This is a genomic window from Pandoraea anhela, assembly GCF_902459655.1.
Classification (GTDB): Bacteria; Pseudomonadota; Gammaproteobacteria; order Burkholderiales; family Burkholderiaceae; genus Pandoraea; species Pandoraea anhela.
In genome coordinates this window covers 115,343-346,028 of record NZ_CABPSB010000001.1, presented here as the reverse complement: position 1 = coordinate 346,028, position 230,686 = coordinate 115,343, and the positions used below count along the sequence as shown (strand labels likewise).

195 protein-coding genes (2 of these 195 cut by a window edge) are annotated in these 230,686 nt (G+C 65.1%); 104 read left to right on the top strand and 91 right to left on the bottom strand.

The window, feature by feature from the left end; translation table 11 throughout:
• On the bottom strand, positions 1 to 1,079 hold the 5' portion of the coding sequence (locus tag PAN31108_RS01455; RefSeq protein WP_150667122.1) for a protein adenylyltransferase SelO. It extends 451 nt beyond the left edge of the window; only the first 1,079 of its 1,530 coding nucleotides appear in the window; it begins with the start codon at positions 1,077 to 1,079; its stop codon lies off the left edge, out of view.
• 352 nt (positions 1,080 to 1,431) lie between these two features.
• Between PAN31108_RS01455 and PAN31108_RS01450 the strand changes: the two genes are divergently transcribed.
• From PAN31108_RS01450 to PAN31108_RS01410, 9 genes are all read left to right on the top strand, one after another.
• Positions 1,432 to 3,060, top strand: a complete 1,629-nt coding sequence (locus PAN31108_RS01450; RefSeq protein ID WP_150667121.1) for a 3-(methylthio)propionyl-CoA ligase — start codon at positions 1,432 to 1,434, stop codon at positions 3,058 to 3,060.
• A gap of 283 nt (positions 3,061 to 3,343) precedes the next feature.
• Positions 3,344 to 4,291 (top strand): branched-chain amino acid ABC transporter permease, encoded by a 948-nt coding sequence (locus PAN31108_RS01445; protein WP_281350019.1) that lies wholly within the window; start codon positions 3,344 to 3,346, stop codon positions 4,289 to 4,291.
• A complete protein-coding gene (locus PAN31108_RS01440) occupies positions 4,291 to 5,568 on the top strand; it encodes a branched-chain amino acid ABC transporter permease (RefSeq protein ID WP_150667119.1) in 1,278 nt (425 codons plus the stop codon). Before PAN31108_RS01445 ends, PAN31108_RS01440 begins: the two co-directional genes overlap by 1 nt.
• Positions 5,569 to 5,588: 20 nt before the next feature.
• The gene (locus tag PAN31108_RS01435; RefSeq protein WP_370819556.1) at positions 5,589 to 6,419 is read left to right on the top strand and encodes an ABC transporter ATP-binding protein; all 831 of its coding nucleotides are present in this window, start codon (positions 5,589 to 5,591) and stop codon (positions 6,417 to 6,419) included.
• Positions 6,412 to 7,128 carry an ABC transporter ATP-binding protein gene (locus PAN31108_RS01430; RefSeq protein WP_150667118.1) on the top strand — a complete coding sequence of 239 codons (717 nt, stop codon included), beginning with the start codon at positions 6,412 to 6,414 and terminating at the stop codon, positions 7,126 to 7,128. Before PAN31108_RS01435 ends, PAN31108_RS01430 begins: the two co-directional genes overlap by 8 nt.
• Before the next feature lie 89 nt (positions 7,129 to 7,217).
• Positions 7,218 to 9,314, top strand: coding sequence for a 3-hydroxyacyl-CoA dehydrogenase NAD-binding domain-containing protein (locus tag PAN31108_RS01425; RefSeq protein WP_150667117.1), 2,097 nt, complete (start codon positions 7,218 to 7,220; stop codon positions 9,312 to 9,314).
• 45 nt (positions 9,315 to 9,359) lie between these two features.
• Complete coding sequence (pncA, locus tag PAN31108_RS01420; protein WP_150667116.1) at positions 9,360 to 9,965, top strand: bifunctional nicotinamidase/pyrazinamidase; 606 nt, start codon at positions 9,360 to 9,362, stop codon at positions 9,963 to 9,965.
• A gap of 124 nt (positions 9,966 to 10,089) precedes the next feature.
• The gene (locus tag PAN31108_RS01415; RefSeq protein ID WP_150667115.1) at positions 10,090 to 10,530 is read left to right on the top strand and encodes a PaaI family thioesterase; all 441 of its coding nucleotides are present in this window, start codon (positions 10,090 to 10,092) and stop codon (positions 10,528 to 10,530) included.
• A gap of 42 nt (positions 10,531 to 10,572) precedes the next feature.
• Positions 10,573 to 11,568 carry an NADP-dependent oxidoreductase gene (locus tag PAN31108_RS01410; RefSeq protein WP_150667114.1) on the top strand — a complete coding sequence of 332 codons (996 nt, stop codon included), beginning with the start codon at positions 10,573 to 10,575 and terminating at the stop codon, positions 11,566 to 11,568.
• A 25-nt stretch (positions 11,569 to 11,593) separates the two neighbouring features.
• Here PAN31108_RS01410 and PAN31108_RS01405 read toward each other — a convergent pair whose 3' ends face one another.
• The 3 genes from PAN31108_RS01405 to ygfZ are packed head-to-tail and all read right to left on the bottom strand — an operon-like array spanning position 11,594 to position 13,871.
• The gene (locus PAN31108_RS01405) at positions 11,594 to 12,424 is read right to left on the bottom strand and encodes an NRDE family protein (protein ID WP_150667113.1); all 831 of its coding nucleotides are present in this window, start codon (positions 12,422 to 12,424) and stop codon (positions 11,594 to 11,596) included.
• Positions 12,415 to 12,729, bottom strand: coding sequence for a DUF4936 family protein (locus PAN31108_RS01400; RefSeq protein ID WP_150667112.1), 315 nt, complete (start codon positions 12,727 to 12,729; stop codon positions 12,415 to 12,417). Before PAN31108_RS01400 ends, PAN31108_RS01405 begins: the two co-directional genes overlap by 10 nt.
• 23 nt (positions 12,730 to 12,752) lie before the next feature.
• The gene (ygfZ, locus tag PAN31108_RS01395) at positions 12,753 to 13,871 is read right to left on the bottom strand and encodes a CAF17-like 4Fe-4S cluster assembly/insertion protein YgfZ (protein WP_150667111.1); all 1,119 of its coding nucleotides are present in this window, start codon (positions 13,869 to 13,871) and stop codon (positions 12,753 to 12,755) included.
• 186 nt (positions 13,872 to 14,057) lie between these two features.
• On the opposite strand from ygfZ, the gene mltG reads away from it, so the two are divergent.
• The 5 genes from mltG to PAN31108_RS01370 all read left to right on the top strand — a co-directional run bounded on the left by mltG (position 14,058) and on the right by PAN31108_RS01370 (position 18,607).
• Positions 14,058 to 15,053, top strand: a complete 996-nt coding sequence (gene mltG, locus PAN31108_RS01390) for an endolytic transglycosylase MltG (protein WP_150667110.1) — start codon at positions 14,058 to 14,060, stop codon at positions 15,051 to 15,053.
• Complete coding sequence (gene tmk / locus PAN31108_RS01385) at positions 15,050 to 15,712, top strand: dTMP kinase (protein ID WP_150667109.1); 663 nt, start codon at positions 15,050 to 15,052, stop codon at positions 15,710 to 15,712. Before mltG ends, tmk begins: the two co-directional genes overlap by 4 nt.
• A 201-nt stretch (positions 15,713 to 15,913) precedes the next feature.
• On the top strand, positions 15,914 to 16,954 hold the full coding sequence (gene holB, locus PAN31108_RS01380) for a DNA polymerase III subunit delta' (RefSeq protein ID WP_150667108.1): 1,041 nt from the start codon (positions 15,914 to 15,916) through the stop codon (positions 16,952 to 16,954).
• 29 nt (positions 16,955 to 16,983) lie between these two features.
• Positions 16,984 to 17,766 carry a TatD family hydrolase gene (locus PAN31108_RS01375; protein ID WP_150667107.1) on the top strand — a complete coding sequence of 261 codons (783 nt, stop codon included), beginning with the start codon at positions 16,984 to 16,986 and terminating at the stop codon, positions 17,764 to 17,766.
• A 154-nt stretch (positions 17,767 to 17,920) separates the two neighbouring features.
• On the top strand, positions 17,921 to 18,607 hold the full coding sequence (locus PAN31108_RS01370; RefSeq protein ID WP_150667106.1) for an ankyrin repeat domain-containing protein: 687 nt from the start codon (positions 17,921 to 17,923) through the stop codon (positions 18,605 to 18,607).
• 35 nt (positions 18,608 to 18,642) lie between these two features.
• Here PAN31108_RS01370 and PAN31108_RS01365 read toward each other — a convergent pair whose 3' ends face one another.
• From PAN31108_RS01365 to otsB, 3 genes are all read right to left on the bottom strand, one after another.
• Positions 18,643 to 19,455, bottom strand: a complete 813-nt coding sequence (locus PAN31108_RS01365; protein WP_150667105.1) for a crotonase/enoyl-CoA hydratase family protein — start codon at positions 19,453 to 19,455, stop codon at positions 18,643 to 18,645.
• Between the two features lie 97 nt (positions 19,456 to 19,552).
• On the bottom strand, positions 19,553 to 20,971 hold the full coding sequence (gene otsA / locus PAN31108_RS01360; protein WP_150667104.1) for an alpha,alpha-trehalose-phosphate synthase (UDP-forming): 1,419 nt from the start codon (positions 20,969 to 20,971) through the stop codon (positions 19,553 to 19,555).
• The gene (otsB, locus tag PAN31108_RS01355; protein ID WP_150667103.1) at positions 20,968 to 21,780 is read right to left on the bottom strand and encodes a trehalose-phosphatase; all 813 of its coding nucleotides are present in this window, start codon (positions 21,778 to 21,780) and stop codon (positions 20,968 to 20,970) included. Before otsB ends, otsA begins: the two co-directional genes overlap by 4 nt.
• A 411-nt stretch (positions 21,781 to 22,191) precedes the next feature.
• Between otsB and PAN31108_RS01350 the strand changes: the two genes are divergently transcribed.
• Both PAN31108_RS01350 and PAN31108_RS01345 read left to right on the top strand, forming a co-directional pair.
• The gene (locus PAN31108_RS01350; protein WP_150667102.1) at positions 22,192 to 24,777 is read left to right on the top strand and encodes a PepSY domain-containing protein; all 2,586 of its coding nucleotides are present in this window, start codon (positions 22,192 to 22,194) and stop codon (positions 24,775 to 24,777) included.
• Between the two features lie 90 nt (positions 24,778 to 24,867).
• Entirely contained in the window at positions 24,868 to 25,152 is a 285-nt protein-coding gene (locus PAN31108_RS01345) for an acylphosphatase (protein ID WP_150667101.1), read from the top strand.
• Positions 25,153 to 25,248: 96 nt separating this feature from the next.
• Here the strand turns inward: PAN31108_RS01345 and PAN31108_RS01340 are convergent, their stop codons facing one another.
• Complete coding sequence (locus PAN31108_RS01340; protein ID WP_150667100.1) at positions 25,249 to 26,892, bottom strand: methyl-accepting chemotaxis protein; 1,644 nt, start codon at positions 26,890 to 26,892, stop codon at positions 25,249 to 25,251.
• A gap of 395 nt (positions 26,893 to 27,287) precedes the next feature.
• Here PAN31108_RS01340 and PAN31108_RS01335 point away from each other — a divergent pair, with 395 nt between their 5' ends.
• Entirely contained in the window at positions 27,288 to 28,898 is a 1,611-nt protein-coding gene (locus tag PAN31108_RS01335) for a hybrid sensor histidine kinase/response regulator (protein ID WP_174994795.1), read from the top strand.
• A 2-nt stretch (positions 28,899 to 28,900) separates the two neighbouring features.
• On the opposite strand, the gene trhA is transcribed toward PAN31108_RS01335, so the two are convergent.
• From trhA to PAN31108_RS01320, 3 genes are all read right to left on the bottom strand, one after another.
• Positions 28,901 to 29,566, bottom strand: coding sequence for a PAQR family membrane homeostasis protein TrhA (trhA, locus tag PAN31108_RS01330; protein ID WP_150667098.1), 666 nt, complete (start codon positions 29,564 to 29,566; stop codon positions 28,901 to 28,903).
• A 43-nt stretch (positions 29,567 to 29,609) separates the two neighbouring features.
• On the bottom strand, positions 29,610 to 30,164 hold the full coding sequence (locus tag PAN31108_RS01325) for a peroxiredoxin (RefSeq protein WP_150667097.1): 555 nt from the start codon (positions 30,162 to 30,164) through the stop codon (positions 29,610 to 29,612).
• 197 nt (positions 30,165 to 30,361) lie between these two features.
• Positions 30,362 to 30,922 (bottom strand): Lrp/AsnC family transcriptional regulator, encoded by a 561-nt coding sequence (locus tag PAN31108_RS01320; protein WP_246183718.1) that lies wholly within the window; start codon positions 30,920 to 30,922, stop codon positions 30,362 to 30,364.
• A gap of 172 nt (positions 30,923 to 31,094) precedes the next feature.
• On the opposite strand from PAN31108_RS01320, the gene ilvB reads away from it, so the two are divergent.
• The 6 genes from ilvB to astA all read left to right on the top strand — a co-directional run bounded on the left by ilvB (position 31,095) and on the right by astA (position 38,272).
• Complete coding sequence (ilvB, locus tag PAN31108_RS01315; protein ID WP_150667096.1) at positions 31,095 to 32,927, top strand: biosynthetic-type acetolactate synthase large subunit; 1,833 nt, start codon at positions 31,095 to 31,097, stop codon at positions 32,925 to 32,927.
• Between the two features lie 209 nt (positions 32,928 to 33,136).
• On the top strand, positions 33,137 to 33,916 hold the full coding sequence (locus PAN31108_RS01310) for a basic amino acid ABC transporter substrate-binding protein (protein ID WP_217426272.1): 780 nt from the start codon (positions 33,137 to 33,139) through the stop codon (positions 33,914 to 33,916).
• A 176-nt stretch (positions 33,917 to 34,092) separates the two neighbouring features.
• The gene (locus tag PAN31108_RS01305; protein WP_044455952.1) at positions 34,093 to 34,845 is read left to right on the top strand and encodes an amino acid ABC transporter permease; all 753 of its coding nucleotides are present in this window, start codon (positions 34,093 to 34,095) and stop codon (positions 34,843 to 34,845) included.
• On the top strand, positions 34,829 to 35,551 hold the full coding sequence (locus PAN31108_RS01300) for an amino acid ABC transporter ATP-binding protein (protein WP_150667095.1): 723 nt from the start codon (positions 34,829 to 34,831) through the stop codon (positions 35,549 to 35,551). Before PAN31108_RS01305 ends, PAN31108_RS01300 begins: the two co-directional genes overlap by 17 nt.
• A 202-nt stretch (positions 35,552 to 35,753) precedes the next feature.
• Positions 35,754 to 36,995, top strand: a complete 1,242-nt coding sequence (locus tag PAN31108_RS01295) for an aspartate aminotransferase family protein (protein WP_150667094.1) — start codon at positions 35,754 to 35,756, stop codon at positions 36,993 to 36,995.
• 221 nt (positions 36,996 to 37,216) lie between these two features.
• Complete coding sequence (gene astA / locus PAN31108_RS01290) at positions 37,217 to 38,272, top strand: arginine N-succinyltransferase (protein WP_174994823.1); 1,056 nt, start codon at positions 37,217 to 37,219, stop codon at positions 38,270 to 38,272.
• 39 nt (positions 38,273 to 38,311) lie between these two features.
• Here astA and PAN31108_RS01285 read toward each other — a convergent pair whose 3' ends face one another.
• From PAN31108_RS01285 to PAN31108_RS01265, 4 genes are all read right to left on the bottom strand, one after another.
• On the bottom strand, positions 38,312 to 39,295 hold the full coding sequence (locus PAN31108_RS01285; RefSeq protein ID WP_150667092.1) for a Csu type fimbrial protein: 984 nt from the start codon (positions 39,293 to 39,295) through the stop codon (positions 38,312 to 38,314).
• On the bottom strand, positions 39,292 to 41,928 hold the full coding sequence (locus tag PAN31108_RS01280; RefSeq protein WP_217426271.1) for a fimbria/pilus outer membrane usher protein: 2,637 nt from the start codon (positions 41,926 to 41,928) through the stop codon (positions 39,292 to 39,294). The genes PAN31108_RS01285 and PAN31108_RS01280 overlap by 4 nt, the downstream gene beginning before the upstream one ends.
• Positions 41,929 to 42,028: 100 nt before the next feature.
• Positions 42,029 to 42,796: a fimbrial biogenesis chaperone gene (locus PAN31108_RS01270; protein ID WP_150667090.1), complete on the bottom strand. Its 768-nt coding sequence runs from the start codon at positions 42,794 to 42,796 to the stop codon at positions 42,029 to 42,031.
• Between the two features lie 15 nt (positions 42,797 to 42,811).
• Entirely contained in the window at positions 42,812 to 43,339 is a 528-nt protein-coding gene (locus PAN31108_RS01265) for a Csu type fimbrial protein (protein WP_150667089.1), read from the bottom strand.
• A gap of 658 nt (positions 43,340 to 43,997) precedes the next feature.
• On the opposite strand from PAN31108_RS01265, the gene PAN31108_RS01260 reads away from it, so the two are divergent.
• From PAN31108_RS01260 to PAN31108_RS01220, 9 genes are all read left to right on the top strand, one after another.
• Positions 43,998 to 44,570 carry an HdeD family acid-resistance protein gene (locus tag PAN31108_RS01260; RefSeq protein ID WP_150667088.1) on the top strand — a complete coding sequence of 191 codons (573 nt, stop codon included), beginning with the start codon at positions 43,998 to 44,000 and terminating at the stop codon, positions 44,568 to 44,570.
• A 132-nt stretch (positions 44,571 to 44,702) separates the two neighbouring features.
• Entirely contained in the window at positions 44,703 to 45,188 is a 486-nt protein-coding gene (gene dps, locus PAN31108_RS01255; RefSeq protein WP_150667087.1) for a DNA starvation/stationary phase protection protein Dps, read from the top strand.
• 200 nt (positions 45,189 to 45,388) lie between these two features.
• Positions 45,389 to 48,094: a bifunctional acetate--CoA ligase family protein/GNAT family N-acetyltransferase gene (locus PAN31108_RS01250; RefSeq protein ID WP_150667086.1), complete on the top strand. Its 2,706-nt coding sequence runs from the start codon at positions 45,389 to 45,391 to the stop codon at positions 48,092 to 48,094.
• An 84-nt stretch (positions 48,095 to 48,178) separates the two neighbouring features.
• Positions 48,179 to 49,156 (top strand): magnesium/cobalt transporter CorA, encoded by a 978-nt coding sequence (gene corA, locus PAN31108_RS01245; RefSeq protein WP_150667085.1) that lies wholly within the window; start codon positions 48,179 to 48,181, stop codon positions 49,154 to 49,156.
• 246 nt (positions 49,157 to 49,402) lie between these two features.
• A complete protein-coding gene (locus PAN31108_RS01240; protein WP_174994794.1) occupies positions 49,403 to 50,749 on the top strand; it encodes a CaiB/BaiF CoA transferase family protein in 1,347 nt (448 codons plus the stop codon).
• A 239-nt stretch (positions 50,750 to 50,988) separates the two neighbouring features.
• Positions 50,989 to 51,831, top strand: coding sequence for a sulfite exporter TauE/SafE family protein (locus PAN31108_RS01235; RefSeq protein ID WP_174994793.1), 843 nt, complete (start codon positions 50,989 to 50,991; stop codon positions 51,829 to 51,831).
• A gap of 492 nt (positions 51,832 to 52,323) precedes the next feature.
• Positions 52,324 to 52,818, top strand: a complete 495-nt coding sequence (locus tag PAN31108_RS01230; protein ID WP_150667083.1) for a hypothetical protein — start codon at positions 52,324 to 52,326, stop codon at positions 52,816 to 52,818.
• A 204-nt stretch (positions 52,819 to 53,022) separates the two neighbouring features.
• A complete protein-coding gene (locus PAN31108_RS01225) occupies positions 53,023 to 53,697 on the top strand; it encodes a response regulator (protein WP_150667082.1) in 675 nt (224 codons plus the stop codon).
• Positions 53,698 to 53,726: 29 nt separating this feature from the next.
• Complete coding sequence (locus tag PAN31108_RS01220; protein ID WP_150667081.1) at positions 53,727 to 57,116, top strand: hybrid sensor histidine kinase/response regulator; 3,390 nt, start codon at positions 53,727 to 53,729, stop codon at positions 57,114 to 57,116.
• A 117-nt stretch (positions 57,117 to 57,233) separates the two neighbouring features.
• On the opposite strand, the gene PAN31108_RS01215 is transcribed toward PAN31108_RS01220, so the two are convergent.
• The gene (locus tag PAN31108_RS01215) at positions 57,234 to 58,139 is read right to left on the bottom strand and encodes a LysR family transcriptional regulator (RefSeq protein ID WP_150667080.1); all 906 of its coding nucleotides are present in this window, start codon (positions 58,137 to 58,139) and stop codon (positions 57,234 to 57,236) included.
• A gap of 146 nt (positions 58,140 to 58,285) precedes the next feature.
• Between PAN31108_RS01215 and hmgA the strand changes: the two genes are divergently transcribed.
• The gene (gene hmgA / locus PAN31108_RS01210) at positions 58,286 to 59,605 is read left to right on the top strand and encodes a homogentisate 1,2-dioxygenase (RefSeq protein WP_150667079.1); all 1,320 of its coding nucleotides are present in this window, start codon (positions 58,286 to 58,288) and stop codon (positions 59,603 to 59,605) included.
• A gap of 100 nt (positions 59,606 to 59,705) precedes the next feature.
• Positions 59,706 to 60,980, top strand: coding sequence for a fumarylacetoacetase (gene fahA, locus PAN31108_RS01205; protein ID WP_150667078.1), 1,275 nt, complete (start codon positions 59,706 to 59,708; stop codon positions 60,978 to 60,980).
• 576 nt (positions 60,981 to 61,556) lie between these two features.
• Here the strand turns inward: fahA and ydiK are convergent.
• The 3 genes from ydiK to astE form a co-directional block, all read right to left on the bottom strand.
• Entirely contained in the window at positions 61,557 to 62,741 is a 1,185-nt protein-coding gene (ydiK, locus tag PAN31108_RS01200) for an AI-2E family transporter YdiK (protein WP_246183717.1), read from the bottom strand.
• A 128-nt stretch (positions 62,742 to 62,869) separates the two neighbouring features.
• Positions 62,870 to 64,699, bottom strand: a complete 1,830-nt coding sequence (locus PAN31108_RS01195; protein WP_150667077.1) for a hypothetical protein — start codon at positions 64,697 to 64,699, stop codon at positions 62,870 to 62,872.
• A gap of 312 nt (positions 64,700 to 65,011) precedes the next feature.
• The gene (gene astE, locus PAN31108_RS01190; protein WP_150667076.1) at positions 65,012 to 66,073 is read right to left on the bottom strand and encodes a succinylglutamate desuccinylase; all 1,062 of its coding nucleotides are present in this window, start codon (positions 66,071 to 66,073) and stop codon (positions 65,012 to 65,014) included.
• A gap of 197 nt (positions 66,074 to 66,270) precedes the next feature.
• Between astE and astD the strand changes: the two genes are divergently transcribed.
• From astD to PAN31108_RS01160, 6 genes are all read left to right on the top strand, one after another.
• Positions 66,271 to 67,752 carry a succinylglutamate-semialdehyde dehydrogenase gene (gene astD / locus PAN31108_RS01185; RefSeq protein WP_150667075.1) on the top strand — a complete coding sequence of 494 codons (1,482 nt, stop codon included), beginning with the start codon at positions 66,271 to 66,273 and terminating at the stop codon, positions 67,750 to 67,752.
• Positions 67,753 to 67,820: 68 nt separating this feature from the next.
• Positions 67,821 to 69,182 (top strand): N-succinylarginine dihydrolase, encoded by a 1,362-nt coding sequence (gene astB / locus PAN31108_RS01180; RefSeq protein ID WP_150667074.1) that lies wholly within the window; start codon positions 67,821 to 67,823, stop codon positions 69,180 to 69,182.
• 54 nt (positions 69,183 to 69,236) lie between these two features.
• Entirely contained in the window at positions 69,237 to 69,803 is a 567-nt protein-coding gene (locus tag PAN31108_RS01175) for an NADPH-dependent FMN reductase (RefSeq protein WP_150667073.1), read from the top strand.
• A 201-nt stretch (positions 69,804 to 70,004) separates the two neighbouring features.
• Positions 70,005 to 70,298, top strand: coding sequence for a DUF1488 family protein (locus tag PAN31108_RS01170; protein WP_150667072.1), 294 nt, complete (start codon positions 70,005 to 70,007; stop codon positions 70,296 to 70,298).
• Between the two features lie 198 nt (positions 70,299 to 70,496).
• The gene (locus tag PAN31108_RS01165) at positions 70,497 to 70,712 is read left to right on the top strand and encodes a DUF2964 family protein (RefSeq protein ID WP_150667071.1); all 216 of its coding nucleotides are present in this window, start codon (positions 70,497 to 70,499) and stop codon (positions 70,710 to 70,712) included.
• Between the two features lie 213 nt (positions 70,713 to 70,925).
• A complete protein-coding gene (locus PAN31108_RS01160) occupies positions 70,926 to 71,117 on the top strand; it encodes a DUF2964 family protein (RefSeq protein ID WP_150667070.1) in 192 nt (63 codons plus the stop codon).
• Between the two features lie 31 nt (positions 71,118 to 71,148).
• On the opposite strand, the gene PAN31108_RS01155 is transcribed toward PAN31108_RS01160, so the two are convergent.
• The gene (locus PAN31108_RS01155; protein ID WP_150667069.1) at positions 71,149 to 71,898 is read right to left on the bottom strand and encodes a class I SAM-dependent DNA methyltransferase; all 750 of its coding nucleotides are present in this window, start codon (positions 71,896 to 71,898) and stop codon (positions 71,149 to 71,151) included.
• 268 nt (positions 71,899 to 72,166) lie between these two features.
• Between PAN31108_RS01155 and PAN31108_RS01150 the strand changes: the two genes are divergently transcribed.
• Positions 72,167 to 73,489, top strand: coding sequence for a TIGR03862 family flavoprotein (locus PAN31108_RS01150; protein WP_150667068.1), 1,323 nt, complete (start codon positions 72,167 to 72,169; stop codon positions 73,487 to 73,489).
• A gap of 87 nt (positions 73,490 to 73,576) precedes the next feature.
• Here the strand turns inward: PAN31108_RS01150 and PAN31108_RS01145 are convergent, their stop codons facing one another.
• The 4 genes from PAN31108_RS01145 to PAN31108_RS01130 form a co-directional block, all read right to left on the bottom strand.
• Positions 73,577 to 74,749, bottom strand: coding sequence for a methyltransferase (locus PAN31108_RS01145; protein WP_150667067.1), 1,173 nt, complete (start codon positions 74,747 to 74,749; stop codon positions 73,577 to 73,579).
• Positions 74,750 to 74,930: 181 nt separating this feature from the next.
• Entirely contained in the window at positions 74,931 to 76,871 is a 1,941-nt protein-coding gene (locus PAN31108_RS01140) for an FUSC family protein (protein WP_246183716.1), read from the bottom strand.
• 97 nt (positions 76,872 to 76,968) lie between these two features.
• Positions 76,969 to 77,619 carry an HAD-IB family hydrolase gene (locus tag PAN31108_RS01135; protein ID WP_150667065.1) on the bottom strand — a complete coding sequence of 217 codons (651 nt, stop codon included), beginning with the start codon at positions 77,617 to 77,619 and terminating at the stop codon, positions 76,969 to 76,971.
• Between the two features lie 6 nt (positions 77,620 to 77,625).
• Positions 77,626 to 77,937: a hypothetical protein gene (locus tag PAN31108_RS01130; protein ID WP_150667064.1), complete on the bottom strand. Its 312-nt coding sequence runs from the start codon at positions 77,935 to 77,937 to the stop codon at positions 77,626 to 77,628.
• 289 nt (positions 77,938 to 78,226) lie between these two features.
• Between PAN31108_RS01130 and bcsB the strand changes: the two genes are divergently transcribed.
• From bcsB to PAN31108_RS01090, 8 genes are all read left to right on the top strand, one after another.
• Complete coding sequence (gene bcsB, locus PAN31108_RS01125) at positions 78,227 to 80,587, top strand: cellulose biosynthesis cyclic di-GMP-binding regulatory protein BcsB (RefSeq protein ID WP_150667063.1); 2,361 nt, start codon at positions 78,227 to 78,229, stop codon at positions 80,585 to 80,587.
• Positions 80,588 to 81,847, top strand: coding sequence for a cellulose synthase complex periplasmic endoglucanase BcsZ (bcsZ, locus tag PAN31108_RS01120; protein ID WP_150667062.1), 1,260 nt, complete (start codon positions 80,588 to 80,590; stop codon positions 81,845 to 81,847).
• Between the two features lie 14 nt (positions 81,848 to 81,861).
• On the top strand, positions 81,862 to 85,761 hold the full coding sequence (locus PAN31108_RS01115) for a cellulose synthase subunit BcsC-related outer membrane protein (RefSeq protein ID WP_150667061.1): 3,900 nt from the start codon (positions 81,862 to 81,864) through the stop codon (positions 85,759 to 85,761).
• Positions 85,762 to 85,847: 86 nt separating this feature from the next.
• Positions 85,848 to 86,642 (top strand): cellulose synthase operon protein YhjQ/BcsQ, encoded by a 795-nt coding sequence (locus tag PAN31108_RS01110; protein ID WP_150667060.1) that lies wholly within the window; start codon positions 85,848 to 85,850, stop codon positions 86,640 to 86,642.
• Positions 86,639 to 89,296, top strand: a complete 2,658-nt coding sequence (bcsA, locus tag PAN31108_RS01105) for a UDP-forming cellulose synthase catalytic subunit (protein ID WP_150667059.1) — start codon at positions 86,639 to 86,641, stop codon at positions 89,294 to 89,296. Before PAN31108_RS01110 ends, bcsA begins: the two co-directional genes overlap by 4 nt.
• 116 nt (positions 89,297 to 89,412) lie before the next feature.
• Positions 89,413 to 91,035: a cellulose biosynthesis protein BcsG gene (bcsG, locus tag PAN31108_RS01100; protein WP_150667058.1), complete on the top strand. Its 1,623-nt coding sequence runs from the start codon at positions 89,413 to 89,415 to the stop codon at positions 91,033 to 91,035.
• 127 nt (positions 91,036 to 91,162) lie between these two features.
• Positions 91,163 to 92,161: an aldo/keto reductase gene (locus tag PAN31108_RS01095; protein ID WP_150667057.1), complete on the top strand. Its 999-nt coding sequence runs from the start codon at positions 91,163 to 91,165 to the stop codon at positions 92,159 to 92,161.
• A 259-nt stretch (positions 92,162 to 92,420) separates the two neighbouring features.
• The gene (locus PAN31108_RS01090; protein WP_174994792.1) at positions 92,421 to 93,356 is read left to right on the top strand and encodes a universal stress protein; all 936 of its coding nucleotides are present in this window, start codon (positions 92,421 to 92,423) and stop codon (positions 93,354 to 93,356) included.
• A 98-nt stretch (positions 93,357 to 93,454) separates the two neighbouring features.
• On the opposite strand, the gene PAN31108_RS01085 is transcribed toward PAN31108_RS01090, so the two are convergent.
• The 7 genes from PAN31108_RS01085 to PAN31108_RS01055 form a co-directional block, all read right to left on the bottom strand.
• Positions 93,455 to 94,705, bottom strand: coding sequence for an NAD(P)/FAD-dependent oxidoreductase (locus PAN31108_RS01085; protein WP_174994791.1), 1,251 nt, complete (start codon positions 94,703 to 94,705; stop codon positions 93,455 to 93,457).
• Between the two features lie 154 nt (positions 94,706 to 94,859).
• Positions 94,860 to 95,687 carry an ABC transporter permease gene (locus tag PAN31108_RS01080; protein ID WP_150667055.1) on the bottom strand — a complete coding sequence of 276 codons (828 nt, stop codon included), beginning with the start codon at positions 95,685 to 95,687 and terminating at the stop codon, positions 94,860 to 94,862.
• Between the two features lie 37 nt (positions 95,688 to 95,724).
• Positions 95,725 to 96,996 (bottom strand): ABC transporter permease, encoded by a 1,272-nt coding sequence (locus tag PAN31108_RS01075; RefSeq protein ID WP_150667054.1) that lies wholly within the window; start codon positions 96,994 to 96,996, stop codon positions 95,725 to 95,727.
• A gap of 46 nt (positions 96,997 to 97,042) precedes the next feature.
• On the bottom strand, positions 97,043 to 98,098 hold the full coding sequence (locus PAN31108_RS01070; RefSeq protein ID WP_150667053.1) for an ABC transporter substrate-binding protein: 1,056 nt from the start codon (positions 98,096 to 98,098) through the stop codon (positions 97,043 to 97,045).
• A 1-nt stretch (position 98,099) separates the two neighbouring features.
• The gene (locus PAN31108_RS01065) at positions 98,100 to 99,302 is read right to left on the bottom strand and encodes an ABC transporter ATP-binding protein (RefSeq protein ID WP_150667052.1); all 1,203 of its coding nucleotides are present in this window, start codon (positions 99,300 to 99,302) and stop codon (positions 98,100 to 98,102) included.
• A gap of 62 nt (positions 99,303 to 99,364) precedes the next feature.
• Positions 99,365 to 100,513, bottom strand: coding sequence for an aromatic ring-hydroxylating oxygenase subunit alpha (locus PAN31108_RS01060; protein WP_150667051.1), 1,149 nt, complete (start codon positions 100,511 to 100,513; stop codon positions 99,365 to 99,367).
• A 195-nt stretch (positions 100,514 to 100,708) separates the two neighbouring features.
• Positions 100,709 to 101,638 carry a LysR family transcriptional regulator gene (locus PAN31108_RS01055; protein WP_150667050.1) on the bottom strand — a complete coding sequence of 310 codons (930 nt, stop codon included), beginning with the start codon at positions 101,636 to 101,638 and terminating at the stop codon, positions 100,709 to 100,711.
• 197 nt (positions 101,639 to 101,835) lie between these two features.
• On the opposite strand from PAN31108_RS01055, the gene PAN31108_RS01050 reads away from it, so the two are divergent.
• From PAN31108_RS01050 to argE, 4 genes are read left to right on the top strand one after another with little or no spacing between them, the layout of a single operon-like run.
• A complete protein-coding gene (locus PAN31108_RS01050) occupies positions 101,836 to 103,110 on the top strand; it encodes a flavin-containing monooxygenase (RefSeq protein ID WP_150667049.1) in 1,275 nt (424 codons plus the stop codon).
• A 21-nt stretch (positions 103,111 to 103,131) separates the two neighbouring features.
• Positions 103,132 to 103,578 (top strand): RidA family protein, encoded by a 447-nt coding sequence (locus tag PAN31108_RS01045; RefSeq protein WP_150667048.1) that lies wholly within the window; start codon positions 103,132 to 103,134, stop codon positions 103,576 to 103,578.
• Positions 103,579 to 103,605: 27 nt separating this feature from the next.
• The gene (locus PAN31108_RS01040) at positions 103,606 to 104,283 is read left to right on the top strand and encodes a DUF1028 domain-containing protein (RefSeq protein ID WP_150667047.1); all 678 of its coding nucleotides are present in this window, start codon (positions 103,606 to 103,608) and stop codon (positions 104,281 to 104,283) included.
• Entirely contained in the window at positions 104,276 to 105,439 is a 1,164-nt protein-coding gene (gene argE / locus PAN31108_RS01035) for an acetylornithine deacetylase (RefSeq protein ID WP_150667046.1), read from the top strand. Before PAN31108_RS01040 ends, argE begins: the two co-directional genes overlap by 8 nt.
• 45 nt (positions 105,440 to 105,484) lie before the next feature.
• Here argE and PAN31108_RS01030 read toward each other — a convergent pair whose 3' ends face one another.
• Genes PAN31108_RS01030 through PAN31108_RS01015 form a run of 4 tightly spaced genes read right to left on the bottom strand, consistent with a single transcriptional unit; the run spans position 105,485 to position 112,213 of the window.
• Positions 105,485 to 106,135, bottom strand: a complete 651-nt coding sequence (locus PAN31108_RS01030) for a TetR/AcrR family transcriptional regulator (RefSeq protein WP_150667045.1) — start codon at positions 106,133 to 106,135, stop codon at positions 105,485 to 105,487.
• Positions 106,132 to 107,763 carry an efflux transporter outer membrane subunit gene (locus PAN31108_RS01025; RefSeq protein WP_246183715.1) on the bottom strand — a complete coding sequence of 544 codons (1,632 nt, stop codon included), beginning with the start codon at positions 107,761 to 107,763 and terminating at the stop codon, positions 106,132 to 106,134. Before PAN31108_RS01025 ends, PAN31108_RS01030 begins: the two co-directional genes overlap by 4 nt.
• Complete coding sequence (locus PAN31108_RS01020) at positions 107,760 to 110,960, bottom strand: efflux RND transporter permease subunit (protein WP_281350018.1); 3,201 nt, start codon at positions 110,958 to 110,960, stop codon at positions 107,760 to 107,762. Before PAN31108_RS01020 ends, PAN31108_RS01025 begins: the two co-directional genes overlap by 4 nt.
• Positions 110,957 to 112,213, bottom strand: coding sequence for an efflux RND transporter periplasmic adaptor subunit (locus PAN31108_RS01015; protein ID WP_370819551.1), 1,257 nt, complete (start codon positions 112,211 to 112,213; stop codon positions 110,957 to 110,959). The genes PAN31108_RS01020 and PAN31108_RS01015 overlap by 4 nt, the downstream gene beginning before the upstream one ends.
• A 749-nt stretch (positions 112,214 to 112,962) precedes the next feature.
• Between PAN31108_RS01015 and phbB the strand changes: the two genes are divergently transcribed.
• Both phbB and PAN31108_RS01005 read left to right on the top strand, forming a co-directional pair.
• Positions 112,963 to 113,706 (top strand): acetoacetyl-CoA reductase, encoded by a 744-nt coding sequence (gene phbB / locus PAN31108_RS01010; RefSeq protein WP_150667044.1) that lies wholly within the window; start codon positions 112,963 to 112,965, stop codon positions 113,704 to 113,706.
• Between the two features lie 41 nt (positions 113,707 to 113,747).
• Positions 113,748 to 114,344, top strand: a complete 597-nt coding sequence (locus PAN31108_RS01005) for a hypothetical protein (protein WP_150667043.1) — start codon at positions 113,748 to 113,750, stop codon at positions 114,342 to 114,344.
• Here the strand turns inward: PAN31108_RS01005 and PAN31108_RS01000 are convergent.
• Together PAN31108_RS01000 and PAN31108_RS00995 are read right to left on the bottom strand one after the other, a co-directional pair.
• Positions 114,326 to 116,308, bottom strand: a complete 1,983-nt coding sequence (locus PAN31108_RS01000) for a PHA/PHB synthase family protein (protein WP_150667042.1) — start codon at positions 116,306 to 116,308, stop codon at positions 114,326 to 114,328. The genes PAN31108_RS01005 and PAN31108_RS01000 overlap by 19 nt on opposite strands.
• Before the next feature lie 160 nt (positions 116,309 to 116,468).
• Positions 116,469 to 117,149 (bottom strand): phosphatase PAP2 family protein, encoded by a 681-nt coding sequence (locus PAN31108_RS00995; protein WP_150667041.1) that lies wholly within the window; start codon positions 117,147 to 117,149, stop codon positions 116,469 to 116,471.
• Between the two features lie 258 nt (positions 117,150 to 117,407).
• Here PAN31108_RS00995 and PAN31108_RS00990 point away from each other — a divergent pair, with 258 nt between their 5' ends.
• The 5 genes from PAN31108_RS00990 to tam all read left to right on the top strand — a co-directional run bounded on the left by PAN31108_RS00990 (position 117,408) and on the right by tam (position 122,489).
• Positions 117,408 to 118,556 (top strand): acyltransferase family protein, encoded by a 1,149-nt coding sequence (locus PAN31108_RS00990; RefSeq protein WP_150667040.1) that lies wholly within the window; start codon positions 117,408 to 117,410, stop codon positions 118,554 to 118,556.
• 115 nt (positions 118,557 to 118,671) lie between these two features.
• The gene (locus tag PAN31108_RS00985) at positions 118,672 to 119,664 is read left to right on the top strand and encodes a sensor domain-containing diguanylate cyclase (protein WP_150667413.1); all 993 of its coding nucleotides are present in this window, start codon (positions 118,672 to 118,674) and stop codon (positions 119,662 to 119,664) included.
• A 187-nt stretch (positions 119,665 to 119,851) separates the two neighbouring features.
• Complete coding sequence (locus PAN31108_RS00980) at positions 119,852 to 120,835, top strand: M23 family metallopeptidase (protein ID WP_150667039.1); 984 nt, start codon at positions 119,852 to 119,854, stop codon at positions 120,833 to 120,835.
• Positions 120,836 to 120,945: 110 nt separating this feature from the next.
• On the top strand, positions 120,946 to 121,605 hold the full coding sequence (locus PAN31108_RS00975) for an anti-sigma factor family protein (protein ID WP_150667038.1): 660 nt from the start codon (positions 120,946 to 120,948) through the stop codon (positions 121,603 to 121,605).
• Positions 121,606 to 121,649: 44 nt separating this feature from the next.
• Positions 121,650 to 122,489, top strand: coding sequence for a trans-aconitate 2-methyltransferase (gene tam, locus PAN31108_RS00970; protein ID WP_150667037.1), 840 nt, complete (start codon positions 121,650 to 121,652; stop codon positions 122,487 to 122,489).
• Here tam and PAN31108_RS00965 read toward each other — a convergent pair.
• From PAN31108_RS00965 to PAN31108_RS26580, 3 genes are all read right to left on the bottom strand, one after another.
• Entirely contained in the window at positions 122,420 to 123,865 is a 1,446-nt protein-coding gene (locus PAN31108_RS00965; RefSeq protein ID WP_150667036.1) for a chloride channel protein, read from the bottom strand. The two genes, tam and PAN31108_RS00965, sit on opposite strands and share 70 nt — an antisense overlap.
• A 105-nt stretch (positions 123,866 to 123,970) precedes the next feature.
• Positions 123,971 to 125,479 carry an ATP-binding protein gene (locus PAN31108_RS00960; protein WP_174994790.1) on the bottom strand — a complete coding sequence of 503 codons (1,509 nt, stop codon included), beginning with the start codon at positions 125,477 to 125,479 and terminating at the stop codon, positions 123,971 to 123,973.
• A 13-nt stretch (positions 125,480 to 125,492) separates the two neighbouring features.
• A complete protein-coding gene (locus PAN31108_RS26580) occupies positions 125,493 to 126,350 on the bottom strand; it encodes a response regulator (protein ID WP_246183713.1) in 858 nt (285 codons plus the stop codon).
• 315 nt (positions 126,351 to 126,665) lie between these two features.
• Between PAN31108_RS26580 and PAN31108_RS00950 the strand changes: the two genes are divergently transcribed.
• The 6 genes from PAN31108_RS00950 to PAN31108_RS00925 all read left to right on the top strand — a co-directional run bounded on the left by PAN31108_RS00950 (position 126,666) and on the right by PAN31108_RS00925 (position 134,122).
• Entirely contained in the window at positions 126,666 to 127,754 is a 1,089-nt protein-coding gene (locus PAN31108_RS00950; RefSeq protein ID WP_246183712.1) for an ABC transporter substrate-binding protein, read from the top strand.
• Positions 127,755 to 127,825: 71 nt separating this feature from the next.
• A complete protein-coding gene (locus tag PAN31108_RS00945) occupies positions 127,826 to 128,887 on the top strand; it encodes a FecCD family ABC transporter permease (RefSeq protein WP_370819555.1) in 1,062 nt (353 codons plus the stop codon).
• Positions 128,884 to 129,711, top strand: a complete 828-nt coding sequence (locus PAN31108_RS00940; protein WP_246183711.1) for an ABC transporter ATP-binding protein — start codon at positions 128,884 to 128,886, stop codon at positions 129,709 to 129,711. Before PAN31108_RS00945 ends, PAN31108_RS00940 begins: the two co-directional genes overlap by 4 nt.
• A gap of 189 nt (positions 129,712 to 129,900) precedes the next feature.
• Positions 129,901 to 132,423: a TonB-dependent receptor gene (locus PAN31108_RS00935; RefSeq protein ID WP_150667033.1), complete on the top strand. Its 2,523-nt coding sequence runs from the start codon at positions 129,901 to 129,903 to the stop codon at positions 132,421 to 132,423.
• Positions 132,424 to 132,464: 41 nt separating this feature from the next.
• Complete coding sequence (locus tag PAN31108_RS00930) at positions 132,465 to 133,145, top strand: Fe2+-dependent dioxygenase (RefSeq protein WP_150667032.1); 681 nt, start codon at positions 132,465 to 132,467, stop codon at positions 133,143 to 133,145.
• A gap of 74 nt (positions 133,146 to 133,219) precedes the next feature.
• Positions 133,220 to 134,122 (top strand): helix-turn-helix transcriptional regulator, encoded by a 903-nt coding sequence (locus tag PAN31108_RS00925; RefSeq protein WP_150667031.1) that lies wholly within the window; start codon positions 133,220 to 133,222, stop codon positions 134,120 to 134,122.
• Here the strand turns inward: PAN31108_RS00925 and PAN31108_RS00920 are convergent.
• Positions 134,055 to 135,113: a LysR substrate-binding domain-containing protein gene (locus PAN31108_RS00920; protein ID WP_150667030.1), complete on the bottom strand. Its 1,059-nt coding sequence runs from the start codon at positions 135,111 to 135,113 to the stop codon at positions 134,055 to 134,057. The genes PAN31108_RS00925 and PAN31108_RS00920 overlap by 68 nt on opposite strands.
• Before the next feature lie 198 nt (positions 135,114 to 135,311).
• Here PAN31108_RS00920 and PAN31108_RS00915 point away from each other — a divergent pair, with 198 nt between their 5' ends.
• A complete protein-coding gene (locus PAN31108_RS00915; RefSeq protein WP_217426275.1) occupies positions 135,312 to 136,037 on the top strand; it encodes a sulfite exporter TauE/SafE family protein in 726 nt (241 codons plus the stop codon).
• A gap of 54 nt (positions 136,038 to 136,091) precedes the next feature.
• Here the strand turns inward: PAN31108_RS00915 and PAN31108_RS00910 are convergent, their stop codons facing one another.
• Complete coding sequence (locus PAN31108_RS00910) at positions 136,092 to 137,309, bottom strand: YbfB/YjiJ family MFS transporter (RefSeq protein ID WP_150667028.1); 1,218 nt, start codon at positions 137,307 to 137,309, stop codon at positions 136,092 to 136,094.
• A gap of 178 nt (positions 137,310 to 137,487) precedes the next feature.
• Positions 137,488 to 138,417, bottom strand: a complete 930-nt coding sequence (locus PAN31108_RS00905; RefSeq protein ID WP_150667027.1) for a LysR family transcriptional regulator — start codon at positions 138,415 to 138,417, stop codon at positions 137,488 to 137,490.
• Between the two features lie 149 nt (positions 138,418 to 138,566).
• On the opposite strand from PAN31108_RS00905, the gene PAN31108_RS00900 reads away from it, so the two are divergent.
• Both PAN31108_RS00900 and PAN31108_RS00895 read left to right on the top strand, forming a co-directional pair.
• Positions 138,567 to 139,256, top strand: coding sequence for a glutathione S-transferase (locus PAN31108_RS00900; protein WP_150667026.1), 690 nt, complete (start codon positions 138,567 to 138,569; stop codon positions 139,254 to 139,256).
• A gap of 137 nt (positions 139,257 to 139,393) precedes the next feature.
• Positions 139,394 to 139,858, top strand: coding sequence for a nuclear transport factor 2 family protein (locus PAN31108_RS00895; protein WP_150667409.1), 465 nt, complete (start codon positions 139,394 to 139,396; stop codon positions 139,856 to 139,858).
• A 187-nt stretch (positions 139,859 to 140,045) separates the two neighbouring features.
• Here PAN31108_RS00895 and PAN31108_RS00890 read toward each other — a convergent pair whose 3' ends face one another.
• Entirely contained in the window at positions 140,046 to 140,900 is an 855-nt protein-coding gene (locus tag PAN31108_RS00890) for an NAD(P)H-binding protein (protein ID WP_150667025.1), read from the bottom strand.
• A 130-nt stretch (positions 140,901 to 141,030) separates the two neighbouring features.
• On the opposite strand from PAN31108_RS00890, the gene PAN31108_RS00885 reads away from it, so the two are divergent.
• Positions 141,031 to 141,948: a LysR family transcriptional regulator gene (locus tag PAN31108_RS00885; protein WP_150667024.1), complete on the top strand. Its 918-nt coding sequence runs from the start codon at positions 141,031 to 141,033 to the stop codon at positions 141,946 to 141,948.
• Between the two features lie 76 nt (positions 141,949 to 142,024).
• Here PAN31108_RS00885 and PAN31108_RS26670 read toward each other — a convergent pair whose 3' ends face one another.
• Complete coding sequence (locus PAN31108_RS26670; protein ID WP_246183709.1) at positions 142,025 to 142,630, bottom strand: hypothetical protein; 606 nt, start codon at positions 142,628 to 142,630, stop codon at positions 142,025 to 142,027.
• A 45-nt stretch (positions 142,631 to 142,675) separates the two neighbouring features.
• On the bottom strand, positions 142,676 to 143,266 hold the full coding sequence (locus PAN31108_RS26665; protein ID WP_246183708.1) for an epoxide hydrolase family protein: 591 nt from the start codon (positions 143,264 to 143,266) through the stop codon (positions 142,676 to 142,678).
• Between the two features lie 158 nt (positions 143,267 to 143,424).
• Here PAN31108_RS26665 and PAN31108_RS00875 point away from each other — a divergent pair, with 158 nt between their 5' ends.
• Positions 143,425 to 144,009 (top strand): TetR/AcrR family transcriptional regulator, encoded by a 585-nt coding sequence (locus PAN31108_RS00875; protein WP_150667023.1) that lies wholly within the window; start codon positions 143,425 to 143,427, stop codon positions 144,007 to 144,009.
• Between the two features lie 206 nt (positions 144,010 to 144,215).
• Complete coding sequence (locus tag PAN31108_RS00870; RefSeq protein ID WP_150667022.1) at positions 144,216 to 144,803, top strand: BPSL1445 family SYLF domain-containing lipoprotein; 588 nt, start codon at positions 144,216 to 144,218, stop codon at positions 144,801 to 144,803.
• Positions 144,804 to 144,945: 142 nt separating this feature from the next.
• Here PAN31108_RS00870 and PAN31108_RS00865 read toward each other — a convergent pair whose 3' ends face one another.
• Positions 144,946 to 145,875, bottom strand: coding sequence for a LysR family transcriptional regulator (locus PAN31108_RS00865; protein WP_150667021.1), 930 nt, complete (start codon positions 145,873 to 145,875; stop codon positions 144,946 to 144,948).
• 97 nt (positions 145,876 to 145,972) lie between these two features.
• On the opposite strand from PAN31108_RS00865, the gene PAN31108_RS00860 reads away from it, so the two are divergent.
• Both PAN31108_RS00860 and PAN31108_RS00855 read left to right on the top strand, forming a co-directional pair.
• Positions 145,973 to 146,497 (top strand): DMT family transporter, encoded by a 525-nt coding sequence (locus tag PAN31108_RS00860; RefSeq protein ID WP_150667020.1) that lies wholly within the window; start codon positions 145,973 to 145,975, stop codon positions 146,495 to 146,497.
• Between the two features lie 388 nt (positions 146,498 to 146,885).
• Positions 146,886 to 148,520, top strand: a complete 1,635-nt coding sequence (locus PAN31108_RS00855) for a methyl-accepting chemotaxis protein (RefSeq protein ID WP_150667019.1) — start codon at positions 146,886 to 146,888, stop codon at positions 148,518 to 148,520.
• A 45-nt stretch (positions 148,521 to 148,565) separates the two neighbouring features.
• On the opposite strand, the gene dapA is transcribed toward PAN31108_RS00855, so the two are convergent.
• On the bottom strand, positions 148,566 to 149,573 hold the full coding sequence (gene dapA / locus PAN31108_RS00850) for a 4-hydroxy-tetrahydrodipicolinate synthase (protein WP_150667018.1): 1,008 nt from the start codon (positions 149,571 to 149,573) through the stop codon (positions 148,566 to 148,568).
• Positions 149,574 to 150,135: 562 nt separating this feature from the next.
• On the opposite strand from dapA, the gene PAN31108_RS00845 reads away from it, so the two are divergent.
• The gene (locus tag PAN31108_RS00845; RefSeq protein ID WP_246183707.1) at positions 150,136 to 151,326 is read left to right on the top strand and encodes a BON domain-containing protein; all 1,191 of its coding nucleotides are present in this window, start codon (positions 150,136 to 150,138) and stop codon (positions 151,324 to 151,326) included.
• A 100-nt stretch (positions 151,327 to 151,426) separates the two neighbouring features.
• Here PAN31108_RS00845 and PAN31108_RS00840 read toward each other — a convergent pair whose 3' ends face one another.
• Positions 151,427 to 152,380, bottom strand: a complete 954-nt coding sequence (locus tag PAN31108_RS00840; RefSeq protein WP_150667016.1) for a sigma 54-interacting transcriptional regulator — start codon at positions 152,378 to 152,380, stop codon at positions 151,427 to 151,429.
• A gap of 166 nt (positions 152,381 to 152,546) precedes the next feature.
• On the opposite strand from PAN31108_RS00840, the gene PAN31108_RS00835 reads away from it, so the two are divergent.
• Both PAN31108_RS00835 and PAN31108_RS00830 read left to right on the top strand, forming a co-directional pair.
• A complete protein-coding gene (locus PAN31108_RS00835) occupies positions 152,547 to 153,992 on the top strand; it encodes a sigma-54-dependent transcriptional regulator (RefSeq protein WP_150667015.1) in 1,446 nt (481 codons plus the stop codon).
• Positions 153,993 to 154,030: 38 nt separating this feature from the next.
• A complete protein-coding gene (locus tag PAN31108_RS00830; protein WP_370819550.1) occupies positions 154,031 to 154,711 on the top strand; it encodes a DUF4142 domain-containing protein in 681 nt (226 codons plus the stop codon).
• Positions 154,712 to 154,786: 75 nt separating this feature from the next.
• Here the strand turns inward: PAN31108_RS00830 and PAN31108_RS00825 are convergent, their stop codons facing one another.
• A complete protein-coding gene (locus PAN31108_RS00825) occupies positions 154,787 to 155,257 on the bottom strand; it encodes a VOC family protein (RefSeq protein WP_150667014.1) in 471 nt (156 codons plus the stop codon).
• 474 nt (positions 155,258 to 155,731) lie between these two features.
• On the opposite strand from PAN31108_RS00825, the gene PAN31108_RS00820 reads away from it, so the two are divergent.
• A complete protein-coding gene (locus tag PAN31108_RS00820; RefSeq protein ID WP_174994789.1) occupies positions 155,732 to 157,096 on the top strand; it encodes a sensor domain-containing protein in 1,365 nt (454 codons plus the stop codon).
• A gap of 84 nt (positions 157,097 to 157,180) precedes the next feature.
• Here PAN31108_RS00820 and PAN31108_RS00815 read toward each other — a convergent pair whose 3' ends face one another.
• Both PAN31108_RS00815 and PAN31108_RS00810 read right to left on the bottom strand, forming a co-directional pair.
• The gene (locus PAN31108_RS00815; protein ID WP_150667012.1) at positions 157,181 to 157,966 is read right to left on the bottom strand and encodes an FRG domain-containing protein; all 786 of its coding nucleotides are present in this window, start codon (positions 157,964 to 157,966) and stop codon (positions 157,181 to 157,183) included.
• Positions 157,967 to 158,159: 193 nt separating this feature from the next.
• A complete protein-coding gene (locus PAN31108_RS00810; RefSeq protein WP_150667011.1) occupies positions 158,160 to 159,200 on the bottom strand; it encodes an NAD-dependent epimerase/dehydratase family protein in 1,041 nt (346 codons plus the stop codon).
• 118 nt (positions 159,201 to 159,318) lie between these two features.
• On the opposite strand from PAN31108_RS00810, the gene PAN31108_RS00805 reads away from it, so the two are divergent.
• From PAN31108_RS00805 to PAN31108_RS00790, 4 genes are all read left to right on the top strand, one after another.
• On the top strand, positions 159,319 to 160,218 hold the full coding sequence (locus tag PAN31108_RS00805) for a LysR family transcriptional regulator (RefSeq protein WP_150667010.1): 900 nt from the start codon (positions 159,319 to 159,321) through the stop codon (positions 160,216 to 160,218).
• Positions 160,219 to 160,322: 104 nt separating this feature from the next.
• On the top strand, positions 160,323 to 161,093 hold the full coding sequence (locus PAN31108_RS00800) for an alpha/beta hydrolase (protein ID WP_370819549.1): 771 nt from the start codon (positions 160,323 to 160,325) through the stop codon (positions 161,091 to 161,093).
• A gap of 125 nt (positions 161,094 to 161,218) precedes the next feature.
• Positions 161,219 to 162,844: an AAA family ATPase gene (locus PAN31108_RS00795; protein WP_150667009.1), complete on the top strand. Its 1,626-nt coding sequence runs from the start codon at positions 161,219 to 161,221 to the stop codon at positions 162,842 to 162,844.
• A gap of 285 nt (positions 162,845 to 163,129) precedes the next feature.
• Positions 163,130 to 164,020 carry a LysR substrate-binding domain-containing protein gene (locus PAN31108_RS00790; RefSeq protein ID WP_150667008.1) on the top strand — a complete coding sequence of 297 codons (891 nt, stop codon included), beginning with the start codon at positions 163,130 to 163,132 and terminating at the stop codon, positions 164,018 to 164,020.
• A 45-nt stretch (positions 164,021 to 164,065) separates the two neighbouring features.
• Here the strand turns inward: PAN31108_RS00790 and PAN31108_RS00785 are convergent, their stop codons facing one another.
• The 5 genes from PAN31108_RS00785 to PAN31108_RS00765 form a co-directional block, all read right to left on the bottom strand.
• Positions 164,066 to 164,905: a bifunctional allantoicase/(S)-ureidoglycine aminohydrolase gene (locus PAN31108_RS00785; protein WP_150667007.1), complete on the bottom strand. Its 840-nt coding sequence runs from the start codon at positions 164,903 to 164,905 to the stop codon at positions 164,066 to 164,068.
• Positions 164,906 to 165,080: 175 nt separating this feature from the next.
• Positions 165,081 to 166,325: an amidohydrolase family protein gene (locus tag PAN31108_RS00780; RefSeq protein WP_150667006.1), complete on the bottom strand. Its 1,245-nt coding sequence runs from the start codon at positions 166,323 to 166,325 to the stop codon at positions 165,081 to 165,083.
• 243 nt (positions 166,326 to 166,568) lie between these two features.
• Positions 166,569 to 167,117: an AidA/PixA family protein gene (locus PAN31108_RS00775; protein WP_150667005.1), complete on the bottom strand. Its 549-nt coding sequence runs from the start codon at positions 167,115 to 167,117 to the stop codon at positions 166,569 to 166,571.
• A 96-nt stretch (positions 167,118 to 167,213) separates the two neighbouring features.
• A complete protein-coding gene (locus PAN31108_RS00770; protein ID WP_150667004.1) occupies positions 167,214 to 167,717 on the bottom strand; it encodes an inclusion body family protein in 504 nt (167 codons plus the stop codon).
• A 446-nt stretch (positions 167,718 to 168,163) separates the two neighbouring features.
• The gene (locus tag PAN31108_RS00765) at positions 168,164 to 169,738 is read right to left on the bottom strand and encodes a hypothetical protein (RefSeq protein WP_150667003.1); all 1,575 of its coding nucleotides are present in this window, start codon (positions 169,736 to 169,738) and stop codon (positions 168,164 to 168,166) included.
• A gap of 363 nt (positions 169,739 to 170,101) precedes the next feature.
• On the opposite strand from PAN31108_RS00765, the gene PAN31108_RS00760 reads away from it, so the two are divergent.
• Both PAN31108_RS00760 and PAN31108_RS00755 read left to right on the top strand, forming a co-directional pair.
• On the top strand, positions 170,102 to 170,818 hold the full coding sequence (locus PAN31108_RS00760) for a class I SAM-dependent methyltransferase (protein WP_150667002.1): 717 nt from the start codon (positions 170,102 to 170,104) through the stop codon (positions 170,816 to 170,818).
• Between the two features lie 9 nt (positions 170,819 to 170,827).
• Positions 170,828 to 171,271, top strand: a complete 444-nt coding sequence (locus PAN31108_RS00755; protein WP_150667001.1) for an Rrf2 family transcriptional regulator — start codon at positions 170,828 to 170,830, stop codon at positions 171,269 to 171,271.
• 20 nt (positions 171,272 to 171,291) lie between these two features.
• Here PAN31108_RS00755 and PAN31108_RS00750 read toward each other — a convergent pair whose 3' ends face one another.
• Both PAN31108_RS00750 and PAN31108_RS00745 read right to left on the bottom strand, forming a co-directional pair.
• The gene (locus PAN31108_RS00750) at positions 171,292 to 171,603 is read right to left on the bottom strand and encodes a hypothetical protein (protein WP_150667000.1); all 312 of its coding nucleotides are present in this window, start codon (positions 171,601 to 171,603) and stop codon (positions 171,292 to 171,294) included.
• A gap of 151 nt (positions 171,604 to 171,754) precedes the next feature.
• Positions 171,755 to 172,285: a thioredoxin family protein gene (locus PAN31108_RS00745; RefSeq protein ID WP_150666999.1), complete on the bottom strand. Its 531-nt coding sequence runs from the start codon at positions 172,283 to 172,285 to the stop codon at positions 171,755 to 171,757.
• Between the two features lie 219 nt (positions 172,286 to 172,504).
• Between PAN31108_RS00745 and PAN31108_RS00740 the strand changes: the two genes are divergently transcribed.
• The 5 genes from PAN31108_RS00740 to PAN31108_RS00720 all read left to right on the top strand — a co-directional run bounded on the left by PAN31108_RS00740 (position 172,505) and on the right by PAN31108_RS00720 (position 175,621).
• A complete protein-coding gene (locus PAN31108_RS00740) occupies positions 172,505 to 172,888 on the top strand; it encodes a GFA family protein (protein ID WP_150666998.1) in 384 nt (127 codons plus the stop codon).
• Positions 172,885 to 173,076, top strand: coding sequence for a hypothetical protein (locus PAN31108_RS00735; RefSeq protein ID WP_150666997.1), 192 nt, complete (start codon positions 172,885 to 172,887; stop codon positions 173,074 to 173,076). The genes PAN31108_RS00740 and PAN31108_RS00735 overlap by 4 nt, the downstream gene beginning before the upstream one ends.
• Before the next feature lie 8 nt (positions 173,077 to 173,084).
• The gene (locus PAN31108_RS00730) at positions 173,085 to 173,825 is read left to right on the top strand and encodes a response regulator (RefSeq protein WP_150666996.1); all 741 of its coding nucleotides are present in this window, start codon (positions 173,085 to 173,087) and stop codon (positions 173,823 to 173,825) included.
• Positions 173,822 to 175,159: an ATP-binding protein gene (locus PAN31108_RS00725; RefSeq protein WP_150666995.1), complete on the top strand. Its 1,338-nt coding sequence runs from the start codon at positions 173,822 to 173,824 to the stop codon at positions 175,157 to 175,159. Before PAN31108_RS00730 ends, PAN31108_RS00725 begins: the two co-directional genes overlap by 4 nt.
• 228 nt (positions 175,160 to 175,387) lie before the next feature.
• Positions 175,388 to 175,621 carry a DUF4148 domain-containing protein gene (locus PAN31108_RS00720; protein ID WP_150666994.1) on the top strand — a complete coding sequence of 78 codons (234 nt, stop codon included), beginning with the start codon at positions 175,388 to 175,390 and terminating at the stop codon, positions 175,619 to 175,621.
• Between the two features lie 211 nt (positions 175,622 to 175,832).
• On the opposite strand, the gene PAN31108_RS00715 is transcribed toward PAN31108_RS00720, so the two are convergent.
• From PAN31108_RS00715 to PAN31108_RS00630, 18 genes are all read right to left on the bottom strand, one after another.
• The gene (locus PAN31108_RS00715) at positions 175,833 to 176,267 is read right to left on the bottom strand and encodes a YciI family protein (RefSeq protein WP_246183704.1); all 435 of its coding nucleotides are present in this window, start codon (positions 176,265 to 176,267) and stop codon (positions 175,833 to 175,835) included.
• 22 nt (positions 176,268 to 176,289) lie between these two features.
• Positions 176,290 to 177,618 carry an NAD(P)/FAD-dependent oxidoreductase gene (locus PAN31108_RS00710; protein WP_150666993.1) on the bottom strand — a complete coding sequence of 443 codons (1,329 nt, stop codon included), beginning with the start codon at positions 177,616 to 177,618 and terminating at the stop codon, positions 176,290 to 176,292.
• A 75-nt stretch (positions 177,619 to 177,693) separates the two neighbouring features.
• Complete coding sequence (locus tag PAN31108_RS00705) at positions 177,694 to 178,461, bottom strand: ABC transporter ATP-binding protein (protein ID WP_150667405.1); 768 nt, start codon at positions 178,459 to 178,461, stop codon at positions 177,694 to 177,696.
• A gap of 71 nt (positions 178,462 to 178,532) precedes the next feature.
• Positions 178,533 to 179,300: an ABC transporter permease gene (locus tag PAN31108_RS00700; RefSeq protein ID WP_174994788.1), complete on the bottom strand. Its 768-nt coding sequence runs from the start codon at positions 179,298 to 179,300 to the stop codon at positions 178,533 to 178,535.
• A 59-nt stretch (positions 179,301 to 179,359) separates the two neighbouring features.
• Positions 179,360 to 180,364 carry an ABC transporter substrate-binding protein gene (locus PAN31108_RS00695; protein ID WP_150666992.1) on the bottom strand — a complete coding sequence of 335 codons (1,005 nt, stop codon included), beginning with the start codon at positions 180,362 to 180,364 and terminating at the stop codon, positions 179,360 to 179,362.
• A 90-nt stretch (positions 180,365 to 180,454) separates the two neighbouring features.
• Positions 180,455 to 181,417 (bottom strand): LysR family transcriptional regulator, encoded by a 963-nt coding sequence (locus PAN31108_RS00690; protein ID WP_150666991.1) that lies wholly within the window; start codon positions 181,415 to 181,417, stop codon positions 180,455 to 180,457.
• Positions 181,418 to 181,680: 263 nt separating this feature from the next.
• Positions 181,681 to 182,643, bottom strand: coding sequence for a formimidoylglutamase (hutG, locus tag PAN31108_RS00685; protein WP_150666990.1), 963 nt, complete (start codon positions 182,641 to 182,643; stop codon positions 181,681 to 181,683).
• Positions 182,644 to 182,720: 77 nt separating this feature from the next.
• Positions 182,721 to 183,938, bottom strand: coding sequence for an imidazolonepropionase (hutI, locus tag PAN31108_RS00680; protein WP_150666989.1), 1,218 nt, complete (start codon positions 183,936 to 183,938; stop codon positions 182,721 to 182,723).
• A gap of 7 nt (positions 183,939 to 183,945) precedes the next feature.
• Positions 183,946 to 185,325, bottom strand: coding sequence for an L-histidine transporter HutT (locus PAN31108_RS00675; RefSeq protein WP_150666988.1), 1,380 nt, complete (start codon positions 185,323 to 185,325; stop codon positions 183,946 to 183,948).
• Positions 185,326 to 185,520: 195 nt separating this feature from the next.
• Complete coding sequence (hutH, locus tag PAN31108_RS00670; protein WP_150666987.1) at positions 185,521 to 187,053, bottom strand: histidine ammonia-lyase; 1,533 nt, start codon at positions 187,051 to 187,053, stop codon at positions 185,521 to 185,523.
• 73 nt (positions 187,054 to 187,126) lie between these two features.
• On the bottom strand, positions 187,127 to 188,806 hold the full coding sequence (hutU, locus tag PAN31108_RS00665) for a urocanate hydratase (RefSeq protein WP_150666986.1): 1,680 nt from the start codon (positions 188,804 to 188,806) through the stop codon (positions 187,127 to 187,129).
• Between the two features lie 182 nt (positions 188,807 to 188,988).
• Entirely contained in the window at positions 188,989 to 189,744 is a 756-nt protein-coding gene (hutC, locus tag PAN31108_RS00660; RefSeq protein ID WP_150666985.1) for a histidine utilization transcriptional repressor HutC, read from the bottom strand.
• A 321-nt stretch (positions 189,745 to 190,065) separates the two neighbouring features.
• Positions 190,066 to 191,271, bottom strand: coding sequence for a porin (locus tag PAN31108_RS00655; protein ID WP_150666984.1), 1,206 nt, complete (start codon positions 191,269 to 191,271; stop codon positions 190,066 to 190,068).
• A gap of 95 nt (positions 191,272 to 191,366) precedes the next feature.
• Positions 191,367 to 191,939 carry a TIGR00725 family protein gene (locus PAN31108_RS00650; protein WP_246183703.1) on the bottom strand — a complete coding sequence of 191 codons (573 nt, stop codon included), beginning with the start codon at positions 191,937 to 191,939 and terminating at the stop codon, positions 191,367 to 191,369.
• Positions 191,917 to 192,750 carry an ABC transporter permease gene (locus PAN31108_RS00645; RefSeq protein WP_150667402.1) on the bottom strand — a complete coding sequence of 278 codons (834 nt, stop codon included), beginning with the start codon at positions 192,748 to 192,750 and terminating at the stop codon, positions 191,917 to 191,919. The genes PAN31108_RS00650 and PAN31108_RS00645 overlap by 23 nt, the downstream gene beginning before the upstream one ends.
• A gap of 77 nt (positions 192,751 to 192,827) precedes the next feature.
• A complete protein-coding gene (locus PAN31108_RS00640; RefSeq protein ID WP_370819554.1) occupies positions 192,828 to 193,943 on the bottom strand; it encodes an extracellular solute-binding protein in 1,116 nt (371 codons plus the stop codon).
• A gap of 103 nt (positions 193,944 to 194,046) precedes the next feature.
• Entirely contained in the window at positions 194,047 to 195,084 is a 1,038-nt protein-coding gene (locus tag PAN31108_RS00635; protein WP_150666982.1) for an ABC transporter ATP-binding protein, read from the bottom strand.
• On the bottom strand, positions 195,081 to 195,980 hold the full coding sequence (locus PAN31108_RS00630; protein ID WP_150666981.1) for an ABC transporter permease: 900 nt from the start codon (positions 195,978 to 195,980) through the stop codon (positions 195,081 to 195,083). Before PAN31108_RS00630 ends, PAN31108_RS00635 begins: the two co-directional genes overlap by 4 nt.
• Before the next feature lie 253 nt (positions 195,981 to 196,233).
• Here PAN31108_RS00630 and PAN31108_RS00625 point away from each other — a divergent pair, with 253 nt between their 5' ends.
• Together PAN31108_RS00625 and PAN31108_RS27130 are read left to right on the top strand one after the other, a co-directional pair.
• The gene (locus PAN31108_RS00625) at positions 196,234 to 197,130 is read left to right on the top strand and encodes a LysR substrate-binding domain-containing protein (protein ID WP_150666980.1); all 897 of its coding nucleotides are present in this window, start codon (positions 196,234 to 196,236) and stop codon (positions 197,128 to 197,130) included.
• 172 nt (positions 197,131 to 197,302) lie between these two features.
• Entirely contained in the window at positions 197,303 to 197,572 is a 270-nt protein-coding gene (locus PAN31108_RS27130) for a 3-isopropylmalate dehydratase small subunit (RefSeq protein ID WP_150666979.1), read from the top strand.
• Here the strand turns inward: PAN31108_RS27130 and PAN31108_RS00615 are convergent.
• The 3 genes from PAN31108_RS00615 to PAN31108_RS00605 form a co-directional block, all read right to left on the bottom strand.
• Complete coding sequence (locus PAN31108_RS00615) at positions 197,505 to 198,539, bottom strand: ABC transporter substrate-binding protein (RefSeq protein ID WP_246183702.1); 1,035 nt, start codon at positions 198,537 to 198,539, stop codon at positions 197,505 to 197,507. The genes PAN31108_RS27130 and PAN31108_RS00615 overlap by 68 nt on opposite strands.
• Before the next feature lie 64 nt (positions 198,540 to 198,603).
• Positions 198,604 to 199,692 carry an LLM class flavin-dependent oxidoreductase gene (locus tag PAN31108_RS00610; RefSeq protein ID WP_150666978.1) on the bottom strand — a complete coding sequence of 363 codons (1,089 nt, stop codon included), beginning with the start codon at positions 199,690 to 199,692 and terminating at the stop codon, positions 198,604 to 198,606.
• 214 nt (positions 199,693 to 199,906) lie between these two features.
• On the bottom strand, positions 199,907 to 201,073 hold the full coding sequence (locus PAN31108_RS00605) for a DSD1 family PLP-dependent enzyme (protein WP_370819548.1): 1,167 nt from the start codon (positions 201,071 to 201,073) through the stop codon (positions 199,907 to 199,909).
• 218 nt (positions 201,074 to 201,291) lie between these two features.
• On the opposite strand from PAN31108_RS00605, the gene PAN31108_RS00600 reads away from it, so the two are divergent.
• Positions 201,292 to 202,287, top strand: a complete 996-nt coding sequence (locus PAN31108_RS00600) for a LysR family transcriptional regulator (protein ID WP_150666977.1) — start codon at positions 201,292 to 201,294, stop codon at positions 202,285 to 202,287.
• Between the two features lie 6 nt (positions 202,288 to 202,293).
• On the opposite strand, the gene PAN31108_RS00595 is transcribed toward PAN31108_RS00600, so the two are convergent.
• Together PAN31108_RS00595 and PAN31108_RS00590 are read right to left on the bottom strand one after the other, a co-directional pair.
• A complete protein-coding gene (locus PAN31108_RS00595) occupies positions 202,294 to 203,559 on the bottom strand; it encodes an MFS transporter (protein WP_150666976.1) in 1,266 nt (421 codons plus the stop codon).
• A gap of 143 nt (positions 203,560 to 203,702) precedes the next feature.
• Positions 203,703 to 204,677, bottom strand: coding sequence for a LysR family transcriptional regulator (locus tag PAN31108_RS00590; RefSeq protein ID WP_150666975.1), 975 nt, complete (start codon positions 204,675 to 204,677; stop codon positions 203,703 to 203,705).
• A gap of 172 nt (positions 204,678 to 204,849) precedes the next feature.
• On the opposite strand from PAN31108_RS00590, the gene PAN31108_RS00585 reads away from it, so the two are divergent.
• Both PAN31108_RS00585 and PAN31108_RS00580 read left to right on the top strand, forming a co-directional pair.
• Positions 204,850 to 205,680, top strand: a complete 831-nt coding sequence (locus tag PAN31108_RS00585) for an SDR family NAD(P)-dependent oxidoreductase (RefSeq protein WP_150666974.1) — start codon at positions 204,850 to 204,852, stop codon at positions 205,678 to 205,680.
• A complete protein-coding gene (locus PAN31108_RS00580; protein ID WP_150666973.1) occupies positions 205,610 to 205,825 on the top strand; it encodes a tautomerase family protein in 216 nt (71 codons plus the stop codon). Before PAN31108_RS00585 ends, PAN31108_RS00580 begins: the two co-directional genes overlap by 71 nt.
• 67 nt (positions 205,826 to 205,892) lie before the next feature.
• Here PAN31108_RS00580 and PAN31108_RS00575 read toward each other — a convergent pair whose 3' ends face one another.
• The 6 genes from PAN31108_RS00575 to PAN31108_RS00550 form a co-directional block, all read right to left on the bottom strand.
• Entirely contained in the window at positions 205,893 to 208,106 is a 2,214-nt protein-coding gene (locus PAN31108_RS00575) for a TonB-dependent receptor (protein WP_174994787.1), read from the bottom strand.
• Positions 208,107 to 208,211: 105 nt separating this feature from the next.
• Positions 208,212 to 208,601, bottom strand: a complete 390-nt coding sequence (locus tag PAN31108_RS00570; RefSeq protein WP_150666972.1) for a hypothetical protein — start codon at positions 208,599 to 208,601, stop codon at positions 208,212 to 208,214.
• 336 nt (positions 208,602 to 208,937) lie between these two features.
• Positions 208,938 to 209,915, bottom strand: coding sequence for an aliphatic sulfonate ABC transporter substrate-binding protein (locus tag PAN31108_RS00565; RefSeq protein WP_150666971.1), 978 nt, complete (start codon positions 209,913 to 209,915; stop codon positions 208,938 to 208,940).
• Between the two features lie 96 nt (positions 209,916 to 210,011).
• A complete protein-coding gene (locus tag PAN31108_RS00560; RefSeq protein WP_150666970.1) occupies positions 210,012 to 211,550 on the bottom strand; it encodes a glycosyltransferase family 39 protein in 1,539 nt (512 codons plus the stop codon).
• A 226-nt stretch (positions 211,551 to 211,776) separates the two neighbouring features.
• The gene (locus PAN31108_RS00555; protein ID WP_150666969.1) at positions 211,777 to 212,193 is read right to left on the bottom strand and encodes a hypothetical protein; all 417 of its coding nucleotides are present in this window, start codon (positions 212,191 to 212,193) and stop codon (positions 211,777 to 211,779) included.
• Positions 212,194 to 212,609: 416 nt separating this feature from the next.
• A complete protein-coding gene (locus PAN31108_RS00550) occupies positions 212,610 to 213,911 on the bottom strand; it encodes an aspartate aminotransferase family protein (RefSeq protein WP_150666968.1) in 1,302 nt (433 codons plus the stop codon).
• Positions 213,912 to 214,024: 113 nt separating this feature from the next.
• On the opposite strand from PAN31108_RS00550, the gene PAN31108_RS00545 reads away from it, so the two are divergent.
• The 3 genes from PAN31108_RS00545 to PAN31108_RS26955 all read left to right on the top strand — a co-directional run bounded on the left by PAN31108_RS00545 (position 214,025) and on the right by PAN31108_RS26955 (position 217,395).
• The gene (locus PAN31108_RS00545) at positions 214,025 to 214,915 is read left to right on the top strand and encodes a LysR substrate-binding domain-containing protein (protein ID WP_150666967.1); all 891 of its coding nucleotides are present in this window, start codon (positions 214,025 to 214,027) and stop codon (positions 214,913 to 214,915) included.
• Between the two features lie 18 nt (positions 214,916 to 214,933).
• On the top strand, positions 214,934 to 215,251 hold the full coding sequence (locus PAN31108_RS00540) for a hypothetical protein (RefSeq protein WP_150666966.1): 318 nt from the start codon (positions 214,934 to 214,936) through the stop codon (positions 215,249 to 215,251).
• 530 nt (positions 215,252 to 215,781) lie between these two features.
• A complete protein-coding gene (locus PAN31108_RS26955) occupies positions 215,782 to 217,395 on the top strand; it encodes a methyl-accepting chemotaxis protein (protein WP_174994786.1) in 1,614 nt (537 codons plus the stop codon).
• A 131-nt stretch (positions 217,396 to 217,526) separates the two neighbouring features.
• Here PAN31108_RS26955 and PAN31108_RS00530 read toward each other — a convergent pair whose 3' ends face one another.
• On the bottom strand, positions 217,527 to 218,144 hold the full coding sequence (locus tag PAN31108_RS00530) for a nitroreductase family protein (RefSeq protein WP_150666964.1): 618 nt from the start codon (positions 218,142 to 218,144) through the stop codon (positions 217,527 to 217,529).
• 207 nt (positions 218,145 to 218,351) lie between these two features.
• Here PAN31108_RS00530 and PAN31108_RS00525 point away from each other — a divergent pair, with 207 nt between their 5' ends.
• On the top strand, positions 218,352 to 218,744 hold the full coding sequence (locus tag PAN31108_RS00525; RefSeq protein ID WP_150666963.1) for a carboxymuconolactone decarboxylase family protein: 393 nt from the start codon (positions 218,352 to 218,354) through the stop codon (positions 218,742 to 218,744).
• Positions 218,745 to 218,917: 173 nt separating this feature from the next.
• On the opposite strand, the gene PAN31108_RS00520 is transcribed toward PAN31108_RS00525, so the two are convergent.
• The gene (locus PAN31108_RS00520; RefSeq protein WP_150666962.1) at positions 218,918 to 219,349 is read right to left on the bottom strand and encodes a carboxymuconolactone decarboxylase family protein; all 432 of its coding nucleotides are present in this window, start codon (positions 219,347 to 219,349) and stop codon (positions 218,918 to 218,920) included.
• A gap of 150 nt (positions 219,350 to 219,499) precedes the next feature.
• Here PAN31108_RS00520 and pdxR point away from each other — a divergent pair, with 150 nt between their 5' ends.
• A complete protein-coding gene (pdxR, locus tag PAN31108_RS00515) occupies positions 219,500 to 220,945 on the top strand; it encodes a MocR-like pyridoxine biosynthesis transcription factor PdxR (protein WP_150666961.1) in 1,446 nt (481 codons plus the stop codon).
• A gap of 216 nt (positions 220,946 to 221,161) precedes the next feature.
• Positions 221,162 to 222,100 (top strand): serine O-acetyltransferase EpsC, encoded by a 939-nt coding sequence (gene epsC, locus PAN31108_RS00510; RefSeq protein ID WP_150666960.1) that lies wholly within the window; start codon positions 221,162 to 221,164, stop codon positions 222,098 to 222,100.
• A gap of 135 nt (positions 222,101 to 222,235) precedes the next feature.
• Here epsC and chrA read toward each other — a convergent pair whose 3' ends face one another.
• A complete protein-coding gene (chrA, locus tag PAN31108_RS00505) occupies positions 222,236 to 223,387 on the bottom strand; it encodes a chromate efflux transporter (RefSeq protein ID WP_150667399.1) in 1,152 nt (383 codons plus the stop codon).
• A 362-nt stretch (positions 223,388 to 223,749) separates the two neighbouring features.
• On the opposite strand from chrA, the gene PAN31108_RS00500 reads away from it, so the two are divergent.
• The 4 genes from PAN31108_RS00500 to PAN31108_RS00485 all read left to right on the top strand — a co-directional run.
• Entirely contained in the window at positions 223,750 to 224,310 is a 561-nt protein-coding gene (locus PAN31108_RS00500) for a TetR/AcrR family transcriptional regulator (RefSeq protein WP_246183701.1), read from the top strand.
• Between the two features lie 34 nt (positions 224,311 to 224,344).
• On the top strand, positions 224,345 to 225,343 hold the full coding sequence (locus PAN31108_RS00495) for an alpha/beta hydrolase (protein ID WP_150666958.1): 999 nt from the start codon (positions 224,345 to 224,347) through the stop codon (positions 225,341 to 225,343).
• Positions 225,344 to 225,568: 225 nt separating this feature from the next.
• Positions 225,569 to 229,051, top strand: a complete 3,483-nt coding sequence (locus PAN31108_RS00490; protein ID WP_150666957.1) for a hypothetical protein — start codon at positions 225,569 to 225,571, stop codon at positions 229,049 to 229,051.
• 170 nt (positions 229,052 to 229,221) lie between these two features.
• Positions 229,222 to 230,686 carry the 5' portion of an ABC transporter ATP-binding protein gene (locus tag PAN31108_RS00485; RefSeq protein ID WP_150666956.1) on the top strand. It continues 275 nt past the right edge of the window, so only the first 1,465 of its 1,740 coding nucleotides appear in the window; its start codon is at positions 229,222 to 229,224; the stop codon falls past the right edge of the window.

Sequence of the window (230,686 nt, the reverse complement as noted above, 5' to 3'; positions counted from 1 at the left end):
AGTTTGGCGCGCATGCGCAGGTCGATTTCCTCGGCGAAGCGCGTCTTGAAGACCGGCAGCACCGATTGTGCCTGCTCGATGGCCGCTTCGCCCTCGCCGAACAGCGGCAACAACGATTGCGCGAGGCAGAAGAGATTCCAGTATGCGACGTTGGGTTGCGCCTGATAGGCGTAGCGCCCCTGCGTATCGGAGTGATTGCAGATGTGATGCGCATTGAAGCCGTCGAGAAAACCGAACGGACCGTAATCGATCGTCAGTCCGAGAATCGACATATTGTCGGTGTTCATCACCCCGTGGCAGAAGCCGACGGCCTGCCAGTGCGCGACCAGTTCGGCCGTCGCATCGCACACGGCGCTCAGCAGCGCGAGGTAAGGGTTCGCCTCGTCGCGGCAGTGCGGGTAGTGATGATCGATGGTGAAGTCGGCAAGCTGACGCAGCGCTTCGTACTGATCGCCCGCCCAGAAATGCTCGAAGTGCCCGAAGCGGATGAAACTCGGCGACAGGCGCGTCACCACTGCCGCGGTTTCGATGGTTTCGCGTCGCACGGGGGCGTCGGAACCCATCACGCACAGGGCGCGCGTCGTCGGCACGCCGAGGTGGAACATCGCCTCCGAGCCGAGAAATTCGCGGATCGACGAGCGCAGCACGGCGCGCCCGTCGCCCATGCGTGAGTAGGGGGTGAGGCCGCCACCCTTGAGCTGGATCTCCCAGCGTCCGCCGGGGCCCTCTGACTCGCCCAGCAACAATGCGCGACCGTCGCCCAACTGGCCCGCCCACACACCGAACTGGTGACCGGAATAGACGCTCGCGAGCGGGTCGCCGCCGGCCAGCGGGGCATTCCCCGCGAACGTGGCCAGGAATTCCGGATCGCGCGCGGCCTCGGGCGACCAGCCGAGCAGGCGGGCGGCATCGGCGGAAAAGCCGACGAGGTACGGCGCGGGTAAAGGCTGCGGGGGCAGACGCGTGAAGAAGTCGGCGCCCAGCGTCGCAAAGCGATTCGTCAACGATAGCGGTCCGAACGGCTTCAGAGCGGCGGATGCGGCGCAGGGAACAGGGGCGGGTCGGTCGGTGGCCGGCATTGGGGACGTTCCTGATGGTGAACAAACATTCTACTTGAGGTGTCCGTTACTTGCTGCCGGGTTGCGTACACTGGCGAGAGTCGACACGTGCTGCGCCGCACAAGCGATGAGCGTTGACCGGGCGGGCCGGCGCGTCAAGAATGATTTACCACGACGAGCGCGGGTGCACGCATCGCGCTTGTCTGCCCGAAGCATCACAAGAATATGCGCAAGCCAACGCCACCAGCGCAATTCGCGAATTTCCAACGCATCCGACGTTTCCAGTATTTCCGACCGACGTTCTCGACGTTCCCGACGTGCTCGAAGTATCGCCGTAATTCCGGTTGTCCCGACTTTTCTGGAGATTCGACGTATGGCACCACCGCTCCTCGGCCAGATGATGGCCGCGCCGCTCCTGATTTCCTCGCTGCTCACGCATGCTGCGCGTCACCACGGCGATACCGAGATCGTATCGCGCCGTGTCGAAGGCGACATCCATCGCTACACCTGGCGCGACGCCGAGCTGCGTGCGCGTCGGCTCGCGCAAGCGTTGCGCCGTCTGGGGGTTCGCGACGGCGAGCGCGTGGGCACGCTGGCATGGAACGGATACCGTCATCTCGAACTGTATTACGCGGTCTCCGGCATGGGCAGTGTGGTGCATACGGTGAACCCGCGTCTGTTTCCCGAGCAGATCGCCTACATCGTCAGTCACGCCGAAGATCGTTACGTCGCATTCGATATCAACTTCCTGCCGCTGGTGGAGGCCATCGCGCCACAATGCCCCGGCGTGCAGGGCTGGATTGCCATGACCGACCGCGAGCGCGTGCCGGCGTCGAACTTGCCTCTGCTTTGCTACGAAGACCTCGTCGAGGCGGAGGACGGTCGCTTCGAATGGCCGTCGATGGATGAGAACGCGGCGTCCGGGCTTTGCTACACGTCGGGCACCACGGGCAATCCCAAGGGTGTGCTCTATAGCCATCGTTCGACGGTGTTGCACGCGTTCGGCGCGTCGTTGCCGGACGCCATGTGCATGTCCGCCCGCGACGCCGTGCTGCCCGTCGTGCCGATGTTCCACGTGAACGCCTGGGGCCTGCCTTATTCGAGCGCATTGACCGGTGCGAAGCTCGTTTTCCCGGGAAAAGACCTCGACGGCAAGTCGCTCTACGAGCTTTTCGAGGCCGAGGGCGTGACATTCTCGGCAGGCGTGCCGACAGTCTGGCTCGGACTGCTGACCTATGTGAAATCGATCGGCGCGCGCTTTTCCACGCTGGAGCGCACGGTCATCGGCGGGTCGGCCTGCCCGCCGGCCATGCTGCAAGCGTTCGAAAAAGACTACGGCGTTCGCGTCATTCACGCGTGGGGCATGAGCGAGATGTCGCCGCTTGGCACACTGTGCCACCTGCGCAAGCATCATCGCGACCTGCCCGAGCAGGCGCAGCAGCACATCCTCGAAAAGCAGGGAACGGCGATCTATGGCGTCGACCTGAAAATCGTGGGACCGGACGGCGAAGCGCTGCCGTGGGACGGCAAGGCGTTCGGCGACCTCTATGCGCGGGGGCCTTGGGTGCTGGATCGTTACTTCCGCTCGGATACCTCGCCGCTGGTCGACGGCTGGTTCCCCACCGGCGACGTGGCGACGATCGATCCCGAGGGCTACGTCCAGATCACAGACCGCAGCAAGGACGTCATCAAGTCCGGCGGCGAGTGGATCAGTTCCATCGACGTCGAGAATGTCGCCATGGCGCATCCGGACATTCACGAAGCGGCCTGCATCGCGATTCGCCATCCGAAGTGGGAGGAACGGCCGCTGCTGGTCGTGGTGCGAAAACCCGGCTCGACGCTGACACGCGAGGAATTGCTGGCGTTCTATCAGGGGCGAGTCGTGAAATGGTGGATTCCGGACGATGTGGTGTTCGTCGACGAAATTCCGCATACGGCGACCGGCAAGATGCTCAAACTCAAGCTGCGGGAGAAGTTTCGCGACTATGAGGCGACGTCGTGAGGCTTTCGCGGTCGCGTCGGCTTTAGGTGACAGTGTTAGGTGGCAGTAATAGGTGGCCGTATTAGGTGGCGGCATTAGGCGACGGCATTAGGCGACGTTCTCCGGGAGGGGATCGGAAACATCTCATCCCGGGGGCAGACGTCGCCTCAAATCCAGTGCTGACGCCGTTTTTCGCGCGGTCCCGACCGATTTCCGCAGCCTGTCCCCTCTATAATGTCAGCCTGAATTTTCCCCGATGCGGCGCTTGCGCCGCGTCTTTCGTTGGCTTCCCGAAGGAGACGCAGTGCCTCTGCTGAGTGCCACCGCCGGCCTCGTGCTCGTGAACGGTGCGAGCTACGGCTTGCTGCTGTTCATGCTGTCGAGCGGACTCACGCTGATCTTCAGCATGCTGGGCGTGCTGAACTTCGCTCACGCCAGCTTCTATATGCTGGGCGCGTACTTTGCTTATGCACTATCGGCCGCGATCGGTTTCTGGCCGGCGCTGATCGTCGCGCCGCTCGTCGTCGGCGCCGTGGGGGCGGTGTTCGAGCGTGGCGTACTGCGGCGTTTGCGAACGCGTGGCGCGCTGGCGGAACTGCTGGCGACGTTCGGTCTGGCGTATATCGTGGTGGAACTGGTGCAGCTCGCATGGGGCCGCGGTCCGGTCGAGTATGCCGTGCCTGCCGTTTTCGAGGGCGTCCTGATTCGCGTGGCAGGCATTGCCGTGCCCGCCTATCGGTTGTTTCTGATGGGACTCGCCTGCGCCATCGCGTTGCTGGTTTGGGTGGCCTTTCGGGCCACGCGTGCCGGGCTGGTACTGCAAGCGGCACTCTCGCAGCCGGCAATGACGCAAGCGCTCGGCTACGACGTCCCGTCCCTGTACACCGGGGTCTTCGCCTGCGGCGCAGCGCTGGCGGCGCTTGCCGGGGCAGCCGGCGGCAACGTGTTGGTCACTGAGCCCGGTATGGCGGCAACGGTGGGCAGCGTGGTGTTCGTGGTCGTGGTCGTCGGAGGGCTTGGCTCGCTCGGCGGTGCGTTCGCGGCCTCGCTGCTCATCGGGCTGTTGCAAACGTGGGCGGTTACGAGCGATGCGGCACTGGCGCAGTGGTGGTCGCCGGGTGTTTTCGGTCGCGCACTCTCTCCCGTTCTGCATCTGAGTGTTGCGCAACTGGCGCCCGCCGTTCCCTATCTGTTGATGGTCGCGGTCCTGCTGTGGCGGCCGCGCGGCCTTTTTGGCGCGAGGGAGGGGTGATGAGCGAGCTGATGATCGGCGCGCCACGTGTTGTGTCGGCCTCATGGCGCCGACGGGCCGCAGTCTGGATCGCCTTCGCCATGCTGCTTGTCGCAGCGCCGTGGTGTTTTCCCTCCGACGCGGCCCTCACGCTCATGACGCAAATGGGCACCGCCGCTATCCTCGCGCTTTCGTTCAATCTGTTGCTCGGTTCGACGGGCTTGCTGAGTTTCTGTCATGCCACCTATGCGGGTATTGGCGCTTACGCCGCCGTGTGGTGTATGAACCGTATCGGTGTGCAGGGGGTGCCGTTATCGATGGCGCTCGTGCCGTTCGCAGGCGGTTTGGCCGGCGCTGTGGCGGGCGCGACGCTGGGTTACGTCACGACGCGTCGCTCAGGCATGACGTTTGCGATGATCACGCTGGGCGTGGCAGAACTGGTCTGGGTCATGGCCGCGATGTTGCCCGAATGGTTCGGCGGCGAGCGTGGCATCCCGACCGACCGTACTCTTGGCGCATCGTGGTTCGGCGTGACGTTTGCGACGCAACGGGAGGTCTACGGACTGGTCGCGTTGTGGTTGCTGGTCTGCACGGCGGCGATGTATGGCGTCACCCGCACGCCATTGGGATTCCTTGCGCGCGCTGTGCGCGACAACGCTGGGCGCGTCGCCTTTCTGGGGCAATCGCCTGCGGCCGTGCGATACCGCGTGCAGATCATCGCGGCCGCGTTCGCCGGTATCGCGGGGGCGCTGGGCGCGCTGAATTTCGAACTCGTCAGTGCAGACACCTTCAGTCTCGAACGCTCGGGCGTTGTCCTCGTCTTCACGGTGCTGGGCGGCACGGCTTACTTCGCGGGACCCATGCTGGGGGCGGTCGTCGGGGTATTCGCGACGATCGTGCTCGCCACGGTCACACGTGCGTGGCAACTCTATCTGGGGCTGGGGTTTCTCGCTGTCGTGGTATTCGCGCCCGGCGGGATCGCCGGGCTGATCGCGATACATCTGAGGGTATTGCAGCAGGGGCTGGTGCGCGCACTTTGGAAGCCCTATGTCCTTCTGTGTGCCGGCTTGCTGCTCACCGTCGCCGGGCTGGTCGCCATTGTGGAGATGACCTACGGCATTCGCCTTGCGATCGACGGTGTGCCGATGTCCGACGGTCTGCCCCAACGTATGGGGGCGAGCGCGTGGGTGGCGGCGTCGATTACGCTGGCGGTTGGGATTGGCGTCGTGAGGTTTGCGGGGCGTCATTTGCGCCGCAGGGCGGCCAGCGCCGGTTTCATGGCTGAGGCGCGGCGATGATCGAGACAATAAGCGCGACGATGAGCGCGACGATGAGCGCTGCGTCGATGACGGCCGGGGCGTCCGTACAGGCCTTGAGCGTACGTGGTGTGCGCAAGTCGTTCGGGCGGGCCGAGGTGCTGGCCGGTGTCGATCTGACGCTTGCGCCCGGTGAGCGCCTGGCGATCATCGGTCCGAACGGTGCCGGCAAAAGTACGTTGTTCGACGTGATCACGGGGCGCACCCGTCCGGACAGGGGGCGTGTGCTGATGTATGCCCGCGACGTCACGGGGCGCGCGCCGCACGTCATCAGCCGACTGGGACTGTCACGCAGCTTTCAGACGTCGCAATTGTTCGGCCAGATGAGTGTGATCGACCATTTGCGCTGTGCGGGACTGTGGCCGAGTGGTCATCGCTATACGTTCTGGCGTCATATGCGCGGCCTTGACGATGTCACCCGGCGCAGCGAGGCATGGCTTGGGCGTCTCGGGCTGGAGGCGCGTCGCGACGTGCCTGCCGGGGCGCTGAGTTATGCAGAGCAACGCGTGCTGGAGATCGGTTTGTGTGCGGCGTCGGCAGGCAGCGTCATGTTGCTCGACGAACCCACGGCAGGCATGAGCCAGTCGGAATCGGCACGCATGATCGAACTGATCGCCGAACTGAGCCGCGGGCGCTCGCTGCTCATGATCGAGCATGACATGCACGTTGTGTTCTCGCTGGCCGACCGGATCGCGGTATTGGCGCGAGGCGCCGTCATCGCCTGCGATACGCCGGCCCGTATCCGCACGCATCCGGACGTTCGCATGGCGTATCTCGGTGAATTCGCAGATCGGTTCGATAAGGCAGGTGCGGGGGACGAGCGCGATGCTTGAACTGATCGATGTCAAAGCGGGATACGGCGGCAGTCGCGTGCTGCATGGGGTGACGATGCACGTCGCCCCGGGGGAAATCGTCGCCGTGCTCGGGCGTAATGGGGCGGGTCGCTCCACGCTAGCCCGAGCCATCGTGGGGCAACTGCCCCGGGAGGGCGAGATCCGTTGGCGGGGTCAATCGCTCGTTTCGCTCGCGTCTCATCAGATTGCGAGAATGGGTGTCGGCTACGTGCCCGAGACGCGTGATGTGTTCGGGCCGCTGACGGTCCTCCAGAATTTGCAACTCGGGCTTCGGGCCAAGAAAACGCGGCGTTCGCATGGCGAACCGGCGCGGGGGCTGACCCTGACGCAGGCCTTCGAGCGTTTTGAGGAGTTGGCGCCGCGTCGCGACGCACCCGCCGGGTCGCTATCGGGGGGCGAACAGCAATTGCTTTCGCTATGCCGGGCGATGATGGCCGGGCCCGATCTGCTGATCGTCGATGAACCGACCGAAGGACTGGCGCCGCGTGTCGTGGCAAGAATCGGCCGGATCCTGACGGATTTGCGGGCGACCGGCGTGGCCATCCTGCTCATTGAGCAGAAGCTGTCGCTGGCGCTCAGCTGCGCGCAACGCGTTGCCGTCATGGGGCGGGGATCCCTGGTTTTCGAAGGCACGCCGGACGCCCTGTCGGCCGCGCCGGAGATCCGTCGCGAATGGCTCGAGGTCTAGCGCTGCGCTAGAATCGAACGATCGTCTTGCCGCAGTCTGCGTGCTCGCGGCGCCCCAACGACGTCAACAATATAAGGAAAGAGACAAGGATGAGCACGGCTTATGAGGTTCGTGACGGCGTGGCCGTCATCACACTGGACAATCCTCCCGTCAATGGATTGGGACATGCCACGCGCGCGGGGATTGCGCAGGGACTGACGCAAGCTCAGGCGGATGCGCAGGTACGCGCGATTGTGCTGATCGGTGCGGGAAAAGCGTTCTCCGGTGGGGCCGACATCCGTGAATTCAATACGCCCAAGGCGACGCAAAGCCCGTTGCTCGTCGACGTAATCCACGCGCTCGATGCCTGTACCAAGCCGGTCGTGGCCGCAGTGCATGCCGTTGCGATGGGCGGCGGACTCGAACTGGCGCTGGCATGTCATTACCGGGTGGGATTGCCGGGTGCACAGATCGCGCTGCCCGAGGTGAAGCTGGGCCTGTTGCCCGGCGCAGGCGGCACACAACGTCTGCCTCGCGCCATCGGTATCGTGCGGGCGCTCGATATGGTGGTGACGGGGCGCGTGGTGAAGTCCGAAACGCTCGTCGGCACCCTGTTTGCGAAGCTGCTCGACGGCAGTCATGACGATCTGCTGAGCGGCGCGATCGCGTTTGCCAATGCCGTCGCGGCGAAGGGAGGGGCATTGCCTCGATTGCGCGACGTTGCGATCGACGACGCCGATGGCGCCGCGCAGGCCGCCATCGATGCGGCGCGAGACAAGGTGCAGCGTGAACAGCCGCATTTCCCCGCGCCGCACAAATGCGTGGCGGCGCTCGAGGCCGCACTGCAACGTCCGTTCGACGACGGGGTGAAGTTCGAGCGCGAGTGCTTTGTCGCGCTGGTGAGCTCTCCGGAGTCGAAGGCCTTGCGTCATGCGTTCCTGGGCGAGCGCGCTGCCGCGAAGATCGCCGATGTTCCCGACGATACGCCGGTGCGCCCCGTCGAGCGTGTGGCCGTCATCGGTGCAGGCACCATGGGCGCCGGGATCGCCATGACGTTCGCGAATGCCGGAATGCCCGTCACGCTGGTCGATACGACCGAAGCGGCGCTCGCGCGGGGTATCGAAGCGATGCGCAGCAATTACGGTCGTGCCGTTACGCGAGGCAAACTCTCGGCCGAGGAGGCGGAAAAGCGTCTCGGTCGTGTTCACGGCAGCACCGATTTTGCTGCCGTGGCCGACGCCGATCTGATCGTCGAAGCGGTGTTCGAAGACATGACCGTCAAGCAGGTTGTGTTCCGGGAACTGGACAAGGTGGCGAAGGAGGGCGCCATTCTGGCGTCGAACACCTCGACGCTGAACCTCGACGCGCTGGCAGACATCACCTCGCGTGCGCAGGACGTCGTCGGCATGCACTTCTTCAGCCCGGCGAACGTCATGCGGTTGCTGGAAGTCGTGCGTGGCGCTCGCACGGGTAAAGACGTGCTGGCGACGGTGATGAAACTGGCCAAGCGTATCGGCAAGCTCGCCGTGGTGGCGCGCGTGTGCGACGGGTTCATCGGCAATCGGATGCTCGAACCATACTTCAAGCAGTCGCAATGGATGGTCGAGCAGGGCGCGACGCCGGCGCAGGTCGATGCCGCCATCGAGCGTTTCGGTTTCGCAATGGGGCCGTTCCGTACGAGCGACCTGGCCGGAAACGACGTCAGTTGGGCGATTCGCAAGCGCCGTCATGCCGAACACCCTGGCATTGTGTATCCCAAGATCGCCGACGTGCTGTGCGAGGCGGGACGGTACGGTCAGAAGACCCACGCCGGATGGTATGACTATGCCGAAGGCGATCGCACGCCGCGTGAATCGGCCAAGGTCGCGCAAATGGTCGATGACTATCGGCAGGCGAAAGGCATTACGCCTCGCGTGTTCACCGACGACGAGATCGTCGACCGGCTGATTTACGCGCTCGTGAACGAAGGGGCGAAAGTGCTTGCCGATGGCACGGCGGCGCGTGCGTCGGACATCGACATGGTGTATCTGAACGGGTACGGATTCCCGCTGTGGCGTGGCGGTCCGATGTTGTACGCGGATACGGTGGGGCTCGACAAGGTGTTGGCGCGTGTGCAGGCCTTTGAGGCGGATGTGCATGGCGAGGATTGGGTCCCGGCGGCGCGGCTCGTCGAGCTGGCGCAGGCGGGCAAGCGTTTCAACGGTTGATGCCGCAAGTCATGAAACGTGAACGATGAACGACGGGAGAACGACATGAAACCAATGGACGAAGTACTGCTCGTGATCGACGTGCAGAACGACTTCATGCCCGGTGGCGCGCTGGCGGTGCCTCATGGCGATGAGGTGGTGCCCGCGATCAACGCGTTGGCGAGCCAGTTCTCCCATGTGGTCGTGACGCAGGACTGGCATCCGGCCGCACACGTGTCGTTCGCCGGAAATCATCCCGGAAGACAACCGTTCGACACGATTACGTTGCCATATGGCGAGCAGGTCTTGTGGCCGGCGCACTGTGTGCAGGATACGCACGGCGCCGCGGTACATGCGGATCTGCACATACCGCATGCACAGGCGGTGGTGCGCAAAGGGTATCAAACCAATGTCGACAGTTACTCGGCGTTTCTCGAGGCGGATCGCAAAACGCCGACGGGACTTGCCGGATATCTACGTGACAAGGCCGTGCGACGCGTGCACTGTGTCGGCCTCGCCACGGATTTTTGCGTTACCTGGAGTGCGCTCGACGCCAAGGCGGCAGGATTCGACGTGTGCGTCATCGAGCACGCGTGTCGGGCGATCGATCTGAACGGCTCGCTGGCGAAGGCGTGGGCGTCGCTGGACGCCGCAAGTGTCGCGCGCGTGTAGTGGTTTGCCGGGCACGACGTCATTATCGATGGAAAAGACGCAGCGCATCAGGCGGTGCGTCGTGAGTTGAAGACAGGAAGATGGACAAGTTTTACCGTGTTGGCCAGGACGGCCGGAGTCCCCGATGAGTGCGCTCTCGATTCGCTCGGGGTTTATCGATCATCTCGGCATCGAGTTGGTGCGTGCCGAAGGCGGTGAGTCGGAACTGCGCCTTGCGCTGTCGTCGCAGCATTTCAATAGCTGGGAAGTCATGCACGGCGGTGTCGCGATGGCGCTGCTCGATGTGGCGATGAGTACGGCAAGCCGCAGCGTCGCCCCGCAGGGCACGGGTGTGGTGACGATCGAAATGAAGACGAGTTTCATGCAGCCTGGCGCGGGCGAGATGCGCGCATTCGGACGATTGCTGCATCGCTCGACGACGATGGCCTACTGCGAAGGCGAGGTGCGCGACGCCAGCGGTAAGCTCGTCGCCAAGGCAATGGGCACGTTCAAGTATCTGCGTCGTCTCGCTGTCGGACGAGACGTGCACGAGCAACGTCGACCGGACGAGCCGAGCGGGGACTGAGGTCTCCAGCGTCACAGTCGCTATTCACGTGGAGGAAGTCTCATGACGATCAATCGCCAGATTTTGCTGGTCTCCCGGCCGAAAGGGGAGGCCACACTCGACAACTTTCACCTGGCCGCCCCGGAATTGCCGGAACTCGGTGAGGGACAGGTGCTGGTCCGGAATTTCTATCTCTCGCTCGACCCTTACATGCGCGGTCGCATGAACGAAACCAAGTCTTATGCGCCGCCGCAGCCGCTGGACACGGTGATGATCGGCGCGACGGTCGGAGAGGTGATCGAGTCGCGCAACCCCGATTGGCAGCCGGGGGATGCTGTGACCGCCATGTTCGGCTGGCAGGAGTACGGGATTTCGGACGGCAGCAATTTGCGTCGTCTTCATGATTCGCGTGTGCCAATGAGCGCGTATCTCGGCGCTGCAGGCATGCCCGGAGTCACGGCGTGGTACGGGCTGAACCGGATCATTGCGCCGAAAGCGGGAGAGACGGTCGCGGTCAGCGCCGCGTCCGGGGCGGTGGGCAGTGTGGTGGGGCAACTGGCCAAGCGTGCAGGATGCCGGGTTGTCGGCATTGCCGGTGGCGAACAGAAATGCGCGTATGTCGTGGAAACACTGGGCTTCGACGCTTGTGTCGACTACAAGGCGGGCGATGTGTATCAGGCACTGCGCGACGCGGCGCCGGACGGTATCGACGGTTATTTCGAAAACGTTGGCGGCGCGGTGTTCGATGCAGTGTTGCGCAACCTGAACGCCCATTCGCGCGTTGCCCTGTGCGGCATGATCGCGGGCTACAACGGTGAGCCCATCCCGTTGAAATATCCGTCGCTGTTACTGACCCAGCGCGTGAAACTCGAAGGCTTCATCGTCACGGAGCATCTGGACGTCTGGCCGCAGGCGCTCAAGGCGTTGACTGACGCCATTGCTGCCGGTGAGTTGCGTTATCGCGAGACGATGTCCCAAGGTATCGAAAGCGCACCGTCCGCGTTCCTCGGTCTGCTCAAGGGGGAGAACTTCGGCAAGCAGATCGTGCGGCTGGTATAGCGAGCGTCATGACGCCCCGTGAGGCTTAGCGCTCGGCACTGCCGATTTCGAATCGGAAGTGCCGCAAGTCGCGTAATTCGTGGGAGGGCTGCGCCGGTGAGACGGTCGATTCCGTCACCTCCACCATGCCATCGCGGTGATAGCGTAGCAGTGTGGTGCACCGTGTTCCGTACGCGGGAGACGCGATGAACGCCGCCGATAGCGTTTTTTCCCACTCGCGTGTGACGCCCGTCTCCGGGAGCGTGTCATCGGCGGCTTCGTTCGCATCGCGCATGATCGTCAGCAGCGTCAGATCGTCGGCGGTGTTCTCGAGCGCATCGCGTAGCGCATGGCGACGGCTGACCAGCTTCGGCCACGGCGTATCGAGCAGGGCGTTCGACAGCCCGTGATACCCCGGCGTGACCGGCGTGACCGGGTGCGCGACGGGCCATGACGCCGAAGCGCGACTGCCGTTCGTGTCGCGATTGCCCAGCCAGTAGAGCTTGCCCGCGGGCAAATCACCGGCAAGCAGATTGAAGCCGGCGTACTCGTGGGCGTGCTTTTCGATGCGCGTCAAATCGTCATCGAACGAGGTGGCATCGAGCATTGCGGACACCAGCAGGCCACGTGAGGGCGTGCCTTTCGGTGCCATCGGGGCGCGGCCGTCGCGGAAGTTGGTCAGCGCGGCAAAGCGGCCGTCGCGATGGATGCCCATCCACGTCCCGCCCCCTCGCAAATCCCGTCCGGCCAACACTTCCGGGCGGTCCGACCACCAATGCATCGGTTCGGCGGGGCGCTCGAAGAACTCGTCACGATTGGCGAGAAGCACGAGCGGCGTAGCGGCGTCAGGCTGCCAGGAGAAGACGATCAGACACATGGAGCGAGGGGCGCTGGGACATCGACGAAACACTCGACGTGACGCTCGCCTTCGAGCCACGCCACAAGGCCGCACTCCGTCACCATGGTCGGCAGGGCCGCTAGGAAAGCCGCGTCGATGTCGTCGTAGCGTTCCATCCACGTGACCTGCCCATTGGCGACGTCGTTCACCGAGGCGTCGGCGCGCGTTTGAAGCCGCCCGACGATGCCGAAGCGCGAGGCCGTCAACGCAAAGAGTTGCGTGACGGCTAATCGGGCGGCAGCGGCGTGGGTTGTCGAGACGCGATAGTAGACGTAGCAGTCCATCGTCAGACGCGTGGGCGGCCGGATCAGGAGGCTGCCGCCGACGATGCGGGCGTCTCTGTCGGATCGATGATCTCGTACGGAAGCTCGGCGAATACCAGCGCGGGGCCGTCGGCAGCGCCAAGGCGAACGTCGTTCGCTTCGCGCGCGGCCAGCTTCAGCTCGACGAGCAGATCGAAGCCGCCGTTCGGCGCCGGCGATGCCTGCACGACCATGCCGCAAGGCTGGTCCGGATCGCTCGTCTCGACCAGTTCCTGCCCGGCCTGCGGCTGCACGCCGTCGAGATGCGCCAGATGCAACCGGCGTTTGATCGTGCCGCGATACTGGCTGCGGGCAACGACTTCCTGCCCCGGATAGCAGCCCTTGCGGAAGTTCACGCCTCCGACCACCTCCCAGTTGATCATCTGCGGCACGAACTGTTCCTGCGTCGCGGTCGTGACGCGCGCCACGCCGCTATGCACGTCGAGCCATGCAGCGAACGCCGGATCGACGGCAACGACGCCATCGGCTTGCACCAGTGCGTTCCAGACATCGACGGCTTGCGCAACAGGCACGCTCCAGAGGTAACGCGACAGCGAGCGAGCCGTACCGGCTTCGGGCAGTCGGATCAGGCTGGTGGCAATGGCCGGCGCGTCGCCCAGGGTGGCGTGCACCGCCGCCAGGGCGGCTGCCGGCAACGTCGGGAACGTGCGGGCGAGTACCGCTTCGGCGGCGGGGCCACCGACCTGGAACAGTACATGCGTGGCGGCGCCGTCGGTCAGCCTGGCTTTGGCGCGAAGTACGAACATCGACAGACGCTTCTGAACGGCGGCCTGCACGGCGGCGTCGCTGGCGAGATAGATCGTGGCGTCGGGCGACGTGTCTCGCCACATCAGGAAGGTCGCCAGCAGGCGGCCCTTGGCCGAGCAATAACCCGCCAGACGCGCTTGCACCGGCGAAAGGCGCTCGACGTCGTTGGTCAACTGCCCGTGCAGGAACGCGGCCGCATCGGGCCCGTTCACGGCGATCAGGCCGGTGTCGTCCGCCAGCGCGACGAAGCTGCCCGAGCGTAGTGCATCGAACTGCGCGGCGCGGGCGTCGGGGGAGATATCGGAAGGGGAAGCGGCTGCCGCGTGCGGCAGAAGGTCACGCCATTGGGAGGTCATAAACGAAAGTGCCTGTCAATCTGTGAGGGTTCGGCAAGTCAAAGTATTATATTGGGTCTTCCGCCAGGACGTGCGAGCGCGGTTCGACGTGCAAAATACGCTTCTCGAACCCGTTGTCGTCGCATCGGTCCGGCCGACGAGTCCCCCGAACCCGCTGCCGCCGTCAGGTGGCTTATCCAGCAATTCATGTCTTTCATCAAACGTCTGTTTGTACTGTTGATTGTCGCTGCACTGGCGGCAGGCGGCGCGTTCTATTACTGGGCACAGGCACCGCTGCAATTGGGCAAGCCGACGCTCGACGTCACGATCAAACCCTATAGCTCGGTGCGCAGCGTCGCCACCCAGTTGCGCTCGGGCGGTGTGCCTGTGCATCCGCTGCTGTTCAATCTGCTCGCCCGCGTGATGGATGTGGGCACCCGACTGAAATCGGGCAACTACGAGTTCGCGACCGGCATTACGCCGATGGAACTGATGGACAAGCTCGCGCGCGGCGATGTGAACCAGTACGTCGTGACGATCATCGAGGGCTGGACGTTCAGGAAAATGCGTGCCGAGATCGACGCGAATCCGGCACTGCGTCACGACACGGCCGGTTTGCCGGACGCCGACCTGATGCAACTCGTGGGCGCAGATCGCGCAGAGGCCGAGGGCATGTTCTTCCCCGACACGTACCTTTTTCCGAAAGGCACGAGCGATATCGATATTTACAAGCGCGCCTTTCGCCTGATGCAGAAGCGTCTGGACGAAGCCTGGGCCGCCCGCGCACCGGGGTTGCCGTACACCACGCCGTATGAGGCGCTTATCATGGCCTCACTGGTCGAGAAAGAGACGGGGCAGGCGGTGGAGCGGGGACAGGTCGCGGCGGTGTTCGTCAATCGATTGCGCAAACGCATGCTGTTGCAGACCGATCCGACGGTGATCTACGGCATGGGCGATCTGTACACGGGACGCCTGCGCAAGCGCGATTTGCAGACGGATACCCCCTTCAACACCTATACGCGGGCGGGATTGCCCCCGACGCCGATCGCGCTGCCCGGGGTGGCGTCGCTCGCCGCGGCGCTGAATCCCGCCGCGACCGATGCCCTGTACTTCGTGGCGCGCGGCGATGGCACGAGTCATTTTTCGACCAATCTTCAGGAGCACAATCGCGCCGTGGACAAATATCAGCGAGGTGAGCAATGACGCAGTCCTCTGAGGCGCCGGCAGCGGTGCCGGGCAAATTCGTGACTTTCGAAGGCATCGACGGCGCGGGCAAGAGCACGCACGTCAACGCCTTTGTCGACGCCCTGCGTCAGGGGCTGGCCACCGTGGGACGCGATGTCGTCGCCACGCGCGAACCGGGCGGCACACCGCTGGGTGAAGCGTTGCGCAAGCTCGTGCTCGACGAGCCGATGGATCTCGAAACCGAAGCGCTATTGATGTTTGCCGGCCGTCGGGAGCATCTGGCCAAGGTCATCGAGCCGGCGCTGGCTCGCGGCGACTGGGTCGTCTCGGACCGTTTCACCGACGCGACGTTCGCCTATCAGGGCGGCGGGCGTGGCTTGTCGCGCGATAAGCTGTCGATCCTCGAACGTTGGGTGCAGGGGGCGCGTCAGCCCGATCTGACGATTCTTTTCGACCTCGATCCGGCCATCGCCGCCGCGCGGCTCGCCGGTGCGCGTGCGCCCGACAAGTTCGAGCGCGAATCGGCCGCGTTTTTCACACGGGTGCGTGAAGAATATCTGCGCCGCGCGGCGGAATCGGGCGGACGCATTGTGCTGATCGACGCTGCGCAAAGCATCGAGGCGATCGCGGAACAACTCGCGAACGTATTCGCCAAGTTGGGACTGCCGGGACATTAAATGCCCGGCGCCCGCCGGTGCGCGCATAATCCGGTTGTGATGCGCGTTGGCTGGGGGGAGTGACCTGGTAGCGGGAACCTCCGGCGACCTCCGATCCGACCTGACGTCACGTACCGGCGCACTTCAAGTCCCTGAGGGGCTCGACGCTTAAGGTATCGCGCATCGTCTGCAACCATTGCATTACCCGGCCAAGGAGCCCACATGCTGTATCCGTGGCAGTCACAGGACTGGACACGCCTTAACGATCTGCGCGCCCAGATGCCGCACGCGCTGCTGTTGCAAGCCGTGCCGGGCATTGGTGAAGTCGCGCTCGCCCGCACGTTTGCGCAAGGCTTGCTATGCGAATCGCCGCGCGCGGACCATCTTCCCTGCGGTACCTGTGGCGCATGCCAGTGGTTTGCCAGCGGCAACCATCCGGACTTCCGCGTGATTTGCCCGGAAGCGCTGGCCGAGACGTTGCCCGGCGCTGAAGCGCGTGCGGAAGCCGACGGCGAAAAGAAGACCAAGACCCCCAGTAAGGAAATCAAGATCGAGCAGGTGCGTGAAGTGATCGACTTCGCTAGCCTCGGTTCGCATCGTCAGGGGCGTCGCGTCGTGCTGCTGTATCCGGCCGAATCGCTCAATATCCACGCGGCGAATGCACTGCTCAAGACACTTGAAGAACCACCGGAAGGTGTGGTTTTTCTGCTGGTGACGACGCAGCCGGATCGGCTGCTGCCCACGATTTTGTCGCGATGCCGCCGTCTGGTGCTCACGCGACCGGACGCCGCACAGGCCACGCAATGGCTCATGGGGGAAGCCGGTCTCGACGCCGCGACCGCTGCCGCCGTGCTCGCCGAGGCCGGGGGCGCGCCGCTGGCGGCACGCTCGCTGGCGGAACCGGAGGAGCGCGGCTGGCGTGACTGGTTGCTCGGGCAATTGGCGCAGGGCGGTGCCATCGACACGTTCGCCTGTGCCGAGCAACTGCACAAGGGCAGTTTGCCTGGCGTTCTGGAGACGTTGCAACGCTGGTGTTTCGACGTGCTCGCCGAACGCATGGCCGGTACGGTGCGCTTTTTCCCCGGCCAGTCGCAGGCGCTGCGTCGCTGCGGCGACGCAACCGACGACGTCCGGTTGCTGGGCTTTCTGCGCGAACTGGCGCAACAGCGTCAGGTGCAGAATCATCCGCTCAACACGCGGGTGCTGCTCGAAGCGCTTTTCCTGCAATACAAACAGTTGTTCGGCGCACAAGCATCCCTTTGATGCCGCAGACCGGCAACCGATCGCACATCATGTTCATCGATTCGCACTGTCATATCAATTTCCCGGAACTGGCCGAGCAGATGCCGGACTTGCTCGCGCGCATGCGTGAGAACAAGGTCAGCCACGCGCTTTGCGTCAGCGTCGATCTGCCCACGTTGCCGCAAGTGCTGGCAATCGCCGCGCAGCACGAGAATGTCTATGCCTCTGTCGGCGTGCATCCCGACTATGAGGACACGCCCGAGCCGAGCGTGGACGACCTCGTGCGTCTGGCGGCCACGCCGAAGGTCGTGGCCATTGGCGAAACGGGACTCGATTACTACCGCCTGGAAGGCCGCAGCATCGAGGATATGGAGTGGCAGCGCGAGCGTTTTCGGACCCACATTCGCGCTGCCCGCGCCACGCGCAAACCCCTGATCATCCATACGCGTTCGGCTGCAGACGACACGCTGCGCCTCATGCGCGAAGAAGCGGCGGGGGAGCCGGCCGGTGTGATGCACTGCTTCACCGAGAGCTGGGACGTCGCCAAAGGCGCACTCGATCAGAATTTCTACATCTCGTTTTCGGGCATCGTTACGTTCAAAAGCGCGCGCGATTTGCAGGATGTCGCGCGCCGCGTGCCGCTCGAACGTATGCTGATCGAGACGGACTCGCCGTATCTCGCACCGGTGCCGTATCGCGGCAAGCTAAATCAACCGGGCTACGTGCGTCATGTCGCGGAGTTCATCGCCGATCTGCGCGGCGAGCCGTTGCAGAAAATCGCCGAAGCGACGACGGAGAATTTTTTTCGTCTTTTCTCGAGCGCGAAACACTGAAATCGCCACCCCCTCACGCGGTGAGATTGAACTCGCGTCGGTGGCACGATTCGAATCGACGCGATACGGTGGCGACTGGCCCATTGACTGACTGCCCGCCGGCATTTCGCCGAGTGCCCAGACGAATTCCCAGAACTACCGACAGGAGAGCCCGATGCGCAAATTTTTGATGGTCCGAGTGCTTACGCTGCTGAGCGTGTTGTGGTTGACGGCATGCGCCACAGCCGCGACTTCCAACACCGCACTGGTCAAAGCGGTTGTGTTCGACGACACCCGGGCCGTTCAGGAGGCCCTCAAGGCTGGCGTCGATCCGAATACGAGAGACGAGAAGGGCGATCCGCTGCTCGTCATTGCGATGCGTGAAAAGTCGGTGGGCGTTGCGAAACTGCTGATCGAAGATAAGCGCACGGATCTCGAGGCGACCAATCGATCTGGCGAGAACGCGATGATGCTCGCGTCGCTGCAAGGCCTCACGCCGATGGTGAAGCTGTTGATCGACAAGGATGCCGAAGTCAACAAAAAGGGATGGACGCCGCTGCATTACGCCGCGACCAACGGCCATGACGACATTGTGCAGATGCTGCTTGACGCCTCAGCCTATGTCGACGCCGAGTCGCCCAACGGCACCACGCCACTCATGATGGCCGCGCGCGGTGGCCACATTACCACCTGTAAGGTCTTGCTCGATGGCGGTGCGGACGTCCGTCTGAAGAACGAACAGAAAATGACGGCGGTCGATTTCGCCAGGCAATCCAACCAGAGGGAAATCGCCGACGGGCTGCGCAAGCGTATCGCACAACTCCCGCCGTTGCCCGCGCCGCAAAAGTCACCGACCAAGTAACGACATACGGTGTCTCGCGGCCACGCCGTGGCCGGTCATGGCGTGTCGCGCGGCGCGCCATGACGGCCGGCGCCGCTGAGAAACGCGCGAGCGCCGGCAATGCCTTCCGAAAACACCACCGAATGTCCGGCGGCGCCTTCGCGCTGCAATGCGGCTTCCAACGGTAAATCCCACTGCGCGTAGGCTGCTCGCCGGTCGGCGCGCAGCGCGCCCTGCGGCAACTCCGCCAGTTGCTGGGCAAGGGCGAGTGCCCCCTGAAGGGCCATGCCCTCCGGCACCAGCCGGTTCACGAGACCGATTTCGTAAGCCTCCTGTGCGCCCACCGCGCGCCCCGTCAGGATCATGTCGAGTGCCCGGCTCATGCCGATCAGGCGGGGCAGACGCACGGTGCCGCCGTCGATGAGCGGTACGCCGAAGCGGCGGCAGAAGACGCCGAACGTTGCCGAATCGTCCGCCACACGCAGGTCGCACCAAAGCGCCAGTTCCAGTCCGCCCGCGACCGCGTGACCGCTGATGGCCGCGATGACGGGCTTATCCAGATGGCGTCGGGTTAGCCCCATCGGTCCGTCGCCGCTGCCGTCGGGCGTCACGACGTTGCGGCGCTCGGGATCGTCGAAGGCGCTCAGGTCAGCCCCTGCGCAGAATGCGGCACCCTTGCCGCACAGCACGGCGACGCGCGCCTTTTCGTCCCGTTCGAAGGCAAGCAGTGCGTCGCGCAACGCGGCGGCCATCTCCCGGTCGACCGCGTTGCGGCGCGTCGGCCTCGCGAGCGTGACAAGGGTCACGGGCCCGTGGGTTTCGACTTCGATACACGGGGCGGTCGCAGAAGTGGAAGCGCGTCGGCTCATGGCAGTCTCCTGAGGGCGTCTTGCGCCGCCTTCCTGCCTCATGCAAAACAGGGTGATGCCATCACGTCGTCGGTCAGGCGGTCAGACAATCTGGCAGTCAGGCGGCGGCGGGTTGAGGGCAGCGCAGCAGCGCCGGGGTTGCGACCGCCGGCGCGCGCAGATCGGCAATGAAACGGTCGCGCCACGTCGACAGGTCGTGACTGCGCAATGCCGTCATCATGCTCTCGTGGCGCGACTGGCGCTCGGACAGCGACATATTCAGGGCGGAGCGCAAGGCCTCGGCCATCCCGTCGATGTCGTAGGGATTGACGATCAGTGCGCCATCGAGTTCCTGCGCCGCGCCTGCGAAACAGGACAGCACAAGCACGCCGGGATCGGCGGGATCTTGCGAGGCGACGTACTCCTTCGCGACGAGGTTCATGCCGTCGCGCAACGGTGTGACGTACCCCACTTGCGACGCCCGGAAGAACGACATCAGTACCTCGTGATCGTAGCGCTTGTTGATGTAGCGCAGCGGCGTCCATGCAAGATCGGAGAATCGACCGTTGATGTGGCCGGCCTCCGTCTCCAACTGGCGTCGAATCTCGCCGTAGCCCGCCACGTCCGACCGGCTCGGCGGCGCGACCTGCACGAAGCTCACCGTGCCCTGTTGATTCGGCCAGAGTTCCAGTAATCGCTCGAACGCACGAAACCGCTCCAGCATTCCCTTCGAATAGTCGAGCCGATCCACGCTCATGATCAGCTTGCGCGCCTGCAAGCCTTGCTTGAGATCGAGGATGTGTTTGACGGTCGCGCGCGCGGTCGCCTGCTTCTGGATTTCGTCCGGATAGACGCCGATGGGGTAGACGCCAGTGCGCAGCGTGCGTCCATAGGCGGTCATCGTGCCGTCGCTGTTCGCCGTCGCGCCGGCGTGTCGCAACAGGTAGTCGGTAAACGCCGTACGGTCGGTTTCAGTCTGGAAACCGACGAGATCGTATTCGCACATCGCCCGCACGAGCGCTTCGTGAGGCGGTACGGTCATGAGCACTTGCGGTGACGGAAAGGGGATATGGAGGAAGAAGCCCAGCCGTTGCTGGACGCCGATCTGACGGCACGCCTGGGCGAATGGCAGCAGATGGTAGTCGTGCACCCATATCAGATCGTCGCGCTCGAGCAGCGGAGCGAGCAACGCGGCGAAGCGGGCGTTGACGTGACGATACCCGTTGTACTCGTCGCGTTGGTAGCGCGTGAGGTCGTCGCGATAGTGAAACGTCGGCCACAGGGTCGCGTTCGAGAAGCCGCGATAGTAGGTGTTGTAGTCGCGGCGCGTGAGCGGCACGGTGGCAAACGTGACGTTGTTGCGGTGCGCGATTTCCGGCGCGCTGGCCGGCTCCGCGTCGATTTCACCGTTCCAGCCGAACCACATGCCTCCGGTGTCCTTGAGCGCGTCGAACACCCCGATGGCCAGACCGCCAGCCGTCGGTTTGCCCTCCGTCATGGGGGCGACCCGGTTCGACACGATGACTAAGCGACTCATACGTCTGTCTCCTGTGAGGATTGGCGCGGGGCGGGCGATGCGGGGGCAGACGGGCGATGCAACGTCAGCAGCCAGGCGGTGAGCGCCTCGGGGGTTGGCAGACGATGGCGCGCGCACGTTTGCCCGTCGCCGATCTTGATCGTGATGCCGCCTAACGCATTCACGTCGGCGAAACCGGCCTCGTCGGTCAGGTCGTCGCCGGCAAAGAGCGGTGTGCGACCGGCGAACGGGCCTTCTTGCAGAAGTGCAGTGATCGCGCGTCCTTTACTGACGTGGCGTGGGCGCAATTCGAAGACGAGCTTTCCCGGTTGCAGGGCGAAATGCTCGGCGTGCAGTTCGGCCAGCGCGCGCATGGTGTCGCGCGCCACCCCTGCCAGTTCGGGCGCGCCGCGATAGTGCAATGCGAGCGCGCTGCCCTTGTTCTCCAGCAGCAAGCCCGGATGCTGGGCGACAAGCGCCTGCAACGGTGCTGCCATCGCGGCGATCCGCTCGGTGTCGGCGGCATGGCCTGCGGCGCGCAGGAGTTGACCGTCGGCATGCCGGATTTCGGCGCCGTGCAGACCGGCAGCAGGCAAGCGCAACGGGGCGAGCAGCCCGTCGATGTCGTCGATGGCCCGCCCGGAGACCACGGCGACGGCGCCATTCGCACGCTCGAACAGGCTGGCGAGCACGCGGGCGGTGTCGCGCGGCAGCTTGACGGCATCGGGACGTGGGGCCAGCGGCGCGAGCGTGCCGTCCAGATCGAAAAAGAATGCCACCTTGGTAACGTCGACGGCATGCGTGTCGGCGGGCGTCGTCACGGGCGACATGTCAGGCGATTCGGCCTGAGTCGGCGAGGCGGGAAAGGAAGACGCTAGGGGTTGCATGGCACTCCGTCGCTGTCGTGCCGCAGGTCGACAGGTCGTTCCAGGGCCAGCAAATGGGCTAGGGAGTGGGCAGACGAGGCGTGACGCGCGGCGGTTTGATGGGCGGGAGCGCGGTCATCCGCGCGGATGAATTCATCCTAATCCTTCAAAAAGCGACAAGACGTCGTCTTATGTATGAAATTCTTGTCGGACGGCACTGACACGCAGCGGAAAGGTAAGTGGGTATTGAATATGAGAATCGTTTGCAATAACATGCGCTAATTGCCGCATAGTGCTCCATTAAGGAAGTGCGGCACGGCACACTTGCCACGCGCGCGCCACCACTGGCGAACGGACGTGCGTCGGACGACAACAATGATGAAAAGACTGTGGTTTCAGTTGCACTGGTGCTTCGGCATTACGGCCGGGCTGGTGCTGGCAGTGGTCGGCCTGACCGGCGCGCTGCTGTCGTATTACGAAGAACTTACCCGCGCTTTCAGCCCGGGGGTCATGACGGTGGCGGTGCCCGACGCGGCGACCTCGGCTCGACTTCCGGTGCCCGAACTGGTCTCCCGCGTGCATGAGGCCGTGCCGGATCGGCGCATTCTGCTCATGACGGTGATGCGTGCGCCCGAAGATGCCGTCGGGGTGCGCCTGTCGATCGACGACGGTACGCGTGGCGAAACGTACTTCGTCGATCCGTACACCGGGCAGATGCTCGGGCGTTCGCAGGCGGACGTCGTTTTCCGGTTCATCATGGACATTCACCGTTTCCTGACGGTGGACGGCATCGGCAAACAGATCACTGCTGCGGCGACGCTGTTGTTGTTTCTGCTGGCGCTCAGCGGTTTGTATCTGCGCTGGCCACGCCGTATCGGCAACTGGCGTGCGTGGTTCCACATCGATTTCAAAAAGCGTGGCCGGCCTTTCCTCTGGAATTTGCACGCCGTGATCGGCACCGTTGTACTCGTGCCTTATTTGCTTAGCGCGACCACGGGCCTGTATTGGTCGTACGACTGGTGGCGCGGCATGCTGTTCTCGATCGCCGGCGTTGCACAACCGGTGCGCAATCGCGCGCCGGAAAAGCCGAAGACTGCGATGTCTGGGGAGAAAAAGAAAGCGCTCCCGGATCTGGCGTCGACGCCCCCGGACGAGATCGACACGGTGTGGGAAAGCTTCACGGCGCGTGTGCCGGATTACACCAAAGTCTATTTGCGACCGTCGCAAAAGCCCGGCGGCCCGCTGCAAATGACGTGGCTCGACAAGACCGTGCCGCATGAACGGGCGTTCAGCCGCATGGATATCGAGCCGGCGTCCGGCGCCATTCGCAATGAAGAGCGATATGCGCAGAAGACGACGGGCGGCCAGTTGATGACGAGCATCTACGCCCTGCATCGTGGCAGCTTCTTTGGCACGCCTGGCATCATCGTCATGATGCTGTCGAGCCTGATGATGCCGGTGTTCTTCGTCACCGGCTGGATGCTGTATCTCGACCGTCGCAAGAAGAAGCGCGCACTGGCGGCGGCACGTCCGACGGCGCCGACGAAGGGCGAAGCGGCCGCCTCGTTCGCGGACGATGGCGTGCTGATCGGCTATGCGAGCCAGAGCGGTGTTGCGGAAGGGCTGGCCTGGCAGACGGCGGGCATGCTGCAAGGGGCGGGCGTTCCGGCGCAGATTCAGCCGCTCGCGCGTATCGGGCAGGCGCAACTCGGCGCGGCCAAACGGGCGTTGTTCATCGTCAGCACGTTCGGCGATGGCGAGCCGCCCGACAGCGCCCGCCGCTTCTCGCAACAATTGATGAATCAGGCGCTGGCGTTGCCCAAACTGCGTTTCGCAATGCTCTCGCTCGGCGACAGCCATTACGACACATTCTGCGGGTTCGGACGCAAGCTCGATGGCTGGCTGCGTGCGCAGGGAGGTGTCGCGGCATTCGAGCCTATCGAGGTCGACCGGGGCGATCCCGGCGCATGGGCGCGCTGGCAGGAACGATTGGGTGAGTGGCTGGGCCGCCCGCTGGTGGCGTCGAAGGCTGACGACGGCCCGCGTTTCCAGTCGTGGACACTGGCCGAGCGTGAAGTGCTCAACCCGGGCAGCACCGGTTTGCCTGCCTACCATCTGGCGTTCACGCCGCCGCAAGGCGCGAAGTGGGTCGCCAGCGATCTGGTCGAGGTACTGCCGCGTCACGCGGCCGAGCGTATCGACACCTTCCTCGCGGGAAGCGTCTGGGCGCCCGATGTACGGGTGAGCGTGGCCGGTCGCGAGGCATTGCTGGGCGACGCCCTGCGTGAGCGTGTGTTGCCCGACGCGGCGCCGCCGGCGGGCGTCGATTTACAGGACTGGCTGTCGCGTCTGGCGCTGTTGCCGGCGCGGGAGTATTCCATCGCGTCGACGCAGGACGAAGGCAAGCTCATGTTGCTCGTGCGTCAGACACGTAACCCCGACGGCACGCTCGGCCTCGGCTCCGGCTGGCTTACGCACGGGGCGGCGCTGGGCGAGGGTGTGACGATGCGCGTGCGTTCGAACCCGGGTTTCCATGGGCCGCTCGGCGCGGGCGGCATGATCCTGATCGGTAACGGCACGGGACTCGCCGGACTACGCGCCCATCTTTCGGCGCGAATTGCTCAGGGACATGTCCGCAATTGGCTGATCTTCGGCGAGCGTCAGGCAAGCCACGACGCCTTCCACGACGCCACATTGCGGGCGTGGCAGGCACAGGGCGGCATCGCGCGGCTCGACCGCATCTATTCGCGCGACCAGGTTGAGCGCGTCTACGTGCAGGACCACGTGCGCCGCTCGGCACAAGCCATTGCGCAGTGGGTGGCCGACGGCGCCTCCATTTATGTATGCGGCAGTCTGGCCGGCATGGCGCCGGCGGTCGATGCGGCGCTGGCCGATGCCATCGGCGCCGACACGCTGCTCGAACTCTCGGCGCAGGGCCGGTATCGTCGTGACATCTATTAGACGGACACCGATGGTGTGCTAACGTGATCAGAGGGCTCGATATCGATCGGGCCCTTTTCTCGTGATCTCGCTGGCAAGACAGGAGGGGCAATGACGGCAACGTGGCAAATCGTAGTGCACGGACGGGTGCAGGGCGTGGGCTACCGCGCGGCGTGCGTGGTCGAAGCGCGCAGGCTCGGACTGGTTGGGTGGGTGCGTAATCGTCGCGACGGCACGGTCGAAGCCATTGCGCAAGGCGAGGCGGCCCAGTTGCTGGCGTTGTGCGAGTGGATGCGACAGGGGCCGCGCGGGGCGCAGGTGTCGTCTTGTGACGTGGACAAGGCGTGGGTGGCGGCGTCGCCGCTCAAGGGCTTCGAGCAGCGCGCCAGCGTCTGAATCCAAAAGCCGCGCTGAGCGGACGGCATCCGGAATGCTTGGTGTGACGTCAGCGTCCTTCGACTTGCGCCGCCGATCGCTGACGCCGGGGGAGCGTCAGGCGGCGAGCGCCAGCGAACCCTGCGCGGTGGCGGCTCCCGAGCCGATCAGGCCGAGCGCGGGCAGCTGAGCGGCTTCGTGCGCCGACAGGCGGAACAGCGCGACCGACTCGCGCAGGCGTGCGGCCTGCGTCTCGAGGGCGGCTGCGGCGGCAGACGCTTCTTCGACGAGGGCGGCATTCTGCTGCGTCATCTCATCCATCTGCGTGACGGCCATGTTGACCTGCTCGATGCCGCTCGATTGCTCGACGCTGGCGGCCGAGATTTCGCCCATGATGTCGGTCACGCGCTTCACCGACTGCACAAGCTCGGACATCGTCGCGCCGGCGCGCTCTACCAGACGGGTGCCGGCCTCCACACGGTTGCCCGACGCCTCGATCAATCCCTTGATTTCCTTGGCGGCCGCCGCGCTGCGTTGCGCCAGCGTACGGACTTCGCCGGCCACCACGGCGAAGCCGCGGCCCTGTTCGCCGGCACGTGCCGCTTCGACGGCGGCGTTGAGCGCCAGAATGTTGGTCTGGAAGGCGATCCCGTCGATCACCGTGAGAATATCGCTGACCTTTTGCGAGGCTTCGGCAATGTCGCGCATGGTGGTCACCACTTCCTGGACCACGTCGCCCCCGCGCGCGGCGGTTTCGGAGGCCGTCACCGCCAACTGGCTCGCGGCGCGGGCATTTTCGGCGTTCTGTTTGACCACCGCCGTCAGCTCTTCCATGCTCGCAGCCGTCTCCTCCAGCGACGACGCCTGCGATTCGGTGCGGCGCGACAGGTCGGCGTTGCCGTCGGCGATTTCCCGGGCGCTACCGTGAATGGCTTCGGTGCTCTCGCGCACGGTGCCGACGGTGCTGGCCAGCGAGTCGCGCATCCGGCCCAGCGCGCCGAACAGTTGCCCCATCTCGTTACGCGTGCGTTGTTCGATGCGTTGGCTCAGGTCGCCTGCGGCGATCCGCTCGAAATACGCGATGACTTCGCGAATCGGACGCAGCACGGCGCGCGCGAGCATGGCGCGGCCCCACAAGGCCAGCAGCAGGGCGAGCGCGAGGGTCGCGCCCATGGCGATGCGCATGATGTTGTAACGTGCCTGCGCCGCCTCGTAACGCGCCTTCTGGCGCGCCACCTGAATGTCCTGCAATTCACGCATCAATGACTCGACGCCGTTGTATGCGGAGGGTGCGACGCGTGCCTGAATCTGATGGAAACCGGCCACGTCGCCCTGCTTCAGCGCGTTGAGGGCAGGCGTGACGACCTTCTCGAAAAAGGCGCGGCGCTTTTCGTCGGCGGCTTTCGCCAACTCCGCTTCGTGCGCATCTTCTTTGGGACGTTTCAGATAATCGTTCCAAAGGGCGTCCGATGTGGCGATGTACTGGGTACCCCGTTTGAGGACTTTTTCGGACTCCTCGGGATCGGCGCCGAGGCTGACATACGACGCATAAGTCGCCATCGACAGGCGCGTACGGAGAATTTGCTCGCCGGTCCCTTTGAGTTCGGCCAGCGCGGGAGTGTCTTCCGTGGCCATCTTGCTCAGGGATTCGTTGCTGGAGCCAAGCGCTCCCAGGCCCAGCACGCTGACGAGGACGAGTAGTGCACCAAGCAAACCTAGAACCAGCGTCAGACTGGCCCGAATCGTAATGTTCTTATACATATGGATCGATGGATTGAATGCCCAGGCCGGGCCGGGAGGTGGCACGGCCTCCCCGTCCATCGGTGAGTGCAAGACGGGGCATAGGGATTATCGGCATATGGGAACCGGAACTTGAGTTCTCCGGGCTCGGGCGATTCCGAAAGTGCGGTGGCGGCAAAAAAAGTTCGGAATTTGCGCAGTCGCAAGCGTCGCGCAAACGGCCAGACTTGATGGCTGTTTCACTTCTTCAGTACGCCGAAGCGCGTGAATCGTGATGAGGCGTCAACGACGCGATGAATCTCGACAAATTCAAGTTCCGACACGCAAGCCCCGACGCGGGGCGGTATCAACGAGGTGACGACAGTTCGTCGGAAGATTTTGTAAGGCATGAGCCCGGCGATCCCGGCACATTTCGCATGGCGTTGGTGCACGAGTTGCGCGCACCGTTGCAGGTGTTGCAGGGGCATCTCGAGGCGTTGTGGGACGATGCCGCGCATCTCGAGACGGCATCCGATCCGGCACGTACGCCACGCAGGCGGCTGGGCAACATGCGAAGCATGCTCGACGCGCTTGCGGGAGCGGTGAACGACGTGCTCGAACTCGGGCAAGGCGACGTTGCACAACTGCCGCTGCGTGAGGCGCTGTTCGAAGTCCGCGCGTGTCTGGATGCCGAGGTCGATGCGTTCGTCGGGAGGGCGGAATCCAAGGGGCTGGATCTGACGTGCGAGATCGCGCACGACGTTCCCGTTTTCCTCTGGGGCGACGCCGTCCGGTTGCGTCAGATGTTGCGCACGCTGCTCGATAACGCGCTGAAGTACACGGCTTGCGGTGGTGTAGCGGTGCGGGTGTCGTGGCAGCTAGCGGCCGACGAGATAGCGACGCAAGCATCGAGGCCGGCTGCGCCACAGTTGACGATCCACGTCACGGATACGGGGCCGGGTATTCCGGCGGGGATGGAGAACGCGGTTTTCGCGGCGTTTGCGCGTGCGGATCCCTCGGTGCAGGGCACGGGGCTGGGCCTGTGGATTGCCCGGCAATGGGCGCGACGCATGGCGGGGTCGCTCTGTGCGGAGACGTCGACGACCGGCGCACGGTTCCGGCTTTCGGTGCCGTTCCGGTTGCCCGAAGCGGCGGCTGCCGTGACACCTGCCTTGGAGACTTCGGCGAGCGCACCGGCAGACGTCGCCATGCGTGGGGGGCCGACCGCAGTGCCCGTGGCGCCGGTCGCCGTGCCCGTGACGCCGGTCGCCATGCGTGAGGGGCTGCAAGCGCTGGTAGTGGACGACCACGTGATGAACCGCAGGATACTCGGTGAGCAACTGGCCTCGCTCGGCTGTCAGATGGCGAGCGCGGGGGATCTGACCGAGGCGCTGGTGCAGTGGATGGCGCTCGACGTCGATGTCGTGCTCACCGACGTACAACTCAATGGCGCAAGCGGTCTCACGCTCGCGAGGACCTTGCATGCGCTGGCGCCGATGCTCGGTCGCCGCGAGCCCGTGGTGTACGCCGTCACCGGTTCGGTAGTCGAAGCGCGTGCCGCGCAGGCGGCAGGTATCGACGAGGTGCTGACGAAGCCCGTCTCGCGCGAGCGGTTGTCGCACACGCTCGCAGTGCGCTGGCCGGCGTTGGACGACACGTATGAGCACCGTGCGGCTGATGAGACGTGTGAGCCCCATGAGCCCCATGAGCCCCATCAGTCCCATGAACCCTATCACGCGGGGAGGCCCGCAGCGGGTGCGTCGGCCCGACCGCGCGACGAGTCACCGCCACGTCCGACGCCATTGCGGGACGATCCGTATGCGAGGCGCATGATGCGCGACGAAATGGCGAAGGATCTGGCGCGCTTCCGGCGTCTGATGATTCGGCGACGCGCCGAAGATTTCGACGCGGCACAGGCGCTGCTGCACCGGATGCGGGGCGCTTGCCGGATGTTCGGCGATCCGGCGTTGACTGCGCGCTGTGACAGGCTCGCCGAGCGGTTGGCGAAATGCGGGAAAGGGTTTGCCGGGCACGGCGACCCGAGGTGACGTCAGACGTAACGCCAGACCGCCAGATAGTGGCAGACGGTACCGCCGATAGCGAACAGGTGCCAGACGAGGTGTCCGAACTTGATGTGACCGTCTAGCGAATAGAAGATCGCGCCGATGGTATAAGCAACGCCCCCTGCATAGAGCCATCCGGCGCCCGGGCCCGGGATGGCGGCGAGCACGGGACCCGCGACCAGCACGGCGACCCAGCCCAGCCCGATATAGAGCAGGGTGGACACCAGCGGGCGGTCGAGCAAGCCAAGCGATTTGGCGATCAGTCCGGCAATGGCCATCGTCCACACGCCCGTGAGCAACGGCCAGCCCCAGGGATCGTTGAGGATCTTGACCGTAAAGGGCGTGTAGGTGCCGGCGATGAACAGGAAAATGGCGCAATGGTCGACGCGCATGAACAGGCGTTTCGCCCGGCCGTCCGGCAGCCCGTGATACAGCGCGGACGCAAGATAGACCACGACCATGGTCACGGCGAACACCCCGACGCCGATTTGTTGCACGGTGCTGGGCAACGGCGGACGCACGGTGCTAAACAGAAACGGAATCGCGACGAGCGCGGCCAGGCAGGCGAGGCCGTGGCTGACGCTGTTGGCCAACTCTTCGCTGCGGGTCTGCGCGCGAGCGATGGCCCTCGCGGTCGGGGGTGCCGTACTCATGCCGTCCTCATCGGGGGGGGGGCGTCTGGAATGCGGGAAGTCGTCAGTGATGCGCCTCGTGCCACTTCCGAACGGCGGCCATGGTGTTCTGAACGTGCTTGTCCGGATCCATGCTGACGTAGCTGTAGATCACCTTGCCGTCGGGGGCGATCACGTAAGAGATGCGATTGGCGATGTCGGGCTTGAGGGCCAGCACGGCGTCGTAGGCTTTCATGATCTTCTGATCGGTGTCGGCAGCCACGGCGAACTTGCTGCGGCATTCGGACACCGAGAACTTGTTGAGCGTATCGATGTTGTCGTTCGAAACGCCGATCACCGTCGCCCCCATCTCCTTGAACTTGTCCGTGGCTTCGGCGAAGTCGTGCGCTTCGATCGTGCAACCCGTGGTGAACGCTGCGGGGTAGAAGTACAGCACGACCGGGCCCTTCTTCAGGGTGTCGGCGAGCGAGAAGGTGAAGACTTTGCCGCCGAGCGAGGCTTGCGCCTTGAAGTCGGGCGCTGTTGCGCCGTTCTGCAATGCCGCATGGGCGGGGATCATGCACCACGCCGTAATGCCGACGATGGCGGCTGCGGCAGTCATTCCGAACCAACGTTTCATGCAAGGCTCCCAAAGTGGATGCTTAAGGATAGAGGCTTGCGAAGGCGCTGTCCAACGTGGACCACGGCCTTTGGCGGCGCCACGGCAACCGTCGTCGCGCGGCGTCCTGCGCGCTGACTGCCGCGTCTGCACAAAGCGCCAGTCTACGGTCGGTTCTGTGACATGCGTCGGTCAGCGTGGCGTCACGAGGCGGCATGTCATGTGCCCCGGGCAATGCCGGGCGCCGACCCGCCGTGCCCGCTCGCCTGGCTGCTGCCGCCACTCCCCACGCTGCCAGCACTCGCACCACTACCGTCACTGCCGATCGGCAGAACCGTCGTGGACTTGATCTGTGAGAGCGCGATCATCGAGTTGACCTCCTGCACCATCGGCAACTGCGACAGCCGCTCGAAGAAGAAGCGCTCGTAAGCTTCGACGTCGCGCGTCACGATCCGCAGCAGAAAGTCGACGTTACCCATCAGCACATGGCATTCGAGCACCTCCGGAAACGCCTGAATCGCCTTCGAGAATTCGGGAAGTGCACTGCGGCTGTGCCCGGCGAGTTTCACGTGAGCGAACAGCATCACGTTCAGTCCGACCTTCTTGCGGTCGACGAGCGCGACACGTCGCTGGATCACCCCCTCGGCGTCGAGACGGTCGATGCGACGCCAGCATTGCGACTGCGACAAGCCGATGCGCTCACCGATTTGCGCCGCCGACAGCGAGGCGTCTTCCTGCAAGAGTGCGAGGATTTTTTCGTCGAATTCGTCGATTTGCATGATTTATTCCTCGGGTGAGTGAAATTTGAATGGATCATGCGAAATCAATGCAATTTTGTCAACGATACGCGAAGCATTTACCCCGCGCTCCACGTACACTTTTCTCCAGTTAGCGACGGTTGTCGCAACCATCCCCTCAAGTTTTGCCGATGCTGTAGGAAAACCCATACCCATGAAACTCGATTTGACTCTGCCCGCTGCCGAAACCGCGACCGGTGCCGTCGCCCAGCCTGTCGCTCCGCTGTCTGCCAAAGGGGCAGACCTCATTGCGCGCACGCTGGTCGAGATTGGCATCGACACGGTGTTCTGCTACCCGGGCGGGGCCAATCTCGAGATGCTTGACGCGCTCTCCCGCGTGCCGATCCGACTGGTGCGCACCGAGCATGAGCAAGGGTCCGTTTTCGGGGCCCAGGGCTACGCCCGCGCTACCGGGAAGCTGGGCGTCTGCCTTGTCACGTCGGGGCCGGGCGCCACGAATCTGGTCACCGGCATTGCGGACGCTGCGAGCGATTCCGTGCCGGTGCTGGCGATTACCGGCAACGTCGCCACGCATTGGCTCGGCAAGAACGCCTTTCAGGAAGTCGACATCGTCGCCATCACCAAGCCGATCACGAAACTCGCGCGGCAGGTGCGCGAGGCCCGCGATATCCCGGCGGCGCTGCGAGAAGCGGCAGCATGTGCGCTGGCAGGCCGCCCGGGGCCGGTGTTGCTCGATTTCCCGAAGGACATTCAGCAGGCGCGTCCGGAGCAGCCGACGGACAAGCGTGTCGCGGCCGCAGCCCCGGCCGGTATGAGCGACGAGACGGCGCAGCGTATCGCCGCGCTGTTCGCCCGCAGCGAGCGGCCGGTGATCTACGCCGGTGGCGGCGTGATCGCCTCGGGCACGGGGGCGCACCTCGTGGCGTTGGCCGAGGCGCTCAATTGCCCGGTCGCGCTCACGATGATGGGGCTGGGCGCCGTGCCGGACGATCATCCGTTACTGCTCGGGCCGCTGGGCATGCATGGGGCTTATGCGGCGAACGTCGCCGTCAACGAGGCCGATGTGGTGCTGGCGCTCGGCGTGCGTTTCGACGACCGTGTGATCGGGGATCCGGCATCGTTCGCCCGTCATGCGAAGATCATTCACATCGACGTGGACGCCGCCGAAATCGGCAAGAACAAGCCCGTGACGCTCGGTGTGCATGCCGACTTGCGCGACGCGTTCACCGGTCTGCTGCGCCATGCCACGCGTCGCGACGTTCCGGCATGGCACACGTACCTGCGTGAGTGTCGCGAGGCGCATCCGCTGCGCACCGCAGGCGCGACGCAAGCTGGTGAGGCTCACGCCGGGCAGGGCATGCTGACGGGCGTCGACGTGATTGCCGCGCTGGCGGCAATGCTGCCGCCCGAGGCTGTCGTGACCACCGGCGTGGGGCAGCACCAGATGTGGGCCATGCAGCACCTGCGTTTGCGCGCGCCGCGCACGTTCCTGTCGAGCGCCGGCTTCGGCACGATGGGCTTCGGTCTGCCTGCCGCTATCGGCGCGAAGGTCGCGCTGCCGGACGTGCCGGTGATCGACATCGATGGCGACGGCAGCCTGAACATGTCCGTCAACGAACTCTCGACCTGTCGCCGCTACGGATTGGGCGTCAAGGTGCTCGTCATCAACAATCAGTGGCTGGGGATGGTGCGCCAGTGGCAGGACATGATCTATTCGCGCAATCGCGTGGCGTCGTCGCTCGTGGATCCAAATGTGCCCGACGGCGCTGAGGACGGCCGTCCGTATCCGGATTTCGTGACGATCGCGGCCGGATATGGCGTGGCTGGGGCACGGGTCGTCCAGGCCGACGAATTGCCCGCCGCGCTGGCCCGCATGCTTCGGGACCCGCAGGAGCCGTACTTGCTCGACGTGCTGGTCGCCCGTGAGGACGACGTCTATCCGATGATTCCCGCCGGCAAAACGTATCGCGATGTCGTCTTCGGTCCCGGGCAGGCGGCCGGCCCGATTGCCGCCGGGGCATTCTGATTTTCCCTACGTAGCGTAAGGGGCGACCCGGTGGCGGCAGGTGTACCGCCCGGCGTTGATTGGCCATGGGGCGGTATTCTCGTTTTGCGCGAATGCTGCCTCGCGTCGCGAGATCGCAACGAGACTGCCCGCTTTGGCGGGTTTTTTTCGTTTCCGAGGCAGCGAGGAGTATCATTGCGCTCTTTCTAGAATCCTCGCCAAGGAAAAATATGTTGACGAAGCGCCTGGTGCTGGCCGCCGCCTGTTTTCTGACGACCTTCGCCGCGCTGCCGGCAGCGCAGGCCGCCGATCCGACTTACACCGTGGGGGCCGGCGGCACCTACCGTCCGTTCGAATTCGAAACGCCGCAAAAGGAACTGGTCGGCTTCGATATCGACGTGATCAAGGCGATCGGCAAGGCCGGCGGCTTCAACGTGAAACTGGTCAGCACGCCGTGGGAAGGCATCTTCGCCACGCTGGATCAGGGCGATCGCGACATCATCATTTCGGGCATCACCATTACCGACAAGCGTCGTGAAATGGTCGACTTCTCGGCCCCGTATTTCCCGGCCGATCAGGTCATCATTACCGCACCGACCGCGAAAGTCGCCGGTCTGGCGGACCTGAAGAAGCTGCAGGTCGGTGTGGTCAACTCAAGCACCGGCGATATCGCCGTCTCGGACGAACTGGGCAAGGCAAGCACCGCCATCCGTCGCTTCGACAACACGCCGCTCATGCTCGAAGAGCTGTATCGCGGCGGCGTGGACGCTGCGGTGGGCGACGTCGGCGTGATCAAGTTCTACATCAAGAGCCACCCGGAAAAGCCGTTCAAGCTCGTGTACGACAGCAAGTTCAAGCGCCAGTACTTCGGCATCGCCGTGAAGAAGGGCAACAAGGTCGCCCTGGACAAGATCAATACCGGTCTGAAGAAGATCGTGGCCGACGGCACCTACGCCAAGATCTACAAGCAGTGGTTCGACGCCGATGTGCCGACCCTGCCGCAGCAGTAATCCGGCGCACCGCATTCAACGCGTGTAAGATTCGCGCCACGCGCGCCAGAGACTCTGGCCACTCGCGGCCCGTGAGCTGATCGTCGAGTTCCGACATCATCCCCCGGGCCGCGAGCGTTTTTTCTGTCGGGTAGCGGCGCTGTCCGATCATTTTCATTTTGTGAGAAAGGTGCTTCATGGGTGGGTTCCAGTGGAACATCATCAGCGAATACATGCCCCTGTTCGTCGAGGGCACGCTGATGACGCTCAAGTGCACGGTGATCTGCGTGATCGCCGGCACGTTACTTGGGCTCGTGCTTGGCGTTGGCCGTCTGGCCGAAGCGCGTCACGGCTTCTACAAGTATTTCCTGCGCTACGCGGTGCAATATCCGGTGCGGTTCTACGTCAGCTTTTTCCGTGGCACGCCGCTGTTCGTGCAGATCCTGCTGATCCACTTCGCGCTGATGCCCGTGCTGATCAATCCGTCGGGCGGCCTGATCGTGAGCGGCGATTTTGCCCGTGAAATCCGCTCGCAGTACGGCGCGTTCATGTCGGCCGTGCTGGCGATCTCGCTCAATGCCGGCGCCTATGTGTCGGAAATCTTTCGCGCCGGCATCCAGTCGATCGACCGTGGTCAGGCCGAAGCGGCCCGCTCGCTGGGCATGACTTATATGCAGACGCTGCGCAAGGTCGTGTTGCCGCAGGCGTTTCGTCGCATGCTGCCGCCGCTCGGCAACAACGCGATTGCCATCGTGAAGGATTCGTCGCTCGCGTCGGCCATCGGTCTGGCGGAACTCGCTTATGCGGCCCGCACGGTGTCGGGCGCTTATGCGCGCTACTGGGAGCCGTATCTGACGATTTCACTCATCTACTGGGTGATCACGCTGGTGCTGTCGGCATTTGTTCAACATCTGGAAACGAGGTACGGCAAAGGTGATCGTCGTCAATAACCTGCAAAAGCAGTACGGCGAGGCGCACGTACTGCGCGGCATTTCCTGCCGCATCGAAGAAAAGGAAGTGGTGTGCGTGATCGGGCCGTCGGGCTCCGGCAAGAGCACTTTCCTGCGCTGCCTGAACGGTCTGGAAGACGTGTCGGGCGGCGAAGTGCTCGTCAACGGCTTTCATGTGGAAGACCCGAAGACGGACATGAACGCCATGCGCGCGAGCGTCGGCATGGTGTTCCAGCGCTTCAACCTGTTCCCGCACATGTCGGTGCTCGAGAATCTGGTTCTCGCGCCGATGCAGGTGAACGGCGTCAAGCGCGCCGAAGCGGTGACGATTGCTGAGCAACTTCTGAAAAAGGTCGGTCTGATCGACAAGATCGACGCGTTCCCGAATCAACTCTCCGGCGGTCAGCAACAACGCGTGGCGATTGCGCGCGCGCTCGCCATGAAACCGACCGTGATGCTGTTCGACGAGCCGACCTCGGCGCTCGACCCGGAACTGGTCGGTGAAGTACTGGAAGTCATGAAGTCGCTCGCCGAGGAAGGCATGACGATGGTCGTGGTGACGCACGAAATGGGTTTCGCTCGTGAAGTCGCCGACCGCGTGTTCTTCATCGATCAGGGCGTGATCATGGAAGAAGGCCAGCCCGAGCAGATCTTCACGGCGCCCAAGCACGAGCGCACGCGCGAATTCCTGCGCAAAGTCCTGTAATTCTCACGACGGCGACGCGCGCAAAGGTATATCCGCGCGCCGCATCTGATTACAATGCGAGGGTACGCGCGCCGAGTGACCTGGAGCACCGGCGCGTCGCAGGCACCCTGAGCCATGCGCCAGGTTTTTTCACAGGGCAGCGACCTTTGTCCGGGGGGCTGCCCCGCAATCGCAGATTGCACCCCGATTTCACGAGGTAGTCATGAGCCAGCCAATCGCTGTGACCCGCCAGACGTTCGACGACGTGATGGTGCCCAATTACGCTCCTGCCCAGATGGTGCCCGTGCGCGGCGAAGGCTCGCGCATGTGGGATCAGCAAGGTCGCGAGTATGTCGATTTCACCGGCGGTATCGCGGTCAACGCGCTCGGCCATGCCAATCCGGAACTGGTGAAGGTCATCGAGGAGCAGGCCCGCAAGGTCTGGCACATCGGCAACGGTTACACCAACGAGCCGGTGCTGCGTCTTGCCAAGGCCCTCACCGAAGCCACGTTCGCCGACAAGGCGTTCTTCTGCAATTCGGGACTCGAAGCCAATGAAGCGGCGCTCAAGCTCGCGCGCCGTTACGCCTACGACCATGCCGCCGAGCGTGGCGGCAAGGAAAAGAGCGAAATCATTTCGTTCTACAACTCGTTCCACGGTCGTTCGCTGTTTACCGTGAGCGTGGGCGGACAGGCCAAGTACACCGAAGGCTTTGGCCCGATCCCGACCGGCATCATGCATCTGCCGTACAACGATCTCGAAACTGCCAAGGCGACGATTTCGGAAGCGACGGCCGCCGTGATCGTCGAGCCGGTGCAGGGTGAGGGGGGTGTGCTGCCGGCCGATCCGACATTCCTGAAGGGGTTGCGCGAGTTGTGCGATCAGCACGGCGCGTTGCTGATTTTCGACGAGGTGCAGACGGGTGTCGGTCGTACCGGCACGCTGTACGCCTACGAGCAATACGGCGTGACGCCGGACATCCTCACCACCGCCAAGGCGCTCGGCAACGGGTATCCGATCGGCGGCATTCTCACGACGAACAAGATCGCCGCGAGCTTCTCGCCGGGCACGCACGGCTGCACGTACGGCGGCAACCCGCTGGCGACGGCCATTGCCGGTCGCGTGCTGGCGTTGATCAACACGGCCGAGACGCTCAATGGCGTGAAGGCGCGTCACGATCACTTCGTCAAGGGCATCGAAGCGATCAATGCGCGGCACGGTGTGTTCGCGCAGGTGCGCGGCATGGGCCTGCTGATCGGCGCCGTGCTCAAGCCGGCGTTCGCCGGTCGTGCGAAGGACATCGTCAGCGAAGCTGAAAAGCACGGTCTGATGCTGTTGGTAGCGGGGGGCGATGTGGTGCGTTTCGCACCGGCGCTCAACATTCCGTTCGCCGACATCGACGCCGGTCTTGCTTCGCTGGAAAAGGCGGTCGCTGCGGTGGCCGCGACGGCGAAGGCGGCCTGATTGCGCGGTTGAGCGCGAAGCGCACCCAGACCCGAGCAATGTCCAGGGCTTCGGGCCGGACCGGCGGATAGCGTCGCTCCGGCCCTTGTTTCATCCGACGCTCCATCTCCTCACGGAATGCCGACATGACGTATCCATCGAAAGCGACGGCGAAGCCCGACGCACACGCCCACGCAGGTGCGACGCACGCAGGGTTAACACAGGACAATGCGGTGAATTCGCTGCGTGTGGTGCGTCTGGCGCGTCCGGGGGATTTGCCTGCGCTGCTGGCGCTGGCGGCGCTGGCCGGACCAGGCATGACGTCGTTCAAGCCGGATCGCGCGGCGCTCGAAGCGCGTCTGGCGCGAGTCGCGGCGACCGTCGAGGGCCAGGCGCCGACGGCCGAGCAGGGCTATCTGTTCGTGATGGAGGACGTTGAAACCGGTGAGATTGCCGGCGTCTGCGGGCTGGAGGCGGCCGTCGGGTTGGAGCAACCGTTCTACACGTACCGCAAGGACACCATCGTTCACGCGAGCCGCGAGCTGAACGTGTGGTCGCGCATGCTGACGCTCTCGCTCTCGAACGATCTGACGGGCTACAGCGAACTTTGCTCGCTGCTGCTCGACCCGAAGTGGCGCGGTCACGGGAACGGCGCATTGCTGTCGAAGGCGCGCTTCCTGTTCATGGCGCAGTTCCCGGAGCGCTTCGGCCCGCATGTTTGCGCCGAACTGCGCGGATTTTTCGACGACGACGGGCAAAGCCCGTTCTGGCAGTCGCTCGGGCAGCACTTCTTCAAGATCGATTTCGATCAGGCGGACTATCTGACGTCCATCGGCAAGAAGTCTTTCGTTGCCGAATTGATGCCGAAGTACCCCATCTACGTCGACTTCCTGTCGCCGCAGGCGCAGGCGGCCATTGGCGTGACGCATCGCGATACGCTCCCTGCGCGGCGTCTGCTGGAGCAGGAGGGCATGCGCTCCGGTGCTCACGTCGACATCTTCGACAGCGGGCCGGTGCTCGAAGCGCGGGTGGCGGACTTACGCGCCGCACGCGATAGCCGCTATCTGTCGGCCAATGTCGTGACGATGGAGGACGGCGCATCTGCCGCCGTACCCAACGCGGAACCTTACCTTGTGGCGTGCCTCGGCCTCGACGGGTTCCGCGCCACGCTGGTGACGGGGCGCCCGGAGCGGCGCGCGTTCTCCCTCAGCCCGCTTGCCGCGAAGGCGCTCGGCGTGAAGCAGGGCGACCGCGTGCAGGTACTGCCGCTCAAGCCGCCGCGCGCCGAGGCCGTCTGAACGGCTGCCGGCCACGCTCGGATCGACCGTCGAGCGCGCTCAGAACTGAATCGTCGCTGTCACCGTGTCCGTGTAGACGCCGGGGGCAGGCGTCGATTGGGCGGGAACGAGCGCGAAGATCGGAATGACCTGAATCAGCCCGGTGCCCACGCCGGTCAGTTGCGACGTGCCGGCGGTGCCGTCCCCCCAGATCGTGGCGTAGCTGCTGTCCAGATAGAGCTGGTACCCGACGCTCGATGTCAGTCCCGTCATCTTGCGCGCCGTCACGGTGCCGAGCAAACCGCCCGACAGGCTCACCCGAAAGGCGTCGTTTTTCGTGCATTGCACGGTCAGTTGCCCGCTGCTGGCAACGGGACTCTCAAGTGCCGATTGGGTCGCGAAGGTAATGTTGGCCGCCGCGATGGTGCAGTTGTTGATGACGGTGACGTTGGCGGTGAACGGCGAACCGGGCACGGCCGTCATGGCGGTGCCGCACGCCGGTGCGGGGGAGAGGGCCGCATACGACGCGTATTGCAGGGCCGTATCGGCCGACGCGAATGCCCGCGAATAGACCGTATTGCTGTTGCCTGACGTCGGCACCGTCGTTTGTCCCGCTGCAATCCTCCCGTAAAAATTCACGTTCTGTGTCACGGTGCCGCCCAGAATGGGGCGCGCCATCGTGAGCGAAATAACGTTGCTCGTGCTGTTGCCCCACGCGTTCGAGAACGATGGGTCTGTGAAGAGTCCGAAATTGATAACGCTGCCGACATTCGTGGCGCTCGTCAGCGTAAGCGGCTGCGCGGCATTGAGCGACAAGCAGAGTTTGACGTTCGGATTGCCACCGAGTGCTGGCCAGGTGCACGACACGGGGAACGTGCCGGTGGCCGATAGTGCGAATCCCGAGATCGGGCTGAATGCGGCGAAGGCAAGCGTTGGGTTGCCGACGGTGCAGGTCTGCGCCAGCGCGCTCATATGCATCGCGAGGCAACCGGCTGCGATGGCGTGGTAACGGCATGCCATGAGGATCGTCCGGGTGAGGATCATGAGCGGTTCTCCTGCCGCGATGGGGCGGGGGCGGGCGCGCCATCGGTGTCCTTCGCCGCGGGCGGGGGCGAAGCCTTGTCTCCGGCCAATGTGCCGAATGCCACGCACGCGAGCGGCCCTACGCGGGCGATCTGTCCCTCGGGCGGCGTCGTCCAGTCGAACGAGACGCGGCAGCGTTGGCGCGCGTCGCGCGCTTCGAGCGTGTTGCGCGCGCCAAGGGCGTCGACGAACACTTCACCGTCGTACCCCACGACCGTCACGATGCCGCTTTGCACGTGACGTACCGACGTCCCCGGCCGCAATGGCTGTCCTGTCGTGTCGACGAGCGTGACGAGCGCGGCCCGGTAGCGTCGCACCGGGAAATGCACAAGTACGCCGCTGCGTGCCTGCGGCGCTACGCGCCGCTCGGTGGCGGCGACTTCCAGATCGGCGGGCAGATGCATGGGGTCGATGCCGATGCGCGACGCCTCGTAACCGTTCAGATCCGGCACGAGGAAGTAGCCGCGCGAATCGGTATGTCCGACAGGCACCGACTCGCGCAACACCGGCACGTGCGCCTGCGCGTCGGTGCTCACCAGCGCGAAGGCGTCGTAGGTGCGTCGCGCGGCGTGCACGCTGTGGTCCATGACGACGAGCGCGCCGGTCATGCCGAGTGCCGCCCCCGACTGGCGTCCCACGCGTTGCGCGAGCGCGGAGATTTCGCCGTGGCGTCCGAGATACTGCACCTGGCCTTGCATCGTGCGCTGCGAGAAAGCACGGCCGCCGAGCACCTGCCATCCCCAGCCGCCGTGGTAATCCGGGGGGCGACTGGCGCCGACCCATGCCTGCGTCTGACCGCCTTGCTGACTGAACGACGCATTGCCCAACGCCGCGCTCGCCCCGTCGGCGCTGCCGCCGAGCAATACGCTGAGCATGGCGAAGACCCCGTGCGAGCGTCGGCGGGCGAAGTCGCGAAAGCCTCCCATCGAGAGCATGCCGCGCGTGCCTGCGGGCAGCGTCAGGCTGGCGGACAAGACGCGCGTGGCCGGCTGCCGCGATACGCGCTGTGCGAACCATGCCAGCGACGCCGTGCTGCTGCGACCGAACGGCAGGGAAACGGTCACACGATCGCTCGCGTGCGGCACAGGCGCTCCGTCAAGGGTCGCGATGTCGCGATACCGTCCCGCGGTTCGGATCATTTGCGCGTCGATGCTGAGCCGGCGCGAGAGGTATTGATAGCCGGCACTCCATTGACTGCCGGCGCCGCGCCCGCCGGAGATCGACATCGATGCGCTGACGACGCCGCCGCGCCCGAGCGCGACCAGCGCACCGGCGCCGCCCAGCGCGAGCCGTCGCCCGGCTTGCGCCTGCGCTTCGACGGTGACGGTGTCGGTCGCGCCGTAGCGCGCAGCCACCGATGCGACCGGATGATGCCGGTAGGCGAACGAGCGAACGCCGTAATCGTCTCTCGGCAGACCGGCTTCCACGGAAAAACTCGATAAGCCGCGTGCGAGCAGGCGCGGGTCGACATAAAGGGGGACGGTCGTGATCTGTTCGCGCCCGAGCGCATCGCGCGTCACCACGCTCGCTTGCAGATCGCCGGTCAGGCCCGGTGTCTCCTGAATGACGAACGGGCCCGGCGGCACGCGCCCGCCCATGCGTCGCACGCCGTCGAGATACAGATCGACGGAGGACGGCACGACCGCGCTGCCGCGCAACGCGGGGATCGGGAAGGTCACGAGATCGGGGCGCAGCGCGAAGTTGCGTCGCCATTGCAGACCCGCAATGCGCAGCGACCGCGACCAGGAGAGCGAACCGGTGATGAGGTCGCCTGCCACCCAGGTGGTCAGACGCGACGGGTCGTCGTGCTGCCACCAGGTGTCGTAGCGACGATAGCCGTGCCGCCAGCGCGAGTGCTCGGCAAGGCCCGTCTGTTGTACCGTGCCGCCCGACCAGAAGCCGCGAACTTCGCTCCAGAGCGACGCGCGGGTGAAACGGTCGCGTTGCACGTAGGCATCGTAGTTGACGATCACGCCGGGGTCTGCGGTCGCGCCGATGACCACCGGCTGAGGGCTGCCGAGACGGTACGGCGCGAGCCACATGTCACCGACGTCGAGCGCTAGCGTCTGACGTGAGGCGTCGTACGCGGTGCGAATGCCATCGAGCGAATCGAGTGCGACGTCGGTGGCGTCCCCGGCCGGCAGCCGATCGGGCGATAGTCCGAGCGCGCGCAGGTCGCCGGCCTTCGCGAACCAGCGGCCCCGACGCCGTGAAAAGGGGGCGATGCGCCCCGTCGATTCGCCGTTGACGATGACCTCGAGTATGTAGGGGCCGTCGAGCCGGGCGATTCCCGACGGACTGCCCCCGCGAGGCGGCATCGTGCTGCCCGCGGTGGTCAGCGCGGTGTCGTCGAACAGCGCCGTGCCGGTCGTATGCGGGGGACATGCCGGGCGCGCCCGGCGGGCGGGCAGGTCCCGGGCGTCCTCGTGTACGCCGAACGCGGACGCCGCCGGATTCTCCGCGCATGTCGCGGATGTGGCCGATGTGGCAGATGTGGCGGATGTGGCGGATGTGGCGGATGTGGCCGATGTGGCGGATGCCTGGGATGTCACGCCTGCCTGGCATGCCTGGCAGGCCACGAGGGCGACGGTCATCGACGCCGCAACGGCTATGCACCCCGCGCCCGCGCCCGCGCCGGCGTGCGACGATGCGGCGCGCCCCGGGGGAAATCCGACGCGGCGGGCGGCGGCACGGCTAACGCTCGCCATCCGATGCGACGTCTGCGGCAAAGCGCATCGGCACCGCGTCGATGCGCGATTCCACCGTGAACGGGGCGACGGGCGGTGCACCGGCCGGCCAGCGCACGGCGAAGCGACGTGACTGCCCCGCGAGCACGTAGCCGAGCAGTCCGCGCGTGAGCTCGACGCTACGCCCGGACGCATCGAGCACCCGCGTTGCGCCGAGCTGCGCGTGTCGCTCACCGTCGTTACGCACTTCCAGTTCGCCTTGCGCCATACGCACGTCGAAATGCAGCGACGGGGCGCGCGAATGGCTCGTCTGTACGAACACCGGCAGCGAATATCGCAGACGAATGGACACGCCGTCCGAGGGCGTAGCCTCGGCCGACGGCAGTTCGTCCACCAGTAGCCGGTAGCTCTGTTCGTTGCCGTCGGGCTTGCGCGCCACGTGCACGAGCCGCACGATCTGACGCTCGCCAGGCTCGATGCGCAAGATAGGCGGACTGGCGATGAGGGCCTGCGTGGGCGTGAGCACGTTGTCGCCGTTGCGCTGCGTCCACGCATAAAGCCGCAGTTGGCCGTGAATCGGCAGGTCGCCGGAATTGCCGAGCGTCAGTGTGGTGGCGGGCTGCGAGGGAAGAATGTTGACGATGACGGGCGAGACTTGCAGCGTCGCCCCGTTGCCGTCGGTCACGCAAAGCGTGAGCAACGCGACGAACGCGCCGCCGTAGGCGTATGCCGCAGGTCGCCGGACGACGGGTCTCGCGGGACTCTTGATCGTCATGATGGACCCGATGCGTCAGAAGTAGACGGTTGCCGTCACCGTAGAGGAATAGACGTCCGGTGCCGGCATGGTGGCCGAGAGCGTCGCCTGACCGTAGACCGTGTAGGTCTTGACCACCCCGGTGCCCGAGTCGCTCAGCGTGTTCGAGCCCTGCGTGTTGCCCCACGGCGTGGCGTAGTTGGCATCCTGGAACAGGCCGAACGGAATCGTCGTGGTGTTGCCGGTGAGCGTGCCGGCCAGCAGCCGGTTCGTCTCGGTGGAATTCGGCACGGTCCCGGCATTCAGGCCGATGTTGTATCCCGTGGACGCCGTGCAGACGACCGTGAGCGACGACGTGCTCGCCACCGGGCCGGTCGCCGAACCTTGCACGGCGTTGAATGTCATGGGCGTGGCGGCGATGGTACAGCCGGGCAGAATGGTCAGCTGCACCCGCATCTGCGCGGTTGCCGAGCCATTCGAGTAGACGGCGGCGTGCGACGGGCCGCCGTGCGTGAGTGCCGCGACGATGCCGGTGAAGGCCAGACAAACCAACGGTCGGTTCATGATGATTCTCCTTTGGAGTCCTATTTGAAGAGATGATGTTCTACTGTGGGGACTACGTTATTAACGTTCAGATTACGTGCGCATCACGCCCGTTCACGCACTCGGTTTCGGACGCTTTTTACGTAGTTTATGAATGCATTTGCCCGAAATACGACCGATAAATGCACTTTCGGAATGATCCCAATATCCCTGGGGAATGCCGCTCGGCGGGTGTCGGAGATATACGCGCAACGCGCACGTTTTCCCATGACGCAGTGCGCACGACGGCGCAGGTCGGGTGTCATGATCGAGCGGTGACGTGGCGCGATGCGACGCCATGCCGCAGTGCTGGCAGGGGCCTCACATCACGCTCATAGCGGGCTCACAGCGGGCTCGCAGCGGGCTCACAGGCGGTTCGCAGGAAGTTCGCCGGCGTTGCACAAGCATCGGTGCCCGAAGTGCCGTCAGGTCAGCGGTGCAACAAATCGACAGCGGGATGACGCACGTCAAAGCGGCTGTCGATGGCAAAAGCATTCGTGCATATTTCACTTGATCTCACCTCGCAGCCGTCTCTAGAATGACCTCTTGACGCGCATCGGGCGCCCACTCACGTCAAACATGTGATAGGCCGTCAGTCGCCCGTATTCGCTACCTGCGGATATTTCACGAGAGGGATGCCATGCTCAGACTTCTGTCGAAATACTGGTGGTTGCTTGTGCTGCGCGGCGTGTTGGCCGTGATCTTCGGGATTGCGGCCTTTGCGTTACCCGGCGTAACGCTTGCCGTGCTGGTGCTTTGTTTCGGCGCGTTTTCGTTCGTTGACGGGATCTTTTCGCTCGGCGGCGCTTGGAGCGCGCGCCAGGAGCATGCCGATTGGTGGCTGCCGCTGCTGCAAGGCATCGCGGGCATTGTTATCGGAGTCCTGACTTATCTCAACCCGGCGTTGACCGCCGTGGCGTTGCTGATCTATATCGTGGCCTGGAGTTTCGTCACCGGTGTATTGCAGGTGGCCGCCGGCATCGCGCTGCGTCGCGAGATCAAGGGCGAACTGTGGGTCATTCTGTCCGGTGTGTTCAGCATCCTGTTTGCCGTATTCATCATGTGGCAACCGGGCGCCGGTGCGCTTGCGCTGATCTGGGCCATCGGGTCGTGGGCCATCATCTGGGGCGTGCTGCTGGCCGTGGCCGGCGTTAAGCTGCGCGGCGCCGGGCACGGTGTGTCGCCCGCGCCGTCGGGGCATCTCAGGTCGTAATCGATTCGTTATCCAAACGAAGTCGTCAACGTTTCCCTTCGTCCGCACGGGACCGGTCTACAGGCCGGCGCCCGATGCCGACGGCTTCCCCCCCTCGGCGACCTGCGGGTCGCCTGACGTCAGGAGTGTCAAATGGCTCTGAATCATACGCGTAACACCCTTGGTGAAAAGATTCGTACCGAATCGGTCAATCTGCTGGGTCGCGGGCTGCTCAACGGCATCGATGTGCAGCGTCAGGCGAAGCAGGCGCACTGGAACGTCCACGGGCCGGGTTTCATCGAGCTGCACTTGCTGTTCGATGAGGTGTACAACGCCGCCATCGAGTGGGCCGATCTGTGTGCCGAGCGTCTGGTGGCGCTGGGCGGCGTGGCTGACGGTCGCGTGCAGACGGTGGCGCAGAAGACCGAACTGCCGACCTACAAGAACGAGTTCAAGCGAGGTCTCGATCACGCGGCTGCGCTGGCCGAAGCGCTCGCCGCCTACGGTGAAATCATTCGCGGGCTGATCGATGCGTCGGCTGAAATCGGCGACGCGACCACGTCGGACGTCTTCACCGAAATCTCGCGCGGTGTCGACGATCACCTGTGGAAGGTCGAAGCGCACCTGCGCGGCGAATGACGACGTTGCCGGGCAGCCGTTCGGGTGCCTGCACCATGTGCCGTCGCGGTGGGACCGGGGATTTGGCAGGCCCCCGTTCCATTGCTGCTACATGCCATTGCTGAGCCGACCGAGTCGCGTCGGCCACCGACGAACGCGCGCACCGGAACACGCCGGCGCGCGCGTTCGCCTGTCTTGCTCACCATCCCCCCGGAGCCGCTATGACCACCCGTAACCTCAGCCAGATGTTTCAGCCGAAATCGGTCGCCGTGATCGGCGCGTCCAACCGCGAACGTCGTGTTGGAACGACTGTGCTGCAAAACGTCGTCGACGGGGGCTTCAAGGGCGACATTTACCCGGTCAACCCGAAGTATTCGACGCTGGCCGGCCTGAAGTGCTACCGCGACGTCGGCGACTTGCCGCAGGCGCCCGATCTCGCGGTGATCTGCACGCCGCCATCGACCGTGCCCGATCTCATCAGGGACCTCGGTGAACGCGGCACGCGAGCCGTGGTCGTGCTGACCTCCGGGCTCGCGCGCGAGAAGGATCGTCACGGCGTGACGTTGCAGGACCGCATGCTCAGGAACGCGAAGCCGCACGTGCTGCGTGTTCTCGGGCCGAACTGTATCGGGTTGCTGAGTCCTGGCATCGGCCTTAACGCGAGCTTCGCGCACATGGGCGCGCGCGCGGGCAAGCTCGCGTTCGTCTCCCAATCGGGAGCGCTCACGACCGCGGTGCTCGACTGGGCCGATGCGCGCGAAATCGGTTTCTCCCACTTCGTGTCGATGGGCGACAGCGCCGATGTGGACTTCGGCGACATGCTCGACTACCTCGCCAGCGACCCGGGCACGGATGCGATTCTGATGTACATGGAATCGATTCGCGACGCTCGCAAGTTCATGTCCGCCGCGCGGGCCGCCGCGCGTAACAAGCCGGTCGTCGTCATCAAGTCGGGACGGGTGCCCGAAGGGGCCCAGGCGGCGGCGTCGCACACGGGGGCGCTCGCCGGGTCGGACGACGTCTACGATGCAGCCATCCGTCGTGCCGGCATGCTGCGCGTGGATACGACCGACGAATTGTTTGCCGCGGTCGAGACGCTCGCGCGGTTGCGTCCTTTCACCGGCGACAAGCTCTCGATCATGACCAATGGGGGCGGCGCGGGGGTGATGGCGACCGACGCCCTCGTGCTCGAAGGCGGCAAGCTCGCTCATCTGAACGACAGGACGCGCGAAGCGCTTGACGCCGCGCTGCCGAAGACGCTGGGCCGCGTCAATCCGGTCGATATCGGGGGCGACGCGGATCTCGAACGTTACACGGCAACGCTCGCGGCCTTGTGCGACGACCCTGAGACGGCGGCGGTGCTGTTCATTCAGGCACCTACCGCCGTCATGCCGAGTCTCGATGTCGCAACCGCGCTCGCCGCATTGCCGAAGCCGTCGAAAAACGTTTTCACTTGCTGGTTGGGCGGCGAGACGGCCGAGCGGGCGCGTCGCATCTGTCGGGAAGCCGGATTGCCTACCTACGACACCCCGGAGAACGCTGCGCGCGCGTTCCTCGAAGCCGTGAACTATCGCCGCAACCAGGCGCTGCTCATGGAAACGCCGCCGTCCATTCCGCCGGGCTTTGCGCCCGATGTGGCGCGTGTGCGGGCGATCGTCGACAGCGCCATGCGCGAGGGGCGGGCGTTGCTGACCGAGCCGGAAGCGAAGGGCGTGCTGGCCGCCTACGGCATTCCGGTCGTCGAGACGCTCGTTGCCGAGACGCCGGAGCTTGCGGGCGAACTGGCGAAGGGCATCGGCTTTCCGGTCGCCGTCAAACTGATTTCACCCGATATCACGCACAAGTCGGATGTCGGCGGCGTCGTTCTCAATATCGAAACGGCGGAGCAGGCGACCGAGGCGGCGCGCCAGATTCGCAAGCGCGCGCTGGCGGCGAAGCCCGGCGCGCGCGTGACCGGCTATTCGGTGCAACGCATGGCCAACGGGGCGGAGGCTTTCGAGCTGATCGTCGGTGTGGCGACCGATAACGTTTTCGGGCCGGTGCTGCTGTTCGGGCAGGGCGGCACGGCGGTCGAGGTCATCGCGGATCGCACCATCGGTTTGCCGCCGCTGAACCTGAATCTCGCGCGCGACATGGTGGCGCGAGCGCGGGTATCGAAACTGCTGGCGGGCTATCGCAACCGTCCGGCGGCCGATCACGAAGCGATCTACCTGACGCTGGTGAAGCTCTCGCAACTCGTGTGCGACGTGCCGGAAATCGCGGAACTCGATATCAATCCGCTGTTCGCGGACGCGCACGGCGTGCTCGCGCTCGACGCGCGCATCGTGGCGCGAGCGCCTGCCGTGCCGGGGCACGGCAGACTGTCGATCGCACCGTATCCGCAAGAACTGGAGAGCACGGTGGATGCCGGCGGCAAGCCGGTGCGAGTGCGTCCGATCCGGCCTGAGGACGAGCCGGCCTATAACGCGTTCTTCCACACGCTCACGCCGCAGGACGTGCAGTTTCGCTACTTCGGGCTCATCAAGGAGTTGTCGCACTCGCAGATGGCGCGTGTGACGCAGATCGATTACGACCGGGCGATGACGTTCGTCGCGACGGAGCAGGACGAGACGGGGCAGACGCGGTTGCTCGGCGTGGTGCAGGCGCTGGCCGATCCGGACAACACGGTCGCCGAGTTCGCGGTGACGGTGATTCCGGCCGCGCAGGGGCGAGGGCTGGGGCGTGCGCTCATGGAGCACATCGTCGATTACAGTCGCAAACGAGGCACCGGGGAACTCATCGGCTATGTGCTCTCGGCAAATACGCGTATGCTGACACTCGCCCGTCACCTCGGCTTTGTCGAAGACAAGGAAATGGAGGCGGGCATTCTTCATATCCGGCTGCCGCTGCAACAGACGGCGCAGGCGCGGGAGACACGCACGGTGTGACGGTCGCGGCAATGGCGGCTGTGCTGCCCGCTGCGCCCGGCGTTTGCTCGCGGGGCAGGGCGGCCGCCTCGACCAGGAAGACGAATGCTAGTGAATTGCGTGGCCTATGAGGATGGCCGCAAGATTGCCGATCTGCATCCCGACGAGATCTCGGATTACCTCGAGCGACCGCATTGTTTCGTCTGGGTGGCGCTAAAAGACCCGGGCCCGGGCGAGCTGGCGCAGATGCAACATGAATTCGGCCTGCACGACCTTGCCGTCGAAGATGCGCAGCACGGTCATCAGCGGCCGAAAATCGAACAGTACGGCGACTCGCTCTTCGCCGTGCTTCATGTACTCAACAAGGACGAGGCCGGGGATTTCTCCCTCGGTGAAGTGGCGATTTTCGCGGGGCACAACTACGTGCTGTCGGTGCGCTCGAACGCCACGCAAGGGCTGGGCGCGGTACGCGCCCGGGCCGAGAAGGAGCCGCATCTGCTGCGTCAGGGCTCGATCTTCGTGCTCTACGCCCTGATGGATGCCATCGTCGATAGCTACTTCCCGGTATTCGACGATCTCGAAGCGCAACTCGAAGCCATCGAGGAGCAGATCTTCACGCCGAACGCGCCTTCCAAGGGACGCGCGATCATCGAGGATCTGTATCAGCTCAAGCGTCGGCTCATCACGCTGCAACACGCTTGCGTGCCGCTGATGGAAGCGGTGAGCAAGCTGTTCGGGGCGATGGCGCCCAAGCTTTGCGGCGGCATGCAGGAGTACTTCCGCGACGTTTTCGACCATCTTCAGCGCATCACGAAAAACATCGACCTGCTCCGGGAAATGGTGACCACCGCGCTGTCCGTCAATCTCGGCATGATCTCGCTCTCGGAGAACGAAACGACGAAGCGCCTGGGCTCGTTCGCGGCGCTTTTCGCCGTGCCGACGATGATTGCCGGGATCTACGGGATGAACTTCGACGATATCCCCGAATTGAAGCTTCATTACGGTTATCCGGCCTGTATCGCGATCATGATCGTCATCGATGTGCTGCTGTTCTTCAAATTTCGGAAGGCCGGCTGGCTCTGACGCCCGACGTGCGCAGGCGGGCATGCGCCAGACAGTCCATGTCAGGCGTATGTCCCGGCGGCCTTTTTGCGGACAATCGGCTGATTCGCACCGCGCCTGTTGCCCGGGGGCAACGCGGCATCGAACCGCCATTTTTTCGTAGTGACCGGCGTGGAGTAACTGTTCTAGAATCCGGTCAACGCCGCGTCAGACGGTTGCCAAGGGTTGAAAACAACAAAAGACCGTCAGGCAAATAGGGGCCAGATATTGAACGCACCACTCACGGGGATCCGCGTCATCGAGTTCTGCCGCGGCGCGGCCGGTGCCTATTGCGGCATGCTGTTGGCCGATATGGGCGCTGATGTCATCATGGTCGACGAGCCCGTCGATGACCTTTCCAACGAGAATCACAGCGCGCTCGGCGAAGCCACGCAACTGGGGTTGCGGCGCAACAAGCGTTCCGTCGCGCTGGATCTGCTCACGCTCGAAGGCCGTAGTCTCGCGCATACGCTGGTGCGCGGGGCGGACGTCGTCATCGAATGCCTGCCGCCCGGCACGCTGGCGCGCGCCGGACTGGGTTACGACGCGCTGTCCGGCGTTCAGCCGCATCTCGTCTACGTTTCCATTTCCGCTTTCGGTCAGGATGGCCCGCGTTCGGTGGCGCAGCCCGGGGGCATGCCCGCGCTCGAGGCGGTGCGAGGTATGTTCGGCGCAGCATCGAACGGGGCAGAGCCGCCGCGCGACCTGCCGGTGGCCGATCTTGCCGCCGGACTGTACGCGGCATTTTCGGTGTCGGCAGCGCTCGTGGCAGCGAAACAGCAGGGTGTCGGTGTCCACATCGACGTGCCCATGCTCGGCACGACTCTCGCCATTGCCGCCTTGCGCGCCGGCGACGCCGGGGCCGAAGCGTCGCAGCGGGCCGGTCTGGTGCCTGCGGCCGCCATGGGGCAAGCGGGTGCCGAGGGCGTGCCCGCGACGACGCGGCAACGGCAGGCGCTCGCCGAGAGGGCCGGACTCGGTCAGGTGTCCTCGGGGCTGGGCGACGCGTCCGATGGCGAGCGTGATACGGAGGGCGAGGCCGAGCGGGACGGGAAGCGTTTCGGCGGCCCGTCTGCGCCGTGGCCGACGTTCCGCGCCCGCGATGGGTATTTCGGCATGGATCTCGACGGACAGGCGCACTGGCAGGCGATTTGTGCGCTGGTGCATCGCGTTGATCTGCTCGACGATTCTCGGTTTGGCAATGCGCGCGAACGGGCGCGCCATCAGGCGGCATTGCGCGACGTCCTCGAAGCGGTGTTCGTACTCGAAGATCGCGGCGTCTGGCTGGCGCGATTGGTCGCCGTCGGCGTGCCGTGCACGGCGATCAGCACTTATTCGCGCGTGCTGGCCGATCCGCAAGTCGCGCATATGGGGTGGGTACGCCCCATGGTGTTGCCCAGCGGAGAAACCACGCACACGATAGTCTCGCCGGTGCGTCTGAACGGGCGGAGTCCGGTGACGAGGCTCGATCCGCCGGCGCCCGGCGCCCATACCGGCGACATCCTCGCCGAGCTTCAGGCGGAAGGCGCGCAGACCCTTTCGAATAACGCGAACAGCAAGTCACGTCGGACGTAGACGTCATCCGTTCGCCGCCCCGTTTTCCGTTCTGACGGCACTCATTGAGTGCCGTTTTCTTTTTGGCGGACGGGTTACGCATTGCCGCCGACTGTCCTTTCCCCTTGCCGCGCAAGCGGATCCGCAGGCGAAGCGGGACTTTTCCTAAGGCGGACGTTTCTATATAATTCATCGTCATAAGCATATGACAAATAGTGATTTAGCTTTCGAGCCGAATCGTTTCCTACCGGATTTCGCCCATGTTTGCCGATCTCTCAAGTGCTTCGCCAGTGGCCGCCGTGCTGGGTGCCGCCGTCGGTCTGGTGTTGGGGCTGACCGGCGCGGGAGGCGGCATCTTCGCTGTTCCGGCGCTGGTGTTCGGCCTTGGCTGGGGGGTGCCGCAGGCCGGGCCGGTGGCGTTACTCGCTGTCGGTGCCAGTGCGGCCGTCGGCAGTGCGCAGGGACTGCGCGCCGGCATCGTGCGTTACCGCGCGGCGGTGCTGATGGCGGGAGTCGGTGTGTGCCTGGCGCCGATCGGGAGCTGGACGGCGCATCGACTGCCGGAGCGGTGGCTTGTCGGCCTGTTCGCCATGGCGATGCTGATCGTGGCCGGGCGCATGTACCGCGCGTCGCGCGGCGCTGCGGTAAAGGCGGCGCATGGTGAGACGTCTGTGCCATGTGAATCATCGCCGCCTTGCCGCATGAATCCGTCCACAGGCCGGCTTCACTGGACGCGACGTGTGGCCGGCACGCTGGGGATGATCGGGGCGGTGTCGGGCTTTGCCTCGGGATTGCTGGGCGTTGGCGGCGGATTCGTGATCGTCCCAGCGCTGCGCCGTTTCACCGATATCACCGTACACGGCGTCGTGGCGACATCGCTTTTCGTCATTGCGCTCATCTCTGCCGGGACCGTTGCCAACGCATGGTGGCACGGTATGCACCCCGGTGAACAAGGCTGGATATTCGTCATCGGCGCTGTCGCAGGCATGTTGCTCGGTCGCGCGCTGGCCCCGCGTCTCGCGGCATCCCGACTCCAGCAAATCTTTTCGTCGCTGATGGCCGCCGTCGCGCTCGGCATGTTCGTCAAAGCGTTCGGGATTTGATTCGCTTAAAGCGGTAATTGCGAAAACCCATTACGCCCATAAAACTCGCCTATCAAATCGGCGGGCGTTTGCTTGATTACGCGGTCATTACGGCCGCGTATTACACCGCGCGACGACTGTGGTTTGCGCAACAGTCACCTTCCAAATGAATCTTTTCTTCATGCGGCTGTCCATCAGAACGTTGCATGCGCGTTCGTACTACGTCATCTGAGTTATTCCCGCATTCGATTGGAATGAGATGCGTGGGCCGCGCGAATCGCGAACGGTGTTCCTCCTAATTTGGACTAGGATATTTCCTATAAACAGTTCCAAAACGGTAGGGTTTTGTAGATTTATCCTATATTTCCGCTGGTCGTAAAAATGACGCGTAACGTTCAGATGTCACGCGGCGATGCGATTGGTAATGGACCGATGAACACAACACACGTTGACGCTTTCCTGCCCAATTCGTCCCGCCGCCTGAATGCCAGACAGGCGGCGGGACGACGCGCGATGACGACATTGACAACCTTCGGCGGCGTGCTGGTCGTGGCGCTGCTCGTGGGATGTAGCGAATACAAGGCGTCGACGGCGACTGTGAGTGGCCCCGCTTCGGAATCCGAAAGCGAAGGGGCGTCGCTGTCGAGGGCGGAGTTACCGGTTGCCGCACCGCGAGAGGTCGAATCGCGGTTGCGACCGGTGGCGGCAGCGGTGAAGATGAGTGGTACGCCGCAGGTCGGCGTCGTCGTGAGCGGTACGTATCGCTGGATGGCGGACTGGCCTGAGACCGACAGTGTGCATCTGTGGGAGGCGGCATCCGGACCGACACGCATTCGTGTCGTCGGACGCGCGCGCGAGATGATGCCGTCGGCGGGTTTGCGAGGCGTTCGCATTCGTTACTGTGTCAAGCCGGTCATCGGCTCGGGCACATCCCGGTTGACAGGGCACAAGACGTGCTCGGCGTGGACTACCGTCGACGGCCCCAGAGCGGCCGATATCGTCGGGTAGGGCTGACAACGGGCGAGGGCGCTGCGTGGCCCATGCGCCGGTATATCCCGTCCCGCAAAGTCGCCTGGCAGCAATGCGGTTACGCCTGAGGGACCAACGCGTGCGTTGGCAAGACGCACATTCTCTTTTGGGAAGCCATGACGCATCGACACGGCGAAGGGTGGCGCGCGCCCATGGCTGAATTCTTCTGAAAGGATCTCGCAAATGATGGTAAAGATTCTGATTGCAGACGATCATCCGATCGTTGCCTCCACGCTGCGTGAAATGCTGTCCCCGGACCCGGGTTTTCACGTCCTGCCTCCCGTTTCGAATTCGACCGAGTTGTTCAAGGCGCTCGAGACGAACTCCGTCGACGTGCTGATCACCGATTACTGCATGCCGGGCGGCGCTTTTGGCGACGGTCTCGTCATGATCAATCGCGTGCGTCGCAAATACCCCGATGTGAAGATCATCGTGTTCACGTCGATCGAGCAGCCCGCCATCATTCATGCTCTCGACAGCTGTGGCGTACTGGGCGTGATGACGAAATCGGACGACCTGCGCGAAATCACGGTGTGCGTGGAGCGTTGCCGCCGCGGCATGAGTTACCGGGGCGGGCGCGCGGAGCAGATCCTCGAAGAGCAGATGCGACGTAAGCCGACGGCGCGTCGTCCGCTCTCGCCGAAGGAGATGGAAGTGCTGCGCATGTATCTCGACGGTCAGAACGTGTCGCAGATTGCGGGTGCACTCAAGCGTTCGGCCAAAACGATCAACAACCAGAAGCGCATGGCGATGTGCAAGCTGGGGTGCCGCACCGACATGGAGCTTTTCAAATTGCATGTGTCGAGCCCGGTGCAGTTCGGGCGTGAGAGCGACGCCGAAGCGCCGAGTGCCGCCTGAGTCCGCCGCGACGACAGACGTTGGAGTCTATGCCTGCCAGAACGATGACGCGTGACATCGCGATCGCCGGCCGCCTGCTTCGCATTGGTGGCCTGCTCGCACTTCTGTTTGGATTGTCGGTCTGGGTCGCTGCGGTGTCGTATGCCCTGTTCGGCACGCTCTGGCAAAGCGGACAGAAAACGGAGTCGTTCTTTGCGGCCGTCGGCAGGGAAATCCGCGACCTCGAGATTTTCAATGAGCAGGCTCGCGCAATGGCGCAGGCCACACAAGCGAGTTCGATTCGCCCTGGCGGGGCGACGCAGGCGCTGACCGACCGCATTCTGAAGCCGCTCATGTCGATGCCGGTCGGCACCGCCCGGCGCATCAACGGTGTGGGGTGGGACAGCGAGTTCGAGATCGTCAAGCTCGCGGACATTTCGCAGGAGCGCGCAGAGTTGCTGGCGCGCCTGACGCTGCGGCTCATGGTGCTCGACGCCAACTTCTGGAGCCCGCTCGACGCGCAGGACGAAACCTTCATCATTTCCGCCGATGGCGCCTTCGCGACGTATCGGCCCGCCATCGGCCGCGAGGCGTTCACGTCTGACGACCTCGCACAGGATACGCAGGCGATGCTCGCCGAGATCAACAAGGTGGAGCGTTACCACGCCCGCATTCGAGGCAACAGCGACGGTCCGTTCTGGACCTACAACTACAAACATCCCGTCACCCATTTGAAGACCGTGTCGAGCTTCGTGCCGATCCGGGATCTCAACGGGCATCTGGTTCTCTACGTGGGCACCAGCATGTCGCCCGAAATGATCGTGCCGCCGCGCATGCGGCACCTCGAGCGCACCGGTGAAGCGCTGCAACTGATTTCGGAGGACGGCCTCGTGATTGCCAGCGCGGGGCTGCCGCTTTCGTCGTTGGGGCATTTGCGTACGCTCGTCACCCTGCCGCTCTTCGGCGGCGCGCAGATGACGTTGCGCACCGACGGTCAGCGGCTCGTTTTCGAGCGTCGGCTGGCGTCCACGCCGTGGTTCGTTCGATATGCCGTCCGTCCGGCGCAGTTGCTGCGCGAGAACGCCACATTACTGCTCGGGGCGACGTTGCTGCTGCTGTTGTATGCCGGCGGTGTGTATGCAGGCATGCGATACATGCGACAGCGGATCATCGAACCGGCGCGTCAGCGCACGACCGCGCTGCTGGAGCGCGACGCGTTCACGCAGACCCTGATCGAGACGGCGCCCGTCGGCATGGCGATCATCGATCCTTTCGAGCCGGCGGTGGTGATGAGCAATCCCGCCTATGCGGGCACCGTCGATTTGCTAAGGCACCTCGGCGACGGCGAGCTGACGCGCATGTATCGTCAGCTTCATAGCGGGGTGGTTGCGCGTCCGGTGCGTCGTTTGTTGAGCGCGCTCGACGATGCGGGCGAGCGCCACTACGCCGTGAGTTTCGTCGACACGGTGTTTCGCGAACAACCGGTGCTGATCGGCACGCTGTCCGACGTCACCGAGCAGCGTCGCTTCGAGCTGGAGCAACGCAAGGCACGTCTGGCGGCCGAGAGTGCCAATCGCGCCAAGGACGTGTTCCTCACCACGGTTAGCCATGAAATGCGCACGCCGCTGTACGGCACGCTGGCATCGCTCGAATTGCTCAGTGCGCAGAATCTGGGCGACGACCATCGGTACTACGTGGATGTGATGGAGAGTTCGACGCGCAACCTGTTGGACCTCATCAACGATCTGCTCGACTATTCGCGCATTCAGGTCGGACGCTTCGAATTGAATTCGCGCGACTGTTCGCTGCTCAAGGAGCTTGAGGCGGTCGGCTTGTCGTTCACGGGACGTGCGCGTTTGCAGGGGCTCACGCTCGACTGGATGATCGACCCGCAACTGTCGCGCGCGGTGCACACGGATGCGCTGCGTCTCGGTCAGGTGGTCACCAATCTGGTGGGCAATGCCATCAAGTTCACGGAAAAGGGATACGTGGCATTCAGCGCGATGGTCACGCGCGCCGATATGCAAGGCTGCGATGTGGCTTTCACCGTGAGCGATAGCGGTGTGGGCATCGCCGCCTCGGATCTGGCGGATCTGTTCCGGCCGTTCGGTAAAAGCACGACGGAGCCGGGCATGCAGCACGGCACCGGGCTGGGGCTGGCGATCTCGCATCAGTTCGTCGGCATGCTGGGCGGTGTACTGGCGGTCGACAGCGAGGAGGGCAAGGGCACGACGATGCGCTTTACGCTCCATCTGCCGTGGGCGCCCGATAGCGAGGCCCCGATTGTCGTGGATTCTCGCGAGACGTTCGCTTACGTCAGCGCGATGGAGCGTCGTCACTGGTATCTCGATGCCCTGATTCGTCGCGCCGGCTTCCAACCGGTTCGGCACGACGACGCCGTGTCATGGTCGACCGGCGTGGGACGTGAGCAGGATTCGGGGCTGCTCATGTTTGCCGACGAATGGCCGGTGCGCGGGATGGCGGGCGCGGAAGTCTATTTGCTGCGCGCCACGCCGGTGGATCGCCCGACCGGCAGCGCGCCGGTTTGGCCGAGGGATATTGCGCTGTTCCAGCAAGCTGAGCTTTGGGAGGCGCTGGGGGCGGCGCCGCGTCCCGGCTTGGCGGCCAACGGAGATTTGCCGGTGCCGGGCACGGCGAACGCTCAGGCACGGGTGAAGCCCCTGGCCGGCTGGTACGTGCTCGTGGCGGACGACCATCCCATTAGCGGTATGTTGCTGTCGCGTCAGTTGGAAGGGCTGGGCGCGATGGTCGACTGCTATCACGACCCGCGTGAAGCGCTCGATGCGTTCGATGCCGAGTCGCACATGCTGGTGATCACCGACGCCAACATGCCCCATATCTCCGGTCACGCGCTGGCAACGGATATCAAGGCGCGCGCGCCGCATGTGCCCGTCGTGGTGGCAACGGCGGACGTCACGCTAAGAAACGACCGTGAAGCGAAGTCGCCTTACGACGCGGTGGTCTACAAGCCGGTGGATGCACGTTCGCTGTTGCGAGTCATTGAACTGGTTCGTTCGCGCTACCCATCGCTTTGCGTCGAGATTGCACCGCTCCCGGCGTCGACGCGCCTGATCGAGAGTGCACCCAAGCCTGCACCGGAAGCGGCGTCGCCGAAAGACTGGCGCCTGCCGTTGTCGGACATGCTCGACACGTTCGTCAAGATCGCGGATCAGGACATTGCGAATTGCCGTGCCGCACTGGCCGACGTTTCGCGTGAGACGCTGCGTCACTCTGCGCATCGACTGCGTGGTGGTTTCATGGCGTTCGGACTGAGTTCGCTGGCGTCACTTGCCGCGCAAGTCGAACATCTCGCGCCGCAGGCATCCGTCGGCCAGATGGAGGCTGCGTTCGACGCGCTCGATACTGCCTGGAACGACTGGCTGCGCGCGCAAGGACATGCGATTGTCAGCGATGCATAGGCTTAGTCCGGCGGGCAATGATTCCGCCGGTTTGTCGTCGTCGTGTCCTATCCGTTTTGCCGTCACCCGACCTGGGCGTTCGTCCCGCGCCCCATCACGCGTTTGCGCCGCGCTGTCTTATTCCACGAAGTGTTCCGAAATCAACTGGCGCAGCCACTGGTTTCCGGCGTCCTGATGGTAACGCCGGTGCCAGAACACATTGGTTTGCAACGCAGGTAGGCGCAGAGGCGGTTTGACGAAGCGCAGGCCGAACGGAGCGGCGGCGCGCTCGGCAAACTTCTGCGGCACCGTCACCACGAGATCGTTCGCGCTGACGACATAGGGCACGGCGATGAAGTGGGGGACCCAAAAGTTGGCGTCGCTGCCGAAACCGGCCTGGGCGAGAAGCTGATTGACGCGTGCATATGGGTTGTCGCCCGTGGCCACGAACAAATGGCGGGCCGCCTTGAATTCCGCCAGTCCGGCCTCTGGTGTATCGAGCGCATGGCCGATACGGAACATGCTCACGTATTGCTGACGAAACAGCCGTCGTTGAAAGAACGGCCCGGTCAGGTCGTCAAACGCCCCCACCGCGAGGTCGATTCGCCCGGCGGCCATCGAATCCTTGAGCTCGGGCAACGACGCGCGCACCGTGCTGATACGCACGCCCGGGGCCAACCGCGTGCACAGGTCGATGAGGGCCGGCATGAAATACACTTCGCCCACGTCCGTCATGGCCAGCGTGAATTCCCGCTGACTGCTCACCGGGTCGAATGCCTCGCGGTGATTGATCGCCCGAGAAATGCCCGCAAGCGCGGTGGACACCGGCTCGGCCAGCGCCTCGGCAAAGGGCGTGGGTTGCATGCCGGTGCCGGTCCGCGTGAAGAGTTCGTCCTCGAACGTTTGCCGAAGGCGTGCGAGGCCATTGCTGACCGCAGGCTGCGACAAGCCCAGCTCGCGCGCCGCCTGGGAGATGCTGCGATGCGTGAGGACCGCATGGAAGACGACCAGCAGGTTCAGATCGACATCACGTAACGAAATCATGGCTTGAGGGGGAGGCGGAAAGTCGCGGCGACTACGACCTTACTATTATTCACGTTGCGAATATAGTGGATTCGTCTATTTATATCGAAAAATGTGGTCGCTTGCCGGACAATGGTGGCATTCGACATCAGGAGACGAGGCCACTCATGCGCCAAGCAGACCAAATTCAGGGGGAACTGGGCTATCTGTCCGGTTTTACCAACGAGTTCGCGACTGAGGCATTGCCCGGCGCGTTGCCGATCGGGCAGAACTCGCCACAGCGTGCGCCTTACGGCCTCTATGCGGAGCAACTCTCCGGCACGGCGTTTACGGCGCCGCGTGGTCATAACCGTCGTTCGTGGGTCTATCGTATTCGTCCTGCCGCGATGCACAAGCCGTTCACGGCCATCGAGAATACGCGCTGGCTGAGCCGCTTCGGCGATGTGCCTACGCCGCCGAACCAGATGCGCTGGGATCCGTTGTCCATGCCCGAGACGCCGACCGATTTCGTCGACGGCATGGTGACGATGGCCGGTAACGGCGGTCCCGATGCCGCGCGCGGCTGCGGGATTCACGTCTATGCCGCCAACCAGTCGATGGACGGCCGATTCTTCTACAACGCCGACGGTGAAATGCTCATCGTGCCGCAAGAAGGGCGTCTGCGTATTGCTACGGAACTCGGCGTGCTCGAGGTCGTGCCTTACGAAATCGCCGTATTGCCGCGTGGCGTGCGCTTCCGTGTCACATTGCCTGACGGCCGTGCGCGCGGTTACGTTTGCGAGAACTACGGTGCGTTGTTCCGGCTGCCGGATCTGGGGCCGATCGGCTCGAACGGTCTCGCCAATCCGCGTGATTTCCTGACACCCGTCGCTGCTTACGAAGACGTCGAAGGCGACTTCGAACTGGTCGCGAAGTTCGGTGGTGCGCTGTGGCGCGCCGACATCGGTCATTCGCCCCTGGATGTGGTGGCCTGGCATGGCAACTACGCGCCGTACAAGTACGATCTGCGTCACTTCAATACGATCGGTTCGATCAGCTACGACCATCCGGATCCGTCGATCTTCCTGGTGCTTCAGTCGCAGAGCAATACGCCGGGTGTGGACGACATCGACTTCGTGATTTTCCCGCCGCGTTGGCTGGCAATGGAGAACTCGTTCCGTCCGCCCTGGTTCCACCGCAACATCGCCAGCGAATTCATGGGGCTGATCCATGGCGTGTACGATGCCAAGGCCGAGGGATTCGTGCCGGGCGGTGCGAGCCTTCACAACTGCATGTCGGGTCACGGCCCCGATGCGGATACGTTCGAGAAGGCCTCTGCGGCCGACACGAGCAAGCCGCACAAGGTCGACGCCACGATGGCCTTCATGTTCGAGACGCCGGCGGTCATTCACCCGACACGTTTCGCGCTGGAAACCAAACAGTTGCAAGACAACTACTACACCTGCTGGCAGGGCCTGAAGAAGCACTTCAACCCGAACCGTAAGTAAGCGGCACACAGCCGCCATCAACGACATCATCCCGTCAGCCGGCCCGGCGCCCGTGGGGCGCACGGCCGGCCGAAGCGTTATATCGAACAAGGAATTCCACATGTCCGCTCTCCTGCAAAGCTGGGTCGCGTCCGCCAACACCGGCGTGACGGATTTTCCGCTGCAAAACCTGCCTTACGGCGTATTCAGCACTGCGTCGCAACCGACGCCGCGCGTAGGCGTCGCCATCGGCGATCAGGTGCTCGATCTGGCTGTGCTCGAAGCTGCCGGCGTGCTCAACGCGGGCGACTCGCCGGTATTCGCTCAGCCGTCCATCAATGCCTTCGTGGCGCTCGGTAGCGAGGCATGGCGCGCCACGCGTGCGCGTCTGACCTCGCTGCTGGCGGTCGGCGGCGACGCCTCGCTGCGTGAGAGCGCCGCGCTCAAGGCGCAAGCGCTGGTGCCGCTCGCGCAGGCCTCGCTGCATCTGCCGGTCGAAGTGCCGGGCTACACCGATTTCTACTCGTCGAAAGAGCACGCGACCAACGTGGGCAGCATGTTCCGCGATCCGGCCAACGCATTGCTGCCGAACTGGCTCGAAATTCCGATCGGCTACAACGGCCGCGCCAGCTCGGTGGTGGTCAGCGGCACGCCGCTGCATCGTCCGAACGGTCAGATCAAGTTGCCGGATCAGCCGCGTCCGATTTTCGACGCTTGCCGCAAACTCGACTTCGAACTCGAAACCGGCTTCATCGTTGGACGCAACACGGCGCTGGGCGAATCGCTGAGCGTTCAGGAGGCCGACGCGGCGATCTTCGGCATGGTTGTGCTCAACGACTGGTCGGCGCGCGACTTGCAGCAGTGGGAATACGTGCCGCTCGGCCCGTTCAATGCCAAGACGTTCGGCACGTCCATCTCCCCGTGGGTGGTGACGATGGAAGCCCTGGAACCGTTCCGCGTCGCCGGTCCGGAGCAGACACCGGAACCGCTGGCCTATTTGCAACAGCAGGGCAAGCATGCGTTCGATATCGAACTCGAAGTGCTGCTGCAAGCCGAGGGCGACGCCGAGCCGACCTCGATTTGCCGTACCAACTTCCGGCACATGTACTGGAGCATGGCGCAGCAATTCGCTCACCACACCGTGTCGGGTTGCAATGTCCGCGTCGGCGATCTGATGGGGTCCGGCACGATCAGCGGCCCCACGCCGGATTCGTTCGGCAGCCTCCTGGAACTGACGTGGAACGGTAAGAACCCGATCACGCTTGCCGGTGGCGCCAAGCGCACGTTCATCGAAGACGGCGACACGGTGGTGATGGCCGGCTGGTGTCAGGGCGACGGATACCGCATCGGCTTCGGTGAGGTGTCCGGGAAGATCCTGCCCGCGAAAGCCCGCTGATCCGCACCGACGCCTGCGAGGCTTACCGAGCCGGAACAGGCGGCTCTCGTGCCTGAGCGCGTGATGCCTGGTGGCCCATCAACGCGCCGAACCGGATCGCCGGTCGGCGCGTTTGTGTTTTGAGGGGGTATGCGGGGCGTCTTGCATGTCCGGCGCCTCGACGCTTCCCGAAGGCAGGCGCTGCCACCACGGATTGACGCGCGCCACCAGCAAGCTAGCCGTCACACGGCAACGCGTCGGTGTGTAAGCGAGCTCCTGATCGACGCGCCGCAACAGCGGTGGATCGCCAAGACATGCCCGGCGCGGCACCCGCAGCGAGCGCCGCGGGCGCAGCGCGCTCGGGTCTGTGGCGACGTTGGGAGGCGGCGGGGTGGCCGGGCCGCTCACCTTGGTCGCATCAGTCACCTTAGTCGAATGGGTCGGGGAGGTGGGTGGCATCGGGGATCTCCTGCAAACGTGTGCGTACGGGAGATATTTAGCCATGTCAGGGCGATGCGTGACAGGTGAGGCAATCCGAAAAATATGTCCTGGGCGCGTAACGTACGCGCCCTGCGACCGTGCGCGCCGCCGAGTCGACTAGCGGTGCTTCTTGCCGTCCGTTGCCGCCGACGCCAGCGTTTTGCCGGCGGCTTCCGCTGTCCCGTCCGGGCGCGACACGCCATGTTCCGACGCGGCCAACGGGGCGCCGCTCGGCGCCGTCGCCGGCCGATTCAGCCCTTCGTTGATCCACGCCATGAGCAGCGTGTACGTTACGGCCAGAATCACAGGGCCGACGAACAGGCCGACGATCCCGAACGTGAGCATGCCGCCCAGCACGCCCGCGAGAATCAGCGTCATGGGCAGGTCGGCGCCGCGGCGAATGAGCATGGGACGCATCACGTTGTCGAGCATCCCGATGAATACGGACAGCACCAGCAGCAGCGTGGCAAGCGTCGGACTGTCTTGCCAGTAAAGCCATGCCACGCTCGACAGCAGCACGGGGAACGGGCCGATCTGCGCGATACACAGCACCAGCATCAACGCGGTCAGAAAGCCGGGCAGCGGTACCCCCGTGAGCCACAGACCGAGGCCGCCGAGCAGCGACTGGGTGAGCGCCGTCACCACGATCCCGAGGGCCACGGCGCGAATCGACATGCCGGCGAGGCGCACCGATTCTTCCCCGCGGTCGCCGCCGAGGCGTCGTGCGATCCGAATCAACGCCCGCGCTGCGCGCTCGCCTTGCATGAAAAGAATGCCGGAGATGATCAGCGTGAGCCCGAGGTGAACCACCAGCAGGCCGATCGAGCCCAGTTTCGCAAACGCCCATGACGCCGCTTTCACGGCATACGGCTGTACTTTGGCGACGAGACCGCCGGGTCCCGCAGCGGCAAGCGCCTGCCACTCATCGCTGGCGCGCTGACCGATCATGGGAATGCGGGCCAGCCAGTCGGGCGGCATCGGCAGGCCCCGCTGGCCGATGGAGTGCACCTGATCGCTGATGTCGGCGGCGTGGCCGATCAATGTGCCGATAGCGGCCGACAGCGGGGCGACGACGATGATCAGCATGCCGATGATCATGATCGTGGTGGCGAGCCATCGCTTGCCCCACAGCCGTCGCTGCATACCGATGAGCAACGGCCACGTGGAGGCGACGATCGTGACGGCCCAGATGAAAGCCGGCAGGAACGGCAGCAAAACCCATAACGTGCCGACGATCAACAGTCCGAGGACCAGAACGATCAGCAGATTACGGGCGAGTTCGCTCGGTGTGGTGTTCAGCATAGGCGCTCCGGCAGGCAGGGGGCGACGCGTCGTACGGTGCGTCCCGCGGGGAAGTCATGCGCAAAGAACGCGCTTGGAGAGCAAGATGCCATGCCGTGGCGGCCACGGCAAGTGCGCGCAACACTTCGTCACAAAGGCGTGTACCGATCGATCGCGGGGTCGGGGTCCTCGTTCGCCGGGCGGCGGTAGATGCCCTGCGGCGCGACCGACGTGCCGTGCCGCCGCCCGGGGGTGGATTCGGATGCCCGCGTCTGCGCCGTCTCGCTGCCGGAGGAAGTGCTGTGCGCGTCGTCCATCGGCAGAAAAACGGAGTCGTCTCCTGATGTATCTCCCGAGGTATCGCCGCAGAGATCGCCCGACGCCGACGCTTGCCCGCTCGTGACGGGAAAGGCGCTGTCGGACGCAAGCTCCGGACTCGCCGGGCTGTCCGGCAAGTCGGAATGGGAGCCGGCCGACGAATGTCCGGAATCTTCCTGCGATGTGACGGTGACGGTGCTGATTTTCGGGCGTCCGCGTCGCCGGGTGTAGGCGGTCGCAATGGCGTCGTGCCTCGTGGCGATGCCCTGCATGGAGACGAAGGTGGCGATAAGACCGTACAGGACGCTCAGTACCGCCTGCGTGTGCCAATCGACACCGGCGCCGTGCGCGGCGTCGGTGGGCGGCGTTTGCGTCGTATTGCCGGTATGGGAGGTTTCGAAGTCCGCGTCGCTGTCGATCCCGCGTTCGTCCATGCGGGTTGCGGGGCCGTGAAACGTCGAGAGGAAGTAGAAGCCTAGCGACAACGTCAGCCAGATGGCTTTAGGTGTGCCCGATCGCAGCAATGCCGTGAAGTGGCCGCGCAAAGCGGTCCAGAAAGGGATCGAGGGGGTGGGCGGCATATCGTCGCTCATTTTGCAGATCAGATCCGCGAAACGGTCTTGCAGCAAGGGTTCGAGTCGCGCGTTTTCCGGGGCGATGGCAATACGGTCGATGACGGGGCCGAGCAACGCGCCGGGTATCGGGCAGAGCAGAATCTCCAGACACGAATGGATCGTGTTGCCGAAGCGATGCGCCATGATGCTCGGAAGTGCCGCAGACAAGCCGGCCTCTATGCCGACACGCGCGAGATTCCGGACGATGCCGTAACAGAACACGAAGCCCACGACATGCGCCGCGAGGTCTCGGACCGGATCGCGCAACATGGCGCTGACGGCTTCGAGCGCTTGTGTCGGTGTCAGTTGCGCGAGGCGGCTTGCCAGTTCCGGGTGTGCCGCGTTGAAACGGGCCATGCCGAGCAGGTTGATCAGCACGACGCCCATCGCTTCGACCGGAGGCCACATCATGGACAGGCGTCGCTGCGGATCGACGGTATCCGCGAGCACGGACAGGACGGTGGCGCCGAGCGCGAACGGGAAGGCGTCTCGCTCCAGTCCGATGCGCATGGCGCGCCACGACACGCCGGGGTGCTCGTGCAGGAAGAGGGCGTCGAGCCGGTGACGAACTTCGGTCACGCTCAGCCCGCGCTGCGCAAGGAGCTGGGCTTCGATCCTCAGGTGGGGCAGCAGATCGTCGAACCAGGGCGGTGTCGTGGCCGCCGTGTGTGACCGAGCGGCGGGGCGCGGGGCGTTGGCCGCCGACTTGGCCCGCGTCATCTTGGCACGATGTGTCTGCTCGAAGCGGCGCAGCGCCGGCATGGCGATGTCGTCGCGCAGCATGACGTAGATTTGCGTGGCGGTGTCGGGCTTCTGTGCCTCACGTATCGGACACGGAGACATTCGCAGTGCGCCGCGTTGCGGCGACAGATTGGTGGTACGCCGCACGGCCACCACGAGATCGTTCCGATGCACGCGCGGGATAGCCTGAGCCACCGCGGTTTGCCGCCCGGTGCGCCGGCCGTGGCTTAGCGTCACCGAGGATTGCTGCGCACGCGCGAAATCGTCGATGAGATTGAATTGCGACTCGGTTGCCGGGGTGGACATCGGAGGTTCGACGGTAAGACCGGAGGTGCGGGGAAAGACGGGCGTGGGCAGGGAAATGTCGTGTGGCATGTCGTCGATGGACGGCCGGACACGTGCGACTCCCTCGACCGTGCCGCACGCCGCCCAACGCCGTCGCGCAGGAGAAATGAAGTGGGCGATCCTACCTGCATCCCTGCATTGCGACGACGCCCGGACAGGCGTTTAAAAACGTTCATTCGCGATACTGCGTAGCTGCCAGGGCGCACTGCCGGTGAACTGGCGAAGGCAATCACGCAAAAGCTGCGCAGGGCTCCCGATCGTGCGACGCGTGCATTACTCCGGCACGACCATGACGCCGGCGCGCAACCCGTTCGCCACGTTCGGATTGGGAAAGACGATGCGTTCCTCGGGATGCGAAACGGTGTAGGCGTTTTCGCCGTCGCGCGCGAGTACGGTGCCTGCGGGATAGGGGGTGAAGTTAGGCGTGTCGGCGGGTACGTCGAGGACGAAGGCGTCGGTGCGCCGAACGATCTCGGCCGCCACGCGAAAACGCTTCGGGTGCAGGACCCGACCGTCATCGCGTGCTTCGAGTTCGCCGCCGGACAACCAACGGCGCAGCGCCGCGTCGATGCCGGAGAAGTCGTCGAGCCGGTTCTCGCCGAACGGCGCGACCTTGCCCAGTTCGAGCGTGCAGCTTTGCGCGCCGAACCGCGCGCAGGTGAAGTAGGAGAACGTGACTGACGGCTGTTCGGTACGCATCGTCGCTTCGATATCGGCGGCGCCCAGCGCGTCGAACCACGAGTCGCTCGGGCGGTGCTGCGGCGTGCCGGGCACGACGGCAAAGCGCGGATACAGCGATGCACGGATGGCGGTGTGCATATCGATGTGACGGCGCAGGCGTCGTACGCCGTCAACACCGGCAAAGAACTGCGCGACGATCACTTCGAGCTCGCGAGCGCGCTGCACGGCGGGCGACTCGGCCCGTTTGGCGTGCGCTCCCTGAAAGAGGCGGTTCAGATCGTATTCGAGATAGCGCTTGCCGGCGCGTACGGCGTCCGGATTGCCGAGGACGACGAGCACGCGCTCGCGCAGCGTCAGACGGCCATCGGCAATGTCGCGCAGCATGCCGTCGACGATTTCGATGGGGGCCGTCTCGTCGCCGTGAATGCCGCAGGAGAGGATCGCGTCGTAGCGATAGCTGGGGTGGGCTTCGGCGGTCTGCGGCGTTGCCGGGGCAGATGCCGAAGCAGGCGCAGGGATCAGCTCGAGCACACCTTGCGCATGCCGGCGCCAACGCACGCCGCAAGGGTCGATGCCGTTGTCGTGAGGGGAGTCGCGCGATTCGCGAACGTCGCTGAGCCAGTGGCGCAGGGCCGAACGATGGGCGTCGGTCATGATGGGGAATCTCCTGAAACGTCCTCGTATTCTATGCGTGTCCTTGGCACGTTCGACACCGGCAGCTGCTCGGCGCCTTTGGGCAACGGTCTGCCGGTGCGCTCCCAGGCGATGCATTGTTCCGGTCGTCGAATCCGTGTCATCATGGTTCGCATCGCACGCCGCGCTATCGGGCGTGGCCTTCGGGATAGCCATTCATGACAGACCTGTACATCGAAGGTGTCTGGCGCGCTGCCAACGGCGCTGAGTTCCGTTCTCTCGATCCCGTGTCGGGCGACGTCGTCTGGCAGGGGCATGCGGCGGACGTTGCCGATGTCGATGCCGCCGTTCAGGCCGCCCGTCGTGCGCAGCGGGATTGGGCGCGCCGCCGTGTCGACGAACGGCTCGCCATCTTGCAGCGCTTCGCGGCCATTGTGACGGCGAGTGCGGAAACGCTGGCCGACGCGATCGGACGCGAGACCGGCAAACCGTTATGGGAGGCCCGCACGGAGGTGGCGACCATGTCCGCCAAGGTCGTCAATTCCGCACGAGCCTATCAGGAGCGCACCGGGGAGCGGCGCAGTCCCGTCGCCGAGGGCGAGAGCGTGGTGCGTCACCGCGCGCACGGTGTGATGGCGGTCTTCGGCCCGTATAACTTCCCGGGGCACTTGCCGAACGGTCACATCGTGCCGGCCTTGCTCGCCGGCAATACGGTCGTCTTCAAACCAAGTGAACTGGCGCCGGGCGTGGCCGAACGCACGCTGGCCTGCTGGATCGAAGCCGGGCTGCCGCCGGGCGTTCTCAATCTCGTGCAGGGCGGGCGCGATACCGGGGTCGCCCTCGCCGCGCACGAGGCCATCGACGGCGTGTGTTTTACCGGCAGCTCCGCCACGGGCCGCGCGCTGCATCAGCAATTCGCCGGCAGGCCGGACAAGATGCTGGCGCTTGAGATGGGCGGCAACAATCCCCTGATCGTCGACGTCCCGTCGGACATCGACGCCGCCGTGCATGTGACTGTCCAGTCCGCGTTTCTCTCCGCCGGTCAGCGATGCACCTGCGCGCGGCGTCTGCTCGTGCCGCGCGGCGCGCGAGGCGATGCGTTCATCGAGAGACTCTCGGCTGTCACGCAACGCATCAGCGTCGGCCGGTACGACGCCGAACCGCAGCCCTTCATGGGCGCGGTCGTGTCGTTGCAGGCCGCGCGTCGTATGACCGCAGCGCAGGCCGAGTTGATGTCGCTGGGCGGCCGTGCGATTCTGCCGCTCTCGCAACCCGATGGTCGCTCGGCGCTGCTGACGCCGGGGCTGATCGATGTGACGGCGCTCGCTGCGCGCGATGCGTTACCGGACGAGGAGTACTTCGGACCGTTGCTGCAAGTGCTCCGTTACGATGCGTTCGACGAGGCCATTGCCCTTGCCAATCGCACCCGCTACGGACTGGCGGCCGGATTGCTGTCCGACGATCCGGCGCGTTACGAGCAGTTCCTCGCGGAGATTCGTGCCGGCGTGGTCAACTGGAATCGTCCCACGACCGGCGCGGCTGGTGCCGCCCCCTTCGGTGGGGTGGGCGAGTCGGGCAATCATCGTCCCAGCGCCTGGTATGCGGCCGATTACTGCGCTTACCCGATGGCGTCCATGGAAGCCGAGCGGGCGGTCATGCCCGAACGCCTGAGTCCCGGGTTGGACTTCGGTACGATCTGATTCAGGCACAATGCCGCACATTGCCGTAGATCGCGGCCCATCGCTCCATCGCAATCTCAGGATTTGACATGACACGCTTTGCCCTCGAAGCCAACTTCGACGGATTGGTCGGCCCCACGCACAACTACGCGGGTTTGTCGTTTGGCAATGTGGCGTCGGCGAACAACGCCAACCGCGTATCTAACCCGCGTGATGCGGCGCTGCAAGGGTTGGCGAAGATGAAGGCGCTGGCCGACCTTGGCTACGCACAGGGCGTCTTGCCGCCACAGGAGCGTCCGTCGGTCGCGTTGTTGCGTGCGCTGGGGTTTTCGGGCGACGACCGCGCCGTTATTCAAGCGGCTGCTCGGACCGCCCCGGCCTTGCTCGGCGCGGCGTGTTCGGCGGCGAGCATGTGGACGGCGAACGCTGCGACCGTGAGCCCGTCCGCCGACACATCGGACGCCCGGGTGCACTTCACCGCCGCGAATCTTTGCAGCAAGCTGCACCGCGCGATCGAGCACGAGACCACGTCGCGCATCCTGCGCGCGGCGTTCCCCGACGTATCGCGCTTCGCCCATCACGACGCCTTGCCGGGCTGGCCGTCGTTGGGCGACGAGGGCGCGGCCAACCACACGCGGTTTTGTGGCGCGTACGGCGAGCGCGGCGTCGAGTTCTTCGTCTATGGCCGCGATGACCTCGCGAGTGCGCCCGCGCCGCGTCGGTTCCCCGCCCGTCAGACGTTGCAGGCGAGTCAGGCGATTGCGCGTCTGCACGGTCTGGACGCCGCAGATGTCGTGTTCGCCCAGCAGCATCCCGACGCCATCGATGCCGGCGTTTTTCACAACGACGTGATCGCCGTCGGCAACGGCAATGTGCTGTTTTGCCATGCGCGGGCGTTTGTCGATCAGGCGAGCGTGCTGGCGACGTTGCGCGAGCGGCTTGCGGCACGTGGTACGCAGCTTCAGGTCGTGGAGGTGTCCGATGCCGACGTGTCGATGGAAGACACGGTCGGGAGTTACCTTTTCAACAGCCAATTGCTCGCGCGTGCGCCGGAGGTGGGCGGGGGTATGCGACTGGTCGTGCCGCAGGAGTGCCGGGAACGACCGGCCGTGTGGCGCTATCTCGAATCGCTGGTGGCCAGCGGCGGCCCGATTCGCGAGCTTCACGTCTTCGATCTGCGTGAGAGCATGCGCAACGGTGGCGGGCCGGCCTGTCTGCGCCTGCGTGTGGTGCTCACGGACGAGGAGCGCAAGGCCACGCACGCCGGTCTCTGGATGGACGATGCGCGCTACGTCACGTTGACCGATTGGGTCAGGCGACACTACCGCGATCGGCTGGCGGTGAGCGATCTCGCCGATCCGGCATTGCTCGACGAGTGCCGTACCGCGCTCGATGAGCTGACCCAACTGCTCGGTCTGGGCAACGTGTACCCGTTCCAGCGCAACGCCTAGGCGATCGGTGGCCGCCGTTCCTGCTTCCGATCCGAAACGACAGGAGTCGATTCGATGACGACGATCATTGGTTTGTCCGGCAGCCTGCGCAAGGGCTCCTACAATACGGCGCTGCTGGTGGCGGCGAAGGCGCTGGCGCCGGCGGGCGTCACACTCGACGTGAGGACGCTGCACGGCATCCCGCTTTATGACGGCGACGTGGAGGCGAGCGAAGGGATTCCGGCTGCCGTCACGACGCTGAAAGACGCCATCGCGCAAGCCGATGGCCTGTTGCTCGCTACGCCCGAGTACAACAACGGCATGCCGGGCGTTTTCAAGAACGCACTGGATTGGCTATCGCGTCCGCCAGCGGATAGTGCCCGCGTTTTCCACGACAAGCCGGTGGCGATCATGGGCGCGTCGCCGGGCGGCTTCGGCACCATCCTCAGCCAGAACGCCTGGCTGCCGGTATTGCGCACCTTGCAGACCACGCCATGGTGGCAAGGGCGCCTGATGGTCTCGCATGCGAACAAGGTCATCGACGCCGACGGCAATCTTCAGGACGACGCCGTGCGTGGGCAACTGGCCGATTTCATTGCCGGTTTCGCGACATTCGTCAACGCGCACACACGAGAGGGTTGAGTCAATTGTTTGTAAATCAATGGCTTGGAAGCGTCTTTTAAGGTTGATTGTGTCAAGTTGGCGGAACAGGAACCTTCGCCAATCGATCCTGACGAACCGATAAGCGACGCAATTTTCGGTTCGTCCGGCGATGCACTATGCTGGATGGAACGTGTCGGCCGACACGTCGATTGCGTCCTTTCGTCAACCGGGGGTGCCGCTATGCAAATCGAGTTTCCGGATCACCGTCCCATGTTCAATTACGAAGACCTGACCATCGAGTTCGCGGTCGTTGTCAATGGCCGGCCGATCGATTGCGCCGTGTCGGCCGAAGCGCTGGAGTCGCACTTTCACGCCCACTCGGCGCGCGCCGACGATCTGCTGCACGCCTTCGAGCACGGCCGCAGTCGCATTCACGCACTCACCCGCGAGTATCTGGCGATGGGGTTGCCCGGCCCGGTCTTGCTGCGCAGCGGCCACTTCCGGTGGGCGCAACGTCACGAGGCGCGCCGCTGAGCGGTGGCTCACGGCGCGCCGCATCTTTCTTAAGCGTAAAGGGGCAAAGGTCATCAGACCCCGGCATTGACGCGGATCAATGCCGGATTGGTTAGGCATACGACTCAATTGGCGAGGCATAGGGATCGGCGTACACTGGTGTTGCCGCGAAAGCAGTCACGTCAGCGGCACCACTGCCGATAACAATAAGGAGTCGCCATGGGCTCGGAATTTCGCGTCGTCATCGCCTCGATTGCGGCCTTCATGACGCTTGGCGGGGCATTCGCCACCATCCACGGTTTGCTTTACGACAAGTCGCACGTCATGCACGGCGGGGTGATTACTGTGCTGTTCGGCATCTTGTTCATCGTCGTCATGCTCACCCCGTGGCCGAAGGACGAAGCGAGCGATACCGACGCCAAGCGCAAGTCGTGAGCGTTAGGGAATGCCCTCGACGCGCGTCATCGGCGTCATCGGCTAACGCTTTCAGTTGCGGCGTCCTACACTGAAATCGAGGGACGCCGTCGAAGCCATCCAACGTCTGCCCGGCCCCGGCCTGATGCTTTGGCAGCATGCCGGCGGTCTCGTCGGAACTCGCGATGCCATCATGCGCTTCGCAACGGGCGTGGCCTCGTTGCGAGGTGGCGTATGTGTTCCGATACCCGCGTCTTCATTGCCTCCATTGCCGCGTTCGTGATGCTGGGAGGCATTTTCGCGACCCTCCACGGTTTGCTGTACAACCTGCCTGACGTCTCGCGCTACGGCGTGGCGGCGGTGCTGGCCGGGGCGACGTGCACGGCGACCATGCTGATTCCGTGGGGTTCGCGCGACAAGTCGTAAAACGACCAACGGTATCGGAGCCGCGCCGGTGTCAGGCGGCAGGCGTGGCCAGTCGCGCTCGCAAGCACAGGAAGGCGGGGGCTTGAGACAGTTCGTCGTAAAGCCTGGGGTTGACGGCCTTCATCTCCGGTCGCGGCAACGGTTCGACCATCTGTTCGAGATGCCAGCCTGCGGCCGCTGCGGCGTTCAGAATGTCGGCCAGCGGGCGACGGTACGATTCCACATAGGGTTTCGGTTCGCCGAAGCCGCTCCAGTGCATGCCGAAGCGGGTCGTCTCGAAGTAGGGGCGGTTGCGACGCGTGCGCTCGTCGATCCAGTCACGCATCGGATGCCCCATTGACCACACCAGCGTCGCGCCGGGGCGTGCGACACGCGCGAACTCGCGAAACGTCGGTCCGAGGTCCTCCACGTAATCGAGGGCGAGCGCGCTGACGATGGCGTCGAAGCTTCGGGGTGCCAGTGTCGTGAGGGGCGAGCCGAGATCCTGAACATCGAACGCCGCCGCCATGCCTTGGCACCGCTCACGCGCGAGGGCGATCATTTCGGGCGTGACGTCGATGCCGTGCACCGTTGCGCCTTGCTCGACGAGCCATGCGCTGTTGATGCCCGGGCCGCAGCCGGCGTCGAGCACATGCAGGCCTCGGACCTCGCCGAGCAGCTGACGTGTCGCGGGGCGCTCGTAAAGGGCGTTGTGCGGTTTCGTGACGGCAATCTCGGCGTAACGTTCGGCGAAACTGGCGTAGGCGGTGCGTCCTATCGACGCTGACTCGGTTGACGACATACGCGACTCCAGGGTAACGCCCCCCTTGTACGCAACGGCAGGTGATGGCGTGCGATCAACTGCCGCCGCGTGCTGTCACCCGCGATTGCAGGCGCAGGGCGAACGGGCCAAGGGACGAAGGAAAAATGCGGGGGAGCGATTGTAACGCCAAAGGCGTAAGTTGCGTGGCATCGGGGTGTCTGCGCGTCACCGATGTGGGACAATGGCGCCCTTCGCCGCGCGGACTCGCGTCAGGCGACACCGATACTTCGCGACACGACGTTTCCGCATGCCCTCGAGACTCCCATCGACCCCATCCGCTTCCCCCGTCGTTCGGCGTTCTTCCGCTGAGCACGACACGTCGGCCGCATTGCCCGAGATCGTCGATGTGGCGGTGATCGGTGCAGGCCCTGCCGGTCTGATGGCGGCGGAGGTACTGTCGGCGGCGGGCTGGCGTGTCGACGTTTATGACGCCATGCCGTCGGTCGGGCGCAAATTCCTGATGGCGGGCAAGGGCGGTATGAATCTCACACACAGCGAACCGAGCGAGCCCTTCGTGGCGCGCTATGGCGCGCGCGCGGAGACTGTCGGCCGGTGGTTGCGCCGTTTCAGCGCGGACGACGTGCGCTCCTGGGCGCATCGATTGGGGGTGGATACGTTTGTCGGGACGTCCGGGCGCGTCTTCCCGGTGGACATGAAGGCGGCCCCGTTGCTGCGGGCGTGGCTATCGCGCCTGCGGGCGGCGGGTGTGCGTCTGCATGTACGGCACCGCTGGCTGGGGTGGGGCGAAAGCGAGTCGGCGACCCCGGCCAATCTGCGCTTCGCGACGCCGCAAGGGGAGCGTCGCGTGCAAGCCGGGGCTGTCGTGCTGACGCTGGGGGGTGCAAGCTGGCCGCAACTCGGCTCCGACGCCGCATGGGTTCCGTGGCTGCGCGATCACGGCGTGGGCGTTGCGCCCCTGGTGCCGGCGAACGCGGGTTTCGAAGCCGACTGGACACCGCACATGCGTGAGCGGTTTGCGGGGCATCCGGTGAAGCCGGTAACGATGACGCTGCCCGACGGCACGACGCGGCAAGGCGAATTCGTGGTGTCCGAGCATGGCGTCGAGGGCAGCCTCGTGTATGCGATGTGCGCACCGATTCGCGATGCGATTCGTGCGGCCGGCCGCACGCAGGTTTATCTCGATCTGTTGCCCGACTGGACGGCCGAGCGAGTCGCGAGTGAAGTCGCGCGGCCGCGTGGATCGCGCTCGATGGCGAGTCATTTGCAGAGTCGGCTAGGGATTGCGGGCGTGAAGGCGGCGCTGCTGCGCGAGTGCCTGCCGCGTGCGACGTTCGACGACCCAGCGGCGCTGGCGGCGGGTATCAAGCGCTTGCCGCTGACGTTGTTAAGGACGCGTCCGATTGCCGAGGTGATCAGCAGCGCGGGCGGCGTGTCGCTGGAAGCGTTGGATGCGCAGTTGATGATCACGGCGCTGCCCGGCGTGTTCTGCGCGGGCGAGATGCTGGATTGGGAAGCGCCCACGGGCGGCTATCTGCTCACCGCCTGCTTCGCGAGTGCCTGCGTGGCGGGCGATGGCGCTGCGGCCTATCTTCAGGCGCAGCGCCAATAACGGCCTATTGGGGCGGCGGCAATCCCGTGGACGTGAGTCGCTTCGGCCCGATTCCGCCGATTAAGCCGATTAAGCCGATTAAGCCGATTACGTCGTTTGCGCCGGGCGTGCTCCGAGACGCCACAGCGACGTCACCTCCGCGCGGCGGGCCGCATGCAGCGGGTCGTTGGCGTCGGAGGCCTTCGGGTGGTGCGCGCGCACATCGTGACGGGCCAGCACGACCAGTCCGGCACCGTGAATCCACGACAGCAGTGTGTCGCGCGAGCGCAAGCCGAGATGCTCCGCCAGATCCGACAGCACCAACCAGCCTTCGCCGCCCGGACTCAGATGCGCGCTCAGTCCATTGAGGAAACCCTTGAGCATCTGGCTGTCCGGATCATAAATGGCATGCTCGATCGGCGCATTGGCCTTTGCCGGCAGCCACGGCGGATTGCAGACGATCAGCGGGGCTTTGCCCGTCGGAAACAGATCTGCTTCGACGATCTTCACCGAACGTTCGTAACCGAGCCGCGCGATGTTGTCACGCGCACACGCCAATGCGCGCGCATCCCGATCCGTGCCGATAACCTGCTGAACGCCGCGACGCGCGAGCAACGCTGCGATCACGCCCGTACCGGTCCCGATGTCGAACGCCAGCGCCGTCGACGGCAACGGCGCCTGATCGATCAGTTGCAGATACTCGCCACGCACGGGGGAGAAGACGCCGTACCACGGATGGATGGTCGCGCCGCCCAGCGCCGGAATCGCCACGCCTTTCTTGCGCCATTCGTAAGCGCCGATCAAACCCAGAATTTCCCGTAGCGACGCGACCGAAGCCACGCCGTCCGGTGCGCCCCATGCCTGCATGCAAGCGTCGCGCACCTGCGGCGCGCGACGCAGCGCAATCTCATAGTCCGCATCGAGCGGAATCAATACCATCCCCAGAATACGGGCGCGTTGCGCCTGTGCCATGCGATGCTTGTGAAAGACGTCGGCGGGGCTGGGGGGCGGTGCATCCTTGGCCGTCGGCTTGCGGCGCGCGCGATGCGGCGGACGGTCGACGCGACGCGCCATCGCCTGCATCAGTTGTCGTGCGTTCTGATAATCGCCGCGATAGAGCAGGGCGGTGCCGCCGCAGGCGAGGTGGTAGGCTTCGTCGGCCGTGACCGTGTCATCGACGACTTCGACGCGACGCGGAGGCGTCACGCCGGCTTCGGAGCGCCAGCGGGCGGTGACGGGGCGACCGTCTTCGGTCCAGGCTAGCGTCGGGAATTCATTCATGCGGTGTCTTTTGAATAGCGTGGCGGCACACCCGGGGGTGTGCCGTAAGCCCGCATTATGCCTGCGTTGACGCACCGCCGACCGGAAATGACGCGTGCGTCGAGAGCGTCGAGAGGTTCAGCGCGCCAGTTTGCGCCGCGAACGGACCGTCAGACGACGTTGGGACGGGCGTCGACAGCGATCAAGGGACCGCATGCGGTGGATGGAAAAGCATGCCGATGGCCTCACGCAGGATTCCGTCCAGGATCGGATCGATGCCGGCGATCGGCCCGTCGGGCAGCACGGGCGCCGGCCCGCCGTGACGCAGTGCGGCCGCCATGTGCGTGAGGATCGCCGCTGCCGGATGCACGGGCGCATCGTGAGCCCCACGAGCCTTGTGAGCCTCGTTAGCCTCGTGAGCCTCGCCATGAGCCATGGTATCCGTGATGGCGTTGGCCACGCGTTCCAGCGACACGAGCGCTGGCCACCACCGCGCCGCCCGGCGGCTCACGAGCGGCGGCTCCGACAACGCGCGCTGCAAGGCGATGCGCGTGTCCTCCAGCGCCTGATACGCGGCGCGGCGCGCGGCGAAGGCGGCATCGGCATCCTGAGTCCCCGGCGTGTTGCGGGGATCGGCCAGCGCCGCGTAACGTCCGAGGGCGTCGAGCGAATTCGCGACACGCTCGTCCAACTGGCGTCGCTCCCACTTCGCCCATGGCAGATAGCCGATGAGCAACACGATGGCGCAGGCGGCAACGGCGTCAATAAAGCGCGCCAGCGCAATGTCCTGATTGCCCGGTTGCAATGCGCCCATCACCAGCATCAGGATCGGCAAGAGCAACGCGCTGAACAACCCGTAGTTGCGTCGCAAGGCCCACGGCAGGCACGCGGCGAGCGGAACCAGCGTGGCGAGGTTGAACCAGCCGTTGCTGTCGATGGCGACGACGGCCGCCGATAACGCCACGCCCACGATGCTGCCTACGCCGCTCTGCAACGCCCGTGCAAACACGGAACCGTAGTTCGGCTTGAAGATGACCACGACGATCAGCGGCACCCAATAGGATCGGGGCAACGCCGTGAGCGCGATGAAGATTTGTGCGACGAGCACGCACAATCCGATGCGCAGCAGATAACGCCATACGTCGGGCCATGGCCACTTCGGTGTCCAGCGGGCAGGAGCCGTCGCGCGCGCCTGATGGCGCGCGAGGGCCACCAGCGGCGGCTCCGCGGCATGCACGGCGCCGGTGAGCAACGGCTCGGCGCGATGCAGGGCGGCCGCCAGCGACGGCGCGTGATGGGCCTCGGCGGCAACCACGGCCGCCTCGAGATCGACCGGCCGGTCGCGCGCGATGCTCCGGGCCATGCCGTAGAGCGCCTTGCCTAATGCCGCGGGCACCGGCTGCCCGTTCTGCGCGAGACCGATGACGGCTGATGTGATGGGTTCCGCGGCGAGAATTTGCGCGGCGCGCCGCTCCAGCACGTCCCACCCGCTCGATGTGCTCGCCCGCACTGTCAGTAACGTGTCGTAGGCGGCAGCGACGGCGTTTTCCAGCGACCGTCGGGCGAGCCTGACACGCGGCGTGCCGCTGGCGTCGAGCACGTTCGACAGTTGTTGGTAGATCGCGGCGACGGCGTCGCGCTCTGCAGCGCCCGGATGCCGCAGCCAATGCACCGCCATGAGCAGCATGCTGAAAATACCGCCGCCGGCCAGCAACATCGGCGCACGCCATTCGGGCGGCGGCAGCGCGAGCCCCCAGCCGACGATCAGATACACCACGCCCTGCAATGTCGCGGCGGACGCCACATTGCCGAACGTACCGATGAAACTGAACAGCAGGATGGCGATTTGCAGCAGCCCATGGGCCAGCCATGGATGCGTCGTACCGATGTCGTGGATCAACATGCCCGCATGGAAGCCGAGCACCCCGGTCACAATGCTGATGAAGATGGAGCGCGCACGCGCGAGATAAGGGCCGGTGCGGTCGCCGGTGATGGCGGGCAGCGCGCCGAGCGCGATGAGCGAGGCGTCGGCGCCATAGCCCAGCGCGGCGCCGATGGCGGTGGGCAAGGCCACGGAGAGCGCGGCGTGGACGGCGTCCCAGCGGGAGAATGCGACGGGTTCGAGCCGGGCGAGCCGAGACATCCAGGCCATCCCGACTATACGGCGGCCCAACGGTGAAGCGGACAACGGCTGACGCGGTGGCGGGGGCGGGGGCGTTGTCATGGGGCCATGCGCCACATCACGCGCTGCGTTCGGGCGCGTCGGCGTCGGTGAGCGGCATGAGCTTGCCCTGTCCCCGGATCCACGCATGGTCGGCGCGCTCGGCCATCTCCTTGTCGCCACGGCTGTCGCCGTACGCGAAGAGCACGCGTGGCGGCGTCTGCCCCCACCACGCTTCCAGACGCCGCACCTTCTCCGGTCCCCAGCAATTCGGTTTGCCGAAGACGCCGGCGAATCGGTCCTGTGCATCGAAAGCGAGTTCGGTGCACAGCACGGTCTCGAATCCGACCGAGGCCGCCCACGGTCTCAGATAAAGCCCGGGCGAGGCGCTGACGAGCACGACCCGATGCCCCAACGCCCGGTGCTGGCGCACGCGCGCGAGCATTTCGGGGCGCAACAGACTCGGCAATCGGTCCTGAACGAAGCGTTGCGCATCGGCGTCGAGCTGGTGACGATGGCGTCCCCCGACGGTCGCGCGCAGAAACGCCGCCTTGGCCGTGCCACGGTCGACCAGACGAAGGGCCGCGCCCATGAGCCAGACGGACGCGAGCAACGCGCCAAGCAGAAAGCGGGGTGTGCCGACGGTGCTGCGCACGAACACACGCAGGCTGTCGGTGGTGGAAATCGTCCCGTCGAAATCGAAGGCGGCGACGATGGAGGCGTCTCGCATCGGAAATCAGTTCGCCTGCGGCGAGCGCGGGGCGGTGTCGTGCGCTGCCCCATGGCCGGCATCGCGACGCTCACGCGACACCGCGACCGCGACCAGATGCGGCCATCGCTCGCCCGCCTGCCGGCTGGCGACGATGGCTTGTTCGTCCCGGTAGAACGGCAGCACGTCCGTGCCGACAACCTCGCGCAAGCGGTCGACGTCCGACGGATAGCGATGCTCGATCATCGCGTCGGCGGCCTGCTCGGCAATGGGTATCGCCACGCCGCCGACCGGGGCCGCGCCGGATACCGTGGGTTCCGAAGTTTCTTGAGCGCTCATGCCGGGCATTCTATACGTTGCATCGCACACACGGCAATGATCGTGCCGCCCGACCGGCCGATGTGCCTGCGGTACGACACTAGAAGGCCAACGCCTGCTTGCTCATTCACACCGAGGCAAGCTAGCATGGCGCAACGTGCCATTTCCAGACACACGAGCAACGCTGTCCCGCCGGGCCTTGGCGATTTTCGGATCGCCTGACGACGACGTGATGAGACGTCGGGTCACTGGGGTGTCGCGCGTTGGGATGTGGCGAATATGCAGCACAAGAACAGATGAGGCATCTCACATGCAGCTTCGAGCGTCTTGGTCGCGATACACGAAGGTCACAGCCATCTGCCTGCTGGTCGCCGCAGCGATGGACCCCGGGGGTGCCATGCTTGCGGGAGCAGCGCCTGCGGGAGGCCGCACAGGCAAGGCGCCTGCGGGCGCCGCCCCGGCACCGGAGACCGCCTCCGCCGCGACCGCTTTACCGGATACCGGTGTCACGACCGCAACAACAGTCACAACCGTCCCGGCCGCGCCCGGCACGAGCCAGCGTACCGTCACGTTCGCCCAACTGGGGCAGACGAACGGGCTGCGCCTGCGCGGCACCGAAGGGTCGGGCGACGTCAACTTCGGAATCCGACTCGATCAGACGGTTGCGTCGGCCTTGCTCCGGTTGCGTTACACCTATTCGCCCGCGCTGATTCCCGATCTTTCGCAGCTCAAGGTGTATCTGAACGAAGAGCTGATCGCGACGTTGCCTTTCAACAAGCAGGACGGCGGCAAGAATCTCTTGCGCGAGATTCCGCTCGATCCGCGCATGCTGTCGGGCTTCAATCGCGTGCGGCTCGTGCTCATCGGCCATTACACGATGGAGTGCGAGGACCCGATGCACTCCAGCCTGTGGGCCGACATCAGCCCGCAGAGCGAGATCGTCACGAGCACGCAGGCGTTGACGCTGCGTAACGATCTGTCGACGCTGCCCGCGCCATTCTTCGACCGGCACGACAACCGTGACCTGTCGATTCCGTTCGTCTTCGGTGCGCAGCCGTCGCTCGCCGTGGTGCATGCGGCCGGTGTCGTGGCGACGTGGGCCGGGGCCATCGGCGACTACCGCCGCACCCGGTTCCCGGTCAGCGTGAGCACCTTGCCGTCCAGGCATGCGATCGCGTTCGTCACGAACGATACGATGATGCCGGGGCTCGATCTCGCCAAGGTGGACGGGCCTACGCTTCGCATGGTGTCGAATCCGAACGATCCGTCGCTCAAGCTGCTCGTCGTTCAGGGCCGCGACGCCAAGGATCTGGAGACGGCTGCGCTCGCGCTCGTCTCCGGCCGCGCCGTGCTCTCGGGCGATTCGGCTCGCATCGAAGCGCTCCAGCCGTTGCCGCCGCGCCCGGCGTACGACGCGCCGCGCTGGGTCCGGACCGACCGTCCCGTGAAGCTGGGCGAATTGGTCGAGAATCCGAGCGATTTGCAGGCGAGCGGCTATATGCCGTGGCCGATCCGTATCCAGCTCAATCTGCCGGCCGATTTGCTCACGTGGCAAAACACCGGCGTACCGATGGACCTGAAGTATCGCTACACACCGCCGGTCAAGCCCGACGACTCGTCGATGAGCGTGTCGATCAACGACCAGTTCGTGCGCGCGTATCGGCTGCAATCGGCAGGAACGAGCACCGACAAGAGCCATATGCTCGTCGAACTGCTCTCGGACGGCACCATGGCCGATCGCAAGGAAGTGCGCATTCCGGCGTTCCAGGTGGCGTCGCGCAACTCGCTGTCGTTCCAGTTCGCGATGGAGCCGCACAAGGAAGGCATGTGCAGCCAGACGATCACCAACGCGGCCCGCTCGGCTATCGACGCCGACTCGACCATCGACTTCAGCGGCTTGCCCCATTACGCCGAGATGCCGAACCTGAGCTTCTTCGTCGGCAGCGGCTTTCCGTTCACCAAGTACGCCGATCTCGCGCAGACGGCTGTCGTCGTGTCGAAAACGCCGGGCAAGGCCGAGCTGGAAACGGTGTTCTCCACGCTCGGGCAGTTCGGCCGGTCGACGGGCGCCTATGCCGACCGCTTCGAGGTGCTCGACACGACGCAGACGGATCGCTTCAAGGATCGCGACTTGCTGGTCGTCGGCGGCAAGGACGCCGCCGATCTGCTGACCCGATGGGGCAAGAATCTGCCGCTGGTCATCGATCAGACACGGCGCGTCATGCAATCCCAGCCGCAAGGTTATCGGGGCGACGGCGCGACCGGCTCGGCACTCGCGGCCAGCCGGATCGGCCCGGCGCATATGGACGCACAGTCCGGGGGGACGCTCGCGGCCCTGGTGGGTTTCGAGTCGCCGGTCAGCAGTTCGCGTTCGGTGGTCGCCATCAACGCATCGAGCGACGACGCGTTGCTGAGCGTCGTCGACGCCATCGACAGCGGCAAGAACGCCATCCACGGTGATCTGGCCGTGGTCCACGGCGATCGCATCGATTCGTATCGGCTGGGCCAGACGTACTTCGTGGGCGACGTGAGCTGGTGGACGCGTATTCGTTACCACCTCTCGAGTCATCCGATTCTGGTCGGTCTCGTCGCGTTGCTGGCGGCGTTCGCGATTGCGCTCAAGTGTTTCGGCTGGTTGCAGCGTCGCGCGGCACGTCGGCTGGAGAAGTAAATGACACGCGCCGATGCTGACAGGCGGCGCCGTCGGGCCGTGCTGCGGGCGCTCGTCGCCTGCGGCGCGGGGCCGATGCTCGCCGGCATGACGCCACCCGCGCAAGCGGCACCCGCGAGGCCGTCCGGGATCTCGGTACCCACTGCGGCTTCTACGCCGCCGTCTGCCGCTTCCCGAACCTGCCCGTCGGTCGACTGGCCGGCATGGACTCGCTTCAAAGCCGGTTTCGTGAGCGAGGACGGTCGGGTCGTCGACCCCAGCATGCCCGATCTGCGCACGGTCTCCGAGGGGCAGGCTTACGCGTTGATGTTTGCCGTCATCGCCAACGACCGCGCCACCTTCGACAAGGTGCTGGAATGGACCGTCAACAATCTCGCGCAGGGCGACCTGACGGCGCACCTGCCCGCATGGCTCTGGGGCAAGAACGCGGCCGGCCAGTGGGCGGTGCTTGACAGCAATCCGGCGAGCGATGCCGACATGTGGATCGCCTATGCGCTGGGCGAAGCCGGGCGTCTGTGGAACGTGCGTCGCTACACCGCGCTCGGTGCGCTCGTGGCGCGTCGCATCGTGTCGGAAGAATCCGATTTCATTCCCGGGCTCGGGCGCACGTTGCTGCCCGCGCCCGTCGGCTTTCATCCCGAGAAGGACTTGTGGCGACTCAACCCCAGTTATGTGCCGATGCAGGTGGTGAGGTGTCTCGCGGGGCGCTTTCCCGACAGTGGCTGGAGGCAGCTCATCGCGTCGTCGCTCAAACAGATCACGCTCACGGCGCCGCCGCTGGGCTTCGCCCCCGAGTGGGCCATGTACCGTGCCGGACGTGGGTTCGACGTCGATCCCGAGACGCAGGGCGAAGGGAGCTACAACGCCATCCGCGTTTATCTGTGGGCAGGTATGCTTGCGCCGGGCAGCGATGACTTCCGTGCGCTTTCGCATGCGTTCGGCGGCATGCTGAAGTACGTGGCGGCGCATGGGACGCCGCCCGAGCGGATCAATACGCGCGACGGCACACCAAAGCCGGGAGGTGAGACCGGTGGCGCCGGCTTCTCGGCGGCGCTCGTGCCGCTGTTGCAAGCCGTCGGCGACACGACGCTCGCCCGCGGACAGGCCGATCGCGCGCGCTCATTGGACGCCGCGTCGCCGCCGGGCTATTACAGTTCGGTGCTCTCGCTGTTCGGACTCGGCTGGCACGAAGCCCGTTTTCGCTTCCTGGCCGATGGCACGCTGGCGGTGCCTTGGGAGGCCGTTTGCGCGACACGCTGATCCGCTCCGCTTGCATGACATGCCTGCTGATGGCAGCCGGCGGCGGGCACGTGCGTGCGGCGCCGGCGCCATCCGCTGCACCATCCCCGGCCAATCCGCCCAGCGCGGCCAATGCGGCCAATGCGGCCAATGCGGCCAATGCGGCGAAAGCAACGACGAAACCCGATGCCGTGGCCGCGAATCGCGACGTCGGCACGCTGCTCGCCAGCGCAACGCTCTGGCGAGCGCGGCACCGTAACGATCTGGCGCGTGCTGCGCTCGAAAAGGCGTTGCTCGTGCAGCCGGACCAACCGGACGTGCTCTCACTGCTCGGCCAGATCGACATCGAAGAGAACAAACCAGCGCAGGCAAACAAGGCGTTGCAGACCCTGCGCGCGCGCTATCCGAACTCGCCCGCGACCAAAGCGCTGGCGGATGTGATCCGCGTCAATACCGTCGACAAATCCCGCATCGCCCGCGCCCGTTTGCTCCAACGCAGCGGGCAGGCCGACGCCGCGTTTGCGGAATATCAGGCGCTGTTCCCGGACGGACCGCCCACCGGCGATCTCGGCGTGGAGTATTACCGCGCGCAGGCAAACGCGACCAACGGCTGGCCCGCCGCGCAGCAGGGGCTGGCGAACCTGTCGAAGCTATCGCCTGAGGATTCGCGTGCATCGCAGTCGCTGGCCGAGCTGATGATCGACCGACCGTCGAGCCGTCTGGCGGGCACACGCATGGTGGCGGACTTGGCGGCGCGTCCGAACGCCGATCTCAACGCATTGCTGCCGCTATGGCAGAAAGGGCTCTCCAGGGCGGACGGCAACCTTGCGTGGTTGCCGCTGTATCAGCGCTATCTGGCGCTTGCGCCGAACGACGCCGATATCCGCGCGGCCTACGACAAGCTGAGCGCGCAGCAGGCGGCGCGCACGCGCATGCTCAACGACCCCGCCTACAAGGCGCGGCAGGCGGGCATCAGGGCGTTGGATCAGGGACGTCTGAACGACGCCGAGCAGTCCCTCGACGCCGCACGTGTCAAGCGTCCCAACGATGGCGAACTGCTCGGCTCGCTGGGGCTCGTGAAGATGCGTCAGGGCGATCACAAGGGCGCGCAGGCGCTGTTCGCCCAAGCCTTGCGAAAGGATCCGGGCAACGCCGGCAAATGGCGCAGCCTGCTCAAGACGTCGCAGTTCTGGGGCGCGATGGCCGAAGCGCGCGACGCGCGCGACGCTGGCCGTCTGGCCGACGCCGACCGGCTGGTGCGCGGCGCGCTGGCGAGCGACCCGAACAACCCCGACGGGCTGGCGCTGCTCGGTGACATCGCGCTCGACGACAAGCGCGAGCGCGATGCCGAAACGCTCTTTACCCAGGCGCTGAAGATCGAACCGGACAACGACACTGCATTGCGCGGCATGATCACGTTGTACTCGCGCCAGCAGCGTCGCACGGAACTGGCGAATCTGCTGGGCGATCTGCGTCGACGTTTCCCGCAGGACAAGGCGCGCTTCGACAAGGCGGAAGCCGCCGCATTGTCGGACGACGCCGATCGCGCCATTGCCGAAGGCCACAACGGCCCGGCATTGGCCGCGTTGGAGCGCGCCGTCGCGCTCGATCCCGGTAACGCGTGGACGCGCTATTCGCTCGCGAGCCTGTACCGCAAACTTCGTTTGCCGCAGATCGGCCGTGAAGTCATGGCCGAGGGCATGCGCCAGCCGCTCGAACCGGACGACCGCGCGCAAATGCTCTATGCGCAGGCCATCTACCTCAACGTGATCGACGACGAAGCGGGCGCACGCGAATCGCTCGCGCAGATCCCGGCGGCGAACGTCACGCCGTCGATTGCGCGCATGCGCACAACGCTGGCGATTCGCGACACGGCGCGCCTGGCGCGTGAAGCGCATGCCGCGGGCAACGACGACGACAGCGAGCGCCGGTATCGCGAAGCCCTGGGTATGGCGGGAGACGACCCGGAGCTGATCGGCGAAGTCGCGCGTGCGCGTGTGGCGGCGGGACAACCGGATCAGGGGCTTGCGCTCATGCGCGCCTGGCTCGCTGCGCATGCCGACAAGCCGCAGCCGGATGCCCAGCTTCGCTACGCCGAACTGCTCAACACGGCCGAGCGCGATGCCGAACTCGGCACCTTCCTCGCGAGCATGGATCCGGCTACCCTCGGCGCCGACCAGCGCGACGAATGGCAGGACCTTCAGGATCGTCTGGCGTTGCGACAGGCGGACAGGGCGCGTTCGCTGGGCGACTTCCGTACGGCGCAGGAAAAGCTCGAACCGCTGCTCTCGCGTCAGCCGCCGGACAAGCGTGCACTGTCGACGCTGGGCGACATCTATTTCGACGAACGTCGTTACGACGACGCCCGCAAGATCGCCGAAGACCAGATCCGGCAGGATCCGACGAATCAGGATGCGCGTCTGTCCCTCGTGCGGGTGCTGTACGAGTTGCAAGACGACGAGGCGGCCAACCGCGAACTCGACCGCGCGTTGGCCGAGGCACCCCCCGATGATGTGTGGACGCAACTGGCCGCCGTGCGTCGGCTGACCGCGATGGAGCGCTACGACGAAGCTATCGCGCTCAACGACCGGCTGCGCGCGCAGTTTCCCGATACGTCGGCCGTCACCATGCAGCGCGGGCGTATCGCGCAGTCGCAGCGTCGTTACCACGAGGCGAAGGACTGGTACGACCAGGCGCGCAATCAGGAAATCGTGCAGGGCGCATTGCCGGGCTACGACGGCATGACGTCCGCCGAGTCGGCCATCGATTCGCTGGAATCGCGTCGCAACAGCTACGTGGCGGCCGGTTACGAAATCGACGAAAAGAAGGGCGACGGCGGCATTTCGATGTTCAACGCGCGCGCGGTGCCGCTCTACGGGCAATACGCCGTGGGCTACGACGGTCACGTGTTCGCGCAGACGGATTATGTCAGCGCCGACTCGGGCGATTTGCCGCTTAACGGCACATCGCAGTTCGGCACGCTGCCGCTGCTCAATGTGGACGCTTTTCGCGCCGCCAATCCCGGCCTGCTGCGCGACTACGGCAGCAAGCGTCAGAAGGCGCACGGTCAGGCGCTCATGCTGGGGTACGAGAACGACTGGATCCGCGCCGATATCGGACACACGCCGATCGGTTTTCCGATCTCCTACGTGACCGGCGGGGTGCGTCTGTTCGGCAATCTGGGGCGCTACAACTATTGGGTCGACGCATCGCGCCGTCCGATGACCGGCAGCATGGTGTCTTACGCAGGGGCCTACCTGCCGCTGCCGGAGGTGTTCGGCGACGGAAAGTGGGGTGGGGTACGGCGCGACGCGATCACGTTCCATGCGTCGCGCGACTTCCCGAAGTGGGGCATCTTCGGCGAGGCGAGCGTGGCGCGCCTGACCGGCGAGAACGTGCTGAATAACTCGGAAATCTCGGCTCGCGCGGGCGTCGATCTGCCCCTGATCTACAAGCGCGACATGCGCATGAACACCGGCGTCACGCTGTTCTTCGACAGCTTCGCGCAGAACGAGCGTTATTACACGTACGGCCATGGCGGCTACTACAGCCCGCAGACCTACGTGTCGCTCACATTGCCGCTGGAATGGTATGGCCGCACGCAGCGCTGGTCGTATTACCTGCGCGGCTCGGTGTCGTTCTCGCAGAGTCAGGAAAAGTCGATGCCGTACTTCCCGACCAATGGCGCGTTGCAGGCCGCGAGCGGCGACCTGACTTATGGCTCGGGCGGCGGCTTCGGCGTCGGTTTCTCGGTGATGGGCCGCGCCGAGTACTGGGTCAATCGCCATTGGGTGATCGGCGGCCAGATGCAGTTCGAGCGTTCCGATTACTACGCGCCGAATCGCTTCCTTCTCTATATGCGTTATCACTTCGACGCCCGTCGCGGTGACGTACCGATGCCACCGTCGCCGGTACGCCCGATCTGGAGTTATTGACCCATGCGTGCTCGCGTCGACACCGAACTCACAACTCTCGTCATCGCCCTGCGAGGCCTGCTGATTCACGCAGCCGGGGAGGGGGCATGCTGACGCTCATCGCGATCGTCTCCAGTGCCGGCGGTGCCGGCCGAAGCACCGTGACCGCGCATCTTGCGGCGCAACTGGCGCATGGAGGCCACCCGGTCGCCGTGCTCGAACTCGACGCGCAGAACAGCATCGGGGCGCTACTCGGCTTGCGCGAGACGTGCACGACCGGCGTGCTGTCGCCGGGCGTCGCCCCGGACGGCTGGCGCAGCCTGGTGCGCGACACGCCCGAGGGCGTGCCGCTGCTGCCCGCAGGACACACCGATGCGCACAGTCTGAGCGCCATCGGCGAATGGTTGCGCGGTGACGCGGGCGGCCTGCGGCGTCAACTCGACTCGCTCGGATGGCCCGCAGGCACGCGCGTGTTCATCGATACGCAACGTTTGCCGGATGTCATTGCGCAGGCCGCCGCCACAGCCGCCGATCTCGTGCTCGGGGTGGTCCCGGTGACGACGACCGGTTACGTCACGCAACCCGATCTGATGGCGGCGTGTCGGAATCGCGTGCAAATGGTGGCGAATCTGGCGGCGTCGAATTCACCGCTGAACAACGATCTGCTGCATCTGATTCAGGCGCGTGGCGGCGATGCCGTCGTGCCGTTGCGCATTCATCGCGATGACGCCGTGGGCAAGGCGGCAGCCAACGGCGGATCGCTCGCGAGGGCCGGCGACGGCTCTCAGGCGGCCCTCGACTTCATCCACCTCGAAGCGTGGCTGGCGCGTGCGACGGCGGCGGAGGATGTTCCGGCTGGCGCGAAAGCCGCTCGCGGCGGGCACGGAGGCGCAGGTACATGATCGGCGACGCACTCGGCTCTCTTTACCGGCTCGGACGCGACATTCTCGCGGTGCGTCTCGTCGTGCCGAATCGTCCGGACGGTCGTGCGCCGGGCGTCGTGCAATGGCTGCTCGCTGCGACCGTACGCTCACCGCGACATCGGTTGTGGATCTCGCAGGCGGCCGACCATTTCGTCGCGCGGCTGGCGATGCGGCTCGACGTTCGTCAACTCGACGAATGGCGCGACTGGTGGCTGCGCATCGTGTTTCAGCCCGCGCGCGCCGGTCGTCCCGACTACCCGGGACGTGCGCTTGCCTGGGTCAACGAGCGGGTCATGCAGCGGCTCGACGTGCCCCCCGACGCCAGTTTCCGGCGCATGATCGGTGCGATGTTCTGGCGGCGCGCCGACAAACGCCCGCCGTTCCCGCCGTATAGCGCGTGGCTCGCGTTCCGCTCGGGTAACGAACGGCTGCGGCTGTGGCTGGTGCAGACGCTCTTCGGCATTCCTCCGGATACGCCTGCCGAACTCGCGCACAAGTTCGACAAGAAGCTGGAGAAGGTAATGCGGTGGCGCTTGACGTCGAGTGTCGTCGCGGTGCTGGGCCTGATCGGCGTGTTCTGGATCGTGACGACGCCATTCGATCCCTTCTCGCAACTCCTGTTCTCGATCTGCACGCTGACGCTCGCGCTCGTGTTCCGGCGGCTGGACAGCCAATACTCGGTGCTGGTGCTCATCGGCCTGTCGCTCACGTCGACGATCCGCTACGTGTGGTGGCGTCTCACGCAGTCGCTCGCGTTCGATACCCTGGCCGAAGCCACCGTCGGCTACACCCTCGTGGCGGCCGAGATGTACACGTGGATGATCCTGCTGTTCGGCTATATCCAGACGATCTGGCCGCTGCATCGCCGCATTACGCCGCTGCCGCGGGACACGAGCCTGTGGCCGAGTGTCGACGTCTACATTCCGACCTACAACGAAGGGCTGGATGTGGTGCGCCCGACGGTGTATGCCGCGTGCGGGATCGACTGGCCGCCGGACAAGCTCAACATCTATCTGCTCGACGACGGGCGTCGCGAAGAAATGCGCGATTTCGCGGCCGCTGCAGGTGTGCACTACATGACGCGCTCCGACAACCGGCATGCGAAAGCAGGCAACATCAATCACGCGCTGAGCAAGACGAAGGGCGAGTTCATCGCGATCTTCGACTGCGATCACATCCCCGTGCGCTCGTTCCTGCAAACGACGATGGGCTCGTTCCTGAAGGACGAACGCTGCTCGCTCGTGCAGACGCCGCATCACTTCTTCTCCGATGACCCGTTCGAGCGCAATCTCGCCACGCGCGGCGCGGTGCCGAACGAAGGGCGTCTGTTTTACGGGATCGTGCAGGACGGCAACGACTTCTGGAACGCCTCGTTCTTCTGCGGCTCGTGCGCGGTGTTGCGTCGCACCGCGCTCGACGAGGTTGGCGGCGTGGCCGTCGAGACCGTGACCGAGGACGCGCATACGGCGCTCAAGATGCACCGTCGCGGCTGGAATACGGTGTACCTGAAGGTGGTGCAGGCCGCAGGCCTCGCCACGGAGTCGCTCTCGGGCCACGTGGGGCAGCGCATTCGCTGGGCACGGGGCATGGCGCAGATCTTCCGCGTCGACAATCCGCTGTTCGGGCGCGGCCTGAAGCTCGGTCAGCGTATCTGTTACGCGAACGGCATGCTGCACTTCTTCTATGGCATTCCGCGCATTATCTTCCTGCTCGCGCCCATCTGCTATCTGTTCTTCGGGCTGCACATCGTGCAGGCAGCGGCGTTGAGCATCTGCGCTTACGTGTTGCCGCACATCGCGCATGCGAACATTGCGAACTCGCGCATTCAGGGCAAGTACCGCCATTCGTTCTGGTCGGATGTCTATGAAGCCGTGCTGGCGTGGTATGTCGCGTTACCGACGACCGTGGCGTTCATCAACCCGCGCTACGGCAAATTCAACGTGACGGCCAAGGGCGGTCTGATCGAGCAGAGCTTCTTCGACTGGAGCATCTCGAAGCCGTATCTGGTACTGCTCGGCTTCAACGTGGCGGGCTTCCTCGCCGGCATTGCCCGCTATTTCTACGGACCTGCCCACGAGTCGGGGGCGCTGATCTTCAACCTGCTGTGGGTGATGTTCAACCTCGCCGTGCTGGGCGCGGCGGTGGCCGTGGCGACGGAAGTCAAACAGGTGCGTCGTACGCACCGCGTGTCGATGCGCATGCCCGCGACATTGTATTTGCCGGACGGGCGCACCATGGCGTGCCATACGCGTGACTTCTCCGGCGGCGGGCTGGCGCTGGCGCTGCCGGTCGCGATCGACCCGGCGGTCGGCACGGAAGCGCACGTGGCGCTCTCGCGCGGCGCGACCGAGTACGGTTTTCCGGTAAGCGTGGTCGGCGCGCGCGGACACGATTTGTTCCTGGCGTTCATGCCGCTCACGGCCGAGCAGGACAAGCATCTCGTGCAGTTCACGTTCGGGCGCGCAGACGCCTGGCGCGATTGGGATGCGGAACGCACGCGCGACGAGCCGATCAGGGCGCTGTTCGACATGCTGGCAATGGGCCTGCGCGGCTATCAGGTGCTTGCCAATTACCTGCTGGGCAAGCTGGTCGCACGTTGGCAGAACCGCCTGCGCGGCGCGCGGCATACGTAAAACGACACGGTGGACCCGGTGAGCGCCGGCCGCAAGGCCTGCCGCACCGGGCGAGACAACGAGACATCGGCAGAACGTGCGCCGCACACGACGCGGCGACCCAAGGGAACCATACGATGGGCATCTGGAACCTCTATTTCATTCTGAAGCTGTTGCTGCTGTGGGCGGGCATCATCGGCTTTCACGTGCTGCCTAATTTCCTCTTCGCACTGTTTCTCGTGGTGCGGTTGCGCCCGCGCTGGGCCCGCATCGCACGGCAGGCGATCGCCATTCCGCTAGGCGTGGCGCTTCTCTATTACGACTCGAATCTGCCGCCGTTCGCGCGCTTCATCGAACAGTTGCCCGCGCTCCTGCAATTCCGCGCCTCGTACATCCTCGAGTTGCTCGGCCGTTTCGTGTCCGCGCGCGACTGGCTGTTGCTCGCGATCATGGTGCTGGCGTACTGGATCGTGAACCGCTGGGTACGCGTCACGACGTTCGTGCTGCTCGCGCTCCTCATCGTGCCGGGCGTGCTCCGTGTCGGCACGCTCGTCTCGGTCTCGCCGGTGGTGGCGGCGCAAGGCGACACCACGGCGCAGGCGGCTGGGAGTGGTGCGACGGCAGCCGGCAGCAACGAGTTCGTGAGCGGTGACGGCGAGGTGCCGCCCGGCGCGAATCCGAACGCCGCGCTCAACAGCTTTTATGCGCGCGAGTTGACCCGCTCGGTCTCGTTCCCGGCGCAAGCAGGCGCAGGCCCTGACTTCGACATCGTCTTCCTGCATGTCTGCTCGCTGGCACAGGACGATCTCGACGTCGATAACCTCGAGAATCTGCCGTTGCTCTCGAAGTTCGACTTTATCTTCAAGAATTTCAACTCGGCGGCCAGCTATAGCGGCCCGGCGGCGATTCGCGTGCTGCGCGCCGGTTGCGGCCAGCCCGAACACAAGGCGCTGTACGACGCAGCGGGGCCGCAGTGCTACATCATGAGCGACCTGAAGACCCTCGGTTTCACGCCGTCGCTGGCGATGAACCACGACGGTCACTTCGACAACTTCATGCAGGAAGTGCAACAGAACTTCAACGTGCCGGGCGTGACACCTTTCGACAACACGCGCGCTCGTGTGGCCATGCGGGCGTTCGACGAAACGCCGATCCGGTCCGACGCAGACGTGTTGCAAGCGTGGTGGAAGCAGCGCACGGCCATGCCCGACAAGCGCGTGGCGCTGTACTACAACACCATCTCGCTGCACGACGGCAACCGGCTGGAAGGCTCGAAGCTCACGAGCGTGCAGAGCTATCCGCTGCGGGCGAAGACGATGTTCGACGACTTCGGCCAGTTCATCGACACCATCGCCAAGTCGGGCCGTAAGGCCGTCGTGGTGTTCGTGCCGGAGCATGGGGCGGCACTGCGCGGCAGCAAGTTGCAGATCTCGGGCATGCGCGAGATTCCGCTGCCTGAAATCACGCGCGTCCCCGTGGCGGTCAAGCTCGTCGGGTTCGGCGATGGCGCAACGGCGTCGCATGGTGCGCCGGTGACGATTTCCACGCCGACGAGCTATCTGGCGATGACGACGCTCATCTCGCATCTCATCGCCAACAATCCGTTCGCCGGGACGCCGGATCTGGCGCAGTACGCGAACGACTTGCCGCAGACGGCCTTCGTATCGGCCAACGAGCAGACGACCGTGATGAAATACGGCGGCAAGATTCTGATTCGCGGGGTCGACGGTGTCTGGCTCGACCTGAAGTCGCTCGAATAGGCGCGTGACGCGTTTCCGAGCGGGTGCGGCGCCGTCGCACGCGTTTTTCCGGAATCGCGCATACTGTGCACCTTGCCCGCGAGCGCGGGCAGCGCAGTTTCTGCCTTCGAAAACTTCGGGAGTTACCGTGCAATACACGAAATTCGGCCGCACCGGCCTGTCTGTTTCCCGCCTGTGCCTCGGCACCATGACGTTCGGGCTGCAAACCGAAGAAGCCGCGAGCCACGCGATCCTCGACCGCACGGCGGACGCGGGCGTCAACTTCATCGATCTCGCCGATGTCTATCCGCTGGGCGCCGACACCTCGCTCGTCGGCCGCACCGAGGAAATCGTCGGGCGCTGGCTGAAGGGCCGTCGCGACGAGTTCATCGTAGCGACCAAGGCCTGCGGTCAGATGGGGCCGTCGCCGTGGGACAAGGGCGCGTCGCGCAAACATTTGCTGAGCGCCATCGACGCGTCGCTCTCGCGCCTCGGCACCGATTACGTCGATCTGTATCAACTCCACTCTGACGACGTGGATACGCCCATCGACGAGACGCTCGAAGCGCTCGATGTCATCGTGAGGTCCGGCAAGGCCCGCTACGTCGGTGTGTCGAACTACCTTGCGTATCGCCTCGCCCGCGCGCTGGGCCGCGCCGACGTGCTGCGCGTGGCGCGCTTCGTGTCGGTGCAGCCGCGCTACAACCTGCTGTTCCGCCAGATCGAGCGCGAACTGTTGCCGTTGGCGAGCGAAGAAGGGCTGGCCGTGATTCCTTACAACCCGCTCGCCGGGGGGCTGCTCACGGGTAAGTACCGTCATGACGCCGCCCCGACCGAGGGTCGTTTTACGGCCGCGACCGTCGGCAAGGCAGGCCCGATGTACCAGCAGCGTTACTGGCATGAGCGCGAGTTCGAGACCATCGAGACGCTCAAGGGCATTGCCGCGGACGCCGGCGAGTCGCTGACCCGCCTGTCGCTGGCGTGGGTGCTGGCGAATCCCGTCGTGACGTCGGCGATCATCGGCGCGAGCCGCGTCGAGCAACTCACCGAGACGCTCGGCACCATCGATTACGTCCTCCCGCCGGAACTCAAGGCGAAGCTCGACGACGCCTCGCATGCCTATCGTTGGGGCGACACCGCGCGGTAAGCGATCGGCGCCATCGCAGCAAGTTTCACGCCACAGGCCCGTCGTTGCGGGCCTGTGGCGTTTTTGCGTCGCATCACGGTGAGGTCGCCGAGTCATCGTCGTGCGGCGCAGACGATGACCGCCGGGGTGGCCTTCGCGCTCGATCGGGCGGTATAGTAGAAGCGTCGTGCGGCGTTGATCCGGCGGCATATCCGGCGCAACATCGGACGGATGAACCGCGCGCATGGCATTCCTTTCGACTCCCAACGCGAGGCTGCTCATGACAAAACGCATATTGCTGGCGACCGATGGTAGCGAGTCGTCCCGCCGTGCGTTGCGCGAGGCTGCCGCCTTTGCACGCAACGGCGACGCGATCCGCGTCATTCATACCGTGGAAGACCCCGTCAATCTGCTGACGGCGGCATTCGGCAAGCTCATCGATCTTGAACAGGTGCGGCGCGATATGCAGCGCGAAGGCGAAGAACATTTAGCGCGCGCAGTGCTGTATCTGCGCGAGGAAGGGTTCGATGCGCAGGCGCATCTGCTCGATCTGCGCACGACCGGGGAGACGGTTCCCGAGGCAATGACCCGCGAGGCCATCGAGTGGGGCGCGGACATCATCATCGTGGGGACCCACGGACGCAGCGGGGTGCGCCGGGCGATGCTGGGCAGCGTCGCCGAACAGATCCTGCGCAGCGCGGAGGTGCCGGTGATGCTCGTGGCGGGCGAAGCCCGGCCGCATCTGCCGCTACGCTCCGGCGGGCACTACGAGCGGATTCTCGTCGCGCTCGACGACAGCGAGACGTCGCGCCTCGCGTTCGAATACGCCCTGACGCTCGCACGCACCCATGGCGCCTCCCTGCGTGTGGTGCATGTGATCGATTTGCCGGGGCCGTTCATCGCGGGGTTCGATCCGGAGCCGTTGCTCGATGCGGTGCGCGCGGTGGCCGAGCAGGTGCGTGACTGGGCCGAAAAGCGCCTGCGTGAGGCGGAAGTGCCCTGTGAGATCGAGATGAGGGAGATTCAGCCCGTGGGCGAGGGCGTGGCCGATCAGATCATCGCGGCGGGGAAGGAGGCGGACGTCGACGTGATCGTGCTGGGCACGCATGGCCGACGCGGTTTCCGACGCTTCACGCTGGGCAGTGTGGCGGAGGATACGGCCCGGCATGCGGGCCGTCCGGTCTTGCTGCTGCCCGCGCACGCAGCCTCCGCCTGACGGCAGCGGTTTGCAGCGCACGCCTGAACAGGCATACAGGCGTATAGGCGTTCAGACGTTCAGGCGTGTGAGCGTATCTGCGACGAGCGTGGCCCCGATCAGCCGAGTTCGGCCAGCAGTGTCTTGAGCGGCGTCGCGGCATCGGCCAGACGCGCCGGGTCCACAATGGCGCGGCGTCCGACGAGCTCGCGTGCGGCCATGAACTCCTGCGCGCGGTTGATGCTCGCTGCCGCCACCACTGCGCCGTTGCGCAGGTAGAACAGCATGAAGACCGCGGCGCCCTGTGCGTCGGGCAAACGGCGCTCCACGACGGCATCGTGGCCGTCCGTCATGCCGACCATCTGCAACTTGGCGTTGAACTGGTCCGACCAGAACCACGGTGCGGTCGCGACGGCCTTCGGCGCGTCGCCGTGCACCACGCTCGCGGCGACCTTGGCCATCTCGCTGGCGCTCGGCACCGACTCCAGACGGATGCGACGGCCCAGCGCCGGGTGGGCGTGGTGCGCGCAGTCGCCCACGGCGAGAATCGCGGGGTCGCTCGTGCGGGCGAATTCGTCCACGACGATGCCATTGTCGACGGCCAGCCCGGCCGCCTGCGCCAGTTCCGTGTTCGGGATCAGGCCGATGCCGACGACCACGACGTCCGCTTCCAGACGCTTGTCACCGGCCATTACGGCTACCACCTTGGCGTCGGCGTCCTGCTCCAGCGCCGTGACACCGACGCCGACCTGCACATCCACACCGTTCTCGCGATGCAACGTGGCGAAGAATCCGGCCAGATCGGCCTCTGCCACGCGCGCCAGCAGGCGCGGGGCGGCTTCGAGCACCGTCACCGACGCGCCGGCCTTCACGGCGCTTGCCGCGACTTCGAGGCCGATGTACCCGCCGCCGACCACGACGACGCGCTTGCCCGGAGCGAGCGCGTCGCGCAGGCGCTGGGCGTCGGCGATATTGCGCAGGTAATAAACATTGGGGGCGTCGCCGCCGGGAATCGGCAGGGGACGCACGCGGCCACCGAGCGCAAGCACCAGATGGTCGTAATGTACCGTCTGGCCATCGTCGAACGACACGGTGTGCGCGGCGCGGTCGATGGCGGTGGCAGTGACGCCGAGACGCACCTCGATCTCGGCTTTCTCCCAGCCGTCTGCCGGGCGGATCAGCAAGCTCGCTTCATCGGCCTGACCGGCGAGGAACGCTTTGGAGAGCGGCGGGCGGCGATACGGCAGATGGGTCTCGCTGCCGGCGAGCACGATGCGGCCGGTGTAGCCCAGTTGACGCAGGGCAAGCGCGGTCTCACCGCCGGCTTGACCGGCGCCGAGGATGAGGGTGGTGGGGGTGGCTTCGGACATGGAGATAAGTGCCAAGGAGGCGAAGGACGCAGGAGGAATTCGGGTGAATTTGGGCGTCAGTGTAATGCATCGGCACGCCGAGCGCGTCCCGGATACCGCCAGAGGGTATGTTGCCCGCCCGAGGTGCTCAGGCGGTGCCGACGGATTCGCGTCTTCAGCCCAGCGCCCGACTGGCGGCGGCGGCACGCGCGCGCAGCCAGTTGATGCTGGCGAACAGCAACACCGCGAACACGATGAGCATCGTGGCGACGGCGAGGATCGACGGATCGATGGCATCGCGAATGCCGCTCCACATCTGACGCGGCACGGTCTTCTGATCCGGTCCGCCGATGAACAGGATCACGATCACCTCGTCGAACGACGTCGCGAACGCGAACACGCTGCCCGTCGCCACGGCGGGGGTGATCAGCGGCAGCGTCACGCGCCGGAACGTAACCCAAGGCGTGGCGCCGAGCCCCGACGCGGCTCGCAGCAGGCTTTGATCGAACGACAGCAGCGAGGCCGTGACCGTGATCACGACGAACGGCGTGCCCAGCGCGGCATGCGCCAGTACGACCCCCGCATAAGAATTCACCAGACCGAGCGGCGCGAAGATCAGATAGAAGCCGGCAGCCACCACGACGATCGGCACGATCATCGGTGAGATGATGACCGGCATGACGACCGAGCGCAGCGGAAACTGCGACCGGCTCAGGCCGAGCGCGGCCAGCGTTCCCAGGCACGTCGCGATCAGCGTCGAGGCCGCGCCGATCCCGAGACTGTTGAGCAGGGCGCGCTGCCAGTCCGGACTCGTGAGCGCCTGCGCATACCAGCGCATCGAGAAGCCCGTCATCGGATACGAGAAATACGAGCCGGCGTTGAACGACAGCGGGATGATCGCGAGAATCGGCGCGATCAGAAAGCCCAGCGTGAGGGCCGTATGCAGACGCACCCAGCGCCACGCCACCCGCTCCGCCAACACCGTATTGCGTTTGTCCTGCATGGTCGTGCCTCCTCGGTGGCTCACGATGCGCTGCGGTTCAGCCGAAGCGCAGCCGGTCGATGCCGACAATGCGGTTGAAGATGAAGTAGAACACCGCCGTAAAAATCACCAGATACGCCGAGAGCGCTCCGGCCAGCCCCCAGTTGAGTTGCGTGTTGGTCTGCATGGCGATGAGCTGGCTGATCATTTCGTCGCCCGCACCGCCCAGCAGCGAAGGCGTAATGTAGTAACCCAGCGCCAGCACGAACACGAGAAAACATCCGGCGCCCACGCCCGGCAGCGTCTGCGGGAGGTAGACACGCACGAAGGCGGTCAATGGATGCGCGCCGAGCGACTTCGCGGCCCGCATATAGACGGGCGACACGCTCTTCATCACCGAGTAGATCGCCAGAATCATGTAAGGCAGCAGGACGTGCGTCATGCCGATCAGCACGCCGGTGCGGTTGAAGATCAGGGCGACGGGATGCGAGGTGAGTCCGAGCGCGGACAGCAAGCTGTTGATCACGCCGCCCGGTTGCAGCAGGACGTACCATGCCGTCGTGCGCACGAGCAGGGACGTCCAGAACGGCACGATCACGAACAGCATCAGACGGTTGCATGGCTTCTCGGGCAGGGTCGCGAGCAGCCAGGCAACCGGATAACCGAGGATGAGGCACAGCACGGTCACGGTCGCGCTGATAGAAATGGTGCGCGTGAACGCCTCGCGATACACCGAGGCGTTCTGCGGCACCGGCGCGACGGCGCCTTGCGGTGTGACCTGCATGTCCATGCCGGCGAGCAGGTAGTCCGGCGTGGGAGACGTCGCGGCGCGTTTGAGCAAACGCCACGTTTCGGGGGAATTCCAGCGCTCGTCGAGTTCGGTCAGCGCGGGCTTCCACGCGGGCGGCGCGTCGTGACCGAGCGCGCGTGCGGTGCGCATGAGCAGGCTGCGAAACTCGGACTGAGCGAAGTTCATGCGTCGTGCGATGGTGCCGAGTTGTCCGGTCTCGCGAGCCTGCTTCAGATCGGCGGCGAGCATTGCGAAGGCAGACTCGCCGGGGACCTCGTTGCCGTCCCACGCATCGAGCGCACGCGCCAGGTGCGGCATGCCCTCGCTCACCTCGTGGTTCTGCACGCTGCGCGCGAGCAGCATGGCGATCGGTGCGATGAACGTCGAGAGCAAAAATACGATCAGCGGCAAGGCGAGCAGCAGTGCCCGCATCGACGCGCGCCGTTGCACCCGGCGATAGGCGGCGAGGGCATCCTGGGCGACGGGGCCGCCGGTGCTCGGGCGAGCACCGGCGGGCGTGGCGTGAGTCGATGCGGGCATGGGCGTTATCTCGTGCGGTAGGCCGATACGTCAGAAGTCGCACGCATTACTGCGTGAGCCACACCTGAAAACGCTTGTTGATGGCGTCGGCGTTGTCGGCCCAGAAGTTCGCGTTGATCTGCACGGCGCGCTTGAAGTTTTCCGGCGCGGTCGGCATGTCGGCCAGACGTTGCTTGTCGACGAAGGCGATGGCGTCCTTGCGCGGCGGCGCGTAGGCGATGTACTTCGACAGATCGGCCGACGCCTTCGGCTGTGCCTGAGAGACGATGAACTTCGCAGCGGCATCGGCGTGCTTGGCGCCGGCGGGCACGCCCCACCATTCGAAGTCGTAGACCTGGGCGTCCCACACGGACTTGAACGGCTTCTTGTCTTTCTTCGCGGCGTCGTCGATACGGCCGTTGTAGGCCTGCACCATCACGACCGCGCCGTCTGCGAGCAACTGGGGCGCCTGCGCACCGGACTCCCACCAGACGATGCTCTTCTTGATGGTGTCGAGCTTCTTGAACGCGCGGTCAACGCCGGCCGGCGTGGCGAGCACCTTGTAGACATCCTTCGGATCGACGCCGTCGGCGATCAGCGCCCATTCCATCGTCACCTTCGGCGACTTGCGCAGCCCGCGCTTGCCGGGGAATTTCTGCAAGTCGAAGAAGTCGTTGAGCGTCGTCGGGGCGGTCTTGAGCTTACTGGTATCGAAGGCGTAAATCGTCGACCAGACCATGCTCGCGACGGCGCACTCGCTGATCGAGCCGGGGATGAAGTCGCTGGTCTTGCCGAGCGTCTTCTTGTCGAACTTCCTGAGCAGCCCCTCGTCGCAGGCCGTGATCGCATCGTTGGTTTCCATGTCGATCAGGTCCCACGTCGTATTTTTCGCCTGCTCCATGGCCGAGAGCTTGGCGAGACCGCCGTCATAGGATTCGGTGGCGAACGTGACGCCGCTGGCTTGCGTGAACGGCTCGAACCATGCCTTCTTGGCCGCCGCCTCGAAGGCGCCGCCGAAGGTCACGACATTGAGGGTGTCGGCGGCAAATGCCGTCGTCGAGGCCGTGGTGGCGAAGGCCAGCACGGCGAGGGCGGCGCAGTGCGATTTGAGAGAGGTGCGCATATCAGTTGGCTCCGGCAGGTGCAGTCAGGATCAGGGAAGGGGAAGGTGCGTCGGGAGAAAGCGGGGGCGGCGTCGCGCGCGGTGCGCTCGCGGCAAGAATCTTGCAGTCGTCGTGACGCCACGCCACGTCGATGGTGTCGCCGGTGCCCGGCAGGGTATGGCGCTGCGTGTTCGGGACTTTCACGACGATCGCGTCGCGCGAGCCGAGCATGAGATGCACGCGATGATGGTCGCCGCAGTAGACGAGTTCGTCGACGCGGGCCCGCACGACGTTGTGTTCGCCGGGCGCATGCACGCCCTCCGGTCCGGGGATGTGCGCGCGCTCGGGGCGCAGCGCAAGCATGGCGGCGTCTCCTGTGCGCAGTCCCGCATCGAGGCCGGAGGCATCGGCGTTGCAGCGTCCGCGAATGACGCTGCCGTCGGCCAGCGCGAGCGTGGCCCAGCCGTCGCCGGCGCCGACCACACGACCGGTCAGGCCGTTGTTCTCGCCGACGAAGTTGGCGACGAAGGCGTTCTGCGCGTTTTCGTAGAGTTCGGTCGGCGACGCGGCCTGCTGAATGCGTCCGTCCGAGAATACGGCGACGCGATCCGACATCGTGAGCGCTTCGGCCTGATCGTGGGTCACGTAGACGATGGTCAGCGACAGTTCGCGATGCAGACGCATGATTTCGTACTGCATCGTCTCGCGCAGCCGCTTGTCGAGCGCGCCCAGCGGTTCGTCCATCAGCACCACGCTCGGCTCGAACACCAGCGCGCGCGCCAGCGCCACGCGCTGTTGCTGACCGCCGGAGAGTTGCGCGGGACGCCGGTTGGCGAGATGCGACAGTTCGATCATCTCCAGGGCGCGCTTGACGCGGGCATTCTGCTCGGCGCGTCCGACGCGTCGCACCGACAGCGGGAAGGCGACGTTCTGTGCGATCGTGAGATGGGGAAACAGCGCGTAGTTCTGGAACACCATGCCGATATCGCGCCGATGCGGTGGCTTGTCGTCGAGGCGTTGCCCGTCGAGGCGGATTTCGCCGTGCGTGGGGGACTCGAAACCCGCGAGCATCATGAGCGTGGTCGTCTTGCCCGAGCCCGACGGCCCGAGCAGCGACAGAAACTCTCCGCGGCGTACATCGAGGTTCAGGTCGTCGACGACGTGATGCACGCCGTCATACGACTTGCTCACGCCCGAGAACGAAATGAAGGAGGGGTTCGACATCGTGATGGTGTCCTGTCTTCGGAGTTCAGTACCTGGTTCGCGACCCGTGGCGGTCTTCAGCGTCAGGGCCGCGCCAGCTTCGCGGCCAGATAGCGCGCGAAATCGTAATTCGGCCGCTCCAGCCGGCTCAGATGCCCCGGCTTCGCCAGCGGGGCGTGCACGCCGCGAAACACGGCTTCCACGCCGCGCCGGTCTTCGGCGTTGACCTCGTCGAGCAGTGTCTTGAGCGACGCCATGTACGACTTCGCTTGCGGATCCGACACGAACTCGGGCGCGAGCCCGCCGCCGAAGCGGATGTGCACGCGCCCCACACCTTGCGGCTGGAGCACGAGGTACCAGAAGTACCCCGGGGTGAGGGTGACGAGATGCGTCGGATAAATCGCAAGCAGCGCGGTCGTCTTGCGCCAGTGCCCTTCGAGACGCGTGTTCTGCGGATGCGCGTTGCCGATCGGCAGGCTCGCTTCCTTGGTGATCCAGTGATAGTTGAACGCCGCATGCCCGGGCGGGCATTCCATCTCTTCGAGCTTGGAGTGCGGTCCTACCGTGGCGCGGTGCAGCATCGGCAGGTGGTAACTCTCCATGAAGTTCTCGGCCAGAATCTTCCAGTTCGTATCCCAGACGTGCTCTTCATAAAACGTTTCGACGTAGTCGGTCATGCCGTATGGCGCGATCAACGGGGTGAGTTCGCGCAGTTGCTGGCCGACCGGTACGGCATGCGGGTCGAGCGTGACGTAGATCCAGCCTTGCCACTGCTCGCAGCGAATCGCGGGCAACCGGTAGCTTTCCTTGCAGAAGCCCGCTTGCTCGTCCATCATCGGCGCGCCCCTCAACTGACCGTCGAGGCCGTAATTCCAGGCGTGATAGGGACAGACGATGCGACGCACGTTGCCGCGTCCTTCGAGCAGCACCGACATGCGGTGCAGGCACACGTTGGACATCGCCTTGAGTTGCATCTGCTCGTCGCGCACCACCACCACGGGCTGCTCGCCGATCTGCGCCGTGAGGTAGTCGCCGGGTTCGGCAAGCGCGCTTGCACGTCCCACGCATTGCCATTCCCTGGCGAAAATATCGCGCTGCTCGCAGGCGAGAAATTCGGCTGACGTGTATACGCCGGGCGGCATGGCCCGTGCATCGTCGAATGAGCGTTCGCCACCGGTACGCAGTGCGTCGATGAGCGTTTGCCCTGCGATCGTCCCTGTCTGGTCAGCCATGAAGCCCTCCGTTCATCCGCCGGTTCGCCACGGGGCTTGCTGCTATCCCGTGCGTTCCGCACTCAACATGAACATCAATCTATCAAGCCAAATTGCCAGCCAAAATATTGTTTTCGGATACAAAGCAAAGGTTTTCCCTATGCAGCAGCGATCGGCTGCGAGCACCGATGCACGATCGTCATGGGGGCGCGCAGGTCATGGCGAGGTGAGGTGCAGCCGCCGGATGTGGTTCTCGCAGAACGCCGAAAAGCGCTCTACGACCCGGCGCGGCTTCATCGTGCGGGATTGGGCGACGCCGAGCGTGAGGGCGTTGACGTTGTCCTTGAAGCGTTTGATGACGAACTCTTCGCCGTCCACCGTGCGGGTGGATTTGAGTGGGAAATTCAGCAGGCTGTAACCCAGACCGTTCGCCACCATGCCGCGTACGACCTCCGGTTGCGAAGAGCGGAAGGCCGGGACCGGGCGGGTGCCGACTGCGTCGAACAGTGCGGCGAAATACTCGCGGCTATGCGGCAGATCGAGCATCACGTAAGGCTCGGCCTGCAAGTCGGCGAGCGAGACCTTGCGCGCGCGGGCGAGCCGGTGCGTGCGCGGCAGTATCGCGTAAGGCGGCAGCGTCAGCAGCGGGGTGAAGGCGATGTCTTCGCTGAGGTCGAGGCTGTAGGTCAGCACGATGTCGAGCGAGCCGTCGTGCAGCCCGCGCAGCAGGCCGTCCTGATGGGCCTCGACGGTGCGAAACGAAATGCCGGCGTGCGCCTGCGTGAAGTGGCTGATGAGCCCGGGCATCAGCGGCGGCGCCAGCGACGCCAGACAACCCAGCGCGATCGCGCCCGTCATGCCGCCGTCCATCTCTTTGGCCGCCATCTGTAATTCTTCCGCCGTCTTGAGCAGGTTGCGCGCCTGTCCGAGCAGATCGCGCCCCGCCTGCGTGAGCGACAGGCCGCTCGCGTGATGCCGGATGAACAACTGCACGCCGAACGACACTTCGAGATCGGCGAGCGCGGTGGAAATGGAGGGCTGCGAGATGTGCAGGCGCTTGGCTGCGGCGGTGAACGACAGCACTTCGGCGGTAACGACGAAATAGCGAAGTTGGCGCAGCGAGTAGCGCAGCGGCTGATTGTCCATCGGCATCGCTCCTTGGCTTCATGAGACGGCATGACTCGACGGCATTGTGAAACCGAAAAAAAAGCCTGCATAGTCAAATCCGATGCTCTGCATTTTTTAAATGTATTTTTCGGATGCTGCCGGCGCGCGTAGATTGCCCCGAATGACCCGTCTCGCGGGTCGTTCGCCAACTCTCTGCTTTCTGAAGGACGCAAGCCATGACAGTGCAAACCCCGTCAATCGATACGCTCGTCGTCGGTGCCGGTCAGGCCGGCGTGGCGATGAGCGAGCACCTGAGCAAGCTCGGCGTGCCGCATCTGGTGCTGGAGCGCGCGCGCATCGCCGAGCGTTGGCGCACCGGACGCTGGGATTCGCTGGTCGCCAACGGTCCCGCGTGGCACGACCGTTTTCCCGGAATGACCTTTGCCGGTGTCGATCCGGACGGGTTCGCGTCGAAAGCGCAGGTCGCGGATTACTTCGTCGAATACGCCCGCAAGATCGAAGCGCCGATCCGCACGGGGGTGGAGGTGACGAAAGTCGTGCGCAACGCCGGCCGGCCCGGCTTCACGGTCGAGACGTCGGAAGGCTCGTACGAAGCGCTTCGCGTGGTGGTGGCGACCGGGCCGTTTCAACGCCCGGTGATTCCCGCGATCGCGCCGAAGGACGACCGTCTCACCCAGTTGCACTCCGCCGATTACCGCAATCCCGAACAACTGCCGCCGGGCAATGTGCTGGTCGTGGGTGCGGGGTCGTCGGGGGTGCAGATCGCCGACGAATTGCAGCGCGCCGGGCGGCAGGTCTATTTGTCGGTGGGGCCGCACGACCGTCCCCCGCGCGGGTATCGCGGACGCGACTTCTGCTGGTGGCTGGGCGTGCTGGGCGAGTGGGATGCCGAAGTCATGCGACCCGGCAAGGCTCACGTGACGATTGCCGTGAGCGGCGCGCGCGGTGGCCACACCGTCGACTTCCGACGGCTCGCCCATCAAGGGGTGACGCTCACCGGTCTCACGCAATCGTTCGACGCCGGCGTGGTTCGTTTCGCACCAGACCTGGCCGCTAACATCGCGCGAGGCGACGAGAACTATCTGTCCATGCTCGACGCGGCCGACGCGTATGCGGTGCGCAATGGCCTTGCGCTTCCCGAGGAGCCCGGGGCACGCGTCATTCCCCCCGATCCCGAATGCCTCACCGCGCCGCTGCGCGACCTCGATCTCGCGACGGCCGGCGTGACAACGATTCTCTGGGCGACGGGCTACGCGCACGACTTCCAATGGCTGCAAGTCGATGCGTTCGACGAGAGCGGCAAACCCAAGCACCAGCGCGGCGTATCGAAGGAGCCGGGCGTGTACTTCCTCGGCTTGCCGTGGCTGTCACGTCGTGGTTCGTCCTTCATCTGGGGCGTGTGGCACGACGCACGTCATATCGCGGAACACATCGCGACGCAACGCAAATATCTCGCTTACTACGACACGCCCACGCATGGCACGAACTGAGTCACGATCCCAGGAGCTTCCATGACCCAACCCACCCATACCCGCATCCGGATGTTCAACACGAAGGACACGTATCCGAATCAGTCGCTCGACAACGACCTGTGTCAGGCGGTGCGCGCAGGCAACACCGTCTACGTGCGCGGCCAGATCGGCACCGACTTCGCGGGCAACCTCGTTGGCCTTGGCGACCCGCGTGCGCAGGCGGAGCAGGCGATGAAAAACGTCAAACAACTGCTCGAAGAAGCGGGCAGCGACCTGTCGCACGTGGTCAAGACCACCACCTACCTCACGGATGTGCGCTTTCGCGAGCCCGTGTATCGCGAGGTGGGCAAGTGGCTCAAGGGCGTGTTTCCCATTTCCACCGGGCTCACGGTGGTCGCCCTCGGACAACCCGAGTGGCTGATGGAAATCGACGTGATCGCGGTGATTCCGGAAGGCTGGACGCCGCGAGACGGCCGGCACGACTGACGCGTCGGACTCGCACAAGGAGCGCATATGACTTTTTCCATCGTCGGACGCTGTGAGCAGACCGGGCAACTCGGCATTGCGATCAGTTCGTCGAGCATCGCCGTGGGCGCGCGGTGCCCGTGGCTGCGGGCAAACGTCGGCGCAGTGGCGACGCAGAACGTGACGCTGCCCGCCCTCGGTCCCGACATTCTGGAGCGCCTCGCCCAGGGCGGGACAGACCCTCAGACCGCGTTGCGTGACGCACTGACCGAGAGCCGGTGGAGCGAATACCGGCAAGTGACGGTGGTCGATGCGCAGGGACGCACCGCACACTTCAGCGGCCATCAGGCATTGGGCACGTATCACGCCGCGGCCGGGCGGCAGTGTGTCGCGGCGGGCAATATGCTTTCGAGCCTCGCGGTCGTCGAATCGATGGTGCCGGCGTTCGAGCAGACGACAGGCGCGCTGGCGGACCGTCTGCTCGCGGCCATGCACGCCGCCATGGCCGCCGGTGGCGAAGCCGGGCCGGTGCACTCGGCGGCGCTCAAGATCGTGGGCGATCTGGTCTGGCCCATCGTCGACCTCCGGGTGGATTGGGCAGAAGACGATCCTATCGGTCAACTGGCGGGGCTTTGGCGCGCCTACGCGCCGCAAATGCAGGATTACGTGACGCGCGCCCTGAATCCCACCGCGGCGCCGAGCTATGGGGTGCCGGGCGATGAATGACGTCTCTAGCCGGGCATTGCTGGAAACGTTGATCGGTTTTCCGACGGTGAGTCGGGATTCCAATCTCGCGTTGATCGGGTTCATCCGCGATTACCTCGCGCAGCATGGCGTGCAAACCGAGTTGTTCCATAACGACGAGCGCACCAAAGCGAGTCTTTTCGCTACCATCGGCCCCGTGGACCGGGGCGGCGTGGTGCTCTCCGGCCATACGGACGTCGTGCCCGTCGACGGGCAGCCGTGGACGGTCGAGCCGTTTCGCCTGATGGAGCGCGACGGGCGGTTGTACGGACGCGGCACCGCAGACATGAAGGGATTCATCGCCTGCGTGCTCGCGGCGGTGCCGGATTTCGTCAGCCGCGATTTACGGATGCCGGTGCATCTTGCGTTCTCGTACGACGAAGAAATCGGGTGTCTGGGTGTGCGGCCCATGCTCGCCGAGCTTGCGAAGCGAGCGAACAAGCCGGTGCTTTGCCTGATCGGTGAGCCGACCGAACTCAAGCCCGTGCTCGGCCATAAGGGCAAGCTGGCGATGCGGTGCTGCGTGACGGGCGCGCCATGCCATTCGGCCTATGCGCCGTATGGCGTCAATGCCATCCAGTATGCGGCGCGGCTGATCCGGCGTCTCGAGGAGATCGGTGAGCGGCTGAGCGATCCTGCGCATCACGATGTGCGCTTCGATCCGCCGTACTCGACGGTGCAGACCGGTGTCATCAAAGGCGGACGCGCCCTCAATATCGTGCCGGCCGAATGCGAGTTCGACTTCGAAGTGCGCGCACTGCCGGGGTTCGACGCCAGTGAGGTAGCCGACGAGCTACAGCGTTACGCCGAAGCCGATCTCGTGCCGAGGATGCGGGCCGTCAAGCCGGAGACGGGGATTCGTCTGCTGCCGCTGTCCGCGTATCCGGGACTGGCGACGCCGCCCGATAGCGACGCGGCACGGCTGCTCGCCATGCTGAGCGGCTCCGAGGCGTTCGGCACCGTCGCCTTCGGCACGGAGGGCGGTTTGTTCAACGAGGTGGGAATTCCGACCATCGTATGCGGGCCCGGCAGCATGGATCAGGGGCACAAGCCCGACGAGTTCGTGAGCGTCGGGCAACTCGACGAGTGCGACGCCATGCTGCGCCGCCTTGCGGACTATCTTCAGAACGCGTGTTGAGCCGATCCGGGGCAGCATGCCGGAATGCCGGCGTGCGCCGGGGCGTCAGCCTTCGGTGTCCGCCGGTGTGAAGAACACCATCTCGACTTGCTTGAGCAGGGCGGGGCCGAACGCTTCGCCGCCGACTTCCGGCGCGATCACCTGCATCAGTACCGGCGAGCCGGGCGGCGGATGCAACGCATGCGCGAGGACGCAGAAGTACATGGCCGGATGCTCTGCGCGGACCACGCCCGCCGCCATCCCCTCGACGATGAGTTTTTCCATGCAGTGGTAGACGGGTTCGAGCAAGTGACGGTAGAGCACCGCGCCGCGCTCGCCGGTCTCCGTGGCGTGCAGGGAAATGAAGCGTTTGTGCTCGGGATGCTGCATCGCGTAGGCCGCGATGAGGGCGATGGCGTCGCGCAGGCGCTCGCGCACGGGACGCGTGGTGTCGTCCGCAATCGCCGCGAGCGTGGCGACGGGCGCCGTCAGGGCGGCTTCGAGCGTATCGACGCACGCGCGCCAGAGTTGTTCCTTCGAGCCGAAATGCACGCGCACGAGGCTGGCGTCGACTTTGGCTGCGGCGGCGATGCCGCGCAGGTTGGCGCCGTCGTAGCCGAGGTGGGAGAAAGCGTCGATGGCCGCATGCAGCAGGGCTGCGCGGCCATCGGGCAAGTGTTTGGGGCGTCTGCCCCGCGTCGTGGGTGTGGCGGTCATCGTCTGGCTACGTCTTGCGACGGGGGCGGCCGGTGATCGGCCACAGCGGCCCCAGCGGCCCCAGCGGCACTTGCGGTCGGTGCCGTCGCTGCCGCGCCGTCGCCCGGCGTTGCTGCATCGGCAGCGGGCTCCGGCGGCACGCCCATCGCGTAAAACAGTAGCGCAGTATCCGACAAACGCGCGCCGGTTGCACGCACCGTCGTCAGATAGGCGTTCCAGTACTGTTGCTCGCGAGCGCGCGCCGACGACACCGGCAACGCCCCCAGCCGCACCCGGGCCGCCGTATCGCGGTAGATCTGCTCGGCCGCCGCACTTGCGTTGTCGGCATGCAGCAGCGACGTATTGTCCGCTTCGAGCGACGCCAGCGTATCCGCCACGTTCCTGAACGCGGTGAGCACGGTCTGCTTGTACTGATCGACGGCTGCCTCGTAAGTCGCCTGTGCCGCGCGGCGCTGAGCCAGCAGCGCGCCGCCGTGGAAGATCGGTTGCGAGATCGACGCGGCAATACTCCACAGGGAACCCGCGTTGGACATGACCGTCGGCCAGTTGAAACCCCCTTTGCCCATCGACGCGGTGAGCGACAGACTGGGAAACATCTGCGCGGTCGCCACGCCGACTTCGGCGGACGCCGCCTTGAGCGCCATTTCTGCCGCCTGAATATCCGGCCTCGATTGGAGCAACGTCGACGGCACCACGACCGGCACGCGGGCGGGCACCTTCAACTCACCGAGCGGCAGGTCCTCGGGCGCCTGATCGGGCGTGCGGCCGAGCAGAACCGCCAGCGCGTGACGGGTGGAGTGCCATTGCGCGCGCAGGCCCGGCAGCGATGCGGCGAGCGACTCGGCATTTTGGGCGGAGGCCAATGCATCGGCCCGCGACACGGCGCCCAGCGCTTCGCGGCGCGCCATGTCGGTGGCATCTGCCTGCGCGAGGTCCACCAGCCGTTCGGTGGCCTTGACCTGCGCGCCGAGCACCGATGCGCCGATGGCGCCGGAGACGATGTTCGCCGCGAGCGCCTGCCGGGCCGAGGCCAGTTGGAATGCCTGCTGGTCGACCTGCGCGGCGAGCGATGCATTGGCGAAGCGCGACGCCCCGAAAAAGTCGAACGTGTAGCGCGCCTGAATCTGGCCGACGAACATGTTGTACAGCGCGGTCGGCGGCCGCAGGTTCGGGATGCCGAGGTTGCGCTCGCGCGCGGCCTCGCCGCCGATGTCCACGGACGGGAGCAGCGACGCGCCGATTTGCGCCTTCAACTGCTCACGAGCCGCTTGTAACGCATGATCGGCCGACGACAGGTTCGGACTGTTGCGCAGCCCTTCGTCGACCAGCGCATTGAGCTTGTCGGACTGATAGGCCTGCCACCAGGCCTTGACCGGCGGCGCACCGACCTCGAACTGTTGCGAGGCGCCTTGTGCCGTCACCGTTTGCGTGGGCACGGCGTTCACCCCGTAGTGCGACGGCGAAGGCATTGCCGGGGGATTGTCGCCCGGTGTGAAGGCGCAGGCGCTCAGCCAGAGCGGCAGGACCGGTGCCAGCAGCGCACGGCGGCGCAGCGCAAGCGCAACCGTTCGCGAGGCGGTGCGCAAGACAGTCCGTGAGACAGTGTGCGGCATGAAGCGCGAGGTCATGAGCGATCTCCTTGCGGGCTGGCGGACGCCGCATTGCCCGCATGCGACGCGCGTTCGTCGTGGCGCACACGGAACGCCGTCGCGTACAACGCCGGCAGGAAAAACACGGTCAGGATGGTGGCGCTGGTGATCCCGCCCATCAGCGCGGTTGCCATCGGGCCGAAGAAGTTGCTGCGCAACAGCGGGATCAGCGCGAGCACGGCAGCGGCCGCCGTCAATGTGATCGGACGGAAGCGTCGCACCGTGGCGCTCACGATGGCATCGAAGCGCGGATGTCCGGCGGCGACGTCCTGCTCGATCTGATCGACCAGAATCACCGAGTTGCGCATGATGATGCCGAACATCGCAATCACCCCGAGCATCGCCACGAAACCGAACGGCTTGCCGAACAGCAAGAGCGTGGCGACCACCCCGATCATGCCGAGCGGCGCGGTGAGCACGACCAGCATGGTGCGCGCGAAGCTCTGCAGCTGAATCATCAGCAGCGTAAGGACGGCAATGATCATGATCGGCATCTGCGCATTGATCGACGCCTGCCCCTTGCCCGACTCCTCGACCGATCCGCCGATCTCGATGCGATAGCCGACCGGCAGCGCCTGGCGAATGTCGCCGAGCTTCTTGTAGACGGCTTCGGTCACGTCGATACCTTGCTTGCCTGCCCGCACATCGGAGCGCACGGTAATGGTCGGCTGACGGTCGCGCTCCCAGATCACGCCGTATTCCAGATCGTCGACCATGCGTCCGAGCGTGGCGAGCGGCACCGGGCCGTTCGGCGTGGGCATGGCCAGTGTGGCGAGCTTGGCCGGATCGACCCGTTCGGCTTTGGGTGAGCGCAGCGTGATCGAGATCAGCTTGTCGCGTTCACGGTATTGGCTGATGTCGTAACCGGTGAGCGTCATGGCGACGAAGTTCGCGATGTCGGTCGAACTCACGCCCAGCGCGCGCGCTTTCTGCTGATCGACTTCGAAGCGCACGGAGCGTTGCGAAGGCTCATCCCAGTCGAACTGGACATCGACGGTATCGCCGTTGTTGCGCATGACGTCCGCCACCTGCTCGGAGATTTTGCGCACGGTGCCGATATCGTCGCCGCTCACGCGGAATTGCACCGGGAACCCGACCGGCGGTCCGTTTTCAAGACGCGACAAACGCGTGCGCACGCCCGGCATGGTCTCGCGCAGCTTCGGTTCGAGCCATTGTGCGAGCGCTTCGCGTGCTTCCACCGACTTGGCGGTAATCACGAGCTGCGCGAAGTTCGGTGTCGGCAGTTGCTGGTCGAGCGGCAGATAGAAGCGCGGCGCACCGGTGCCGACGAAACTCACCGTGTGATCGATCTCCGTGCGGCCCTCGAGCAGCTTTTCGAGGCGCTGCGTCTCGCGCAGCGTCGCCTGATACGAGGCGCCTTCCTGCAAGCGCAGGTCCACCATCAACTCCGGACGATCCGAACTCGGGAAGAACTGCTGCGGCACGAGCGAGAACCCGGCCATGGCGATCAGGAACAGCACGACGGTGATGACGAGCACGACGAACTTGCGCTCGATGCACCACGTCAGCCAGCCGCGCAGGCGGTTGTAGAACCGGGTGTCGTACACCTCATGTTCGTGGTCGTCGCCGTGATGCGCTTCGCGCGGACGCTCAGGCAGCAACTTGTAGCCGAGCAGGGGAATGAGCACCACGGCCGCCAGCCAGGACGCGAGCAACGCGATCGCCGACACTTCGAAGATCGAGCGCGTGTATTCGCCGGTGCTCGACTTCGCCAGCGCGATCGGCAGAAAGCCGGAGACGGTCACGAGCGTGCCGGTGAGCATCGGAAACGCGGTGCTCGTGTAAGCGAACGCGGCGGCGCGTTTGCGGTTCCAGCCCTGGGCGAGTTTCACGGCCATCATCTCGACCGCGATGATGGCATCGTCCACGAGCAGGCCGAGCGCCAGAATCAGCGTGCCGAGCGACACCTTGTGCAAGCCGATGTCGAAGATGTACATGAACAGCGACGTGACCGCGAGCACCACCGGAATCGAGATCACCACGACCATGCCGGTGCGGAATCCGAGCGAGACGAGACTCACGATCAGCACGATGGCGACGGCTTCGGCGACGGCTTCGAGAAAGTCGTCGACCGAGTGCGACACGGACTGCGACATGCTCGCGACTTCGGTGAGCTTCAGCCCGGCGGGCAGTTGCGCCCGCAGATTGCCCATCGTGCTCTCCAGCGCCTTGCCGAGGTGTACGACGTCCTGACCCTTTTGCATGGTGATGCCGATCCCGAGCACCGGTTTGCCGCCGAAGCGCATTTCCGAGACGGGGGGATCGACGTAACCGCGTTTGATCGTTGCGATATCGCCCAGACGGAACGTGCGGTTATTGATTCGGATGAGCGTATCGGCGAGTTCGTCGACGTTACGGAACTGGCCGCTCGGACGCACCACCACACGATCGTTCGGGGCTTCGATGGTCCCTGCCGGCGAGACAGCATTCTGGCCGTTCACGGCCTGCGCGATCTGATTCGGAGAGATGCCCAGGCGTGTGAGTTGCGTGTTGCTGATCTCGACATAGATGCGCTGGTCCTGATCACCGAAGTAATCGACCTTCGCCACACCCGGCACGCGCAGCAGCACGGTGCGCAGGGCGTCGGCGTAATCGCGCAACTGGGCGGGGCCGAAGCCGTCGCCTTCGAGGGTGAAGATGTGCGTGTAGACGTCGCCGAACTCGTCGTTGAAGAAAGGGCCCTGTACGCCCGCCGGCAGCGTGTAGGCAATGTCCCCGACCTTCTTGCGCACCTGATACCACTCTTCGGGCACCTCGCTTGCCGGCGCCGAGTCCTTCATCGAGAAGAACAGCAACGACTCGCCCGGGCGCGAATAACTGCGCTGGAAGTCGATGCTCGGCATCTCCTGAAGCTTGCGTGCGATGCGGTCGGTGACTTGCTCCTGTACCTGTTTGGCGGTGGCGCCGGGCCAGAACGTGCGGATCACCATCACCCGGAAGGTGAACGGCGGATCTTCCGATTGTGCGAGACGCGAGTAAGCCAGAATGCCGAAGATCGTCGCCATCGCGATCAGGAAGATCATCAGCGAACGATGGCGCAACGCCCACGCGGAGAGGTTGAACCGCCCCTCCTCGTGGCTGTAGTCCTTGGGTTCGTCGGCGGGGGCGGCTTGCGGGTCCTGGGGCACGGGCGGTTTCCCGTCGAGCGTGCTCATGACGCGAAGTCCTCCGGATGCAGCGGCGCGATCACGCGCACTTTCTCGCCTGCCGTGACAGTGTGAACGCCTTGCCAGACGATGCGCTCGCCGGGCTGAATGCCGCCCGCGACCGTCACGGTGCGCTCGCCGTAGCGGGCGATCGTCACGCGGCGCAGCACGAGCGTGTCGTCTGGCTTGACGACCCACACGGCGGGGTGGTTGCCATCGTGGAAGAGGGCGGTGGACGGCAGGGTGATCGGTCGAGCGTCGGCGACTGCGGTGGCCGATGGCAGGGATGGCGCCGAGGTTGCGGACTGCACACTGGACGCCGCCGGGGCCACCGTGCTGGCGGCCGTCGCTGCGACCAGCGTCGAAACCGGTGCGGCGAGCGGCTGTGCGAATGCAACGTTGGCCGTCATCCCGAGCTTCACGTCCGGTCCGGGCGCGAGCAGGGAGAGTTTGGCACGGTAAGTGCGGCTCATCGGATCCGCCGCCGGCGAGAGTTCGCGCACGCGCGCCTGCCACGTCTTGCCCGGTATCGCGGGCAGGGAGACGGTCGCCGTCTGCCCGATGCGGAACGCGCCGAGCGCGACTTCGGGCACATCGGCAATCACGTCGACGTCGCCCGTCCACGCCAGTTGATACACCGGCTGACCGGCGCTGACGTTCTGCCCGGTGTCGGCCTGCTCCGCCGTGATGACCCCGTCGCGGTCCGCCTTCAGGTTGCCGTAGCTCAACTGATCGCCCGCAAGCGCTGCCTGCTCACGCGCCTGATTGCGCTGCGCGAGTGCGCTGGCGTACGCGTTTTCGGATTGTTCGAGTTGTGCCGGCGCGATGAGGTTTTCGCGCGCCTGCGCGCGGTCGCGCGTCACGGTCTGCGTGGCATATTCGAGCTGATGCTGCGCGGCGTCGAGTTGCGCGCGTGCACTCGCGGCGTTCTTCGACAGATCGGGCGGATCGAGTCTGGCGACGACCTGGCCGGCCTTCACGGCATCTCCAAGACGCACCGAGCGGTCGACGATTTTGCCCGCCACCCGGAACGACAGCGGCGTGGTGTAGCGCGCTTCGATCTGGGCGGGCAGCGACGCGATGGGCGTTTGCTCGGCGAGCGTGGCCGCGACGGCGACGACCGGACGCGGTGGCCGCTCCGGCGGGGCCTTGCGTGAACAGGCGGCCAGCGAAGCCGCGGCAATGGCGGTGGCGGCGACCGTCAGCGCAAACCGGCGGCGCGCAGCGGTGTCTGGCAAAAAGGCGGGCAGAAAGGACATCATGCGCTCGTGACCCACAAATAAGAAATCTGGTAGGAAAAACAACGAGTTGCGACGACTTTAACGGCTGAATCCCCCGCGCAGGGACTGGCGGGAGGCTAAGCGTCGGACCGCATTCGCCACGCGATCCGGAAAAAATCTACGGGCGATGATATATGGATTGCCCACGTGCTGCAACGGTCGCAAACTCTCCGTTGACGCCCCCTATGACTATCGATAGGGGTGAGCCATGGGAGGGCGATCGACACGTCGCCGATCGGTGGAAAATCGGGGGCAAATCCGCGGCAAATTGCCAACCAACAAATTATTTTGGAGTACGATGCCTGTCACGTGCTCGTCCGTTCCCGCGAGAAAGCGCGAGCGGATGGCGCGATAGTGGCGCCGCGTCATATTGCATGCAATGAACAATGTAACGAATATGCGTCGGCGAATCACGCATGAAGGCGATTTACCGGGACAAATTGTCACAACCGAGGAACGTTGTCACGCACATTGAGTCGCACTCGGGCCAGTTGCAACGACTGGCGACATCGTAGCGAAGACACCCGGCAGTTCATCACGCGATCGGCACAGTACATCGATGCCGGCGGCGGGCTTTTTTGGTGCAGACAGTGCAACGTCGGCGCTACGGCTTGACCGACGTCAAGCGGAGGACATGCGGGGATGTCGATTGCCACAGCAAGTCGGGCATTCGCGACTATGCTTGATGTATCCGAAGTTTAACGACAGACGTTAACCAGAGACGGATAGCCATGACAACACGAACAGCATTGGTCACAGGCGGCATGGGCGGTTTGGGCGAGGCGATCAGCCTGCGTCTTGCCGATGCCGGGTACCGCGTCGCGGTCACCTGTTCCCCCAACAATCACGATTGCGAAGGCTGGGTCGAGCGTATGCGCGCCACGGGCCGCAACTTCGCTGCTTATCGTGTCGACGTCGCCGACTTCGCTTCATGCGAGGCTTGCGCGAAAGCCGTCGAATCGGACAGCGGTCCGGTGGACATTCTCATCAATAACGCGGGGATCACGCGCGACGCCACGATGCGCAAGATGACTGCCGAAGACTGGCAGTTGGTATTGCGCACGGATCTGGATAGCGTTTTCAACATGACCCGGCCGATTTTCGGTGGCATGGTCGCACGCGGCTGGGGACGTATCGTCAACGTCTCGTCGGTCAACGGCAGTCGCGGCGCTTTCGGGCAGGCGAACTACGCGGCAGCGAAAGCCGGAATGCATGGCTTTACCAAGGCGCTGGCGCTTGAAGTCGCCAAGTCCGGCGTGACGGTCAACACCATTTCGCCGGGGTATCTCGCCACCAAGATGGTCACGGCCGTACCGCAGGAGGTGCTCGAATCGCGCATTCTTCCGCAGATTCCGGTCGGACGGCTGGGGCGGCCCGAAGAGGTGGCGGCGCTCGTCGCCTTTCTCGTGTCCGACGACGCAGGTTTCATCACCGGCAGTAACCTCGCCATCAATGGCGGCATGCATATGGAGTGACGCGAAGCGACGCAGCCAATTACTTACTTAGGAGAGTCACGATGTCAAAGGAAACGAACCCGGCGCTGGCGTTGGCCAAGCTCGGTACCGCTAGCGCACTGGGGGCTTATGGGATTGTGCTGGAAGCTGCGCAACGCACGCATCAATTGCAGGTCGAACGCGACACTGAACTGCTCAAGGCGCATGCGGAAGCGGCGAAGTCGCTCGGCGGCGCAAAGGACTTCAACGGTCTGCTCACCGCGCATCTGCAATTGCTCAATGGTCAGCTGGCGCAGCAAAACGAGTTCTGGCGCGAATGGCTCGCGGTGTGCGCGAACAACCAGTTGCTCTGGGCCGAGCATTGCCGCAAGACCGGCGAGGAACTTCAGCACGGCATGGCCGGCGCAATGACGTTGCCAGACCTGATCGGTGCGGGCACGGCGGCGGGGGCGGCGACGCAAGCCGCCGAGGCGCCGTTGCAGAAGTGGTTCCAGGCGTTCAACGATGCCACGCAGGGCACGATGGATGCGTGGCGTCGTATGTCGACGGAAGCGGCGCAGGCGACCGAGGCCGCGGTGTCGAGCGCCGCGCAGCAATCCCAGCTCAATGGCCGCGTGCCGCCCAAGCGCGGCGGCCACGCTCAGCGTTCAAGCACGTAAGTCCCCGGCGCGTCGTGTAGCGCCTTCTCTGGCGGCCAGGGGGCGGTGATGGATTTACCGCTGCCCTGCGCGAGCAGCCACGCCTGCCATGCGGGCCACCACGAGCTTTGCATGGCGGGTGTCGTGGCGAACCACGCATGCGGGTCGCGATACGCCGCACCGGCCGCACGCGTGGCGACCCGGTGATGGCTGCGCGCGTGACCCGGCTCGCACACCACGCCCACGTTGTGACCGCCCGAGACGAGCGCGAACGTCAAATCCCCGTGATAGAGCAGATGCATCTTGTAGACGGAGCGCCACGGCGAGATGTGGTCGCGCTCGGTCGCCACGACGAACATCGGCACACGGATATCCGAGAGCGCGACCGGTTGTTCGCCGACCTTCAGCGCGCCAGTCGCGAGCGCGTTGTTCAGATACAGCTCACGCAGGCACTGGCTGTGAAGCCGTGCGGGAATGCGGGTCGTATCGGCATTCCAGACAGTGAAATCGGTCGTCTGCGCGGGGGTGCCGAGCAAATAGTCGCGCATGAGTCGCGACCAGATCAGATCACGCGAGTTGAGCAATTGGAAGGTGCCCGCGAGTTGTTCGCCGCTGATGAATCCCTGGCGCCACATCATCGCTTCGAGATAGGCCACCTGACTGGCGTCGATGAACAGGCCGAGTTCGCCCGGCTCGCTGAAGTCCGTTTGTGCAGCCAGCAGCGTGACGCTGGCGAGCATGTCGGCGTCGCCCTTCGTCTGCGCGCCTTGACGCGCCAGCGTCGCGGCCGCGATGGCGAGCAGCGTGCCGCCGAGGCAGTAGCCGCAAGCATGCACCGGCACGTTGCCCGTCAGACGCCGGACTTCGCCCAGCGCGCGCAGCAGACCGGACGACAGGTAGTCGTCGAGTCCCCGGTCACGGTCCTCCGGGCCGGGGTTATGCCACGAGATCATGAAGACGTTGTGGCCTTGCGACACCAGATAGCGCACGAGCGAATGCTGCGCTTCCAGATCGAGGATGTAGAACTTCAACAGCCACGACGGCACGATCAGTACCGGTTCGCGCCACGTCTGTGTTTGCGCCGGCGCGTACTGCAGCAGCTCGAAAAAGGCGTTGCGATAAACGACCTTGCCGGGGGTCGCGGCGATCTCATGGCCGACACGGAAGGCTTTGCACGCGTCGGGGCCGGCGCCGGGTGCATCGCCGGCGGCCATGTCCTTCAGATCCGACCACCAGCGTTGCGCACCCCTGACGAGATTTTGGCCTTGCGTCTCGCGAATCGCCGTGAGCACTTCGGGGTTCGCCCACCATTGGTTGCTCGGAGACAAGACGTCGAGCCATTGGCGCGCCATGAAGCGCACCACGTCGCGATGATGCGGATCCACCCCCGGAATCTCGCCCGTCATTGCATCGACGAAATCCTGCGTGCGCAAAAAACGCTCGCGCAGCCACGAGAACGGTGGGCGATCCCATGACGGATCGCGAAAGCGTCGGTCCGTCTCATGCGGTGCGTCGGTGGGCGGTGTCGTGCCGGCATCGGGCTTGTCGATCGCGGCAAGCGCTCTGAAGACATTCAACTGGTGGCCGGGTGCGGTGGCCGCGTGCATGAGCCAGTCACCCCACACGAGCGCGACGGCGGCGGGAGAGACGTTGCCGGTGAAGCGGGCGGTCGTCGCCATCGCTGCACGGTCGAGGTGCTCGGTGAACGAGGCGGGGGGCGCGGAATCTGGGGCGACAGGGGAGGCGGTTGCCGCATGGGGCGATGACGATGGCGTCGCCTCGGTATCGAGGGGCGACGCGCCGCGCGGCGTCGCGCGTCGCGTTGGCGGACTGGCCGTTTTCGGCGCGCCGCGAGACCGAGAGGCGGTCGACGTTGCTGTGGCTGAGGCGGAAGCGGCGACCGCCGGCGGTATCGCCGACTTGGGCGCGGATTTGGTGGATCGTGATGATGAGGAGCGGGACGTCTTGTCACTGCGAGCAGGCATGGCGGACTCCGTTCGGTCGCACGACGCGTGTCGCGCGTTTCGGTGAATATAACGCACGCCACGTATGACTACTCTGATCTGCGACAAGTTGCGTGCGCTCGGTCGAGATCATGAGCCAGGCGCACGCCGTCGCCAATTGCCCGTTCCCGGGCCGGCCGCTTCAGTGCGCCGGCGCTGGCGTGCCGGTTGACGAAGGGAAGGTGGGAAGCGCGGGCCCGGGGGCCGGTTTGCGGGCATGCCAGCTGTAGCGTTTGAACGGTTGATCGCGCCCGGACATCATGAGCGCGATTTCCGTGATCCAGCGTTGCGTCGGTACGCGCTCGCCGTGCAGCCACATCACGAGCACGAACAGGCTGGCGGCCATGGGCAGCGTTTTCAGGTTGGGGGCGTCGTCGCTACGCGTGACCCATGCGAACGCCGCGCACACCGCGAAACCGACAATACACCCGGCGACCGACTCCGACACCGAATGCGCCGACAACGCGACGCGCGAGACACCCACGGCCACGCTGCCGGCAGCCGCCAACACCGTGCCCAGCACCCGCCAGGGCCATGCCAGATTGCGCAGCAGCAGCCATGCAATGGCCGGATAGACCGTGGCCGCGAACATCGTATGGCCGCTCACGCCCGTGAAGTCGATCTCGCGCACGCCGAGTCCCCAGCCGAGGAACATGACTTTGGAGACGGCCACGACAAACGAGCCGGCGCCGAACAGCGCGACCCACGCGAAGGCGGCATGCCATGCGCGAGCGGAGAGCAACCAGAGGGTGAGCGCGGCGGCCAGCGGCACCGTGACGGCGGCGCTGCCGAAATTGGTAATGGTGATCCAGAAGTTAGACATGACTACCAGAAAACGGCCCGGAAGCAGAAGGCTTCGGGCGAAAAACGATATCTTACGCGTGCCGTCGCGAGGGGTACAAATTGTGGTCCGACGACCCGGACTCAGGGCCTCGGATAGCGTCGCGATCGGTTCGTTCGGCCCATATGGGGCAACACACCATGCGCGCGGAACCCATCGAATTCGATGGGGTGTCGGCGATGGGCCACCATAGTACGATGTCTGCGGTGTGCCCCCCCGCACACCGCTTCCGGAGTTCCCATGATTCCCCCTGCAACACCGGCGCGTCTGCGCGTGCGCAACGACGGCATCGACGTCTTGCGCGGTCTGTCTATTCTCTTTGTGGTCGTTCACCACCTCGCGCTCAAATTCCGTTTGCCGCTCGGCCCCAGCCTGCTGGGCGACGTGTTGCCCGCGCGCCTGGTCAGGGGCATCAGTTTCAACGGTTATGAGGCGGTATTCGTGTTTTTCGTGATTTCAGGCTTCGTGATCACACGTCGCTCGCTGGCGCGGTATGGGTCGCTCGACGCGATGCGTTGGCGTCATTTCTATGCCTTGCGGGCCGTGCGCATCTTCCCGCTGCTGCTGTTACTGCTCGCCGTTCTGTCGGTCATGCATCTGCTTGGTGTGCCGACGTTCGTCATCGATAAGCCGGGGCAGTCGTTGTCCGGCGCGTTGACGGCGGCGCTCACCATGACGTTGAACTGGTACGAGGGTCGCACGAACTGGTTGCCGGGCGGATGGGATGTGTTGTGGTCCCTTTCTATCGAAGTGTGTTTCTATCTGGCTTTTCCCGTGTTCTGTCTGGTGTTGCGTGGCCCATGGCGCGTGCTTGCGCTGATCGCGCTCGCCGTGTCGCTGCCATGGACGCGCGCCGCGCTGCAAGGCAACGAGATATGGCAGGAGAAGGCGTATCTGCCGGGGATGGCGGCGATCGCGTGGGGCGTGCTGACGGCGCTGGCGATGCAACGTTTAACGTTGCCTCGCGTCGTTGCACGCAGTTTCGGGGCGTTGAGCGTGGCGGGATGTCTCGCCGTCGTCTTTTACGCAGACATTCTCTGGCCGCTCATGCACGACTACGTCATGTTGCTGCTGTGCGTGAGCGCTGCGTTGTGGCTGGCCGCAGCGCACGGTTCGACGCGTGTCGTGCCACCGGGCCTGCGCTGGCTCAAGCAGATGGGGCAATGGAGTTACGAGATTTACCTGAGCCACATGTTCGTTGTGCTCGCCGTCACGCCGGCCTATCGCACGCTCGCGAACGGCGACATGCGCTGGACGTTCCTCGTCTATGTCCCGGCGCTCGTCGTCTGCACGCTGCTCGGCGGCGCGCTGCACCGGTATGTCAGTGGCCCCGCAGCGCGCCGCTTCTTGCCGCGTCAGACGTCGGTCATGGCCGCCGAAGCGGCGTGAGCGACCGGCATCGGGTGCAGTCCCGACATGAAATTAGCGCGGCGCGATGGTACATTTCCGGTTCACGCTTTTTGTTGAACAGGATTAGGTTGTGAGCCATAACGCCGTGAGTGTGATGCCCGAAAGTCATACGCTTTTGGAGATCGTGAAGACGCAGACCGAAATCGCCAAACTCGGTCTGGATCTCGGAGGTGTGATGACCTTCGTGACGGAGCGGGTTCAGGATCTTACTCAGGCCAACGGGGCCGTGGTCGAGTTGGCCGAAGGCGACGACATGGTGTACCGGGCGGCGTCCGGCGTGGCGGCCAATCTGCTCGGCATGCGTTTGTCGCGCGACAGCTCGCTCTCGGGGCAGTGTGTGAAGACGGGCGAGATTCTGCGTTGCGACGACTCGGAAACCGATCCGCGTGTGGATCGCGAGGCGTGCCGCAAAGTCGGCTTGCGTTCGATGATCGTCACACCGCTCAGGCATCTGGACACGACCGTCGGCGTACTCAAGGTGTTTGCCCCCACACCGGGTGCATTCCCGGATGCCGACGTGCGCACACTCGAACTGATGAGCGAACTCATCGCAGCGGCCATGTTCCATGCGGCGCGCTTCGAGACGAGCCAGCTTTATCTCCAGGCGACGCACGATGCCCTCACGGGGCTGCCCAACCGCGCACTCTTCTACGATCGCTTGCGTCAGGCGGTGCATCTGGCCCTGCGTTCGTCGTCGCGGCTCGGCATTCTGAACATCGACATGGACGGGCTCAAACCCATCAACGACAAGTACGGCCATCGTGCCGGCGACGCCGCCATCCGCGCGGCGGCCGAGCGCATGAACGCGACGGCGCGCCGCTCGGACACGATTGCGCGCGTGGGCGGCGACGAGTTCGGCATGATTTTGTGCGGCATCCACTCGCGCGCCGACGCCGAAGCCCATAGCGAACGGCTCGCGCAGGAAGTCGGCGCGCCGTTCGAGTTCGAGGGCAAGCGGCTCGAACTGGGTGTGAGCGTCGGTATCGCGATGTTGCCCGACGACGGCACCGATATGACGCAACTGATGGACCTTGCGGACGAGGCGATGTACGCCATCAAACGCACGCGACCCGGCACACGACGTTAAGCGCGCGGGCGTGCCCCGCGCCCCCTGAAAGACGTCTCGCGGATCGGTTTTACCCGCACCCTGCGTTGGGTTTGCTCCCAATTCGGGGTGGTTTGACCGCTACTTGCGTGCAAATTGGGCGCTTTCCCAGCAAATTGCGTACCGTCGCCCCGTAGACTGCGTCGATTCCGATTCAGTTAACGATGCGATGTCTTTCTCCTCTGCCTCTTCTCCATTGGTCAGCCGCCCGGGCGCGACGTCGGACGGCGGTGCGCAAGGTCTGCGGGGGCAGGGTGAGCGCGTATCTTCCTGGTCGCATCGCGCGGCCTGGTTCTGGCTGTGCCTTGCCGCGCCGTTGCCTGCGATGGCACAGGGCACGGCATTGATGGCGCATCAGCGGCTGACGCCGTCTCCCGTGGTGTCGGCGGTATTTGCATCGCCGACGCTCTCGTCACTCTCGTCACTCTCACCGACCGCGCCGGGAGTGGCGTCCGCGGCGGGGGCGATGACTACGAGTCGCGCCTTCTGCGGCGCGTTCTCGACGCGCGCTCCCGTATCCGCACTCATGACGACCGTCGCCGGTCACACCGGCCTGTTCTCCATGCCGAAGCGCGCGCCGACCGTGTCCACGCCACGCACGACCCGGTCGTTTGTCATGCCGGTGGAGGGCGCGCGCATTACGTCGACCTTCGGTGCGCGCCGACATCCGATCCGCCGCGTGTCGCACCGCCATGACGGCGTCGATTTCGCTGCGCTGGTCGGCACACCGGTCCTCGCCGCAGCCGATGGCGAAGTGACGTTCATCGGCTATCAGGGGCGGGGCTTCGGCAGGTACATCGTGATCGCACACCGCTACGACAGCGAGACGCTCTATGCGCACTTGTCGGCGACCGCACGCGGGCTGCGCGTCGGCGATACGGTCAGCGCAGGCGACGAGATCGGTGCGATAGGCAGGACCGGCATGGCGACCGGGCCACATCTGCATTTCGAACTGCGTCGCAACGGGAATCCGGTCGATCCGTCGCCCCTGTTGAGCCGGGGCAGCATCAGGGAAGTCGGCGCCGGCGTGCCGAACCATGCGCCGCCTCAGGTCGATGCCTGCCAACGGGTGCTCGACGCGATGCCGTCGTGGCGGCCGACGACACCGAGCGCGCGCATCGGCGGCGTGCGCTGGCATGTCGCCCCGATGTAACCCGCTCGCCGATGTGATTCAATGCGTCCATCGGCGTTGTCTTTTGGAGTCCTGGCAAACCACCCGGGTGGCATGACTTCGACGGGGCGACGCGACTTGGGGAGGACGCGATGAACACGCCTGACGATCCCAACGACATTGCGACGACGCGTGCCGACGAGACCGTATCGGGGCAAAGCTCGAACAACCTCGTCCATTCGGGGAAGTCCATCGGCGCCGCGCGGGGACAACGTCTTGCGCCGTGGCTGCTCGGCGGGGCCTGCGGTGCGCTCCTCGGTGGTCTGGCCGTGGCGATGGCGCTGCTGGTCGGCCGTCCTGCGGCACCCCCGCCGACTTCGTCGACGCCGCCGCCGACAGGCGTGCAGCCGCAGGAGATCGTGGCGAGTCATGTGCGTGCGCGGTTGTCGCAGCATCCGCTCGATATCGTCTCGACCGATCCTCTCACCGTGAAGCCTTGGTTCGACGGCCGTCTCGATTACGTCCCGCCGGTCGTCGATCTCTCGACGAAGGGATTCCCGCTGGCGGGAGCGCGTCTCGACTATGTGGGGGGACGCACCGTGTCCGTTCTCGTCTATCTCACCGACAAACAGCCGATCGATCTTTACCTGTTCTCGGGGCGCGACAAGGCGTCGGCGGCGCCGTCGATCACGGGCGCGCACGGCTATGCGATCGCGCGCTGGCGGCGCAACGGGATGACTTACTGGGCGATCACCGATGCCGAACCGACGCATCTGCGCGTGTTTGTTGAGGCATTGCAGGCGATGACCTGATATCGTGTGGGCTATCGATCGATCCCCCCCCGATGGAGTGATTCATGCAGCAAAACCCGGCCTCCCAAGCCTCCGAAACATCCACCAAGGTTGCGGCCGCTGCGCCGACGAACCCGGCGTGGCAGGCGTCTCAATACGTGAAATTCGAAGACGAGCGCACGCGTCCCGTGCGCGATCTCGTCGCCGCCATTCCCGAGCTTTCCGGGCGTGAGGCGACACGTGTCGTCGACATCGGTTGCGGCCCCGGCAACTCGACCGAGGTGCTCGCCGCACGCTACGCGCAGGCGCAAGTGCATGGTCTGGACAGTTCGCAGGATATGGTCGATGCGGCGCGCAAGCGTTTGCCGCAGTTCCATTTCGATGTGGCCGATGTCGCAACATGGAGCGACGGTCCGTTCGACGTGATTCTGGCGAATGCCGTGCTGCAATGGCTGCCCGATCACGAGACGCTTTACCCGCGGCTGATCGAGTGCCTGTCGCCGGGCGGCTCGCTCGCCGTGCAGACGCCGGACAACCTCGACGAACCGGCGCATCGCCTGATGCGCGAAGTGGCGGCCGACCCGCGTTGGGCCGACACGCTCAAGGGCACGGAGCGCACCGCGCGTCACGGGGCCGCGTTCTACTACCCGATGCTGCGCAAGTTGTGCTCGCGTGTCGACATCTGGCGCACCACGTACTATCACCCGCTCGCGGGCGGCGCGCCTGCCGTGGTCGAATGGTTCAAGGGAAGCGCGCTGCGCCCGTTTCTCTCGAAGCTCGACGATGCCTCGCGTGAAGCCTTCCTGAGCCGTTACACGGACGAGATCGTGAAGGCTTATCCGGCGCTTGCCGACGGTACGGTATTGCTGCCGTTCCCGCGACTCTTCGTCGTCGCGACGCGCTGATCGAGCCAGCGTGCCGTGCAGGCGGCACCCGCCACAGCGAGCAACATCGGCGCCAGGAAGTCCTGATTCACATGCGTGAACTCCAGCGCCAGCACGACAGCCGTGATCGGCATGCGCATCGACACGGCGAGGAATGCGGTGGCCCCGATGAGGGCCGCCGCGCCGAGCACCACGCCCATCTCCCATGCTGGCGGCAACACGCCCCCTACGGTATTCCATGCGCCATTCCATACGCCGGCCAGCACCACGGCGAGTAGCGCGCCGTTGGCCAGCCCGGGCGTCAGCAATCCGCCCGCAGCACCCGCACGCAGACTGCTCCATGTGAAGACCACACGCAGCGCGAGCAACGCGAATGCCAGCGCCGTCACGAGTTCACCGTTGAAGGCGAGCGACGCCGGACCTTTGCCGTTGCCCGGCACCTGCGGGTACCAGGCGACGACCAGACCCAGCACCATAAAGTTGGCCAGCGCGAAGACCGGAGCGCGCCAGTCGCGCGGCGCGTTGGCGCGCGCATGCTCCGTCAGACGCGCGTAAGCCCACGCCGCTGCGCCGACGAGCGGGCCGCACACGAGCGACCAGCCCATGAGGGGCGCCGTCACGTCGAACGACGGGATCGTGTACTGCTGTTCGACGCCCATCCCCATCCAGGCCACCGCAGCGGCGATGGCCGATGTCGCGAACGCGGGCAGCACGGCGCGCCAGGCGAACGTGCCGAGCAATACTTCGAGCACGAAGATCGCACCGCCGAGCGGCACGTTGTACACGGCGGCCAATCCGGCGCCCGCACCGCAAGCGACCAGCAGCCGGCAGTGCGCCGTCGACAGCCCAGCGCGGCGCGCCAACCGATCGGCCACCAGCGCACCGATTTCTCGGGGCGCGACTTCACGACCCAGCGGCGAGCCGAGCGCGACCGTCACGATTTGCAGCAAGGCGTGGGCGAGCGTGCTGCCCACCGGCATGGGGCGGGCGCGACCGACGGCTTCCTTGATGGAGACGAGCTTCGCGCCATAGCGATGCAGGGCGTACCAGCCGAGTCCGGCGACGGCGCCGCACAACGTCAGCGCGGCGAAACGCCGTTCGGGCGAGGCGGCCGTCACGCCGCTCAGGAAACTCTGCGCGCCGAAGACCCGGTCCTCCGCGTAACCGAAGGCGAGATGCTGGACGATGTGGAGCAGCGCGGCGAGCAGCGTGCCGCCCACACCCGCGCCAATGCCGATGAGTATCGTCACGACGCCCAGCGTGACGAGCGGCGTTGCAGGGGTGTCTTGCGTGCCGGCGGCCGTCGGCTCAGGGGCGGGCGCGACGGGATGCGATAACGCCCGGGCCTTCTCTTGGGCGAGGACGTCGGCGTCTTGCGAGCGTTGCGTGAGGGTCATGGTGCTGCGATCTGGCTTGCGCTGAAGCCGGGTGAGTAAGGGAATACCCGGATTTTATGGCGCGACGCAGCATAAGTGAAATGAATGTTTTGTTGAAATTTATGATTATTTCGTATGGGTGTCGAGTGTCACGTCCGGACCTGCCAGGGGCAGGTGGAGTTCGGCGCGCAGGCCGCCGCCGGGACGATTCGAGAGGATGAGCGAGCCGTCGTGCGCCTGCGCGATCGTCCGGGCGATCGCGAGGCCGAGGCCCGCGCCGTCGGGCCCGCTGGCCACGGCGTCGGGTGCCTGCGCGCACGCCTGCCCGTGTCCCCTCGTCCGAACGAAGGGTTCCATCGCTGCCGACAACTCCGCGTGCGGTATGCCGGGGCCGCGATCTTCCACGACGATCTCGAGATGCGTGCCCTGTGCCGACAGATGCGCCGACAGGCGGCATCCGCCCGCGTAGCGCAGGGCGTTATCGACGAGGTTCTGCACGCAGCGACGCAACGTTCTCGGGTAGCCGCGCACCGTGCCGCTCGCGCTTTGCTCGCGCACGCGTACGTCGCCGCCCGTCTCCCGTGCGTCTTCGGCCACGGCGTGCAGCAGCGCATCGATATCGACGTCGCGCAGCGCTTCGCCGCTGGGAACGCCGCGTACGTGGTCGAGCGACGCCGCGATCATCGCTTCCATCTCCATCAGATCCTGACGAAACCGCTCGCGTTGCGCCGGGTCGTTCAGGGTTTCGGCACGCAGACGCAGCCGCGTGAGCGGCGAGCGCAGATCGTGCGAGACCGAGGCGAGGAACGTGGTGCGCGCCTGCATCGCTTCGATGAGGCGGTGCTGCATGGCGTTGAACGTCTGCGCCGCGCGACGCACTTCCACCGGCCCGCGCTCGTCGAGCGGGGGGCTGTGGATGTCGCGCCCGAGCCGGTCGGCGGCGGCCGACATTCTGGCGAGCGGGCGTAGCGCGATACGCACGGCGATCACCGCGATGAGAATCACTGCGAGAATCCGCGCGAGGTAAATCCGCACGAAGTAATCGGCGAAGGCTGCGCCGGGGCGCAAGTCCAGTCCCGCCTGACCGGCGACCACTGCGAGCGAGAGCCATTGCCCGTCTTGTAGGCGCACGTCGGCGGCGAGGTGCGCCGTCGGGGCATGCGCGCGCAGCAGCGTCGCGAGCGCGACGGGTTCGCCGGTGTCGTCGTAAAGCACGACGGGATGGGCAACGAACGGATGTGTGGGGCCGAGCTGTGCCGTCAGCACGCTATCGAACAGATCGTCCGAGAAGTGCGACATGCTTTGCCCGTGAGCGGGTACGTCGATGTCGCGGACCTCGACACCGGTGGCGCGCAATCGTTGCATGAGCGCGGGGCGCTCTGCCGGCGGCACGACGTCGAACAGCTTCACGGCGTCGGCGATGCGCGCGCCGCCCGAGCGCACCGGCACTTCGGCCACGCGCCCGTAGCGCGCGTCGAACCACACGGTGCCCGTCACCAACTGGGTGGCGAGCATGCCGATGACGAGAATCAGCGCGAGTCGGCCAGAGAGCGTGCGGGGCCAGCCGAAGAGGCGGCCGAATCTGTCGAGAAAGCGCGTGGTGAACGATCGGCGGGCGTCTTGATGGGCCGGCATCGCGCGAGGCGCGTCACACACCGGAGGCCACCACATCCGCCGCGAGCATATAGCCCTCGTTGCGCACGGTGCGAATCAGCGGTGACGCACGTGCACGCGTATCGAGGTGCGCGCGCAGGCGACTCACGCACACGTCGATGGCGCGGTCGTTGGCCGCGCCGTGACGGCCGAAGGCGCAATCGAGCAGAAAGTCGCGCGAGAGGGGGCGATGCGGATGCATCACCAGCGCCTGCAATGTGCGGTAATCGGAGCCGCCGAGCGTAATCACGCGACCTTCGGGGGAGATGAGTTGACGTGCCAGCGTGTCGAGCCGCCAGCCGTCGAAATCGAAAAAGGCGGCCTGAGAGGGCGCCGTGTGCGAAGTGTGCAACGTATGCGCCGGCACGCACGACGGCGAGACCGCCGGGCGCCCGTGCGGTCCCGGGAGTGTCGGCACATTTGGCACATTCGGCACGGCGCCCGCCCCCGAGGGCGAACGCCCGGGCGGCAGGCGCGGCCCACGCCGCAACACGGCTTTCACGCGTGCGAGCAGCTCACGCGGATCGAACGGTTTGGGCAGGTAATCGTCCGCGCCGACTTCCAGACCGACGATGCGATCGAGCAATGTGCTGCGCGAGGTGAGCATCACGACACAGACGTCACCGCGCGCATGTAACTGACGACACAGCGACAGTCCGTCCTCGCCCGGCAGCATCAGGTCGAGCACGACGACATCGGCCGGACGTGCCGCCAGCTGCGCCCACATCTGAACGCCGTCGGCGGCGGTCGCGACATCGAAACCCGACTCGCGCAGATAGTCGGAAAGAAGGTCGCGAATCTGCGGATCGTCGTCGACGACCAGCAGGCGGGCAACCGCAGGAGATGTCGCCATCGGTGACGAGGACCCGGGGAGTGAGTGGGGGGAGGACGTGGCGGCCGACATCACGACGAAATGCCAAAGAACGGGAGTCTACCGGCGAGCGCACCCGTTGCGCCCGTCGCCCACATACCGATACATGCCAATACAAACCAATACATACCGAAATTCCGTCAACACGAAGCCAACACAACGCAGCGCTACATTCTAATAGAAATGAGAATGGTTCTTGATTCAATATTGGATGTCATTGTTATGCCGAATTACTTTTCGCGCCGCAGATCGTTGATCGATGTCGCCAGACGTGCGGCGTGCGTCGCGGGCGTCCTCGTGTCCACGGCGCTTGGCGCCATCGTGCCCGTGCACGCCGGTGAGGTCGTGACCGACATGGCCGGGCGGCAAGTCACGTTGCCCGATCACGTCGACCGGATTCTGTTGGGCGAGGGGCGTCTGCTGTACGCGGTAGCGTTGCTCGAAGGCAAGCAGCCGCTCGGGCGCATTGTGGGCTGGCAGGGGGAATTGCAGTCGCTCGACCCGCAGACATGGCAGCAGTACGAGAAGGTCTTCCCGAAGATCGACACGATCCCGAAGATCGGCCAATCCTCGGAAGCGACGGTGAGCGCGGAGAAGGCGCTCGCGCTCAAACCGGATCTGGCGATCTTCAGCATCGGGGGGCATGGGCCGGGGCGTCACAACGCGCTCGTCAAGGAGTTTGCCGCCGCCGGGGTGCCGGTCATCTTCGTGGACTTCCGTCAGAAGCCGCTGGAAGACACGGTGCCGAGTCTTCGTCTCATGGGCAAGGCGATGCAGCGAGAGGCGCAGGCCGAGGCCTATATCTCGCTTTACGAATCGCATCTGAAGGCCGTGCGCGATGCGGTGGCGACGATCCCGTCGAACCAGCGTCCGAAGGTGTTCGTGCAACTGCTCGCGGGGGTGTGGCCCGGGTGTTGTCACACGGTCGGCAACGGCAGTATCGGCGAATTCGTCGATGCGGCGGGAGGCGTGAACGTCGCGCGCGACTTGCTGCCTGGCGTGATCGGCGATCTGAACATCGAACACGTGATCGCGTCGCAGCCGGACGTCTATATCGCGACCGGCACGCGCGGCAATGCCAATCAGTTGCGCATCCACGTGGGCGCGCAGACCACGGCTGCGGATGCACGCGACTCGCTCGATGCATTCGTGAAATCGCCGGGGATTGCGTCGATCAAGGCGGTCCGCGAGGGCCGCACACATGGGCTGTGGCATAACTTCTACGACTCGCCGTACAACATCGTGGCCGTCGAGGCGATGCTGAACTGGTTCTATCCGGGGCGCTTCCGACAGATCGATGCGAATGCCACGTTCACCGAGATTCACAAGCGCTTCCTCGCCGTGCCGTACGACGGGACGTACTGGATCGACGGAGACAAGCCGTGAGTCTTGCGGGAAAAATGTCTCACGGGGCGGGCGCCTCGGTGCAGGCCGCCTCGCACGATTCGTCGGCCCGGATGGCGGAGGAAGACGTGCTGCAAGCGGACGTGGCGAGCGGCTATCGACGACTGAATTTGCGTCGCGCGGTGTGGCTCGTCGCGCTGGCCGCGTTCATTGTGTTCGCGCTGGCGATGGACTTCACGCACGGGCCGTCGGCGCTGGGGTGGCGCGATCTCTGGCGGACGCTGGTGTCGCCGGGCACGGCAAGCCCCGACGCGCAGGTCATCGTCTGGCAGATCCGCCTGCCGTATGCGTTGATGGCGGTGCTCGTTGGCGGCGCGCTCGGTCTGGCCGGCGGCGAGATGCAGACGATCCTCGATAACCCGCTCGCGAGCCCCTACACGCTGGGCGTGTCGGCGGCGGCAGCGTTCGGCGCCGCGCTCGCCATCGTGCTCAACCTGCACGTGCCGGGGGTGGCCGACATCTGGGTCGTACCCGTCAACGCCTTCATCTTCGCGCTCATCTCGGCGCTGGTGCTCGACGGCGTGGCGCGCTGGCGCGGCCTGCCCACCTCGGGCGTGGTGCTCATGGGAATCGCGTTGGTGTTCGTGTTTCATGCGCTCGTGTCGCTGATGCAGTTCGTCGCGACCGAAGACGCCCTGCAAGGCCTCGTCTTCTGGACACTGGGCAGCCTCACGCGCAGCGACTGGACACAGGTGCGTGTGCTCGGCGCGGTACTTGCGATCATGGCCGTGTTCGCCTGGCGGCAGTCGTGGGCGATGACGGCGTTGCGCCTGGGCGAAGACCGTGCCGCCAGTTTCGGTATTCGCGTTGCGCGCTTGCGGCTCATCACGCTCATGCGCGTGTCGTTGCTCTCGGCGCTCACGGTGTCCTTCGTGGGCACCATCGGCTTTGTCGGACTGATCGCGCCGCATATCGCGCGGGGCATTTTCGGCGAGGACCATCGCTTTTATCTGCCGGGTTGCGTCATCGTCGGCGCGCTCGTCATGTCGCTCGCGTCGATTGCGTCGAAGACGCTGCTGCCCGGCGTCATCATCCCGGTCGGGATCGTGACGGCGCTCGTGGGCATTCCGTTCTTCCTCGTGATCGTCGTGCGTTCGAGCGGGAGGTCGCTGTGACGCTATCGGTTAAAGCGCAGGCAGGCACGCAGGCGTTGTCTGCGACCGGCATCGACGTGACGCTCGGCCGCCGCCACATTCTGCACTCGGTGTCGCTGCCGACGTTGCCGGCCGGCACCGTCACGGCGCTGCTCGGGCCGAACGGGTCGGGAAAATCGACCTTGCTGCGCACGCTGGCCGGACTCGTCGCCGGGCGAGGGGAAGTGACGTTCGGCCGTGAGACGCTTCATCGCTGCACGGGGCGGGCGCCGGCGCGCGATGTCGTCTATCTGCCGCAGGCGCTGCCGGCAGGCGTGCATCTTCGTGTGCTCGAATCGGTGCTGGCGGCCGGGCATGGCGCGCGTCACGCCGCCCGCGAATCCGTGAGCGCGATGGCGCCCACACCGGCCGTCGTCATGGCGCTGCTCACGCAGTTGGGCATCGAAGCGCTCGCCATGCGTTTTCTCGACGAACTCTCAGGCGGCCAGCGGCAACTGGTCGGTCTGGCGCAGGCATTGATTCGCGCGCCGCGCCTTTTGCTGCTCGACGAGCCGCTCTCGGCGCTCGATTTGCATCATCAGTTTCAGGTGATGCGTCTGATCGCTCGCGAGACGGTGGCGCGCCAGATGATTACCGTCGTCGTAATGCACGATCTGTCGATCGCGATGCGTCACGCCGATGCGGCGGTAATGCTGCGCGACGGGCGTGTCGTTGCAGCCGGGGGCGTCGACGAGGTCGTGACGGCCGATGCCATCGCCCGGGTATTCGACGTGCAGGCGCGGGTCGAGCGTTGCTCGCGCGGCCTGCCGCAACTGATCGTGGACGACGTCGTGACACCCGTCTAGACGCCGTTCGCTCCTGCGACGCGGCTCGCCGGTCTTCGCTGCATCCGCACCGGCACGCCCAGCCATATCGCCACGCCGGCCGCGTCGTTTTTCCTTGTTGTCCGAGTCAGTCCGAACGCTCCGGCGGTGTCGCGCACACCCCGGCGCGCGGGGACGCTTGTCTGTTCATCTCATAACGCATAACACCAGATGAAGCACTTGAATTCGTTGGAAGCCGAGGCCACGCTCGCGCCGTTCGCATTGCCGTTCGCATTGCCGCTCGGGGCGGCGCCCGATACGGGATCACGCGCCGCGTCGCGTCTGCGTCTGAAGCCCCGCCTGACGCTGGCGGCAGCACTGGCCGCCGCATCGCTGCATGCCGCCGCGCAGAGCGCCCCGGCAAGCGCCACACCCGCCGCCGACGGCAACGCCGCACCGGCACAGGCCACGGCACAGACCGCGACCCAGGCCGCTGCGCCGTCTGCGGCCGCCGTGGCGCTCCCGGCCACGTCGGTCACGGCAACGGTCGATGCGCCTTACAAAGCCGAGACCGTGTCGTCGTCCAAATATACGGCGCCGTTGCGCGACATCCCGCAAAGCATCACGGTGGTACCCAAGAAGGTGCTGGAGGAGCAGAACGCCCAGTCGTTGCAGGACATTCTGAAGAACGTACCGGGCATCACCTTCATGTCGGGCGAGGGCAATCTCGGCTGGGGCGACCTGTTCTCGATTCGCGGTTTCTCGGCTGAGCAGAGCATCACCATCGACGGCGTGCGCGACGCCGGGCTGTCGAGCCGCAACGACACCTTCGATCTCGATCGCGTCGAGGTGTACAAGGGCACGGGCACGATCGAATCGGGCGTGGCGGCGCTGGGCGGCTCGGTCAACCTGGTATCGAAGGAAGCCGAGCTTGGCAGCTTCTACCGTTCGTCGTTCGGGCTGGGCAGCGACAACTACCGCCGCATGACAGCCGACCTGAATCAGCAACTCGGCGACACCACGGCGTTGCGCCTGAATCTCATGTCGCATCACAACGGCGTGGCGGGGCGTGACGAAGTGAAGAACGACCGCTACGGCATTGCGGCGTCGCTCGGCCTCGGTCTGGGCACCAGCACACGGGTGATCTTCGACGTCTTCCATCAGAAGGACAACAACGTGCCCGACACGGGCTTGCCGATCCAGCGCGGCACGGGCGGTCAACTGATGCCGGGCGTGCAGCAAAGCAACTGGTACGGGGCCGCAGGCATCTACACGCAGCAAACGGAAAGTACCTCGCTGTCGGGGCGCGTCGAGCACGATTTCAACGACACCACACGCATTCGCAGCCAGTTGCGCTGGCAGCAGACGGACAACTTCTCGGTCCTGTCGCCGGCGCGCTTTTTCGCGGCGAACGCCAACGGGAGCAAGACCTGCACCGGCGCGCGATGCGCGACGCTCGGCTACACCGGCATCGGGCCGCTGTCGAACATCGGCGGGGTCAACTCCTACACCGACTACGGATTGACGTCGGCGCCGTACGGCATTCTGCGTGGCAGCAACTTCGGCAATTCCACGCGCTATCAGATCCTCGACAACCAGACGGACCTGCGCTTCTCCGCGAACACCGGTCCGTTCAAGCACGACGTGGTAACGGGGTTCGAGCTCTATCGCGAGACCTACGGCGGGAATCCGCGCGAGGCCTACGTGCCGGCGGGCGACATGTTCTTCAACATGGCGAACCCGTCCAACGCGTTTGCCGGCAAGTGGTCGATGGAGGGCACCAACCAGTCCAGTTCGACGGTCAACGATGCGGCCATCTTCGCGAGCGACACGATCACGCTGTCGCCGCACTGGCAGGTGCTGGCCTCGCTGCGCTATGACCGTTGGCGCGCGGAGACGAACTCGCCGACCGGCGCCACGCTCACGTCGAGCACCGACGGGGCGTGGAGCGGGCGCGCGGGTCTCGTCTACAAACCGGTGGAGCCGGGCAGCATCTACGTGTCGTACAGCCGCGCGACGCAGCCGACCGCCATCGGCGCGAGCACGAACAATCTGATCTACGGCACGGCCTCGACCGCCAAGTACGATCCGGCCACCTCGCAGACGTACGAAATGGGCACCAAGTGGGATCTGGCCGGTGGGGCGCTCGGCTTCACGGCGGCGGTCTTCCGCACGGAACTGAGCAATTCGTGGCAATACACGAGCGACGACACGTCGCCGGTGCGCGCGCTGCCCGCCAAGCGCGTCGATGGTGTTGAACTCGGGCTGCAAGGCAACATCACGGACAAGTGGTCGATCTTCGCGGGGGTCTCGCGCATGAAGAGCCGCATCACCAAGGGCGCGAACGAGGGGGCGGAAGCCGCCAACGTGCCGGACTGGAGCGGATCGATCTGGACGTCGTACAAGGTCACACCGGACCTCGCATTGAGCTACGGTGTGCAATACGTGGGGCATCGTCGTTACACGGACAACCGCTACGTGGGCGGTCTGAACAACAACAGCAGCAACGCGTCGGGTCCGTCGGGCGTTAATCCGATCTACACGCAGGACAACGAGAAAGCGCCGAGCTACTGGGTGCATAACATCGCCGCCCGTTATCGGGTGAACCGCCACGTGCACGTCAACCTGAACCTGAACAACGTGTTCAACAAGTTCTACTACGCACAGATCGGCGCGTCGCTCGACGGCTTCCAGTTGTACGGCGTGCCGGGTGCCGGGCGCACGGTCACGGTCAGCGCCGATATCGCGTTCTAAGCGCATGTCGAGGGCACATTGAGCCTCGGGGAGGCAGCATCATGATGATCGAGATACCCGCCGTATTCAGCCGCGACGAAGCGCGTGCGTTGTGCGAGCAATTGCAGACGCAGACGTGGATCGACGGCAAGGCGACGGCGGGCATGCAGTCGGCGCAGGCCAAGGAGAACCGGCAACTCGCCGAAGACGATCCCTGGGGGCAGCGTCTGGGCGGCGAGATCCTGCGACGTTTGTCGCAGGACGCCGTGTTCATGTCGGCGGCGTTGCCCCGCCGGATTTATCCGCCGCTGTTCAATCGCTACGAAGGCGGCGAGGCGTTCGGCTATCACGTGGACAACGCAGTGCGGGGCATCAAGGGTGTGCGCGAGCGGGTGCGCACGGACTTGTCGGCCACCCTGTTCCTGGCCGAGCCCGACAGCTATGACGGCGGCGAACTGGTGGTGCGCGACAGCTTCGGCGAGCGCGCCGTCAAACTGCCCGCCGGTCACATGGTGCTGTATCCCGGCACGAGCGTGCATAAGGTCAATCCGGTGACGCGGGGCGTACGTCTCGCGTCGTTCTTCTGGATCGAGAGCCTGATTCGCGACGATGCCCAGCGCAGCGTGCTGTTCGACATGGACGTGGCGATTCAGCGTCTCACACAGCAGGGCGCCGACAATGCCTCGCTGGTGCAGTTGACGGGGAGTTATCACAACCTGTTGCGTATGTGGGCGGATGTGTAGGGAATAAGGTCGCCTGGCATCCCTGCGCGCCGGGTGGCGCACGATCGTGCGTCGCCCGGTGTAAAGTAGCGGCCATGGATGCCGTATTTCAGCCCCTTCAGCCTTTCCAGCCGTTCCGCAATGCTCCTTTGTACTGGCGCTCGTCGCTCGTGCCCGGGGGCGATATGCTCACGGCCGAGTACAACGACCATACGTTCGCGCCGCACTGGCACGACGCGTACACGTTTGCGTGCATCGTGGCCGGGGCGGAGCGCTATGCCTATCGTGGCGGCGAGCACGTGGCGGACGCCGGCTCGGTCGCGATCATTCATCCCGGTGAAGTCCATACGGGGGCGCGCGAGACCGACTTCGGCTGGCGCTACCGCGTGTTCTATCTGCCCGTGGGCTTCGTGCAGGGGGTGCAGCGGCAAATCGCCAATCCGCTGGCCAATCCGCTGGCGGGAATGTCCGATTCCGTCGCCGACGACGCCCCTCTGCCATGGTTCGGTGAAAACGTCATCTACGACGCGCAAGCCATGCACCGTCTGCTCGAGGCGCATCGACTGCTTCAGGTGGGCGCGGACCCGCTGCTCGCGGAAAGCGTGCTGATCGAGGCGGTATCGATGATGCTGGTCCGGCATGCGCAGGCAGGCATGCCCGCATTGGCGACGCATCGCGATGCCGTACGCGTCGAGACGATGAAGGCGCGACTGTCCGCCGATCTGACCGAACCGCTGTCGCTCACGGCATTGGCCGAAGCGGTCGATCTCTCTGCGTTCCACGCTGCCCGTTTGTTTTCCCGGGAGACAGGACTGGCGCCGCATGCGTGGCGCAATCAGTTGCGTCTGGTGCGGGCGTTGCCGGCGTTGCGCGCCGGGGCGTCGGCAACCGATGTGGCGCTGGCGCAAGGCTTCAACGATCTCTCGCACTTCACTCGGCACTTCCGGCGCGCGTTCGGCGTGTCGCCGGGGAAGTGGCGCGTCGGGCCGGGTGCCTGACGTCCACGTTGGCGGGCGCTTTGCCTTTCTCCTCGACTTTCTCCTCGACTTTCTCCTCGACTTTCGTCTCTACTTTCGCCTCGACGTTTGCCGCGAGGTCCGCGCTTGCCGCCGCATGCAGCCACGCCAGGAAATCCCGCAACGGCTTCGACTTGTCGGCGTCGCGCGGCACGAGCGTGACGTAGGTCGCGCCGTCCACCTGAATTTCCGGGAAGGGCAGGGTCAGACGTCCGGCGGCGAGTTCCCGATTCAGTGTCGGCATGCTGCCGATTCCCAGCCCCAATCCATCGACGACCGCTTGCAAGCTCACGTGATAGTGGTCGAAGCGATGGAATCGCACAGGCCGCAACGCGGGCACACCGGCCGCGCTCAACCAGTCCTCCCACGCGCCAACGCGCGTTTGAGTGGCGACGAAGGTGTGTTTCGCGAGGTCTTTCAATCGCCGCACCGGCAGCGCTTCCAGCAAAGGCGGCGCAGCGACCACCGTGGCGCGCTCCGTGAACAGCACCGTCTTCTCGTACGCCTGCCATTCGGGGCGCGACGCCGGATCGCGGCGGATGGCAACGTCGAAGCCGGCACGAAATGCGGTATCGCCGCTGCTCGATGTCGTGACAACGACCTGCACATCGGGATGCGCGGCATGAAACTCGGGCAGTCGGGCGATCAGCCAGTGCATGGCGAGCGTGGTCTGGGCGTTGACGCGCACCACGCGCGTCTGCGGTGCTTTGCCGAAGCGCAGCGCGGCGTCACCGATGAGGTCGAACGCTGCGCTGATCTCGGCGGCAAACGCGCGGGCGTGGTCGGTGGCCACATTGCGCTGGCCCTGGCGGACGAATAACGTCTGCCCGAGCCAGTCCTCCAGCAACGCAATCTGACGGCTCACCGCCCCATGCGTGATCGACAGTTCCTGCGCAGCGGCGCTCAGGCTTTCGGCGCGGGCCGCCGTCTCGAAAACCCGCAAAGCATGCAACGGGGGAAGTTGACGCGCCATGCTCAATCCTTGAATGGCGATGTGAGGGTCGAATCGTGACTTTTTATCACAGAAGCGCGTTTATTTTGTCGATGGCGTGAGTGATCGTCATGCTTTATCGTCACGGCTAAGATTCATGCGTCCCGCGGCAAGCCCGGGCGGTGTGAGAGCGCGGCGAACGATGAGGGCAGGATGCTGGCGGAATTTTTTGCAGGACATATGTGGGGCATGGCGATGATCGCCATCGTGGGGACGACGGCGGGGGCGGTGAGCGGCGTCGTCGGCACGGGCTCGTCGATGATGCTGTTGCCGGTGCTGGTCTACACGTACGGCCCGAAGCAGGCAGTGCCGATCATGGCGGTCGCGGCGGTCTTGGGCAACCTCTCGAAGGTGGTGGCGTGGTGGCGTGAGATCGACTGGCGTGCGGTGTTCGCTTACTCGGTGCCGGGGGCGCCTGCCGCGGCACTCGGTGCGAAAACGTTATGGACTCTGCCGTCGAGCGTGGTGGATATCGCGCTGGGACTGTTCTTCATTGCGATGGTGCCGGCGCGGCACTACCTTCGGCGCCGTCAGTGGCGATTGTCGCTCTGGCAACTGACGGTTGTGGGCGCGGTCGTGGGGTTCCTGACCGGTATCGTGCTCTCGACCGGGCCGCTCAGCGTGCCGGCGTTTGCCGCATACGGGTTGTCGGGCGGGGCGTTTCTCGGTGCGGAATCGGCCAGTTCGGTCTTCATCTACGTGGCGAAAGTGCTGATGTTCTCCGGGCTGGGCGCGTTGCCGCCGGAAGTGTGGGCGAGCGGCCTGATCGTCGGCATGACGCTGATGTTGGGCACGACGCTGGGCAAGCGCTTCGTGCTGGGCATGCGCCCGGCGGTGTTTCAACGATTGCTCGATACGATGCTGATCGTTTCGGGGGGCGTGATGCTCAGTGCCGCGTGGCGGTGACATCGAGCGGATGGCATCGGAGATGGCAGCGCACGCGAGCGACCTAATCACGTACTAGGCGCGCGCGATGCGGGCACAAACGCCGTTCACCACGAACCCGAGGGCCATTGCCACGCCGCCGACGATAAACAGCAGCGAGTAATTGCCGGACGTCGCCGCGAACAGGAAAGACAACCCATAGGCGGCGCCGGCCTGCAAGGTGGCGAAACTCGTCGTTGCCGTGCTCCACGCGCCTTTTTGGGCCGCGGGGTGATGCGCGAGGAGTTCGTTCACGCGTCCGAGTACCAGCGGGACGATGCCCGGCGTGAAAGCCCCCATCACCATACTGGAGACGATCAGGGCGGGCAGGCCGAGGCCAAGCACCGGCAGCACGACAGCGCACATTTGCGCCACATACGCGACGCGCAACGCCCGCGCAAAGCCGATCCGGTCGGCAAGGTGCCCCACGAACACCGGGCCGACGATGGCCCCCAGCCCGTACAGGACCCAATAGTTCGCACCGGCGTCAAGCCCTTTGCCGAGGCCCCGGGCGACGTAGTCCACGAGGAAGATCATGTGCGGCACCAGCGCGACGGCGTTCAGCGCGTATTCGACATACAGCGAGCGCAGCGCGAGCGGGGTCGTCGTGCGGGGCTTCGAATGTGGCGTGCCCGATGCCGCCGATGCCGCCGATCCAGTCGCTGCGCCGTCAGGCCAGCCGCGCCACGCCACCGCCGTGAGCAGCAGCGACAGCACGCCCAGTCCGATCCAGGCCTGCGGGAGCCCTTGCCGTAACAGCAGCGGCACGAGCGTGCCGGACGCGGCAATCCCCAAACCCAGCCCGGCGAATATCGCACCGCTGACAACGCCGCGTCGCGACGGCGCGACGTGCGCCAGCACCGAGGGTGCTGCAACGACCATCAGCACACCGCCCGCGAACCCCGACGCGAAGCGCCACGCGAAGAACCACAGGAAAGACAGCGGCCACGAACACGCGAAAAACGCGATGGCGGCGAGGCACATCATGGTACGCAGTAAGACGACATTCGGTGCATGGCGCGCCAGCACGCGCGCGCCCAGCGCGCCCGCAAGATAACCGCCGAGATTGGCAGCACCGAGATACGCCGCCGTCGCCGGCGCGAACCAGTGTGCGCCGATGATGGCGGGCAGCAGCGCGGTGTAGGCGAAGCGGGCAAAGCCGATACCGATGAGACTCGCGCAAGCCGCCGACAGGGTGGCGCGCCAGGCGTTGAAGGGGGCGGTCGGGGGGCCGCCCAGCACTGCATGGGACATGTTGACTCCGGGGAGCGCTGCGACGCCTCCCGGCTCTGGCCGGTACGGCGCGCACAAGCGATGGCGCCAGTGTAGGTTGCTGCGATGCGTCAGAAAAAGGTCGTTCGCCGGAAGTCATTCTTCCGTGCGGCGTACGAATGGCGACGGTCGTCCGCCGTCCCGACGCACCCCGATTCCCTCACGCCTTGCCCGACGCGAGCTTGTGCACGTGCGAGAAATGTCTGCGCAGACGTGGCACCGCGAAGTCCACGAACGCGCGCACCTTGGGTATCGCCAGTCGTCCCTGCGGCGTGATGATGTGCACCGGCATGGGCGGATGCTCGTAATTCTGCAAGACGATCTCCAGCGTGCCGCGCTCCAGCTCGCCGACGATGTGATACGTCAGCATGCGCGCCACACCGTGACCGGCGACAACGGACGCAATCGCGGCGCGAATCGAATTCACGATCAGACGCGGCGTGAACTGAACGATCTGCGGCACCGTGCTGCGACCGGTGGGCGGAAAACGCCACGAATCGATGCCGAAATACGTCATGGAGACGATGCGATGCTTCGCCAGATCGGCGGGCGTCTCGATGGGGGCGTGCGTTGCCAGATACGCGGGGGAGGCTGCGACGATGCGGCGCACTTCGCCGACCTGAGTGGCGACGAGCGACGAATCCGGCAGATGCGCCACGCGCACCGCGACATCCACACCCTCGTCGATCAGGTTCACGGGCAGATCGCTCAGTTGCAGCCGCACGATCACATCCGGGTAGCGCTCGATGAAGGCGTCGGCAATCTCGCGCATGAAGGTGTCGCCGGCCGCGAACGGCACGGATACGGTCAATTGACCGCGCGGCGCAGACCGTTCCCCGGCGGCGATCACGTCGGCTTCGTCGAGGTCGAGCAGGATGCGCCGGCACGCGGCGGCGTAGCGTTCACCCGCGGCGCTGAGCTTGAGCGTGCGCGTGGTGCGATGGAGCAGGGCCGTGCCGGTGTGCGTTTCCAGGTAGGCGATGGCGCGACTGACGGCGGCGGCCGAGCGTCCGAGACGCCGGGCGGCGCCGGCAAGACTGCCTTCGTCGACGGTGGCGACGAAGACCTTCATGGCGTCGATTCGGTCCATGAGCGAGCAAGAGTGAGGCGTTAGCGAAGACGTCGGGGATGGTCGGCGGGCCGTCGCGCGTTCGCGGGCGTGGCCGAGGAACAAGCGTACCCTTAAATCTGCCGTTAAGGCGACAATGGCGTGCGGATTTCCCGCCGGAGCCAGACACCATGCTGACGGTCCATCACCTGAACAACTCCCGCTCGCAGCGCGTGCTGTGGATGCTCGAAGAGCTTGGGGTGCCGTACGATTTGCAACGTTACGAGCGCGATCCGAAAACGATGCTCGCGCCGCCGGCCTTGCGCCGGGTGCATCCGCTGGGCAAGTCGCCGATCGTCACCGATGGCGATCTGACGTTGGCGGAGTCCGGCGCCATCATCGAGTACCTCGTGGACCGCTACGGTCAGGGTCGCTTCGCGCCACCCCGCCATACACCCGATACTCCCTATACGCCCGAACGGCTTCAATGGACCTACTGGCTGCACTACGCGGAAGGCTCCGCCATGCCGCCGTTGCTGCTCAAACTGGTGGCGCTGCGTATCGCAGGTGCGCCGATGCCGTTCTTCGTGCGACCCATCGCACGCAAGATCAGCGACACCTTGCAGTCGAGCTTCGTCGATCCCCAACTGGCGTTGCATTTTGGGTACGTCAACGATGCGTTGACGAAGACTGGCTGGTTCGTCGGCGACAGCTTCAGCGCAGCCGATATCCAGATGAGCTTCCCGCTGGAGGCCGTGGCGGCGAGGGGCGACGCCAAAGGCCGTTGGCCCGCGATCGTCGACTTTCTCGAGCGCATTCACGCACGCGACGCTTATCAGCGCGCCCTCACGCGCGGCGGACCCTACGAACTGCTAAGCTGATCGCCGGTCTTAGCCACACCTCACGCCACCGAAACGCTATGAAAACATTGATGGCTTCGTTGCTTGCCGCAACTGCCGTAACTGCCGCGGCGAGCACTGTGCTTGTCGCCACGACACCTGCCTATGCTGCCGAGGGCATGGCGCCATTGCCCGGCGCGGCCATTTCGGCGGCGGCGACCGGGGGGCCGGGCGCACCGGAAAGTGCCGGGCCCGCCGTGTCGGCGGCCCAACTGGCCGCGAACAAACAGGCGGTGCTCGCGTTCTACGAGGCCGGCCTCAATCGCAAGGACTTTGCGGCGGCGCGTCAGTACCTCGGTGACAAGTACATCCAGCACAATCCGAACGCCGCTGACGGTATCGAAGGCTTCGGCGAGTACATCGAGTTCCTGCGCAAGCATCAGCCGGACTCGCACAGCGATATCGTGCGTGCTTTCGCCGACGGCGATTTCGTGATCCTGCACGTGCGCAAGGTGCGGCACCCGGGCGATCTGCCCATTGCCATCGTCGACCTGTTCCGGCTCGAAAAGGGCAAGATCGTGGAGCATTGGGACGTCTCTCAGCCGACGCCGGCCAAGACCGTCAGCGGCAACTCCATGTTCTGATGCGTCGAGCGTCGACGCCTGACGTGAAGGCGTGGTCTTCGTGATTCAGCGCGAGGCCTCCCTCGAAACCATCTGCTTGCCGGGGGGGCTTGCCGTTCGCCATTCGACGCGCCCTGAGAGCGCACCGCGCCGACCGTGTGCGGGGTCGCGCGCGATGCCGTGCCCTCAGTGTCGGGCGGCCGACGCCTTACTGGCAAGCAACGAGTGCCTTCACGACCTCGTCAAGCGACGTCGTGCCGCGACGCGGCGTGCCTTCGAACGTCATCCACCCTTCGTTGAAGCCGTCGAGCATTTGCATGCGCGGTGTCGGATATCGCATGCCCTGGGCGAGGAAGCGCGCCTCCCATTCGCCGCGATCGATGACGTGGGGGACGACGGTTCGGCCCAACTCGCGGCCCAGCGTATCGGCCAGCAACGCCGGGGATACCGGCTCGGGGCCACACAACTCGACGACTCGCGTGCCTTGCCACGGCTCGCGCAGCAACTGCGCTGCCGTGGTGCCGACGTCAGCCGTCGCGACCATCGGGATCGCCCGGTCGAGCGGCGACAGATAGCTCTCCAGCACGCCGTCGGTGCGTGCACGGGCGACGTCCCACGCGGCGTTCTCCATGAACCACGCGGCGCGCAAGAACGTCATCGGCAGGTCGAGCGCGCCGAGATGCTGTTCGAGCAGCGAGAGTTGCGACAGCAGGCTCGGCTGCGTGGCCTGCGCGCCGACGGTCGACAGGCAGACCACGCGCGACGGGCGCGCGGTTTGCAGCGCTTTGACGATGCCCGCGATGTTGGCGCGCGACTCGGCGAAGTCGGGCGACGGATCGAAGTGCGGCGGCAGCAGGATAAACACGCCGTGCGCGCCGGTGAAGGCACGGGTAAGGGCCTCGGCGTCGGCCATCTCCGCGACGGCGACATCGCAGCCACGCGCTTGCCATGCCGCTCCCTTGGTGGTGCTTCGCACCACGGCGCGCACGGCATCGCCCCGATGGAGCAGCGTTTGTGCGACGACACCGCCGACTTGTCCGGTAATGCCTGTAATGGCGTACATCTCGAATCCTTGTAGAGGTCGCGGTCCCTACCGCGCTGGTCGCTATTGTCGGCAGCCGAGGAACATTTCGCGATAACATGAATGGCATTTTATTGATGCCGTTTTGGCATTGATTGCCGAGGAGAGGGACATGACTGGATTCGACGAGCGCATGCTCAACGGCATGAGCGTGTTCGTGGCGATCGTGGAGGCGGGCAGTTTTGCGGCGGCCGGCGAGCGTTTGGATATGTCGCAACCGGGCGTGAGCCGTTCGGTGTCGCGACTGGAGGGGCGGCTCGGCATTCGCCTGTTCGACCGCACGACCCGCGTGGTCTCGCTGACGGACGAGGGGCGGCGTTTTTACGCTCAGGTCACGCCGTTGCTGGCAGGATTGGAAGACGCGGCAGCGACCGCGTCGGGTGGGGCGACGGCGGTGCGTGGCCGTCTGCGCGTGAACATCGATCCGTTTTTCTCGCGTCTGATCCTCGGGCCGAGTCTTGAAGCGTTTCTCGCCCAACATCCGGCACTGCACCTCGAACTGATCACGAGGGACAGTCTCGGGGACATGATTGCCGACGGCTTCGATCTCGCGGTACGTTTCGGTGTGCCGCCGGACTCGACGCTCGTCGCGCGCAAGTTGCTCGACACGCCGATTCATACCGTGGCGACGCCGGCCTATCTGCGGCGATGTGGCCGTCCGTTGACGCCGCAGGACTTGTCGTCGGACGCGCATACCTGCATCGAGTTTCGCGATCCGCGCACGGGACGTCCGTTCGCGTGGGAGTTTCACCGCAAGCGCAAACGGCTCGTCGTGCCCACCCACGGCCGCCTCGTCGTCAACGATGCCGGCACGTTGCTCAGCGCCTGTCTCGCAGGCTACGGCGTCGCGCAAGTGATGGGGTTCGGCACCGAGCACTGGCGCGAGAGCGGTCAACTGGTCGATCTCTTCCCGGACTGGCCGGACGAGCGCTTCCCGCTCTACGCCTATCACCCGTCGCGTCACCATCCGCCCGCCAAGACACGGGCGTTTCTCGATCTGGTGACATCGTTGACGTCATCGACCTTATAGACCTTATAGACCTCATAGACCTCACCGGGCGGGCAGGCAGTGTTGCCGTCGGGCGCAGCGCAGGCTGCCCTGCGGCTCACTGGCCCTTTGCCTGCTCGCGAAACGTGCGGAAAGCCGTCCACATTTCCCGCGCGAAAATCTCGGGCGCTTCGAACGCCGCGAAATGACCGCCGGCCTCGACTTCGTTCCAGTGGAAGATCGTGCGCCATGCCTGTTCGGCCCAATGGCGCGGCGGGTTGAACGTCTCCGCCGGAAAGAGGCTCGCGCCCATCGGGATCTCGATGCGCTCACCGCCCGAGCGCCCCGGGGAAAAGAACGTGTGGCTGTGAATCGTCTCCCCGACACCTTCCCAGTAAAGTCGCGAGGCCGACGTTCCGGTGCCTGTGAACCAGTACAGGGAAATGTCGTCGAGCATCTGATCGAGACTCAGGGCGTCCTCCGGTTTGCCCTGATTGTCGGTCCAGTCCCAGAATTTCTCGTACATCCACATCGCGAGCGCCAGCGGCGAGTCGTTGAGCGCATAGCCGATCGTCTGCGGACGTGTGTTCATCTGGTCCGCGTACCCGGTGCCCTTGTTGACGAAATATTCGATACCCGCCAGCGCGCGGGCTTCCGCCGGCGTGGGATTCGCAGGGAGTTCCGCGGGCACGACCATCGGCAGGTTCACATGTGCGGCAAGCAATCCGTCGGGCTTCTGTGCAGCGAGCGCCGTCGTGATGGCCGAGCCTCAGTCGCCGCCTTGGGCAACCCAGCGCCGGTATCCCAGACGCTCGGTCATCAGCACGCGCCATGCCTGTGCAATACGCGCGGGATTCCAGCCGAGATTGCGCGGTTTGTCGGAGAAGCCGTATCCCGGGATCGCGGGCACGACGACGTGAAACGCGTCTTGGGCGCTGCCGCCGAATTTGACCGGATCCGTCAGCCGTTCGATCACGTCGAGGAACTCGACTACCGACCCCGGCCACCCGTGGGTGAGCAGGATCGGCATGGCGTTTTCATGCGGCGAACGGGCATGGATGAAATAGATGCCGACATCGTCGATGCGCGTACGGAATTGAGAGAAGCGGTTGAGCCGGGCTTCGAAGCGTCGCCAGTCATAGCGGTGACGCCAGTGGTCGACCAGTGCCTGCGCGGCGGCGAGCGGCACGCCCTGCGACCAGTCGTCGACCAACTCGCGATCCGGCCAGCGGATGCGATCCAGACGCCCGTGCAGGTCTTCGATCGCGGCCTCGGGAACGTGAACATGAAACGGCGAGACCGCCTCGGTAGCCTCCGGCAATACCAGAGACAGCGCGTGGGGTTGGGGCAATGCAGACATCGAAAAACTCCGGAGATGAAGCCCGGACAAATGGGGGAGCCGGGACTTCGACGGGTGAATGAACGCTAAAATGTAGCGAGTGCTACAATATTAAACATACGAACGCACGCCAATCAAGAATTTTTTAGCGAACGTTACAAATGAGGTATGCTTCGCACATGGCACGCAAACTCGCATTCGATTACGAGCAGGCACTGGACAAGGCGACGACGTTGTTCTGGCAACGGGGTTACGCCGCGACAGGGTTGCGCGATCTCCTGAAAGTCATGGAGATCGGCGAAGGCTCGTTCTACAACACCCTCAAGAGCAAGAAGCACCTCTATCTGACGTGCTTGCAGCGCTATCAGGATCAGGTTGTCGCGGCGCGCATGCACGCACTGCGGTCCGCCCCCGATGCAGCGTCGGGCATTCGTGCATTCTTTGCCGCCGTGCTCGATTGTCTGGACGATCCGCAAGCGCCGAGGCTGTGCATGCTGGCGGCCATGGAAGTCGACGAAGTACTCGCCGAGCCCGAGCTTCGGGCTCGCGCGGAGCAGGGCTTGCGCGAGTTGCGCACGGCGCTGGAGACGCGCCTGAGCGAAGATCGGGCGCGCGGAAAACTTCGCTCGCCGCTCGAAGTGCAGACCATCGCGCAGGTCATCGTGACGTTCCTGCAAGGCCTATGGCGCATGGCCCTCGTGAAGTACGACCGTCCGGCGTTCATTCGTCAGATCGACGGGCTGCTCACGGGGTTGGGGCTCTGAGGCGCATTGCCCCAAGGGGAAACGGCGTTGCCCCAAACCCCGATAGCGAAGCGCCGTCACAAATCCGACACTCGCCCTGAGGTATCCCGCCGGCCATCCGGGCCAGGGAACCCGCAACGTCTCCGCGAGGGAGACGTCACGCGGTGGCCGGTCGCACGCGAGGTGCACGGCGCCCGATATCCGATTCACCATGCGGAGATATAAAAATGCAAACACGTCGGCAATTTCTTGGGGCTGCGGTTGTCGCTGGGGTCATGGGCGCAGCAATGTCCGGATGTTCGACGACGGGTAACACGCCCGCGACGCCCGAAGCGAACAACGCTCGCAAGCAATCCATCGACGCTGCGGCAGACGGCACATTGTCGCGTCTTTTCTCGACCGTTCCCGGCTCGCGTGAACTGGTCGGCAAGGCGCGCGGCGTGCTCGTCTTTTCCTCGGTCATTCAGGCGGGCGTCATCGTGGGCGGTCAGCACGGCGACGGCGCCTTGCGTGTCGGCGGCAAGACGACCGGCTACTACAGCCTGTCTTCCGGGTCGATCGGTGCGCAACTCGGCATGCAGTCGAAGTCGATCGTGTACCTCTTCATGACGCAGGAGGCGCTCGACAAATTCCGCAACTCCAGCGGGTGGTCAGCCGGCGCCGATGCATCGGTCGCGCTCGTGAAGATCGGGGCGAACGGTCAGGTCGACACAACGGCGTCTACTCATCCGGTCGAAGTGTTCGTCATGACGAACAGTGGCCTCATGGGGGATCTCTCGCTGTCCGGCACCAAGATCACGAAGCTCGAGATCTGAGCGCGCACGGCCCCCTCGGACGGGCAAAAAGGGGCGATTGAGGCCTATGGGGGCGACAGAGGCAATAGGGGCAATAGGGGGCGACGGGAGCGATCGGCGCGATCCGATGGGCTTACGGACGCCCCCAATGTGCCTCAATGTGTCAGCGTGCCTCGATGGCGCTCGACGCCCCGTCCGAACAGACCTGCACGATCTGCTCGCGCAGCCAGCGATGCGCGGGATCGACATCGCGGCGCGTATGCCACACGGCTTGAAACGGGAACGGCGGAATCGCGAACGGCGCGGCGAAGCGCCGCAATTTCCGGTCGTGGCGAAGGTGAGCCACGGCGCGCTGTGCAACCGTCAGCACGAGGTCGGTCCCGACGATCAACGCTGGGGCGACACTCCAGTGCGGTAGCGTGACAGCAATGCGTCGCGCGTGTCCCGACGCCGCGAGCGCCTGATCGATCTCGTTATCCACGCCCGGACGCATGGCGACCAGCACGTGCGGCCGCGCCATCCATTGCGCCATCGTCAGATGGCCGCGCGCCGGCAACGTCGCACGATCCGCCAGACAGACGAACGACTCTTCGAACAGCGTCAACGTCTCCAACTCGCCCGGACAGTCGTGGAACACGCCCAGCGCCAGGTCGATTTCGCCATCGAGCAACTGCGTGAGCATCGCTTCGCGGCTTGCCTGGGTGGCCGCGATATCGATGCCCGGCGCCTGCTCGCGAAGCCGTCGCGTGAGCGCCGGCAGCGCCACACGCGAGCCATAATCGGATAACGCAATGCGAAAGGTTCGCCGCGCCCGACGCGGATCGAACGCCGGCGCATGCCACAACCCTTGCAACCGATCAAGCGCCTCTTCGAGCGGGCGCTGGAGTTCGAGCGCACGCGCCGTAAGCGCGAGACCGCCGTCGCGACGCACGAGCAACGGGTCGTCGAAGATGCCGCGCAACTGCGCGAGCGCATGGCTTACGGCAGGTTGACTTCGATGCAGTCGCAACGCTGCGCGCGATACGTGACGCTCGGCCAGCAGGGCGTGCAGCGTCAGCAGCAGATTGAGGTCGATTCGACGCAAATCATCCATATGACGAATAGTTTGTGTGACGATTTCTAATTTCCATTATTGAAATGGATGAATCATGCTCAAGGCAAGCCTTATTCACGATTAGCGAGGTCTCCTCATGAATGCATCCCTGACCCCTCAACTGTCCGCAACGGTCCTGCTGCCGTTGGGCGTGGCCCTGTTCGCCGGTGCGGTCGTGCCGTTTCAGGCCGGCAGCAATGCCGCCCTCGGACGCACACTGGGGCATCCCCTATGGGCCACGGTCGCGTCGCTGCTGGTCAGTCTGCTCGTGGTGCTGCCGGTGCTGATCGGCATGCGCGCCGGGTTGCCGAATGTCGCCGCTGCCGCGCGCGGTCCGTGGTGGCTGTGGATCGGCGGCGTTGCGGGCGTGGCCTACATCACGGCAGCCCTGGTGCTGACGCCGCGTCTGGGCGCGGCCAACTTCATCGTTTGCGTGGTGGCCGGACAGGTCGTCGCCTCGTTGCTCATCGATCATTTCGGACTGATGGGACTCGCCGTCAAGCCGGTCAATCTCGTGCGCGTAGCCGGTGTCGTGCTCATCATCGCGGGCATGGTCGTGGTGCAATGGGGTACGCGCGCGCCCACGGTCAACGCCGCTGCGGCGAGTGCCGCCGGTTCATGAAGGTCGTGAGCGTCATGGATGTCATGAATCTCATGAAAGTCGCGATGCGGAGGGCGCCGTCGCGCGTCATTGGCGTCACGCTGTCGGCATTGCGTTCAACGTCGATGTCATCGGATCCCTGATATATGTAATTTCCATTGCGCCGGCGCGCTTGCGGGGCAAGTGGCTACCCGTGGAAAGCCTTATGTGACGGGCATTTCGGGGATGTTCTGCGATTTTCTCGAGGGGGCACTCAAGTTTCCTCAAAAGCACTCGTTAAGTCTCGTCAGAGGGACAGAGAGAGACAGCGACGCACACAGCGACTGCCGCGCATGCCGGCGGCGGATCGACACTGCGGCCGCGAGACGACGCAAACCTATCGCAACCATTGACTAAAGCGCGCAAAGCAATGTTCAAGAACCTGAGTATCAGCAAACGGCTCGCCGCCGCCTTCACCGTCAACGTATTGATGCTGTTGGTCGTGGCGGTCGTCGCCGTCACGAAAATGGTGACGATGGATAAAAACACGCAACTCATCGTCTCCGATCTGAACAACAAGATTCTCGAGTTCCACAACCTGAAGGATCGCGCGTCTCAAGTCGCGGTGCTCATGCGCGACATCGCCATGTTGGAGGATGCTTCGCAACTCGATGCACGACTGGGCAAGATCGATGAACTGCATCGCGCGAACCTCAAGAGCCTCGAAGGCATGGCGACGATGTTCTACACCGAAAAGGGCAAGGCGCTCTACGGCACGTTGACGGGGGCGGCCGCGGCGTACGGCAAGGAGATCGAACGGTTCCGAACGCTGGTGCACAACGGTGATTTCGCTGCGGTGAGGAGCGAGTTGATGGGGCCGATACAGAAGGTGCAAATGACGTTTTTCTCACCGCTGGACGACCTGATGAACGTGGGCAAGGCCGTGAGCGCCAAAGAGGCCGCCGATGCCAACGACGCTTATCTGTCCGCCCGTTTGTGGCTGCTCGCCACGCTGTTGGCATCCGTTGCGGCGTCGGTCGTGTGCGGCGTGGCGATTGCGCGCTCGGTCACACGCCCCGTACGGTCCACGGTCGCGGGGGCGAGTGCGCTGGCCAACGGCGATTTGACGCACCGCGTGCAGGTCGATTCGACCGATGAAATCGGTCAGATGGCGAAGGCACTCGACACCGCTATCGAACAGTTGGGGTACCTCGTGCGCAACATTCAAGGCGCGTCCGGCGCGATCGATACCGCCGCACGCGAAATCGCTCAGGGCAATACGGATCTGTCGCAGCGCACCGAGGAGCAGGCCGCGTCGCTCGAAGAGACGGCCGCTTCGATGGAAGAACTGACCTCGACCGTACGTCAGAACGTCGAGCATGCGTTGGAAGCGAAGCGTCTGTCGCAAGAGGCGTCGGGCGTGGCCGACGCCGGCGCGCAAAGCGTGCGCGCCGTGGTCGAGACGATGCAGGCGATGGCCAGTGCCTCGGCTCGCATGAGCGAGATGATCGCGGCCATCGAGGGTATCGCGTTCCAGACCAACATTCTCGCGCTCAATGCCGCAGTGGAGGCCGCGCGCGCGGGTGAACAGGGGCGGGGTTTCGCCGTTGTCGCCGGTGAAGTCCGCACGCTTGCCCAGCGCTCGGCAGGCACTGCGAAGGAGATTCGCGAACTGATCGCAACATCCGTGCGCCAGGTGCAGGACGGCTCGTCGCGCGTGGAGGTCGCGGGACGCACGATGGATCAGATCGTCTTGTCGGTACGCCGCGTGAGCGAACTGATTACGGAAATCGCCGCCGCCAGCGACGAACAGGCGCGCGGCATCGAGCAAGTCAATCAGGCTGTCGCGCAGATGGATCAGGTCACGCAGCAAAACGCTGCACTGGTGGAGGAGGCGGCAGCAGCGGCGGAGCATCTGCGTCAGCAGGCAGGCGAGCTGGTGAGCGAAGCAGGCAAGTTCCGTGTGAGCCACGCCGACCGGGAGCGCCGTCCGAACGTGAGCATCGTGCCGCTGTCCGCGACGCTCACAACGTCAGGCGACGCACATTTGCGCGTTGTCGCCTGACGTCGCGCCGTCCGTCAGCGCGGTCGGCTTGGGGCATCGGTGCCCTCAGGCGGTACCGACGGCACTGACGGCATTCGCTGCGTCGGCCGGGGCGGCCACCTGCACCCCGAACTCGGCGTCGATGGCGGCGACCGCGTCCACCAACTGCTGCGCCAGCGCCGGCGATGCGCTGGTCATCGGCGCGCGCAGCACATCGTCCAGCAAGCCTTCGCGCGCAAGCCATGCCTTGACCGGGCCGGGATTCGCTTGCGCAAACAACAGCTTCACCACGGGCATGACCGCGTGAAAGCGCACCCGCGCCGCCGCCAGTTGCTGTGACTGCACGGCGCGATACAGCGCGGCGAAATGTGCCGGACGGCAGTGCGACGACGCGATGATCGCGCCATGTCCGCCCATCGCGAGCGTTGACAGCAACTGATGATCTTCCCCCGCGAGCACGGACAGACGGCCGTCTGCGATGAGCGCTTGCGTGGTGTGGGCATTGCCGCCGCAATCCTTGATGGCGCGAATATTGCCGTGACCCGCCAGCGTCAGGAGCGTATCGAGCGTGAGCGTTGCGCCGGTGCGATACGGAATGTCGTAGAGCACGAGCGGCGCGTCAGAACGATCCGCGAGCGTGCGGAACCAGTCGACGAGCCCCGCCTGCGACGGCCGGATGTAATACGGTGCGGGCGTGAGCACCCCGGCGAGCGGCAGCGCGTTGAATGCGTCCAGGCGGGCGAGCGTATGGCCGAGATGGTTGCCCGCCAACCCGGCGATCACCGGCGTGCCGTCGGCTTCGCCCAGCACGGTCTCGAGCACGGCGAGTTGTTCGGCGTCGTCCAGCGCAGCCGCCTCGCCGGTCGTGCCGCAGATCACGAACCCGGCAATGCCGGAACGACGGTAATGCGCGACGAGCCGCCGCAGCGCGGCGTGATCGACCGGGGTGTTCGCGCCGTCACGGACGAAGGGCGTGACCAGCGGCAACCAGATGCCGCGAAACCCGGCGTGGGCCGATGTCGCCGACGAAACCGTCGAAAGGGGGGAAGTTGTCTGAGGTTGCGCGTCTTGCATGGTGTCTCCCTGAACGTACGAATGCGATGAACGAGTGATGACCTGTGCGGAAACCGTTCAGCAGGGCGACGCGGACATCGAGACGCGTAGAAGACTTCGGGGCAGGCCGGGTAATGCAGGCGGGCGCGAGGCGCGGGGCGGGACTGCCGGGTCCACGTGGCTATTCCGTCGCTCAACTGACGGAACAGCACGCTCCGGTCAGTTGAGCGACTGTTTTTTGCTTTTGACGAACGCACCCACCTGTCCCGTGAGGACAGCACCCAAAGCGGGCGAGTGGAGGTGGCGGATATTCGTCATGCGCAGACTCTATACGCTATGCGCGTGTGACGTCAAGCGCGTCGAAGCAAAGTCGACGGAAAACGCAACGTCCCCGCCGGCAGGACGAACTTGCCAGACATGGAAAAAATTCCTCACCGGCCGTCCGCGCGACCGAGCGCCGCAGGCGGCGCAGCGTGGTGCGCGGCGATGGCATACGACTTGCAGGCTTACTGTCTGGTGCCGACGCGGCTGGACGGAGGCCGTTGCTTCCGGGCCGGCGACGCCGTTGAACAGGAGAATCATCATGCAACGACGAAACTCAATGTCCGCCACGCGCGACAGCGAACGGCAGATGCAAGGTGGTGGGCAGCGTGGCCAATACCGTCGCGATGACGACGACGAGGCGATGCAGCGGGACTTCTCCGGCTATGACCAGGAGGACGAGTATGGCATGTCGCCGTCGCGCGAGCGTGGCGAGTGGCAGGCCGACTGGAGCGAAGCGGGGCGCGCGCGCGAATCCCGGGACGCACGCTACGGCAATGCGCGGCAGGGCGAGTGGCACGGCGAGTGGCGGGGCGATTCGCGCAACGCCTACGGCCAGTCGCAGGGCGGTAGGCAAAACTGCGACATGTATGGATCGCGTAGCGGCTACGGCAGGCGCTATGGCCGTGACGACGAGGGCGGCTTCCTCGGGGGCGGCAGCGGTGATTACCGTGGGGACGACCGCGGCGATTTCGGTCCGGTTTATGGTCGCCACAACGACCGAGACTACGGCCGAGACTACGGTGGAGACTACGGTGGAGACTACGGCCGCGACTATGGTCATGACCATGGCGGCGACTACGGTCGTCAGGACGCTCGCGATGACGATCGCAACGATGGTCGCCCGGCGATGTATGGATCGACCGGTGGCGCTCGGCAGCAACGCTACGGCGGCGGTTTCTCACCGGAGCAAGGACGTTGGCAGGGGCGTCAGGACGCCGGCCAGCGGGGGCAGGCGTACGGCTACGCAGGCGGCCAATCGACGGACATGCGTCACCGGCAAGGGCCGAAGGGCTATAGCCGCACCGACGAGCGCATTCGTGAGGATGTTTGCGAGCGCCTGTGTATGGCGCATCAGCTCGAAGTGCAGGACGTCACCGTGCAGGTGAAGGACGGTCGTGTCGAGTTGCAAGGCCATGTGCCTGAGCGTTGGATGAAGCATGTGATCGAAGACGTCGCGGAACAATGCTTCGGTGTCCAGGACGTTGAGAACCGCATCCGCACGCAGTCGTCGTTCGGACAGGGCGATGCTCAGCGCGGCGGCGCAGGGGCGGGCGCATCGGCCACCCAGCGTTCTTCGGGGCAGAGCGGCACGGTAGGCACGCCGGGTTCCGGCACCGCCGCCAGTACGGCCTCCGGTACGGCCTCCGGTACGGCCTCCGGTACGGCAGGTTCGAGCGGATCGTCGTCGGGGGCGTCCGGCTCGACGACCGAATCGGGCAAGCACCACTAAGCCCGGCATGCTGCCGCGGTCGCAACGCAAGACACACAGAGGGGGCGCGACCGCGTCAGCCGCATCGGCAATGTGGACTGGATTGACTGGATTGACTGGATCAGGGCGCTGCGCGCGTCGACAGACGGTTGTAAAGCGTCTTCAGGCTCACGCCGAGCGCGCGTGCGGTGCGAGGCTTGTCGTTTTCGTGGTGGACCAGCGACGCAGTAATGAAGCGATATTGCGCGTCGGCCAGCGTCATGGTGCGAGGCAGTTCCAGCGTACCGTCATGAACGACGGGATCGGGCGGCGGGACGGCATCGATGGCAATCCGGATCACGTCGTCGGCGAGGATGAAGGCTCGCTCGACGACGTGGTGCAACTCACGAACGTTGCCGGGCCAGGCGTAATCGCTCAACGCGCGCAGCGACGTGGCCGACAGCCGCTTCGGCTGAGCCTGCGCGCGCGCCCGGGCGTTGAGCATGTTGACATGCGCGGTCGCGAGCGCTGTCACGTCGCCATCGCGATGCCGCAGCGCCGGCACTTGCACGACGAAGGCAGCGAGCCGGTAGAGCAGGTCGTCGCGCAACGCCCCGCTGCGCAGCGCGTGTGAGACGTCGTGACGCGTCGCGGCGATCACGCGCACATCCACCGGCACCGGCTGGCTGCCGCCGACGCGACACACGCTCCCCGCTTCGAGCGCGCGCAGCAGCTTGACCTGCATCGGCGGCGGCATGTCGCCGATTTCGTCGAGAAACAGGGTGCCGCCATGCGCCGTCTCGAAATACCCGCGCCGCCGGTCGATCGCGCCGGTAAAGCTACCGCGCTCGTGACCGAACCATTGCGATTCGGCAAGATCGACCGGCATCGCCCCGCAGGGCACCACCACGAAAGGCCCGTCGCGCCGCTCGCTCCCGGCGTGCAGCGCACGTGCAACAAGCTCTTTGCCGCTTCCGCTTTCACCGAGAATCAATACGCTCAGCGACGTGCGCGCAACGCGATCGATTTGCGCGCGCAAGGCGCGAATCGCGGCGGAGTGACCGAGCAAAGCAGCAGAGTCGGGCGCAGGTGTCATGCCGGTGTGACGCGAAGCGCACCACGAATATCCCGTGCGCTCGCCAATTCGACATTGAAATTCTGTAACCGATGACGGCATCGCATAGGAAGTTTCGATGACAGCGTGCCGAACGGCATCGCAAATCGCGTAGTCGAACAGGCATCTGCCGTTGTCCGGAGGGTTCATGTCCATCGAGTCAGACGGGTTGCACGACATCGGTTTCGCCGCCGACCGGTCGCCCATTCTGCTGGTCGGCGCGGACAAGGTCACGCGCGACGCATTGTCTGCGTTATGTCAGGCATTGTGCCCGCCGACGCTCCCGCCGCCTGCCTGGGCGAGCACGCTTGCCGAGGCCGACGCGCGTCTGTCGCAAGCGCCTCCGTCGCTCGTCATGACCGATGTGGAGATGCCGGACGGCAGCGGCTTCGACGTGCTGGACGGTTGGGCGCGTCGCCGTGATCTCGATGTGGTGATGTGTACGGCGCGCCCCGGCTGGGAGAGTGCGGTGCAGGCATTGCGCCGTGGCGCGAGCGACTATCTCGTGCTGCCCGGCGATCGTGAGCGCGCAGGGGAATGGATCGCCCGCGCCACCGAGGTTGCCGTCGCGAGTGACTGGCCGTTATTGCGCGCGCCGCTTCATGGTTTCCCCCGTGCGCCGCGAAGTGATGCCGGGGCGTCGACACCCGCCTTGCCACCGTTTTCGGGGCTGCTGGGCCAGTCCGATGCGATGCGGTGCGTGTTCGACGCGCTCGCCCGCGTAGGCCCCACGGACGCGGCGGTGTTGCTCACCGGCGAATCCGGGACGGGCAAAGAGTTGGCGGCGCGCGCCGTGCACGATCTGAGCGAGCGGCGTGACGGGCCGTTCCTTGCCGTGAACTGCGGCGCCATCGCGCCGAATCTCGTGGAGAGCGAAGTGTTCGGGCACGACCGGGGCAGCTTCACCGGCGCGGAGCGACGGCATCGCGGGTTCTTCGAGCGGGCGCACGGCGGTACGCTGTTTCTCGACGAGATCGCGGAAATGCCGCTGCCATCGCAAGTCAATCTGTTGCGGGTGCTCGAGACCGGCAAGCTGATGCGTCTGGGCGGCACGCAGGAAATTGCCGTGGATGTGCGCATCGTCGCTGCGACCAATGTTCCGCCCGACGTCGCCATGCGTGCAGGCAAGCTCCGGCCCGATCTCTTTCATCGTCTGAACGTTTTCCCCGTGACGTTGCCGCCGTTGCGCGAACGCGGCGACGACGTGACGTTGCTCGCACAGGCGATTCTCGACGAGGCCAACGCGCTCGACGGCCGGGCGATGCATTTCGCCCCGCACGTCCTGTCCGCGCTGCGTCGCCACGACTGGCCGGGCAACGTGCGCGAGTTGCGCAACTTCGTGCAGCGCATGCGCATTCTGAGCCGCACGACGTGCATCGATTCGCTGCCGCCACCGATCGTCGAAGTGCTTGCACAGTTTCCCGTGCAAGACGACCGCACGTCCATCTCGCTCGATGCGCCGCTGGCCGATCTCGACCGTCAGGTCATCCTCGGCGCGCTCGCCCAATGCGGCGGCGTGAAGGCGCGCGCGGCGCGACAGCTCGGCATCAGCCTGAAGACGCTATACGCACGGCTGGCGCGGATGTCGGGATAACCACGCATCCATCGCAATACCCATTCCGGGAGGGCCATATGCATTCAGGACACATTATCTTGCGCCGTACCTGCGTGCTCGGTGCGGCATTCGCATCGCTGCTGGCGGGACCGTTCGCCTCGTCTGCCATGGGGCAGGAGTTGCCGAAGGGCGTGCCGGCTCAGGGAGGCGGCACCGATCAGGCGGGCATCGGGGCGGGGCAGGACGTCACCCACGCCGCGCCGAAGGTCTCACCGAGGGCCGTGCGCGCCGGGCAGCCGACGGCAGGCACTAGCGCGGATTTCGCGGAGTTCGCCGAGTTCGTCGACAAGGCACATAAGGCCGGCAAGACGGAAGTGCAGGCCAGTCAGTTGGCGGCGCAGCGTTCGCGGCATCCGTCCGTCAAGCGATTCGCCCAGCAGATGGTGACCGATCACAGCAAGGTCAACGAGGCGCTGCGTCAACTCGCGGCGAAGAAGGGCGTGAGTGTGCCGAACGACGCCGCCGTGGACCCCGACATCGAAGCATTGAAGGGGAAGACGGGACGCGAGTTCGACATCGCTTATCTCGATATCGCCGGGCCCGACGCGCATGAAAAGGCCGTCACGCTGTTCCGGACCGAGGCCGAGAAGGGGCAGGATCCCGATCTGCGCGCCTTTGCGCAGAAAACGTTGCCGACGCTCCGCCACCACCTGAGCGAAGCACGGGAAGTGTCCGCCAAGGTCGAAATGGGGAAGTAAGGGCCGGACTTCAGCGAATCAGCGTCAGCCACCCCGACGTCAGCGGGAGGTGAACGGCGAAGCGCAGTGGGGGGCTCAGCCTGCGGCTGCGCGATCCAGCGCCGCGATATCGATCTTGCGCATCGTCATCATCGCCTCCATCGCCCGGCGGGCCTTTGCGACGTCGGGGTCCGCCATGAGGTCGAGCAGTCGCTGCGGCGTGATCTGCCAGGAGACGCCCCAACGATCCTTGCACCAGCCGCATGCGGATTCCGCACCGCCGTTGCCGAGAATCGCATTCCAGTAGCGGTCGGTCTCTTCCTGATCCTGGGTGACGACCATGAAGCTGACGGCTTCGTTGGGCTGAAACTCGGGCCCGCCATTCAGGCCCACGAAAGCCCGGCCCAGCACCGTGAACTCGACCGTCAGTTCATTGCCGGTACCGATACCGGGTATGGGGGAGATGTGACGCGCCTGAACGTAACTGTCGGGAAACGTCGCGGCGTAGAATTCAGCGGCTTCGCGCGCCTGAGCGTTGAACCAAACGCAGGTAACGAGCTTCGTCATGGTTGTCTCCTGTCGTGAATCGCCATCCGCGTGGGAGGCGATGAATCAGCTTACTACACAGGGCCGGCAGGCCCGTCGCGCAGCCGCCACGCGCGCATTTTGGCGGTTGCGTATTTGAATTTCGCAAGTGACAATCGCCAGAACCCGGGAATTGAAAACAACGGGGCGCGAAGGGCGGGTAAAAACGAATAACAATCGGGACAAGATGGCAGCAAGCATCGGGCGGCTTCGCAACGAGTACGATGTGCATGCCAAAAGGTCCGGGCGGAATGCGCCGCCGACGTCGTAACGCCACGCAGGGTCAGGCAGCTCATTTTTTAGGCGGCACGTGTCGGGGGCGGGAAGGCAATCGCAAGGCTTGCGTTGTCGTTGTGATGAAATATTCACATATTGAGATTGCCTGATATCGGCCTCACGCTTCACGGCCGTTCGAAACAAATGGAATTCGTAACAAAAGACGTCCTGGTCAGCTGTATGGAGCTGCTGCTGGACGCAGTGTTTCTCGTCAATCAGACCGGGACTCTCGTGTATGTGAGCCCGGCCTGCGAACATATTCTCGGTTACTCGCCGCAAGAATTGATGGGACGCCCGATGATCGATTACGTGGCCAAAGAGGACCGCGAGCGCACCATCGAAGAGTCCAGACTTGTCATGGCGGGCCGTCCCCGCATCGGCTTCGAGAACCGTTACATCCATAAGGACGGACATTACGTCCACATCATGTGGTCTGCGCGATGGTCCGAAGCGCACGGGCTGCGCATCGGCGTCGCGCGCGACGTCTCCGCCAGAAAGCGCGCCGAAGCGCTTCAGCGCGCCACCTACTCGATCTCCGAAGCGGCACACGACGCCGCCGATATCCGCTCCCTGTGCAAAGCCGTGCACGACACGCTGGGGACGCTGTTCCCCATTGACGCGATCGTGGTGACGACGTGCGACGCGGCACTGCGCGTGTGGGAAAAAGCGTATCAGTACCGCGACAGCGCCGACGTGCCGCTGCTCGACTGGCCGCAGGCCGAACAACTCTCGGTACAGGCCACCAACGCGCAGGAACCGCTCTGGCGACTGGTCGAAAGCGCGTCGGGGAACACCGGTGCCGATGCGCCTGCGGCGATGCGCACCGAGCCGTTATCGCTGGACGATAACGTCGAGGCGGCGAGGCATGCGCTGGCCGTGCTGCCAATGCATACGGCGCGGCGCGCGGTCGGCACGCTGATGATTTACGGCCCGGTCCGGGCATTGCAGGCCGAGGCGGCGCAACGTCTGCTCGCGTTCGTCTGCGACCAGACGGCGTTGGCGATCGAGCGCAAGCAATTGATCGACGATCTCTACAATGCGGCCCGTTTCGACGAGTTGACGGGGCTGCCGAACCGTCGCACGTTCGGGGAATTCGCCGGTGAGGCGGTGCGTCGTGCACAACGCACCAACGGCAAACTGGCGCTGCTCTTCGCGGACATCGACGGTTTCAAGGCGGTGAACGACGGCCTCGGGCATGCCGCCGGCGACTTACTGCTCAAGGAAATCGGCCGACGCATGAAGGCGGGCGTGGCCGATAGCGGCGTTGTGGCGCGTTATTCGGGCGACGAGTTCGTGGCACTCGTGCAGGATGCGGAAGTCGTCGACAGGATCGATTTTGCGGTAACGCGCCTGCGTGCCGAAATCGAGCAGGCCATTTCAGTGAACGACGCCAGCCTGACGGTGCGCGTCAGCGTCGGTGTCGCCGTCTTCCCGGACGATGGCGAGTCGATGACCGAACTCTTCCGGGTGGCTGACCAGCGCATGTACGCCAACAAGGCCGCCCGCAAGTCGGGCGGCGCGAGCTTTCTCGAGCGACTGCTCTGACCCGGGTTTCGCGTCGCGGTCGGGGTAATGGGCATGGTCGCCACGGTTGCCACAATCGCGTTGTTGTGACCGTTTCGACCCCGCTTAGCCCAGCGTCTGCGTCGGCCAGACCATTTCGATTTCGACGGCGATCGAGCGCGCCAGCCCGTCGAGGTCCGGGAACAGCGACGCGTTCGTGACGTTCATCCGGTAGAGCCACTTCATGGCGTCGGCGCGCAGCGCGACCGGCAGCACGATCTTGCGCAGCAACGGCTCGTCGCTCTCGTATCCGTCGAGAATGCGATGCAACGGCCGGTCGATCACGCCGGGCACGACGAATGTGCCGGACTGGGCGATCAGGCGGCCATCCATCTCCTCGGGTTCGCCGAACCAGACCACCTCGTTGTCGTTACCGAGGAAGTACTTCTCCATATTTCCCTTGACGCGTGGATCGATCGTATCGCGGGTCAGCCACGACGCATGGCGAGGGCGCGCGCGGTCGTCGTACAGCGCGGGGGTGTTGAGCGCGAAGATGGCCGAATCGGACGTGGCGCGTTCCAGGGCGAAGAACGCCGCGACAAAGGGCGACTTCGTGAAATCGAGCAAACGGGTGGGGGCGCCATGGTGCTGCATCAGCCCGAGGCAACGCAGGTCGTCGTGCAGCAGCGCGGGCCAGGGCACATGGTTGTGCGCCTTGCGCCGGAAGATGCGGATCGCGCGGGCCTCGCGACTGCGCCACTGCTCCTTGTCGGCCACATACGCGTGCAGATAGCGCGACAGGGAGCTTTGGAGATGCCACCGGGCGTCTTGCTGCCCGCGAAACGCCCAGCCTTCGAAGCGGGAAGACAGCGCCATGAAATCCTTCCAGCTCTCGACGACAGTGGTGTCCATAGTGGGCGAAATCCTTGATGTTGAGGACGCCAGGTCACGGCAAGTGCGGCGCGACGCCGGTCACTATAGTACGGCGTGCGTGACAGCTCAAGCGCGACCCGCCGTCATCGCGTGTCGTCCCGGCACGTGGCGGTGGCGACTGGCCGTGAGACTGTCCGGCGCCGCCCCAGGCGAGTCCGAGGCGGGGCGAGGGTCAGGGGTAGACGAAGCCTTTGGCCGAGGGCTTGCCGGGCAGGCATCCGAGTCCTTCGAGCGTGGCGCGCACGGCGACGTCGAGCGGCGTGTGAGGCTCCTCGCCGAGGACGTCGAGGAGCCGCGTGTTATCCATGCGCACCGGTTGTTGCCAGAGGTATCGCATCTCCCGCAGTTCGCGCAGCGTGGTCACGAAGGGCGACAGCATCGTCATCAGCCACCAGGGAAAGCGTCGGGTCGTTACCTCGACACCTTGGCGCGCCATTACACGCACGATGGCGGCGGCCATCTCGGCGCCGTCGGCATCCCAGTGACCGGCCATGTGGAAGTTGGCGAAATCGGCGAGGGTGTGACGGCGCTCGATTAGCATGACCATCGTGCGGGCGACGTCCGGCAGATACGACCATTCGTGCCCGACGCCGGGGGCGTTCGGAATTTGCACGACGCGCGTCGTTTGCCCCGGCTTCACTAGGCCCTGACCGAACCAGCTATTGCGCGTGCGCGGTCCGAAGTAATCGCCGGCGCGCACGATGATCGTCTGCACGCCCGTGCGGCTCGCATCGAGCAGGCGGCCTTCCATCGTCGCGCGGATCTTGCCCTTGCGGGTGCGGGGACGCTGCGGCGCGTCTTCATGCAGTAACGGGAACGTCTCGGGGCCGTAGTTGTAGACGGTGCCCGGCAGCACGACGGTAGCGCCGTATCGCGTTGCGGCAGCGATCGTGTTGTCGAGCATCGGCAGCACCTGCGTATTCCAGTGGCGATACCCCGGTGGATTGACGGCGTGCACGATGACGTCGCAATCGCGTGCGGCGCTCAGCACATCGCAGGCGTGCATGGCGTCGCCATCGATCCATTCGATGCCGCTGATGTTGGGCGTCACGTCATCGGAGGCGTTCGCCGTGGCGTCCGGCGCACCGCCACGACGCAACGCGCGCACCTGCCAGCCGGCGTCAAGCAATTGCCGCGTGACTTCACCGCCGATGCCGCCCGTCGCACCGAGCACCAGCGCGCGGGATATTTTCCATTGAGTCGAATGCGTCATGAGATCGGACCTCGTTCGTTGTGGGTGAGGCCATTTTCCGCGCGGGGCAGCTAGAATAAAATTGCCGAAAATCATCTATCGGCTATACATTTTTGTATGCCTCGGAGCGACATTGAATATGGCCTCGAATCTCGGTCATCTCAGTTGGGATCTTTACCGCACGTTTCTCGCCGTGCTCACGGAAGGCTCGTTATCGGGCGGGGCGCGGGCATTGGGCATCACGCAACCCACCGCCGGTCGCCACATCGCCGCGCTGGAGTCGGCGCTGGGGAAAACGCTTTTCACGCGCTCGCAGACGGGATTGTTGCCGACCGATGCCGCGCAGTCTCTACGCTCGCAGGCCCAGGCAATGCAGCACACGGCATTGGCGTTCGAGCGGGCGGCGTGCAGCCAGGGCGACGGCGTGCGCGGGGTCGTGCGGATCTCGGCCAGTGAGGTGGTCGGCGTGGAAGTGCTGCCGCCGATCCTGACGGCGTTGCGCCGTGCGCATCCCGGGCTCGTCCTGGAACTCGTGCCCACGAACCGGATTCAGGATTTGCTGCACCGCGAAGTGGATATCGCCGTGCGCATGGCGCCGCCGCAGCAAGACGCGCTGATCGCGCGTCGCGTGGGCACCGTCGACGTCGGGCTCCACGCACGCGACGACTACCTCGCGCGGCACGGCGTGCCGGCGTCGCTGGCCGATCTCGCGCATCACGCGGTGATCGGCTTCGATCAGATGACGCCGTTCCTGCGCGAAGCCACGCGCGGTATGCCGGTGTGGTCGCGCGATACGTTCGCGTTTCGCGCCGACAGCGATCTGGCCCAGTTGGCGATGATTCGCGCAGGGTACGGCATCGGCGGCTGTCAGGTGCCGCTGGCCAGACGCGACGCACGTCTCGTCAGGATCCTGCCCAGCGCTTTTCGCTTCAAGTTGCAGACCTGGGTGACGATGCACGAAGACCTGCGCTCGAGTCCGCGTTGCAAGGTCGCTTTCGATGCCCTGGTGGCCGGATTAGCCACCTATATGGCCGGATAAGGTTTGAATGAGGCGGCGGGGCGGCAAATACGGGATGTCCGTGACGATATGTGTGATATACAATATATCAATAACATCAACGATCACGAGACACTCACCGCGCCATGTTCGACCCTTCCTTGTTCGGACGCATGTCACCGGACGTCATCACGTCCGCTTCGATGTCGCAGATTCCCCGGAACGCCGATACGACGGGGGAGTCCGCGTCGACTGCAACGCCATCTACCGCACCTTTTTCGCCTTTTTCGCCTTTTGTGCCGTTTGCGCCCGGGCGTCATTCGCTCGGTCTTAGCGAAACGCGTGACGCGGTGTTGTACGTGCCTGCCGGGTTGCCGCGCGACAAGCCGGTCCCGCTGTTCGTGATGTTTCACGGCGCGGGGGGCTTTCCGGAGAAGGTGTTGCCGTTCATCGAACCGCACGCGGACCGTGGCCGGTTTCTCGTGCTCGCGCCGCATTCGACGTTTCCGACGTGGGATATCGTCATCGGCGGCAACGGGCCGGATCTGGAGCGTTTGCAAGCGGCGCTGCGTCTCGTGGCGGCGCGCTATGCCATCGACGCGCAGCGCGTGGCGTTTGCCGGATTCTCCGACGGCGCGAGCTATGCGTTGTCCATCGGTGTGACCAACGGCGATATTGCGAGCCACGTCATTGCGTTCTCCGGCGGTTTCATGTCGATTTTCATGCAGGAAGGTCTGCCGAAAGTGTTCATCGCGCACGGCCTGATCGACGAACAACTGCCGATCGCCACCAGCGGGCGACAGAACGCAAACAAGCTCAAAGCGGCGGGCTACGATGTGCAATTCGTCGAATTCGACGGGCGGCACATCATCGAGCCGGGGGTCGTGGCTCAGGCCATCGACTTCTTCCTCGGCTGAGCGCACGCGCCGGTTCGCGCTCGCTGGCCCCGTCGATCCGGGCCGCGCCCGGGCCGCATGTCCCGCGCGCATTGAACGCTTCATCTGCTCCATTCGCCTCACACGCCATACGGGGAGTGCCGTCCATGGATTTCGAAATTCCCGAATCACTGATTCATCCGCTGATGCAACTCATCGGCGCCGACTCGCCGCTGGGCAAGCAACTGACGGCCTACGGCGTATGCCGTGGCAACATGCTCGTCTCCAGCGAATGGTTCGACGCCAAGTCGCTCAACACGCTCTACGTGCTGAGCAAGTCGCAGAATGAGCGGGCGCTGATGTTCCAGATGCTGGCGCTGGATAACGTCTACAATGCCCCGCAAGCCCGCGTCATCCCAAGTCTGGACAAGCTGGTGCCGGGGCTGGTCGCTTACCTCGCGCGCGACGTGATCGACGGCTGGCTGTATCAGCGTCATCGCGACGGTGCGCTGCTGCCCTGGCTCGTGCGTCGTCTGCGTTACGTGGAACCGGATCAGGGGTCGCCTTACGTGGTCGTGGACATGCTGGCGAACACGATGCAGTCGGCCAACCTGAGTCCGACGGAGCATCGTCCGCGACGCTCGGGCATGACCACGTCGCTCGTCTTTACACGCGACGACATCGCGAATCGCACCATTCCCGAGTTGCTTGCCGAGTTCGGTTTCTACAAGGAATGCGCCGAGTTCAAAGCGGAATACGAGCAGCATGCACAGCGCTTTCTGCGTGTGCAGCGGGCCTTCGGCGCGCAGTTCGTGCTCAGTCGGGCGGCGTTCTCCGTCGATCCGAAGGGCGTGACGGAACTGATTCGCGTAGGCGATGGCGTGACGGCGAAATGCGTGAACGACGAGGAGCGTCTGGAGCGCAATTTCGAGATGGCGTGCGACGCCGATTTCTGGCGCAACGCCGAGATTACGCAAGCCTTCGAGACGATCCCGCTGCACTGCTATGTGCACGTGTTTCATCTCGACTGGCATCGCAATCTCTGGGTACACGTGCAGAACATGACCGAGTATGCCTACCAGCCGAGTTTGCGAGACAAGCTGGTGCTGCCGGCGCATCATCACGATCTGATCGACATTCTGACGTCGAACATGGACGCGATGATGCCCGACTTCGTCCCCGGCAAATCGGGCGGTGCAACGATCCTGTGTCAGGGCGCGCCGGGGCTGGGCAAGACGCTCACGGCGGAGATTTACTCGGAAGTCGTCGGCAAGCCGCTCTATCGCGTGCATTCGGGGCAATTGGGGACGACGGCGGCGTCGGTCGGCGCCACGCTCATGAGCATCCTGCGTCGGGCCATGCGCTGGAACGCGATCCTGTTGCTGGACGAAGCGGACGTCTACATCCGGCGACGCGATAACGATCTGGAGCACAACGCCATCGTCGCGGAGTTCCTGCGCTCGCTGGAGTATTTCCACGGCTTGCTGTTCATGACGACGAACCGCATCGGCGACGTGGACGACGCCATTCTCTCGCGCTGCATTGCTACGATCCACTACGAAACCCCTTCGGCCCCCGACGCGCGCCGGTTGTGGCGCATGCAGGCGGAGCAGGTCGGGGCATATCTCGACGACGGTCTGATCGAGACGCTTGCCGCCCGCTATCCGAAGGCGAGCGGGCGCGACATCAAGGAACTGATGAAGCTCGCCAGCCGTTACTGCAAGGTCAGGAACCTGCCATACACGGAAGACGTCTTCCGTTTGTGCGGCCTGTTCCGCGGTTACGACGGTTGACCGGCATGCCGTTGCATCATGTGGGCGTCGCCGGCATTGGCCGGGACCTCACCCGAGATCGCGTTGTCCGATTCGCGGGCGCTCGCCGTGTGACGGGGCAAGCTGCGGCCCGGCAACGCCTAAAGCACCTAAAGCACCTAAAGCACCTAAAGCACCTAAAGCACCTAAAGCACCTAAAGCACCTAAAACGCCTAAAAACGTCGAAAGCGCCGCAAGCGCCGGTTGTCGCGCATTCGTCGCGCGTGATACAAGTGCAGCCATCCATCCACAAAGTGAATATGAGATATGGCTGGCAGTGCAAAATCGAATCGACCGCTGTTCGACCTGGACTTGCTGCGCTCGATCGTCATGGTCGCCGATTGCGGCAGCTTCACGACGGCGGCTGCACGCCTGCATTCGACGCAGTCCACTGTCAGTCAGAAGGTGAGGCGTCTTGAAGACATGGTCGGGCACAAGCTGCTCGTGCGTGGCAATCGCGAAGTCCACGCGACGGACGCGGGCGAATTGCTGCTCGGCTATGCGCGGCAGATGCTCGTGCTCAACGATCAGATGTTCGAGGCGCTGTCGGGCGCGGTGGTGGCGGTGACGGTGCGTCTGGGCGTGCCGGAAGACTTCGCCACCGGGGCGACGACGCAAGTCCTCGCCCGTTTCAACCGTCAGTATCCGCAGGTGAAGCTCGAAGTGACGAGCGGGCTGAGTCGCGATCTGCTGGGCAGTTACGATCACGGCGAACTCGATCTCGTGCTGGTCAAGCAGCGGCGCAACAGCCGGGAATCGGTGGCGAGCCGTCCGGAGAAGCTGGCGTGGATCGACAGCGCAAAGCATCCGTCGTTCGCCCTCGATCCAGTGCCGCTCGTGACTTTCCCCACCCGTGGCCTGTATCGCGACGACATGATCAACACGCTCGAAGCCATGGGACGTAACTGGCGCATCAGCTTCACCAGTTCGAGCCTTAGCGGCATACAGGGCGCGGTGGCCGACGGGATGGGGATCAGTCTGGTGCCGCCACGCGCGGTGTTGCCCGGGCATGTGGTGCTCGGGCGGGCGCAGGGGTTGCCTGTCATCGACACCTTCGAACTCGCGATTTTCCATCGTCCGACAGCCGACCCGATGGTCGGTGCGCTCGCCAAGGTGCTTGTGGGCATGCTCGAAACGAAGCCGCGCGCGTCGAAGTGAGCGACACGCGCAGCGTAACGACGCCTCGGGAAGTCGGGCGCGGGGTTACTTCGGCTGTGCGCCCAACGTCAGCGTCATGTGACGGTTGACGTCCTTGTACAGCAGGTAACGGAACGGGCCGGGGCCGCCGGCGTAGCAGGCCTGCGGGCAGAACGCGCGCAACCACATGAAGTCGCCGGCTTCGACTTCCACCCAATCCTGATTCAGGCGATAGACGGCCTTGCCTTCGAGCACATACAGGCCGTGCTCCATCACATGCGTTTCCGCGAACGGGATCACGCCGCCCGGCTGGAACGTCACGATATTGACGTGCATGTCGTGGCGCATGTCCTGAATGTCGACGAAGCGCGTCGTCACCCAGCGCCCGTCGGTGCCCGGCATGGGGATCGGCGCGACATCCTGCTCGTGCTTCACGAACGGCTCGGGATACGGCAGGCCTTCTACCGCCTGATAGTGCTTGCGAATCCAGTGAAAGCGCGCGGTGCTCCGGCTGTTGTTGCGCAGTTGCCAGTCGGTCGCGGGCGGAATGAACGCGTAGCCGCCCGGGGTGAGCGTGTTCGCCTTGCCCTGAATCGTGACCGTGATTTCGCCTTCGACGACGAACAGCACCCCTTCGGCCTTATCGTCCTGCTCGGGCTTGTCGCTGCCGCCACCGGCACCGACTTCCATGATGTACTGCGCGAACGTCTCGGCGAATCCCGAGAGCGGACGTGCCAGCACCCACAGACGTGTGTTGTCCCAGAACGGGAGATGGCTCGTGACGATATCGCGCATCACCCCCTTCGGAATGACGGCATACGCTTCGGTGAACATGGCGCGGTCGGTAAGCAGTTCCGTCTGGCCCGGATGCCCGCCCTGCGGCGCGTAATACGTGGTCTTCGACATTGTAGTTGGCTCCTGATGCATTTCGATTTTTCTCCCCATCGTCCGCCGCCGGGTACCTTGGGCGCGATCCGCGCTTGGGGGCGCGCACAGATCGCTTCACCTCGGTGCGGCAAACGCGTGCGATGCCGCCGCCCCACACACACATCGTGCAGACCTGCGGCATCGTGCATGACAGTCAGGTCGGGGTGGACCCTGCCGTGTCCTCGCGCAGGGCGGGGTCCAGCGTAAGCTGCGCCGGGCCGCCCCAATAACGTCCATGACGAATCACGGCGCGGGCCGCCGGTGCCGTGGCCACGGCGGCAGCGGCGTTCGGCGCATCCAGGATCACGAAGCTCGCTTCGTTGCCCGCATGCAGACCGTAATCGGTCTTGCCGATGACCGAGGCGGCCGCCGTCGTGGCCATCTCCAGCGCAACGCGCAGATCCGCGTCCGTATAGAAACCCGAGCGATAGCCGATGAGCATCGCGCGTTGCAGCATGTCGCCGTTACCGTACGGCCACCAGCTGTCCTGAATGTTGTCGTTGCCTGTGAACACACGCACGCCCGCTTCGCGCAAGCGAAGGATCGGCGGGAAGGCGCGGTCGCCCGGCGCGTTGGTCATGATGGCGATGTCGGCGTCTGCCAATGCGCGCGCGATCGTGTCGAGGTCGGCAGGGCCGATGTCGCCCAGCCCGTAGGCGTGGCTGACGCAAACGTACCCCTGCAATCCGGCGGCCTGCGTGCGCGACGCGATGCGGTGCAATTGCGCCAGTCCGATGTCGCCGGGTTCGTGCAGATGAATGTCGAGCTTCGTGCCATAGCGTTCCGCGATGCCGAAGATCACGTTCAACTGGCCATGCGGATCGCCGTCGAGCGTGGTCGGGTCGATGCCGCCCACCCCATGCACGCCTGCGCGAACGGCTTCTTCGAGCACTTCGGCGGTGCCCGGGCAACTCATCACGCCGGCCTGCGGGAACGCCACAAGCTCGATATCGAGCCACTCGCGCCATTTTTCGCGCATGGCCATGACTTCGTTCAGGTGTGTGAGGCCGGTGCTGGCGTCGACATCGACATGACACCGCATCGCCACGGTGCCGAACGACGCCGTCTGGCGCATCAGGGCGTCGGCCCGCCGGGCCATCGGCGCGGCGGCCGCGATTTCCTGCTTTTCGGCGGCAAGCCGCTCACGCAGCGTGGCTGCGGGGCGATGTGCTCGCCAGCGGTCGCCGACGAAACTCTTGTCGAGATGGATATGGCCGTCGACGAAGCCGGGCAAAACGAGCTTGCCTTGCAGGTCGACGATCTGCGCGTCGGCATCCGGCGTGTACGACGCAGGGGCGCCGACGTAGGTAAAGCGTCCGTCGCGCGTGGCAAGCGTCATGGGATTGCCGTCGGCGTCGATGGCGCCGACGAAGACGCGGTGATGACCTGAGGGAGTCATGGAACGATCTCTGTGCTGCCCGGGCCCTCGCCGGCGCTGCGTGCCGTGTGGCTGGCGCCGCCGCACCGCGAGGTTTTTGGGGGGAGTGAAACGGCGGGGTGAGACCTACAAGATAGCGAACCGGTCGCACATCGACAAATTAAATATCGAAATGCATAGCATTCGATTTTCGAATGGTTGGCGTCGATGTCCGGGGGCTGCTGCGCTATCGTCCATGTGAGGGGCGTCGATGCCCGGGGGGGCTCACGGCACGGCCATCCGAAACGACCATGAGAAGCGCCCGAGAACGTTTGCCTCGCGGTCTGTCACGATAGCCTCGGCCGTCAATTCGGCGTCGCCGCTGGCGACGACGTCTGCCTGCCAGAAGGCATCCGTGGCTTCGCGCGCCACGGGCGACGTCGGCGTATCGGTGCCCGGGGCGTATCGCACCGCCTTGTCTTCGACATGAAGCCTCAGGTGATGGAGCGTCGTCTCATCGGCTAACGCGAGTTGCAACAGCACGGCGTGTTCGCCACGCATGGCGAGCGGGGTCCAGCGGATGCGCAACCGCTGCCCGGGGCGCACGTCGATGCACCAGCGTGCCCCACCCGTTCCGCTCTCGCCGCTCAGTGCGTCGCGCCCGGGCGACAACCGATAGCAATCGCTGCCGTCGACCGTTGCAGACGGCGTATGCCCGTCGGTCTTGTCCAGCAGCGTCGCCGTATCGATCGCGAGCAGCACATCGATGACGGTGACGCGATCGGCAGCCGCCTCGCCATCGCCCCGGGTGCCGCAGGTTTGTGCGTCGGACATGATATTTCCTTGGCGATAACCATCGCGAACAGTCGTGGGCGCCGCCGCCCGGCGCTTGCGTGCGGCTCGCGCGCGTGAGCGGCGCCCGGAGACGACTCAGTGGTTGCGAATGGTGATGAACGGGTCCCACTGATAGCAGCCGCAGAGATTGCCTGCGCGATCCAGCACCATGAACTGGAAGTGATATGTGACGCGCCCGGTCTTGAGGGTCTCGCACGACCAGAAGTAGTTGGCGCAGCGCTGCTTCTTCGGCTTGGTCGGGTCGGGCGGATTCGGCACGGGAATCGTGACCTCGGCCTCACGCGGCGACGGCGGCGAGATCAACTCGTTGCCCTGATTGCCGACGAACTTGTAGAAGATGCAGGACTGTTCGAAACCCAGCGACAACGAACATTCCCTCCAGCGGATGACGTCCCCGACGGTGGCGGCGACGTCCAGTTCGCCCCCGGCCTGCCCACTGACCACGTTGCCTTGCGTCACGATCATGAAGACATGCTTGAAGTCGATGATCGGCGGGTTCGCCATGCTGGTGTTCTTGCCGTACCGGTCGACGATCGTCTTGGTGTCGATGCTGACGAGCACATCGGTGATTTGCGACATGGGGTTCTCCACGAAAGACTCGGTTGAGTGCCGTCGATCGGGCATGACGCCGGCCTCGAATCGAACGGTCAGGCCGCGGCTGTGTCGCCGCGCGCGCAAACGTCGCAGACGACACGCGCGCTGTCGCGGCCGCTGCTGGTTTCGCCGGTGGAGGGTAGGCAGGGAACCCGCGACGTTCAACGACGCGCCGACGCTCACGATGAGTGACATCGATGCGCAAAACCGCGTCACCGTTGGCGTTGCCGGGACTTCCCGGGAAGCTACCAATCGGGAAATTGGAGCGATCGAACCAAAACGCCCACCATGAAGCGTCATGGGCCGGCGTCTTGCATGGCGACGGATTGCGCCGCTTGGCGTGAGGCGCGTGTCAGCCAGGGTTGCGACGGTGTTGCCGACGTTCGGGCGCGGGAATGCCGAGGCGCGCAGTGTGGCTGCGCAGGGCGTTCTTAAGCGGTCTCGGCGGCGGCGAACCGCAAGGCGGTGACACCAGCCGCCTTGAGACGCGTCGGATCCCCTTCGAGCGACGTGCGTTTGCGCACATCGTCGGCGGCGGCGTCGTTTGCCGCATCGCGGCCGGACGGCCTCGTCGCGCGTGCGGCGTCGTTTTGCATGATCGACTGGAGCAGCGTCATCAGATCGCTGTGGCTCGATGCCGATACCGGTGTCGTGACGTCGCTCACGAGCTTCGCCATCTCGTAGCGCTGTACCTGCGTCGTCTGGCTGGCCGAGCGGCTGGCTTGCGCATAGGCAAGCAGGCCCTGGCGATAGCCCACCTCCACGGCGCTCCGCGCCGTGTCTTCGATCTTCACATACTCGTAATTTTGCGACTTCGGATCGCTTGTCAGATGCAGCGGCACGCCGGCCCACAGCGAACGGTGATAGCTCGCGCTGAGCGTGGCCTGCGTCTGCTGCGCAATGGTGCGATCGAGCGTGTCCGTGCCGCCGATCTGCGTGCTTTGCGAGATCTGATAGCGAAACGCATCGATCTCCGACGGACGCATCGGGTTCGGCGACGTCGACGTCTGCGAGATCGAGGCGTTGAAATCGGCCAATCCGCTCAGTACGGACTTGTCGGCGCTGTTCAGCGCAATGCGCGGGAACGGAGGCGCCGGCGGGTAGTGACGGTTCAGCCCGACGAACGCGGCTTTGAACATGTTCATGAGCGAGGCGTCGCCGTTGCCACGGCTTTGCGCCGTGTCGAAACGCGCCTGCCATGCGTCGAGCGCAGCCTGCCGGGCTTTCGGGCTGCCGATGGCCTGTACGTTTTTCAGGTCGACATCGACGTCGAACTTGCCGCTCGGCCCCTCGACATGCATCGAGCGCAACGCGGCGTCGGCATGGAACGTGAGGGTCTGCGGCGTGCGGGTATCGGCGCCGAGCGTGGCCGCAAGATCGACGGACGTAAGTACCGAGGTGTCGAAGTCCGTCAACCCGCTGAAGTCGATGACCGGAGGTCGTGCGGCAAGGCCGTTGACGGCGTTCTGAAACGCGTCGCCGAGCTTGCCCAACGAGTCGCGCTCGGTGTCGGTGAGCGTGCCTTGCGTCACGTTGAACTCGACCGACAGGCCGTCGTCGCTGCTACCGAGTTTGACGGTGACTTGTGCGCCGCCGGCCGTGGTGATCGATAACGCGAACTGGTTGTCCGCGCCGGCTTGCAGTGTCGATTGCCGTAACGCGAGATCTGTGTCGGTCGCGGGGGCGGCGGAGGTCGAGCGGACCACGCTTTGCGAGAACGACGTCGCGCCTGTGGATATCGCGAAAAGCAGTTTTGCGCCTAACTGGTCGATCCGGTTGCCGAGCGAAGACGTCGACAGGTTGCCGGACATCAGGCGCGAGATCGCGTCCGACGGCGCCTGCCGCCAGTTCAGCACCGCGCCGTTCGCCACCGGCTGGGCGTATGTCGGCCAGTTGGCAAGGGGAGGCGCCTGGGTGAGGGTGACACGTGTCGAGTCCGGGGCGCTTATGACGTTCTCCGCGCCTTTCATTGCGCCTTCCATTGCGCCTTTGATTGCGTCGCTCATTGTGCCGCTCCCGCTGACGGGCACGGTGCTGGGAATCGAGGCATTCGACGCCCGCAAGGCAATGTCGCCGGTCATCGGCAGGAGGCGGTTGGGGGCCGTATTGATAGACGTCATCGGAGGGGGCGTGTCGTTCGGTTGTCCTTGTAAGCCCCGGTAAGGATTCCAGGGCGATCAAAAGCATTAACGACCGGTAGACGCCAATATTTAGGCAGGCTCCTCGATTTCAACAGGGGCCGCGTGATACCCGCGCCGACCGGCGTGCAGTCCTCGTCGGCTGTCCCACTTGCCGGTGAGACGAGTCACGTGGCATCATGAAACATTAAAAGTTACGAATAACGTCGGCAAATCCTCGGGAGTTCGGCAATGCAGCAAGACACCATCGCGATGTTCGACCAGCATGCCGCCACGTATGACCAGACCTGGCATGCGATGGCGCCCTTGCGCGAGGCCATGCAACTGGTGCTCGACAACGTTTTCGCGCCGTTGCCGGACGATGCCCGCGTGTTGAGCGTGGGCGCAGGCACGGGCGCGGAGATTCTTTACCTCGCCGGGCGTCATCCGGGCTGGCGCTTCACGGCAGTGGAACCGTCGGGGCCGATGCTGGATGTTTTCCGGGCCAAGGCCGAGGCGCAGGGGATCGCGTCGCGTTGCGTCTTCCACCAGGGATTTCTCGAATCGCTGCCGGAGGGCGCGCCGTTCGATGCGGCAACGTCGATTCTCGTCTCCCAGTTCGTGACGGATCCCGCAGGGCGCCAGGCGTTTTTCCGGGGGATTGCCGAGCGGTTACGTCCGGGGGGCTATCTCGCCAGCGCGGATCTGGCTTGCGACATGGCCTCGGACGCCGGACGACGCCTGCTTGAGGTATGGTTCGGGATGATGTCCGTGGCGCCCGAGGCGCGCGAGCGTGCAAAGGGCATCTATGGAGCGCAGGTGGCGGTGGTGCCTCCCGAGGCGATGGACGACATCCTCCGGGCGGGCGGTTTCGACATGCCGGTGCGCTTTTTCCAGAGCGGGTTGATTCACGCCTGGTTCGCGCGTCAGGCGCTCGAACATGGAGAGGACGATAAAGGGCCGCAATGAAGGGAAGCCATGAGAAGCGATAGCCGACTGTCCCGAATGCTGCACGTGCTGTTGCACATGGCGCGGCACGATGCACCGTTCACATCCGAGCAACTGGCGCAGATGCTTCGGACGAACCCGGTCGTGGTCAGAAGAACGATGGCCGGACTGCGCGAAGCGGGCTACGTGCGCTCCGACAAGGGGCACGGCGGCGGCTGGACGCTCGCGTGCGACCTGCGTGAGGTCACGCTGCTCGACGTCCACCGTGCCGTGGGCGGCCCGAACATCTTCGCCATCGGCGTGGAGAGCGACAACCCGCAATGCGCCGTCGAGCGGGCGGTGAATGCGGCACTCGACGGGGCGCTGCGCGAGGCCGAAGCCATCCTGATCGCCCGGCTCGGTGCCATCTCGCTGGCCGACCTCGCAGCGAATTTCGACGTGCTGTGCGCGCAACATGAAGCGGCGGCAAGCTGACGGATCCCGGGCTTGAATACCTAGTATTCGTAGACGCCCAGTTCATCCAGTTTCCGATCGAACTCGGCGAGATGCACTACGGCGACGTCGCGTGAGAACGGATCGTACGCCGGAAGGAGCGGGCGTAACGCGGCTTTGAACGTTACCACCTGAGTCGGTTCGAGTCCCCGGGCATGGGCGTCAAGCTGACTGAGCGCATCCCAGGCGTCGTTATCCGGCGTCCACGGCCGTTCCCCGTCTGCGCCGGCCGACGTCGCGTTGGTCAGCGTCATGGCGAGCGTCACGATTGCGGCGACATCGGTCGGTGTGTCGACGACCGAACCGGTCGCCATCGGTGACACCTCTGAAGCGGACCGGATACCGTGCATATTGTCTCCAGGGAAATGTGGCGATCCATCGAATGTCTCGCGACAGATGGTTGTCGGCTTACGGAAATCGCCTTTTCCAGCGATTCCCGTGACCCTCCCTTCCTCTTTTCCCTTCTTAAGGTTGCGGCGCGGCCAACTGCGCCTTGATGGCGGCTTCCGTCTTGTCGTAATCGCCTTCGCCGAAGTGCGTGTAGACGATCTTTCCGGACTTGTCGACAAGGTAGAACGCCGGCCAGTACAGGTTGTCGTAAGCCTTCCACGTCGCGTAGCGGTTGTCCTGCGCAACCGGATAAGTGATGCCGAAGCGGCGGATGGCGTCCTGCACGTTCTTCGTATCGCGCTCGTAAGCGTATTCCGGCGTATGCACGCCGACCACCACCAGTCCCTGATCCTTGTACTTGTCGTACCACTGCTTCACGTACGGCAGGGTATGGATGCAGTTGATGCACGAATACGTCCAGAAGTCGACCAGCACGACCTTGCCGCGCAGTTGCTGCATGGTGAGCGGCTGGCTGTTGAGCCAGTTGTCGATGCCTGTGAATTCCGGGGCGGTTACGCCGGCGAGGGGGCGGGCCTGCGATGGCGCGCAGGCCGCGAGACCGGTGAGGGTGAGCGCGACGAAGGCGCTTTTGAGCATGGTCAGCATGACAGTTATCTCCTGAGAGCAGTGCAACGGGTTGAGTGATTCGGTAGGCGTATTTCAGCGCCCGGGCGTATCTGTCATGTGTGCAAAAAGCCGCAGTTCGGCAATGTCGTGTATCGGAGCGCCCGCCAGATACACAGTGATACAAACGGGCCCAACGATTGCGCTATAACGCTGACATCGACCGCGCCTTCGGTGCGGGGTACCTCCGGGAGTTCGTTCATGTCGCCAGAAACATCGTCAGCAGCGCTGCAAGGATCCTGCCACTGCGGGGCCGTCCGTTTTGAAGTCGTCACGCCGGTCGAACCGGCCGCCCGCTGCAATTGCAGCTTGTGCCGCCGCAAGGGCGCACTGATGACGCCCGCATTTCCCGAAGCGAATCTGCGGATTCTGTCGGGTGAGGACGATTTGACCTGTTACCAGTTCAATTCGCGCGTGGCGAAGCATTACTTCTGCAAGCATTGCGGCATCTATCCGTTCCATGCGTCCCGCACGATGCCCGGCATGTGGCGCGCGAATATCGGGTGTCTCGAAGCGATCGATCCGTATGCGCTCGAGGCTTCCGTGGCCAATGGGCAGGCGCTGTCCGTGGTGGACGACGCATGAGACGCCTGCTCAGCCTGCTGGCGTTCCTGGTGGGCGGCCTCAGCACCGAAGTGGTTCACCCGCTGCAATGCGATCTCGCACCGGCGAGCCGTCGCGTTCCGCCCGAAACGGAGCGTGCCCGCCGTCGCAAGGATCCGCCGTTGTCAGGAGACGACGATAGCGGTCGGCCGCAACGCCCGTCGCTATAATCGTTCGCATGGAAAAAATCGATCATGTGCTGATCGTCGACGACGATCGTGGGATTCGGGAACTGCTCGCCGAGTACCTGGAAAAGAACGGCATGCGCGTGAGCACGGCCGCCAACGGACGCGAGATGCGCACGGTGCTTGCCGACGGCGCGCCCGACCTCATCGTGCTCGACCTGATGCTGCCCGGCGAAGACGGTCTCGTGCTGTGCCGCGAGCTGCGTGCTGGCAAGTTCAGGGCGGTGCCCGTTCTCATGCTCACGGCGCGCAGCGAAGAAACCGACCGGATCGTCGGCCTCGAGATGGGGGCGGACGACTACCTCGCCAAACCCTTCGCCGTGCGCGAGTTGCTCGCGCGCATCAAGTCGGTGCTGCGGCGTACCCGCATGCTGCCGCCGGGTATGCAGATTACGGAGACGGCCGAGGTGCTCGCTTTCGGCGAGTGGCAGTTGGACACCACGGCGCGTCATTTGCTCGATACCGATGGCACGCAGGTGGCGCTCAGCGGCGCCGAATATCGTTTGCTGCGCGTATTGCTCGACCATCCGCAACGCGTGCTCACGCGCGATCAGTTGCTCAATCTCACGCAGGGCAGGCAGGCCGACGCCTTCGACCGGTCTATCGACCTGCTCATCAGCCGTTTGCGCCAGCGACTGCGCGACGGCGCGCGTGAGCCCCGCTACATCAAGACGCTGCGCAACGAAGGCTATGTGTTCTGCGCGGCGGTCACCGTCGTCTCCGCTCCCGAATGACAGCAACTTCGCCGTCGGTCCCGGCCCCAGGACCCCTGAACCGGCGTTGGCCGCGCTCTTTGTTCGCGCGGCTCGCCCTGATCCTCTTCGTCGGCCTCGCGTTGGCCCAGACGCTCTCGTTCTGGCTCACGATGACCGAGCGCAATCGCGTGACGTCGAACATGATGAGCATCTATATCGAGAGCGAGGTGGCCAGTTCGGTCGCGTTGCTCGATCACTTGCCGGCGGCGGAGCGGGCGCAATGGTTGCCGCGTCTGGCGCGGCGCAGCTATCACTTCGAACTCGGCCCCGGCGTGCCGGGCGGCAAGCCGGACGAGGGCGCGGCGATGCAGGTCGCACGCGTGATCGAAGAGTCGATCGGCGTGGCGTATCCGGTGACGGTCGACAGCGTACCGGGCGATCCCGACCGGCTTCAGGCCCATCTGCGACTGCGCGACGGCTCGCCGCTGACCATTAACGTGTTTCCCACCCCGACGCTGCCGATGTCGGGCTGGCTGCCCACCATGCTCGGGCTCCAGTTGGTGGTGATCGCGGCGTGCTGCTGGCTGGCGGTGCGTGTGGCCACGCGTCCGCTGAACACGCTTGCGAAGGCCGCCGATGCGCTCGGCCCGGATTTGCGCGCGGAGCGGTTGCAGGAAGACGGTCCCTCCGAGGTCGCACGCGCGGCGCGCGCCTTTAACGCGATGCAGGATCGCATCAGTGGCTACATGACCGAACGCATGCAGATTCTCGCGGCCATCTCGCATGACTTGCAGACGCCGATCACCCGCATGCGCCTGCGCGTCGATACGATGGACGACGAGGCGTCGGCGGTGCGTCTGCAACAGGATCTGAAGGAGATGGAGTCGCTGGTCAAGGAGGGCATAACGTACGCGCGCACGCTGCATGGTGCGTCGGAAGCGCCCTGCAAGGTCGATCTCGACGCGTTGCTCGACAGTCTCGTGTGCGATTACGTGGACGCGGGGTCTCCGGTCACTTTGACGGGGCAGATCGGCCCGCCGATCGTGACGCGGCCGCAGGCGTTGCGCCGCATCGTGGGCAACCTCGTCGACAACGCGCTCAAGTACGGTAACGAAGCGCATCTTGGCGTGACGAAGCGTACCGACGGCCTCGACATCGTCGTGACGGATCGCGGCCCCGGCATTCCCGAGGACATGCTCGAAGCCGTCTTTGCCCCGTTCATGCGCCTGGAGACCTCGCGCAACCGTCACACGGGCGGCACGGGCCTGGGGCTGGCGATTGCGCGTCAGTTAGCGCAGGCGATGGACGCCACGCTGACCTTGCGCAACCGCGAGGGCGGCGGGTTGGAGGCGCGTCTCTCGCTCAAGGCGTAAGCCCGGTCGGTGAAGCCGACGGCCGGGCATTTGTATCGAAGTTTGTCTGACGTTGCCGACGGTACTTACGATTGCAATAAGGGCATCGTCCGACAAATGGCAGATACGTCCGGGGAGTCTAATGGTTTCAACGGCGGCGCAACAGGAACACCGTAGTGACAGGCAACAGCCTGCACCGACCTGAGACGCCAGCACGTTACTTACCTTTACATTCTCTGGAGTCTCCCCATGAAAGCCCTTCTGATCGCTGTTTCGCTCGCTACTCTCGGCACCGCCGGTGTTGCTTATGCCGCTGGCGCGGACCAAATCCTGACGAGCACCGGCAACGCCGTCTCGGCCGCGCACTGGACGCCGGATAACGGCCCGTCGCTCACCACCGCCCAGGTCAAGCAGGAACTGCAAAGTGCAGCGGCGTCGGGTGAGACCGACTACCTGAACATGACGCTGTACAAAGGCGCATGACGTCAGCGTGCCGGGCGGCGAAGGCCGGTAGTCCCCCAAAACGCCCGGCAATGCCGGGCGACCCCGAGAGGGCAGCGGGCCGAGTTTTGCACCATGCAGAACTCGGCCCGTGGTCTTTTCGTCAAGGCGACGACACGTCAATGGCATCGACGTCAACGTGTCCGGTGACGGTGTCGACGGACGGCGCAAACGCCGGCCTCATGCCGGTCGATCAGAGCAGCCCGGCGACCTGCGGAATGAACTTGACCGGGTTGAAGGTGATCACGCGATAGCTGGCAAGCCCATGAATGTAAAACGGGTCTTGCGCGATGATTGCGTCGAGTTCCTCGCGCGATACTTTGCCGGAGACGATGATGATGCCGCCATCGCGCGGATCCTTTGGGCCGGAGGCAATGAAGACCTCGCGGTCGTATTGCGTGGAGAGAAATGTGCGATGCGCTTCGAGTTGCGTGTCAACGGCGCTTACGGGTTGCAGGTATGTCAGTTCGACGATGTACATCAGGCTGGCCTTATCAGAAAAAAGCGGCAATTGCCGCTTGGGAGCCAGTGTAGCAATTCGTTTGCGTAGGCGCTGGACAGCCCTTGTCCAGCGTTGCGCCTTTGTTTTATCAGGTGCGACATCGCCTGTGGCAAACGCCCCGGGCAAACGCCCGAAGCCCTCGCCGGAATCAGCGCTCCAACCCGGCGCGATGCTTCTGATACTGAATCGCCGAGACGATCGCAACCCGCCGGATCGGCTCGGGCGGCAGCCATGTCGGGCGCTCGAAGCCCAGTGCGTCGGCGAGCTCGGGCGAGTGGTGTCCGCAGGCCATCTCGCCGAGCAGCTTGCCGAACATGCTGCCTTTGAGCACGCCCGCGCCATTGCAGCCGAGCGACGCGAACAGCCCCTTGCGCACCTCGCCGAAGTAGAGTGCGCCATTGCGCGTGAGTGCCGTCACACCGCCCCAGACATGCTCGAACTTGTGCGAGGCCATCTGCGGATAGCGACGTCGATACGCGTCGGTGAGCATCGCGTCGACATTCGCCATCGGGCGCTCCTTCTCGTACGAATAGGCGCTTCGCACGATGAAGCGACCGCCGAGCGTCTTGCGCAGCGTGGTGCCCAGACGGTTCGCCGGAATCACGCCCCATTCGCGCGCCGGACCGAGCTTGGCCAACTCGTCGGCGGACAAGGCCGGGGTCATCGCGGCATACGTGTAGATCGTGAAGACGCGGTCGCGCGCCAGCCCAAGCTTACGGGCAAAGCCGTTGTTCGCCACGATGACCTGGCCGGCGCGCAGCGGCCCGGTGTCCGTCGTCACCATAAACGGCCCGGTACCGTCGAGCGCCACGACCGGCGCGTTCTCCCACAGGCGGACGTTGGCAGGCAGGCTGTCCGCCAGTCCACGTACGAGGGCGGCCGGCTGCACGAAGACGTTGTTGTCGGAGTGATAACCGTACCCATAGTAGCGGGTGCCGATTTCGCTGTGTAACGCGTCGCGCGCGAGTTCCCGGTAGGTCACGCCCCACTCGCGGTATTGCGCCAGCGTCTCGCGCAGCCGCTGTTCGCCGTCGGGCGTGGCGGCCGCGTGGTACTTGCCGACAGGGTTCCAGCCGCAATCGATGCCATGCGTCGTCACCAGGTCGTGGAGCCACGTCAGGCCGAGGTCATACAGACGAATCTGCTTGCGCGCGACGTCGACCGGGCTGCCATGCCCGCCCATGCCGGTGTTGTGGGGCAGGTTGATCAGAAAGCCCGAGTTGCGACCGGCCGAGCCGTTGCCCACGGTGGTGGCATCGACCACCAGCACCGAGGCGTGCGGCCGAAGCTCCGCGACGCGCCGCGCCGCCGCCAGTCCGGTGAAGCCCGCACCGATAACGATGACGTCGAAACTGCGCTCGGCCGGTGCTTGTGCATGCGGCGCGCGGGCCGTCAGCAGGGCGTTCCAGCCGGCGCCCGCCTGATAAGCGGGAAATGTGCCCCGCACATGGCGGGAGGAAGTGACTTGATTGGACATGACAATAGACATGCGGGGGGCTTGCCGAATGTTGCGAGGGGACCGGGACCGAAGATGGACTTGCGCGCCGACGGGTTACGCCGTCTGACTCTCGAGACTGCGCATCACCTCGGTTTGCACGGTGTTCCAGATTTGCGATTTGAGTTCGTTGTAACGCGGTGAGAGCTGGACCTGCGCGTCGCGCGGCATCGGGAGATCGTTGGGCAGGTCGCAGGCCACCCGGCCCGGACGCGCGCTCATGATGACCATGCGCGTCGAGAGCATCAGCGCCTCGTCGATGGAGTGGGTAATGAAAACGATGGTCTTGCCGCTCTTCTGATAGATCTGGAGCAGTTCCTCCTGCAACACCTGACGCGTCATCGCATCGAGCGCGGCGAACGGCTCATCGAGCAGAATGACGTCCGGATCGTTGGCGAGCACGCGAGCGATCGACACGCGCTGACGCATGCCGCCGGAGAGCGCTTTCGGATAGCGATCCTCGAAGCCCTTCAGGCCGACCATCTCGATGTAGCGGCGCGCCGTGGCGTGGCGCGTGGCCTTGTCGATACCTTTCATCTTCAAACCGAAGGCGACGTTATCCAGCACGCTCAGCCACGGGAACAGCGCGTATTGCTGGAAAACCATACCGCAATGCGGGTCGATGCCCTTGACCTCGCGCCCGTTCACGCGAATATGGCCGGTGCTCGGCGCGTCGAAACCGGTGATCAGGTTGAGCAGGGTCGACTTGCCGCATCCGGACGCCCCCAGCAAGACCACGAACTCGCCGCGAGCAATGCTCATGTCCACGCGTTCGAGCGCCTGAAAGTCGCCGTAACGCTTCGATACGCCGTCGATGGCGATCATCGCGTGGGTCGCGAGCGGGGACGGCACGCCTTGCGCGGACCGTGCGCCGGCTAGAGAATCGATGCGATCGTTCATGCTTGCCACCTCAACACCTTGCGCTCGATGGCGCGAAATACGATATCCGTCACCAGCACCGTGACGCTGATCATCACCATGCCGAGCACGACGACTTCCGTCTGGAAGAACTCTTTGCCGTTCATGATGAGAAAGCCCAGCCCTTCGCGGGCGGCAACCAGCTCCGCCGAGATCACGCATGTCCACGACAGGCCCAGAATGATCTTCAGACCGGAGAGAATCTGGGGCAGGCTCGCGGGCAGGATCACTTCGCGCATCACTTGCCAGTGGCTCGCGCCCAGATTTTTCGCCGCGCGAATCAGCAACGGATCGACGTTGCGCGTCGCCTCGATCACGTAGACCAGCGCCGGAGCGAAGGTCCCCATGAACACGATGCTGTACTTCTGCGTCTCGGAGATGCCGAACCACAGCAGGGAGAGCGGAATCCAGCTCATCGACGGCAGCGGACGCAGGAACGACAGGATCGGGTCGAACGCGGCGCGCGCGTAGCTCGACGTGCCCAGCACGATCCCGAGCGGGATGGCGACGACCGTGGCGGCAATGAAGCCCGTCATCACGCGCCGGGTCGAGGCGAGCACGTTCGAGAGCAGCGAGCCGTCGGCCATCATGGCGCCGATCCGTTCGGCGACGGCCAAGGGCGGCGGGAGAAACAGAGGATCGATGATCCCGGTGCGGCAGGCCGTTTCCCACGCGAGCAGGAACACGACCACGGACGCGAATCCCACACTCAGCAGCGTGGCGCGGGACGGTTGACGATAATTCACAATCAGACTCCTGGAGCACGGGCCGGCAAGCCAGTTCGCACGTACCGGCGCGCGAATGCTTACAGATACGACGCGTTGATCCACTGACGCACCGCAGGCGCCTTGTCGATCTGCTTGTAGGTCACGAGCATGTCGGCCAGACGTTGCAAACCGTCGACGTAACTGCCCGGCGACTTGAGCAACGGCGTCTGCTGCGCGAGGCTGTACCATTCGGCGCCCCTGATCGTCTCGATCTGGTCGGGCACCGACATGCCGGTGAGACCGATCAACGGGCGGGCGGCCTCGTCCGGCTTGTCGCGCAGTGTCTGACAGGCGTCGAAATACACCTTCAGATACTTGCGCACGGCGTCGCCGTTTTTCTCGGCCCATGCGTTGCGCACGATCAGTACGTCCGGGCCGGGTGTCACGTTGTACTTCCTGTAGAGCGAGAACTGCGTGTCGTCGGCCAGCAACTTCATGCCCGTCATGGCGCGAATGCGGTTGAACTGCGGCGTCCAGGCGGCGGCGGCGTCGATCTGACCCGACTGGATCGCTCCCGGGATCTCGGGCGCGGGCACGTTGAGCACCGTCACGTCGTTCGACAGGCCGGCGCTACCCAGCAAATCCAGCACCAGCAAGTGGGCGCTTGAGGCGAACGTCACGCCGAGTTTCTTGCCTTTGAGGTCTTGCAGCGAATTCACGCCATCGCGCGCGAACAGACCTTCGACCTTCCCGAAGCTCTCGGGCACCGCCACGATGGAGAAGTGCTTCGAGCCGCGCGCCATCAGCGCGAGCGCCGACACGATACCGGTGCAGGCGATATCGATGCGGCCGGAGAGCACGGCGCTCATGCGCGCCGACGACGTGCCGAACGATTGCCATGACTGCTCGATACCTGCCGCGCCCAGTGCGCCCGATTTCATGGCGAGATAGGCCGGATAGTGGCCGAGCCATGCCGAACCGCCGTACTGAACGGTCGTGGCCTGCGCCGCGCGGACGCTGCCCGGCAGTGTCAGTCCGCCTGCGGCGGCCGCCGCCGACAGGGCAGCACTGGTGTGAAGGAACTGGCGTCGTGAGAGGTTCATGCGTGTCTCCTTTTTAGGCTGTGTTATTCGCGTTGAACGATGGGCGCGCTTCAGGTGAAAGTCATCTGGCCCGGCGCCCCGGGCGGTGGATCAGCACAGCGCCAGACGTTCGCCCAGCCAGGGCATGACACGGCGCAGTTCGGGGAAGGCTTCCTGGGCGAGCGCGAGACGTCCGGCAAGAAAACATTGCGACGCCATCTCCGAGACCTCTCCCTCACGCGATACCTGATAAATCGTTCGCGAGAGCGCGGGGCCGGGCAGGGGCAGCGCGGCGACCTGTGGCAACGACGCACGGCCCTGCAACAGGCAGAGGGGCGTGGCAATCGTGAATCCGACTTCGGCAGCGACCATGGACATCACCACGTCCGACGTATCGATTTCGAGATGCATGCGCGGCGAGTGGCCTGTGCGGCGCAAATGGCGTTCGATCACGGCGCCGAAGTGCGAGCGTCCCGAGAAACGAATCAGCGGAAGCGAGCGGATCAACTCGCTCAGATCGGCTTGCGCGAGATCGGCCTCGCGCGACTTCGGCACCACGACGATGAACGGTTCGGTGAAGATCGGCCGGCGCACGAGACGCTCCATGTCGTGCATCGGATCGCTGGTGACGATCAGATCGAGCTGGCGTGCGAGCAGCGCCTGGGCGTGACCGTTGGCAAGGCCCGACCAGAGCAGCAACTCGCTCGTGCTGCCCGACATCTGGCGCACGATGGACGGCCCGACCGTCGCGGCGAACGAGTCGATCATGCCGACACGCACTGCGGCCCGGCTGGCGACGTCGGCGTCTTGCACTTGCGCGATGAGCCGGTCCATGTCGTCCACGATCTGACGGGCATGGCGCGAGAGCGCGAGTCCGGCGGGAGTGAGCTTGAGCGGACGGCGGGAGCGATCGAGCACCCGGGTGCCGACCGTCTGTTCGATCTGCGCGATGGCCTGAGAAATGGCGGACTGCGTGACGCCCAGCGTCTCGGCGGCCCCCGACAGGCTGCCGGCCGACGCCACGGCCTCGAAGATCCGCAACGATCTGACGTCGAGGTCTGCACGCTTTTTCATCGCCGTGTCTCCAGTCCGGGCGCGCGTCTCAGGAGGCGAGCATGGCTGTCCCGAGGTGCGGCGGTGAATCGGTATAAGAATTTCTGGAGATTGTAGGGATGAGAGGCGCTAAAACAAAACGAAGTTAAGTAAAACTAATACTTTGTATTAGGGGGTGGGAATGACGAAGCGTCACCGCGTGCGGGCAATCGAAGGGAAGGCGCGGGAGCGGCGGGATGAAAGGCCCGGGCAAGACGTTCCCGGGCCGTACCACATCGAGGGTGTTACAGCAGCCGATAAGCGAGACGCGCCGCCACGCGGGCACCGGTGCCTTGCGCGTCGAACCGCGGATTGTACTCGGCCAGATCGGCCACGCGCAGCTTGCCCGAGCGGCGCACGTGCGTGACGATGGCTTCGACGACCGGCATCGGCACACCATAAGCTGCGGGGGCCGACACGCCCGGCATGACGGGCGCGGGGAGTACGTCGAGGTCGATCGTCAGGTAGACGTGCGAGACGTCCGCCATCAGCGCATCGATCTGCGCAAGACGCGCCTCGAGGTGCCGGTCCTGCATCTCGGTGTCTTCGACATACGTGACTTTCAACGCGTGCGCGCGCTCGAACAGCGACGCCGTGTTGCTCAGCCGGCTCACGCCCAGACAGGCGTAATCGAACGGCAGTCCCGCCGACTCGCACGCCTGCGCGATCTGGTCGAAGGGGGTGCCCGACGTGCCGGGCCGCGCGGTGCGCAAATCGAAATGCGCGTCCAGATTCAGAATCAGCACGCGCGAGCGGTCGCCCTGTGCGTCGAGATGGGCCCGCAGCCCTTGCCACGTGCCCCAGGCGATCTCGTGTCCGCCGCCAAGGACCACCGGCTGCGCCCCGACATCGAGTTGACGACGTACGGCGGCGGCGAGCGCCTGTTGCGCGACTTCAAGCGCATCGCCATCGCACGTCACATCGCCCGCGTCGTACAAAGCGGCAATGTCGTGTGCCGGAAGATTCGCCAGCGCACGCCGAATGGCTTGTGGCCCTTCGGCTGCGCCGATGCGTCCCTGATTACGCTTCACCCCGGCGTCGCAGGCAAAACCGAGAAGGACGGGCGTGCCGCGCTCGGGGGCGGCGGCGCCCGCATCGATCTCGCGCACCACATTGAACAACCGGCGCGTGTCGCCGCGCTCGCCGGTGTCGGTGCGTCCATGCCATACCGGACCATTCGAACCATTAGAACCATTAGAACCTTGCATGCCCTGCGGAGCATCCTGCCTATTGCCCGAAACCGGCTTCAATTGTGTCGCCATGGAAATGTCTCCTCGTTGCCGGTTCAGACGGACGCGAGATCGCGCCATTCGCCGTTGCGCACGGTGCGCGACGGCAACTCGCCGCCCAGCCAGTAAGCCAGCTCCGCCGGTCGTTCGATCTCCCACGCAACGAAGTCCGCCGTCTTCCCGGCTTCGATCGTGCCGTGCGTGTCGAGCATGCCGAGCGCCTTGGCTGCATGGCGCGTGACACCCGCCAGCGCCTCTTCCGGCGTCAGCCCGAACAGCGTGCAGGCCATGTTGAGCATCAGACGCAACGACAGCGCGGGCGATGTCCCCGGATTCAGATCGGACGCTACCGCGATATCGACGCCGTGTCGTCTCAGCAGATCGACCGGCGGACGACGCGTCTCCTGCAGCATGTGGAACGCCCCTGGCAGCAACACGGCAACCGTGCCCGCGCGGCCCATCGCCGCTGCGTCGTCGGCGGTCATGTACTCCAGATGGTCGGCGGACAACGCGCCCAATTCCGCCGCCATGCTCGACCCGCCGAGCGGCGAGAGCTGCTCGGCATGCAGCTTCACCGGGAGTTTCAGCTTCTGTGCACGCAGCAGCACACGCATCACCTGCGCCGGCGAGAACGCGATGGTCTCGCAGAACGCGTCGACGGCGTCGACGAGGCGCTCTTCGGCCAGCGTCGGCAGAATCTCGGCGCAGACGTAATTCACATACTCGTCGGCCTTGCCCGCGAATTCCGACGGCACGGTGTGCGCGGCCAGACACGTTGTCTTCACCGTCACCGGCAGCGCTTCGCCGAGTCGACGCGCCACGCGCAGCATCTTGCGCTCGCTGTTCAGATCGAGCCCGTATCCGGACTTGATCTCCACCGTCGTCACGCCCTCGCGCATCAGCGCGAGCAGACGCTTTCGCGCCGAAGCGAAGAGGGCGTCTTCGGTCGCGTCGCGGGTGTGTCGCACCGTATGCCTGATGCCACCGCCCGCTGCCGAGATTTCCGCGTAGCTCACGCCTTGCAGGCGCTGCTCGAATTCGAGGCTGCGGTTGCCGCCGAACACCAGGTGCGTATGGCAATCGATCAGACCGGGCGTAACCCACGCCCCGTTCAGATCGACGCATGCATCCGCGCCGGAAGCCGAGCGCTCGCCGCGCGGGCCAACCCACTCGATCTGCTTGCCGTGCGTGACGATCACGGCGTCTTCGATAGCGTTGTAGCGGCCGTCGCGCATGGTCGCGACGTGGCAGTGCTTCCAGTAGGTACGTTTCATGTGAGTCTTATTCCAGACGCATTTGGTTGCGCAGTTGCGCTTCCTTGGGTTTGACACCGAATTGATACGCGATCGACATCAGCACGATCCAGCCGGCGCCGACATAGAGCGCGACGCGCGTGTCCTCCGTATACCCGAGCACCCCGATCACGAAGAGCATGAAGGCGATGGCGAGCGCGGGGCCGACCGGCCAGAGCGGCACCTTGAACTTCAGCGCAGCGACTTCCGGCGCCGACAGACGACGGCGCATGGCGACCTGCGAGAGCAGAATCATCAGCCACACCCAGACCGTGGCGAACGTTGCGATGGACGCGATGATCAGGAACACGCCTTCCGGAATCAGGTAGTTGAGCACCACCCCGCCGAGCAGCGCGGCCGTCATCACCAGCACCGTGACCCAGGGCACGCCATGCCGTGAGGTCGCCGAGAAGATCGCCGGTGCCTGACCGTGCTCGGCCATGCCGAACATCATGCGACCCGCCCCGAAGATGTTGCTGTTGATCGCGGAGACGGCGGCCGAGATCACGATCAGGTTGAGAATGGCCGCGGCCGACTGGATGCCCAGCCCCGAGAAGATCTGCACGAACGGGCTGCCCTGGCTGCCGATGCCGGTCCAGGGGAAGATCGTCATGAGCACGCACATCGTCAGCACGTAGAACAGGAGAATGCGGGCCGGCACGGCGTTGATCGCACGCGGAATCACCTTGTCGGGATTTTTCGCTTCACCGCCTGTGATACCGATGATCTCGATTCCGCCATAAGCGAACATCACCACCGCGAGCGAGGCCACCAGCCCGCCCCAGCCGTTGGGCAGGAAACCGCCGTGCGCCCACAGATTGCTCACCGCCGGGGCGTGCTCGCTGTGCATCTGCACGCCGGTCAACAGAATGACACCCCCGCCCACAATCATCGCGACGATGGCGAGAATCTTCACCAGCGCCAGCCAGAACTCCATCTCGCCGTAGACCTTGACGTTGCAGAGGTTCAGGCCGCAGATCAGCATCACGATGCCCAGCACCCAGATCCACTGGGGCACGTCCGGAAACCAGAATCCCATGTAGATGCCGAAGGCCGTCACGTCCGCGAGACAGACGATGACCATCTCGAGAATATAGGTCCAGCCCGTGAGGAAGCCGGCGAGCGGCCCGAGGTTGTCGCGGGCGTAGCGGCCGAACGATCCCGTGACCGGTTGGCGCACGGCCATCTCGCCAAGCGCGCGCATCACCATATAGACGGCGGCGCCCCCGAGGATGTAAGCGAGAATGACGGCCGGACCGGCGAGTTGGATGGCCGACGCCGAGCCGTAGAACAGGCCGGTGCCGATGGCTGAACCCAGCGCCAGAAAGCGGATATGCCGCGCGCTCAGATTGCGTTGCAGGTTTTTCAAGCTGTCTCCTGAATGCCTAATGAGCCGGCCCGCATACGCGGGCGGCAGGGGAAATCGGGTGCGACGCCGACCGGCCCCGTCGCTGAACTGAAGGGACCGGCACACGAGGGCAACCCGGTACGCCACAAAGCCGGAGCGCGAATCACTGTCCGTTTCGCCCCGGCAGGGCGGAATGCAAACGATTGATGCGGTGACTCAGAGGCTCGGCAACGTACCGGCGGGCACCAGTGCGCTCAGATGCCGCTGCGCGATGAGTTCGCTCGCGCCCTCGATGTCCGGGGCGAAATAGCGATCCTTATCGTAGAACGGAACCGATTGACGCAGCAGGGCGCGGGCGCGTTCGAGGGCCGGCGTCGACTTCACGCCCTCGCGGAAATCCAGGCCCTGAACGGCGCTCAGCCATTCGATCGCGATGATGCCCTTGACGTTATCGGCCATCTCCCAAAGCCGCTTACCGGCGTTCGGGGCCATCGAGACATGGTCTTCCTGGTTGGCCGAGGTCGGCAGACTATCAACGCTGGCCGGATGTGCCAAGGCTTTATTGTCGGAAGCGAGCGCGGCGGCCGTTACCTGCGCGATCATGAAGCCGGAGTTCACGCCACCGTTGGCCACCAGAAACGCGGGCAACTGCGACATGTGCTTGTCCATCATCAGCGAGATGCGACGCTCGCTGAGCGCGCCGATCTCCGCCAGCGCCAGCGCGAGATTGTCGGCCGCCATGGCGACCGGCTCGGCGTGGAAGTTACCGCCGGAGATCACGTCGCCCTGTTCCCAGAACACGAGCGGATTGTCCGACACGGCGTTCGCTTCGACGGCCAGCACGTCGGCCGCCTGACGGATCTGCGTCAGGCAAGCGCCCATGACTTGCGGCTGACAGCGCAGCGAGTACGGATCCTGCACCTTCTCGCAGTTGGCGTGCGACTGACCGACTTCGCTCGTCTCGCCGAGCAGGTGACGGAAGACGCCTGCGGCGTCGATCTGCCCGCGCTGACCGCGTGCGGCATGGATGCGGGCGTCGAACGGCGTCCGTGAGCCGAGCATGGCTTCCACCGTCATTGCGCCGCATACGCTCGCGGCGGCGAACATATCTTCCGCTTCGAACAGGCCACGCAGGGCATAGGCGGTCGAGACTTGCGTGCCGTTAAGCAGCGCCAGCCCCTCCTTCGCGGCGAGGGTCAGCGGCGCCAGACCGGCGACGGCGAGCGCCTCGCGGGCGTTCATCCACTGACCGCGATAGCGGGCCTGGCCTTCGCCCAGCAGCAGCAGCGACATATGCGCGAGCGGGGCGAGGTCGCCCGATGCCCCGACCGAACCCTTGAGGGGGATGCGCGGATACACCTCGGCGTTGACCAGCGTGACGAGCGCATCGATGACCTTGCGACGAATGCCCGAGAAACCGCGCGCCAGACTGTTGATCTTGAGCACCATGATCAGACGCACGAGGGCATCGTCCAGCGCAACGCCCACGCCGGCCGCGTGCGACAGCACGAGCGAGCGTTGCAGGTTCTCGAGGTCTTCGTGGGCGATGCGCGTCGAGGCGAGCAAGCCGAAGCCGGTGTTGATGCCATAGGCGGTGCGGCCTTCGGCCACGATCCCTTCGACGCAGGCGACGCTCTTGTCGATCGCCGCATAGGCGTTCTCGTCGAGCGTGAGGGTGGTCGGGTTCTGATAGACGTCGCGAAGTTGGGCCAATGTGAGGGCGCCGGGCGTCACGAACAGTTTTGCCATGGACGGAATTCCTTGATTCGACATAGTCGGGGTGTCTTGTCTCTGTCTTGCTTGTCTTGCTTGTCGGGCCGTCTTACTTCGCAGTATTGAGCATCGGCAGGTTCAGGCCGTGCTCGCGGGCGCAATCGACGGCGATGTCGTAACCGGCATCGGCATGACGCATCACGCCCGTGGCCGGATCGTTGTTGAGCACCCGGGCGATGCGTGCGGCGGCGGCATCGGTGCCATCGCACACGATCACCACGCCGGAGTGCTGCGAGAAACCCATGCCGACACCGCCACCGTGATGCAGCGAGACCCACGTCGCGCCGCTGGCGGTGTTGAGCAAGGCGTTGAGCAGCGGCCAGTCGGAGACGGCGTCCGAGCCGTCGCGCATGGCTTCCGTCTCGCGATTGGGGCTGGCGACCGAGCCGGAATCCAGATGGTCGCGGCCGATCACGACAGGCGCCGAGAGTTCTCCCGAGCGTACCATTTCGTTGAACGCCAGTCCGAGCTTGGCGCGCAGGCCGAGCCCCACCCAGCAGATCCGCGCCGGCAGACCCTGGAAGCTGATGCGCTCGCGCGCCATGTCGAGCCAGCGGTGCAGGTGCGCGTCGTCCGGAATGAGTTCCTTGACCTTGGCGTCCGTCTTGTAGATGTCTTGCGCATCGCCCGAGAGCGCGGCCCAGCGGAACGGGCCGATCCCACGGCAGAACAGCGGGCGAATGTAGGCGGGCACGAAGCCGGGGAAGTCGAACGCGTTCTGCACGCCTTCTTCCTTGGCCATCTGGCGGATGTTGTTGCCGTAATCGAAGGTCGGCACGCCCATGGCCTTGAAGTCCAGCATGGCCTTCACGTGCACCGCCATCGATTGCTTGGCGGCCTTGACGACTTCTGCCGGCTTCGAGCGGGCACGCTCGCGGTATTCGTCCCACGTCCAGCCGATCGGCAGATAGCCGTTGAGCGGATCGTGTGCGCTGGTCTGGTCGGTGACCATGTCGGGGCGAACGCCGCGACGCACCAGCGCCGGCAGAATTTCGGCGGCATTGCCGCACAGCGCGATGGACACGGCCTGACCCTCGGCAGTGTATTTGGCGATGCGCGCGAGCGCGTCGTCGAGGTCCTTGGCCTGCTCGTCGACGTAGCGCGTGCGCAGGCGGAAGTCGATGCTCGTCTGCTGGCATTCGATGTTCAGCGAGCAGGCGCCGGCCAGCGTGGCGGCCAGCGGCTGCGCCCCGCCCATACCGCCCAGACCGGCGGTGAGCACCCAGCGTCCCTTCAGGTTGCCGCCGTAGTGCTGGCGCCCGGCTTCCACGAACGTCTCGTAGGTGCCCTGCACGATGCCCTGGCTGCCGATGTAAATCCACGAACCGGCCGTCATCTGGCCATACATGGCCAGGCCCCTGGCGTCGAGTTCGTTGAAGTGCTCCCACGTGGCCCAGTGCGGCACCAGATTCGAGTTGGCGATGAGCACGCGCGGCGCGTCCGCGTGCGTCCTGAACACACCGACCGGCTTGCCGGACTGCACCAGCAGCGTTTCGTCGTCACCCAGCGTCTTGAGCGTTTCGACGATCTTGTCGAAGCACTCCCAGTTGCGCGCGGCGCGTCCGATGCCGCCATAGACCACGAGCGCGTTCGGATTCTCCGCGACGTCCGGGTCGAGGTTGTTCATCAACATGCGCAGCGGGGCTTCGGTGAGCCAGCTTTTGGCGTTGAGCTGCGTGCCGCGCGGGGCGCGAATGGTGACGTCGCGATATCGGGTGAATTGGCTCACAGTGATTCCTTTGGTTCTGAGCGGAGAATGGCTTGTACAGTATTGTATATACAACTTACCGTGAACTAGGGTTTTCACGCAGCCGGTGTGATGTGCTAACGACGCTTAGTCAGGAGAAGAAGGAGACGAAGGAAACGGGAAGCGAGCGGCAAGAAAGCTCGCTCGTTCGAGCGAGCCCGGGATCACTCGACGTCGCCGAAGCGGCCTTCGAGGCGATGACGCGAGCCGGGATGCAGCAGGCGCGCGACCGAAACGATTCGCTTGCCGGACCACGTGCGCCGACGGATCAGCAAGCACGGTTCGGTACGCTGGATTTGCAGCATCTGCGCTTCGTCCGGTGTGGCCGTCACAGCTTCCACGACATGCTCGCCCGAGGTCAGCGGCGAGGTGCGCTGGAGGTAGGCATTGGGGGTGAGCCCGGTGAAGTCCTGCTCGAGATAGTTCGGCGCGAGCGCGGGATTGACGAAGCGGTCTTCGATCTGCACCGGAACGTTGTCCTGATAATGCACGATCACCGAATGAAACAGCTTCTCGCGTTCCTGCAAGCCCATCGACAGCGCCCGTTCGGGACCGGCCAGTTCTTCGCGCAGCAGCTTCACTTCGGCGCGATGGCGATGCCCGTGCTCGGCGATCTCGTCGGCAATGTTGTTGACCGCGAGCAACGGTGAATGCGACTTCGGTTCGGCGACGAACGTGCCGACCCCCTGCATGCGCACGAGCCGGCCTTCGGCGGTGAGTTCGCGCAGTGCGCGGTTGACCGTCATGCGGCTCACACCGGATTGCTCGACGAGTTCGTTTTCCGACGGCACGCGGTGATGCGGCGGCCAGGCGCCGCTATCGATCTGCCGGCAGATGAACTGCTTGAGCTGCAAATAGCGGGGCGTGGGCCCCTGTTCGGCGAGCGTTTCGACAGTCGGCTGGGCGGTTTGACGTGGCACCTTGCTGGCCTCTCCGGTCACGAGTGTGCGGGTGGAAAGCCTGAAGGATAAGCCAATCGCCTGTCGCAGAGGAGAAAAAAAGCGGCACGCCTGCGCACTGCACGGCGTGAGGCAATGCCGTGCGAGGGATGTGCGAAAGCGTGCCCAAGGGTGAGCCGGCGCGTCATGCAACGCCACACCATGTCCACAACGTTGCGTGTCGATCCGGTTCTCGCGAAGTCCCCGAGGTGAGACTCAAGCCCCCCGCCGTGGGGCGGCGGGGGACAGTCCAACGTGACCCTACAAGTACAACGGTGCTGCTACTGCTATCCGTTCAGACAATCAGAACGTCTGACGGATACCCACGCGCACGAACGTCTGCGTCGACGTGGCGGAGGAGATGCCGTTGCCCACGTCGCCGACCGAAGCCGTCGCCGAGACAACGTTGCCGAACGTATCGAGCGTGCTGCCCGACGCCTTCTGGTAACCGACCAGGCCATAGAGCGACGTGCGCTTGGACAGGGCGTAGTACGACGCGAAGTTCAGCGTGTGGTACTTCGGACCGCCCGAGCCCTTCACGTCGCTGCCTTGCGTGTAGTTGTACGCGCCGGCCAGACGCAGCGCCGGGGTCACCTGATACGCGATGGTCGTGCCGATCGTGTTGAACGAGAAGCTGCTGGCGAACGTCGACAGCGAGCCCGGCGTGTACTGCACGTTGCCGTACTGGATGCCGACCTGGGTGGCGCCGAAGCTGTACGTGCCGGCGGCCGAGATGATGCGCTGGCTGGCGGCCGAGGCGAAGCCTTCGTTGATCGACGAGGCGAACGTGCCGTCGTAAGAACCGGTCCACGTGCCCGAGGCGCCGTAGGCGTTCTGCGCTTGCAGGAAGCCCACACCGATCGCGAACGGGCCGCTCGCGTACTGGCCGCCGAAGCCCCACGTGTTCTGGTTCTTCACGCTACCCGGCTGGCCACCGAAGCCGTAGATCGCGCCGAACTGGAAGCCGGCGTAGACCGGGCTGGCCCACTTCACCGAGTTGTTCACGCGCGACTGGTTATCCTGCTGGTCGATATCGCCCGGGTGCGCGCCCATGCCGGTGACGAACGTGCCGGCGCTGAGCGGGCCAACGTAGTCGACGATCGTATCGTACTGACGGCCGAACGTGAGCTTGCCGAGCGTGGCGCTTTGCAGACCCATCCACGACTGACGGCCGAACTGGCGACCGCCTTGACCCGACGTGCCGTTACCGATGTTGAAACCGTTTTCCAACTGGAAGATGGCCGAATTGCCGCCGCCCAGATCTTCCGAACCCTTGAGACCCCAGCGGTCGCCCGACCAGGTGCCGCTCGCGAAGCCCCAGACCGAACCGTTGGTGTAATTGATCGGCGCGCCCACGGCACCCTTGGAAGTCGCCGTGCGCTGACCGCTGGCATAACCCACGCCGGCATCGACGATACCGTACAGGGTCACGCTGCTTTGGGCGTAGACGGGAGCCATGATGCCGGCCATACCGCCAAGGCCGAGTGCAGCGAGAAGAATACGTTTCATAATATTAGTGATCCTAAATTTATATAACAGGAACATCACGAAAACGCACCGGCAGTTCCCCGGTGTGGGTCGGTTTTTCGAACTGCCGGCGTTACTTACCCGGGGGTCTCACCTCCGGGAAGTCCTGTGACGCTCAGCCAGGTGGCAACGGCCACGACCAGGGCGTCGATATCGTCGAAACTCTCGGTGCCCGGCACGGCCGGCGCATCGAGGACGGTAAAAACCGGTTTGCGCCACTGCAGTCCCAGCGCGATTTCCGAGAGCGTGCCAAGCCCGCCGCCCACGGCGACGAGGCAGGTCGAGGCGCGGGCGATCAGGGCGTTGCGCGTGATACCCAGCCCGGTAGGCAAGGCCACGCTCAGGTGCGGATTGGCGTCGCCTGCGTGATCCTCGGGCAGCAGGCCGATCACGATGCCGCCGGCGGCCGAAGCCCCGGCCGAGGCGGCTTCCATGACACCGCCCTTGCCGCCGCACACCAGTGCCACACCGGCCGCCGCCAGGGCTTCGCCGATACGCTGTGCAGCGTAGAGTTGCGCGGGCGTAGCTTCGCGCGGGCCGATGAGGCCGACGGGGGTCACGTGACGCGACGGCCCCGCCTGCCGGGCGGCCAGTTGATCGAGGGCATGGCGGGCCGCAGCCGACCACTCATTGAGGATGACGCCGTACAAGACACTCTCCGAGAGCGAGCACACCGCTGCACACCGCCATCAATACGAGTGACAGTGCGGCGGCTTGAGGGAAATCCGTCTGCCCGTCCGACATCTTCAGGAACATGAGCAACGGCAGGATGTTGATTTGCGTACCGGCCAGCGCGAGGGCCGTGCCGTAAGTGCCGAGCGCAATCGCGGTGACGAGGCACCACGCAGCGGCCAGCGTCGGCCACAGTTCGCGCAGCGCGATGTCGACGATCGCACGCAGCGGCGTCGCGCCGAGCGTGAGGGCCGCCTCGATGGGGCGACGGTCGAGGTTGGCGATCGCCGGATACACCATCAGCGCCACACGTGGGATCAGGTAATACGCGTACGCCCCGACCAGACCCGGCGCGGTATAGATCAGCGCACCGAAACGCACCGGATCGACACCGAGCGAGGCGAGCGTCATCGTGACGAACCCCGAGCGGCCGAACGCGAGAATGAAGCCGTAAGCGATCACGAGCCCCGAGAACGCGAGCGGCACGCCCATCGCCGCGAGCCAGATGCGGCGACGGCGTGGGGTCTGACGCGCCAGCGTCACGGCGAGTAGCACCCCCACGAGCAGCGAGACGGTGCCGGCGCCGACAGCCAGGGCGAGCGAGTTGACGAAAGCGTCGCGCACCAGCGGGTCGAGGGCGATGGCGGAGAAGGCGGCGCCATGTCCCTCGAACGCGGCGACGACCAGCGCACCGAGCGGCAAGCCGAAGCCGAGGACGAGCACCACGGCGGCGGGCAGGCCGCCGAAGCGGCGTACCCAGCCACGCGGCGTATCCTTGACCCGCGGCATGTCGGCTTGCGGCGGAAGAGGCCCGCCGGCGTCGACGATCCCGGCAGCGGCGCGCGCTGACGTCATGGTGCGCGAACTCACTTGGCGAGCGCGGCGGCCGCCCACAGACGATCGACTTCCGCCTTCTGTGCAGCGGCGCGGGCGACGTCGAGCGGGTGGACTTGCGGGGCATCCGGCATGCGGGCACGCATCTCCGCCGTGAACGGCGTGCCGGGCACCGCCGGGCGCACGTAGCCTTGCGCGAACAGCGACTGACCGACCGGGCTCATGATGAGATTGAGCCAGAGCTTGGCGGCTTCCGGGTTCGGGCCGTTCTTGACCAGGCTGATGGCGTACGGCGCCGACACGCTGGCTTCCTTCGGAATCACGACCTGTGCGGCGTCGCCCATGCCGTCGGTGTACTTGGCTTTCAGGCCGTCGTTCTCATAACCGATAAGAATCGGAATTTCGCCCTTGACGAACTTGGCGTACGGCGTGGTGCCTTCGACACGCATGACGTTGCCTGCGTCGCGCAGTTTGCCGAAAAAGTCGGCGCCCGGCTTCGGATTGTCCACGTTGCCGCCGAAGGCGTATGCGGCGGCGAACACGGCGACTTGTCCCTGACCGGTCGAGCGCGGATCCAGATACACCACCGAGTTCTTGTATTCCGGCTTGAGCAGATCCGCCCACGATTGCGGCACGTGCTTGACCAGTTTCGTGTTCACGAGGAACGCGATGTTGAGCGAGTGAATGGTGAACCAGCGGCCGTCGTTGTCGCGGAAGACCTTCGGCAGCGTGTCGAAGTTGATCGGCTTGAACGGCGCGACGACATCTTTCTGCACGGCGTCGAGCGCCGAACCCGCGAAGTAGTAGGCCGTGTCGGCCTGCGGACGGCGGCGCGCCTTGTCGAGCGCGGTCACGGTCGCGGCCGACCCGATGTCGTTGTACGTGATTTCAACCTTCGGATAGCGCTTGCGGAATTCGGCGAAGAGCGCCTTCCAGTTGGCCCATTCCGGACCGGTGTCGAACGAGACGACGAGACCTTCTTCGGCCGCCTTGGCGTACAACTCGGCTTCGCCCGGATAGAGCGGAGCGGGGGCCGCCGCCGGCGTGCCGCTTTGCGCGAACGCCGAGGGGGCGGCAGCCGTCAACAGCGCGAACGACGCAGCCAGGGTGGCGAGAGTGGCCAGTGCGGGCAGCGTACGCGCGCGCAGGGAAGGAAGGGGGTGAATCATCGACATGGCTCCGTATGGGGCATCAGGTAAGGAATGTTGGGTCAGGCGCATCGCGTTGGCATCGTGGTCGCTCGACGTCCGCTCAGGCAGCGACGGGCGGCAAGACGCGCAGATGCGCGGGATCGAGCGCGATGGCGAACGAGGCGGGCGTACGGCTTTCGCCGAGCAGCGGCGTCGTTGCGCCATCGGGCAGGAAGTCGAAGCGGCACGTCGCGCCGAAGAAGCGCACCGCGCCCGGGTGTCCGCCCAGCCGATTGATGGTGCTCACCGGCGGGTCGCACTGAATATGTTCGGGCCTCACCAGCAGCGAGACGGCGGCGCCCGGACGCCATGCGGCGGTATCCACATGCAGTTCGGCAAACCCGGTGTCGACCATGCCCGCGCGTGCGACGCGCGCCGGCAGTACCGTCGACAGGCCGGTGAAGCTCGCCACCGTTGCGCACGCGGGCGCGTCGTACAGCCGCTGCGGCGTATCGATCTGCAACAGACGGCCGTGATCGATCACGGCGACGCGGTCGGCCAGACTCAGCGCTTCGTCTCGGTCGTGGGTGACGATGAGGGTGGTCGCGCCGCTCGCTTGCTGAAGCGCGCGGATTTCGTCGCGCAGTTGCTGGCGAATGCCGGCGTCGAGCGCGGCAAGCGGTTCGTCGAGCAGCAGGACGCGCGGCGAGACGGCCAGCGCGCGGGCCAGCGCCACGCGCTGCTGTTGCCCGCCGGAGAGCGACGTGGGACGTCGCGTCGCGAATTCGGCCAGCCCGACACGGGCCAGCATGTCCATCGCCGCGCGCTGGCGCTCGGCCGTCTTCACGCCCTGCATCCGCAGCCCGTAGGCGACGTTATCGACCACGCTCAGGTGCGGGAACAGCGCGTATTGCTGGAACACCATGCCGACGTGACGACGCCAGACCGGCACGCCGCCCACGTCTTGTCCGCCGATGGCGATGCGGCCGCGATAGCCGTCGAGCAGCCCGGCGACGAGGCGCAGTACCGTCGACTTGCCTGAGCCGCTGCGGCCCATCACGGCAAGCAACTCGCCTTGACGGGCTTGCAGGCTGACGTCGTCCAGACCGTGGGTTGCGCCCGCGTACCGGAAGCCGACGTTTTCGAGAGTGAGGCTCATGAACTGACCTTCTGGCGGGAGGCGGCAACGATCGACATGCCGGTCGCGGCGAGCGCGAGCACGAGCAGTACGACGGTGGCGGCGCAGGCGAAGCCGGTCGCGCCGTAGAACGCCTGGAGCAGCACCACCGGATAGTTGCGATAGCGGAAACCCGCGATGAGATTGGAAATCTGGAATTCGCCGATGGACAGCGCGGCGACCATCACCAGACCGGCCACGAGGCTATGCGTGAGGTTGGGCACGGCGATGGTCAGGAACTGCCGCAGCGGCGAGGCGCCCAGCGTGGCGGCGCAGTCTTCGAGCTTGGCGATGTCGAGATGGCGCAGGTCGGCGAGCAGCGTTTGCGTGAGGTACGGCAACGTGAGCACCCCATGCGCCAGCACCAGCAGCCAGAGCGAACCCAGCCAGGGCAGCGTATCGCCGCTGAACACCGCGATGTAGCCGAAGCCGAGCGTGAGCGCCGGCACAGCCACCGGCAACAGCGTGACCAGACGCGCGAACGCACCGCGTCCGCTGCGCGAGCGGTGGTGAAGCGTATAGGCGAGCGGCAGGCCGACAAGCGCGGTCAGGGCACAGCAGCCAAGCGCCACGATGAGGCTCGTGGAGAACGCGCGGCGGAACGAGGGATCGCCCGCGAGGTCGACGAACCAATGTCCGGTCATGCCGGCCGGCAACACGGTGTTCGTCCACGTCTGCCCGAAGGCGCCGATCAGCAGCAGCGCCACCGGCAAGCACAGGTAAATCAGGAAAAGCGCGGCGACCGCGCGCACGATCCACAACAGGTGCCCGGTGCGCGAGCGGTATACCGAATGCCCGGCGGCCCGTGCATCGGCAGGGGCTGGACTGTGCCGGGGTGGCACAGTTGGGGCAAAGCGGTCGGCGTGGACGTCGGACATCGAGAAAACCTGGACGGCATACGGTAACGAATTCGGTTCGGTCGACGTGGTGTTTTGCAATCCCTTACTGGCAGAAGGCGATGGCGAGCAAGACAGCCGGATCGACGTTGGGCGAGAGTGTCGTCGTCTGAAATGTCATTGTCATGAAGAAAACACACGAATCGGGCATCGTTCTGTGCGGAAACGGAACAGTTGGCGAAGCGCAACGCGGGCTCGCCAACGAACGACAACCCCGCCCGGCTTACCTTCACCGATGCGCCATTGCTATCCCAACGTCGCCGAGTTGCTCGCCTTCACCAGTGCCGCAAGGCACTTGAATTTTTCTCGTGCCGCCCGTGAGTTGGGTCTTACGCCGAGCGCCGTGAGCCGTCAGATCGCGTCGCTGGAGGGGGTGGTCGGCGCGGCGCTGTTCGTGCGCGAGGGCCGCCATCTGGTACTCACCGAGGCCGGGCGTCGCTATCACGACCGGGTGGCCGAGCCGTTACGCGAGATCGGCAACGCCTCGCTGGAGCTGATGACGTCGCGCGGCGAGAGCGATCTGCTGACGATTGCGAGCGTGCCGACGTTCACCACCAAGTGGCTGATTCCGCGACTGCCGGATTTTCTGGCGAGCACGCCGGGCGTGACGCTGAGTTTCAGCCGTCACCTTGCCCATGGCGACGCGTTTCCGTTCACGCTCGACGCCGCGGTACGTTATGGCGACGGCGCGTGGGAGGGCGTCGTCAGCGAGTACCTGGACGGTCGCCGCTTCGTGCCGGTGTGCGCGCCATCGTTTCTCGCGCGTTATCCGCTGGCGTACGCCACGGACATCGCCCGCGCGCCGAGGCTGGTGCATAACCAGGCCGAGGAAGTCTGGGGCACGTGGGCGGCGAGTTACGACGTTGCGCCGCACGCACACCGGCCGGGGCCGCGCTTCGAGCAATATTCGGTTTTGCTTCAGGCGGCCGAGGCGGGCATGGGCGTGGGGATGGTGCCGGAGTTTCTGGCGCACGAGGCGGTGGAGGCGGGGCGGCTGGTCGTGCCGGTGGACGCCGGCGTCGATGTGCCGCGTCACGGTCACTATCTGTGTTACCCGCGCGAGCGGCTGCAACAGCGCTCGGCCTTGCGGCAGTTTCGCGAGTGGATGCTGAGTCAGGCATCCCGGCGATGAATGACAGATCCGCACGAACGGATCCTGCGCGACAGGCAAGCCGACCAGATCGGCGTGATGCGACCGCGATCCGGCGATGTGAATGCCGAACTCGGCCTCGCGGTGCAACACGGCGTCCGTCACGGCGGACGACGAGTGATCGAGCACACGCCCGCCGTCACACCCGAACGGGGTGACGGGACGCACCGTGGACTGGCCTCATAGGGATGAGAACGTCACGCCGGCCGAGGCCGCACGTGCGTATCGGGCGGCGGGAGTGCCCTGGGTGATCGACGGCGACTTCAACTATGGCGAGGGCAGCAGTCGTGAGCACGCGGCGCGCTCGCCGCGTCTGTTCGGTGGCATGGCGGTCATTGCCCGCAGTTCCGCGCGCATCAACGTGACGCGCTTTGCCGCGCCGGCTGCCCCTTCGTTTGCCCCCTGGCTTCCAGCACTTGCGTGAACGACGTGTCGACGATGTTGCTCACGTCGAACCGGTTCGGCAGTGCGCCGGTCTGCGTCAGGAAGTCGCTGGTCCCTTGATAGTCCGCCACGGCTTGCTTGTCGACGGCGTCGACGGTCATGCCCGCCTGACCGATCCAGTGACGGGCGACGTCACGATCCAGTCCGGCTTTCTTCGCCCACTGATCGGCATAGACATCCTTGTGGCTCTCGACCCAGGCCCGAGCCTTTTGCAAACGCACCAAAAAGTCGGCAATCGCCTCGCGCTTCGCGCTCACCGACGGCGCATACGCGGCCACGCTGCTCAGGCCCGGCATCAGATTGCGCGCCGTGATGATCGCCCGCGCGCCGTTGTGCACCACTTGCTGCGAAATGTACGGCTCCCAGACCGGGAAGGCGTCGATCGCGCCGTTGGGCAGGGCCACGGCGGCATCGACCGGCATGAGCTTGACGAACTGCACATAGTCCGTGGGCAGACCGGCTTTTTCCAGCGCGCGCAGCGTCAGTTGCTGGCTCCACGCCCCGGGCCAGTAAGCGACCTTTTTGCCCTTGAGATCCTGAATCGACTTGACCGGTGAGTCCTTCGGCACGAGCAGCGCAATCGTGTCCGGGTTCTGACGCGACACGGCGATCAGCTTGACCGGCGCGCCTTTCGCCGCGAGGAAAAGGAAGCCCGAATCACCGAGGAAACCGAGATCGAGCGCCCCCGCGTTGAGGCCCTCGGCGACCGGGGCTGCCGACTGGAAGTGCTTCCATTCGACCTGATAGGTTGCGCCTTCGAGCGCCCCCGAGGCCTCCATCGAGGCACGCACGTTGTAGTAGTTCTGATCGCCCACACGCAGCGTGACGCCCTGCGCGCTGGCCGGGCCGGCGGGCAGGGTCGCAAGCGCCGCGAGCGCGGTGAAAGCCGTGAGGGAAAGCGCACGCGCGGCAAGGCGGGCCCGACGGATCCAGTGCAGCAACATCATGACACCTGTCTGAAAAGCGATTGAAGAGACGTTTGAGAGAGAGCGGAGGCGATAACGACGAAGTTCACGCCGCCTGCGGCGTGCGTCGGCGGTCGAGTTCTGCCGTGTGACGGCGGATGGCCGGAATCAGCGTTTCGCCGTATCGGATCGTGTCGCCCAACGGGTCGAAGCCGCGAATGAGGAAAGTGTCGACCCCCAGCGCGTAATAGCGGCCCAGCGACTGCGCGACCTGCTCGGCGGTGCCCACGAGCGCCGTCGAGTTCCATCGCGCGCCCGTCGCCTTGGCCACCCCCATCCAAAGACGTTCATCCACGACGTCACCGCGTTGCGCCGCGGCCAGCAACCGTTGCGAGCCAACGTTCTCGGGCGCTTCGGTGCGCAGGCCGAGCCGCTCGCGCGTCGCCTTGACCTGACGCAGCACGTCGTCGGCACGCGCCCACGCTTGCGCCTCGGTATCGGCCACGATCGGGCGGAACGAGATCGAAAAGCGCGGCTTGCGGCCATGGCGTTGCGCCGCTGCACGCACGCGCGCGACGAGCGCTTCGACCGCGTCGAGCGGCTCGCCCCACAGCATGTACGTGTCGGCGTGACGGGCGGCGACATCGATCGCCGCGTCGGACGCGCCGCTGAAATAGATCGGAATATGCGGCTTCTGCCATGTCTGCACGGCAGGCGACGCCTGCTCGAAGCGGTAATGGTCGCCCGTGAAATCGACAGGCGTGTCGGCGGTCCAGATGCGCTTGAGGGCTTCGAGGTATTCGTCGGTGCGGGTATAGCGAGCGTTGTGATCGAGGAAGTCGCCGTCGCGCCGCAGATCGGCGTCGTTGCCGCCGGAGACGACGTTGAGCGCGAGACGTCCGCGCGAGAACTGGTCGAGCGTGGCGAGCTGCCGTGCGGCAAGCGGCGCCGCGATCACCCCGGGGCGATACGCGAGCAGGATGCCCAGACGTTGCGTTGCGGCCGCAACGTGGCTGCTCACGAGGCTGCCCTCGGGACCATTCGAAAAGTAGCCGATCAGTGCACGGTCGAAACCTGCCGTTTCATGGGCCTGGGCCATGCGCGTAATGAACGCGGGATCGACAGCCGCGCCCGAGGGTTGATCGACTTCGGATCCCTGCGCCGCCGTGATCATCCCGATGATTTCTACGCTCATGAATGCACTCCGATACAGGCAAAGCGCGAGCGTAGCGGGTGTGTGTCCCCGCGTGAACCAAGGAAATCGGGATACGTTATGGCGCGCGACGGCATAAGCATCCGTCGTGCAAGCGGGAAGGGTCGATGGGTGCCGATACGGTCCGATGCGCTCCGGTATGCGCCGGTATGCGCGAGACACGCGTCGCGTATCGGCGTGTAGGTCGTCGGCTCACTTACCAGCCATGCAGTCGCGGCCACGTGGCGAGTTCGCGATCGGGGCCGAACGCGTGGTACTCGGGGAATTGCGCCCCGGTCGCACAGGCGTGGTTCGGCAAAATACGCAGCAGCGTGCCGATGGGAAAACGCGTGACGATATCCGGATCGGGTTCGCCTTCGCGCGACAGAATGCCGTGCTCCTGATTCGCACCGCTCAGCACGTAGCCGGGCATCACGCTACCGTCGATGCGGCAAACCTGACCGTAACCGAAATCGCGCTTCTGCTTTTGCGTGCCGCGGTCACGGCTCATGGCCATCCAACCGGCGTCGACGATGGCCCAGCCTTTTTCGGCCTGATGGCCGATGACGGTCGTCAGCACGCTCAGAGCCAGTTCGTCCGTCGTGCACACGCCGACGTTGTGCATGACGAGATCGAAGAACACATACACGCCGGCGCGCACTTCCGTCACACCGTCGAGATGCGCCGCCGCAAGCGCCGTCGGTGTTGAGCCGACGCTCACGACCGGGCAGGGCAGACCGGCGTCGCGCAAGCGCGTGGCGGCCCGCACACAACCGGCGCGTTCCTGCTCGGCGATAGCGGCCAGCGCTTCGGGAGTATCGAAATCGTAGCTGGACCCCGCGTGGGTCATCACGCCGCCGAGCGTTGCGCCACCGTCATGCAGCACCCGGGCGACGTCGAGGAGCGCGTCGTCGTCGGGACGGATGCCCGAGCGATGCCCGTCCGTGTCGATCTCGATCCACACGTCGAACGTTTCACCGAACTCGGCACCGAACGCGACGATGGCCTGCGCCGACGCCACGCTGTCGGTGACGATCTTCAGATCGCAGCCGCGCCGCCGTAACGCGAGCGCAGCAGGCAACTTGCTCGCGACCATGCCCACCGCGTAGAGAATGTCGGTCACGCCGTCGTCGAAGAAACGCGCGGCTTCCTTGAGTGTGGATACGGTCACGCCGGCGGCGCCCGCAGCGAGTTGTGCGTGCGCGACTTCCACGCACTTGCTGGTTTTGACGTGCGGGCGAAAGCTTACGCCCAGTGCCGTCATGCGCGACTGCATGCGCTGGATGTTGTGCAGCATGCGCGGCACGTCGATGACGGCGGCGGGCGTATCGAGCGTATCGAGCGTCTGCAAGGACGCGAGCGGAACGTTGTGCATCGAAGTCATGGCGCTGGGTCTCGTGGAGGCTTCGGGTACGGGGATCGAGCGTGAGTGTGCGTCTCAGGGGGAGCGCTTCGCGTCGGGCACAGGCGTCGGGCTGCGCCTCTCCGGTGAGGGGGACGTGCGGCACACGGCTGCCTTTGGCCAGGCGACAGGACGCAGTGTAGGAAAAATAAAATAAGCCATGGTTAAATGACGGCACATTCAACATTCATCTCAGGTTAATGATCCAGATCGAGGACCTGCGCCTGATCGAGGCGCTCTCGCAGTCGGTATCGCTCAGTGCGGCAGCGCGCATGCTGAACGTCACGCCGCCTGCGCTTTCCGCCCGTCTGCGCAAGCTCGAAGCGACCCTCGGGCTGGCGCTCGCGACGCGTACCTCGCGACAACTCAGCCTCACGGCCGAGGGCGAGCGGCTCGCGCGCGAAGGTTCGGCGTTGCTCGCCCAACTGGACGCGCTGCCCGAATCGTTTCGCCGCGAAGACAAGCGACTGACCGGGACGTTGCGGATCTCAGCGCCGTTCGGTTACGGACGTCACCATGTCGCCCCGGTGCTTGCGCGCTTCGGGCTGCTGCACCCCGACCTGACGCTGCAACTCGATCTGCGCGAGACGCCCTGGCCGGACAAGCACGATTCGGATGCCGTCATCCATGTGGGGACGGTGAGAGACTCGTCGTGGATTGCCCGCCCGCTGGCGCCCAACGACCGCTGGCTGTGCGCAAGCCCGGCGTATCTGCAACGCTACGGCACGCCCTCGGATCCGCATGCGCTGTTGCAGCACCGGTGCGTGTGCCTTCGGGAAAATGACGAAGATGCGACGTTATGGCGCTTCCGGCGTCGGGCGACGCCGTCTGCGATGGCTACGAGGGGAGCAAAGGGGGCAATAGCAGCCACGGCACGGCGCCCGGCCACCCGCGACAGCGTGCGTGTCGTACCGGCTTGCATGACGAACGACGGCAGCGTCGCACGCGAATGGGCGGAACAGGGGCTGGGCCTCGTGTTGCGCTCGGAGTGGGACACCCGCGAGGCAGTGGCTGCCGGCCGCCTCGTACGGGTGCTCGCAGACTGGGACTTCGAGAGTGCCCCCGTCACGTTACTGGTGCCGACGCGCCGCGGGCGGACGGCGCGGCTGCAAGCGCTCATGGCGTTTGTGGAGGAGGCGCTTGCCGTACCGGCGTCTGCCGGACGTTCGCGCCGCGCGGGTCGTGCAGGCGAATGAACTCCGTCAGGCCGGTTGCTGCGCGAGGCGCGCGCTGATCGCGCGAGCCCGGTTCGCAAGCACGCTACATAGCAGCAAGAGGATGGCCGTCATGAAAAACACGGCAGGCAGCCCGAACAGTACCGCGATCTGACCGCCGATGATCGGGCCGATCACCTGACCGCTGAATTGCGCCGACTGAAGGTAGCCGAGCAACTTGCCTGTGCTGCGTTCGTCCACGGCGTGGCGCGCGAGCTTGCCGATCGCGGGCAGCAGGCCGGCCAGCGTCATGCCCATCAACACCCGCAGCGCGGCCAACTGCCACCACTCGGAGACGAACGCTTGCGGCACCATGACCAGTGCCGTCGCAATGAGACAGCCGACGATCACGCGCCAACTGCCGATCCGGTCGGCCAGCGCGCCGAGCTTGGCCGCCGTGAGCATGCTGCCGAGCGCCGAACTTGCCATCACGACACCGGCCACTCGCGTGAGGTGCGGGCCGTCGACACCCAACTGGCCGATGTAGACGGTGATGATCGGCTCGATGGACATGTTAGCGAGCAACACCATCATCCCGGTAAAGAGAATGGCCGCGATGATGCCGACACGCGCGCGGGGCATGCGCGCGCCGTTCGCCGACGCGGCGCGGCGCTTGCTGTCGCGCGTGCTGTCGAAATCTTCGCGAATGCCGAAGATGGTGAGCAGCGCGGTGATCGAGATCATGCCGGCACAGGCGAAAAATGTTCCCCGGATCCCCAACAGCGGCGGCAGCAGACCGCCGATCAGCGGCCCGATCAGATTGCCGGCGAGTGCCCCGGTGGAGAGCACCCCCAACGCCCAGCCGGCGCGATCGCGTGGGGCCTGTGTGCCGATCATCACCGTGGACGCCGACGCGTACCCGCCGATCAGCCCCGAGAGCAGGCGAAGCGCAACAAGTTGATAGACGTTGTGTGCAATGCCGATCAGCGACGTCACGATCACCATGCCGACGGCCGCACGGATGAGCATCGGGCGGCGGCCGAAGCGGTCGGCAAGGTGCCCCCAGATCGGCGCCGTCACCGCGGTGCCGAGAAACGTCGCGCTGAACGCGACGCCGGACCACTGAATCACCGCCGATTCCGGCGTGACGCCGAGTTGCTTGACATAGAGCGGCAGGAACGGCAGCAACATGCTCAGACCGGCCAGCGTAGTGAACGAACCGAAGACGCAGATCGCCAGATTGCGCCGCCAGTAGCGGTGGTTGCGCTCGGTGTAGCCGGCGGTCGCGGCGGTGGACGAAGATGGGGGATTCACAAAAACCTCGGTATTTCACAAGTCGCGCCCGCGGCACACTGCTGCACCGCGCGGCGCCGACGATGGCGTGTTCGGCTTGCGATTGACTTGAAGATTGGCTTGAGGTGGACGGCATGGCCCGGCCACCGGCCAATACCGCGAGTCTAGTCGGGCCGCCGGTCTGCGGGTACCGTCGCGGCGCGTACGTCACTCTTGCGCGGCGTGGAGGAATGCGCAAGCGTCGCTATCAAAAAATCGATGAAAACCCGCGCACGCGAAGGCAGCGTCTTGCCGTGCGGGAACATCAGGCTCACCGGGCGGGACCGTCCCGCATACGACCCAAGCACCTCGACCAGCCGCCCTGCGGCCAGATCCTCCTCGACGATGAACCGGTACGTCTGGAAAAGGCCGCCGCCCGCCCGCGCGAGCGCCACGCCGCCAAGTACGTCGTCGGCGCACCGGAAATTGCCATGCGCATGATATTCGAGGTCGTGGCCGCCGTCACGGAACAGCCACGGGATCGGCCGGCCTGTGCTCGGCAGGTCGAATTCGATGCACTCATGACGCGCCAGGTCGTCCAGCGTGCGCGGCGTGCCTGCACGCTTCAAATAATCCGGGTGCGCGATGACGACCAGCGCGGCGTCTTCGAGATGGCGCGCCACCATGCGCGATTCGGGCTGCGCCCGAAAGCGGACCGCGAAGTCGAACCGTTCCTCGTGCAGGTCGACGTTCTGGTTGCTGATCTGGATTTCCAGGCGGATGAGCGGATACTGCGCGCGGAACGCCGGCAATAGCGGCAGCAGCCGATAGTGCCCGTAGGTCGTGGGCACGCTGATGCGCAAGGTGCCCGACGGCTCCGATTGTGCGCCCGACACCCGACGTTCCGCCTCGGCCAGCAGACCCAGCGCCGCGCGGCACTCCTCGTAGTAGGCGCTGCCGCCTTCGGTCAGGCGAATGCTGCGCGTCGAGCGCACGAACAACCGAACGCCCAGGCGTTGCTCCAGTCGCGCAACCGACCGGCTGACCGCCGCCGGCGTGACCCCGGCCTGATTGGCGGCGGCCGTGAAGCTGCCTGCCTCCGCCGCGAGACAAAAGAGCTCGATGCTACCAAGCAGCACGTCGTCGAATTGGCGTTGCATGTCGGGATTCGCTCCGATTCATTACACGATGTAAAAAGACAAGTGTAATCGCATGTGTTTTTCGCGTCCCGGATCATCAATACAGTGTGTCCAACCAGCGGGGGCGCGGATATGCCGACGGCCCGGCGGGCGAAATCCTCCGTTTTCTCAGGTCACATCAAGGACACACATCATGAGCAAGTCGAATCGTACGGTCATCATCACAGGCGCCACGAGCGGCATCGGACTCGGTCTGGCGCAAGCGTTCCTGCGCGACGGGTTCAACGTCGTCGGCACGGGACGCAGCGACGCGCGTCTGGCGCAGACGGCCGCGGTGCTGGACGCGGGCGAGCGCTTCTTGCCGGTCGCGGGCGACGTCGCCGATCCGGCCGCCGCAACGGCGGCGTTCGCCAAGGCTATCGAGGCTTACGGCCACGTAGACGTGCTGATCAACAATGCCGGCATCTTCGCGGCCAAGCCGTTCGTGGACTTCACGCCGGACGAGATCGAGACGCAAATCGCGACCAACCTGAAGGGCACGCTGTACTTCTCGCAGGCGGCAGCGCGTCACATGAGCGGTCGTGGCAGCGGCCGGATCGTGAACGTGACGGCATCGCTCGCCATGCAGGCCAATTCGGGCGTGCCGGCGCTGCTGGCAGCCGTGCTCAAGGGCGGGATGAATCAGGCGACGAAGGCGCTGGCGCTGGAGTTGGCCCCCTTCGGTGTGACGGTCAATGCCGTGGCGCCGGGCGTCGTCAACACGCCGATGCATGCCCCCGAGACGCACGACGCGCTCGGCAAGATGCACCCGCTGGGCCGGATCGCGGAAGTCGAGGACATCGCGCAGGCAGTTCGCTATCTGGTGGAGAACGACTATGTGACCGGCACGATTCTGCCGGTGGACGGTGGTTACGCTGCCGGTCGCGCGGTTTCAAAAGTCAAAGGAGTCCGTTATGCCATTCGTCAGCATCCGCATCACGCGGGAAGGCAATACCGTCGAGCAAAAGGCTCAGGTCATTCGTGAAGTGACGGAAACGCTCGAACGCGTGTTGCACAAACCGCCGCATCTCACGCACATCGTCATCGAGGAAGTCGACACCGATAACTGGGGGTACGCGGGGCAAACGACCACCGCGTTTCGCCGTCAGGCTGCCCAGGACAAGACCTGACGACGAAGGCCACATGCAGGCACCGCCGGTGCATCCCGGGTGGGAGGCGCAGGCGGTGCGTGCTGCGTCAGAACGGCTTGGACATCGCGAGATAGAACGTGCGACGCGGACCGAATTGCGGCGCGCCGACGCCGATGCCGGTGCCGTCACGCAACTCGTAGACACGGTCGAACAGGTTGATGACCGACAACTTGGCGTCGAAGCGCCCCAACCCGGGCAGGGTCACTTGCTGGCCGATGCCGAGGTTGACCTGGAAGTACGCCGGCAGATGTTCGCTGTTCACGAAGCCGCTGCGCAGGCCCGAGCCGAACAGGGCGTCGGTCGAGAAGAGCGTCTTGCCCCATTGGTACGACACACCGGCCGATGCCGTCACCTGCTGGTCGTGATCCAGATGCACCCAGTGGTTGGCGATGTAGGCGAGTTCGTCATCCCCGAAGTTGAACTGTCCCGTCTCGATCCCCTGACCCATGGCGCGAGAGACCGCCACGTTCAGATACGCGCCGATATTCCCCTGACGATAGTTGACGGTGCCTTCGACACCGTAAATCCGTCCCTTCTCATAATTGAACGTCGAATAGATCAGCGCGTTGCCGAACTGGCCTTCGTCCTGGAGATGATTCACGCGGCGATAGTACGCGTCGAGCCCGACTGTGACGGCGGAGGTCAACTGATGCGAAACGCCGAGGTCGAAATAGTCCGAGCGTTCGGCGCGCACGGCGGTGTTGGCGTCGGACGGCAGCGCATTGGTCGTACCCAGGAATTTGGTGACCGACGTCGTATCGATTTTCTCGGTGGCGGGCGGCGTGAAGTAACGCGCATAGCCCGCGTGCAGGCGAGTGCGGCTCGTCAGGTCGTACGTGAGGCCCAGACGCGGTGAGAGTTGCCCCTCATTCGTGACGGTGTTTACGTGGTCGTAACGCGCCCCGTAGTTGACCGTCAGACGGTCGGTCGCCTTCCACTCATCCTGCAAATACAGGCCGTATGTGGTGCCCCGATCCTCGGAGTTGTCGACGATGGTGATCGGCGTGCCGCTGGTCTGCTGGCCGCTGGCGTCGGCGGGGAAAACGTTGGACGTATTGTCGACGCTGAACTGTTCCTGCTGGACGAACAGACCGAAGCGCAGCGTATGACGGTCGGTGAGCTTGTAGCTGCTGTCCGTCTGCACGCCGTACGCCGTGTTGCGTCGCGTAATGTTCGACGCCACCCCGTTGTACGCCAGATCGCCGAGCGGGTCTGGCGTGTAATCGACACGGCTTGTCCGGTGAAATAGCGAAATCTGTGTGTCCAGCTCGGGCGACACGTGGCTCTGCCACGACAGCACCTGGAAGTCGGTCAGCTCGCGTTGATTGGCGTTCAGGCTGGACGAGTCCGGGATGACGCCGTTGTCGAGCGTGAATTGCGGGGCGACACCGGGCGAGTTCGGAATCTGAAACCGGTTGTTGGCCGTGCCGAACATGAACGACACGCGGTTATCCGGGTTGAGCAGATAAGACATCATGCCGAACGCGTTCGTCTGATTCGTATGGTCGTGAATCGCGTTGCGCTCGGCCGTGGGATTCTCGATTCCCATGTCGTTGGCCGACACCCGGGCGCTGAAGTAGTAGCTGAGTGCGCCCCGGGTGCCATACAACTGCGTGTTGACCTCGCGGTCCGCGTGGCTGCCGAACACCACGCCGACTTCCCCCCCGAACGGTTTGGGCGGCTCGCCCGTATCGTCGGTCAACCCGGGCGAGCCTTTCGTGTGAATATCGACGATCCCGGCGGTTCGATAACCGAACTGGGCCGGCAGCGCGCCGGTGATCAGATTGATCTGCGACGCAATGCGCGCGTCGATGGCCTGCCCGAAGCCGCTGATGGATTCGGGGATGATCACGCCGTCGATGCGGTATTGCAGATTGGCGTGGTCGCCGCGCACGTGGAGTTGACCGTACGAGTCCTGCACGACACCGGGGGCTTGCAGCAGCACCTGATTGAGCGGCGTGTTGCTGCCCAGCGGCAGCGTCTGGATGTCGGACTGATCGAAGTTGTAGACGGAGCTGCCGGTGTCGGGCGACAAGGCGTTGCGGGCCGCGTCGAGGCGTTTGGCCGATACGGTCGTGCTGGACAGCGCCGCGTTGGTGTCATTGCCGCTTGCGGTGTTCGCGGTCTGCGCATGCGCGTGGACGACGAATACGGAGGCAGCCGCTGCAGCGACCGCGCGACGAGAGAATTGCGAGAACTGAGCGCGCGCGCTGGCGTGCGATGAACGGAACGCGGGGAAACGAGTAGAGCGGGCAGTCATGCCGGACCTCAATGTGCTTGACGTGTTGACGCCACGCGGTCGAAGGCGGACCCGCCTGCGTTGGCGAGTTGGCGAGCTGTATTCGACGGCGGCGAATGTTGTGATTCAGACGAGCGGCACTGAGGCGAAGGGTGGGTCGCGGTTGTGCGTCGGCCCCCGTAAGGCCGAGCGGACACGAAGCGTTGCAGACGGCGGGTAATGCCAGCCGCGAGCGGAAGGCAGCGATGCGAAGACAGGTAGTCCCGGGAGCGCCACGTCAACGGCGATGAAGGCGAGGCACTGTTCGAAGAGCCCCTCTTCATCCGCCGCGCTCTGCCCGGATTTGTCGGCAGCGACGGACTGGCGCGGCGATCCCCCCAACCCTCCCAATCCCCCCGATTGTGCCGATGCAGCCGCCAGCGCAGCCACCGTGTGAAACACGATATGCCGTGCCAACGCCACCTGCGTGACGAGCACGCAGACGACCAGCCATAAGGGAAACCAGCGGCGACGCATGAGCCGAAGGGAAGTGGGGGCGAAAAACCAGAACGCGTGAATGCGACGGAACGCTGCCGGGCAACGTCAACGATTAAATGCAACCAAGTTGCAATGCAACTGAGTTGCGAATTCTGTCACATTCGCGGTGGCTTTGCCAAGTCGGAAAGCTGGTTTGGGGGATGGCGCAGGGAGCACATGCGTATTGCCCCCGATGCCGGACGTCAGGGGCACGCAAATGCCGGGGCTTGCCGGGCTTACGGGCCGATGGTGGGAAGGGTGGGAAGGGTGGGAAGGGTACGGAGGGGAAGGAACGTACGGAGGCAAGGCGTCCGGCGGAGCGCCGGACGCGCCCAATCAGGCGATCGGTTGCCGCAGTGTGGCGTCGGCCACGCGAATGGATTTCGGAATCAACCGAAGTTGCAGGAACGTATCGGCGATGCGCTGTTGGGCGGCCAGCACCGGTTCCGAGACCGGCTTGTAGACATGCGCGTAATGCCGTAGCCCTTTCTCGATGATCTTCGCGTCGAGTCCCTGAATCGGTGCAAGTTGCACGGCCGCCGCCGCATAGTCTGCCCGAATTTGCTGACCGGTCTGGCCCAGCGATTCGAGCGTGGCTTTGATGACGTCGCCACGTTTTTCCGCGAACGCGCGCTGGCTCAGGAAAAATTGATGGTGATCGGCGGCGCCCTCGCCGTTGGCGAGCAGCCGGACGGGGCTTTGCTCGAGGACAGCCGTGAGGAACGGATCCCAGATGGCCCACGCATCGACCGATCCGCGTTCGAGGGCGGCTCGTGCGTCGGCGGGCGCAAGGAACACCGGACTGATGTCACCATAGTCCAGGCCATGTTTGCGCAGCAGCGCCACGAGGAACCAGTGGACGTCCGATCCCTTGTTGAACGCCACGCGTTTGCCCCGAAGATCGGCGACGCTTTTGATCGCCGAATTCTTGGCCACGACGACGCCTTCAGCCTGAGGCGTGGGCACTTCATAGGCGCTGTAGACGAAATCGGCCCCGGCGGCCTGAGCGAAGACGGGCGGCGCTTCACCGACGTACCCGAAATCGATGGCGCCCACGTTGAGCGCTTCGAGCAGTTGCGGCCCGGCGGCGAACTCCGCCCACGTCAACTCGACGCCGAGCGGGCGCAGACGCGCTTCCAGCGATCCGTTCGCCTTGGCGAGCACCAGCGTGCTCGCGGCCTTTTGGTAGCCGATGCGGAACTTGCCCGGCTCGTAAGCCGCGTGCGCGGACCATGACGGCAGCGCCAAGGAAGCGGCGCCGGCGCCGACGACACCGAGGAATTGACGACGTGAGAGTGAGTTGCGTGGTTTCATGAGCAGAGTGCGCCGTTGACATTTCGGAATTGCCTAATGGAATGGATTATCCGGGCCGGTTCCGCGCGGGCAACGAAGCGATTCTGCTTTGGATATTCACCGCTGCGGTGCGATGTAAGCGACGCAAAGTGGAATGGGCGCCGCGCCGCCGTGATACGCGAACGGCAAAGTCTCCCGGAACGACACGCTCAGCGAAGGCCAGAGCGCCAGCGTTTGCGCGAAGCTCGCGCGTCGACACGACCGGCCGGGACGACCGAGCAGGATCGCACCGCGGGCACGCACCTCGACTTCGTCCAGGTCTCGCGTATATATGTTCGGACGCTGCGCCGATGACCACGTCATCAGAAGCCGCGGCTGGCTGGGGGCATAAAACGTCAGCCAGGTGGCGAGATGGTCATGGCCGACGAACGACAACGGCATCTGGTAGTGGGCGTTCCAGCGTTGCTCGATCTCCAGACTTGCCGCCTTGATGCCGGCGAACTTTTGCCCGGCGTTGCGCAGGTTCATCCCGAGCACGGCGGCATAGCCGATCAGCACCGTCAGTCCGACGACAGGCAGCCAGCGCGAAATTCGCCAGGCGCGTTTGCCGCTCGCGGACGCGACACATCCCACGAGCAGCGCCGGCAAAGGCACCGCGAACGGTTGCAGCCATTCGGAAATGCGTCCGCCATCGTGCAGCGTGAAGTACACGAGGATCGGCGCCAGCGCAGGCAGCACGGCGCACGCGGCAAGCCGCGTGGCATGCGTGGGCCGGGTGAAGCGCATGCCGGCCAGATGCATGACGAGGGCAAGCGTGGCGACGGGGTAAAACGCGGTGAGAGCGCCGCGCAGTCCGCGCCAGTTCAGACGTTGCCGGATCTGATCGTCGACCCAGCGAAACGCGGCGAAGTCGTGCTCGACGAGCCATAGGACGTTCGGCGCGATCAGGGCGACGAAGAGGATCGCCCCCAGCGCGAAGGCAGGGTGACGGTAGTGGCGTCGGGCCTGCGGCGTCCACAGCGTGACGACGAACATCGCGCCCAGCAGCGCAAACGTCGAATACTTGGTCATGGCGGCCAGCCCGGCCACGATGCCGAGCCCGATCCAGTATCCCGGCGAGTCGCACATCGCACGCACGAAGCACCAGAGCATCCAGGGCCAGAACATGACCAGCAAGTAGTTGTCGTTGTACGGCAGGATGTCGATGTTGATGGCGCCGGTCAGATGCAGGCTGAGCATGGCGAGCCATGCGAGCCGGGTGTCCCCGGACAAGCGCTTCGCCAGATGCCAGACACCCAGCATGCCGACGGCGATGGCGGCGAAGTGCGACGCATACCAATAAAACGCCAGCGCCTCGCCTTTGAGGCCGAGTGCCGGCCACATGGAGATGCCGACCAGCCATGGGTTCTTCGGCGTGCCCCATTCGGCGTTGCGTGCCCAGTTCAGGGCTTCAACGGCGTCGAAGGGGACCGTCGGATCCAGACGGGCACTGACGAGCGTCCAGACGATCGCATAGATCGTCACGTAGATCCCTAAGGAAAGCCACGGTGAGTCTTGCGCCGCGGCGGGAATACGCCGGACGAGCGCACGCAAGGGCGTCGTGCGCCGAATCGGCGTGAAATCGGGCGTTGTTGAGGAAGCGTGGTGTTTTTGCATGCGCGCTTCGACCGGATGCGAGCGCGCATGTTCTTGGAGTTAATTTGCAATCCAACGCAAATCGAACGCGTTCGAAATGCGCATCAACTCACTGTTTTTTATGGATATTTCACGCGCCGATACGGCAATGGCTGGCGCATTCCGGCAACATTCGTTCACAGATGTGAACAAACGAAAACAAATGAAAAAGGAAGACAACAAACGATTGGCGGATCGTCGTCTGCCGTCACGCATTTTCGGCCGGCGCGTCGACGATCAGTGCCGCACTGATGCGCCGGATACGCTGGTCGATGAAGTAGCCGCCGCCTTCCTGATAACGCAGATAAAGACGGCCGCACGCGCGGCACCGGCAAACGTTCGCCCGGTTGTAAGGGAAGTAGGTCGGCGCGATGGGCGCGTCGACCGCCCAATACGAGGTGCCGTTCGGATGGTATTCGGTGACGGTCGGTTCGTGGGTATCTCGCGGATCCATTAAGGTGCCGACAATTTCCAACTGCGTATCGGGCAGCGAGTTGGGAAGACTGGCCCAGCCGTCCAGCGTCGTCTTCGTGCATTGGCACTCGGCGCGGGCGGCGTCGGTGGATTCGGCATGCGTAGCAAGGGCGACGAGGGCAGGGTGGTCGAGGAAGGGGAGATCGCGCATGGGGAATATCGGTTTGGCTTCGTGCCGTTGTCGCGGCGGGCGAAATTGCGCTGAGGTTGCGCTGAGGTTGTTTTTTGTCGGCGTCCGACATGGTAGCGCGATGGCGCCGATCGAGCACGTTGCCCCTTGGCGAACCATCGAATCTTGCAGGGGTGACACCAACGATCGCTCAGCCTGAGATACGACATCCGCGATAGCGGAGACGATATCGCGTGAGGGTCCGGGTCCGGTTCGCGCTTTAGCGCTTTAGCGGGTTAGCGGGTTAGCGCGACGGTGAAGGGGATGGCGCTTGTCCGTTGGACAGTGAGATTCGGCCCCGCGAATCCTCTCATGGGTATTGCGCGGGGCCAATGGCCAGGCAGTGAAACCTACAGCGACATTTACGACGACATTTATAGCGCCATTTATAGCGCCATTTATAGCGACTGTTCGATCGCTTGCCCGAGCAGCGACAGCCCCAGGTCGATTTCCGCTTCGCTCACCGTGAGCGGCGGGGCGATGCGAAACACGCCGCCCATGCCCGGCAACTGCACGATGTTCATGCTCAGACCGAGATGCATGCACTCTCGTGTGATCTTGGCGCCGAGCCCGTCTGCCGGCGCTTTGGTGCGACGGTCCTTAACGATCTCCATGCCGAGCAGCAGCCCGCGTCCGCGCACGTCCCCCACGCACTCGAAGCGCTCCATCAGGCTCAGCAAACCGTTGCGAAGGCGCTCGCCCATGACGTTCGCCCGCGCGACGAGGCCGTCTCGCGCCACGACGTCGAGCACCCGCAGACCGACTGCGGCGGGCAGCGGATCGGAGACGTGCGTGGTGTAGAACAGGTAGCCTCGCTCGTGCGCGAGTTCCTCGATTTCGGCCGACGTGACGATGGCCGCGAGCGGCAGGCCGGCGCCGAGCGTCTTCGACAGCGTGAGGATGTCCGGCGTCACCCCGTCGCGCTCGAAGGCGAACATTGTGCCGGTGCGACCGATGCCGGTCTGCGCTTCGTCGAGAATCAGCAACATGCCGCGCGCCTCGCACTTGCGCTTGAGCGCTGCCAGATAGCCAGGCGGCAGTTCGATGATGCCGCCCGAGCTCAGAATCGGCTCGGCAATGAAAGCGGCCAGATTACCGCTGGACTGACGGTCGATCAGGTCGAATGCGTAGTCGAGTTCGGCAAGATAGTCGTACTGTCCGGACGAACCGAAGCGTGGACGGTAGGTGAACGGCGCGGGAATCGCGAAAGACCCGACGGCGGCGGGGCCGACGCCTTTGCGCCCCGCGCTGTAGGTCGCCGATGCGGCCGCCCCCGTCATGCCATGCCACGACTGCGCGAAGCCGACGACCTCGTGCTTGCCGGTCACCAGCTTTGCCATACGAATAGCGGCCTCGTTCGATTCGGCCCCTGTGCTCAGCAGCATCGCCCGATCCAGCCCCGGCGGCGTGATCTCGGCCAGACGCGTCGCCAGATCGACGACCGGGCGCGAGAGCATGCCGCTAAAGAGATGGTCCAGCGTGCCGATGGCCTGCGTCACCACCGACACGATTTCCGGATGGCTGTGCCCGAGCACCGCGCTCATCTGCCCGGAAGTGAAGTCGAGAATCGCGCGCCCGTCGGCGTCGTAGACGAAGCTGCCCTGCGCGCGCTCGACGATCATCGGCTCGAAGGTGCCGCCGTAGCGGATCAGGTGCTGGCGGGCTTTACGCCAGAAATCGGCGTCTTGGTTCTTGGACACAGGGCAATCTCCGATGGGCGCCCTCAGGCGTGAGGCATGAGGCACGAGGCATTAAGGGATATGACCCTTGCAGTCTACGCAGCGCTCTGCTTTCATAGAAGCGAATAATGTTAATGAAAGATAGAAGCGAGGCTAATACCTTGGGGCAAGTGCTGGAAGTCGATTTGTTACGCTCGTTCGTCGCCATCGCGCAGGCCGGTTCGCTCAGTCGGGCGGCTCAGCGTATCGCCCGGACGCAGTCGGCATTGAGTCAGCAGATGAAACGTCTGGAAGCGATCGTGGACCAACCGCTGTTACAGCGCACGGGGCGCGGCGTGGTGCTGACCGGCCCCGGGGAGCGCCTGTTGGGGCATGCGCAGCGCATCCTGAGGGCTCACGACGAAGCGATGGCCGACATGTCGGGACGCGGGCTGACCGGGACGATTCGTTTCGGCTGCCCCGACGATTACGCAGCCGCCTTCCTCCCGCATCTGTTGCGCGAGTTCGCGGTTGTGCATCCGCATGCGCAGGTCGAGGTCATTTGCGAGCCGACGCCGCGTTTGCTGGAGCAACTCTCGCGTCGTGCGCTCGATCTGGCACTGATCTCGTTGCCGGAAGGCGTCGACGAGCGCAATGTGATCCGGCGCGAGCCATTGGTGTGGATCGGCGACCCGGGGCTCGACGGCGTGTTGTCCGATCCGCACGCCCCGTTGCCGCTGGCGCTCTCCGACCCGGACACGCTGGATCACATTGCCGCATGCGAGGCGCTCGCGAAGATCGGGCGCGCGTACCGGATCGCTTACGCGAGCAGCAATCTGGCCGGACTGGCGGCATTGGCGCGCTCCGGTCAGGCGTTCGCCGTCATGACACAGACGGCGGTGCCCGCGGATTTACGCATTGTTACAGGTGATACCTTACCGGCGTTGCCGTCGGTGGGGATTACGGTAAAGTTCGATCGCGCACGTCCCAATCACCTGAGCACGGCGTTTGCCGAGCATATTCGTCAGGCATTGGCGGTGTTGTAGGGCGGGCGGCGTCGCATAATGCCGACGCGCGTTCCCGTGCGGGCGAATTTCAAGCACAATTGCGCCTTGCTTCGTGGTGTGCGGCGCAGGGCGGCACGCAGGCGAAGCGTCACGCAAAAGAATTCGGGTACCGGCATTGGGGGCATCGATGGCCGGAAGCTCGTGGTTAATCAGCGATTTGCTGCATTTTTTTGTATCGAGGTCGATATGTTGGCGCGTTTCGTGGCGTTTTTCCTGGTGGTCGGTTCGTTGTTCGCGCTGGCGGGCTGCAATACTGTCGACGGCGTCGGGCAGGATATTTCCGGCGCTGCGCGCACTGTCAAGCGCGCGCTGTAAGGCTCCGCAAGGAAAATTCGACGGCGGGCGAGTCAGGTGATTCAGGTGATTCGTCACGGTGGCTCGCCCGGTCGTCGTTGCGCCGCATTTTCGGTTCTCCCGACCAGGTGAACGATGTGACCTGTGCCGCATCGGCCAGCGCGACATCGACCTCGACCGGCTCGCGCTGAGGCAAGCGGTTGTCGTCGAACGCCGATGACTGCACGACGCCCCATCCCTCATTCCGACAAACAGGCATCCGGGCGTGCCTGAGTTTGCGTCTGCGTCTGCGCCTACGTCTTACGGCGCGCTTCCGATCGCGTCTGCAGAACGAGGCGCGCGCACCGATTTGGCGCATGCATCCCGCATCTCTCGTGCGCTTTCGGTCAATCGATCGAATAAGCACCGGTCTCTCGCCTGTCATTCAAGTTTTTTTCATTCGCGCCGTTGGAGCCGCTAACGCTGTCATGGGCATGCGTGTATCGTGCCGGTTGGCGTACGGTGGCTGCCGCTCTCGGTGGCTACGAACAGAAAGAAAGGCGGAAGCGCACATGTTGAAAAATTGGACGATTCGTTGGCGGTTGCGGATGGCCGTGGCCGGTCTGGCCGGGTTGGTGTTGATCATCGGGGCGCTGGCGCTCCTCGGGTTACGAGACACCGTCGGCAGCTTGCGCGAGGTGCACGACAAGGAGCTGGCCAGCACGCGACTGCTGGGCGAGTCGGAAATCCAGATCGGGCGGGCACGTGCCGTCGTACTGCGTGCGCCGCAGGCGCCGAGCGAGGACATCAAGGCCACGGACGTCAAGAAGGGTACCGAGTACTGGGGGGAGTCTGAGAAGGCATGGCAAGCCTATCTGGCGTTGCCGTCGGACGCCGAGGAGCAACGTCTCGCCACGCAGGTGACGAGCGCGCGTCAGGCCCTCAAAGAAGCGTTCACGCAATTGCAAAACAGTATCGCCTCGGGGCAGAGCGACGCGTATTACGCGAACGCGGCCGCGCTGGGCAAGCGCTACACGGCGTACGTGAATGCCAACGAGGCGCTCAAGACGCTTTACGACACCCGCGCCGAGTCGAACTTCAATTCGGCGGTCACCACCTACGACAGGCTGTTCGCCCTGACGCTCGGGGCGATCGTCTTCGCCGTCGTTGCTGCACTGCTGACGTCGCGGTCGTTGAACCGGGCGATTACGCGTCCGCTGGACGACGTCCTCGAACACTTTCAAGAGATCGCGCAAGGGAATCTGCAACGGCCGGTACACGTGACGTCGAACGACGAGATGGGGCGATTGCTCACGGCGCTGGCCAACATGAAGGCGCAACTCAACGACACCGTCGCCAAAGTGCGCAAGAGCGGTGAAGCGATCGCGGCGAGCGCACGCGAGATCGCGGCAGGCAATCTCGATCTGTCGGCGCGCACCGAGCAGCAAGCCGCCTCGCTGGAGGAGACGGCGGCCAGCATGGAGCAGTTGACGAGCACGGTGCGACAAAACATGGAACACGCGCTCACCGCGAATCAACTGGCGCGTCAGGCGAGCGACCAGACCGGGGCGGGCGATACGGCGATGGTCGAAGTGACCGAAACGATGCAAGCCATCGACGCCGGTTCGGCCAAGATCCGCGACATCATCGCGTTGATCGACGGCATTGCATTCCAGACCAACATTCTGGCGCTCAACGCGGCGGTGGAAGCCGCGCGCGCGGGTGAGCAGGGGCGTGGTTTCGCCGTCGTGGCCGGTGAGGTGCGCACGCTGGCGCAACGCTCCGCGAGTGCCGCGCGCGATATCAAGACGCTGATCGAGACGTCGGCCGAGCGTTCGGCGGCCGGCAGTCGCATCGTCAGCGAGGCGGGCACCGCGATGCATAGCATCGCCAGCAGCGTGCGGCGCGTGACCGACATCATGGCCGAGATTTCTGCGGCCTCGGAGGAACAGACGGCGGGCATCGATCAGGTCGCACGCGCCGTCACGCAGATGGATGAAGTCACGCAGCAAAACGCCGCGTTGGTGGAGCAGGCGTCGGCGGCGGCTCAGTCGCTGGCCGAGCAGGCGGAATCGCTCAAAGCCGCCGTTGCCGTGTTCCGTCTGACACAGGAGAGCGACAACATGGGGCTGGTCGCGGGCACCGCCGGCATGGCCCGCACGCGACTGCACGCAGTGACGTCGTAAGCCGGAAGGTCAGTCGGGCCGTCGGAAGGGGGCTGATTCGACGCCGTTGATGCTTTGCCGTCTTCCATGCCGTGCATGTCACCGATGCCGATGACAGCGGCGGCATGGGTGGCATGGGCGGCAGGGTGGCTTCAGATCGAAGAACGTCCCCACCACTCGCGCACAACGTCGCCTCGCTCGGGGCGCGGCCTGCGCTCGGCGCCTTGCGGCGGCGTGCCGACGAAGAGGAAGCCGAGCACACGCTCGTGAGGCGCGAAGTCGAGCAGATCGTGCAAATCGGCATCGTAAGCATCGGGACCCGTCGCCCAGAAGCCGCCATAACCGAGCATATGGATGGCATTGAGTACATTCATGCCGGCCGCGCCGACGCTCAGGAGTTGTTCCACCTCCGGCACGGTCGTCTCGGTAGAAACGGCGGCCGCAATCACAATGATCATCGGCGCCGCGAAGGCTTTCCGCCGGCGTTGCTCGTGCGTCTCGGCAGGCGCGTCGGGATGGCGTTTGGCCGACGCTTCGACCAGCGCCTGTCCGAGGTCGTCACGGGCCTCATCACGCACCACGACAAAGCGCCACGGACGCAGCCGTCCATGATCGGGCGCACGCAGGGCCGCGTCGAAAATCAGGTTGAGCTCTGCATCGCTCGGCGCCGGCTCGCTCAGCGGCCATGCCGACTGGCGCGAGAGAAGTGCGTCGAGGGCCAACTGACGTGCCGCGACGGCCGGCGACGCAAATTCGGGGGTAGTGCCCATTGAGGGAGTCTCCAGAAACGGAAACGCCATGATCGGTGATCTCCGATTAAATTGCAAAATGATTCTCATTTGCAATAGACAGGGCAATCTCCGGATTTGCGTTGGTGGCCGCGAGTGGCTCCATGTGTCGGTAAGAAGACGAATACACGGGAATGCTTGTACCCTACGCGTTCACTTTCACGAACGCCTGTCCGGCGCAGCCCATCCATGAGCCAGCAAAAGCCTGTCGAATACGCCTCCGCCACGCCCGAAGTCAAAGCCGTTTTCGACGATATCAAAGCGACACGCGGTGTTCCCGACGTCAATAACTTCTGGAAGTACATCGCACAGCATCCGCCCACGCTCGAGCGCACCTGGGACAGCCTCAAGGACATCATGTCGGCGGGCGCGCTCGATCCCCTCGTGAAGGAACTGATTTACGTTGCGGTGAGCGTGACCAACAACTGTGGATACTGTGTCGCCAGCCATACGGCGGGGGCGCGTCGTGCAGGGATGACGGATGAGATGTTCGGCGAGTTGCTCGCCGTCGTCGGCATGGCCAACGAAACCAATCGGCTGGCCGTCGGCTACCGCGTGCCGATCGACCCCGCGTTCGAGTAAGGCGGCGGGCAGCGGAGCGCAGGCGCGACGGCGCCGCGCAGCGGAGCGCAGGCGCGATGGCGCCGCGCACCGATTTCACGATATCGATGCCCCGTGCGCGGTGCTCGGGATTGCCGCGCCAGCGGTCCCGACGGCAGGTCCTGAGCGGCGTCGCAACGCGTGCTCGCGTCCGTTTACTGTCGCATTCCGATAGCCAACCGGTTGAATGCGCTCATCAGCGCGATGGCGAACGTCAGGTCAGCGATTTCGGCGTCGGAGAAGTGGTCGCGCAACGGGTCGAAATCGTCGTCCGGCGCGTGCGTCTGGTCGATGGCGACGACCGATTCCGTCCACGCCAGTGCCGCGCGCTCGCGGGCGCTGTAGCGCGAACTGACGCGCCAGCCGGCGAGGCTGTCGATCTTGTGATCCGGCATGCCGTCCTTGCGAAGCGCGTTGGCATGCATCTCAAGACAGAACGCGCAGCCGTTGATCTGCGACACGCGCAAATACACCAGCTCGATCAAAGCCTTGCCGAGGCGGCTCTTTTCAAGCGCCTTCTTCGTCGCCACAAAACCCTGATAGGCGTCAGTGGACAGCGTCGCATAAGGCAAACGAAGCGTACTCATCGAATTTCTCCAGAAAGTTAGTGACGCAGGGGGCGAATCTCCTGCGAGCAACGTGCGAATGGCGGGGGCTTGTCGCAACGTGACCAATTTACGAGAATCATGTCCTAGTCGTCAGATGCAAGAACTCACGAATTCAATAGGACATTGCCGATGGACTTCCCCTATCTGAAGCCCGGCCCCGGCGGCGACGCGCCGCTCTACCTTCAGCTTTACCGACGCTATCGCGACGCCATCTCCACCGGAAAGCTCCGTGCCGGCGACCGGGTGCCGTCGGTGCGCAGCCTTGCGAGTGAAGTCAATCTGGCGCGAGGCACCGTCGAGCTGGCCTATCAGATGCTCATCAGCGAGGGCTATTTCACCCCGCGGGGAGCTGCGGGAACGTTCGTGTCGCCGCATCTGGAACACCTCAGCGAGACGGCGCCGCCTGCGGTGGCCCCCATGCCGCGAGCGCCCGCGCCAAGGGATGCCATGGCCGCCGTGGGTGTGCCGCGTCCGTTTCAGTTGGGACTGCCCGCGCTCGATGCTTTCCCCCGCAAGACCTGGGTTCGTCTCGCCGGACGCCACCTGCGCGCCTTGGATCTCGCCTCGATGTGCTACCCGGCGTCGGCAGGCTTCGCACCCCTGCGTCACGCTATCGCCGCTTATCTCGGTATCTCGCGCGGTATTGCCTGCACGGCAGAGCAGGTCTTCGTCACGCCCGGCTATCGCGCCGCCCTCGATCTCGTGTGCCGAACGCTGATCGAACCGGGCGCGCAAGGCTGGTTCGAGGATCCCGGCTATCCGTATGCCCGACATTTCCTGACGAGTATCGGCATGCGCGTCGCGCCGATTCCCGTGGACGAAGAGGGCATCGACGTCAGCGAGGGTGTAAAGCGGGCGCCCCACGCGCGATTCGCGGTCGTGACGCCAACCCATCAAAGTCCCACCGGCGCAACGCTGTCCTTACCCCGGCGTCTCGCACTGCTCGAATGGGCCGCTCAGCAACGATCATGGATCGTGGAGGACGACTACGACAGCGAGTTTCGCTACCACGGGCGCCCCTTGCCCGCACTCAAAAGCCTCGATCACGACGACCGCGTGCTTTACACCGGAACGTTCAGCAAAGTACTTTTCCCCGGCCTACGGCTCGCCTACCTCGTGGTGCCGGAGGCGCACATCGAACGCTTCGGTGCGACGGCGAGCCAGCTCGGTGGCGCCGGGGCCGTTCAAGTACAGGCGACGGTGGCCGCCTTCATGGAGCAGGGGCACTTCGCACGGCATTTGCGCAAGATGCGCTCCCTGTATGCCGAACGACGCCGGTTTCTCGTCGATGCCTTAGCGAACGTCTTCGACCAAGACCTATACGTCCAGCCGCAGGCGGGCGGCATCCAGACGTTGGCCTATCTGCGCCACGACCTGGCGCGGCGGGGTGACGTCTCGCTCTCGGAGGCCGCCGACAGGCAGGGGCTGGCCGTGCAGGCACTGAGTCGCTGGTACGGGGCCAAGGCGTCGCGCGCGGGCTTGCTCCTGGGGTTCACCAACATCCCCGATGAGGCGACGGCGTTGGCACTGAGCCGGCGTCTGAAGTCCGCCATCGCGTCATCATCGGGGACGTGATCGGGGGCGTGTCCGAGCCCAAAGCCGAGCGGCAATCGCGTGGTAATCGGCTGGTAATCGACTGGTAATCGGGCGCGATAAGACCACGTCGGGACAGGTGCCTTCGAAACCCGCTATCCTTCGTAGATTGACGCGCGTGCGTCCCCCTCGTGTTGTGCCACGGCGACGACCGAATCGCCGGCACTCAATGTATTCCGCTTTTCAGGAGTTCCCTTCGTGGCAGCGTTCGACATCGACGATATCGTTTCCTCCTTGCATACCGCCCGTGCGCGTTGGCGCGACGGACAGCGACGGCTGCTCGAATCCGGCGGTCGGGATCTGCCGTCGCGTGAGCGTCTGGCGGAGATCGTCGTGCAACTCAAGGGGGCGCTGTTCCCGATGCGGCTCGGTCCGCTCGATCTGCATCATCAGGGAGAGAACTATTATGTCGGCCATACGCTCACGAGCGCCCTCAACGGGCTGGCCGAACAGGCGCGGCTCGAATGGCGGTACAAGGCGCGCCACGACGCAGATATCACAGCGGCCCTGATCGAGGAGCGGGCTCACTCGGCGATCCAGCAGTTCGCCGCCAAACTCCCGGAAATTCGCGGATTGCTCGATCAGGACGTGCTTGCCGCCTATCAGGGCGACCCGGCGGCGGGCAGTGTGGACGAAGTCCTCATCTGCTATCCCGGCATCCACGCCATGATCCATCACCGCATCGCGCACGAGTTGTATCGGCTGGAGCTCCCGCTGCTCGCGCGCATCATCGCGGAACAGGCGCACTCCGACACCGGTATCGACATTCACCCCGGCGCGCAGATCGGTGCGGGATTCTTCATCGATCACGGCACCGGCGTCGTCATCGGCGAGACCGCGATTCTCGGCCAGCGTGTGCGCGTCTATCAGGCCGTCACGCTCGGCGCCAAGCGCTTCCCGGCGGATGACGACGGCAATCCGCAAAAAGGACTGCCGCGTCACCCGATCGTGGAAGACAACGTGGTCATCTATGCGGGGGCAACGATTCTCGGACGCGTCACGATCGGCGAAGGCTCGGTCATCGGCGGGAACGTCTGGCTCACGCAGGACGTGCCGCCGTTCAGCAACATCACCCAAGCTCGCTCGCGCACGGAAGCCGGGTCCCCGCCGGTCTCCGGTTGCGATAACGATCGCTGACACCCGGCAACGGCATCGGCGTCCGACCAGACGACCGATGACCGATGACCGATACGCCTGTGACAAGGCGTGCCTGCGGGATGGCGTCGGCCGAGGCTCGACACACCAGTCGCTACAACACCGCAGTAACGTCGATCAGACGATCCCCGTCGCTCCGGCAATGGCGCACAAGGCGACCACGGCCAGCGGCGGGGTCTTCCAGCGGACCAGCAAGACGAATGCGATCGCGGCGACCGCGAAGTCGGCCGGCGTATGCACCGCGCTCGTCCACACGGGCGAATACAGCGCCGACGCGAGTATGCCGACCACAGCAGCATTGACACCGGCCAGCATCGCCGCCGTCGACGCACGCGAGCGCAGCGCCTGCCAATGGGGCAACGCCGCGATGACCAGCAGCAGGCCGGGCAGGAAGATGCCGGCCGTGGCGAGCGCGGCGCCCAGCCAGGGATGCGACGGCCCGCCGGACAGCCATCCGAGAAACGTCGCGAACGTGAACAACGGTCCGGGCACGGCTTGCGCTGCGCCATAGCCGGCCAGGAAGTCGTTCGCCGATACCCATCCCGACGCCACGGTTTGCTCCTGAAGCAGCGGCAACACGACATGCCCGCCGCCGAAGACGAGCGCGCCCGAGCGATAGAAGCCGTCGAAGATGGCGACGGCCCGGTCGTCCAGCAGATGCTGCGCCGCAGGCAGGCCGAAGAGCAGGGCGCAGAACGCGATTGCCGCGAGCGCGCTCGCGGTTCGGGAAATACGAAATCGGAGCGGGGGCGACGCATCGGTCGCCACAGGATTCGCCGTGCGCAGCAGTCCGAAGCCCAAAATCGCACCGAGCAAAATCACGACGAGTTGCGCGTAGACGGTCGTCGTCGACGCGAGCATTGCCACGGCGGCCAGCGCAATACCCGCGCGTCGCGTGTCGGGGCAAAGCCGTCGCGCCATGTCCCACACGGCTTGCGCCACCACGGCGACCGCCACCAGCTTCAAGCCATGCAGCACGCCGTTGCCTATAGCCCCGCCCAACTGCGGCGCGACGACCGCGAACCCCAGTAGCAGCAGAACCGACGGCAGCGTGAAGCCGCACCACGCGGCAAGGCCGCCGAGCCAACCGGCGCGCAGCAGACCGATGGAAAACCCCACCTGACTGCTCGCAGGCCCCGGCAAGAACTGACAGAGCCCCACCAGATCGACGAAGCTGGCGTCGTCGAGCCAGCGGCGCTTCTCCACGAATTCACGCCGGAAATAGCCGAGGTGCGCCACCGGCCCGCCGAAACTCGTCAGACCGAGCATGAGGAAAGCGCATAGCACATCGAGCGCGTTGCGCGATCGAGGGCCTGCGTCGGCATCGGAGGTGAGGTCGTTCTTCAAGAGAGTCTGCGTGGGTTAGCTTCGATTAGCTTGGCTTAAGGTGGGTTAGTTCGGATTCGGCGAGGGACGAAATCCGACGAGCATAGCAGCGAACCGGTGCCGTCGGCGTGACATCTCGCCACGCCGCCGCGCTTACGCCATGTCCGCGACAGTGGCGTCATGCGCCGATGTCCATGGCGCATGCCAACACTTGATCGCGGCATTTTTTCCTAATAACATTAGGCAAATAGCTTTCTTCAGTAGCTTCAAGGATAACGTCGACGATGGTCAGAGCAGGATTGACGTTGGAACGCCTGGTGGAAGGCGGCGCGGAACTGGCCGACGAAATCGGCTTCGAGCACCTCAGTGGCGCGGCGCTGGCGCGCAAATTCGACGTGCGTCTGCCGAGCCTTTACTCGCACGTGAAGAACCTCGATACGCTCAAGTGCGAGATCGCGCGACTTGCGCTGGCGCAGTTGGCCGACGCCGTTGCGCAGGCCATGGCGGGCCTGGCGGGCCGCGATGCACTGCAAGCTCTCGGAGACGCCCATCGAGATTACGCGCGCCGGCATCCGGGGCGCTTCGCCGCCGCGCGCCACCCGTTGACGCCGGCGCAGGCGGGCGCGAGCGCCGGCCCGAAGCTGACGCAACTGTTTCGCGCCGTGCTGCGTGGCTACCACGTGCCGGACGCCGAGCAAGTGCACGCCGTGCGTTTCCTCGGCGGTTTTTTCATGGGTTACATCACGCTCGAATTGGCCACGGGTTTCTCTCATAGCGCACCGGACACCGACGTCTCATGGCAACGCAGTCTCGATGCGCTCGATGTGTCGCTCCGGCACTGGCCATCGACGCCCGACGCCCGCTGATCCCTCAACGACCTCATCTACGGAACGGACCTTTATGAACTCGCCGGTCGACGGCGTGCGGCTTCCCGCACGCGTCATCCCCTTTCCCACAAGCGTCAGCACCGAAGCGCACGCGGCATTGCGCCGTCTCGTCAACGCAGACGGCGTGCCGTTCAACGCGCTGCATACGTCGCCCGCGCCGCACGACATCGATGGCTGGAAGCGCTTCAAGGCTGCCGCTGACGTGCAATACGGCGCGGCGATGGCGCAATACGCGGGCCAGTTGCGGTCGTCAGTGCAAACGTTACGAATCGACGACGCGACCGTCCACGTCGCCACACCGGTCAACGCCGTGGCCGACGATGTCGTCTACGTCGATCTGCACGGCGGCGGGCTCGTATTCGGCGAGGGCGCCGTTTGCCGGATCGGTGCGCAAATGCAGGCGGATCAACTCGGCGTGCGTTGCTGGGGCATCGATTACCGGATGCCGCCGGCGCACCCGTATCCCGCAGGCCTCGACGATTGCCTGACGGTGTATCGTCACCTGCTCGGCACGTACGCGCCGCATCGCATCGTGATCGGCGGTCGCTCGGCGGGGGCGAATCTCGCGGCGGCCATGGTGTTGCGTGCCCGTGACGAGGGTCTGCCGCTGCCCGGCGCGTTGGTGCTGTTGTCACCCGAACTGGATCTGACGGAGTCTGGCGACAGCTTCGAAATCAATCAATGGGTCGATGTGCTGCTGCCCCGGTCGTTGATGTCCAACAATCTGTTGTACGCGGCCGGCGCGGACCTCGCCCATCCGTACTTGTCGCCGCTGTTCGGCGACTTCACCCGCGGCTTCGTGCCGACGTTCGTGCAAAGCGGCACGCGCGACCTGTTCCTCTCGAATGCCGTGCGCATGCATCGGGGGTTGCGTCTTGCGGGGGTGCCGTGCGAGTTGCATGTCTTCGAGGCGATGCCGCATGGCGGATTCATGGGGGCCCCCGAGGACCGGGAACTGCGCGACGAGGTGACGCGCTTCGTGCATGCGCATCTGAGCGCCGCGGCGGACTGATCCCACCGAGAGGCGAGGTGGCGGCCATCGACGTGAGCGTGGTCGCGCCGAATCCCAATTCATGACGTCGCGCAATGCGATCGTCAAATCTCGCACAACTGGCGGTTCGTTTCAGCAATCCTGCGGCGTCGCGCCGCGTTAGCGTTCTCTGCCTTGCTGCAAATGGTGATCCGGCGTGCCATCGCACGACGGCCATCGGCAGCACGATCCTTCGGAGAAACGTGAATGACACGATTGCATCAGGGAGTGCCGCACCACGCGCATCGTCCTGTCTCGTACTCACATCATGCGCCCTCGCGCAACGCGCGCACCGGCTTCGCAGACGACTGGCATGCGGGCAGATCGTCACGGCGCACGGGCACGCGACACGGCGCGCGCCAGCGGCCGGATCGTGAGCCGGCGACGTCACCGATATCGGTATCCGAACGCGGGAGGGCACACGGCGTCTCCGGCGCGGCCTTCGCACTGACGCTCCTGACGGTGAGCGGACTGGCATCCGTGGCCGTGATGCCTTGCGCGAACGCGTCGGCCCCGCGCGCCCTGATCCGCAGGCAGACGTCGCTGGCGGTGCTGCCGCAGGCCAACCTCACGTCGGGCATCTTCGGATTGTTGAACCTGGCTCCCTCCAACGCGCAGATGCGTGACATTGCGCCGGCATGTAAGCCATCTCCCGACGTGCGGCCGCTGGGCAATGCGCCGCTGCGGGTGGCGGGGGCCGACGCATGGAGTGCCAGTGAGTTCGCGTATCGGCGCGACGTGCAGCGAGCCGTGGTAACGCTGATCCGCGAGGCCGTCGCCGCGTCGGATCGTGAAACGCGCGAGGCGTTCGCCAACGCCGAAATGCTGATGCCCTTTCGGATGTTCCTCAACGTCGAGCAGGCCGCCGGGCCGCAAGCGCCGGCGCGACCAGCGCAACAAGATCGTCCGGCGCGCCGGGTCACGTTCGAGGCCACGCATGCCATCGTGCTGATGTTGCGCAGCCCGGAAGGCCAATGGCGAGAGTATGCGTTGTCGCTGTCGGACGAAGCGCCGGGCCTGATCTCCGAAATACGGAATTGCGTGCCGCGTCACACCTTCTGGCCCAGATGCTACGCGCGCACACATGGTCCGACGCTCTGGGGGAAACAGTGGCCGTCGATCGAGTCCCGGATTCGGGATGACGACGAGTTGCGCTTCTGGACGCAGCGGGCGGGGGCATCTATCTCGCCGGGCTGGCCGTTGCCGGCGTCGTCGGTGCTCGACTCGCCCGATATGGAGGAAATCGCGGAGCTGCTCATCGATACCGTGCAGCAGCATTTACCTCGCGATCGTCGCGAGGCGCCGCACGGATCGGACGCCGACGCCGCTCGCGGCTCGCGACCCCGCCGTCACGCCTCACCCGCAGACGCACAGGCGGCGGCGCAGGCGAAAGGACTGGCGGCGCGAATGGCGCTGGCCGGGTTCGAGTGTCTGGCGGCGGTCGTGCGCCCCGACACGCTGCGCAAGGACGCGCTCGCGTTGCTCACGCATCTGTGGCCGGAATCCTCCGCCGCTAACACGACCCATGTGACCCATGCCGCCCATACTGCCCATGCGACCCACGCCACCTACGCCCATGAATCGTTCGAAAGCGAACTCGGGCGCGGCGTGCAGTGGACGCTGCCGCCCGACGTGTACGTCGAGTATCGCCCGGAACTGACGCAGAACGGTGTGCAGGTCTTTGAGATCGACGGCGTGCTCTACGGCACGACCGTGGCCCGCACGCGCAAGCATGCCTCGAATCTCCGGCCGCTCGACGACATACGCGCTGAGGCGGGACCGTACTCCCTGTGTCGCATCTCGCGTGGCATGGGGGCCGATGTCGACGGCATGTGTCTCGAATGTCACTCCGAGCGCCGGGGACAGGTCACGGTAACGGAGCAGGGCGCGACCGTGACCCAGCATCAGGTGATCGAGGCCTCGCCCGTGCTGCGCTTGCGGGTCGCCGTGTATTCACAACAATTCGAGGCGCCGGACGGCCGGCAGCGATTCTTCGCGTTCGGGCGACTCGGGGCGCTGGACGACGATGATGTTCCGCACGTCGGGCCGGATTCTCCGGTGGTGGATGCGTCGGTCTACTTGCAAACGCTCGACGGCGAACTGGCATTCTTCGAGCAGGCGACCTCGGAAGGCCCGGTCGGCGGCTGGCGGGTGCACCTCACGCTCGGGGGCATGCAGATTGCTGCACCGTTCGGCACGTATCGGGATCGTCACCGCACATTGCACGGGGTGGTGCAGGTCTCACATGACATCTACTACCGCTTCTCCCTGCCCGACCGACAGGGGCTTCAGGCCCTGCAACACGTCCGTCTGAATCGACGCGATGCGCAGCACCACGACATCCGGGAGTACCGCATTGCCCAGCGTCACCGCGCGGCCGCGGAGAACGCTATCGTGCTGCCGTCGATTTCCTACGGCGAGACGCGCACGCTGTTGCAGCTGTATTTGCGCATGTGGGAGCAGGCGCCATCCCCGGCACAAGTCTGGCGAGGCCTGGAAGACATTCCGCTGTCCGTGACCGAAGCCAGACAGGCCGTGCGCCAACTGACGCGCGCGATCGAGCATCGGGTGGCCGCCGCGAGGGCAGGCGAGCGGGGGACCGGACACGAGGCGGCAAGCGCCGATCAGGTGGACGGCGCGCATGCGGCATCCCCACCGGAAGTCGATCCGTCGCTCTTGCCGACATTTCATCGGCTGTGGACCCACTGGCAGCGCTTTCCCACACAGGCGGACGCATTCGTCAATGCAATCGCCAGAGACTTCGTCTCGCGACCGTCTCCGCTGGCGGTGTGGTCGCAACTGCCGTTCACAGGGGACGTGCAGACGACGCGTGAGGTCTTATCCCTGTTCGAGGAAGTCTTTCCGGGGATGTCGGGGCTGCAAGCGCTCGTGACCGGCAGAGCCCGCGCCGTGCGGGATGTTCATGACCGGCTACGCGCGCTGTCGCGCAACGCGAATATCGCGCTCGCCGAGGTCACGCTTGCCGACGGCACACGTGTGATTTACTACTGCATGTCGGGACTGCAACGCGCAAGCCTGCCGACAAACGCCCCCATGCACTCGCCCACAAGCGCGGCCACGAACGCAGCGACGAACTCAGCCACAAACGCAGCCACAAACAAGTCCCAAAACACGTCCCAAACCGCGTCCCAATCCGCGTCCCAATCCGCGTCCAAAAACGCGTCCAAAAACGCGCCGACGGTTCGCTTTGTCGACGCCGGACGGGCCTACGCCCAGCGGGAGCAAAACGTCATCCACCAACAACTTGGTAGCGCGGGCGTGAGACGCTCGGGCGATCCGACGGAGCCGCCCGAGCTGCGTTTCGTCGTCGCGGACGCCAACATGCCGACCTACCACGCGGCATCGGGCGAAGCGAAGTCGCGCACGCTGGACACCGAACGACTGATTCTGGCGCAGATCTATGCCGATCATCCGTCGGGCGAGGGCGTGGTGCGCTCCATCGTGATGTGCTCGCGCATGCCGTTCTGCGACTCCTGCGCGGTGAATCTCGCGATGGCCCCGTATCACTATCCGGACCCGGAACTGCGGTTCTACTATGTCGCGCCGCCATCTCGCAATCGTGCGCAGACACCGGCAATACCGACGCCCGCCACAACGACGTCTCGCGCAACACCCGCGCCACGGCGACGTCCCGGGGCGAACGCTGCCCATGTCCATTCGACGCTCTGATCGGGACGCCTGCGCATTTTTCCCCTATATTGACCAGTCTCGACGCCGTTCGCGGCGTCTGACCCCCTGACGTCGCAGCCGGTCCGCCAGCCTTTCGGCGGCCCGGCTGTCGCACGTCGACATTTCCCGATGGTCCCCAATCCGCCGATGGGCAAAGGAGCGACGAACGCATGACGGCGCCTGATTCTTCCGCACGCCCGCCCGCTATCGGCCTCGGCACCGCCGCGCGCGATCTCTACCGGGCGCTGTGGCGTCATGCGTGCGGCGTGCGCGCTCATCTGCTCGGCGCCGCCGGGCTGTTGTCGGTCGCACAGTTGCTGCGACTGACCATGCCCTGGTTCGCCGCGCAGGCGATCAACGCGCTTCAGCAAGGCGATATGACGGTCGCCGGGCGCTGGATCGTCTATCTCGTGGGCGTCTATTTGCTGTCCTGGCTGCTGCATGGGCCGGGCCGCATTCTGGAGCGCAACGTCGGGGTGCGTGTTCGCGTTCGTCTGGCGGATCAGCTCTATGCACGCATTGCCGCAGCGCCGCTGGCGTGGCGCGACGGCCGCCACTCGGGGGAGTTGCAGCATCGTGTGATCCAGTCGAGCCGTGCGCTCTCCGATTTCGCCCAGAACCAGTTCGGTTATCTGCAAAGCGCCTGCAATTTCGTGGGGCCGATCGTGGCGCTCGCCTTGTTGTCGCGCACGAGCGGTGTGATCGCCGTTACCGGCTACGTGATCATCGCCATCATCATCCTGCGTTTCGATCGCGTGCTGATGCAACTCGCCCGCGCGGAAAACGATGCGGAACGACGTTACGCCGCCGCACTGCTCGACTTCGTCGGCAATGCCGGCACGGTGATCGGTTTGCGGTTGCAGGCCGCGTCGCGCACGCTGCTGGGACATCGCATAGATGCCGTGATGGCGCCACTGCGCCGCACGGTAACGGTCAACGAAGGCAAATGGTTCGCCGTCGACATACTGGGCATGGGCCTGACGTGGATTCTGGTCGTGGTCTACGTGATGCAGTCGCGCGGCCCGGGGCAGGCCGTCATGCTGGGCACGGTTTTCATGATCTACCAGTACGCTCAGCAGGCGGCGACGGTCGTGGGCGCGATGGCGTCGAATTTTCAGAGCTTCGCGCGCATGCACACCGACTACGGCAGCGCCGAGCCGATCTGGCAGGCGCCCGGCGAACCCGATGCAGCCGTGCCTGCGGTGATCGCCAACGCCCCATGGGAGACGCTGGCGTTGCGCAACGTGTCGTGGCAGTACGCCGACGATGCGCGCGGCGGTCTGCGCGACGTGAATCTCGTGCTGCGGCGTGGCTCGCGCGTGGCGCTGATCGGCCCGAGCGGCGGCGGCAAGAGCACGTTGCTGCGAACGCTCGCCGGCCTTTACCTTCCGCGGCAGGGCGAATTGCTGCGCGACGGCCGGGTGATCGACGCCTCGGATCTGCGCACGCTCGCCACGCTGATCCCGCAAGAGGCAGAGGTGTTCGAAGCGAGCGTGGAAGAAAACCTGACCTTTGGTGAAGCGGCGCCCGCACAGGCGTTGCAGGCAGCCGTGCATGCGGGCGCATTCGACGACGTGCTGAAACACCTGCCCGACGGCCTGTCCAGTTCGCTCAACGAGCGTGGCAGCAACCTCT

Bases quoted from the DNA above. Each gene is read 5' to 3' on its own strand.
- PAN31108_RS01450 (WP_150667121.1), top strand. From the start codon at position 1,432: ATGGCACCACCGCTCCTCGGCCAGATGATGGCCGCGCCGCTCCTGATT.
- PAN31108_RS01440 (WP_150667119.1), top strand. From the start codon at position 4,291: ATGAGCGAGCTGATGATCGGCGCGCCACGTGTTGTGTCGGCCTCATGG.
- PAN31108_RS01435 (WP_370819556.1), top strand. From the start codon at position 5,589: ATGAGCGCGACGATGAGCGCTGCGTCGATGACGGCCGGGGCGTCCGTA.
- PAN31108_RS01430 (WP_150667118.1), top strand. From the start codon at position 6,412: ATGCTTGAACTGATCGATGTCAAAGCGGGATACGGCGGCAGTCGCGTG.
- PAN31108_RS01425 (WP_150667117.1), top strand. From the start codon at position 7,218: ATGAGCACGGCTTATGAGGTTCGTGACGGCGTGGCCGTCATCACACTG.
- pncA (WP_150667116.1), top strand. From the start codon at position 9,360: ATGAAACCAATGGACGAAGTACTGCTCGTGATCGACGTGCAGAACGAC.
- PAN31108_RS01415 (WP_150667115.1), top strand. From the start codon at position 10,090: ATGAGTGCGCTCTCGATTCGCTCGGGGTTTATCGATCATCTCGGCATC.
- PAN31108_RS01410 (WP_150667114.1), top strand. From the start codon at position 10,573: ATGACGATCAATCGCCAGATTTTGCTGGTCTCCCGGCCGAAAGGGGAG.
- PAN31108_RS01405 (WP_150667113.1), bottom strand. From the start codon at position 12,424: ATGTGTCTGATCGTCTTCTCCTGGCAGCCTGACGCCGCTACGCCGCTC.
- PAN31108_RS01400 (WP_150667112.1), bottom strand. From the start codon at position 12,729: ATGGACTGCTACGTCTACTATCGCGTCTCGACAACCCACGCCGCTGCC.
- ygfZ (WP_150667111.1), bottom strand. From the start codon at position 13,871: ATGACCTCCCAATGGCGTGACCTTCTGCCGCACGCGGCAGCCGCTTCC.
- mltG (WP_150667110.1), top strand. From the start codon at position 14,058: ATGTCTTTCATCAAACGTCTGTTTGTACTGTTGATTGTCGCTGCACTG.
- tmk (WP_150667109.1), top strand. From the start codon at position 15,050: ATGACGCAGTCCTCTGAGGCGCCGGCAGCGGTGCCGGGCAAATTCGTG.
- holB (WP_150667108.1), top strand. From the start codon at position 15,914: ATGCTGTATCCGTGGCAGTCACAGGACTGGACACGCCTTAACGATCTG.
- PAN31108_RS01375 (WP_150667107.1), top strand. From the start codon at position 16,984: ATGTTCATCGATTCGCACTGTCATATCAATTTCCCGGAACTGGCCGAG.
- PAN31108_RS01370 (WP_150667106.1), top strand. From the start codon at position 17,921: ATGCGCAAATTTTTGATGGTCCGAGTGCTTACGCTGCTGAGCGTGTTG.
- PAN31108_RS01365 (WP_150667105.1), bottom strand. From the start codon at position 19,455: ATGAGCCGACGCGCTTCCACTTCTGCGACCGCCCCGTGTATCGAAGTC.
- otsA (WP_150667104.1), bottom strand. From the start codon at position 20,971: ATGAGTCGCTTAGTCATCGTGTCGAACCGGGTCGCCCCCATGACGGAG.
- otsB (WP_150667103.1), bottom strand. From the start codon at position 21,780: ATGTCGCCCGTGACGACGCCCGCCGACACGCATGCCGTCGACGTTACC.
- PAN31108_RS01350 (WP_150667102.1), top strand. From the start codon at position 22,192: ATGATGAAAAGACTGTGGTTTCAGTTGCACTGGTGCTTCGGCATTACG.
- PAN31108_RS01345 (WP_150667101.1), top strand. From the start codon at position 24,868: ATGACGGCAACGTGGCAAATCGTAGTGCACGGACGGGTGCAGGGCGTG.
- PAN31108_RS01340 (WP_150667100.1), bottom strand. From the start codon at position 26,892: ATGTATAAGAACATTACGATTCGGGCCAGTCTGACGCTGGTTCTAGGT.
- PAN31108_RS01335 (WP_174994795.1), top strand. From the start codon at position 27,288: ATGGCGTTGGTGCACGAGTTGCGCGCACCGTTGCAGGTGTTGCAGGGG.
- trhA (WP_150667098.1), bottom strand. From the start codon at position 29,566: ATGAGTACGGCACCCCCGACCGCGAGGGCCATCGCTCGCGCGCAGACC.
- PAN31108_RS01325 (WP_150667097.1), bottom strand. From the start codon at position 30,164: ATGAAACGTTGGTTCGGAATGACTGCCGCAGCCGCCATCGTCGGCATT.
- PAN31108_RS01320 (WP_246183718.1), bottom strand. From the start codon at position 30,922: ATGCAAATCGACGAATTCGACGAAAAAATCCTCGCACTCTTGCAGGAA.
- ilvB (WP_150667096.1), top strand. From the start codon at position 31,095: ATGAAACTCGATTTGACTCTGCCCGCTGCCGAAACCGCGACCGGTGCC.
- PAN31108_RS01310 (WP_217426272.1), top strand. From the start codon at position 33,137: ATGTTGACGAAGCGCCTGGTGCTGGCCGCCGCCTGTTTTCTGACGACC.
- PAN31108_RS01305 (WP_044455952.1), top strand. From the start codon at position 34,093: ATGGGTGGGTTCCAGTGGAACATCATCAGCGAATACATGCCCCTGTTC.
- PAN31108_RS01295 (WP_150667094.1), top strand. From the start codon at position 35,754: ATGAGCCAGCCAATCGCTGTGACCCGCCAGACGTTCGACGACGTGATG.
- PAN31108_RS01285 (WP_150667092.1), bottom strand. From the start codon at position 39,295: ATGATCCTCACCCGGACGATCCTCATGGCATGCCGTTACCACGCCATC.
- PAN31108_RS01280 (WP_217426271.1), bottom strand. From the start codon at position 41,928: ATGACCGTCGCCCTCGTGGCCTGCCAGGCATGCCAGGCAGGCGTGACA.
- PAN31108_RS01270 (WP_150667090.1), bottom strand. From the start codon at position 42,796: ATGACGATCAAGAGTCCCGCGAGACCCGTCGTCCGGCGACCTGCGGCA.
- PAN31108_RS01265 (WP_150667089.1), bottom strand. From the start codon at position 43,339: ATGAACCGACCGTTGGTTTGTCTGGCCTTCACCGGCATCGTCGCGGCA.
- PAN31108_RS01260 (WP_150667088.1), top strand. From the start codon at position 43,998: ATGCTCAGACTTCTGTCGAAATACTGGTGGTTGCTTGTGCTGCGCGGC.
- dps (WP_150667087.1), top strand. From the start codon at position 44,703: ATGGCTCTGAATCATACGCGTAACACCCTTGGTGAAAAGATTCGTACC.
- PAN31108_RS01250 (WP_150667086.1), top strand. From the start codon at position 45,389: ATGACCACCCGTAACCTCAGCCAGATGTTTCAGCCGAAATCGGTCGCC.
- corA (WP_150667085.1), top strand. From the start codon at position 48,179: ATGCTAGTGAATTGCGTGGCCTATGAGGATGGCCGCAAGATTGCCGAT.
- PAN31108_RS01235 (WP_174994793.1), top strand. From the start codon at position 50,989: ATGTTTGCCGATCTCTCAAGTGCTTCGCCAGTGGCCGCCGTGCTGGGT.
- PAN31108_RS01230 (WP_150667083.1), top strand. From the start codon at position 52,324: ATGACGACATTGACAACCTTCGGCGGCGTGCTGGTCGTGGCGCTGCTC.
- PAN31108_RS01225 (WP_150667082.1), top strand. From the start codon at position 53,023: ATGATGGTAAAGATTCTGATTGCAGACGATCATCCGATCGTTGCCTCC.
- PAN31108_RS01220 (WP_150667081.1), top strand. From the start codon at position 53,727: ATGCCTGCCAGAACGATGACGCGTGACATCGCGATCGCCGGCCGCCTG.
- PAN31108_RS01215 (WP_150667080.1), bottom strand. From the start codon at position 58,139: ATGATTTCGTTACGTGATGTCGATCTGAACCTGCTGGTCGTCTTCCAT.
- hmgA (WP_150667079.1), top strand. From the start codon at position 58,286: ATGCGCCAAGCAGACCAAATTCAGGGGGAACTGGGCTATCTGTCCGGT.
- fahA (WP_150667078.1), top strand. From the start codon at position 59,706: ATGTCCGCTCTCCTGCAAAGCTGGGTCGCGTCCGCCAACACCGGCGTG.
- ydiK (WP_246183717.1), bottom strand. From the start codon at position 62,741: ATGCTGAACACCACACCGAGCGAACTCGCCCGTAATCTGCTGATCGTT.
- PAN31108_RS01195 (WP_150667077.1), bottom strand. From the start codon at position 64,699: ATGTCCACCCCGGCAACCGAGTCGCAATTCAATCTCATCGACGATTTC.
- astE (WP_150667076.1), bottom strand. From the start codon at position 66,073: ATGACCGACGCCCATCGTTCGGCCCTGCGCCACTGGCTCAGCGACGTT.
- astD (WP_150667075.1), top strand. From the start codon at position 66,271: ATGACAGACCTGTACATCGAAGGTGTCTGGCGCGCTGCCAACGGCGCT.
- astB (WP_150667074.1), top strand. From the start codon at position 67,821: ATGACACGCTTTGCCCTCGAAGCCAACTTCGACGGATTGGTCGGCCCC.
- PAN31108_RS01175 (WP_150667073.1), top strand. From the start codon at position 69,237: ATGACGACGATCATTGGTTTGTCCGGCAGCCTGCGCAAGGGCTCCTAC.
- PAN31108_RS01170 (WP_150667072.1), top strand. From the start codon at position 70,005: ATGCAAATCGAGTTTCCGGATCACCGTCCCATGTTCAATTACGAAGAC.
- PAN31108_RS01165 (WP_150667071.1), top strand. From the start codon at position 70,497: ATGGGCTCGGAATTTCGCGTCGTCATCGCCTCGATTGCGGCCTTCATG.
- PAN31108_RS01160 (WP_150667070.1), top strand. From the start codon at position 70,926: ATGTGTTCCGATACCCGCGTCTTCATTGCCTCCATTGCCGCGTTCGTG.
- PAN31108_RS01155 (WP_150667069.1), bottom strand. From the start codon at position 71,898: ATGTCGTCAACCGAGTCAGCGTCGATAGGACGCACCGCCTACGCCAGT.
- PAN31108_RS01150 (WP_150667068.1), top strand. From the start codon at position 72,167: ATGCCCTCGAGACTCCCATCGACCCCATCCGCTTCCCCCGTCGTTCGG.
- PAN31108_RS01145 (WP_150667067.1), bottom strand. From the start codon at position 74,749: ATGAATGAATTCCCGACGCTAGCCTGGACCGAAGACGGTCGCCCCGTC.
- PAN31108_RS01140 (WP_246183716.1), bottom strand. From the start codon at position 76,871: ATGTCTCGGCTCGCCCGGCTCGAACCCGTCGCATTCTCCCGCTGGGAC.
- PAN31108_RS01135 (WP_150667065.1), bottom strand. From the start codon at position 77,619: ATGCGAGACGCCTCCATCGTCGCCGCCTTCGATTTCGACGGGACGATT.
- PAN31108_RS01130 (WP_150667064.1), bottom strand. From the start codon at position 77,937: ATGAGCGCTCAAGAAACTTCGGAACCCACGGTATCCGGCGCGGCCCCG.
- bcsB (WP_150667063.1), top strand. From the start codon at position 78,227: ATGCAGCTTCGAGCGTCTTGGTCGCGATACACGAAGGTCACAGCCATC.
- bcsZ (WP_150667062.1), top strand. From the start codon at position 80,588: ATGACACGCGCCGATGCTGACAGGCGGCGCCGTCGGGCCGTGCTGCGG.
- PAN31108_RS01115 (WP_150667061.1), top strand. From the start codon at position 81,862: ATGACATGCCTGCTGATGGCAGCCGGCGGCGGGCACGTGCGTGCGGCG.
- PAN31108_RS01110 (WP_150667060.1), top strand. From the start codon at position 85,848: ATGCTGACGCTCATCGCGATCGTCTCCAGTGCCGGCGGTGCCGGCCGA.
- bcsA (WP_150667059.1), top strand. From the start codon at position 86,639: ATGATCGGCGACGCACTCGGCTCTCTTTACCGGCTCGGACGCGACATT.
- bcsG (WP_150667058.1), top strand. From the start codon at position 89,413: ATGGGCATCTGGAACCTCTATTTCATTCTGAAGCTGTTGCTGCTGTGG.
- PAN31108_RS01090 (WP_174994792.1), top strand. From the start codon at position 92,421: ATGACAAAACGCATATTGCTGGCGACCGATGGTAGCGAGTCGTCCCGC.
- PAN31108_RS01085 (WP_174994791.1), bottom strand. From the start codon at position 94,705: ATGTCCGAAGCCACCCCCACCACCCTCATCCTCGGCGCCGGTCAAGCC.
- PAN31108_RS01080 (WP_150667055.1), bottom strand. From the start codon at position 95,687: ATGCAGGACAAACGCAATACGGTGTTGGCGGAGCGGGTGGCGTGGCGC.
- PAN31108_RS01075 (WP_150667054.1), bottom strand. From the start codon at position 96,996: ATGCCCGCATCGACTCACGCCACGCCCGCCGGTGCTCGCCCGAGCACC.
- PAN31108_RS01070 (WP_150667053.1), bottom strand. From the start codon at position 98,098: ATGCGCACCTCTCTCAAATCGCACTGCGCCGCCCTCGCCGTGCTGGCC.
- PAN31108_RS01065 (WP_150667052.1), bottom strand. From the start codon at position 99,302: ATGTCGAACCCCTCCTTCATTTCGTTCTCGGGCGTGAGCAAGTCGTAT.
- PAN31108_RS01060 (WP_150667051.1), bottom strand. From the start codon at position 100,513: ATGGCTGACCAGACAGGGACGATCGCAGGGCAAACGCTCATCGACGCA.
- PAN31108_RS01055 (WP_150667050.1), bottom strand. From the start codon at position 101,638: ATGGACAATCAGCCGCTGCGCTACTCGCTGCGCCAACTTCGCTATTTC.
- PAN31108_RS01050 (WP_150667049.1), top strand. From the start codon at position 101,836: ATGACAGTGCAAACCCCGTCAATCGATACGCTCGTCGTCGGTGCCGGT.
- PAN31108_RS01045 (WP_150667048.1), top strand. From the start codon at position 103,132: ATGACCCAACCCACCCATACCCGCATCCGGATGTTCAACACGAAGGAC.
- PAN31108_RS01040 (WP_150667047.1), top strand. From the start codon at position 103,606: ATGACTTTTTCCATCGTCGGACGCTGTGAGCAGACCGGGCAACTCGGC.
- argE (WP_150667046.1), top strand. From the start codon at position 104,276: ATGAATGACGTCTCTAGCCGGGCATTGCTGGAAACGTTGATCGGTTTT.
- PAN31108_RS01030 (WP_150667045.1), bottom strand. From the start codon at position 106,135: ATGACCGCCACACCCACGACGCGGGGCAGACGCCCCAAACACTTGCCC.
- PAN31108_RS01025 (WP_246183715.1), bottom strand. From the start codon at position 107,763: ATGACCTCGCGCTTCATGCCGCACACTGTCTCACGGACTGTCTTGCGC.
- PAN31108_RS01020 (WP_281350018.1), bottom strand. From the start codon at position 110,960: ATGAGCACGCTCGACGGGAAACCGCCCGTGCCCCAGGACCCGCAAGCC.
- PAN31108_RS01015 (WP_370819551.1), bottom strand. From the start codon at position 112,213: ATGATGTCCTTTCTGCCCGCCTTTTTGCCAGACACCGCTGCGCGCCGC.
- phbB (WP_150667044.1), top strand. From the start codon at position 112,963: ATGACAACACGAACAGCATTGGTCACAGGCGGCATGGGCGGTTTGGGC.
- PAN31108_RS01005 (WP_150667043.1), top strand. From the start codon at position 113,748: ATGTCAAAGGAAACGAACCCGGCGCTGGCGTTGGCCAAGCTCGGTACC.
- PAN31108_RS01000 (WP_150667042.1), bottom strand. From the start codon at position 116,308: ATGCCTGCTCGCAGTGACAAGACGTCCCGCTCCTCATCATCACGATCC.
- PAN31108_RS00995 (WP_150667041.1), bottom strand. From the start codon at position 117,149: ATGTCTAACTTCTGGATCACCATTACCAATTTCGGCAGCGCCGCCGTC.
- PAN31108_RS00990 (WP_150667040.1), top strand. From the start codon at position 117,408: ATGATTCCCCCTGCAACACCGGCGCGTCTGCGCGTGCGCAACGACGGC.
- PAN31108_RS00985 (WP_150667413.1), top strand. From the start codon at position 118,672: ATGCCCGAAAGTCATACGCTTTTGGAGATCGTGAAGACGCAGACCGAA.
- PAN31108_RS00980 (WP_150667039.1), top strand. From the start codon at position 119,852: ATGTCTTTCTCCTCTGCCTCTTCTCCATTGGTCAGCCGCCCGGGCGCG.
- PAN31108_RS00975 (WP_150667038.1), top strand. From the start codon at position 120,946: ATGAACACGCCTGACGATCCCAACGACATTGCGACGACGCGTGCCGAC.
- tam (WP_150667037.1), top strand. From the start codon at position 121,650: ATGCAGCAAAACCCGGCCTCCCAAGCCTCCGAAACATCCACCAAGGTT.
- PAN31108_RS00965 (WP_150667036.1), bottom strand. From the start codon at position 123,865: ATGACCCTCACGCAACGCTCGCAAGACGCCGACGTCCTCGCCCAAGAG.
- PAN31108_RS00960 (WP_174994790.1), bottom strand. From the start codon at position 125,479: ATGCCGGCCCATCAAGACGCCCGCCGATCGTTCACCACGCGCTTTCTC.
- PAN31108_RS26580 (WP_246183713.1), bottom strand. From the start codon at position 126,350: ATGGCGACATCTCCTGCGGTTGCCCGCCTGCTGGTCGTCGACGACGAT.
- PAN31108_RS00945 (WP_370819555.1), top strand. From the start codon at position 127,826: ATGGCGGAGGAAGACGTGCTGCAAGCGGACGTGGCGAGCGGCTATCGA.
- PAN31108_RS00935 (WP_150667033.1), top strand. From the start codon at position 129,901: ATGAAGCACTTGAATTCGTTGGAAGCCGAGGCCACGCTCGCGCCGTTC.
- PAN31108_RS00930 (WP_150667032.1), top strand. From the start codon at position 132,465: ATGATGATCGAGATACCCGCCGTATTCAGCCGCGACGAAGCGCGTGCG.
- PAN31108_RS00925 (WP_150667031.1), top strand. From the start codon at position 133,220: ATGGATGCCGTATTTCAGCCCCTTCAGCCTTTCCAGCCGTTCCGCAAT.
- PAN31108_RS00920 (WP_150667030.1), bottom strand. From the start codon at position 135,113: ATGGCGCGTCAACTTCCCCCGTTGCATGCTTTGCGGGTTTTCGAGACG.
- PAN31108_RS00915 (WP_217426275.1), top strand. From the start codon at position 135,312: ATGTGGGGCATGGCGATGATCGCCATCGTGGGGACGACGGCGGGGGCG.
- PAN31108_RS00910 (WP_150667028.1), bottom strand. From the start codon at position 137,309: ATGTCCCATGCAGTGCTGGGCGGCCCCCCGACCGCCCCCTTCAACGCC.
- PAN31108_RS00905 (WP_150667027.1), bottom strand. From the start codon at position 138,417: ATGGACCGAATCGACGCCATGAAGGTCTTCGTCGCCACCGTCGACGAA.
- PAN31108_RS00900 (WP_150667026.1), top strand. From the start codon at position 138,567: ATGCTGACGGTCCATCACCTGAACAACTCCCGCTCGCAGCGCGTGCTG.
- PAN31108_RS00895 (WP_150667409.1), top strand. From the start codon at position 139,394: ATGGCGCCATTGCCCGGCGCGGCCATTTCGGCGGCGGCGACCGGGGGG.
- PAN31108_RS00890 (WP_150667025.1), bottom strand. From the start codon at position 140,900: ATGTACGCCATTACAGGCATTACCGGACAAGTCGGCGGTGTCGTCGCA.
- PAN31108_RS00885 (WP_150667024.1), top strand. From the start codon at position 141,031: ATGACTGGATTCGACGAGCGCATGCTCAACGGCATGAGCGTGTTCGTG.
- PAN31108_RS26665 (WP_246183708.1), bottom strand. From the start codon at position 143,266: ATGTCTGCATTGCCCCAACCCCACGCGCTGTCTCTGGTATTGCCGGAG.
- PAN31108_RS00875 (WP_150667023.1), top strand. From the start codon at position 143,425: ATGGCACGCAAACTCGCATTCGATTACGAGCAGGCACTGGACAAGGCG.
- PAN31108_RS00870 (WP_150667022.1), top strand. From the start codon at position 144,216: ATGCAAACACGTCGGCAATTTCTTGGGGCTGCGGTTGTCGCTGGGGTC.
- PAN31108_RS00865 (WP_150667021.1), bottom strand. From the start codon at position 145,875: ATGGATGATTTGCGTCGAATCGACCTCAATCTGCTGCTGACGCTGCAC.
- PAN31108_RS00860 (WP_150667020.1), top strand. From the start codon at position 145,973: ATGAATGCATCCCTGACCCCTCAACTGTCCGCAACGGTCCTGCTGCCG.
- PAN31108_RS00855 (WP_150667019.1), top strand. From the start codon at position 146,886: ATGTTCAAGAACCTGAGTATCAGCAAACGGCTCGCCGCCGCCTTCACC.
- dapA (WP_150667018.1), bottom strand. From the start codon at position 149,573: ATGCAAGACGCGCAACCTCAGACAACTTCCCCCCTTTCGACGGTTTCG.
- PAN31108_RS00845 (WP_246183707.1), top strand. From the start codon at position 150,136: ATGCAACGACGAAACTCAATGTCCGCCACGCGCGACAGCGAACGGCAG.
- PAN31108_RS00840 (WP_150667016.1), bottom strand. From the start codon at position 152,380: ATGACACCTGCGCCCGACTCTGCTGCTTTGCTCGGTCACTCCGCCGCG.
- PAN31108_RS00835 (WP_150667015.1), top strand. From the start codon at position 152,547: ATGTCCATCGAGTCAGACGGGTTGCACGACATCGGTTTCGCCGCCGAC.
- PAN31108_RS00830 (WP_370819550.1), top strand. From the start codon at position 154,031: ATGCATTCAGGACACATTATCTTGCGCCGTACCTGCGTGCTCGGTGCG.
- PAN31108_RS00825 (WP_150667014.1), bottom strand. From the start codon at position 155,257: ATGACGAAGCTCGTTACCTGCGTTTGGTTCAACGCTCAGGCGCGCGAA.
- PAN31108_RS00820 (WP_174994789.1), top strand. From the start codon at position 155,732: ATGGAGCTGCTGCTGGACGCAGTGTTTCTCGTCAATCAGACCGGGACT.
- PAN31108_RS00815 (WP_150667012.1), bottom strand. From the start codon at position 157,966: ATGGACACCACTGTCGTCGAGAGCTGGAAGGATTTCATGGCGCTGTCT.
- PAN31108_RS00810 (WP_150667011.1), bottom strand. From the start codon at position 159,200: ATGACGCATTCGACTCAATGGAAAATATCCCGCGCGCTGGTGCTCGGT.
- PAN31108_RS00805 (WP_150667010.1), top strand. From the start codon at position 159,319: ATGGCCTCGAATCTCGGTCATCTCAGTTGGGATCTTTACCGCACGTTT.
- PAN31108_RS00800 (WP_370819549.1), top strand. From the start codon at position 160,323: ATGTTCGACCCTTCCTTGTTCGGACGCATGTCACCGGACGTCATCACG.
- PAN31108_RS00795 (WP_150667009.1), top strand. From the start codon at position 161,219: ATGGATTTCGAAATTCCCGAATCACTGATTCATCCGCTGATGCAACTC.
- PAN31108_RS00790 (WP_150667008.1), top strand. From the start codon at position 163,130: ATGGCTGGCAGTGCAAAATCGAATCGACCGCTGTTCGACCTGGACTTG.
- PAN31108_RS00785 (WP_150667007.1), bottom strand. From the start codon at position 164,905: ATGTCGAAGACCACGTATTACGCGCCGCAGGGCGGGCATCCGGGCCAG.
- PAN31108_RS00780 (WP_150667006.1), bottom strand. From the start codon at position 166,325: ATGACTCCCTCAGGTCATCACCGCGTCTTCGTCGGCGCCATCGACGCC.
- PAN31108_RS00775 (WP_150667005.1), bottom strand. From the start codon at position 167,117: ATGTCCGACGCACAAACCTGCGGCACCCGGGGCGATGGCGAGGCGGCT.
- PAN31108_RS00770 (WP_150667004.1), bottom strand. From the start codon at position 167,717: ATGTCGCAAATCACCGATGTGCTCGTCAGCATCGACACCAAGACGATC.
- PAN31108_RS00765 (WP_150667003.1), bottom strand. From the start codon at position 169,738: ATGAGCGACGCAATCAAAGGCGCAATGGAAGGCGCAATGAAAGGCGCG.
- PAN31108_RS00760 (WP_150667002.1), top strand. From the start codon at position 170,102: ATGCAGCAAGACACCATCGCGATGTTCGACCAGCATGCCGCCACGTAT.
- PAN31108_RS00755 (WP_150667001.1), top strand. From the start codon at position 170,828: ATGAGAAGCGATAGCCGACTGTCCCGAATGCTGCACGTGCTGTTGCAC.
- PAN31108_RS00750 (WP_150667000.1), bottom strand. From the start codon at position 171,603: ATGGCGACCGGTTCGGTCGTCGACACACCGACCGATGTCGCCGCAATC.
- PAN31108_RS00745 (WP_150666999.1), bottom strand. From the start codon at position 172,285: ATGCTGACCATGCTCAAAAGCGCCTTCGTCGCGCTCACCCTCACCGGT.
- PAN31108_RS00740 (WP_150666998.1), top strand. From the start codon at position 172,505: ATGTCGCCAGAAACATCGTCAGCAGCGCTGCAAGGATCCTGCCACTGC.
- PAN31108_RS00735 (WP_150666997.1), top strand. From the start codon at position 172,885: ATGAGACGCCTGCTCAGCCTGCTGGCGTTCCTGGTGGGCGGCCTCAGC.
- PAN31108_RS00730 (WP_150666996.1), top strand. From the start codon at position 173,085: ATGGAAAAAATCGATCATGTGCTGATCGTCGACGACGATCGTGGGATT.
- PAN31108_RS00725 (WP_150666995.1), top strand. From the start codon at position 173,822: ATGACAGCAACTTCGCCGTCGGTCCCGGCCCCAGGACCCCTGAACCGG.
- PAN31108_RS00720 (WP_150666994.1), top strand. From the start codon at position 175,388: ATGAAAGCCCTTCTGATCGCTGTTTCGCTCGCTACTCTCGGCACCGCC.
- PAN31108_RS00710 (WP_150666993.1), bottom strand. From the start codon at position 177,618: ATGTCCAATCAAGTCACTTCCTCCCGCCATGTGCGGGGCACATTTCCC.
- PAN31108_RS00705 (WP_150667405.1), bottom strand. From the start codon at position 178,461: ATGATCGCCATCGACGGCGTATCGAAGCGTTACGGCGACTTTCAGGCG.
- PAN31108_RS00695 (WP_150666992.1), bottom strand. From the start codon at position 180,364: ATGAACCTCTCACGACGCCAGTTCCTTCACACCAGTGCTGCCCTGTCG.
- PAN31108_RS00690 (WP_150666991.1), bottom strand. From the start codon at position 181,417: ATGAAAAAGCGTGCAGACCTCGACGTCAGATCGTTGCGGATCTTCGAG.
- hutG (WP_150666990.1), bottom strand. From the start codon at position 182,643: ATGCAAGGTTCTAATGGTTCTAATGGTTCGAATGGTCCGGTATGGCAT.
- hutI (WP_150666989.1), bottom strand. From the start codon at position 183,938: ATGAAACGTACCTACTGGAAGCACTGCCACGTCGCGACCATGCGCGAC.
- hutH (WP_150666987.1), bottom strand. From the start codon at position 187,053: ATGGCAAAACTGTTCGTGACGCCCGGCGCCCTCACATTGGCCCAACTT.
- PAN31108_RS00655 (WP_150666984.1), bottom strand. From the start codon at position 191,271: ATGAAACGTATTCTTCTCGCTGCACTCGGCCTTGGCGGTATGGCCGGC.
- PAN31108_RS00645 (WP_150667402.1), bottom strand. From the start codon at position 192,750: ATGCCGCGGGTCAAGGATACGCCGCGTGGCTGGGTACGCCGCTTCGGC.
- PAN31108_RS00635 (WP_150666982.1), bottom strand. From the start codon at position 195,084: ATGAGCCTCACTCTCGAAAACGTCGGCTTCCGGTACGCGGGCGCAACC.
- PAN31108_RS00630 (WP_150666981.1), bottom strand. From the start codon at position 195,980: ATGTCCGACGTCCACGCCGACCGCTTTGCCCCAACTGTGCCACCCCGG.
- PAN31108_RS00625 (WP_150666980.1), top strand. From the start codon at position 196,234: ATGCGCCATTGCTATCCCAACGTCGCCGAGTTGCTCGCCTTCACCAGT.
- PAN31108_RS00615 (WP_246183702.1), bottom strand. From the start codon at position 198,539: ATGATGTTGCTGCACTGGATCCGTCGGGCCCGCCTTGCCGCGCGTGCG.
- PAN31108_RS00610 (WP_150666978.1), bottom strand. From the start codon at position 199,692: ATGAGCGTAGAAATCATCGGGATGATCACGGCGGCGCAGGGATCCGAA.
- PAN31108_RS00605 (WP_370819548.1), bottom strand. From the start codon at position 201,073: ATGACTTCGATGCACAACGTTCCGCTCGCGTCCTTGCAGACGCTCGAT.
- PAN31108_RS00600 (WP_150666977.1), top strand. From the start codon at position 201,292: ATGATCCAGATCGAGGACCTGCGCCTGATCGAGGCGCTCTCGCAGTCG.
- PAN31108_RS00590 (WP_150666975.1), bottom strand. From the start codon at position 204,677: ATGCAACGCCAATTCGACGACGTGCTGCTTGGTAGCATCGAGCTCTTT.
- PAN31108_RS00585 (WP_150666974.1), top strand. From the start codon at position 204,850: ATGAGCAAGTCGAATCGTACGGTCATCATCACAGGCGCCACGAGCGGC.
- PAN31108_RS00580 (WP_150666973.1), top strand. From the start codon at position 205,610: ATGCCATTCGTCAGCATCCGCATCACGCGGGAAGGCAATACCGTCGAG.
- PAN31108_RS00575 (WP_174994787.1), bottom strand. From the start codon at position 208,106: ATGACTGCCCGCTCTACTCGTTTCCCCGCGTTCCGTTCATCGCACGCC.
- PAN31108_RS00570 (WP_150666972.1), bottom strand. From the start codon at position 208,601: ATGCGTCGCCGCTGGTTTCCCTTATGGCTGGTCGTCTGCGTGCTCGTC.
- PAN31108_RS00565 (WP_150666971.1), bottom strand. From the start codon at position 209,915: ATGAAACCACGCAACTCACTCTCACGTCGTCAATTCCTCGGTGTCGTC.
- PAN31108_RS00560 (WP_150666970.1), bottom strand. From the start codon at position 211,550: ATGCAAAAACACCACGCTTCCTCAACAACGCCCGATTTCACGCCGATT.
- PAN31108_RS00555 (WP_150666969.1), bottom strand. From the start codon at position 212,193: ATGCGCGATCTCCCCTTCCTCGACCACCCTGCCCTCGTCGCCCTTGCT.
- PAN31108_RS00545 (WP_150666967.1), top strand. From the start codon at position 214,025: ATGAAAGATAGAAGCGAGGCTAATACCTTGGGGCAAGTGCTGGAAGTC.
- PAN31108_RS00540 (WP_150666966.1), top strand. From the start codon at position 214,934: ATGCCGACGCGCGTTCCCGTGCGGGCGAATTTCAAGCACAATTGCGCC.
- PAN31108_RS26955 (WP_174994786.1), top strand. From the start codon at position 215,782: ATGTTGAAAAATTGGACGATTCGTTGGCGGTTGCGGATGGCCGTGGCC.
- PAN31108_RS00530 (WP_150666964.1), bottom strand. From the start codon at position 218,144: ATGGGCACTACCCCCGAATTTGCGTCGCCGGCCGTCGCGGCACGTCAG.
- PAN31108_RS00525 (WP_150666963.1), top strand. From the start codon at position 218,352: ATGAGCCAGCAAAAGCCTGTCGAATACGCCTCCGCCACGCCCGAAGTC.
- PAN31108_RS00520 (WP_150666962.1), bottom strand. From the start codon at position 219,349: ATGAGTACGCTTCGTTTGCCTTATGCGACGCTGTCCACTGACGCCTAT.
- pdxR (WP_150666961.1), top strand. From the start codon at position 219,500: ATGGACTTCCCCTATCTGAAGCCCGGCCCCGGCGGCGACGCGCCGCTC.
- chrA (WP_150667399.1), bottom strand. From the start codon at position 223,387: ATGCTCGGTCTGACGAGTTTCGGCGGGCCGGTGGCGCACCTCGGCTAT.
- PAN31108_RS00495 (WP_150666958.1), top strand. From the start codon at position 224,345: ATGAACTCGCCGGTCGACGGCGTGCGGCTTCCCGCACGCGTCATCCCC.
- PAN31108_RS00490 (WP_150666957.1), top strand. From the start codon at position 225,569: ATGACACGATTGCATCAGGGAGTGCCGCACCACGCGCATCGTCCTGTC.